Source organism: Bombilactobacillus sp. ESL1187, assembly GCF_058107155.1.
Genome location: NZ_JBYLTZ010000001.1, coordinates 346029 through 576714, shown reverse-complemented (window position 1 = coordinate 576714; position 230686 = coordinate 346029). Strand labels below are relative to the sequence as shown.

General features: G+C 38.9%; 210 protein-coding genes, 7 tRNA genes, 1 other RNA gene, 2 riboswitches and 2 other annotated features (1 of these 222 running past the window's edge). Of the genes, 181 read left to right on the top strand and 37 right to left on the bottom strand.

Annotated elements, in window-relative coordinates; translation table 11 throughout:
* Positions 1–20: 20 nt before the first annotated feature.
* Together AC3B5B_RS02965 and AC3B5B_RS02960 are read right to left on the bottom strand one after the other, a co-directional pair.
* Positions 21–2537, bottom strand: a complete 2517-nt coding sequence (locus AC3B5B_RS02965) for a hypothetical protein (protein WP_489769249.1) — start codon at positions 2535–2537, stop codon at positions 21–23.
* Between the two features lie 138 nt (positions 2538–2675).
* A complete protein-coding gene (locus tag AC3B5B_RS02960; RefSeq protein ID WP_489769248.1) occupies positions 2676–3236 on the bottom strand; it encodes a TetR/AcrR family transcriptional regulator in 561 nt (186 codons plus the stop codon).
* 703 nt (positions 3237–3939) lie between these two features.
* Here AC3B5B_RS02960 and AC3B5B_RS02955 point away from each other — a divergent pair.
* The 12 genes from AC3B5B_RS02955 (at position 3940) to AC3B5B_RS02900 (ending at position 16954) form a co-directional block, all read left to right on the top strand.
* Positions 3940–4992, top strand: a complete 1053-nt coding sequence (locus AC3B5B_RS02955) for a lipoyl protein ligase domain-containing protein (RefSeq protein WP_489769247.1) — start codon at positions 3940–3942, stop codon at positions 4990–4992.
* A 331-nt stretch (positions 4993–5323) separates the two neighbouring features.
* Positions 5324–6259: a histidine decarboxylase, pyruvoyl type gene (gene hdcA, locus AC3B5B_RS02950; protein WP_489757056.1), complete on the top strand. Its 936-nt coding sequence runs from the start codon at positions 5324–5326 to the stop codon at positions 6257–6259.
* 19 nt (positions 6260–6278) lie between these two features.
* The gene (locus AC3B5B_RS02945; RefSeq protein ID WP_489757057.1) at positions 6279–7763 is read left to right on the top strand and encodes an amino acid permease; all 1485 of its coding nucleotides are present in this window, start codon (positions 6279–6281) and stop codon (positions 7761–7763) included.
* Between the two features lie 46 nt (positions 7764–7809).
* On the top strand, positions 7810–8340 hold the full coding sequence (gene hdcB / locus AC3B5B_RS02940; protein WP_489757058.1) for a histidine decarboxylase maturation protein HdcB: 531 nt from the start codon (positions 7810–7812) through the stop codon (positions 8338–8340).
* Positions 8341–8516: 176 nt separating this feature from the next.
* A complete protein-coding gene (locus AC3B5B_RS02935; protein ID WP_489757059.1) occupies positions 8517–8894 on the top strand; it encodes a GntR family transcriptional regulator in 378 nt (125 codons plus the stop codon).
* A complete protein-coding gene (locus AC3B5B_RS02930) occupies positions 8884–9606 on the top strand; it encodes an ATP-binding cassette domain-containing protein (RefSeq protein WP_489757060.1) in 723 nt (240 codons plus the stop codon). Before AC3B5B_RS02935 ends, AC3B5B_RS02930 begins: the two co-directional genes overlap by 11 nt.
* Positions 9599–10381 (top strand): hypothetical protein, encoded by a 783-nt coding sequence (locus AC3B5B_RS02925; RefSeq protein WP_489757061.1) that lies wholly within the window; start codon positions 9599–9601, stop codon positions 10379–10381. Before AC3B5B_RS02930 ends, AC3B5B_RS02925 begins: the two co-directional genes overlap by 8 nt.
* A 19-nt stretch (positions 10382–10400) precedes the next feature.
* Complete coding sequence (locus tag AC3B5B_RS02920) at positions 10401–11186, top strand: hypothetical protein (RefSeq protein WP_489769246.1); 786 nt, start codon at positions 10401–10403, stop codon at positions 11184–11186.
* 34 nt (positions 11187–11220) lie between these two features.
* Complete coding sequence (locus tag AC3B5B_RS02915; protein ID WP_489769245.1) at positions 11221–11997, top strand: hypothetical protein; 777 nt, start codon at positions 11221–11223, stop codon at positions 11995–11997.
* An 829-nt stretch (positions 11998–12826) separates the two neighbouring features.
* On the top strand, positions 12827–15118 hold the full coding sequence (helD, locus tag AC3B5B_RS02910; RefSeq protein ID WP_489769244.1) for an RNA polymerase recycling motor HelD: 2292 nt from the start codon (positions 12827–12829) through the stop codon (positions 15116–15118).
* 80 nt (positions 15119–15198) lie between these two features.
* The gene (locus AC3B5B_RS02905; protein WP_489757065.1) at positions 15199–15597 is read left to right on the top strand and encodes a PTS sugar transporter subunit IIA; all 399 of its coding nucleotides are present in this window, start codon (positions 15199–15201) and stop codon (positions 15595–15597) included.
* Between the two features lie 178 nt (positions 15598–15775).
* A complete protein-coding gene (locus AC3B5B_RS02900) occupies positions 15776–16954 on the top strand; it encodes a CynX/NimT family MFS transporter (RefSeq protein WP_489769243.1) in 1179 nt (392 codons plus the stop codon).
* Positions 16955–17084: 130 nt separating this feature from the next.
* On the opposite strand, the gene AC3B5B_RS02895 is transcribed toward AC3B5B_RS02900, so the two are convergent.
* The 8 genes from AC3B5B_RS02895 to AC3B5B_RS02860 all read right to left on the bottom strand — a co-directional run bounded on the left by AC3B5B_RS02895 (position 17085) and on the right by AC3B5B_RS02860 (position 28341).
* The gene (locus AC3B5B_RS02895) at positions 17085–18275 is read right to left on the bottom strand and encodes an MFS transporter (RefSeq protein ID WP_489757067.1); all 1191 of its coding nucleotides are present in this window, start codon (positions 18273–18275) and stop codon (positions 17085–17087) included.
* A gap of 355 nt (positions 18276–18630) precedes the next feature.
* Positions 18631–20097, bottom strand: coding sequence for a GH39 family glycosyl hydrolase (locus tag AC3B5B_RS02890; RefSeq protein WP_489769242.1), 1467 nt, complete (start codon positions 20095–20097; stop codon positions 18631–18633).
* A 27-nt stretch (positions 20098–20124) separates the two neighbouring features.
* A complete protein-coding gene (locus AC3B5B_RS02885) occupies positions 20125–21333 on the bottom strand; it encodes an MFS transporter (RefSeq protein ID WP_489769241.1) in 1209 nt (402 codons plus the stop codon).
* 208 nt (positions 21334–21541) lie between these two features.
* Positions 21542–22948, bottom strand: coding sequence for a glycoside hydrolase family 1 protein (locus tag AC3B5B_RS02880; RefSeq protein WP_489769240.1), 1407 nt, complete (start codon positions 22946–22948; stop codon positions 21542–21544).
* Positions 22949–22958: 10 nt separating this feature from the next.
* Entirely contained in the window at positions 22959–24257 is a 1299-nt protein-coding gene (locus tag AC3B5B_RS02875; RefSeq protein ID WP_489757071.1) for a PTS sugar transporter subunit IIC, read from the bottom strand.
* A 349-nt stretch (positions 24258–24606) separates the two neighbouring features.
* Complete coding sequence (locus AC3B5B_RS02870; protein WP_489769239.1) at positions 24607–26244, bottom strand: hypothetical protein; 1638 nt, start codon at positions 26242–26244, stop codon at positions 24607–24609.
* Between the two features lie 100 nt (positions 26245–26344).
* A complete protein-coding gene (locus tag AC3B5B_RS02865; RefSeq protein WP_489769238.1) occupies positions 26345–27073 on the bottom strand; it encodes a hypothetical protein in 729 nt (242 codons plus the stop codon).
* 257 nt (positions 27074–27330) lie between these two features.
* Positions 27331–28341 carry an AraC family transcriptional regulator gene (locus tag AC3B5B_RS02860; protein ID WP_489757074.1) on the bottom strand — a complete coding sequence of 337 codons (1011 nt, stop codon included), beginning with the start codon at positions 28339–28341 and terminating at the stop codon, positions 27331–27333.
* 182 nt (positions 28342–28523) lie between these two features.
* Here AC3B5B_RS02860 and AC3B5B_RS02855 point away from each other — a divergent pair, with 182 nt between their 5' ends.
* The 4 genes from AC3B5B_RS02855 (at position 28524) to AC3B5B_RS02840 (ending at position 35825) form a co-directional block, all read left to right on the top strand.
* A complete protein-coding gene (locus tag AC3B5B_RS02855; protein ID WP_489769237.1) occupies positions 28524–30227 on the top strand; it encodes a glycoside hydrolase family 3 protein in 1704 nt (567 codons plus the stop codon).
* 160 nt (positions 30228–30387) lie between these two features.
* Positions 30388–33201, top strand: a complete 2814-nt coding sequence (locus AC3B5B_RS02850; protein WP_489769843.1) for an alpha-L-rhamnosidase — start codon at positions 30388–30390, stop codon at positions 33199–33201.
* Positions 33198–33854 (top strand): beta-phosphoglucomutase, encoded by a 657-nt coding sequence (pgmB, locus tag AC3B5B_RS02845; RefSeq protein ID WP_489769236.1) that lies wholly within the window; start codon positions 33198–33200, stop codon positions 33852–33854. Before AC3B5B_RS02850 ends, pgmB begins: the two co-directional genes overlap by 4 nt.
* Before the next feature lie 564 nt (positions 33855–34418).
* Positions 34419–35825, top strand: a complete 1407-nt coding sequence (locus tag AC3B5B_RS02840) for an amino acid permease (protein WP_489769235.1) — start codon at positions 34419–34421, stop codon at positions 35823–35825.
* 136 nt (positions 35826–35961) lie between these two features.
* Here AC3B5B_RS02840 and AC3B5B_RS02835 read toward each other — a convergent pair whose 3' ends face one another.
* The gene (locus AC3B5B_RS02835; protein ID WP_489769234.1) at positions 35962–36549 is read right to left on the bottom strand and encodes an SGNH/GDSL hydrolase family protein; all 588 of its coding nucleotides are present in this window, start codon (positions 36547–36549) and stop codon (positions 35962–35964) included.
* Between the two features lie 95 nt (positions 36550–36644).
* Between AC3B5B_RS02835 and coaA the strand changes: the two genes are divergently transcribed.
* A complete protein-coding gene (gene coaA / locus AC3B5B_RS02830; RefSeq protein ID WP_489769233.1) occupies positions 36645–37574 on the top strand; it encodes a type I pantothenate kinase in 930 nt (309 codons plus the stop codon).
* A gap of 354 nt (positions 37575–37928) precedes the next feature.
* Here coaA and helD (AC3B5B_RS02825) read toward each other — a convergent pair whose 3' ends face one another.
* Complete coding sequence (gene helD, locus AC3B5B_RS02825; RefSeq protein ID WP_489769232.1) at positions 37929–40217, bottom strand: RNA polymerase recycling motor HelD; 2289 nt, start codon at positions 40215–40217, stop codon at positions 37929–37931.
* 797 nt (positions 40218–41014) lie between these two features.
* Between helD (AC3B5B_RS02825) and trpS the strand changes: the two genes are divergently transcribed.
* The 10 genes from trpS to AC3B5B_RS02775 all read left to right on the top strand — a co-directional run bounded on the left by trpS (position 41015) and on the right by AC3B5B_RS02775 (position 51819).
* Positions 41015–42031: a tryptophan--tRNA ligase gene (gene trpS, locus AC3B5B_RS02820; RefSeq protein WP_489757082.1), complete on the top strand. Its 1017-nt coding sequence runs from the start codon at positions 41015–41017 to the stop codon at positions 42029–42031.
* A 237-nt stretch (positions 42032–42268) separates the two neighbouring features.
* Positions 42269–43579 (top strand): Sapep family Mn(2+)-dependent dipeptidase, encoded by a 1311-nt coding sequence (locus AC3B5B_RS02815; protein ID WP_489769231.1) that lies wholly within the window; start codon positions 42269–42271, stop codon positions 43577–43579.
* A gap of 15 nt (positions 43580–43594) precedes the next feature.
* The gene (locus AC3B5B_RS02810) at positions 43595–44551 is read left to right on the top strand and encodes a glycosylasparaginase (RefSeq protein ID WP_489769230.1); all 957 of its coding nucleotides are present in this window, start codon (positions 43595–43597) and stop codon (positions 44549–44551) included.
* Between the two features lie 16 nt (positions 44552–44567).
* The gene (locus AC3B5B_RS02805; protein WP_489769842.1) at positions 44568–45092 is read left to right on the top strand and encodes a GrdB-related putative oxidoreductase; all 525 of its coding nucleotides are present in this window, start codon (positions 44568–44570) and stop codon (positions 45090–45092) included.
* A 23-nt stretch (positions 45093–45115) separates the two neighbouring features.
* Complete coding sequence (locus AC3B5B_RS02800) at positions 45116–46435, top strand: PTS sugar transporter subunit IIC (RefSeq protein ID WP_489769229.1); 1320 nt, start codon at positions 45116–45118, stop codon at positions 46433–46435.
* A gap of 455 nt (positions 46436–46890) precedes the next feature.
* A complete protein-coding gene (locus tag AC3B5B_RS02795) occupies positions 46891–47319 on the top strand; it encodes a hypothetical protein (RefSeq protein ID WP_489757086.1) in 429 nt (142 codons plus the stop codon).
* A 108-nt stretch (positions 47320–47427) separates the two neighbouring features.
* On the top strand, positions 47428–48789 hold the full coding sequence (locus tag AC3B5B_RS02790) for a CAP domain-containing protein (RefSeq protein ID WP_489769228.1): 1362 nt from the start codon (positions 47428–47430) through the stop codon (positions 48787–48789).
* A 181-nt stretch (positions 48790–48970) separates the two neighbouring features.
* Entirely contained in the window at positions 48971–49135 is a 165-nt protein-coding gene (locus AC3B5B_RS02785; protein ID WP_489769227.1) for a hypothetical protein, read from the top strand.
* Positions 49136–49904: 769 nt separating this feature from the next.
* Positions 49905–50792, top strand: coding sequence for a DNA/RNA non-specific endonuclease (locus tag AC3B5B_RS02780; protein ID WP_489769226.1), 888 nt, complete (start codon positions 49905–49907; stop codon positions 50790–50792).
* 124 nt (positions 50793–50916) lie between these two features.
* A complete protein-coding gene (locus tag AC3B5B_RS02775) occupies positions 50917–51819 on the top strand; it encodes a Ppx/GppA phosphatase family protein (RefSeq protein ID WP_489769225.1) in 903 nt (300 codons plus the stop codon).
* A gap of 111 nt (positions 51820–51930) precedes the next feature.
* Here AC3B5B_RS02775 and AC3B5B_RS02770 read toward each other — a convergent pair whose 3' ends face one another.
* Positions 51931–52443 carry a YbhB/YbcL family Raf kinase inhibitor-like protein gene (locus AC3B5B_RS02770; protein WP_489769224.1) on the bottom strand — a complete coding sequence of 171 codons (513 nt, stop codon included), beginning with the start codon at positions 52441–52443 and terminating at the stop codon, positions 51931–51933.
* Positions 52444–52563: 120 nt separating this feature from the next.
* On the opposite strand from AC3B5B_RS02770, the gene AC3B5B_RS02765 reads away from it, so the two are divergent.
* The 7 genes from AC3B5B_RS02765 to AC3B5B_RS02735 all read left to right on the top strand — a co-directional run bounded on the left by AC3B5B_RS02765 (position 52564) and on the right by AC3B5B_RS02735 (position 59116).
* Positions 52564–53499, top strand: a complete 936-nt coding sequence (locus AC3B5B_RS02765; RefSeq protein ID WP_489769223.1) for a hypothetical protein — start codon at positions 52564–52566, stop codon at positions 53497–53499.
* Positions 53500–53511: 12 nt separating this feature from the next.
* The gene (locus AC3B5B_RS02760; RefSeq protein ID WP_489757093.1) at positions 53512–54207 is read left to right on the top strand and encodes an NAD-dependent protein deacylase; all 696 of its coding nucleotides are present in this window, start codon (positions 53512–53514) and stop codon (positions 54205–54207) included.
* Positions 54208–54566: 359 nt separating this feature from the next.
* Positions 54567–56576: a methionine--tRNA ligase gene (gene metG, locus AC3B5B_RS02755; protein WP_489769222.1), complete on the top strand. Its 2010-nt coding sequence runs from the start codon at positions 54567–54569 to the stop codon at positions 56574–56576.
* 15 nt (positions 56577–56591) lie between these two features.
* Positions 56592–57371 (top strand): TatD family hydrolase, encoded by a 780-nt coding sequence (locus AC3B5B_RS02750; protein WP_489769221.1) that lies wholly within the window; start codon positions 56592–56594, stop codon positions 57369–57371.
* Positions 57358–57930: a ribonuclease M5 gene (gene rnmV, locus AC3B5B_RS02745; RefSeq protein WP_489757096.1), complete on the top strand. Its 573-nt coding sequence runs from the start codon at positions 57358–57360 to the stop codon at positions 57928–57930. The genes AC3B5B_RS02750 and rnmV overlap by 14 nt, the downstream gene beginning before the upstream one ends.
* A complete protein-coding gene (rsmA, locus tag AC3B5B_RS02740) occupies positions 57920–58807 on the top strand; it encodes a 16S rRNA (adenine(1518)-N(6)/adenine(1519)-N(6))-dimethyltransferase RsmA (protein WP_489769220.1) in 888 nt (295 codons plus the stop codon). The genes rnmV and rsmA overlap by 11 nt, the downstream gene beginning before the upstream one ends.
* A gap of 75 nt (positions 58808–58882) precedes the next feature.
* Complete coding sequence (locus tag AC3B5B_RS02735) at positions 58883–59116, top strand: Veg family protein (RefSeq protein WP_489757098.1); 234 nt, start codon at positions 58883–58885, stop codon at positions 59114–59116.
* Between the two features lie 165 nt (positions 59117–59281).
* On the opposite strand, the gene AC3B5B_RS02730 is transcribed toward AC3B5B_RS02735, so the two are convergent.
* Entirely contained in the window at positions 59282–60196 is a 915-nt protein-coding gene (locus AC3B5B_RS02730) for an L-lactate dehydrogenase (RefSeq protein WP_489769219.1), read from the bottom strand.
* Positions 60197–60520: 324 nt separating this feature from the next.
* On the opposite strand from AC3B5B_RS02730, the gene purR reads away from it, so the two are divergent.
* From purR to AC3B5B_RS02715, 3 genes are all read left to right on the top strand, one after another.
* A complete protein-coding gene (gene purR, locus AC3B5B_RS02725; protein WP_489769218.1) occupies positions 60521–61366 on the top strand; it encodes a pur operon repressor in 846 nt (281 codons plus the stop codon).
* Between the two features lie 70 nt (positions 61367–61436).
* On the top strand, positions 61437–62828 hold the full coding sequence (gene glmU / locus AC3B5B_RS02720) for a bifunctional UDP-N-acetylglucosamine diphosphorylase/glucosamine-1-phosphate N-acetyltransferase GlmU (protein ID WP_489769217.1): 1392 nt from the start codon (positions 61437–61439) through the stop codon (positions 62826–62828).
* Between the two features lie 26 nt (positions 62829–62854).
* Positions 62855–63829, top strand: a complete 975-nt coding sequence (locus AC3B5B_RS02715) for a ribose-phosphate diphosphokinase (protein WP_489757102.1) — start codon at positions 62855–62857, stop codon at positions 63827–63829.
* Positions 63830–64037: 208 nt separating this feature from the next.
* Here AC3B5B_RS02715 and mscL read toward each other — a convergent pair whose 3' ends face one another.
* The 3 genes from mscL to AC3B5B_RS02700 all read right to left on the bottom strand — a co-directional run bounded on the left by mscL (position 64038) and on the right by AC3B5B_RS02700 (position 66706).
* The gene (gene mscL, locus AC3B5B_RS02710; RefSeq protein WP_489757103.1) at positions 64038–64412 is read right to left on the bottom strand and encodes a large conductance mechanosensitive channel protein MscL; all 375 of its coding nucleotides are present in this window, start codon (positions 64410–64412) and stop codon (positions 64038–64040) included.
* A gap of 142 nt (positions 64413–64554) precedes the next feature.
* Positions 64555–65895 carry an HD domain-containing protein gene (locus AC3B5B_RS02705; RefSeq protein WP_489757104.1) on the bottom strand — a complete coding sequence of 447 codons (1341 nt, stop codon included), beginning with the start codon at positions 65893–65895 and terminating at the stop codon, positions 64555–64557.
* The gene (locus tag AC3B5B_RS02700) at positions 65888–66706 is read right to left on the bottom strand and encodes a lipoate--protein ligase family protein (RefSeq protein WP_489769216.1); all 819 of its coding nucleotides are present in this window, start codon (positions 66704–66706) and stop codon (positions 65888–65890) included. The genes AC3B5B_RS02705 and AC3B5B_RS02700 overlap by 8 nt, the downstream gene beginning before the upstream one ends.
* 65 nt (positions 66707–66771) lie before the next feature.
* Here AC3B5B_RS02700 and AC3B5B_RS02695 point away from each other — a divergent pair, with 65 nt between their 5' ends.
* From AC3B5B_RS02695 to AC3B5B_RS02675, 5 genes are all read left to right on the top strand, one after another.
* Positions 66772–67206, top strand: a complete 435-nt coding sequence (locus tag AC3B5B_RS02695; RefSeq protein WP_489757106.1) for a YwiB family protein — start codon at positions 66772–66774, stop codon at positions 67204–67206.
* Between the two features lie 287 nt (positions 67207–67493).
* Positions 67494–68036, top strand: coding sequence for a DNA-directed RNA polymerase subunit delta (rpoE, locus tag AC3B5B_RS02690; protein ID WP_489757703.1), 543 nt, complete (start codon positions 67494–67496; stop codon positions 68034–68036).
* Positions 68037–68274: 238 nt separating this feature from the next.
* On the top strand, positions 68275–69888 hold the full coding sequence (gene pyrG / locus AC3B5B_RS02685) for a CTP synthase (protein WP_489757107.1): 1614 nt from the start codon (positions 68275–68277) through the stop codon (positions 69886–69888).
* A gap of 153 nt (positions 69889–70041) precedes the next feature.
* Positions 70042–71310 carry a UDP-N-acetylglucosamine 1-carboxyvinyltransferase gene (gene murA, locus AC3B5B_RS02680; RefSeq protein ID WP_489769215.1) on the top strand — a complete coding sequence of 423 codons (1269 nt, stop codon included), beginning with the start codon at positions 70042–70044 and terminating at the stop codon, positions 71308–71310.
* A gap of 111 nt (positions 71311–71421) precedes the next feature.
* A complete protein-coding gene (locus AC3B5B_RS02675; RefSeq protein WP_489757109.1) occupies positions 71422–71670 on the top strand; it encodes a type B 50S ribosomal protein L31 in 249 nt (82 codons plus the stop codon).
* Positions 71671–71764: 94 nt separating this feature from the next.
* Here AC3B5B_RS02675 and AC3B5B_RS02670 read toward each other — a convergent pair whose 3' ends face one another.
* A complete protein-coding gene (locus AC3B5B_RS02670; RefSeq protein ID WP_489757110.1) occupies positions 71765–72979 on the bottom strand; it encodes a multidrug efflux MFS transporter in 1215 nt (404 codons plus the stop codon).
* A 93-nt stretch (positions 72980–73072) separates the two neighbouring features.
* Between AC3B5B_RS02670 and AC3B5B_RS02665 the strand changes: the two genes are divergently transcribed.
* From AC3B5B_RS02665 to thiW, 8 genes are all read left to right on the top strand, one after another.
* Positions 73073–74440: a UDP-N-acetylmuramoyl-tripeptide--D-alanyl-D-alanine ligase gene (locus AC3B5B_RS02665; RefSeq protein WP_489769214.1), complete on the top strand. Its 1368-nt coding sequence runs from the start codon at positions 73073–73075 to the stop codon at positions 74438–74440.
* A gap of 322 nt (positions 74441–74762) precedes the next feature.
* On the top strand, positions 74763–76265 hold the full coding sequence (gene cshA / locus AC3B5B_RS02660) for a degradosome RNA helicase CshA (protein ID WP_489769213.1): 1503 nt from the start codon (positions 74763–74765) through the stop codon (positions 76263–76265).
* Positions 76266–76276: 11 nt separating this feature from the next.
* On the top strand, positions 76277–76678 hold the full coding sequence (acpS, locus tag AC3B5B_RS02655; protein ID WP_489757113.1) for a holo-ACP synthase: 402 nt from the start codon (positions 76277–76279) through the stop codon (positions 76676–76678).
* A complete protein-coding gene (gene alr / locus AC3B5B_RS02650; protein ID WP_489769212.1) occupies positions 76638–77762 on the top strand; it encodes an alanine racemase in 1125 nt (374 codons plus the stop codon). The genes acpS and alr overlap by 41 nt, the downstream gene beginning before the upstream one ends.
* 230 nt (positions 77763–77992) lie before the next feature.
* Positions 77993–78256, top strand: a complete 264-nt coding sequence (locus AC3B5B_RS02645; RefSeq protein ID WP_489757115.1) for a ribbon-helix-helix domain-containing protein — start codon at positions 77993–77995, stop codon at positions 78254–78256.
* Positions 78240–78584 (top strand): type II toxin-antitoxin system PemK/MazF family toxin, encoded by a 345-nt coding sequence (locus AC3B5B_RS02640; protein WP_489757116.1) that lies wholly within the window; start codon positions 78240–78242, stop codon positions 78582–78584. Before AC3B5B_RS02645 ends, AC3B5B_RS02640 begins: the two co-directional genes overlap by 17 nt.
* Positions 78585–78767: 183 nt before the next feature.
* Positions 78768–79481 carry a C39 family peptidase gene (locus tag AC3B5B_RS02635; RefSeq protein WP_489769211.1) on the top strand — a complete coding sequence of 238 codons (714 nt, stop codon included), beginning with the start codon at positions 78768–78770 and terminating at the stop codon, positions 79479–79481.
* Positions 79482–79525: 44 nt separating this feature from the next.
* Positions 79526–79614: riboswitch (TPP riboswitch) on the top strand.
* 152 nt (positions 79615–79766) lie between these two features.
* A complete protein-coding gene (gene thiW, locus AC3B5B_RS02630; RefSeq protein WP_489757118.1) occupies positions 79767–80276 on the top strand; it encodes an energy coupling factor transporter S component ThiW in 510 nt (169 codons plus the stop codon).
* 73 nt (positions 80277–80349) lie between these two features.
* Here thiW and cbpA read toward each other — a convergent pair whose 3' ends face one another.
* From cbpA to AC3B5B_RS02615, 3 genes are all read right to left on the bottom strand, one after another.
* Positions 80350–81015: a cyclic di-AMP binding protein CbpA gene (gene cbpA, locus AC3B5B_RS02625; RefSeq protein WP_489757119.1), complete on the bottom strand. Its 666-nt coding sequence runs from the start codon at positions 81013–81015 to the stop codon at positions 80350–80352.
* Between the two features lie 14 nt (positions 81016–81029).
* On the bottom strand, positions 81030–81173 hold the full coding sequence (locus AC3B5B_RS02620; protein ID WP_489757120.1) for a hypothetical protein: 144 nt from the start codon (positions 81171–81173) through the stop codon (positions 81030–81032).
* A 154-nt stretch (positions 81174–81327) separates the two neighbouring features.
* Positions 81328–82299: an L-lactate dehydrogenase gene (locus tag AC3B5B_RS02615; protein WP_489757121.1), complete on the bottom strand. Its 972-nt coding sequence runs from the start codon at positions 82297–82299 to the stop codon at positions 81328–81330.
* A 410-nt stretch (positions 82300–82709) separates the two neighbouring features.
* Between AC3B5B_RS02615 and pth the strand changes: the two genes are divergently transcribed.
* The 22 genes from pth (at position 82710) to rpoC (ending at position 108339) form a co-directional block, all read left to right on the top strand.
* Complete coding sequence (pth, locus tag AC3B5B_RS02610; RefSeq protein WP_489757122.1) at positions 82710–83267, top strand: aminoacyl-tRNA hydrolase; 558 nt, start codon at positions 82710–82712, stop codon at positions 83265–83267.
* 10 nt (positions 83268–83277) lie between these two features.
* Positions 83278–86799 (top strand): transcription-repair coupling factor, encoded by a 3522-nt coding sequence (gene mfd, locus AC3B5B_RS02605; RefSeq protein WP_489769210.1) that lies wholly within the window; start codon positions 83278–83280, stop codon positions 86797–86799.
* 4 nt (positions 86800–86803) lie between these two features.
* Complete coding sequence (locus AC3B5B_RS02600; protein ID WP_489769209.1) at positions 86804–88333, top strand: putative polysaccharide biosynthesis protein; 1530 nt, start codon at positions 86804–86806, stop codon at positions 88331–88333.
* A 16-nt stretch (positions 88334–88349) separates the two neighbouring features.
* Positions 88350–88592: an RNA-binding S4 domain-containing protein gene (locus AC3B5B_RS02595; protein ID WP_489757125.1), complete on the top strand. Its 243-nt coding sequence runs from the start codon at positions 88350–88352 to the stop codon at positions 88590–88592.
* A gap of 69 nt (positions 88593–88661) precedes the next feature.
* The gene (locus AC3B5B_RS02590) at positions 88662–89054 is read left to right on the top strand and encodes an FtsB family cell division protein (protein ID WP_489769208.1); all 393 of its coding nucleotides are present in this window, start codon (positions 88662–88664) and stop codon (positions 89052–89054) included.
* A gap of 16 nt (positions 89055–89070) precedes the next feature.
* On the top strand, positions 89071–89478 hold the full coding sequence (locus tag AC3B5B_RS02585; protein WP_489757127.1) for a S1 domain-containing RNA-binding protein: 408 nt from the start codon (positions 89071–89073) through the stop codon (positions 89476–89478).
* A gap of 39 nt (positions 89479–89517) precedes the next feature.
* Positions 89518–90840: a tRNA lysidine(34) synthetase TilS gene (gene tilS / locus AC3B5B_RS02580; RefSeq protein WP_489769207.1), complete on the top strand. Its 1323-nt coding sequence runs from the start codon at positions 89518–89520 to the stop codon at positions 90838–90840.
* Between the two features lie 8 nt (positions 90841–90848).
* The gene (hpt, locus tag AC3B5B_RS02575) at positions 90849–91391 is read left to right on the top strand and encodes a hypoxanthine phosphoribosyltransferase (protein WP_489757704.1); all 543 of its coding nucleotides are present in this window, start codon (positions 90849–90851) and stop codon (positions 91389–91391) included.
* A gap of 189 nt (positions 91392–91580) precedes the next feature.
* The gene (gene ftsH, locus AC3B5B_RS02570) at positions 91581–93653 is read left to right on the top strand and encodes an ATP-dependent zinc metalloprotease FtsH (RefSeq protein ID WP_489757129.1); all 2073 of its coding nucleotides are present in this window, start codon (positions 91581–91583) and stop codon (positions 93651–93653) included.
* A 108-nt stretch (positions 93654–93761) separates the two neighbouring features.
* Positions 93762–94634, top strand: coding sequence for an Hsp33 family molecular chaperone HslO (gene hslO / locus AC3B5B_RS02565; RefSeq protein ID WP_489769206.1), 873 nt, complete (start codon positions 93762–93764; stop codon positions 94632–94634).
* 138 nt (positions 94635–94772) lie between these two features.
* Positions 94773–95765 carry a tRNA dihydrouridine synthase DusB gene (gene dusB, locus AC3B5B_RS02560; protein WP_489769205.1) on the top strand — a complete coding sequence of 331 codons (993 nt, stop codon included), beginning with the start codon at positions 94773–94775 and terminating at the stop codon, positions 95763–95765.
* Positions 95766–95776: 11 nt separating this feature from the next.
* Positions 95777–97267 (top strand): lysine--tRNA ligase, encoded by a 1491-nt coding sequence (lysS, locus tag AC3B5B_RS02555; protein ID WP_489757132.1) that lies wholly within the window; start codon positions 95777–95779, stop codon positions 97265–97267.
* A gap of 79 nt (positions 97268–97346) precedes the next feature.
* Positions 97347–97419: transfer RNA gene (locus tag AC3B5B_RS02550), tRNA-Lys, on the top strand.
* A gap of 26 nt (positions 97420–97445) precedes the next feature.
* A tRNA-Gly gene (locus AC3B5B_RS02545) sits at positions 97446–97517 on the top strand.
* Between the two features lie 14 nt (positions 97518–97531).
* Positions 97532–97617 (top strand) — tRNA-Leu (locus tag AC3B5B_RS02540).
* A 9-nt stretch (positions 97618–97626) separates the two neighbouring features.
* Positions 97627–97700: transfer RNA gene (locus AC3B5B_RS02535), tRNA-Arg, on the top strand.
* Between the two features lie 36 nt (positions 97701–97736).
* Positions 97737–97808, top strand: a tRNA-Gly gene (locus AC3B5B_RS02530).
* Between the two features lie 8 nt (positions 97809–97816).
* Positions 97817–97890 (top strand) — tRNA-Pro (locus AC3B5B_RS02525).
* A gap of 3 nt (positions 97891–97893) precedes the next feature.
* Positions 97894–97967, top strand: a tRNA-Pro gene (locus AC3B5B_RS02520).
* Positions 97968–98324: 357 nt separating this feature from the next.
* Entirely contained in the window at positions 98325–100790 is a 2466-nt protein-coding gene (locus tag AC3B5B_RS02515; RefSeq protein ID WP_489769204.1) for an ATP-dependent Clp protease ATP-binding subunit, read from the top strand.
* A 221-nt stretch (positions 100791–101011) separates the two neighbouring features.
* Complete coding sequence (gene rpoB / locus AC3B5B_RS02510) at positions 101012–104683, top strand: DNA-directed RNA polymerase subunit beta (protein ID WP_489757134.1); 3672 nt, start codon at positions 101012–101014, stop codon at positions 104681–104683.
* Positions 104684–104697: 14 nt separating this feature from the next.
* Positions 104698–108339 carry a DNA-directed RNA polymerase subunit beta' gene (gene rpoC, locus AC3B5B_RS02505; RefSeq protein WP_489757135.1) on the top strand — a complete coding sequence of 1214 codons (3642 nt, stop codon included), beginning with the start codon at positions 104698–104700 and terminating at the stop codon, positions 108337–108339.
* Positions 108340–108411: 72 nt separating this feature from the next.
* On the opposite strand, the gene AC3B5B_RS02500 is transcribed toward rpoC, so the two are convergent.
* On the bottom strand, positions 108412–109194 hold the full coding sequence (locus AC3B5B_RS02500) for a TraX family protein (protein ID WP_489757136.1): 783 nt from the start codon (positions 109192–109194) through the stop codon (positions 108412–108414).
* Positions 109195–109337: 143 nt separating this feature from the next.
* Here AC3B5B_RS02500 and msrA point away from each other — a divergent pair, with 143 nt between their 5' ends.
* A complete protein-coding gene (msrA, locus tag AC3B5B_RS02495; RefSeq protein ID WP_489757137.1) occupies positions 109338–109856 on the top strand; it encodes a peptide-methionine (S)-S-oxide reductase MsrA in 519 nt (172 codons plus the stop codon).
* Here msrA and AC3B5B_RS02490 read toward each other — a convergent pair.
* Positions 109848–110525, bottom strand: coding sequence for a prepilin peptidase (locus AC3B5B_RS02490; RefSeq protein WP_489757138.1), 678 nt, complete (start codon positions 110523–110525; stop codon positions 109848–109850). The genes msrA and AC3B5B_RS02490 overlap by 9 nt on opposite strands.
* Before the next feature lie 299 nt (positions 110526–110824).
* On the opposite strand from AC3B5B_RS02490, the gene rpsL reads away from it, so the two are divergent.
* From rpsL to fusA, 3 genes are read left to right on the top strand one after another with little or no spacing between them, the layout of a single operon-like run.
* Positions 110825–111238 carry a 30S ribosomal protein S12 gene (gene rpsL / locus AC3B5B_RS02485; RefSeq protein ID WP_489755262.1) on the top strand — a complete coding sequence of 138 codons (414 nt, stop codon included), beginning with the start codon at positions 110825–110827 and terminating at the stop codon, positions 111236–111238.
* Positions 111239–111278: 40 nt separating this feature from the next.
* Positions 111279–111749, top strand: a complete 471-nt coding sequence (gene rpsG / locus AC3B5B_RS02480) for a 30S ribosomal protein S7 (protein ID WP_489757139.1) — start codon at positions 111279–111281, stop codon at positions 111747–111749.
* A gap of 35 nt (positions 111750–111784) precedes the next feature.
* A complete protein-coding gene (fusA, locus tag AC3B5B_RS02475) occupies positions 111785–113878 on the top strand; it encodes an elongation factor G (RefSeq protein ID WP_489757140.1) in 2094 nt (697 codons plus the stop codon).
* A 66-nt stretch (positions 113879–113944) separates the two neighbouring features.
* On the opposite strand, the gene AC3B5B_RS02470 is transcribed toward fusA, so the two are convergent.
* Positions 113945–114499 carry a cysteine hydrolase family protein gene (locus AC3B5B_RS02470; RefSeq protein WP_489769203.1) on the bottom strand — a complete coding sequence of 185 codons (555 nt, stop codon included), beginning with the start codon at positions 114497–114499 and terminating at the stop codon, positions 113945–113947.
* A gap of 264 nt (positions 114500–114763) precedes the next feature.
* Between AC3B5B_RS02470 and rpsJ the strand changes: the two genes are divergently transcribed.
* From rpsJ to rpsI, 35 genes are all read left to right on the top strand, one after another.
* Positions 114764–115072: a 30S ribosomal protein S10 gene (gene rpsJ, locus AC3B5B_RS02465; RefSeq protein WP_489757142.1), complete on the top strand. Its 309-nt coding sequence runs from the start codon at positions 114764–114766 to the stop codon at positions 115070–115072.
* 41 nt (positions 115073–115113) lie between these two features.
* A complete protein-coding gene (gene rplC, locus AC3B5B_RS02460; protein ID WP_489757143.1) occupies positions 115114–115803 on the top strand; it encodes a 50S ribosomal protein L3 in 690 nt (229 codons plus the stop codon).
* A 26-nt stretch (positions 115804–115829) separates the two neighbouring features.
* Positions 115830–116453, top strand: coding sequence for a 50S ribosomal protein L4 (gene rplD, locus AC3B5B_RS02455; protein ID WP_489757144.1), 624 nt, complete (start codon positions 115830–115832; stop codon positions 116451–116453).
* Positions 116453–116740 (top strand): 50S ribosomal protein L23, encoded by a 288-nt coding sequence (gene rplW / locus AC3B5B_RS02450; protein ID WP_489757145.1) that lies wholly within the window; start codon positions 116453–116455, stop codon positions 116738–116740. Before rplD ends, rplW begins: the two co-directional genes overlap by 1 nt.
* Before the next feature lie 17 nt (positions 116741–116757).
* Positions 116758–117597, top strand: a complete 840-nt coding sequence (rplB, locus tag AC3B5B_RS02445; protein WP_489757146.1) for a 50S ribosomal protein L2 — start codon at positions 116758–116760, stop codon at positions 117595–117597.
* A 38-nt stretch (positions 117598–117635) separates the two neighbouring features.
* Positions 117636–117914, top strand: a complete 279-nt coding sequence (gene rpsS / locus AC3B5B_RS02440; protein ID WP_489755271.1) for a 30S ribosomal protein S19 — start codon at positions 117636–117638, stop codon at positions 117912–117914.
* Between the two features lie 17 nt (positions 117915–117931).
* Positions 117932–118285 carry a 50S ribosomal protein L22 gene (rplV, locus tag AC3B5B_RS02435; RefSeq protein ID WP_489757147.1) on the top strand — a complete coding sequence of 118 codons (354 nt, stop codon included), beginning with the start codon at positions 117932–117934 and terminating at the stop codon, positions 118283–118285.
* 20 nt (positions 118286–118305) lie between these two features.
* On the top strand, positions 118306–118989 hold the full coding sequence (rpsC, locus tag AC3B5B_RS02430) for a 30S ribosomal protein S3 (RefSeq protein ID WP_489757148.1): 684 nt from the start codon (positions 118306–118308) through the stop codon (positions 118987–118989).
* A 3-nt stretch (positions 118990–118992) separates the two neighbouring features.
* Positions 118993–119427, top strand: coding sequence for a 50S ribosomal protein L16 (gene rplP / locus AC3B5B_RS02425; RefSeq protein ID WP_489757149.1), 435 nt, complete (start codon positions 118993–118995; stop codon positions 119425–119427).
* On the top strand, positions 119417–119614 hold the full coding sequence (rpmC, locus tag AC3B5B_RS02420; RefSeq protein ID WP_249514631.1) for a 50S ribosomal protein L29: 198 nt from the start codon (positions 119417–119419) through the stop codon (positions 119612–119614). Before rplP ends, rpmC begins: the two co-directional genes overlap by 11 nt.
* 16 nt (positions 119615–119630) lie before the next feature.
* Entirely contained in the window at positions 119631–119906 is a 276-nt protein-coding gene (rpsQ, locus tag AC3B5B_RS02415; RefSeq protein ID WP_489757150.1) for a 30S ribosomal protein S17, read from the top strand.
* A gap of 39 nt (positions 119907–119945) precedes the next feature.
* Complete coding sequence (rplN, locus tag AC3B5B_RS02410; RefSeq protein ID WP_489755276.1) at positions 119946–120314, top strand: 50S ribosomal protein L14; 369 nt, start codon at positions 119946–119948, stop codon at positions 120312–120314.
* Positions 120315–120345: 31 nt separating this feature from the next.
* Positions 120346–120609: a 50S ribosomal protein L24 gene (gene rplX, locus AC3B5B_RS02405; protein ID WP_489757151.1), complete on the top strand. Its 264-nt coding sequence runs from the start codon at positions 120346–120348 to the stop codon at positions 120607–120609.
* Positions 120610–120634: 25 nt separating this feature from the next.
* Positions 120635–121177, top strand: coding sequence for a 50S ribosomal protein L5 (rplE, locus tag AC3B5B_RS02400; RefSeq protein WP_489757705.1), 543 nt, complete (start codon positions 120635–120637; stop codon positions 121175–121177).
* Positions 121178–121197: 20 nt separating this feature from the next.
* Positions 121198–121383 carry a type Z 30S ribosomal protein S14 gene (locus AC3B5B_RS02395; RefSeq protein WP_489755279.1) on the top strand — a complete coding sequence of 62 codons (186 nt, stop codon included), beginning with the start codon at positions 121198–121200 and terminating at the stop codon, positions 121381–121383.
* 26 nt (positions 121384–121409) lie between these two features.
* Positions 121410–121808, top strand: coding sequence for a 30S ribosomal protein S8 (gene rpsH, locus AC3B5B_RS02390; protein WP_489755280.1), 399 nt, complete (start codon positions 121410–121412; stop codon positions 121806–121808).
* A 27-nt stretch (positions 121809–121835) separates the two neighbouring features.
* Positions 121836–122372 carry a 50S ribosomal protein L6 gene (rplF, locus tag AC3B5B_RS02385; protein WP_489757152.1) on the top strand — a complete coding sequence of 179 codons (537 nt, stop codon included), beginning with the start codon at positions 121836–121838 and terminating at the stop codon, positions 122370–122372.
* A gap of 30 nt (positions 122373–122402) precedes the next feature.
* Positions 122403–122768 carry a 50S ribosomal protein L18 gene (gene rplR / locus AC3B5B_RS02380; protein WP_489757153.1) on the top strand — a complete coding sequence of 122 codons (366 nt, stop codon included), beginning with the start codon at positions 122403–122405 and terminating at the stop codon, positions 122766–122768.
* A gap of 18 nt (positions 122769–122786) precedes the next feature.
* Positions 122787–123287, top strand: a complete 501-nt coding sequence (rpsE, locus tag AC3B5B_RS02375) for a 30S ribosomal protein S5 (protein WP_489757154.1) — start codon at positions 122787–122789, stop codon at positions 123285–123287.
* Between the two features lie 11 nt (positions 123288–123298).
* Positions 123299–123481 carry a 50S ribosomal protein L30 gene (gene rpmD / locus AC3B5B_RS02370; RefSeq protein ID WP_489757155.1) on the top strand — a complete coding sequence of 61 codons (183 nt, stop codon included), beginning with the start codon at positions 123299–123301 and terminating at the stop codon, positions 123479–123481.
* A gap of 29 nt (positions 123482–123510) precedes the next feature.
* Positions 123511–123951, top strand: a complete 441-nt coding sequence (gene rplO, locus AC3B5B_RS02365; RefSeq protein WP_489757156.1) for a 50S ribosomal protein L15 — start codon at positions 123511–123513, stop codon at positions 123949–123951.
* Complete coding sequence (secY, locus tag AC3B5B_RS02360; protein WP_489757157.1) at positions 123951–125255, top strand: preprotein translocase subunit SecY; 1305 nt, start codon at positions 123951–123953, stop codon at positions 125253–125255. The genes rplO and secY overlap by 1 nt, the downstream gene beginning before the upstream one ends.
* Before the next feature lie 18 nt (positions 125256–125273).
* Positions 125274–125930, top strand: a complete 657-nt coding sequence (locus AC3B5B_RS02355) for an adenylate kinase (protein WP_489757158.1) — start codon at positions 125274–125276, stop codon at positions 125928–125930.
* 107 nt (positions 125931–126037) lie between these two features.
* Entirely contained in the window at positions 126038–126256 is a 219-nt protein-coding gene (gene infA / locus AC3B5B_RS02350) for a translation initiation factor IF-1 (RefSeq protein WP_489757159.1), read from the top strand.
* A gap of 49 nt (positions 126257–126305) precedes the next feature.
* Positions 126306–126422 (top strand): 50S ribosomal protein L36, encoded by a 117-nt coding sequence (rpmJ, locus tag AC3B5B_RS02345; RefSeq protein WP_045922249.1) that lies wholly within the window; start codon positions 126306–126308, stop codon positions 126420–126422.
* Positions 126423–126440: 18 nt separating this feature from the next.
* Positions 126441–126806 (top strand): 30S ribosomal protein S13, encoded by a 366-nt coding sequence (rpsM, locus tag AC3B5B_RS02340; protein WP_489757160.1) that lies wholly within the window; start codon positions 126441–126443, stop codon positions 126804–126806.
* Positions 126807–126827: 21 nt separating this feature from the next.
* On the top strand, positions 126828–127223 hold the full coding sequence (gene rpsK / locus AC3B5B_RS02335; RefSeq protein ID WP_489755290.1) for a 30S ribosomal protein S11: 396 nt from the start codon (positions 126828–126830) through the stop codon (positions 127221–127223).
* Positions 127224–127292: 69 nt separating this feature from the next.
* Positions 127293–128228 (top strand): DNA-directed RNA polymerase subunit alpha, encoded by a 936-nt coding sequence (locus AC3B5B_RS02330; protein ID WP_489757161.1) that lies wholly within the window; start codon positions 127293–127295, stop codon positions 128226–128228.
* 20 nt (positions 128229–128248) lie between these two features.
* Positions 128249–128629 (top strand): 50S ribosomal protein L17, encoded by a 381-nt coding sequence (rplQ, locus tag AC3B5B_RS02325; protein ID WP_489769202.1) that lies wholly within the window; start codon positions 128249–128251, stop codon positions 128627–128629.
* A 199-nt stretch (positions 128630–128828) separates the two neighbouring features.
* Complete coding sequence (locus AC3B5B_RS02320) at positions 128829–129665, top strand: energy-coupling factor ABC transporter ATP-binding protein (RefSeq protein ID WP_489769201.1); 837 nt, start codon at positions 128829–128831, stop codon at positions 129663–129665.
* Positions 129641–130504 (top strand): energy-coupling factor transporter ATPase, encoded by an 864-nt coding sequence (locus AC3B5B_RS02315; RefSeq protein ID WP_489757164.1) that lies wholly within the window; start codon positions 129641–129643, stop codon positions 130502–130504. Before AC3B5B_RS02320 ends, AC3B5B_RS02315 begins: the two co-directional genes overlap by 25 nt.
* The gene (locus AC3B5B_RS02310; RefSeq protein WP_489769200.1) at positions 130497–131294 is read left to right on the top strand and encodes an energy-coupling factor transporter transmembrane component T family protein; all 798 of its coding nucleotides are present in this window, start codon (positions 130497–130499) and stop codon (positions 131292–131294) included. Before AC3B5B_RS02315 ends, AC3B5B_RS02310 begins: the two co-directional genes overlap by 8 nt.
* The gene (gene truA, locus AC3B5B_RS02305) at positions 131295–132038 is read left to right on the top strand and encodes a tRNA pseudouridine(38-40) synthase TruA (RefSeq protein WP_489769199.1); all 744 of its coding nucleotides are present in this window, start codon (positions 131295–131297) and stop codon (positions 132036–132038) included. It begins immediately after the preceding gene.
* Between the two features lie 149 nt (positions 132039–132187).
* Positions 132188–132631: a 50S ribosomal protein L13 gene (gene rplM / locus AC3B5B_RS02300; RefSeq protein ID WP_489757167.1), complete on the top strand. Its 444-nt coding sequence runs from the start codon at positions 132188–132190 to the stop codon at positions 132629–132631.
* Positions 132632–132644: 13 nt separating this feature from the next.
* Entirely contained in the window at positions 132645–133037 is a 393-nt protein-coding gene (rpsI, locus tag AC3B5B_RS02295) for a 30S ribosomal protein S9 (protein WP_489757168.1), read from the top strand.
* 307 nt (positions 133038–133344) lie between these two features.
* Here rpsI and AC3B5B_RS02290 read toward each other — a convergent pair whose 3' ends face one another.
* Positions 133345–134277 (bottom strand): DUF5067 domain-containing protein, encoded by a 933-nt coding sequence (locus AC3B5B_RS02290; RefSeq protein ID WP_489769198.1) that lies wholly within the window; start codon positions 134275–134277, stop codon positions 133345–133347.
* A gap of 226 nt (positions 134278–134503) precedes the next feature.
* Between AC3B5B_RS02290 and AC3B5B_RS02285 the strand changes: the two genes are divergently transcribed.
* On the top strand, positions 134504–134713 hold the full coding sequence (locus AC3B5B_RS02285; RefSeq protein ID WP_489757170.1) for a hypothetical protein: 210 nt from the start codon (positions 134504–134506) through the stop codon (positions 134711–134713).
* A 252-nt stretch (positions 134714–134965) separates the two neighbouring features.
* Complete coding sequence (locus AC3B5B_RS02280; RefSeq protein ID WP_489769197.1) at positions 134966–135862, top strand: cation diffusion facilitator family transporter; 897 nt, start codon at positions 134966–134968, stop codon at positions 135860–135862.
* On the opposite strand, the gene lepB is transcribed toward AC3B5B_RS02280, so the two are convergent.
* Positions 135859–136443, bottom strand: coding sequence for a signal peptidase I (lepB, locus tag AC3B5B_RS02275; protein ID WP_489757172.1), 585 nt, complete (start codon positions 136441–136443; stop codon positions 135859–135861). The two genes, AC3B5B_RS02280 and lepB, sit on opposite strands and share 4 nt — an antisense overlap.
* Positions 136444–136554: 111 nt before the next feature.
* On the opposite strand from lepB, the gene AC3B5B_RS02270 reads away from it, so the two are divergent.
* Both AC3B5B_RS02270 and AC3B5B_RS02265 read left to right on the top strand, forming a co-directional pair.
* On the top strand, positions 136555–137496 hold the full coding sequence (locus AC3B5B_RS02270; RefSeq protein WP_489769196.1) for an AEC family transporter: 942 nt from the start codon (positions 136555–136557) through the stop codon (positions 137494–137496).
* Positions 137497–137509: 13 nt separating this feature from the next.
* Positions 137510–138190, top strand: coding sequence for a 2,3-bisphosphoglycerate-dependent phosphoglycerate mutase (locus AC3B5B_RS02265; protein WP_489769195.1), 681 nt, complete (start codon positions 137510–137512; stop codon positions 138188–138190).
* 111 nt (positions 138191–138301) lie between these two features.
* Here the strand turns inward: AC3B5B_RS02265 and AC3B5B_RS02260 are convergent, their stop codons facing one another.
* Entirely contained in the window at positions 138302–140389 is a 2088-nt protein-coding gene (locus AC3B5B_RS02260) for a KUP/HAK/KT family potassium transporter (protein ID WP_489769194.1), read from the bottom strand.
* A 358-nt stretch (positions 140390–140747) separates the two neighbouring features.
* Between AC3B5B_RS02260 and AC3B5B_RS02255 the strand changes: the two genes are divergently transcribed.
* The 4 genes from AC3B5B_RS02255 to AC3B5B_RS02240 all read left to right on the top strand — a co-directional run bounded on the left by AC3B5B_RS02255 (position 140748) and on the right by AC3B5B_RS02240 (position 144870).
* The gene (locus AC3B5B_RS02255; protein ID WP_489769193.1) at positions 140748–141812 is read left to right on the top strand and encodes a serine hydrolase domain-containing protein; all 1065 of its coding nucleotides are present in this window, start codon (positions 140748–140750) and stop codon (positions 141810–141812) included.
* A gap of 3 nt (positions 141813–141815) precedes the next feature.
* Positions 141816–142982 (top strand): chorismate synthase, encoded by a 1167-nt coding sequence (gene aroC, locus AC3B5B_RS02250; RefSeq protein WP_489769192.1) that lies wholly within the window; start codon positions 141816–141818, stop codon positions 142980–142982.
* A gap of 97 nt (positions 142983–143079) precedes the next feature.
* Positions 143080–144369 (top strand): 3-phosphoshikimate 1-carboxyvinyltransferase, encoded by a 1290-nt coding sequence (gene aroA / locus AC3B5B_RS02245; RefSeq protein ID WP_489769191.1) that lies wholly within the window; start codon positions 143080–143082, stop codon positions 144367–144369.
* Positions 144370–144372: 3 nt separating this feature from the next.
* Positions 144373–144870: a shikimate kinase gene (locus AC3B5B_RS02240; RefSeq protein WP_489769190.1), complete on the top strand. Its 498-nt coding sequence runs from the start codon at positions 144373–144375 to the stop codon at positions 144868–144870.
* A 240-nt stretch (positions 144871–145110) separates the two neighbouring features.
* Here the strand turns inward: AC3B5B_RS02240 and AC3B5B_RS02235 are convergent, their stop codons facing one another.
* From AC3B5B_RS02235 to AC3B5B_RS02225, 3 genes are all read right to left on the bottom strand, one after another.
* A complete protein-coding gene (locus tag AC3B5B_RS02235) occupies positions 145111–146454 on the bottom strand; it encodes a C1 family peptidase (RefSeq protein WP_489769189.1) in 1344 nt (447 codons plus the stop codon).
* Between the two features lie 70 nt (positions 146455–146524).
* On the bottom strand, positions 146525–147211 hold the full coding sequence (rpiA, locus tag AC3B5B_RS02230) for a ribose-5-phosphate isomerase RpiA (RefSeq protein ID WP_489769188.1): 687 nt from the start codon (positions 147209–147211) through the stop codon (positions 146525–146527).
* Entirely contained in the window at positions 147198–147512 is a 315-nt protein-coding gene (locus tag AC3B5B_RS02225; RefSeq protein ID WP_489757182.1) for a GNAT family N-acetyltransferase, read from the bottom strand. Before AC3B5B_RS02225 ends, rpiA begins: the two co-directional genes overlap by 14 nt.
* 93 nt (positions 147513–147605) lie before the next feature.
* Here AC3B5B_RS02225 and AC3B5B_RS02220 point away from each other — a divergent pair, with 93 nt between their 5' ends.
* The 19 genes from AC3B5B_RS02220 to AC3B5B_RS02130 all read left to right on the top strand — a co-directional run bounded on the left by AC3B5B_RS02220 (position 147606) and on the right by AC3B5B_RS02130 (position 170144).
* Positions 147606–148142 carry a dCTP deaminase/dUTPase family protein gene (locus tag AC3B5B_RS02220; protein ID WP_489757183.1) on the top strand — a complete coding sequence of 179 codons (537 nt, stop codon included), beginning with the start codon at positions 147606–147608 and terminating at the stop codon, positions 148140–148142.
* Between the two features lie 26 nt (positions 148143–148168).
* On the top strand, positions 148169–149536 hold the full coding sequence (radA, locus tag AC3B5B_RS02215; protein WP_489757184.1) for a DNA repair protein RadA: 1368 nt from the start codon (positions 148169–148171) through the stop codon (positions 149534–149536).
* A 135-nt stretch (positions 149537–149671) separates the two neighbouring features.
* Entirely contained in the window at positions 149672–151744 is a 2073-nt protein-coding gene (locus tag AC3B5B_RS02210) for a bacterial Ig-like domain-containing protein (protein ID WP_489769187.1), read from the top strand.
* Positions 151745–151802: 58 nt separating this feature from the next.
* The gene (locus tag AC3B5B_RS02205) at positions 151803–157901 is read left to right on the top strand and encodes an immunoglobulin-like domain-containing protein (protein ID WP_489769186.1); all 6099 of its coding nucleotides are present in this window, start codon (positions 151803–151805) and stop codon (positions 157899–157901) included.
* Between the two features lie 221 nt (positions 157902–158122).
* Complete coding sequence (gltX, locus tag AC3B5B_RS02200) at positions 158123–159613, top strand: glutamate--tRNA ligase (RefSeq protein ID WP_489769185.1); 1491 nt, start codon at positions 158123–158125, stop codon at positions 159611–159613.
* 67 nt (positions 159614–159680) lie between these two features.
* Positions 159681–161093 (top strand): cysteine--tRNA ligase, encoded by a 1413-nt coding sequence (cysS, locus tag AC3B5B_RS02195; RefSeq protein ID WP_489769184.1) that lies wholly within the window; start codon positions 159681–159683, stop codon positions 161091–161093.
* On the top strand, positions 161090–161503 hold the full coding sequence (locus AC3B5B_RS02190; protein ID WP_489757188.1) for a Mini-ribonuclease 3: 414 nt from the start codon (positions 161090–161092) through the stop codon (positions 161501–161503). Before cysS ends, AC3B5B_RS02190 begins: the two co-directional genes overlap by 4 nt.
* Positions 161484–162257, top strand: a complete 774-nt coding sequence (gene rlmB, locus AC3B5B_RS02185; protein ID WP_489757189.1) for a 23S rRNA (guanosine(2251)-2'-O)-methyltransferase RlmB — start codon at positions 161484–161486, stop codon at positions 162255–162257. Before AC3B5B_RS02190 ends, rlmB begins: the two co-directional genes overlap by 20 nt.
* 3 nt (positions 162258–162260) lie before the next feature.
* Complete coding sequence (locus AC3B5B_RS02180; protein WP_489757190.1) at positions 162261–162788, top strand: NYN domain-containing protein; 528 nt, start codon at positions 162261–162263, stop codon at positions 162786–162788.
* Positions 162725–164131, top strand: coding sequence for a D-alanyl-D-alanine carboxypeptidase family protein (locus tag AC3B5B_RS02175; protein ID WP_489769183.1), 1407 nt, complete (start codon positions 162725–162727; stop codon positions 164129–164131). The genes AC3B5B_RS02180 and AC3B5B_RS02175 overlap by 64 nt, the downstream gene beginning before the upstream one ends.
* Positions 164132–164234: 103 nt before the next feature.
* A complete protein-coding gene (locus AC3B5B_RS02170) occupies positions 164235–164816 on the top strand; it encodes a hypothetical protein (RefSeq protein ID WP_489769182.1) in 582 nt (193 codons plus the stop codon).
* Between the two features lie 35 nt (positions 164817–164851).
* Positions 164852–165001, top strand: coding sequence for a 50S ribosomal protein L33 (gene rpmG / locus AC3B5B_RS02165; protein ID WP_489757193.1), 150 nt, complete (start codon positions 164852–164854; stop codon positions 164999–165001).
* An 11-nt stretch (positions 165002–165012) separates the two neighbouring features.
* Positions 165013–165186, top strand: a complete 174-nt coding sequence (secE, locus tag AC3B5B_RS02160; RefSeq protein WP_489757194.1) for a preprotein translocase subunit SecE — start codon at positions 165013–165015, stop codon at positions 165184–165186.
* Positions 165187–165334: 148 nt separating this feature from the next.
* Positions 165335–165883, top strand: coding sequence for a transcription termination/antitermination protein NusG (gene nusG, locus AC3B5B_RS02155; protein ID WP_489757195.1), 549 nt, complete (start codon positions 165335–165337; stop codon positions 165881–165883).
* A 379-nt stretch (positions 165884–166262) separates the two neighbouring features.
* Positions 166263–166688 carry a 50S ribosomal protein L11 gene (rplK, locus tag AC3B5B_RS02150; RefSeq protein WP_489757196.1) on the top strand — a complete coding sequence of 142 codons (426 nt, stop codon included), beginning with the start codon at positions 166263–166265 and terminating at the stop codon, positions 166686–166688.
* A gap of 86 nt (positions 166689–166774) precedes the next feature.
* Positions 166775–167458: a 50S ribosomal protein L1 gene (gene rplA, locus AC3B5B_RS02145; protein ID WP_489757197.1), complete on the top strand. Its 684-nt coding sequence runs from the start codon at positions 166775–166777 to the stop codon at positions 167456–167458.
* A gap of 18 nt (positions 167459–167476) precedes the next feature.
* Positions 167477–167593, top strand: a sequence feature (ribosomal protein L10 leader region).
* Between the two features lie 24 nt (positions 167594–167617).
* Entirely contained in the window at positions 167618–168127 is a 510-nt protein-coding gene (gene rplJ, locus AC3B5B_RS02140; RefSeq protein ID WP_489757198.1) for a 50S ribosomal protein L10, read from the top strand.
* 30 nt (positions 168128–168157) lie between these two features.
* Positions 168158–168526 carry a 50S ribosomal protein L7/L12 gene (gene rplL / locus AC3B5B_RS02135; RefSeq protein ID WP_489757199.1) on the top strand — a complete coding sequence of 123 codons (369 nt, stop codon included), beginning with the start codon at positions 168158–168160 and terminating at the stop codon, positions 168524–168526.
* Positions 168527–168605: 79 nt separating this feature from the next.
* Positions 168606–170144: an ABC-F family ATP-binding cassette domain-containing protein gene (locus AC3B5B_RS02130; protein ID WP_489757200.1), complete on the top strand. Its 1539-nt coding sequence runs from the start codon at positions 168606–168608 to the stop codon at positions 170142–170144.
* Between the two features lie 68 nt (positions 170145–170212).
* On the opposite strand, the gene AC3B5B_RS02125 is transcribed toward AC3B5B_RS02130, so the two are convergent.
* Positions 170213–173503 carry an Ig-like domain-containing protein gene (locus AC3B5B_RS02125; RefSeq protein ID WP_489769181.1) on the bottom strand — a complete coding sequence of 1097 codons (3291 nt, stop codon included), beginning with the start codon at positions 173501–173503 and terminating at the stop codon, positions 170213–170215.
* A 911-nt stretch (positions 173504–174414) separates the two neighbouring features.
* Here AC3B5B_RS02125 and AC3B5B_RS02120 point away from each other — a divergent pair.
* From AC3B5B_RS02120 to AC3B5B_RS02065, 12 genes are all read left to right on the top strand, one after another.
* Entirely contained in the window at positions 174415–175023 is a 609-nt protein-coding gene (locus AC3B5B_RS02120; RefSeq protein ID WP_489769180.1) for a class I SAM-dependent methyltransferase, read from the top strand.
* On the top strand, positions 174998–175492 hold the full coding sequence (locus AC3B5B_RS02115; protein ID WP_489757203.1) for a nucleoside deaminase: 495 nt from the start codon (positions 174998–175000) through the stop codon (positions 175490–175492). Before AC3B5B_RS02120 ends, AC3B5B_RS02115 begins: the two co-directional genes overlap by 26 nt.
* 107 nt (positions 175493–175599) lie before the next feature.
* Positions 175600–175687: signal recognition particle sRNA small type (gene ffs / locus AC3B5B_RS02110), an RNA gene on the top strand.
* Between the two features lie 152 nt (positions 175688–175839).
* The gene (gene dnaX, locus AC3B5B_RS02105; RefSeq protein ID WP_489769179.1) at positions 175840–177549 is read left to right on the top strand and encodes a DNA polymerase III subunit gamma/tau; all 1710 of its coding nucleotides are present in this window, start codon (positions 175840–175842) and stop codon (positions 177547–177549) included.
* A gap of 17 nt (positions 177550–177566) precedes the next feature.
* Positions 177567–178166 (top strand): recombination mediator RecR, encoded by a 600-nt coding sequence (recR, locus tag AC3B5B_RS02100; RefSeq protein WP_489757205.1) that lies wholly within the window; start codon positions 177567–177569, stop codon positions 178164–178166.
* Between the two features lie 69 nt (positions 178167–178235).
* On the top strand, positions 178236–178874 hold the full coding sequence (tmk, locus tag AC3B5B_RS02095; protein WP_489757206.1) for a dTMP kinase: 639 nt from the start codon (positions 178236–178238) through the stop codon (positions 178872–178874).
* Between the two features lie 2 nt (positions 178875–178876).
* Positions 178877–179203: a cyclic-di-AMP receptor gene (locus AC3B5B_RS02090; RefSeq protein WP_489757207.1), complete on the top strand. Its 327-nt coding sequence runs from the start codon at positions 178877–178879 to the stop codon at positions 179201–179203.
* Positions 179203–180141, top strand: coding sequence for a hypothetical protein (locus AC3B5B_RS02085; protein WP_489757208.1), 939 nt, complete (start codon positions 179203–179205; stop codon positions 180139–180141). The genes AC3B5B_RS02090 and AC3B5B_RS02085 overlap by 1 nt, the downstream gene beginning before the upstream one ends.
* Positions 180142–180143: 2 nt before the next feature.
* The gene (locus tag AC3B5B_RS02080) at positions 180144–180473 is read left to right on the top strand and encodes a DNA replication initiation control protein YabA (protein WP_489757209.1); all 330 of its coding nucleotides are present in this window, start codon (positions 180144–180146) and stop codon (positions 180471–180473) included.
* A 1-nt stretch (position 180474) separates the two neighbouring features.
* Entirely contained in the window at positions 180475–181356 is an 882-nt protein-coding gene (gene rsmI, locus AC3B5B_RS02075) for a 16S rRNA (cytidine(1402)-2'-O)-methyltransferase (RefSeq protein ID WP_489757210.1), read from the top strand.
* Positions 181353–182105: an acyl-[acyl-carrier-protein] thioesterase gene (locus tag AC3B5B_RS02070; RefSeq protein WP_489769178.1), complete on the top strand. Its 753-nt coding sequence runs from the start codon at positions 181353–181355 to the stop codon at positions 182103–182105. Before rsmI ends, AC3B5B_RS02070 begins: the two co-directional genes overlap by 4 nt.
* Positions 182102–182824, top strand: coding sequence for an alpha/beta hydrolase (locus AC3B5B_RS02065; protein WP_489769177.1), 723 nt, complete (start codon positions 182102–182104; stop codon positions 182822–182824). Before AC3B5B_RS02070 ends, AC3B5B_RS02065 begins: the two co-directional genes overlap by 4 nt.
* A 122-nt stretch (positions 182825–182946) precedes the next feature.
* On the opposite strand, the gene AC3B5B_RS02060 is transcribed toward AC3B5B_RS02065, so the two are convergent.
* Positions 182947–183597, bottom strand: a complete 651-nt coding sequence (locus AC3B5B_RS02060; protein WP_489769176.1) for an HD domain-containing protein — start codon at positions 183595–183597, stop codon at positions 182947–182949.
* A gap of 349 nt (positions 183598–183946) precedes the next feature.
* On the opposite strand from AC3B5B_RS02060, the gene AC3B5B_RS02055 reads away from it, so the two are divergent.
* The 3 genes from AC3B5B_RS02055 to AC3B5B_RS02045 all read left to right on the top strand — a co-directional run bounded on the left by AC3B5B_RS02055 (position 183947) and on the right by AC3B5B_RS02045 (position 187477).
* Positions 183947–185173 carry a NupC/NupG family nucleoside CNT transporter gene (locus AC3B5B_RS02055; RefSeq protein WP_489757214.1) on the top strand — a complete coding sequence of 409 codons (1227 nt, stop codon included), beginning with the start codon at positions 183947–183949 and terminating at the stop codon, positions 185171–185173.
* 346 nt (positions 185174–185519) lie between these two features.
* Positions 185520–186683 (top strand): hypothetical protein, encoded by a 1164-nt coding sequence (locus AC3B5B_RS02050; protein WP_489769841.1) that lies wholly within the window; start codon positions 185520–185522, stop codon positions 186681–186683.
* Between the two features lie 86 nt (positions 186684–186769).
* Positions 186770–187477: a glucosamine-6-phosphate deaminase gene (locus tag AC3B5B_RS02045; protein WP_489769175.1), complete on the top strand. Its 708-nt coding sequence runs from the start codon at positions 186770–186772 to the stop codon at positions 187475–187477.
* Between the two features lie 129 nt (positions 187478–187606).
* On the opposite strand, the gene AC3B5B_RS02040 is transcribed toward AC3B5B_RS02045, so the two are convergent.
* Entirely contained in the window at positions 187607–188959 is a 1353-nt protein-coding gene (locus AC3B5B_RS02040) for an amino acid permease (RefSeq protein WP_489757707.1), read from the bottom strand.
* 119 nt (positions 188960–189078) lie between these two features.
* Here AC3B5B_RS02040 and mmuM point away from each other — a divergent pair, with 119 nt between their 5' ends.
* Positions 189079–189999, top strand: a complete 921-nt coding sequence (gene mmuM, locus AC3B5B_RS02035; protein ID WP_489769174.1) for a homocysteine S-methyltransferase — start codon at positions 189079–189081, stop codon at positions 189997–189999.
* A 79-nt stretch (positions 190000–190078) separates the two neighbouring features.
* Positions 190079–190312, top strand: a binding site (T-box leader).
* A 138-nt stretch (positions 190313–190450) separates the two neighbouring features.
* On the top strand, positions 190451–191536 hold the full coding sequence (locus AC3B5B_RS02030) for a PTS sugar transporter subunit IIC (protein ID WP_489757217.1): 1086 nt from the start codon (positions 190451–190453) through the stop codon (positions 191534–191536).
* Positions 191537–191715: 179 nt separating this feature from the next.
* On the opposite strand, the gene treC is transcribed toward AC3B5B_RS02030, so the two are convergent.
* Both treC and treR read right to left on the bottom strand, forming a co-directional pair.
* Entirely contained in the window at positions 191716–193383 is a 1668-nt protein-coding gene (gene treC, locus AC3B5B_RS02025; RefSeq protein ID WP_489757218.1) for an alpha,alpha-phosphotrehalase, read from the bottom strand.
* Between the two features lie 9 nt (positions 193384–193392).
* Entirely contained in the window at positions 193393–194118 is a 726-nt protein-coding gene (treR, locus tag AC3B5B_RS02020; RefSeq protein WP_489757219.1) for a trehalose operon repressor, read from the bottom strand.
* A 229-nt stretch (positions 194119–194347) separates the two neighbouring features.
* Between treR and AC3B5B_RS02015 the strand changes: the two genes are divergently transcribed.
* Entirely contained in the window at positions 194348–196294 is a 1947-nt protein-coding gene (locus AC3B5B_RS02015) for a PTS sugar transporter subunit IIABC (protein ID WP_489769173.1), read from the top strand.
* Between the two features lie 370 nt (positions 196295–196664).
* Here the strand turns inward: AC3B5B_RS02015 and AC3B5B_RS02010 are convergent, their stop codons facing one another.
* Positions 196665–197633 carry an asparaginase gene (locus tag AC3B5B_RS02010; protein ID WP_489769172.1) on the bottom strand — a complete coding sequence of 323 codons (969 nt, stop codon included), beginning with the start codon at positions 197631–197633 and terminating at the stop codon, positions 196665–196667.
* An 81-nt stretch (positions 197634–197714) separates the two neighbouring features.
* A riboswitch (THF riboswitch) is annotated at positions 197715–197811 on the top strand.
* Between the two features lie 34 nt (positions 197812–197845).
* On the opposite strand from AC3B5B_RS02010, the gene AC3B5B_RS02005 reads away from it, so the two are divergent.
* The 4 genes from AC3B5B_RS02005 to AC3B5B_RS01990 all read left to right on the top strand — a co-directional run bounded on the left by AC3B5B_RS02005 (position 197846) and on the right by AC3B5B_RS01990 (position 202274).
* Complete coding sequence (locus tag AC3B5B_RS02005; protein WP_489757222.1) at positions 197846–198364, top strand: folate family ECF transporter S component; 519 nt, start codon at positions 197846–197848, stop codon at positions 198362–198364.
* 54 nt (positions 198365–198418) lie between these two features.
* Entirely contained in the window at positions 198419–199141 is a 723-nt protein-coding gene (tsaB, locus tag AC3B5B_RS02000; protein WP_489757223.1) for a tRNA (adenosine(37)-N6)-threonylcarbamoyltransferase complex dimerization subunit type 1 TsaB, read from the top strand.
* Between the two features lie 592 nt (positions 199142–199733).
* Positions 199734–200756: a tRNA (adenosine(37)-N6)-threonylcarbamoyltransferase complex transferase subunit TsaD gene (gene tsaD, locus AC3B5B_RS01995; protein WP_489757224.1), complete on the top strand. Its 1023-nt coding sequence runs from the start codon at positions 199734–199736 to the stop codon at positions 200754–200756.
* A gap of 177 nt (positions 200757–200933) precedes the next feature.
* Positions 200934–202274, top strand: a complete 1341-nt coding sequence (locus AC3B5B_RS01990) for an aspartate aminotransferase family protein (RefSeq protein WP_489769171.1) — start codon at positions 200934–200936, stop codon at positions 202272–202274.
* Between the two features lie 159 nt (positions 202275–202433).
* Here AC3B5B_RS01990 and AC3B5B_RS01985 read toward each other — a convergent pair whose 3' ends face one another.
* On the bottom strand, positions 202434–204356 hold the full coding sequence (locus tag AC3B5B_RS01985; protein ID WP_489757226.1) for an ABC-F family ATP-binding cassette domain-containing protein: 1923 nt from the start codon (positions 204354–204356) through the stop codon (positions 202434–202436).
* Between the two features lie 362 nt (positions 204357–204718).
* Here AC3B5B_RS01985 and AC3B5B_RS01980 point away from each other — a divergent pair, with 362 nt between their 5' ends.
* The 21 genes from AC3B5B_RS01980 to AC3B5B_RS01880 all read left to right on the top strand — a co-directional run.
* Complete coding sequence (locus tag AC3B5B_RS01980; RefSeq protein WP_489769170.1) at positions 204719–206644, top strand: BglG family transcription antiterminator; 1926 nt, start codon at positions 204719–204721, stop codon at positions 206642–206644.
* Between the two features lie 2 nt (positions 206645–206646).
* Positions 206647–207093 (top strand): PTS sugar transporter subunit IIA, encoded by a 447-nt coding sequence (locus AC3B5B_RS01975; protein WP_489769169.1) that lies wholly within the window; start codon positions 206647–206649, stop codon positions 207091–207093.
* Positions 207094–207113: 20 nt separating this feature from the next.
* Complete coding sequence (locus AC3B5B_RS01970; protein WP_489757229.1) at positions 207114–207434, top strand: PTS fructose transporter subunit IIB; 321 nt, start codon at positions 207114–207116, stop codon at positions 207432–207434.
* Between the two features lie 22 nt (positions 207435–207456).
* Entirely contained in the window at positions 207457–208554 is a 1098-nt protein-coding gene (locus tag AC3B5B_RS01965) for a PTS fructose transporter subunit IIC (RefSeq protein WP_489769168.1), read from the top strand.
* Positions 208555–208575: 21 nt separating this feature from the next.
* Positions 208576–211200 carry a glycoside hydrolase family 38 N-terminal domain-containing protein gene (locus AC3B5B_RS01960; protein ID WP_489769167.1) on the top strand — a complete coding sequence of 875 codons (2625 nt, stop codon included), beginning with the start codon at positions 208576–208578 and terminating at the stop codon, positions 211198–211200.
* 103 nt (positions 211201–211303) lie between these two features.
* Positions 211304–211933 (top strand): redox-sensing transcriptional repressor Rex, encoded by a 630-nt coding sequence (locus tag AC3B5B_RS01955; RefSeq protein ID WP_489757232.1) that lies wholly within the window; start codon positions 211304–211306, stop codon positions 211931–211933.
* Positions 211934–212041: 108 nt separating this feature from the next.
* Entirely contained in the window at positions 212042–213019 is a 978-nt protein-coding gene (gene manA / locus AC3B5B_RS01950; RefSeq protein ID WP_489769166.1) for a mannose-6-phosphate isomerase, class I, read from the top strand.
* Positions 213020–213342: 323 nt separating this feature from the next.
* Positions 213343–215274 carry an LTA synthase family protein gene (locus AC3B5B_RS01945; protein ID WP_489757234.1) on the top strand — a complete coding sequence of 644 codons (1932 nt, stop codon included), beginning with the start codon at positions 213343–213345 and terminating at the stop codon, positions 215272–215274.
* 349 nt (positions 215275–215623) lie between these two features.
* Positions 215624–215908 carry a co-chaperone GroES gene (gene groES, locus AC3B5B_RS01940; RefSeq protein WP_489757708.1) on the top strand — a complete coding sequence of 95 codons (285 nt, stop codon included), beginning with the start codon at positions 215624–215626 and terminating at the stop codon, positions 215906–215908.
* Positions 215909–215971: 63 nt separating this feature from the next.
* Positions 215972–217603, top strand: a complete 1632-nt coding sequence (gene groL / locus AC3B5B_RS01935) for a chaperonin GroEL (protein WP_489769165.1) — start codon at positions 215972–215974, stop codon at positions 217601–217603.
* Positions 217604–217780: 177 nt separating this feature from the next.
* Positions 217781–218563, top strand: a complete 783-nt coding sequence (locus tag AC3B5B_RS01930; protein ID WP_489769164.1) for a TIGR00282 family metallophosphoesterase — start codon at positions 217781–217783, stop codon at positions 218561–218563.
* A 58-nt stretch (positions 218564–218621) separates the two neighbouring features.
* Positions 218622–221213, top strand: coding sequence for a DNA mismatch repair protein MutS (mutS, locus tag AC3B5B_RS01925; RefSeq protein ID WP_489769163.1), 2592 nt, complete (start codon positions 218622–218624; stop codon positions 221211–221213).
* Positions 221214–221332: 119 nt separating this feature from the next.
* Positions 221333–223243, top strand: a complete 1911-nt coding sequence (gene mutL, locus AC3B5B_RS01920; protein WP_489769162.1) for a DNA mismatch repair endonuclease MutL — start codon at positions 221333–221335, stop codon at positions 223241–223243.
* 9 nt (positions 223244–223252) lie between these two features.
* Positions 223253–223849, top strand: coding sequence for a Holliday junction branch migration protein RuvA (gene ruvA, locus AC3B5B_RS01915; RefSeq protein WP_489769161.1), 597 nt, complete (start codon positions 223253–223255; stop codon positions 223847–223849).
* Positions 223850–223865: 16 nt separating this feature from the next.
* Positions 223866–224882, top strand: coding sequence for a Holliday junction branch migration DNA helicase RuvB (ruvB, locus tag AC3B5B_RS01910; RefSeq protein WP_489769160.1), 1017 nt, complete (start codon positions 223866–223868; stop codon positions 224880–224882).
* Positions 224878–225915, top strand: coding sequence for a tRNA preQ1(34) S-adenosylmethionine ribosyltransferase-isomerase QueA (gene queA, locus AC3B5B_RS01905; RefSeq protein ID WP_489769840.1), 1038 nt, complete (start codon positions 224878–224880; stop codon positions 225913–225915). The genes ruvB and queA overlap by 5 nt, the downstream gene beginning before the upstream one ends.
* Positions 225916–226101: 186 nt before the next feature.
* Positions 226102–227244 (top strand): tRNA guanosine(34) transglycosylase Tgt, encoded by a 1143-nt coding sequence (gene tgt, locus AC3B5B_RS01900; RefSeq protein WP_489757242.1) that lies wholly within the window; start codon positions 226102–226104, stop codon positions 227242–227244.
* A gap of 66 nt (positions 227245–227310) precedes the next feature.
* On the top strand, positions 227311–227742 hold the full coding sequence (gene yajC, locus AC3B5B_RS01895) for a preprotein translocase subunit YajC (RefSeq protein WP_489769159.1): 432 nt from the start codon (positions 227311–227313) through the stop codon (positions 227740–227742).
* 274 nt (positions 227743–228016) lie between these two features.
* Positions 228017–229504, top strand: coding sequence for a glucose-6-phosphate dehydrogenase (gene zwf / locus AC3B5B_RS01890; protein ID WP_489769158.1), 1488 nt, complete (start codon positions 228017–228019; stop codon positions 229502–229504).
* Positions 229461–230606: a DNA polymerase IV gene (gene dinB, locus AC3B5B_RS01885; RefSeq protein ID WP_489769157.1), complete on the top strand. Its 1146-nt coding sequence runs from the start codon at positions 229461–229463 to the stop codon at positions 230604–230606. Before zwf ends, dinB begins: the two co-directional genes overlap by 44 nt.
* Before the next feature lie 9 nt (positions 230607–230615).
* On the top strand, positions 230616–230686 hold the beginning of the coding sequence (locus AC3B5B_RS01880; RefSeq protein ID WP_489769156.1) for a DHH family phosphoesterase. It continues 871 nt past the right edge of the window; the window shows 71 of its 942 coding nt (coding positions 1–71); its start codon is at positions 230616–230618; its stop codon lies off the right edge, out of view.

The following is a 230686-nucleotide window of genomic DNA, read 5'->3' as shown; positions in this document are numbered from 1 at the left end:
TACTTCTCAATTTTACTAACTCATAATGAGTTCGAGATGGTCCAAGTAACAGTTTGATTAGCCTGGCCTGGTTTTTGAGCATTAACCGGTACTACTAATTTCCATTTTTTAGGCTGGATTAAGGCAGAAAAATCATAAATATACTGATAATTAACATCAGTTGTTGGAGCTGGCGATGGTGATGGCACAGGTAGCAATGTTGGCGTTGATAAATCCTGCCATTGATTGGTTTGATCTTTCAAAAATAATCCACCAGCTAATTGCGCATTACCCTGGGCTTGAACCAAAAATCTAGAATTAGAATTTAATTTAACTCCACTTTCCACTGTCAAATTAGCATCTAACTCTGGATTTAAGAATTCGGTTGCTTCTCCTTTGTAATGTGTCCCAAAATCAATACTCTTCGGTACGCTTAAGCGGGTCAGATTTTGACGTAAGATTGTTAAAGTGTTTGGGTTTGAAGCAATTGCTTCACCTGAGTCTAAAGTACCAGTCACATCAACTGTCTGACTTAACTTACCATCAGACTGATCATCGGGTGATTTTTCCGCGGTTCCCGTAATGGTTACCGTTATTTGATCACCTGCCTTAAAAGCAGTTCCATCACTTTTAGTAACGTTAACTTGAGAAGGCCAAGGAGAACCTTCTGTTTGTTGATAAGTTACTTTTAAGTCATTAGTCTCAGAATTATCCATTGTCGCTGCTACATGGCCACTAGCTGTTAATCCTGCACTAACACTAGGAATAAAGTGAAGTTCCGATACACTATCAGTAACATCAGCATTAATCTTGTAGTGTATATGAAAATCAATCGTATCCCCCGGTATATAATGGTTTGCTGGTAATTCTTTGTGAGTTTGGTCTGAGGCATCTTGTGTTAATTCGGCCTGAAATTTATGTGATAATGGGATACTAACCTGTGGTCCAGAAAAGTCCTTAGTAGGATTGCCATCTAACTTTTGTTCAATAGCTATTGCTTTAGGAGTCGTCGTTAAAGCTGGTCCACTAGCAGAATTCGAAATAGTTCCCAAAAATGTTAAAGTTGCAGTTTGATTATCTTTTAAGTCTATGGCATCAGCATTACTTAACTGCAAACCACGATTAGCAGCATTATAAGTGACAGACTTAGTTGTACCATTAGCATCAGTTAACTTAAAACTGCTATTATCTACATCTATTCCTGCGGGTACTAAATCGGATAAGTTAGTTGTCTTATACTCACTATCTTTACCATCATTTCCTAAATTAACAGTAAACTTAATTTTATTCCCTGGATAATTTTTGCCGTCTGATCGGGATTCATTTTGCCAATTTTCTTTTAGCCATGGGTTGGAAGAAGAGCTAGCACCCACCCCAATATCCAATGCATAATGTTGCGTTTGTCCTACTGGTAAAGTAAATTGTGGCCATAATACAGCATAACCTGAATCAGGATATTCGATTTTACCGTTATTGCGGTTTTTAATTTTCGGTAACAATATCTTACCTGCTGAATAATTATAAATCTCTTGTCCAGTAACATTTGTAAAATTCGGTCCCTTAAAAACTGGAGTTTTATCACGATTAACTGCATTACTAAGACCTGTTGGGCTATAGCTAAACCGATCACTATAATCTTCAGCTAACCAATGCGCTGGTCCATTTGTAAGATCAAAATTAATATTTAACCGATGATTAGGTGATTCCAGATACATACCACGATTATCTCCCAAGGCATAAACTGGTACTCGATCTGGAACATAGTTGCCAATCAGCGCACCATTTTCTAATTGTGTATCCTCATGTTCACCAATAAGGTAAAGCTGTGGTGAACTAGAAATGTTTTTTACATATAATTCTTGAGCAACATTCCCATTACGGTAGGGGGAACGCCGCAAAATTTCTTCAAATTCGAATGAATCGTTAGAATCACCATTAGTACAATACCCCATGACTTTAACCGCTTGTACGGCACCACTACTATCTTTAGATACAAAATAAGTCGGTTGATGACCATACGTAAGTAATGCTGTATACATTAATGAGTTCGCCCCGCCCCCCTGAAAAAGAACGTAATCCGAACTAGTTGAAGGTCCCTCAGTTGCACCGTGACTAAAGGCTTGAATGTTATTTGGTGTACCATTAGAATTTAAGCCATCTTGCAGAAAAATATTAGAATTTGAAGTAATTTGTCCGGAAAATTTAGTTGCCGACCAACTACCAAAAGTAAAGCCCATTTTAACTGTTTTGCCGTTAATAGCCATAGGATTAGTATAACCAATCTCCAAGTTATTTTGCGGTGCTGACCAAGTTAAGCCATCATCAATATCAGTAGCTTGTGGAGGATTCAAGGTGAAATTACTAACTGTCATAACGGGCGTTTTTAATAGTTGTTCATTAGGTAAATTCATTCCTTCAACTTGCTTAACAAGAGCAGCTGATGGTTCTTGTTTAGCTGTTGCTAAAATGATTTGACTTTGAAAACCATTGGCGAAGATAATACTAATAACTAAAGAAATTAATGTTAATGCCACATTAAAGAAAGATTTTTTATTCATTTTTTCTTTACCTTTTTTGTTATGGTGATTTAAAAATAATAAATTGGCCGTTGTTGTTCTTACATAAAAAAACAGAAATTCTAGATGGTTTTTAGTAAAAACTGGATACTTTTTGACCTTTTATTCAATTTCAAAAAGTTAGTTCTCTAAAATGTGATTATAAGCACGTGTAAAACACTGCGCCAGATAACTAGGTGGCTCTGGATTTTCTTTAGCCAGCCAAGTAATAATGACAAAGTAAAATCCTCCCGAAGTAAAAGTTTGTAAATATTGGATCTCTGCTTGTGTACCTTGTATATGAGTTGGTAGTTTAAAATTATCGTATATGTCGCTAAACTTATCATTCCAAATCTTTAAAAAATGGTAAGTTAAATTTTGCTGAATCAAAATTTTAATGGTTGCGCGTTTATCCCACCAAAAATTGAACAGATTACCCAGAAATTGTTCAGCAGTCAAATTTTTTAGGTCTTCTGCTAAAATCACTTGACAATATTCATAAAAATCTTGTTGACAATGCCAATCAATTAAATCCCCCTTATTAGCAAAAGCGCGGTAAAATGTCCCTCTATCCAACGAAGCATTAGCGGCAATTTCTTTGACTGTGATGTGCGAATAATCCTTTTGAGTCAACAGTCGGAGAAATGATTGCCATAACCATTGACGTGATTGTTCTTTAGTAGTTTGTTTTTTACCATTCATCGTTCACTCCTCAAGTAATAATTTTCTTTTCATTTTGCTACATGAGTAATTATTAACCTAGGATTCATAAAAAAGAACAGTTCACAAACAAGTGCTACAAAAGCGGCATTTTGTGGTATATTACTTTAATCAATTTATTTCAAAAATATTGCAATATTTTTTATTGCTTTTTTACTAATTTATTTGATGGTTGTAAAACGATTGCTATCAAAGATATTTAGTGAATGAGTACCAAGTTCTGCAGCCATATCGGTAGTTGACTAATTATCACAGTAATGAAGCATCTTTAACAATTTTTGATAATTATTTTTTTGGTCTGGAGATGCAGTTTTTACCATCATTTCAATATTAAGAGCCATCAAATTTAACTATGTAACTGACGACCAGAAAAACCTTCTGAAGTAAATTTAAGATTTGATTATTGCATAAATTTGAAATAAGCCATAGCAAATTGGGATCAATTGTCACTAAGTTGTAGTTAAGTCTATTCCCAGCAGCTCGAAACTTTCGTGCTGCCATAGTTCACGCTTGCGGAATAATGCGCGCTCGGCTGTTGAAAATAAAGGGTAATGTGTTGTTTTCGCAGATGTTTATTAAAATTTTGATAATTTATTAATAAATATCAGCTCAGTCTGATTGAAAAATTAAAAGCTTTGTGCTAATAATAAATGTTAGCGATTACAAAAAAGTGAGGAAAAAAACAGTGTTATATATTGATCTAGCTAACAGAGGAGTTGATTGTCAGAATCCGTATTTAAGTCAAGCAGTGATTGAATACTTAGAAACGCAAACTAAGTTTGGTGATGAAACACTCATCGGCTTTACACACTCTTCACAACCAGCGGTCACTTGTGGAGTTAATCAAAATGTTTGCGCAGAAGTCAACTTGGGTTACTTAAAGAACCAGCAATTTACTTTAGCGCGGCGCAGTTCTGGTGGCGGTGCGATCTATAGCGACGCTGGGAGCTTAACTTATTTTTATGTAGATAGTGATCGGGGGACTAATTATCAGCAGTTTGATTTGTATGCCCAAACGATGCTGAAAGTTTTGCATGAATTAGGCGTACCCGCAATTATGAATGGTAGAACTGATCTTACGGTGGCAGATCAAAAGTGTTCTAGCCTGTCCTCTGCGAGAATTAAGCAACGGTTTTCTTGTGGTGGCACCTTAATGTTGGATGTTGATATGGCTCAAGCCAAAGCAGCTTTACAGCATGTGGCGATCAAGGGTGTTCCCTCAGTTCAACGTCGAATTACTAATATTCGGCCTTATTTGAAATCAAAGTATCAAGATATTACTCGGCAACAAATTCAAGACTTATTTTTACAGATGGAATTTCAAACGACTGATTTAACAGCACTTCCAACTTATCACATGACAGATGAAGACTGGCAAGCGGTAACTAAATTGGCAGCTACTAAATACAGTACGCCGGAATGGATTTATGGTTCACAGCAAACCGGAGCCCATTTTCATGCACGCCACTTCGCTAATTTGGGGACAATTGAATTTGCGTTTACTGTGCAGCACGACGTGCTGACGCAAATCAAAATTTATGGTGATTTTGCGTTGGCTTCGGGAAATTTGCAATTGATTGAACAGAATTTAATTGGGGTTTCCTTTCAGTTAAAGCCGTTAATTGATGCTTTTCAACAAAGCAATTTACCTGAAAATTTAGGCGCCTTTCAACCAGCAGCGTTAGCCAAAATTTTGCTGGAAGAACAATATGCGATCCAAATTCCTACATTCCAATAAATTATTTTTTCTTGACGGAGTTTTTAATTAGTACACAACTTCTTAGTTATTTTGTTCCATTTCATTTTAAAACAGGAATGCTTATCCAAGCTTTTGCTTGGGTGAGCATTTTTTGGTCTAAAATGTAATGGCTTTTCATTGATTTACTTATTAAATAATTTGATAATCAAGTCTAAAAAATGCATACTTATTGCTTATAAAATACCATGTGGCTATTTATTGTCAAATAATAGCACTTATATAGCTTATTTCTTGCTAAAAAAATTAGAGCCTTTTATGATTGCCCTAGAAATTAATTTTCATAATTTGAAACATTGATGGGGGTTATCAAATGGCAGAATTAGATTTAAAACTTAACCAAATGGGGATTGATCGGATTGCAATTAGTCCGTATACCAAGTATTCACGAGGCTACATGGAACCAGGAAATCTGGGGAACGGTTACGTCACCGGAATCAAAGTTGATGCTGGTGTGCGTGACAAAACCGATGATGATGTTTTAGACGGTATTGTTTCCTATGATCGGGCAGAAACCAAAAACGCTTATATCGGACAAATTAATATGACAACAGCCTCAAGTTTTACTGGGCCGCAGGGGCATTTCTTAGGATATGACTTGTTGCGCAATCCGACGGTTGATCAAGCAGAGCCATTATTCAGTGTGGAACAGTGGGATGGCAGTCGATTACCAATTTATGACGCTAAACCATTACAAGATTCTTTAGTTGAATATTTTGGCGTCCGCGATGAACGTCGCCATTATCCAGCACCGGGGAGTTTTATTGTTTGTGCTAACAAAGGAGTGACCGCTTCGCGTCCCAAAGCTGACCAAGCCATGAAACCCGGACAAGGTTATGGTGTTTGGTCCGCTATCGCAATTTCGTTTGCGAAAGATCCAGAACATAATTCTAGCATGTATATCGAAGATGCTGGCGTTTGGAATACACCTAGTGAAGCTGAGCTGAATGAGTTTTTGGCACAACGGCGCCGCGCCATTGCTAAATCAATTGCTGCCTGTGGTCAAGATGCTGACACATCTTTTGCTAGTTCGTGGATTGGTTTTGCACATACGATGATGGAACCGGGGCAAATTGGCAATGCTATCACAGCGGCCCCTTATTTTTCCTTACCAATTGATGCCATTCCTAACGGCTCATTACTAACGCCAGATAAAGATATGGAAATTATGGAACAACTGACTTTGCCGCAATGGCTAGACCAAATGGGCTATGAATCCATTGTAGAAACTAAACAGATTAAGTATTAAGGGGAGGAGGAAACTACTTGTGACTGCCCAGAAAAAACAAGCAACAAAAAATTCAACGACGCAAAAAGTCGGAGTCTTAGGGCTCATTGCGTTTGTTTTATCCGCTATGGTTGGCGGTGGCATTTATGATTTGCCGCAAAATATGGCGATTAAAGCTGGGATGTTGGGACAAGTCTTCGGTTGGATTCTAACCGGGGTGATCATGTGGTTTATTGTGCGTTCTTTTTTGACTTTGTCAGAAATCAGGCCGCAGTTTACGACAGGATTATATAAGTATGCCGATGATGGTTTTGGTCGCTTTACAGGCTTTTTTGTTAGTTGGGGTTATTGGATTTGCGAGTGTTTTGCCAACGTAACATATGCCGTATTATTAATGTCCACGTTAAACACTTTATGGCCGGGAACTTTTGGCAATGGCAATAATATTCCGTCCTTAATCTTAAATAGTTTAATTCTGTGGGGAATGAGTTTATTAATTCTCAATGGAATTAAAGGTGCTAGTTGGGTGGATATCACTGGTACCGTTGTAATGCTCTTATCAACTGCAATCTTCTTAATTACGATGATTGTCGTCTTTAATTGGCAGACTTTCACGACTAATATGTTTGCTAATCATGCTATTGCTAGTTTAGGAGATAAGAATCTTGGTTCTTTAGCTTCACAAGTCAAAAATACGATGATGACGACCTTATGGGTCTTTGGTGGGGTTGAAGGAGCAGTTGTTTTGTCTGATAAGGCTCGTAGTCAAAAAGATGTTCGGACGGCGACCAAATATGGCTTTTTAATTTGTTTAGTGTTATATGCGTTGGCCTCACTATTACCCCTCGGTTTAAAAAGTTATGGTCAAATTGCGGTGATGCATTCGCCATCTTCCGGAGAATTAATGAATCTCGTAGTTGGACCTTGGGGACGTTTGATTATCACGTTTGGGGTCATTTTAGCGGTCTTATCTAGTTGGTTAACTTGGACCTTACTGCTCTCGCAAATGCCGGCGGCGGCTGCTCAAGATCAGACTTTTCCACGGGCTTTTGCCAAAATTAATAAAAATAAAGTGCCTTCTTTTTCAGTGGTTGTTTCCACGATTGTCATGCAGATTATTATTATTGGCACGCATTTTGCGGGCAATGCGTTTAATACGATGCTAACGATTGTCGGCACCATGACTGTACCGCCGTATTTAATTTCGATGCTCTATCTATTTAAAGAAAGTAGCAGCGAAAAAACCTTTAATCCACAACATTTAACCACAACTTCTTCGCGCACGAAAGCCCATTACATCAGTCTCTTAGGAGCTTTAGGAACTATTTTTATGGGATACGCTGCGGGGATTGAATATACAACTTTGTCATTTATTATTTATGCGCTGGGAATTCCGGTCTTTATGTATGCGCGCAAGCAATATGCTCCTCAAGCTGCGATTTTTACGAAATACGAAAAGATCTTTGCCGGGGTAATTATTTTAGTCGCTGTCTTGGGCTTAATCTTTGTGATGTCTAAACATTAAGTGATTTAGTATTTGAAGCATGGTAATAAAAAAGGAGGGTGCGTTAATGAGTATGGATTTAGCCGATAATGAACAATTTGTTCGTAAATATTTACCAGAAATCAAAGTGAAAAAGGTGCTGCCGGCCTTAACTGCGGTTCCAGAAAAAATGACCAGTATTGCCCTGAATCAAGACGGAGAGTTGGAACAGGTGATATTTACCGCGGGCACGAAAGTTTATTACTATGATTTAAAGCAACCTCATTCCTTACAGGAACGGAGTCGAAATGAAGTTAAAAGTGCGCAATGTTTAAAGGGAGTACCGCATGGCAAAATTAAAATTGTGTTTGAAGATTTAGAACAATGGCAATTTAATGATTTAATTGCGGGGCGCGCCTTTGATTTAGTTCAGGCTATTTCACCGCAGGAAAATACGCAAGCGGCCTATGATAACACTATTCGGGGTGGTTTTCCGCAATTATTAGATGCGGATCATGGTCCGGAAGTGGATCGTTTACGCAATTATATGCAAAATGGTTATATTAGCCAATACGAGTATGAAGATAGTAATCCAGCTTTGCCTAAAGCTGGTAAATGAGTCGTTAATTAAAAGACATTAGTCATTCAACGAATAATTTGATAAAAATTGGCATGCAAAGAGACGATTGTTCAAAAGGCAAGTTTTATTTTGAGAAGTCGTCTTTTTTGGCGGGGAACTTGTAATTGGCCGTGCTAGTGTTATACTGTAATGGTACACAGGTGAAGGAGGATATTATGAAATTTAAAGATAATATTCCGATCTATTTACAAATTAAAGATCTAATCAATCGCCAAATTATCGCTGGTAAATACCGACTGGGTGATAAATTACCATCTGTTCGGGAACTATCTGTGAGTTTAGAAGTTAATATTAATACTATTCAAAAAGCATTAGGCGAATTAATTCAAGAACAGATAGTAATTACGAAGCGGGGATTAGGTAATTTTGTAACGGAGAATCCGCAGATTATTGACCATTTACGGGATCAGATTATTGATCAAACACTGAGTGAAATGTATGAAGCATTGTCGCAAATGGGTTTAGATCAGGGAGAAATGTTCTATTATATTAAATTATATTTGGGTGAGAGGATGAATGACAATGACGACTAAACTATTACAAATTGCAGATTTAACTTACCGGAAAAACAATAAATTAATTTTAAATGATGTGAATTTGACTTTAGATACGGGGCACTTCATTGGTTTAGCAGGGGCTAATGGTGCTGGGAAAACCACGTTAATTCGTTTAATTGCTGGTGTAGCCAAACATTATAAAGGAAGAATTTTGTTCGAAGATGATGATAATGTGGTACAAAGAAAAGCGCATGTTAGCTATTCCGATGAACTACAAGGTTTTGCCCCACAAACCCCAATTAATAAAATTATGCAGTTTTACCAAAGTGTTTATCCAGACTTTGTGGTAGATCGTTACCAACAACTAGCTGACTTTTTAAATTTGGAAGGTAAACAAAAATTAGGTAACCTCTCCAAAGGTAATCGCGAACGTTTAACGATTGCGTTGACGCTGGCGCGCAAGGCCCAACTCTATTTATTAGATGAACCATTTAGTGGCATTGATGTGATGAGTCGAAAAAAAATTATTCAAGGCATGCTCAATTGGGTAGATGATTCGGCTTCTGTGTTGATTAGCAGTCATCATTTAGAAGAAATTAGTCAGATTTTAGATGAATTAGTAATCATTAAAGACCAAACAGTACTTACACATCGTTCGACCGAAGAAATTGTGGAACAAGAACACTGTTCGGTGGAAGAATATTTTGAAGGTCTATATGAAGAACAGGAGGACACACTGGATGACTAACTGGTGGTCATTGTTTCAAACCGTATTTCTAGAACAATTTAAAAAGTTGCGTACTATTATTTTATTCAATGCATTATTTTTGGTGATTTCCGTGGTGTTTATGTTGTTTTCTGGCAATCACTATTGGGGTGAAGAATTCTTCTTCAGTGTTCTGATTTGGGCCATGGTTTTTGCCGTAGTGCTACTGGTGCAAACCATCATCTTGACGCAAAATCAAATCAATAGCAATCGCTACCAGCTCATTCCTTTTTCTACGTGGAAAATTTACCTGACTCAAATTCTCGGGGTGGTTGTGAATTGGCTGATATTTTTGGTAATGCAAGTCTGTCTATTGATTATTGCCTTTGGCTTGGTCTTGTTAGAAATTTGGCAGCAAAATCGCACGCTTTATTATTTTATGCAGCATTTTCAAATTTTTGAACATGCTCATTGGTCAGTGTTCTTAGTAGTCGTCTTAATCTCCTTGGGTTGGTTAATCTTGAGTTTGTTGTTTGTCAATACCATTAATTTTACCAGCCGCATTTCTCTGGATTATTTACCATTACGGCAGTCTAAAGTAGTGACGGTGGTAGTTTATTTGGTCATTACATGGCTAGCTATCAAGTTTTTACAATTAATGTTTCGTTGGTTCAGGGCAATTGCGTTTAATTCCATGATGCATATGAGTAGTCTCGCTGGCAATACGCATGCTAATTATGTTTTATTGTTTGGGGCGATTATCTTGTTGTTACTGGTTAATGCTTGGTTAACGAACTATTTGGAGCCAAAAAAATAAACTATTTAAGGGGAAAGTTATGACTAATAGTTGGCAAGTCTTCAAAGTAGTCAGTCGAGAACAATTTAAAAAGGCTACTATGACATTAATTATTAATTTGTTGTTTGTTTTCGTGACTAGTTTAATTGTTTTATTTAATAAAGGCAGTGTGCATAATTTTAGTGATGCAGTAGCAATCAGTTTAATAGCTTGGAGTTTTGTTTTTGGAATTGTCTATATTTGGCAGTTAGCGATGTTAATTCGGCGGCAAATGTATAGCAATCGCTATCAGTTATTACCGATTGCTACCTGGAAAACTTATATCGTGCAAGTGGTTAGTATGGTAGGTAGTTGGTTATATTTCTTTGTTGTTCAAGCTGTCTTAATTGCGGTAAGTTTCATTATTAGTCAGCACCATTACGCAACTAGTAGTTCCCTTAACCAGAATGATTGGCATGTGATCTGGGGTGGATTGGTGCTCATGCTGTTAATAGTGGTGGTGGCAATTTTATTAATCAATTTTGTCGATTTGATTAGTCATGTTTTATTGAATTATTTGCCGGGTGGAACGTCTAAACTAGTTAAATGGATCATTTATTTAATCGTGATGGTTTTAACTATTAAACTAGCTACGTTATTAATTCCATTGTTTACCAGGTTAATTGGTCCCCGTCAGTTCAATCTGAAAATTAGTGGTGGTTACTTTAGCGTTAATGCGGGTGCTAGTACGTCAATTTGGATCATTGCTGGTGGTATTTTACTGTTAAGTTTAGTCTTTTTGATTATTAATAGTTGGTTAGTGGAACATGTTGAAACGACTTATTAACTAACTAATCAAATTGATTAGGGGGATCAAGATTATGACTAAGTGGCGACAAGTTTTCAAAGTTTTAACACGTCAACAAATTATTCAGACGACTAAGCTATTATTGATTAATTTATTAATGATTGTGTTTGCTAGTGCGGTTTCAATTGGTGCAGGTCCACATTCGGATTGGTCATTGGTAATCTTAGCCAATGTGATTATTTGGGAAGTTATCTTCGATATTATTTTAGTTATTTTGATGATTTTTAATTCTAAAAATCAAACTTTTACCAATCAATACCGGCTGTTACCAATTAAAGATTGGCAACTATATGCTGTTCAAATTTTGAATGTGTTGTTGAATTGGTTATACATGTTTTTAGTGGATAGCATCTTATTAGGTATTAGTTGCTTGACCATTTTTCTGAGAGATCGAATAAATTGGCCCAGTAAAAGTGACTTAATGTTAACCACAAAACAAATCGTTCAAGTTGGTGTAATGGTAATTTTAACTATTGCCATTATGCTAGCGTTTGCTGTATTAGTAGTACATTTAGTGAGCTTCATAGGAAAATTTATTACTGATTTTGTGCCCAATCAAAAGTGGATTAAATGGCTAATTTACTTAGCTGTTACGGTGATAACTATTTATTTGGTTTTGCGACTGTTTGACTTTTCAGATTGGTTAAGTTGGTTTGTTGGTTATCGTAGACTAAATGTTTCTACCATTTTAGGAACTTTTATGGTTAATGATGGATTATTTATTGTTATTGATTTCCTTTTATTTGAGGGTAATACAATTTTAATGTATAACTCAGAGACTAATCGGTAAGAATCTGTGTGGCATTACATTATAATCTGCTACTTTAAGTAGCAAAAATTTGCGCTAACGACATTCAATATTAATTACAAAGCTTTCAGTGTCTGAGCCTGGGTAAGTGCTCAGCTTTTGTCGCAGTGCTTAAATAGCGCTCCAAAGGGCAAAAACTTGCGCCTAACTACGCCCAAGAACTAAAGTTAAGAATCAACTTTAGTTTTGGTCTAGGTTATTGCTCAGTTTCTAAGCGCCCTTTGTCGCAGTGTGTTTATTAGCGCTCCAAAGGCAAGAAACTTGTGCCTAACTACGCCTAAGAACTAAAGCCTAAACCAACTTTAGTCTTAGTCTAGGTTATTGCTCAGTTTCTGAACAGCCTTTGTCGCAGTGTGTTTATTAGCGCTCCAAAGGCAAGAAACTTGTGCCTAACTACGCCTAAGAACTAAAGTCTAAACCAACTTTAGTCTTAGTCTAGGTTATTGCTCAGTTTCTGAACAGCCTTTGTCGCAGTGTGTTTATTAGCGCTCCAAACAGCAGAAGTCTGCGTTTAGCTACGAATAAGCCCTCAAGTTTATAAAGCAAAACTTAAGTCCTTATTCTAGGCTATACTCAACTTCTAAACGCTGTTTGTCGCAGTATTTAAATAGCGCTCCAAGTGCCAAAAGCCTGTGTCTAACTACGAATAACCAATCAAGTTAAAAATCGCAACTTAATTGGTTATCCTAGGTTAGTCCGCGGCTTTTAAGCGGCACTTGTCGCAGTATTAACTATGATTTTGTATCACTCTATGCTAGAATATTTCACTAAATGTTTAGCTATTAATAAAAAATTTGGGGATAGTTAAAGAATGACAAAACAAACAGCCAAGCAACAAGAACAAGCACATTTGAATGATGTTGTTCAAAAGATTCAACAGGCCGAACTAAAATTAACGCACAGTATGGCCACCGCCAAAGCCGACATTAAAGAAATTGACCGGACTTTTGGGGATGATGTGCATATTGGCATGGGTGATGACGCTATTTCAATGGCGGGGGCATTATCGATTCATCAACAGCAACAGATGCTGGCCGAAAGAAATAATTCTTGGCAACGTTCGCACCAACAACTGGGGGTCTTACGAAAGCTGGAACAAAATCCTTATTTTGCACGCATTGATTTTCAAGAATTACCAGCTGGTAAACCAGAGACCATCTATATTGGTTTAGGATCATTTACCGACCGCCATGATCACTTTTTAGTTTATGATTGGCGGGCGCCCATTTCTTCAATTTATTATGATGGTGATTTGGGGAAAATCACTTATCAAACACCGGACGGTGAGCAAGCAGTTGACGTGCAATTAAAGCGTCAATTTATTATCCAAGATGGACAGATTAAGACTTTATATGATACCGAAGAAACCATTGGTGATCAGATGTTACTGGAAGTTTTGGATGAAAAAGCCAGTACCAAAATGCGGGGCATTGTGACAACCATTCAACGCGAACAAAATCAAATTATTCGCGATACTACTTCGAACTTGCTGTTTGTGCAAGGTGCGGCTGGTTCGGGTAAAACGTCAGCTATTATGCAACGAATTGCCTTCTTACTTTATCGTTACCGTCGTAAATTGACTTCAGGTCAAGTCTTAATGTTTTCGCCTAATATGTTATTTAATGACTATATTAGCCAAGTCTTGCCCGAGATGGGCGAACAAAATATGGTGCAAATGACTTATTTGCAATATGTTGCGCGGCGCTTGCCACATTTACAATTACAAACTTTGTTTGAACAGTTTGAACAAACAATTCATCAAGCTCAAGATGTGGTCACTGATTTGATGACCGATATCGAATTCTTTAAATTGGAAACCAACTATGCTCAGATTCTAGGCAGTGGCGGTGTTTATTTTCGAGATTTGAAATTTAAGAAACGGGTCTTGATTTCCAAAACCAAAATTGCCGAAATTTATTATGGCTTTGGTTCGCAATATAAGTTAATCAATCGCATTGATGGTACTAGACAACGACTCATGAAGATTTTGAATCAACGTTTGGGTCAAGAAATGCGCAAGAAATGGGTTCAAGAAACGATTGAGTCGTTGAGCCAAGAACAATTACGGGCTTTGTATGATTATCCTGACCAAGAATTTAAAAACAGTGATGCAGAACAAAAGTTTTTAGCCCGTAAGATTGTGACACAAGCCTTTAAACCTTTAGCACGCCAGATTCAGCATAACAATTTTGTCAACTTAACTGCGACTTATCAAAAATTTTTACAAACAGTACCGCAATTATTAGATTTACAACAGTGGCATATTACGCCTCAACAATGGCAACAGCATTTAACAGACTTTCGGCAAAATTTAAAGGCTAAAAGAATTACGATTACGGATATTTCACCGTACTTATATCTCTATGATTTGATTACGGGTTATCACGGGGACACAAGTATGAAGTTTGTCTTTATTGATGAGATTCAAGACTATACTCCATTTCAGTTAGCTTATTTAAAGTACAGCTTTCCTAGAGCTCGTTATACAATGTTGGGTGATTTGAACCAGTCGATTTTAGTCAAGGAACAAAACAATACTTTACTCAAAGAAATTACGCAATTGTTTGATGTATCCAAAACGCGGGTGGTCCAGTTGACACATTCTTATCGTTCTACGAAACAAATTACCGAGTTTACGAAGGCATTGTTAACGCAAGGTGAAAAAATCACACCGTTTAATCGGGATGGTGACTTGCCGAACGTGAAGATTAATGCGGATGAACAACAGATGCTCAAAGCCGTTTTACATCAATTACAATTAAACCAACAAGATCAATATGTGACGGCTATTATCACACGTGATTTGGCCCAAGCGCAACAAGTTTATGATCAGTTAAAATCAATTGAAAAAATTACTTTAATTCGTTCAGAAAATCAGCGCTTAGCCGCTGGTAATATTGTGATTCCGGCCTACTTAGCGAAAGGCTTAGAATTTGATGCTGTTATTATGTGGAATACTAGTGCGGGACAATTCCAAGCTGACGAACGCCAATTAATTTATACAATTGCTTCGCGGGCAATGCACCGCCTCAGCATTTTGGCGGTTAAGCAACTGGAACCACTGGTAGCGCAAGTTCCGCAGCAGCTGTATATACAAGAGTAAATCAATGTTACTTGACAACCATGTTAAACTATTGAAGTTTGGTTGATAAACCAATTGAATAGTAACTTGGGGGAAACAAAATGCGAATGTTATTGATGAGTCATGGACAAATGGCTCAGGCAACTTTAGCTAGTGCAGAAATGATTGTGGGAGAATTGCCGAATGCTTATGCAGTTGGTCTAAGTGCTGATCAAAGTGCGGCCGATTTTCAAAAAGCAGCGGAATATTTTTTGGAACAAAACTTGGAAGAAGAGACAGTGGCAGCCATTGACTTTTTAGGTGGAACGCCGTCAGATGTCGTTTTACGATTGATGGTGAAATATCCGCGCTTGCAGGTGGTTAGTGGGATTAATCTACCCATGGTAATTGAGTTTGCGAACCAATCTTTAACGGCGGGTCATTTAAGTAAAACAAAGTTACTAGCAGCCAGCAAGAATGGGATTGTTGATGTTAATGCTAAGTTAAGACGTTATAACTAAAATTGAAAATAATATAAATTCAGGAAAATGTTCGTTGTATACGAGCATTTTCTTTTTGTCTGAGCTGCTTTTTGGTTGATAAAAGTTGCCAATTAGTTGCCAAATAGCATAATTGCTAGTAAAGTTATTCTTGCTGTGTCTAAAACGTATTAGAATTAGAAGTAAAGGATGTTGTATTTTGAAAAAGAAAACATATTTTGGTTTAGCTATAGGAATTATTTTAATTGCGGCCAACTTACGCTTGCCGATTACGATGTTACCGCCAATCTTGCCGTGGTTACATAGTGCACTGGGTTTTGCAACTAGTTTAAGTGGGTTGTTGACGACAATCCCCTTGCTGATGTTTGCCTTATTATCACCAATGATTGCTAAATGGGGCATTCGTTTCGGCAATGCGCAAGTATTGTGGTGTACGTTACTGACATTAACGATTGGGGGCTATTTACGGGTCATTCCGAGTACCTGGGTTTTATTAATTGGGACAGTTTTAGTCGGACTAGGTATTTCTGGCGGTAATGTTTTATTACCAGCAGTGATTCAAGAATATTTTCCCCAAAAAGCGACCTTATTAACCAGTTTATATACCTTTACGATGGGGTTGGTAGCTTCTGCTGGCACAGGTTTAGCAGCACCTTTAGTTAAAAAGACTAATTTAGCGGCCACAATTGCATTAATGACGACCGTTAGTTTAATTGCTTTTGTGATTTGGTGGGTTGTGGTTCGCCAACTACCAAAAAAACAATCAGTGACCAAACATGAAGCGGTTAAAGTACCATCAATTAAAAAATACCGCTTAACGTGGTTTATGACCTTTTTCTTTGGGACACAATCGTTGTTATATTATTCCATGTTAACTTGGTTGCCTGTTTTTTGGAGTCATAATGGTTTTTCAACCACACAAGCCGGATTATTAGCCACCGTTTATCAACTATGTGGGATGCCAATGTCCTTAATAATTCCCGTTTTAGCTAGCAAAAAGCCGGGAATGTATGCGAGTGTAGCGATTGTTGGTGGTGGCTTTGCGATCGGAACCTTTGGCTTGTTACTAGTGCCACACAGCTTTATGGGCAATATGATTTTAGCAATTGTCGCTGGTTTAGCTTCGGGTTCCGCATTTAGTTTGTGTATGGTCTTTTTCCAGCGGAAAACTAGTTCCGTTTATCAAACAGCAAAATTATCAGGAACAGCGCAATCAGTCGGTTATTTGTTAGCAGCGATTGGACCAACCCTAACGGGAGTAATTGAAGGCCAGCTTCATTCTTTTACGCCAATCTTCATTGCTTATAGCATTTTAGGAATTTTATTGTTGATTAGTGGAATTGTAATTACACATCAAAAACCTTTACCGAATGAATAATTTAATTGAGGGTTAGCTAGTGTTTTGTCACTTTAGCGAGCCCTTTTTTAATAATCTTAATACACAAAAATAGCGAACTAGTCTTTAAGGCTAATTCGCTATTTTTGGATGTTAAGTTAACTACTGAAAATTAAGCTTCAGTTTGAGTTTGTTGCTTTTCAATCACCTTGCCCATTCGGGTAACTAGTAATACTAAAGCAATCACAGCGCACATAATAGTTGCGGCAATGAATGATGCTTTACCAGCAGGGATTTTAATTGCTGCCCAGAGCATTGGTGCAATCACACCGGCAATTGAGGAAACTAGGGTGTTCATCGAAATAACAACTGGAAATTGCTTCTCGTCAGCTAAGATGGATAATTCGAATTGAATTGTCGCATTAACCATTACAATGCCCATACCAGAAAACATATTACCGATAATGTGGCAAGCCGGATTATTAAAGAAGATGACAAATACATAGGATAAAGCAAAAGCTACAAAACCAAAGGCCATGGTATCCGACTTTGTCATCTTGCGAATATACTTCAATAAGAAGCCGGTCAAAATACCTCCGATATTACCAATAGCAGTGACCATGCCGACGTAAGTAGTACCCCGACCTTGAGCGGCTAAGGCAATAGATTGATTAGACATAAAGATCATTAAAGCTAAAGAAGTAAAGAAAGTAATAATAATAATCAAATAAACATGCCAGTTTAAACCCTTAAGCAAACTCCAAAAGCTTTGCTTATTATCGTTATCATTTTGAGTAGCCACAATTTTAGTATCTTGAGGTACCATAAACCAAACCGCTATTAAGACGATTAAAGCTAACCAGTAAACCCAAAATAAATTGCGCCAATTAGAACCACCTAAATAGCCGCCTACGTAAGTAAAGACCATCATACCAATATTGTTAAAACCAACGGACCAACCCATGACGTTTGCCCGGTCTTCACCTTCAAAATGTTCCTGTAATAAAATAGGACTAACGTTACTGATTAGACCAGTTCCACAACCCAGTAGGACCATGCAGGCGAGGATTAAATTCAAACTGCTAGAGTAGAATAATGGAACAATTCCACTAATTAAAACAAACAAAACGGCCATTAAACCAATATTTTTCCGTGTCATTTTATACGTTAACCAAGTAAAAGCTAATGTAGCGATTAATTGGCCTAACTGGGAAATGGAGCTAACCATTTGTACTTTGGAAATAGGTTCATTGGGGAATGATTTAGCAATGGCGGCAATAGCAGAGCCAATAACTGATCCAGTCATCAGCAGTAAGTTCATACTTAAGATACCAATCGCTAAAACTGTTTTCTTTCGATTCATATTAAATTCCTTTCTATTATGAGTTATGTACTACTCGTTAACTATCATAAAGGGTGTTAACCGCTTCCTCCATATGTAAAAGTGAGTAATTATGTGTTGATTTCTTAGATATTTTTAAAATAATTATCAATATATGAAACTATTGATGTCTAGAACCAATTATTTGTTAGTAAATAATTAATGCTATTTTTATTTTAAAAATTGCTAAATAAATGCAGTAGGGGATTTTTAAGTGCTTTTTAGTTTGAAAATAATTAAACTTTGTACATATAAAAAGTCTCCAAAATGAAAATCAATTTTGGAGACAGTTAAGATTTGCAATAGCTTAATTGTTGAAGAAACTTTTTTGATTGTGCTATTGAGCAAAATAATCTGGGACAGTAATGAAAGCACAAGAATGTGGCCTTAACGAAAGCTGCAAGTGTTGATCTTTCAGGGTAATTGTTTCTGTGGTTAATTTTGCAGCAGCTTGTAATGTCTGAACTTGTTGGTCATTGACGTATTCTGGTTTACCCATTTGCTCCCAAACTTGCTTGGCATTAGCGTGGTCAGTATCAATTCTTTGAATGGTGCAATCTTTATCTGGACCAGACAATTGAATGCTAATTGGTTCGGTCGTAATTGGTTGGTCAGGAACATTATGATTGTAAGCCAGTAATTGTAAGTCAGTTTGGTTTTGGACTGCTAATAATTCGACAGTTGCATTCGAGTCAGCTGTGACAGCTAAACGTTTGGTTCCTAATTGATGAAAAATCTCAAAGATGCGATAAGCAGGCTTAGCAATACCGTTGGTAGTTTGCAAGCCAAAACCACCGTGAAAAAGTCCGGGCTTTTGGGATTGTTCTTCAAAAATATCCGAAAAAGTCCAAAAAGAATAACCAGCGACTAAGCCATCATTATCGGCTAAAGTTTTAGCAATCATTGCCGCCGCATAGGGTTCATCATGAATGGCATCACCTAGCATCGCTGAAACGTTCCATTCGGTATAGTACAACGGATAACCTTGAGCGTCTTGGTGGGCGATGCGCGTCATTTTTTGGAGAACACCGCGGCGATATTCGGTGATTTGACCGCCAGTTTGCTTGAAAAATTCGTCAATATCCATACCGCTTTGCCACAACGGATCATCCGTAGGGTAGTGGTGTGATGAAATAAAATCTAGTGGTACCTGATTTTCTTCACAAAAATTAACCATTTCTTTAATCCAAGCATTAAAGGATGTGGCTGGTCCGCCGACCTTTAATTTGGAATCAATGGCTTTCAGTGTTTTGGCAGTAATTTCGTATAGATGAAAATAATCGGCTTGTGTACCGGCAAAAAAGAGCGGCAAGTTGGGTTCATTCCAAACTTCAAAAAACCAAGACTCCACTTCGCTTTTGCCGTAGCGTTCTAGTAAATGATTGGTAAAGCGGCGAATTAATTCTTGCCATTGCGCATCTGAAGCCGGCATCGAATTATTGCCACCATAGGCAAAAATAGTTTTACCACCAGAAGCTAAGCAACTGGGCATAAAGCCTAATTCTAAAAAGGGTTTCATGCCGATACTCAATAAAAAGTCAAAAATCTTGTCAATATTAGTAAAGTTGTAGGTTATGCCAAGTGATTGGCCCTGGAAATCAAAATTCTCAATACAAACACTCATCTCATCATCGAATAAGCCATGAAAACGAACGTATTTAAAGCCCAATTCTTGATGGGCTTTGGTTAATTGCGCCTGATAATCAGCACGTAACGCCGTATAAGCGTGGCAACTACCGACGCACACTTCCCAATAATGGGGGAAATCAGTAACTTGATCTGTTTGAATTTGAAAGTTAATCATGTTTTAAACCTCACTTGAATTAGTTGTTTAATTATTCGCAGCTTGTTTAGCTTGACTGATTTTTTCTACACGAGTACCAAACCGTGTAATGAGTAAGATTACAGCTACAACAATCGAAACGATCATGCCCGCGATGAAGGAGTTATAACCCGGTTTAATTTTTAATGCTGCTAGTAAAATTGGGACAATCATTCCAGCAATGGAGCCTAAGAGTGTGTTAATAGAAATGGCGATAGTAAATTGCTTTTGGTCAGCTAAAATCGACATTTCATAAGGAGCGGTGGCGTTAACTAAAACAATTCCCATGCCTGAGAAAGCATTACCAATAACATGCATTACTACATTAGATGAAAAAATGATACAAATAAATGACAAAGCAAAGGCAACAAATCCCCAAGCAATGGTATCATTGCGAGCCAATTTGCGAATATATTTGAGCGTGGCAGCAGTTAAAATACCACCAGCATTCCCCAAAGCAGTGACCCCAGCTACATAAGCAGTACCTTTACCTTGAGCAGCGAGGACAATTGACTGATTAGAAACAAAGGTCATCATAGCTAAAGATAACATGAAGTTAATAATATAAATGATGTAAACATAACCGTTTAAACTTTTTAATAAAGACCACAAGCCCGTTTTAGTTTTGGTTCCTGTTTTATCCTGCTTAGTATTGGCTAATTTGGTATCTTGTGGAATCAGGATAAATGCCAAAACAAAAACAATTAAGGCTAAGCTATAAACCCAGAATAAATTACGCCAGTTTAGTTTTCCTAAAAATCCACCTAAGAAAGTAAAGATCATCATTCCAGCGTTCGTGACACCTGATGCCCAGCCCATCACAGTAGCTCGAGTCTCACCTTCAAAATTTTCTTGTAGTAAAACGGGTACGAGGTTAGTAATGGTACCGGTACCAAAACCAACCAGGACCATGCAAGCTAAAATAATATTTAAATTACTACTGTAAATGGCCGGTAACATCCCAGCAATGGCTACAATTCCGACGGCTAAGAGGCCTAAATTTTTGCGCGTCATAATAAAAGCTAAGTAAGTAAAGATGGCGGTGGCAATGATTTGACCTAACTGAGGAATAGAACCAATCAATTGCACTTTGGAAACTGGTTCATGGGGAAACGAACGAGCAATCGCTGCAATTGCTGCACTGGCCGTGGTGCTGAGCATTAATAATAAATTCATGCTCAAAATCCCGACAGCCATGGAAATTTGTTTTTTATTCATAGCTATTCTCCTTTTTTTGGTTACGCTTTCATCGACGTCTTGAGTATATTACTGTTTTTAATTTTCAGACCATAGCGAAAAAGCAGGGCTTGTCTGTTCATTTCGTATATAAAAGTGCTTTGATTATTGCAGCAAAAAAAGACCAGAACACATTTAACTTGTTGTTCTAGTCTCTTCAAATTTTTTACTAAACGGCTTCGTTTTGATCTTAATTGTCCATTGCTGTAATGTTTTGAGCATTTGTGGCAATGACTTTTTGATAAAAGTAAAAACTATCTTTCGGGTAACGTTTTTGAGCTTTTTCACTATAATTATCGCGATCAACAAAAACTAAGCCGTAACGTTTATCAATACCATCATGAACGCTAATTAAATCCAGAAATGACCATGGATTAAAGGAAATAACATTGACGCCATCTTTAATGGCCTCGCGTAATTGGAAAATATGATCATGCAAGTAGTGCACACGCTTTTGATCATGAACATGACCATCAGTGGTTAAAGCTTCTTTTTGCGACCAACCACATTCGGTAATAATAATGGGAACATTAGGAAAGCGGTCATTGACTTTTTGTAAAGCATAACGTAAGCCTTGAGGATCACAGGAAAAATCCCACTCGGAATTGAGTAAACGTTCGTCTTGAACTTTTTCCACGCCAGAAATCACTCCGTCTAACATTTTGGGATTGGCTTGGTCGTTGAGCTTAAAAATACTAGTCGAATACCAATTTAATCCTAAAAAGTCAGCACGCCCATTAAGCAAGGTTTGCTCATCCTCGCGCTTGGTTTCTAATTGAAAATTATTATCTTGCAAGTAACGTAGATAATAGCTAGGTAATTGTCCACGGATAGCAATATCCATATCAATGTAGCCAATAAAGTCTTCTAATTGTTTACTTTTTAAAACATCACTTGAAGTATGATCGTAAGGCAGGGTGGTCATGTAAGAAACGGCGGGGCCAATTTTAGCATCGGGTAACATTTGATGGCAAAGTTGGTAAACTTTCGCTTGCGCAATGAACATGTTGTAGTTAGATTGTTCACCTTTAAAGCGTAAATCTTGCGGGTTATCAGCTTTAATACCATTCATTGAAGGAACGTTAGCTAATAGCGATTGCTCATTGATTGTTAACCAGTAGTGTACCCGATCACCATATAATTTAAATAAAGTTTGGGCATAGCGATAAAAGTCCGCGATACATTGGCGATTGGCCCAACCGTTATACTGCTCTACCAGTCCCTGCGGCAGATCAAAGTGGAACATTGTCACGATAGGTTCGATATGATTGTCAACGAGTAAATTAATTAGGCGATTATAAAAGTCTACACCCGCTTGATTATAATGTTCATCATTACCGTTAGGAAAAATTCGGGCCCAACTAATGGAGAAGCGGTAACTTTTTAAGCCTAAGTCTGCCATTAATTGCACATCTTCTTCTAGGTGATGATAGTGATCAACCGAAACAGAGGTATCCAAATATTTACTTTGTTGCGCTCTTAAATCGGCGACCGTTAAGCCTTTGCCATCCAGTTGGCTGGCACCTTCAACTTGAAAAGCGGAGGTACTGGCGCCCCATAAAAAGTTATCTGGGAAATCTGTGGGTAATTGTTTCATCGTATTAAAGTTATTCTCCTTTATTAATTGCGGTTTGTTGTTCTTCTTTTAAAGCTTGTTGATCTAAAATTTTAAAGAATGGCAAGTAAATCAAAGCCATTAAAGCAAAGTTAATGAGCCAAATAACAATTCCTTGCCAGCCCATAATTAAGAAGTCAGCAATGACTTTGGGCATGGTCCAAGGCATACCCAGACTTAAGGTTGGATTATACATCGAAATAAAACCAATTTTGACTGCACCGATGGCCACTAATCCGGACACCAATGATGATAAGACAAAGGGAATGAATAATAAGGCATTAAGAACGATTGGTAAACCAAAGACGATTGGCTCATTAATATTAAATAAATTAGGAATTGAGGAAACTTTAAAGAATTCTTTATAACGTTTCGATTTACCAAAGATTAAGCCAATCAGCACCAAACTTAAGGTCGCACCAGCGGCATCATTATTGGAAAAAGAAAAGGCAACTAAATTTTGCAAATACGGAATGGTTTTACCTTGCTGAAAAGCGGGAGCGCTAGCAACCATCATCGAAATAACAATTGGCATTAAAACAGATTGAATAGCAGCTGGATGCACACCAAAGAAAAAGAGTAAGTTGGACAAGGTGATTACTAAGATAATTGTCCAAGCAGAACCACCCACATGCAATAACGGTGTCGTAATCAATTGGTTGACGAAATGGAAGACATCTTTATATGGAGTATAACTAAAGATAGCACCCACAATAAAGACAATCGTGAAAATAATAATCCCAATAATTAAGGGCTCAATTGAGGTACTAACCATACTAGGCACGGAATCGGGTAATTTGATTTTTAGTTTTTGAACTTTGTTCAAGCGGACATAAAGCATACTAATTAAAATAGCTAAAATAATAGCTACGATAATTCCTTGACTACCCATGTACTGCATTTCAAAAGCGTTAATAGCTTTTTTACCATGACCGACAGTTTGTGGTGCTAACACAAAAAAGCTCGATAAACTAAACAGACCGGCGATTACACCATTCGATTTGCTTTTTTGAGCATAACTGTAAGCAATACAAAAAACGATAAAAACGGCCAAGATGTTCATCGAACCGTTAACGACAGCGTTCATTGGTTGAGTAATTCTTAAAGAATTAAACCAATTACTAACACTTTTAATCGGAAAACTAGCTAAGATGGAAAAGACAGAAGCACCAATGGTAATTGGTAAAGTCATGACCATACCAGCTGAAATACTTTGTAAAATCTTACTTTGACCAATTTTATTAGAAACGGGCACCAAAGTTTTTTGCAGAAGTTCTTGGAACTTATTCATTGACTTACTCCTCACACTTAATTTGAATTCGATTTCATAAATTAAGTATAGTTGGAATAAGTGCTGAATGACTAGATTGAAAAAAGTGAGCTTTTGTGTTGATTTCATAGATTTTTAATTTAGGAATCAAGTGCGTAGTCAGACATCTTATTAAGGCTACAGCAAACGCTCAACTCAATCTTGAAGTCTGAATCATTATGCAAGAACCAAGCTCATTTGGCGGTGTCACTACCAAGCGGCGGAGTATTGGTCTGTCTATGTTAAAGCATTATTAATCGTGTACGTTAATGTTGCGTGGTAAGCGCCGCCTTGAATCTGATTATTCAAACCGCGTGGGGGGACTTGTAACTTAATTTGTGAGTTGCCAGCTGGATCGAAGGTAAATAGTGTTGAGATCATTTAAAACAGTAGCATTGGAATTGTAGAGTAAAGTCTCGGAATCATTGGGACTGAGAGTAGTCGATTGTCCAGAATTTTGCTCTTGAAAAAGCAGTTGTGCTTGTTGTAAACCGACTTGCCCATTTTTGGTAAAGTTTGAGAGACGTGCTGTGACTTGATAAGGTACAAAGTAATGATTGAATTGGGGCTGGCTAGCTCTGGTATCTTTGATTTGTAATTCATTTTGTAAATTAGAGGTGTTGTTATTAATAAAAGTTTTCGCTTGTTGTTCAGGAATTGGCGTTTTGTCATTGCCAAATTGAATTTGTGGTAAATTTTGAAAACTTAAAAAGCGTAACTGATTAACCAGCCCAAGTTTTTGCGTTTGACTAGTTTTGGTCAGGTTAATGGGGTGAGACAATAAATATTGTTGCCCATTAATAGTTACGGGATCGCCTTCAGAAAGATCGCTAGCGCTAGTAGGGGCCAGGCCTTGAAAACCGCTAGCCTGGGTATTAAGACCGATTTGCACAGTGGCGTTAACTTGCAATTCGTTTAAAAAGTCATGTTCCCCACTAAGACTAGTGACTGAAGTGATCGGTACATAAGAGCCATCATTTTTTTTATAGAAAACAGTCACTTGTTGGTTATTATTAACGGTTTCGTCACTATCAAAAATACCGTTATAGTTCTGGTCATTCCAAATTTGGTAACTAAAGTCGGGACATTTAGTGATTAAATCAGCAACTTTTTGGGTGCTTGTCGTGGAGTAATTATTGGCCCGATCAACAGCAATAACGTGTAGATATTGCTTGGAAAAGCGATCTAGATTGGCAATGCTAGCACTAGCGGTAGGATCGCTCACGCCAATGAAGTTGTCATTATCAGAACCATCAATGATTCCCTGAGTATTTTTATGAGGCGTAATCGTCGTGTCAGGATTGTCATCTAATTGGTAAATATAACCCTTAATATCACTTTTGACTGGTTGTTGGATGGTGTTGGAGTATTGCGTGGTATTATCAGCATTGCCTTTGACTCGATAATAGTAGTTGGTGGCATTATCTAAACTGTGAACATTAACGCTAACTTGATCTTGGTCAGTCGTAGCTGTGACATGATCTAAAGTGGGCGCATCAGGGGCGGCAGTATCTTTGACAGTTCGATCTTCACCAGTCGTGCCAGTATTGAGAGTGCTGGTATAGTACATTAAATTGGCATTGATCATTGCTTCTTCGATTGTACAAGCGTTAGTGACGTGACCTGTTTGAATCATGGCATAGTTGTTTTTGGTGATTAAATACCAATTATTGTCAGCCGTAGCATTGGTGGCAGTAAAACTTTTCTGACCAGACTGGTCAATATAATGTTCGTCGGTAGTATTGTATTTGGTTTGTCCCAAAATATGATAATGTGGATCTTTGTCAGTGAGTGGTAAGAAGTCCATCCATTTTTGGGAGCCGCCATTGTAAAGATAAAATTGATTAGAAGTGTGGGAAGATTGAATCGTAAATTTATTAGATGGATTATAATTCAAGAGATTATTTGGGTATTGGGCTAAGGATTCGTTCATAAAAGCTGGGGTCAATTCGACAGTAGTAGAGCCCAAGCGATCATCACCTTGGGAAGTGAGATCACGAGTGCCGAAGATCTTTAAGCCAAGTTTGGGAGCAAAAGTATCGTAAACTGGACGACTGTCTCTTAAGGTATCATGACCGAAGACAACACCGCGTCCTGTAATTAATTAAATCTTTAACCTGATTAGTAATATCGACATTCCAACCGCCATCGGCGGCACCAAAATAAAGTTCGTCGTAATTATAATTACCGGAACTATCTTTAAACAAATACTGCGTAGGATTGGCCGCAAAATCGGCTGCCGAAACGGGTGTGACTTTGATTAAGCCTTGGGAGGCAGTCTGAATTTGCTGCGTTTGCGGATTAGTGTACTTGATCTGTAACCAATTCTGGAGGTGATTGCCATTAGTGGGATAAATATTTAAAACATTAATGGTCTTGCCATAATTACTGGCCACGTTTTGCCATGAGGTGAGATTGGACGGATCGGTACTCCGTTGCACATTATAATCACCTGATAAATTAGCTAGCTGTTCCCAATTTAAGCTAACATAAGCAGCTTGGTCAAAATTTTGTTGACTATGCAAGTTAAAACCTGTTGTCCCATCGGCATAATTAATTCCAAGCAAACTACTGGTGTCTTTTAATAAATTGGTGTTAGTGAGGAGATTATTTGTTGTAATGTTTGATTGTTTGGACCAGTGTGGACTGGTCATAAAAGTGGCATTGCTGTTATTAGTCAATAAATTTGAGAGGCTACTAGCTTTTACGGGGGTGACCAGTCCGGAGAAAGTGAGTAGCGACAAACAGATAGAAATAATGATAATCAAGTTCAACGGTTGTAGATACTTTTTCAACATTGGCTATCTCCAATCTGATAATTCAATCAAATCTTATTTAAAAATATTATGAAATTAGATACTGAAATCACAACAACAATTACCACAATTATAATCCCAATTTAATAGATGTAAATTGACGTGATTATTTGTTATTTAATTATGAAATTCATTAAGAGCAATTTGAATAATTCGATGAACGCCAATTATCCCCACGTTAATTCATGATGGCATTTCAAAATCAAAAGAATGATAATTTTTGTGTATTCGCTATCATTTTACTGATTATTACGCCGGTATTCGGCAGGAGAAACGCCGATAATTTTTTTAAAAACTTTATAAAAGTATGAAGGATTTTCATAGCCAACTTCACTGGCAATTGTTTCAATGGGGGCTTTGGTATAGATTAAGTATTCCCCTGCAGTATTGACGCGTTGGAGATGAACCAATTGAATAAAAGATTGCCCCGTTTGTTTCTTTAAATAAGTAGAAAGATAGTTGGGATTGAAGCCAAAATCTTTGGCCATTTGGGTCAGGGTAATGGTGCGGTAGTTATTCTCAATATAAAGTAATAGTGACAACAGATTGATTTGCGAATCTTTGACTTTATGAGTGTGGGCTTTAGCGTGATAGGCTTGGCGAATGAGGCGAGAAAATAGCGTTAAAATATCAAAGCGAATGATTTGGTGGGATTGAATGTCGTAATTGTAATATTCGTCAATAATGTCATAAATATTATTGACAATTTTCGGTTGATGTTCTACTTGAAACCAAACATAACGGCCTGCACTATAATTTTCGTTGGATAGGAGGGTGAATAACAGGTTTGAGATATTGGAGTTGGTACCATTACGGTGTAAAAAGTTGAGGTCGTTGAGGGAAAAGGCCGAACTTTTGAGTGCTAGATTAACGACAATATCATTTGGACCGATAGGTTCAACTTTGTGAGGCGTGTGATTACCAATGAATAAAACATCTTCACTATTTAACTGAACAGTTTGCTTATCCAAATGTACGGTGCAATTGCCTACTAAGGGAATCATAATTTCAATGTAATTATGTAAATGGTAGGGAATAAAAGAATTGACTGGTTGCACGGAGATCGTAATCGCATTGAGATTTAAAACGAGATCATCAGAGTAAGTTTCAAAAAACTCATAGGTTGGCTCATCAGTGATTTGACCAGCACGTTTCAATGTATTCCCTTGTTGTGCAAAAGTGGCAGAAACATCTTGCCAATCACGGGGCTGATTTTTGGAGCGCAAAATTTTTAATAGTTTTTGTTTCACAATAATTCCCTCCACACTGGTTTTTACTTTAATCATAAACTATTTAAAGTAGAAAATAACTTTTTTCTGAAGCTTATCTAGGAAATAAACAGAAGATTTATACTGTTTAACCATAGTTGGATGAAATTTTCTTCGTTACAATAAAATCGTTATATGATTAGAACCTGATGGAGGTTGATGAAATGGTTGATTTAACAGCAAAGCCTTATAACTTAACACAAGAACAAATTACTTATGTTCAACAAAAATTACAAGCAATGAATACTCAAGAGAAAATTGGACAGTTATTCTTTGTCATTGGTCCCGATGAACAAACAACAGATCTCAAAGAATTTATGCGCAAGTATCAACCTGGTGGGGTGATGTACCGGCCTGATCAAGCAGAAAAAATTAAGCGGGAGTTAGAAACGGCGCAAACTAATAGTAAAATTCCGTTATTGACAGCTGCTAATTTGGAATCTGGTGGTAATGGTATTGTCAATGAAGGCACTTGGTTTGGCACACCACTGCAAGTAGCCGCTAGTGACAATCCCGAAAATGCGTACCAATTAGGTAATGTTGCCGGTAATGAAGCACATCAAGTCGGAAACAATATGTCCTTTGCGCCAATTGTAGATATTGATAATAATTTCCGGAACCCAATTATGAATACGCGGACTTTTGGGAGCGATAAACATCGGGTGATTAAGATGGCTCAAGCTCAAGTTAAGGGCTTAAAAGATGCCCATGTGATTCCGGTGATTAAACATTTCCCTGGTGATGGCGTGGATGAACGCGACCAACATTTAGTTAGTTCAGTGAATTCCTTGTCTAAAGATGATTGGATGAATTCTTACGGGCAAATTTACCATCAATTAATTAATTATGGTACTCCCGCAGTCATGATTGCGCATATTATGCAACCGGCTTGGGAACGGGCCTTAGAACCTGGAATTAGTGACCAAGACTTACGGCCAGCTTCGAGCTCCAAGTTGTTGATCGATGGTTTGTTACGGAATGTTCTTCAATTTAATGGCTTAACCATCACTGATGCAACACCGATGATTGGTTACAATGCTGCCATGGCGCGCAAAGATTTATTACCAGCGACGATTAATGCTGGGATTGATATGATTTTGTTTAATAAGAATATTGATGAAGACTATGCATATATTACACAAGCAGTAGCCGATAATGTGATTACACAAGCACGTTTGGATGAAGCGGTGACCCGAATTTTGGCAACTAAATTAGCGCAAGGCATTATGGACACTAACGGTCAATTTTGTGATGCAGTACCCGCCAAGTTAGATTTGCAACTAGAACAGCATCATCAAGCAACCAAAAAATTAGCTGATCAATCAGTCACTTTGGTCAAAGACCGTGACCAATTATTACCAATGACGCCGCAAAAATATCCTCGGGTCCGCTTAGTGGTTTTAGGTGATAGCGATGATGGCGGCTTTAAAGAAGGCGGTAGTGTTACTGATAGCATTATGAAACAATTACAAGAGCGGGGCTTTGAAGTCACTTTATTTGATCAAGCACACTTAGACTTTCATGAAGTTTTTGAAGAAGGGGTTGCTGATTTACAGCAAAAATTTGATTTGGCTTTATATGTAGCGAATATTGAAACTGCCAGCAATCAGACAACTACACGGATTGATTGGGTTCATTTGATGGCCGCTGATGCTCCGTGGTTCATGAAGGCTATTCCCACAATTTTTGTGTCTACTGCTAATCCGTATCATTTATTTGATATTCCCAATGTCTCAACTTTTGTGAATGCTTATACTGGCAATGCTGAAACCATCCAGGCAGTTTTTGATAAATTAACAGGTCAAAGTGAATTCAAGGGCATTAATCCTGTCGATCCATTTTGTGGCGACTTTACTACAAGATTGTAATAAATTGCTTGTAACAGCTTGATAAATACGTTCTAAAGAGCAAAAGTCTCTGTCTAACTACGCCAAATTAAAAGTCAAATTCAGACTTTTGAATTTGTCTAGGTTAGCTTTAGCCTTTTACCCGCTCTTTTTCGCAGCTTAAGTTAGGAGGATGACCAGAATGGAAATTACGAATATCTTAATTAATCATATGCAACAACCACTCGGCTTTGATTTGAGTGATTTACGAATTGAATTTCAATTACAAAACGTTGCTACTCAACAACCGGTGCAAAAAAAATTAACTATTACCACATCTAAACAACAGCCCGTTTATGAAAGTGACTGGCAAGAATTTAGTGATAATTACTTTACAGTTCAACAAGCTTTAACCCCCCGCACCCGTTATGATGTCACTATTGAGGTGCAAGCAGGCACGCAGACTGCCAGAGCAACTAGTTGGTTTGAAACGGGCAAAATGACGGAAGCCTTTAGTGCTGCTTGGATTGGTAATCAAAATGCTGATTTACAAAATACTTTATTGAAAAAACAAGTTGCCATTGAGAAGCCGTTAAAACAAGCGCGCTTATATATTAGTGGTTTAGGATTATATGAAACATATATTGATGACCAAAAAGTTGGCAATGAATATTTAACACCGGGTGTGACAGCGTATGATCAGTTGGTGCAAGTGCAAACTTACGATGTAACTAAAGAACTGACAACGGGGCAGCATGAGTTACTCATCTCGTTGGCTGATGGTTGGTATAAAGGTAACTTTGGCTTTGATGGTGGTCAAGATTGTATTTACGGTAATCGTCAAATGGCGATTGCGGAATATCATTTAGATTATGCTGATGGCACTCACGCAGTAATTAAGACAGACACGGATTGGCAAACGACTGCCGGTAAGGTAATTAAATCGGCCATTTATTACGGTGAAGATTATGACGCTACTAAAGAAGTGACTGATTGGCAACCGGCAGTGGTCATTGACCATTCGAAGGCTATTTTAGCAGATCGCTTGAGTTTACCAATTACCGTCCACCAACAATTAACGCCACAATTAATTCAAACGCCAGCTGGTGAGCAAGTGCTAGACTTCCAACAAAATCAGGCTGGCTGGTTAGAATTTTATAATCGTGAGCCAAAAGGTACCAAGATCACCTTTGAAATGGGTGAAATTTTACAAAACGGCAACTTTTATCGCGATAATCTGCGCGAAGCCCGAGCTAGTTTTACCTATGTTTCGGATGGAACGACTGGTTGGGTGCGGCCCCACTTTACGTATTTTGGTTACCGTTATGTGCGTGTTAGCGGCAATACCCAACCGTTACAAATGACCGATTATCAAGCTGATGTTTTGTATTCCGATATGCAAGATACCGGCTCCATTACGACGAATAATCAACTAGTTAACCGCTTGTTCCAAAATATTATTTGGAGTCAACGCAGTAACTTCATCGACGTCCCGACGGATTGCCCACAGCGTGATGAACGGTTGGGCTGGAGTGGCGACGGTGAAATTTTCTCCGAAACCGCAGCCTTTAATATGAATGTCTTTGCTTTCTTTAAGAAATATGCGAAAGATATGGCAATTGAACAACAACAGCGCGGTGGTATGTTACCAATGTATGCGCCAGCTATGGGTCAAGGTGACGGCGGCGCGGCTGCTTGGGCTGATGCAGCCACGATTATTCCGTGGAATATGTATCAAGCTTACGGTGATCCAGCTATTTTGCAGCAAAACTATTCGGATATGAAATCTTGGGTTGATTGGATTAGCGCACAGACCACGACGCCCAACTTGTGGACAGGAACGTTCCAATTTGGTGATTGGTTAGCTTTAGATGGAGAAAATCCAGCTAAGCCAACTGGTAAAACTGATGAAGATTTTATTGCTTCTGTTTATTACTACTATTCCGCTACGATTATGGCACAAACTGCTCAATTGTTGGATCAGTCAGCCGATGCCCAAAAATACGGGGATTTGGCTAGCCAAATTAAACAAGCTATTCAACAAGAATATATTACGGCTACTGGCCGCGTGGCGATTAATTCACAAACGGCCTACGCCTTGGCACTATTCTTTGATTTAATTACGCCGCAACAAAAAGCACACGTGGTGGATGATTTAGTGCAACGTTTGAAATTAGATCATAATCATTTAACAACGGGCTTTGTCGGAACACCTTATCTGTGCCAAGCTTTATCGGCTAACGGTCAACATAAATTGGCTACGGAAATTTTCTTGAATGAAGACTTTCCAAGTTGGTTATATGCAGTCAATTTAGGGGCAACAACAGTTTGGGAACGTTGGAATTCGGTTCAAGAAGATGGCTCAATGAATCCGCAAGGAATGAATTCTTTGAATCATTACAGTATTGGTGCCATTATGCAGTGGGCTTATAAATATTTATTAGGCTTGACAGAGCATACACCAGGATTTAAAGAATTTACTTTTGCGCCACAATTTGATTACCGGTTAACTGATGTGCAAGGTCATTTCCAAAGTTCTTACGGTGAAATTAAAGTGCATAATCAAGTGGAAACTGACGCACAGCATACAATTAAGATTCAATTAACGATTCCATTTGGCGTTAGCGCTCAAGTACGCTTGCCCAGAGCTGAACAACAAACTGTTCAAGTTAATGACCAGCAATTTACTGGTGGCAATTTTGAATTGTCAGCGGGCACTTATCAAATCAGTTATCAACCCACGACAGATTATGTAGAACGTTATCAAGCCCAGACGACGATTAAAGCAATCATGGCTGATTCCGAATTAGTAGAGCAAATTTCCCAAATTGATCCGGTGCTTGACTACTTTAAGCAAAATCCCAATGAAGTTAACGGTGGTATGGGCGATATGAACTTAACTGAAGTCAGTGTCACCTTCCCATTTATTAATATTTCAACTGATCATTTACAACAAGTTAACCAATTATTAGCGCAAACGCCAATTTTAAGTGAACGAAAGCAGGGTAAAAAATGATTCAAGGAGCATTATTTGATTTAGACGGCGTGATCGCTGATACATCAGTTTATCATTTTCAATCTTGGCGGCAATTAATTGCCAATCATTTTCAAAAAGAATTGCCGGATCAATTAGAGCAACAAACCAAGGGTGTTAGTCGGGCTGATTCATTAACCGCTATCTTGAATTATTTGCAGATTGAAGTTCCAGAAACGGAGTTTCAAGCAATGATGGCGGAAAAAAATGATTTATATTTAAAATCATTGCAACAATTGCAACCTAGTGATACGTTACCTGGTATCGTGGCTTTTTTAAAGCAGTTGCAAAAACATCACGTTAAGATTGCCTTAGCTTCGGCTAGTCGCAATGCACCAGTGATTTTAGATAAACTGCAATTAACTGATTATTTTGCTGCAATTGCTGATCCCGCAAAAGTGCAAGCTGGTAAACCAGCACCAGACATTTTTTTAGCAGCAGCGGCAGGAATTAATGAAGATCCCCAGAATTGCATCGGGATTGAAGATTCTATTGCAGGAATTCAGGCCATCAATGCGGCGGGGGCTTTTCCAGTCGGTATTGGTGATGCTCAAGAGTTAGGAGCAGCCAAATTGTTATTACCAACAACTGCTCAATTAGATTTAGCAACGATTGAACAGCATATGTCGGCTTAATGATTTCAATGAAGAGGTTGGGACAATTTAGTGAATGTTTGCTAAATGACTGTGTCGCAATCTCTTTTGCTTTTACATAATAGATACTTAAATATTAGAACAATAGGCTATAATATAGCAGAGAAATTATTGGGTAAAAGTAATGATTTTTCTGCAGGTTAGTTAGATTTTTTGAAAAGTAATATTCATTTGCTTTCTATATAAAAGGAGAATATCTTTGGATTATTTGAATAAGTTATCTATGGAAAATGAAGCTCAATCTTTAGCTATGTCGGCAGCATTGCCGGATATGCTACGAAAACATATCAAAGATTAAAAATAATTGATTTTTTTAATTTAATAATCCTTCATTAGTACCGAATTGCAACTCTTGTTCGTGAAAGTTATTAAACTAAAACGTTAATAGATTAAAAAACACTTTGCATTTTGGTACGTAGTTCGTTAAAATGTGGTAATTATTGTCGGATTGATGAATTACTGGTCAAACTTTATGCATATGAAGAATTTAAATTTCAAAGCAAGTTGTAGAAGTGAATTAATTAATTTTTAATTTGGAGGAGTGTTATGGCAAAAAAGCAGCAGGAACCACAGTTAAATAAATCATTATCACCCAATCAAATGCAGATGATTGCTCTAGGTGGAACTATTGGTGTAGGGCTATTTATGGGCTCAGCTTCCACCATCAAGTGGACGGGGCCCTCGGTGATGTTAGCCTATGCGTTGGCTGGTGGTATCTTGTACTTAGTGATGCGTGCTTTAGGTGAAATGTTATATATTAATCCGGTAACGGGTTCCTTTGCGGATTTTGCAACGGAATATGTCCATCCTTTGGCTGGCTATTTAGCAGCGTGGAGTAATATTTTTGAATTTTTATTAGTAGGTATTAGTGAAACGATTGCAGTGGGGCAATATTTGCAATTTTGGTGGCCACATTTTCCTGGTTGGGTTGCCGGAGTGATCGTAGTTGTCACATTGGCGTTGGCTAATCTGGCCTCAGTCAAAGCTTACGGTCAATTAGAGTCGTGGTTTGCCCTGGTCAAAGTATTGACGATTATTCTGATGATTATTTTAGGACTGTTGGTAATTATTTTTGGTTTAGGTAATCATGGGCATCCGGTAGGAATTAGTAATTTGTGGTCTCATGGCGGTTTCTTTACGGGCGGTTGGAAAGGATTTTTCTTCTCCTTGTCCTTAGTCATTGCTTCTTATCAGGGAATTGAAATTGTGGGTATTACGGCCGGCGAAGCCCAAGATGCCCAAAAGAGTATTGTGAAATCTATTAAATCGTTGATTTTCCGAATTTTGATTTTTTACATCGGGGCAATCTTTGTCATTGTGGCGATTTATCCGTGGAATGAATTAGGAAAAATTGGGTCACCCTTTGTTCAAACTTTTGCGAAAGTCGGAATAACTTTTGCCGCAGAAATTATCAACTTTGTGGTTTTAACCGCAGCTTTATCAGGCTGCAACTCGGGCATTTTTAGTGCTAGTCGGATGATTTATACTTTGGCGGAGAACGGTAGCTTGCCAAAGACTTTGACTAAAGTTTCGAAGCATAAGGTTCCTTATTTGCCCGTAATTATCATGTCTGGTGGAATCTTAATTGGCTTATTGTTAAATGATTTTGTGCCCACAATGCTACATTTAAAAACCAATCCGTTTGTTTTAGTTTATGGTGCCAGTGTGTTACCAGGGATGATGCCGTGGTTCATTATCTTGATTAGTCATTTACGCTTTCGCAAGCAGACCGACGCCAAGGTGTTGCAGGAACATCCATTTAAAATGCCAGGAGCACCAGTGACTAACTATATTGCGCTTTTTGGTTTATTAATTACGTTGGTCTTTATGTTTGTGAATCCAGAAACACAAATTTCCATTATCATTGGTGTAGGATTTGAAGTGTTGATGGTGGTTGTTTATTTGATTCAAAATCGTGGTTTACAACCGAAAACGTCTAAGCAATTAAATTAAATTTACAGTGCTGTTGATTAATTTCAGGAGCACTTTTTTTGTCCTGATATTAAACTGAGACAAAATAAAAATGCTCGTATGAACGAACATTTTTTTATGATGCTTGATGAATGATTTTTTGTTTACAAGCTCCATATTAAGCGTCTTGGGTTTTGAGTTTTTCAGTAGTTAAAGCTTGTTTTAAGATCGGTTGTAATAGATCAAATAATAAATCAAAGCCATCCTCATTAAAATGTAAACCATCAGCTTGCAAATATTGCTGCGGATTATTTTGTTGTTGCATGCTTTTTAACAGATTAATAAACGGAACTTGCAATTTGTGAGCAACGTGTTCTGCCGCCAAAGTAAATTGCAGTTGACGAGGCCAATTATGATTAAGATGATGGTGATAGTCAGTATACGGTGGCGATAAAAGAATTACTTTAGAAGTGCCGATGGTTTGAATTAAACTGGTTAGATTATTCGTGAAAAAGCCAGGTTTAATTTCATCATGAATAGAAACATCATTTACACCAAATCCCAAAATGACGATGGTCGGATCTAAAGCAACCAAATCGCGGTTGACATGAGTTAAGGCGTCAGTAGTTTTGTGTCCCGGAATAGAGAGGTTAATAACCTCGTCTTCAGGAAAGGCTAGGGCGATGCGCTTGGTAAAGGTCTCGGTAACTTGATTGTGATATACTCCGCCGAGAATTTCGTCACCAAACAAAACAATTCTTTGCATAGCAAAACCTCTTTAGTTAATTGTGATAGCGTTTAAAATTTTGATATAATAAGTGCTAAATATTAATTTAATCATATCATGAGTGAGGCAGTTAAATGCAAGATTTTATGAATTATAATGAATATTCACGACAACAATGGGCGCAATTTCACGGCGCTAATTTACAGACGGTTGATACAGCAGATCTCCAACGAATCCGTTCAGTTGACGATCATATTTCGTTGACAGATGTCCGGGAAGTTTATGAACCGCTCCGACATTTGTTACATATCTATTTTAAAAATTATCAGCAGTTACTAATTAAAAAAGCTGACTTTCTAGGCAAGAAGCCGCATCCAACACCATTTATTATTGGAATTAGTGGCAGTGTGGCTGTTGGTAAAAGTACCACGGCAAGGCTTTTAAAAATTATGTTAGAACGTGCTTACCCCCAATATAAGATTGCCCAGATGACCACGGACGGTTTCTTGTATCCCAACCAAGAATTAGAACGGCGGCAGATTTTAAGTGAAAAGGGATTTCCGTGGAGTTACGATAATGAAAAATTACTGCAGTTCTTAGAAGCGGTCAAAGCCAATCAAGGGACCGTTACTTATCCATTATATTCGCACGAAATTTATGATATTGTTCCCGGACAGCAAGGAAAATTAGAACAGCCGGATATTTTAATTTTAGAGGGGATTAATGTTTTACAATTACCACAAAATCAAAACCTATATGTGAGTGATTATTTTGATTTTTCTATTTATGTGGACGCAGATCCACAACTCATAGAGCAATGGTATTTGAAACGCTTTTTAGGCTTTTTACAAACGGAAAAACAAAATCCTAACCCGAACGATTATTATTATCGTTATTTAAGTCAACCCCAGGAACAAGTTTTGCAGCAAGCCCATCAAGTTTGGCAAGATGTTAATTACAAGAATTTGGTTGAATATATCGCACCTACGATGAACCGCGCCGATGTTATTTTGCACAAAACGAAACAGCATTTAATTGACCGAATTTTTTTGCGGAAATATTAACTGCAGTGGTTGATCTAGCCGCTTCGGATGCTCAAAGCTTGCGTTTAACTACAGCTAAGAACTCAAGTCAAAAACCGACTTCAGTTTTTAGTTTAGGTTAGTCCTCGGCTTTTAACCGGCCCTTGTCGCAGTGTGTTAATTAGCGCTCCCAGCAGCAGAAGTTTGCGTTTAACTACACCTAAAAACTCAAGTCAAAGACCGACTTAAGCTTTTAGGTTAGGTTAATCCTCAACTTTTAACCGGTTTTTGTCGCAGTATATTAATTAGCGCTCCCAGCAGCAGAAGTTTGCGTCTAGCTACGATAAAGTTCTCAAGTTTAAAAACCAAAACTTAAGTCCTTTATCTAGGCTATACTCAACTTCCAAGCGCTGCTGGTCGCAGTATTTGATATGTTTTGGGTTCTATCTTTTGTAAAATTTGTGGTAATTGATTGCGACAAAGTAAACTTAATTGGTGCATTGCTCTAGTAGCGATAGTATATAAAATGCCTTGATCGCCTAATGTGTGATAATTAGCATCACTAATGTCGTAAGCAATCACCGCATCGAATTCTAAGCCTTTGGCTAAATAAACTGGTAAAATTACTAAGCCTTGTGGGATTTTTAACGTTTCTTGTGAAAGTAGTTGATGCTTGAGTCCAATTTGTTCACTCAGTTGTTGGGCTTGTAGTTGCGTTTTCGTAATTAACGCGACTGTTTGGTACTGCTTGAGTAAAGCTTGTGCCTGTTGTTTAGCAACAGTGATTAACTGGTTGCTGATAATAATTATTGGCAGTTGACCGGATCGATTAAAAGCTTGAATTTGTGATCCGCTCGGAATCAATTGCTTAGCAAAATTAGTAATTGTAGCTGTGGAACGATAGCTTTGATTGAGGGTGATCAAACTGGTCTTCGAACTATTTAACAGTTGCGCAATCGTTTGAAAATGCTCACTCGGTAAGCCATCAGTTTGGTAAACATTTTGTTCAATGTCACCTACCAGTGTTAATTGAGCGTTAGGAAAAGCTTGGTGCAGGTACGCTAATTGCACATAAGAGTAATCTTGAATTTCGTCCACAAATAAATATTGAATTTGATGATTTTGTCCACGACCAGTAATCAGATGTCGTAAATATAAAATGGCAGTGGCGTCGTCTAAGTGGAGCTGATGTCGTTCAAGATGGTCATTAATTTCATTAATCATTTCTTGCCAAGCTGCTGTGGTAATATCAGTCGGTTGAACTTGCTTTAGCAGTTGGATATAGGTCTGGACTTCATCAAAGAAATAGTCATTATAGATGGCATCATAAAGTGGTAAATAATATTGCTTTAATAAATAATGGCTGAGAGCTTGTTGCTGTTGTGCTAAATCGGCGTCTAATAAGTCTTGCTCCTGCAAAATTTGTTGATATTGTTCATCACTTAAATTATCCAAGCTTTCACTGACCCAATCAGCATTTTGCTGACTATACATTAAATGCTTGACTTGTTTAATTAAATGATTTTTAGTTTTTAAATATTTGTCACCAGCTAATAAATTTTTCGGCCAACTGGCAAAGATGTGACTAATGTCTTGAGCAGAAAAAATAATTTGGCCTTTAAAATATAAATTACTAAATACTGGCTGGGAAAGATAATCAGCGTAATGATCTAAAATTTTGACTAAGGCAGTACTTTCTTTAAATTGGCGAATTTTTTGATAGCTAATTGTTTGTTGCGCTTGGTCATTTTCAAAACGTTCAAATAAAGTTTCAACATGAAATCCTTGTAACCGTTGCGTCAAAAAGTCACTAAAAGTTACTTGGCGCATATTTTTTTCGCCCAGACTAGGCAATACTTCAGCAATATAATTGGAAAATAAACGATTGGGCGAAAACAGAATAATCTGATCGGCATCTAAATTTTGACGACTATGATATAACAAGTACGCAATGCGTTGCATGATGGTTGAAGTTTTACCAGAGCCTGCCACGCCTTGAACAATTAAGATGTTGGATTTGGTGTCACGAATAATTTGATTTTGTTTGCGCTGAATAGTTGCGACAATATTTTGCATTTGCGCACTACTAGCTTGCCCAAGCACGTTTTGTAAAATCTCGTCACCGATCGTTTCATTGGTATCAAACATATTTTTGATTTGGCCTGCTTGAATGGAAAACTGCCGTTTGCGTTTTAAATCAACAGTCTGTTGCCCTAAAGGTGTTTGATATTTAACTGGACCCAAAGTGCCGTTGTAATAAATGGCGGCAATCGGCGCCCGCCAATCATAGATTAAAAAGTCAGCACCTTGTTCATCATCTAACGAAGCAATGCCAATGTATAAGGAATCGTCATCCCCCTCTTCAGTAATATCAATGCGTCCAAAATAAGGTGAACCTTGTAAATTATGCAAGTTGGTTTGCTTTTTTTGTAAAATTTCTTCATTACTGGTAGCACTGTTTAATAATTGTTTTTGTTGCTGCGTGGTGGCATAAGTTTCCATGATATCATCAGTTTCAATATAGTTGGCCCGAGTGTTGGCACCATAATTGATTTCGACTCGTCGACGTTCTTTTTTAGCTTGCAATAATTTTTCTGAAGTGCTTTGTAATTGATCAGTAATTTGTTGTTCGACAAAATCTAAGTGTGCTTGTTCATCAGCTTGTGAATTATTAGGAAATGACATGATTGATCCTTTCAGTAAATTATTAATTGGCACTAAAATTAATTATTAAGAAGTTCGTTGTTAATTGTGATAAAATAACACTTAAGATTGATCAACTAATATTCTAAAATGAATGATGGCTGATACAATTCAGTACTTTGATGTAGTTTCATTACAATCACGTTAACAGTTAATGGAACATCTAACAAGTATCTATTAAGCGCAAAGTATTATTTAATTGGGAAATTAGAAACTGACTGGTTGCTGAAAAGTTAGCCCTATTATTTAAGAAGTGGAACTTAATACTAGATTATTTTAAAGTAAGTGGTAGAAATTTATTTCTGCAAAACAGGTGGTACCGCGGTCATTCGTCCTATTGTTCAGTGAACAATAGGACTTTTTATTTGGGGCGCAGTGTTTGATATAGCGCTCCAAGTACCAAAAGCCTGTGCCTAACTACGAATAAACCATCAAGTTAAAAACCACAACTTAATGGTTTATCCTAGGTTATTCCGCGGCTTTTAAGCGGCACTTGTCGCAGTGTGTTAATTAGCGCTTCAAAAACCAAAAGTTTGCGTTTAACTACACCTAAAAACTCAAGTCAAAGACCGACTTAAGCTTTTAGGTTAGGTTAATCCTCAACTTTTAACCGGTTTTTGTCGCAGTATATTAATTAGCGCTCCCAGCAGCAGAAGTTTGCGTCTAGCTACGCTAAAGTTCTCAAGTTTAAAAACCAAAACTTAAGTCCTTTATCTAGGCTATACTCAACTTCCAAGCGCTACTGGTCGCAGTATATTATTTAATAAGGAGAAATTATTATGACAGGACATACAATTCTAACAGCAGATCGGCCAACCGGCAAATTACACATTGGGCATTATTTAGGTTCCTTGAAAAATCGGGTTCGTTTGCAAAACAGTGGTCAGTACCAAAGCTTTATAATGATTGCTGATATGCAGGCTTTAACTGATAATGCGCGTAATCCGGAAAAAATTCGAAACAGTTTGATTGAAGTAGCGTTGGATTATTTGGCAGTGGGAATTGATCCTAGTAAATCTACTATTTTTGTACAATCACAGATTCCCGCATTGAATGAATTAACCATGTATTATTTAGATTTAGTTTCTGTCGCCCGACTAAAACGTAATCCGACTGTCAAAACCGAGATTCAACAAAAAGGATTTGGTGAAAGTGTTCCGGCGGGCTTTTTGGCTTATCCAGTTAGTCAAGCTGCAGACATTACCGCCTTCAAAGCAGATACCGTTCCAGTTGGCGATGATCAAGAACCGATGTTAGAGCAAACTAGAGAAATTGTGCGGACCTTCAACTCAACTTATCAAGCTGCAGTTTTGGTGGAGCCACAAGGCTTGTTTCCGCCTAAGGGTCAGGGACGTTTACCCGGAATAGACGGCAATGCCAAAATGAGTAAATCATTGAATAACGCCATTTATTTGTCGGATTCTGAAGAAGATTTGCATAAAAAAGTAATGCGTATGTACACAGACCCAGATCATATTCATGTAGAAGATCCGGGGAAAATTGCTGGAAATATTGTCTTTCAATATTTAGATTTATTTGGTCAAGATACTGAAAAAATTGCGTCCCTAAAAGAGCAATACCAACATGGTGGTTTGGGTGATGTGAAAGTTAAACGGTATTTGGAAGAAGTTTTAAATGAAGTTTTAACACCAATTCGGAAGCGTCGAGCTGAATATGCGCAAGATTTAGGTGCGGTTTATCAGATTTTACAAACTGGTAGTCAAAAGGCCAATGAAGTTGCCCAACAAACTTTGCAAGAAGTGCGGCAAGCCATTGGGGTCAATTATTTTAATTAAGTTTGAGAAAAAGTGGGGCTTTCAGCACCGCTTTTTTTGTATTCGCAATTACCAATCTCATTTTAGGACACGATATATTTAAAAAAATATCTTGTAAATGCTTTCGGAGAAGATTAATATTAAGCTCAAAGAAAAATAATTAATGGATTAGACCAATCTTATTTTTAGAGCCATAGGCATGAGATTGGCTTTAATTATTAATTACTAATCTGAAAATCCTGGTTGAAGGAGGATGTCATGTTTTCACCAAGTCAAGTGCACCAGAGAATTTACCAGCAACAAACTGATTTTTTAACTGACTTGCAAAAATTGATGCAAATTCCGAGTGTTAAGTCGCAAGCTCAACCGCAGGCGCCATTTGGTCTGGGACCACGGCAAGTGTTACAAGAGATAGTTCAACTAGCTCAGCAATATGGCTTTACAGCTAAGGTGGTTAATAACGCAATGGCTTATGTCCAGTGGGGCTTGGATAATCAAAATTATCAAGCCATTGTGGGCCATTTAGATGTCGTAGCTGCGGGCAATGATTGGTCAAGTGAACCCTTTGCTGTCACGCAAGTGCAGCAAATGCTGTATGGCCGCGGTATTTTGGATAATAAAGGGCCCAGCTTTACATGTTTATATGGTATGAAAATTCTTAAAGATTTGGGTGTGAAACCGCATCACACGATTCGCTTGATTTTTGGTTCTGACGAAGAAAGTGGCAGTCAAGATATTGCACTATATTTACAGCAAGAGGCACCGCCGACTTTTGGTTTTACCCCGGATTGTAAATTTCCAGTAGTCTATGGTGAACGCGGGATTGTTAATTATCAAATCACGACGCCATTTGCGGGCGCTGAATTAGCCAACTTTTCGCAAATTAGTGGTGATCAAGCCAGTGATCATGTTCCGGATCAATTACAAGTACAAATCAATGGGCAAAACTATGCTGTTAAAGGACAAAGGTCACCGACTAATGCGCCGGAAATGGGGCAAAATGCGATTACTTATTTAGCAAAATTGCTTAATGAACAACAATTAGTAACAGGGCATTTAGCCCAATACTTTCACTGGTTAGAACGGAGTTTTCATGAGCAACACTATGGTGAAGGACTCAATTTAGCGTTACACGATGAAGCGAGTGGTAAGTTAATTCAAACGCCATACAGTTTACAAAAAGACCACCATAATTTGGTGTTAAAAGTCGCAATTCGCTACCCAGTTTCATTTACCGAGCAACAAGTAACTGCTGGCATGAAGCAAGCATTATTTTCTGGGAGTCAATTAACAATCATTCGCAGTTTGCCGAGCGTTTATCATGATCCGGACGATGCGAGAATTCAACAATTATCCCAAATTTATCAACAAGTGACGAACTTGGATGCTACGCCGGTAACGACAACGGGGGCAACTTATGCCCGTGTGATGCCCAACATTGTTGCTTTTGGCCCGTCATTTCCAGGCCAAAAAGGAATTGCACATAAACAAGATGAATGGATGAAATTAACGGATCTGTTAACCATTATGGAGATCTATACGCAAGCAATTTATACCATGACACGGTAAGAAAGGAAACAATCAATGACAAAATGGGGAACAATTGCCACGTGGCGCATGTCATATGAAGGCTTAGTTACAGCTAGTAAACTTTTGGCTGAAGATGAATCTGCTGGTGATGCTGTTGAAGCTTTGATCAAGGAGGTAGAAGGCTATCAATATTATAAATCTGTCGGATACGGTGGGTTACCGAACGCTTGTGGCGTTGTACAAATGGATGCCGCCTTTATGGATGGCACTACGTTAGCACAAGGCGCCGTGGCTGGGATTGAGGATGTTAAGCATCCCATTAGCGTGGCCAAAGCTTTAAGTCAGAATCACTACAATAGTTTTTTAGTCGGCACCGGCGCAACGCAATACGCCAAGCTGCACGGTTTTGAAACGACTAACATGTTGACAGCTCGCGCTAAAAAAATTTGGGAAAATAAAAAATTAGAATTGCAACAACAATCCTTAAATCCATACGATGGTCACGATACCGTAGGCGCCATTGCTTTAGATCAAATGCAAGCGCTGGCGGTCGGGACTTCTACGTCAGGTTTATTTATGAAACAACCAGGTCGTGTGGGCGATTCGCCGTTGTCCGGTTCTGGCTTTTATGCTGATAGTCAAATCGGGGCTGCAGCGGCTACCGGTTTAGGTGAAGATATTATGAAAGGTTGTTTGTCTTACGAAATTGTGCGGCGAATGGCCGCCGGTTTGACACCACAACAAGCCTGTGATCAAGCAGTTTATCCGTTTATCAGAGATTTAAAACAGAGATATGGTCAAGCGGGTGAATTTTCCTTGATTGCCATGAATCCTCAAGGCCAATGGGGAGTAGCTACGAATGTCGAGTTTACTTTTAGTGTTGCAACTGAACATAGTCAACCCCAAATTTTGATTGCTTATCCAGCGAAAGCTGATACGACCAAGATTCAACCGGTTAGTCAGCAATGGTTAGACGAATATGAGCAACGCATCAAAAAGCCAATTGATTAGTTGAGGGGTAGAAATGATTAAAGCAATTATTATTTTGGATCAAATTCAAGCCGGTTTAGGCGGCAAAGAAAAAGCTGATACGCCATATGGTGGCAAACGCTTAGCTATGGGGAGCGCGGCAGCGATTGAACAGGAATTAAAGGCCCAGTCGGGGACATTATTAGGAACTTTTTACTGTGGTACAGACTACTATCGCGTTCATGCCAGTGTAGTTCAAAGTAAATTTGCCAAGATGGCAGAAAAAATGGCCGCTAACTTGATTATTTTAGGGCCAACCTATGATTATCCTGAGTTTTCGCAAATGGCCTGTGAATTAGGCGCCTATCTTCAAAAAAATACGCAAATTGCGCCGATTGTGGCATTAGCGCAAGAAAAAAATACCGCATTAATTAATCAGTATCACGAAGAACTCACTTTAGTTAAAATGCCGAAAAAAGGCGGCGGCGGTGTGGATCAAGCCATTAGTGATTTAGTTAAAGGTGGAAATATTCTAGTTGATCAAGGTGATTTAACCAGTTTTAAAGCTGAGTATTGTTATTAACTAATTGATGAGGGGGATCAGTAATGCACAACAACAAGATGGAAAAAGTCTTAATGCCCATTGCGACTAAATTAGGCAACAATGTGGTGCTGAGATCTTTACGTGATGGATTCTTAATTATCATGCCATTGATTATTGTTACTTCAATTTTTCTGTTAATTGGTAACTTTCCAATTCCCGGTTGGAGTGAATTTTGGACGCATATTTTAGGTTCCAAATGGGACGATTGGTTTTCCGCAGTTTCCAACTCGGTCTTTAATTTCACAGGCATTTTATCATGCATGGGGATCGCTTATGCTTATGGTAAAAATCGCGGTTTACAAGCCATTCATTCGAGTGTCATTGCCATTATTTCTTTTCTAATTTTGACGCCTACAACGGTGAAGACGGGTAAGACAATGGTTAGTGCCGTGCAAACGATGTATTTGGGACCAAACGGTGTCTTCCTAGGAATTTTTATTGCGTTAATTAGTGTAGAAGTTTATCGTTTTGCTGTTAAACGTGGTTGGCGAATTAAAATGCCTGACGGTGTGCCACCAGCTGTGGGCCAATCATTCGATGCTTTAGTACCGAGTGCGTTAGTCATTTTGCTGTTCTTTTTGGTGCATATCATTTTTAGTTTGACCAGTTTTAATACAGCTTATAACTTTATTTATACATTGTTGCAGTTACCATTAAAACATGTTGGCAATTCGTTACCGTCGGTTTTGTTATATAACTTTTTGGCGAGCTTACTATGGTGCTTTGGGATTAATGGGCCAACGATCACTAACTCGGTTTGGCAACCCATCTTTTTCGTTTTAACACAGGATAATTTAACAGCATTTAAAAATCATGCCGCATTACCGCACATTTTTACGCAACCATTTATTGATATCTTTACGACTTATGGTGGCGGGGGCAGTACCTTGTCTTTATTAGTTATTATGTTGTTTATCTGTCGGTCTAAACGCATTAAAGAATTAGCTAAATTAGCGATTGTCCCGGGGATTTTTGGAATTAATGAACCGATAATCTTTGGTTTGCCAGTCGTTTTGAATCCAATTATTTCGATTCCCTTTATTGTTGTGCCGACATTAAATACCTTGATTTCTGGACTAGTGTTTATGGCTGGTTGGGTACCACGAACCAATGGCGTGCAGTTACCGTGGACGACGCCACCAATTATTTCTGGCTGGTTAGCAACCGGTAGTTGGAAGGGTTCAGTTTTACAAATTGTTGAAATCATTTTAGGAATTTTAATCTATTATCCGTTTATTAAAATGCTAGATAAGCAGTACTTGGCAGAAGAAAAGTCCGCACAATCAACGGATAGTGTAGATATTGATTTTAGTGAAGTTTAATCTCAGATTATCAATTTTCAGCTGCTAAGTATTCAACCAGTACGCTATGTGGTGCCGATCGCTTGGAAAAAATTTAAAGCTGAGTGGTGGATAAATAATTCGTTGCAATTATTTATCCACCACTTTTTGTCTAATAAAAAAGATTATAGATTTCTTAAGTCGGAGGCTATTTGGCCGTTAGATGTCGCAGCCCCAAATTGACATTTTTTCATTAATATTTAATTTATTTAAATATTTTCTCTTCACGATTAACTATTACACCGTTATAATGAGATTACTTTAAAGGAGAATAATATATTAGTTAGAGTTTGAATAGTCTTGTTGATGTTGAGTTAATTCAGAGATTACTTAAATCAAAGATAGATTATATTGAATGAACTGTTTGTCGTTTGAGTAAATCCGCTAAAACGGTATTTAAAGCAGGGTAGGTTTTTAATTTGAGGGGGCGACCGAAAATGAAGAAGACAAAGGTTTTGAGTGGGGCATTTTTAGCTGGGAGCTTATTGATTGCGTTAGGAACAACGAATCAACAGAATGTCCAAGCTAAAAATTATAGCTATAAAGTTATTACCGTAAAGAAAGCTCCATATGCGCAACTGTATGACAATGATATGGAGGCCATTCCCCAGGCCATTAATGATAAGTCTGATTGGCGCGTTGGTAAAACTAAGCAAGTTGACGGTACTTACTACTATCAAGTAGCCGATGATGAATGGGTTAATAGTAGCGATGTGAAACCAAACTTTGATAAAAATGGTAAAGTTAATAGTTCACGCGGTAACACTTCAGGTAAAAAGCCGACAGGTTACAGTTATAAAGTGCACCGTGTAATTAAAGGCAAGCATATCCATGGCAAAGTAGATTTTAAAGTGGAGGGTTACTAAAATGAAAAAATCAAAAGTTTTGAGTGGGTTATTAATTGCTGGGGATTAATTATTTCGTTAGTAACAACGAATCAACAAAATGTTCAAGCTAAAGATTATAGCTATAAAGTGATTACCGTCAAGAAAGATCCATACGCACAATTGTATGACAATAACATGCAATCAATTCCACGGGTCATCATGAATAAGTCTGATTGGCGTGTTGGTAAAACTAAACAAGTTAATGGTACTTACTACTATCAAGTAGCCGGTGATGAATGGGTAGCCGCTAATGATGTGAAAGCTAACTTCGATCCAGCTACAGGCAAATTGAATCAAAAGTTAATTGGCACAATCAATAGCACAATTACAGCTATTTACGATAATCAAGGCAACAACACTTATGATGATGGTGTTAACTTAGCCTATCAATCTCAATGGACAGTCGGCAAAGTTGTTCGCAATTCTCAAGGACGTTTGTTCTATCAAGTAGCACCTAATATGTATGTTCGTGATGATGATATGACCTTGAACGTTACACCTAACAACATCAAAGATGTGTCAAACTTTGGTTTGAACGGCAAGCCGACAACCACCGTTACTGCTCCAAGTAACAGTTCAAGTTCTAGCAGCAGTTCTTCAAGTAATTTAAGCAACAAACCAACCGGCTATAGCTATAATGTAGCTCGTGTCGTTAGTGGAAACGGCGCTAAGATTTACGACCATAATGGTGTTGCTACTAGTTCTAGTGTGCCGGCCAACTCAGATTGGCGGGTATTAAGAACATTCAATATTAATGGTGGTTTATTCTTTGAAATTGGTGACAACGAATGGTTGAATGTCAACGATTGTTCAACGAACTTCACACCAGTAGCTGCTAACACAGGTAGCTCATCATCCAATACTGGCAACTCAGCAAATAATAGTTCTTCTAGCACTGGCAGCTCTAACTCCAGTTCTTCCAACAGTTCCAGTCATCATTCAACATCACCAGCTGATGATATGACTACTAATATTGCTCCTCATGAATCTAATTCTGCTTATGAACAATCAATTTTAAATTATATGAATAATCGACGTACGGCTAGAGGATTAGCCCCGCTAACTATAAATCCTAAATTAACTCAAGCTGCAGTTATTAGAACTACTGAAGAATATAATGATCCAAATGAAAATGAGAATACAACGGGTAATCGTCCAGACGGTTCAAGTGTCTATTCTGTATTAAATGAAGTTGGTTACAATTGGAGTTATGCGCGTGAGTTAAACTTTTTGGTTTCAGATGGCTATTCTGATTTAACTCAGTATAATACTCCTGATAAATTAACTAATGGATTAATGGATGGTTATACTACTATTGGATTTGATCAAACTTATATGTTACCTCAAGCTAAGGAGATTGGGGTATCTATTAGATATTCTGATAAACCGGGTCTACATGATAAAATTTATACAGTGATTGAAATTGCTGCTCCTAGATCAGATGAATAATATTATTTAAAAAAGTTTAAAAAGCTTAAAGGCTTGACACAACTAGTGTTAAGCCTTTTTTGTGTCTAAAATTTGAAACAAAGAGCGTGTTTGAGAAATGTAATCGTGGTACAGATTAAGGAGGTGATGCCTATGCCGGTTTATTAGTGTTTCAAAATTTTAAAGAAAAGGAGAGGTTTTTATGAAAAGTTATGTACCATTGAAAAAAGTCCTTGATTTCCGAGGACTTTTGGCTCATTTTCTTTTGGTAATATTGTATACTGCTATACAAGCAAGTATGAAGATTCCAAAAGGTAAAGAAATTGATAGAGACAAGGCTATGGTTCACCTCCTAATCATTACTTAAGAGTGATTGGTTCTTATTAATGATCAGCTTTAATTTTATCACACTAGTTAGCTGTGTTATAATAATTACTGGTAGAGATGAGGTTATGAGTTTACTTTTTAAATTAGCTGGAGTGATTACCAGTTTTGAAAGTGATCTTTGAGCCTTAGGCCTTCTGGAATATTTAGAAGGCTTTTTTTGTACCCTGAAGAACAAAATTTATTATATGATTGGTTGGGAAAATTGTTATGGTTTTTAGCTATTAGTGGAACAGACTGTTCTAAAGCAGTTGGTGAAATAAAAGATTGCTTAAATTAGTTGGGGTTAAATGTTTTACGGTTAGACGACTTTTTGAAACGCAACCAGAAAAGTTTTGAAAGGTGGATTCATGGTTAACTTGTTTGAACTAATGAGTTTCTTCATGATTTTGCCTTAGCAATTTTTCAGATGGTTTGTTTTTTAGCTTTGCAAAGATTTTTAATTAATATTTTAAGTAAGAGGCTGGGACAAAAAAGAACCAGCCTCTTCTTGTGTCCGAAATTTTAAACTCGAGAGATTTAATCTTAATAAAGATTAAGAAGATTGCTCCTAGACTGCAAGAAATATTCTCATTGTTTACGCTGTTTTCAAAGTCAGAAATTGTTGTTTAACTATTTTCAGCACTAAAGTAAAAGCTCGAATTTTTATGTGATGCAGTTAGTACTCAAATTTTTTAATTAAAAAATGCGTAGTTTACTTTAGAATCATGGTATGCTTAAGCAATACTGAAAAGATTTTTGAAGGAAAAGTTATGCGAAAAAAAAGTAAAAGCAGAGGTTCTAATTTAAGTTTTTGGCTGATTGTCATCATTATTGTAGCGGTGGTGATTTTTGGCAAAGGTCGGACACCCAATAATGTGGGCCAATCTGCCCAAGATATCAAGATTGTTAATCATGATAATTTAGTTAACTTACAATTTAATATCCATAAATATCCCCAAAATTATGCGATCTTATTAAACAATCAACCTAATTTTTCGGTGAATACTAAAAAACAAATTACGCGGATGCAACAAGAGCGTTTGCAGTATTTACAAGCTGGTAATGATCAACAAGAAACTAATTATCGCGGTTTTGATTCGTTGGGTCGGACACGTGAGGTTAGCAGTTTTGTTCGGTATAAAGATGTGGTCAAACATTCCTCACGAGTAATGCAACGCCCATCGTTTAGTCCAACTGCTAAAATATCGGGTGAATATGCTGACGGTCATTATGATGCACAACAACAGCGTTGGTCGGGGACGCGTTCCAATAATCGAATTGTGCAGCTATCAGGTTATCGTGGCTATATTTATAATAAAAGTCATTTATTAGCGTGGTCATTAGGTGGTTCGATGGATAGTGATAATATTGTCCTGGGAACACGGGCTCAGAATGTAGGAACGAATAATAATAATGATCCCGGAGGCATGGCTTATGCAGAAACCAAAGTCCGCAATTTCTTATATAATCATCAAGACGAAGTTGTCTTTTATAAAGCTATTCCAGAATATGTTGGTAATGAATTAGTGCCACGTGGAGTGCAAGTTCAGGCACAAGCGATCAAAGATCCCAACGCTTTGACGATTAATGTTTGGACGTTTAATACCCAGGCTGGTGCAGCTATTAACTATACAACTGGTCAAGCCAATACGCAGTAAGTTGACAAAATCCTAATTAAAACAATCTTAGACGAAAGTGTGAGATTGTTTTTTTAATAAAATAATTTTAATGGTCGTAATTCCGTAAAAAATTGTGTATTCTAATATTATTGAGGAGGATTTTATGTTAAAACTAGCACTGATTGATATTGGTTCTAATTCGATTCGGATGGCGATTTATCAAATTAAAAATCAACAAGTATCTCAAGAAATTCAACGTTATCGAGAATTTGTGCAACTGGCCAAAGAGATGACGAATGATGGTTGTATTAATGATGCTAATTTTAAAGCGGGGGTGGCAACATTAAAACAATTTCGTCAAATCTTAGATCAAAATCATATTACAAAAATCATTGCGACGGCGACCGAAGCCATTCGGCAAGCCAAGAATCAAGCTGCCTTTTTGCAGGCTGTCAAACAGCAAGCTCAGATCGATATTCAAGTGTTAAGCGGTTATCAAGAAGCGTATTTTGATTCCTTAGCCATTCAAAAAGCCGTTGATGAGCCTAACTTTTTATTCTTAGATATGGGGGGCGGCAGTTTTGAATTAGGAACAGTATTAAAGCATCAGCTAGCTCAAGCGCATAGTTGGCCTTACGGCGCCGTTAAACTATACGATCGTTTAGGACAACCAGATTGTTTGACGGTGCTGCAACAACAACAACTGCAAACTTTGCTGGATCCGTGTTTACAAAAATGTCATAGTGCACAGCTACAACAATTAGTGGTTATTGGTGGCGTTCACCGCGCCTTGTTTGAAGTCATGCAACTACCGGCCAATCAGTGGCAGCCAGCGAGTGTGATTCTACGCTGGATTAAGCGGATTCAACATAATAATTTAGCAGCTAATTCAGCATTAACTAATATGGAATTTGCGCGGGCGCCGTTTATGCCGGTGGGGTTAATGCCCTTAAAAGCGATTATTCAAAAATTTAATATTCAACAAATCAATTTTTGTTCGTATGCTTTGCGTGATGGGATTCTGGTGGACTTTTTACAACAAAAAAAGAAGTCGCCGAAAAGTTAAAATAGCTTTTGGCAGACTTCTAGGGTAGAAAATATTATCAAAAAACGTTTGAAAAATTATTTTGGTCTTGTCCTCTGGTCAGTTACATAATGCTAGTGCTTGCGCCAGAAATTAACCGCGGTATGGCAGAATCAGTTTTTGGTGTGCTAAGACGTGACCAGCCATAGCGTGTAATAACTCGTTGAGCCAAAAGCCATTGTCGAGTGTTAACACTTGATCTAGCGCATAAACGCGTAATTCGTATTGGTGAATTCCACTAGGCGGAGTCGGACCATGATAAGTTTGATTGAGCTGGGGGTTAGTCTCTCCTAAAAGCGAACCTGCGGAGGAATTTTTGCCTTGAATCATTTGTGGTAGCGGATGCTGACTCGCATCTTCTGGAATTTGGGTGACACGGGGGTCAATGTTCGCAGCACTCCAATGAATCCATTCAAAACCACAGACCGGAATAGAATCGGGATCTAGGAACGTTAATGCTAAAGATTTGGTAAGCGTAGGTACATCTTGAATGGTAATTGGAAAAGATTTAATCGGATTCGAACCATTCATTAATTCATCCAGTGGGGCAAATTTGCCATACTTTTTAGGTAATAGTCCCTGGACTAAGGGCACACTGATTTTCATGCGTAAGACTTCCTTTGCAACAATGTTATAATAAGTACAATTATTCTTGCTTAAATTGTAGCAATTTTAAGGCAGAAAGCAACTAAATCACTAAGTCTAAGATGATTGAAGAGAACAATGATGCAAATTACAGAATTTGAACCGGCAGTACAAACTTTATATCAGCAAGTCCAAGCTCAAACTAAAAGTAATATCAAGTTGCGTTTGAGTCAACGCCATGAAGCTTGGTTAGCTTTTGATCAATCAGGTCACCGCATGGATCAGCAGGGGAATTTAGAAATTATTCTAGCGCATTCTCAAAATCTAAACTTTACTTTAGCGCATGAATTGCGGCACGTTTTGTTAGAAATGACCATTGCGCCCCAGGTTGATTTTTTAGTCACAACTACCGAGCCGGAGTTTGATCGCCAATTACAATTAACGGCGCGAACTTTAATTGGTGTCGTAGAGCATGTGGCTTTAACTAAACAACAACTAGCGGCTGGCGAGATTACACCGGCAGTAAAAGCTGCTTTTGTTAAAGGACTCCAGCAACATTTGCAGTATATTAGTGATCCCATCTATCAAACTTTACAGTTACTGGATGGTTTGGTTTTTGGTTTAGCTGAGGAACTAGCTTCCTATGCGGATCAGTTACCGCAAGCTTATCAAAAGGCGCAACAACTTTGGCAAGTAGCTAGTCAACATTTTAAAACTACGATGCTGGGCTTGCGGCGCAATGAGATCGCCATCTTGCAAGAGTTTAATACTATTTTACAAGCGCAAGGCTATCAAGCTTTGCCCTTTAGCGATTTTGTTACTTTTGAGCCGTTACTAAGTGCGCGGCAATTACGGCTCAATGTGGGGCAAATTTTTCAATTTAAGCGGGTCGATTTTTTGGATTTACAAACGAAAAAGCCCGCAGTGTTATTAGTTGATCAACGTGATTTACAAAATTGTGGTACTGTCAAAGACTTTAGTGGTCAAGCCTTGCTGCCTGAAACTTATCTCCAAGTTTATCAACAACCTTTACAAACTTTTCTTCAGCTAAAGCATTTGGCCTATCATTTGCGTTAAGGAGGTTATATAATGCAGGATTTACAAACAATTATTGATCAAGCTCATTATGTTACGTTTTTAACGGGAGCCGGCGTTTCGACAGCGTCGGGAATTCCAGATTATCGGTCGAAAAATGGCTTGTATTCTGGTTCCGGTCACAAGCGTCCGGAAGAATTACTGAGTCACGATTATCTGATGAATCATCCCGCTGATTTTTGGCAATTTGTCAAACAAAGTTTGTACTTTCCACAAGCTAAGCCCAATGTCATTCATCAAAAAATGGCAGTAATTGCGAATCAAAAGGGCAAGGTTGTCACACAAAATATTGATGATTTAGATTTAAAGGCGGATAATCACGAATTAGTGCAGTTTCACGGAACCTTATACCAAACAACTTGTTTAAAATGTGGTCAAAAAGTTGACTGGCATGATTATTTAACAGACTACCATCATCAAAATTGTGGCGGAGTGATTCGCCCAGATATTGTCTTATATGGCGAACCAATTGCCCAAATGGCTGTTCAACAAGCAGTTTTGGCTGTTCAACAAGCTGATGTTTTAATTGTGGTGGGTACGAGTTTTCAAGTTTATCCGTTTGCAGGATTAATTCAATATCGCAAGCCTCAAGCGCAATTGGTTGCTGTTAATAAGACACCACTTGACGTGGGGGCTGATGGAATTATGATTACCGCAGATGCTCAGCAAATCTTTGCACAATTAAATTAAGAAGCGCGCAAGTTTTCCGCATTTTGATAAGGTATAATAAAGAAGTTGGGACAAGCTTCTGATTGTTGAAGCAATAACGACGTCCACATGAAGATTAAAATCAAACTGTTGAGCAGGAGAGTATTAACCAGAGTACATTTTAAAGGTCAAATGGGTTTTGCAGAGTAAATGCTGGAAAGTACAATGGTGAACTTTTGAAATGTACTACGGATTTAATGCTCGTTTTGTTCTCAATAAAGGATAGTTATCTGTCAATCTCAATGTTTGAGCGTTACGTTCACAGTCGTTTTTTAAATCCAGATAATCATGTTAATTATTTAAGCAATTTAGTAATCATTTAGAAGAAATGGGGCAGATCAATGGCACAACGACCAACATTTTATATTACAACACCAATTTATTATCCATCAGGGAAGTTAACGATTGGCAATTCTTACACGACTGTTGCCGCGGATACCTTAGCACGTTATAAACGTTCCCAGGGCTTTGACGTGTTCTTTCTAACTGGCACCGACGAACATGGGCTCAAGATTGAGCAAAAAGCTGAAGCTAAGCACATGCAGCCGCAAGCTTACGTGGACGAAATGGCGGTAGGTATTAAAAAATTATGGCAATTACTCGAGATTTCCAACGACAAATTTATTCGGACTACTGATCAGCAACACGTGGCTGCAGTCCAACAAATTGTTCAAAAATTAATTGACAGTGGCGATGTCTACTTAGGTGAATACATTGGCTGGTATTCCGTCGATGATGAAGAGTATTTTACTGAATCACAGTTAGCCGAGGTCTATCGTGATGAAAAGGGTCAAGTTATTGGTGGTAAAGCACCGAGTGGTCATGAAGTCCAGTTAGTCAAAGAACCGTCATATTTCTTTAAGATGAGTAAGTATGCTGATCGTTTACTACAATATTATGAGGATCATCCGGACTTTATCCAACCGGATAGCCGTAAAAATGAAATGATTAATAACTTCATTAAGCCTGGGCTAGAAGATTTGGCTATTTCCCGGACGAGTTTTCATTGGGGTATACCGATCCCGAGCGACCCTAAGCATGTGGTTTATGTCTGGATTGACGCGCTCTTAAACTATATTACAGCTTTAGGCTACGGTACGGCTGATCAAACTTTATTTGATCGCTACTGGCCAGCTGATGTGCATTTTGTCGGTAAAGAAATCGTTCGTTTTCATACCATTTATTGGCCAATTATTTTGATGGCTTTGGACTTACCATTACCTAAACAAGTTTTTGGTCATGGTTGGTTATTAATGAAAGATGGCAAGATGTCTAAGTCTCGTGGCAACGTCGTCTATCCCGAAATGTTAGTGGAACGCTATGGTTTAGATGCTTTGCGGTATTATTTAATGCGCGCCATTCCGTTTGGTAGTGATGGAGTGTTCACACCCGAAGACTTTGTACACCGCATTAATTATGATTTGGCTAACGATTTAGGTAATTTATTAAATCGTACCGTGTCAATGATTAATAAATATTGTGCGGGACAAATTCCTGATTTAGTGCTGGGTCAAACCGCCGTTGATCAAGATTTAGAGCAAGTAGTGGCTAAAACTATTGCCGATTATAATCAAGCCATGGATCAATTTGAATTTTCGACGGCCTTAGATATTACCTGGACTTTGATTTCGCGGACTAATAAGTACATTGATCAAACCCAGCCTTGGGTTTTAGCCAAAGATCCTGCGCAAAAAGCGACTTTAGACAATGTGATGGCGCATTTAGCTGAAGCTTTACGGATTATTGCCATTTTAATCAGTCCCGTAATGACCCATGCGCCCCAAAAAATCTTTGCACAACTGGGCTTTAATTGGAAACAGGATAATGAGATTGAATTTGGCCATTTGCCGAAGAGTCAAGTAGTGGCTAAACCAACCCCAATTTTTCCACGGTTAGATTATGATGAAGAAGTTGCTTATATCAAAGATACAATGCGTCAAGAACAGCAAAAAGCGCAAGCTAGTGGGACGTTGAAAGTGACTAAATCTGCTGCCGCTAAGAAGAAACAAGCCCAAACTAAATCTGAGATTCAAATTGATGACTTTAACAAAGTTCAAGTCCAAGTAGTGGAAATTTTGGCTGTCCAAAAAGTTAAGGACGCTGATCGCTTACTCCAATTTCAATTAGATGATGGCAGTGGTCAAACACGGCAAATTATTTCAGGAATTGCCGAATTTTATCCAGAACCACAACAATTAGTCCATCAAAAGGTTTTAGCAATTACTAACTTGAAACCACGGAAAATGCGTGGAGAACTGAGCCAAGGCATGCTACTTTCTGCTGAACATGCTGGACAGGTACAGTTAGTAACAGTTCCAGCTAACTTAGTTAATGGTTCCAGTGTTGAATAATAATGAGGTTATAATTTGAAAATATTTGATTCCCATACGCATCTAAATGATGATCCTTTTTGGGGGCAAACGCCTGCTTTTTTACAGCAAGCTCAAGACTTGGATGTGGTAGAAATGGCGATTGTGGGCTCGAACACGCAGCTAAATGCACGAGCTTTGCAATTGGCCCAAAGTTACCCCCAACTTTTTGCAGTGATTGGCTGGCATCCTGAAGATAGTGCTCATTTTGATGCTGCCGCGCAAAAAAAATTACTACAGCAGCTGCAAGACCCACGTGCCATTGCGATTGGTGAAATTGGCTTAGATTATCATTGGGAGCAAAATCCGGCTCCGACAATTCAACAAGCGGTTTTTATTCAACAATTGCAATTGGCTCAGCAATTACACTTGCCAGTCAGCATTCATACGCGGGATGCGCTGGAGGATACCTATGCGATTTTAAAACAGCATTGGCCCGCACATGGTGTGATTATGCATAGCTTCAATGGCAGTTTAGCTTGGTTGGATAAATTTTTGGCTTTGGGGTGTTATATTTCTTATAGTGGTGTGGTTTCTTTTAAGAATGCGCCTGAAGTACGAGCCGCAGCGATACAAACGCCACTGGAGCGTCTCTTGGTTGAAACCGATGCGCCATATTTGACGCCGGAACCGCACCGCGGAGAAATGAATCAACCAGCTTTTAGTCGTTTTGTGGTTGAAGCCGTGGCCAAGTGCCGGCAAGAAAGTGTGGCAACCATTGCGGCGCAAACATATCAAAATGCACATGAGGTTTATGATTTAAATGGAAAAAATTAAAGAAGTCATTGTTGTGGAAGGGCGTGACGATACGGCCCGCCTTCAACAAGTTTTTGGTAACGCGATTGATACGATTGAAACCAATGGCTCGGCAATTAATGATGAGACGATTAAGTTGATTCAGCAAGCGCAGGCCAAGCGGGGCGTGATCGTGATTACCGATCCCGATTTTAATGGTGAACGTATTCGCCGAAAAATCGTGGAACAAGTTCCCGGTGTCAAGCAAGCTTTTTTACGCCGGCAAGATAGTGTCCCTGCTAATCGTCACGGGAGTTTAGGCTTGGAACATGCGAATGCCCAGGTTATTAAACAGGCGTTGCAATCCGTCTTTACCACCGATCAAGCTGCAACTAATTTAATTACGCAACAGGACTTATTAGATTGGCATTTGATTGGCGCTAAAGAGTCCAGACATTTACGTGAGTTGGTTGGTGATGAGTTGCATATTGGTTACGCCAATGCTAAACAATTTTTACGGCGGTTAACAATGTTACAAATTACACCCCAGCAGTTAGCGCAAGCGGTGCAAAAGGTTCAAGGGAGTATTCATGGTAGTTGAAAAGTATGATATTGCTGATCCATTACGGACACAAGCAATTTTAAATCAGTATCAAATTCATGCTAAAAAAAGTTTAGGACAAAATTTTTTACAAGAGCCTACGGTAATTGATCAAATTGTGGCCAGTGCTCAGATTACGCCGGGGGATGTGGTTTTAGAAATTGGTCCGGGAATTGGGGCGCTCACGCAACAATTGGCGAAAGTGGCGCAGCATGTTTATGCGTTTGAGTTAGATGCGGATTTGATTACGCTGTTGCAGGAAAATTTGGCGGATTATCATAATTTAACAATTATCCAAGCTGATTTTTTGCAAGTTGATTTAGCTAAATTTGTGCAAACCGAACATTTAACGCAAGCTAACTTGAAGGTAGTTGCTAATTTACCGTACTATATTACGACGCCTATTTTATGGAAATTATTGCAAGCGCCAGTGACTTTGCAGCGTTTAGTTTTGATGATGCAAAAAGAAGTTGCTCAAAGAATTACTGCGACTCCAGGACACCGTGAGTTTGGTGAATTAAGTGTTAATGTCCAGACTAAAGCGACCGTGAAAATTGAACAACTGGTTGATAAAAAAGCTTTTGTGCCCCAACCAAAGGTGGATTCCGCTGTGGTTAGTTTAGATTTAGCACAACGTCCTGATTACCAAATTGATGATGAAGTTTGGTTTGAACGAGTTGTGAAAGCAGCTTTTCAGCAAAAACGTAAGAATTTGTGGAATAATTTGTTAGTATTAGTGGGTAAATCGCCGGTTAATAAGCAAAAACTAGAAACGGTGTTTACCAACTTGAATTGGCAACATCAAGTGCGAGCCGAACAGTTAACGATTGAACAATTGGAGCAATTAACACAACAGCTAAAACAACAATTTGCCTAAAAGTGCTGTTTTTTAGCTAAAAAATTGAAATTTTCATTGTTTAATGGTAGAATTTGTGCTAAAGGGGTTGAGTTAATGCCAATAACATTTGATTCTATTAAACGTACATTGGATAATCACTTGGGCGAAGGAATTACAGTTGTTGCCCAAGTTGGACGTAAAAAAGTTACTCGCCGCCACGGCAAGTTAGCTGAAACATTTCATTCTGTTTTTGTAGTTGATTTGGATCCAACAGAAAATTCATTTGAACGTGTTTCTTATAGTTATGCTGATTTGTTGACTAAATCAATTGAATTGTCATTTGATTAGATTGTCTTGAGGACAATCTTTTTTTATGCTTTTTTTACAGTAATACATGCCAGTTTTTGCCGATAACACTGGTCTTATGTTATAAAAAATAAAAAATGCCCGTCAACTTTTTCCAGTTGTACGAACATTATTTGAGTAAATTTTGTGATCTGATCGAATTATTGGTCAGTTGGCACCCTGTGATTTCTCGCGAATAGTTGCCGCGGAACTTTCTAATTGTGCTTGCTCTTGGGGAGTAAGTTGCAGCTCAATGGTTTTGATTACGCCATCGCGCCCCACAATCGCCGGATATGACATGTAAGTGTGATATTTGTCTTGATAACTAGAAATAGGTAATTCACTTTTGGCATCACTTAAAATGGTTTTAATAAGACGAATCGCTGCCGCTGTGACGCCATAATTAGTATAATGCTTACCCTGGAAAACAGTCGCACCACCGAATTTAATGGTCTCATTAAGGTCAGCCAATTTCCAAGGGGCATTTTGAGCTAAGTCAACAATCGGTTGTTCTAAAACTTTGACAGTTGACCAAGCTGTAAATTGAGAATTGCCATGCTCACCTAAGGTGAACCCTTGAACAGAACGGGGATCAACATCGAACTTTTGGGCCACGACTTTTTTCATGCGCGCAGTGTCTAATAGTGTGCCGGTGCCCAGCACGTGCTTTTTAGGCAAACCAGTTAATTCTTGGTATAAACTGGTTACTGCATCAACAGGATTAGAAATGACAATTAAAATCCCGTCAAAGCCACTGTTTTTAATAGCATCGGTGATTGGTTGCAATTGTTCTTTATTGTACTTTAATTCTGCAAAGCGATCACCTTTGGCGGTCAATGAAATCTTTCCTAAGGTGCTGACAATGATTTGAGCATCTTTTAAAGCGGCATAGTCATTAACCGTGATATTCACATGATGGTCAAGGTTAGCCATGGAATCTTCAAAATCTATTTTATCCGCGTTAACTTTAGCTTCATTTGTATCAATTAAGACTAAATCATTAACTAAGCCAGTAATCACTAAATGATGCGCTAGAGTGTCACCAACATGACCATCACCGATAATTCCAATTTTCACTGACATAATAAATTACTCCTTTTGAATTAGATAGATGATTGAGTACTAGGCAAAATTTTAATAAGTTGCGCCAAAGAGCAGGTACCTAAGCACTATCAGATTGAAGTGGGGGATGACAAGCTGGTGCTTTAGCAATACTTGTGATCGGTTACACCCACCTTTTCCATTATAGATGTTTGGCAATAATTATTGGTAATTAATTTGGTAAAGTTGTGCCAAATTTTTATCAAGAGATGAATCATTGGTGTCTGCTAAAATGTACTTTGTTTCAAAATGTTCGGTTTCTCGGTATAATATTAATAAAAATAGAATTTAAGTAGGTAATATTTCATGAAAATTCGTCGTAGTGAACGTTTAATTGATATTACGCATTATTTAGAGCAACGACCATATCAGTTAGTTCCGCTGACTTTTTTTGCGCAAAGGTATCATTCGGCCAAATCTTCCTTGAGCGAAGATATGACGATTATTAAGCAAGCCTTTTTGCACGCACATATCGGCTTAGTAGAAACAGTGCCGGGAGCCGGTGGTGGAGTTATTTTTACACCCGGAATTGATCAAGCGACAGCTCAAAAATATTTAACAGAATTAAAAGAGCAGTTAGCTGATGCCCAGCGGATTTTACCTGGCGGCTATTTATATTTGTCAGATCTCTTGGGGAATCCGACAATTTTGGATAAAATAGGTCAATTAATTGCGACGCAGTATGCGAAGCAAGACATTGATGCCATTATGACGATGGCCACCAAGGGCATTCCGATTGCCCAAAGTGTTGCTGAATACTTAAATGTGCCGTTTGTGATTGTTCGCCGCGAGTCCAAGATTACAGAAGGCCCGACTTTAAGCGTTAACTACACAGCTGGTTCCTCCGATTATGTGGAGAAAATGGAATTATCAAAACGTAGCTTAGCGGCAGGATCGAAAGTCTTGGCGGTTGATGATTTTATGAAGGGTGGCGGAACGGTGTTAGGCATGGAAAATTTGATTCAAGAATTTTCCGGTCAGTTGATCGGAGTAACTGTTTTAGTTGAAGTTCGAGAACCAACTACGGTTAAGACACAGGCAACTTCCTTATTCCAAATTCAACCGTTAGCACATCAAGATCAACAAGTGCAAATTTCGTTAGGCAACTATTTAGAACGAACGGACTTCAGTCGCTTTGAAACAAAAGATTGAGTGCTCTAAAACAATAATGTATGATTGTATAGGTAAAGATTTATAAATTTAGTGAAGTGAAGGAATTTTCATGTCTGAACGTTTTACGGTAATTTTGGCTGCTGGTAAGGGCACAAGAATGAAGTCCCAACTTTATAAAGTGTTGCATCCAGTTTGTGGACGGGCCATGGTCGACCATGTGCTAACACAAGTCGAGCAAATTCATCCCAGCCAGATTGTCACGGTCGTGGGTTTTGGTTCTCAACAAGTTCAAGAACTATTACAAGAACGTACATCTTATGCTTTGCAAAAAGAACAGTTAGGCACTGCTCATGCAGTTTTGCAAGCTGAGGAATTATTGGGAACTAAAAAAGGAACAACCTTAATTATTAGTGGTGATACACCTTTATTTACTGCTGCTACTTTAGAAAAGTTGTTTGCTTTTCATGAACAAAATCAAGCTGGGGCCACAGTGTTAACGGCCCAAGCCCCGGATCCTTTTGGTTATGGTCGGGTAATTCGGGATCAAAATGATCAAGTTTTACGGATTGTAGAACAAAAAGATGCAACGGTTACGGAACAAAAAGTACAAGAGATTAATACTGGTGTTTATTGTTTTGATAACCAACAATTATTTACTTATTTGCATCAAGTGAATAATGATAATGCTCAAGGTGAATATTATTTGCCAGACGTTATTGGGATGATGCAAGCTGATCACAAGCGGGTGTTAGCGTACCAGATGGCTGATTTTTCAGAGTCTTTAGGCGTTAATGATCGCGTGGCATTGGCCCAAGCTACTAAGTTAATGCAGCTGCGGATTAACCAAAAATTAATGCGTTCGGGAGTGACGCTGACAGCTCCTGAACAAACTGCGATTGATGTTGATGTCCAAATTGGTCCGGATACGACCATTGAAGGCGGTGTAGTCATCAAAGGCCAGACGAAGATTGGTCAAAACTGCTATATTACGAGCGGCTCCAGAATTGTTGATTCAACGATTGGTGATGGCGTAACAATTACTAGTTCTACTTTGCAAGAAGCAACGATGGCAGATCAGAGTGATATTGGACCACATTCGCATCTCAGACCCCAAGCACATATTGGTCAACAAGCGCATGTTGGTAATTTTTGTGAAGTCAAAAAGGCAACTTTGGGGGCCCGCTCTAAGATGGGGCATCTGAGTTATTTAGGCGATGCCACTGTTGGCAGTGATGTTAACATTGGTTGTGGCGTGGTTTTCGTAAACTATGATGGTGTCCAGAAATGGTCCACTGAGGTAGGCGATCATGCCTTCATTGGTAGTAATTCGAATTTAGTGGCACCATTAAAGGTGGCCGATCATGCGTTTATCGCTGCTGGTTCCACGATTACCAAGGACGTGGCCTATCACGATTTAGCTTTAGGGCGTGCTCGGCAAGTTAATAAGGCTAATTACTGGTCGCATTTGCCAGTAGCTGATGATCAAAGTTGGAATGATTAATTGATTAAAAGAAAGTTGAGAAAATAATGTCTACACTGAGAGCTAATAGTCCCATGAAAATCTTTGCGTTGAATTCTAATAAACCTTTAGCAGAAAAGATTGCTAAAGAAGTCGGAGTACCATTAGGTAAGTCTTCGGTCAAACGTTTCAGTGATGGAGAAATTCAAATTAATATTGAAGAAAGTATCCGAGGTTCTGAAATTTTTATTATTCAATCAACCTCCGCACCAGTCAATGATAATTTGATGGAATTATTAATCATGATTGATGCTTTACGCCGCGCTTCAGCAGCGATGATTAATGTGGTCATTCCTTATTATGGCTATGCCCGTCAAGATCGCAAAGCGCGGGCGCGAGAACCAATTACCTCTAAATTGGTGGCTAATATGTTACAAACTGCGGGGGCTGATCGGATCTTAGCTTTAGATTTACATGCCGTCCAAATTCAAGGCTTTTTTGATATTCCTGTTGATCATTTAATGGGGGCACCATTATTAGCTGACTATTTCTTAGAAAAGGGTCTTGATCAAGATGCTGTCGTGGTTTCACCCGATCATGGTGGTGTAGTGCGGGCTCGGAAATTAGCCGAATTTTTAAAAGCACCGATTGCGATTATTGATAAGCGCCGTCCGCGACCAAATGTATCCGAAGTGATGAATATCATCGGTGATGTGAAAGACAAACGGTGTATCATTATTGATGATATGATCGATACGGCCGGAACAATTTCGTTAGCGGCCCAAGCGTTAATGAATGCGGGTGCGAAGGAAGTCTACGCTTCTTGTACACATGCAGTGTTGTCAGGTCCGGCAATTAGTCGTTTAGAAGAGTCACCAATTAAGCAAGTGATTGTAACGGACTCTATTCAATTGCCTGAAGAAAAGAAAATTGATAAAATGGTCCAAATTTCGGTGGCACCATTGATGGGTGAAGCCATTAAGCGGATTTATGACAATGCGCCAGTTAGTCCATTATTTAAAACTAGATTTAAACGACACTAGTCATTAACCTAAGGCTGGGGAACAAGGTATTAATTAAGGTAGCTACGTGCTTTACTTTTCTAGAATAGTAGTTTAACTGGAATAAATATCTGAATTCCAGTTCTTTTGACATAATGTTGGTAACAAAAAAGCTATGACCACGGTTTGTTCTTGATTACTCAAGAAACAACTGTTGCCATAGCTTTTTAAATGTTATCACTTATTTAGTTTAAGAATGATTTTGCTTTTGTAAAAGATCACGAATTTCTTGTAAGTACTGGACTGATAATGCATCATTACTCGGCTGTTCTGGTTCTGCTTGAGCGTGTGGTTTTTCTAACGCGTTTAATCCTTTGACAATTAAAAAAACGACAAAGGAAATAATCAAGAATTCAATGACTGCATTTAAAAAATCACCCACGCGAAACATTCCCAATTTGATAGACGATAAATCAATTTTTCCTAAAAACAATCCAATAAAAGGATTCAGGATGTATTTAGTTAAGGCGCTGACAATTTTATTGAAAGCTCCGCCCACAATTACCCCTACGGCTAAGTCCACGACACTACCGCGTGCAATAAATTCTTTAAATTCTTTTAACATGAACACCAAACTCCTCTTTGCCAAAAGTAGGGTCACAACTAATAATTCAAAGTTGAGATGAGCGTATTGAAGTGGTTTTTGAATAGCAAACCGTCTTTATGATCCCAACTTTTTGTTAAGTAAACCCTCTTCTTAATCATAGCTAATCTTGCAAAGAATTGTTACGAATATGACTTTGAAATTCGCTTAATGCGGCTTTAAAGGTGGAACTTTGCGGATCAGCGAGCATTTCTTTAGGAAAATAAAACCGATGATCGCCACTGACACGACCGCTGAGCGCCTTGACAATGGGACTGACTGTTGAGAGTTCTTGTAAAGTGCCATCAGGCTGCATTAATTCAATCTGAGTTTTGGGTTCTTTAGAAGACGGGTCATATAAATCATAGGGCAAATCAAAACTGTTGTTAACCGCAGTATAAAAGTTAGGATCAAAACCAGCCGCTTCAACGAGAGCTTGCATTTTGGCAATTAATGGTGTTTGTTGTTCGGTAAAGGTAATTGATTTAAAAGGAATCCGATCGAGAAAGTGGTGCGCTAAATTCCGTAAAATAGCATCCGGGTGCTCCCGCCATAAATTAAAGTAGGTGTTGAGAGCATCGTCATCTAAGCGGACATAATCTTGAACGCTTATCTGATTTTCAAAGAATGGAATGAGTAAACTGGGCGTTTCTAAACCAACGAGTTGGTTATTCTCATAGAGAAATTTAGCTCGGTGTAACAATTTAGTCAGCACGACTTCCATCCCCCGAGAAACCGGGTGAAAATAAACTTGTTGATACATCTGAAAACGCGAGACAATGTAATCTTCAATGGCGTGCATGCCCCCAATGTCAAAGGCAATTCCGTTTTGGTAAGGACGAATGACCCGCATAATGCGCGTTAAATCAAACATGCCATATTGGGTACCAGTAAAGTAAGCATCCCGCAATAAGTAATCCATGCGGTCAGCATCAATTTGACTAGAAATCATTTGGACCACCTGAGCGTTGGGGTAGGTTTTGGCAATTACGCTGGCAACTTGTGCGGGAAATTCCGGACTAACTTGACGCAAGACTTGATTAACCTGAGTTTGTGGCGAAGTAATAATCTGTTGGGTCCATTGTTCGTGATCAGTATGAAAGATATGTTCAAATGTGTGAGAATAAGGTCCGTGTCCGATATCATGCAATAAAGCAGCACATAAAGCCACTAGGCGTTCATGATCATCCCATAAACCATCCCCAGGATGTTGGGTGGGATAATTTTGTTGAAAAGAATCACAAATTAAACGCGTAACTTCGTAAACGCCAACGCAATGTGTGAAGCGTGAATGTTCGGCACCATGAAAAGTAAATGAGGTGGTTCCTAATTGTTTGACACGGCGCAAGCGTTGAAATTCTGGGGTATTGATTAAATCTAAAATAATGCGATAGGGGACGTGAATATAGTTATGAACTGGATCGCGTAAAACTTTTTCGCGGGGTAAAAAATCAATTTTATTCATGTAGACTCTCCTTGATGATACGATTTAAACGTTGTTGTTGTTCTAATTTGGCATTCATAGTAGCAGTATAATTTGGCAATTGTTGCAGCTGGGCGGGAGTAATATCTGAAATTGTAAATTGTTGTTGACAAACTTGCAACAATTGGTGTTTAAACTGCATGACACTCAGCTCGTTAGCTGTCAAAGCTGCTAATGTGTTCATTGTCTGTGGATCAACATCTGGATAAGCATCGTTGTGTTCTTGATTAGCTAATTGATAAAATTGCTGAATAATTTGCCCACGCTTGAACTGGTCACCGTTGATTGAAATATAGGCCATAATGGCTAAACTTTGGTGTTGGCGCCGTTGAGCAATGCCGGCAAATTTTTGATGATTAATGACTAAATCAAAATTACCTGGACAGTAAGAATTTTTAACCTCGTAATGTGTTAGGTTGATGTTTGGCAAGCAACCTTGAATTAAGTCCAACATTAATTCATAGCCTTGATCAATTGAGAATTTCTCTGCCTTGGGCAATAGTAAACTAATATTTAAGACACCAGGATCGCTCACAACTGCTAAACCACCAGAGTTGCGAATGATTAAGTGATAATTTTGTTGATTTAAGTAACGCAAACCATTCGCAAAATGATCCAAATGTTTATCGCGTAAACCACAAATCACTGTCGGACTAGTTTGCCAAAATTGGAGCAAGGGCTGCTGAATTGTTTGGCAGTAATCTAAGAGATAATCAGTCTCTGGAAAAATAGTTTGAATTTGCGTCGGTGTTTGATAATTGACATCATAAATTAATAATTTTTTTTCTAGCATAATTTTCCTCACAATTTAATAAATAGCTTATAATAAGTACAGTCAAATAAAACGAGGTGAATAATGTGGAACGAACTGCTCAAGATATTCAAGTGCAATTAAAAACGCAGGTTATACAAGAAGGGCAAGTTCATAATTATCGGGTTGATCAAACCGGACAAGCGGTGATTATGGGTGATAAACTATATATTCGTTACCAGGAATCACCAAAAGAACAAGAAAATATTAAGGTGATTGTTAAAATTGCCACCAATAATCAAATCACGATTAAGCGCCAAACGGGTGAACACTTAACCACGAATATGATGTTCGACCAACAAAATGATCAAGCTTTTAATTATATGACAGAGTATGGTCAAATTCCGTTAGTATCACATACTAACCAGTTGCAAGTGGCAGTGTCGAAAATGCCGTTATCGGGTAGTGTGCACTTAGATTATTCACTGCATTCAGGAACTAATTTGGTGGGAGATTACAAGTTACAATTGATTTTTAGTTAAGTAATCTGTAATATTAGAACTAGACTGTTGAAAGAGGTTGGAACCAAAGTTGCTCACGAGTTGAGCATTCTATAACAGATAGTCGTTTGAAGTTTTGGACCTTCCTGGTGCAATTGGCAGGAATGAAGAGGTAGTTCAGGACTTTTTGAAACGTTATTGACAAGCGGTGTTTTTAATTGTCTCAATTATAAACATCCTCTTTTGGTTCCATCCACGTTGAAAGGACGTGTACGTAGTTGGCTTTAGAACTCAAACAATTCGATGGCGAAGACAAAAAAGATTTGTCCATGATCGAAGTAGCGCACGCAATCTTGGAACAAAAAGGCTCAGTGCTCCCCTTTGCGGATATTGTGAATGAAATCCAGCAATTCATGGGTAAAAGTGATAGCGAGATTCGTGAACGGTTACCGCAATTTTATACAGATTTAAATGATGACGGCGGCTTTATTTCTTTAGGTGAAAATGTCTGGGGACTACGTACGTGGTATCCTTATGATTCTGTTGATGAAGAAGTCAACCATCCTGAAGATGCAGATAATGTTAAAGCACCGACGTTAAAACGCGTTAACGCTTTCTTGGATGATGAAGACGATGACGATGATGTCATTGACTATGATGACGATACCGTCGACACAGGTGATGATGACGAGGAAGACTCTAATGATCACACGCCAGATTTATCGAAGTTTTCACATCAAGATCTAACTTTTGGCAATACGGATGATAGTGACATCGATGACGATCCGACTGATGATTTGCAGGATGGTATTGAAGGCGATCTGAGTGAGTTTTCTGATGAAGACGATGACGATGATTCTGATGCTGAATAAGCACAGTCATTATAACATAGCCTAAATCTAATTTGACAAGATATTTAATTCATTGTAAAATACCGCTTGGGCACTTTACAATGTGCAATAAAGGCTCTCTGTTCTTATAGAATAGGGAGCTTTTTTAGTTTTGAATGGAAGCTGATTGACAAAGAGACTTCTGCTTTTGTTTCTGGCTTTCGTTTAAGGTTTAAATCATTAATCTTTCCCTCAATTAATTTTCAAAGGAGTAAATTGAATGACCAAATATATTTTTGTCACTGGTGGTGTTGTTTCGTCTTTAGGCAAAGGGATCGTCGCTTCATCTTTGGGACGTTTGCTAAAAAATCGTGGCTTGAAGGTGACTTTACAAAAGTTTGACCCGTATCTCAACGTTGATCCAGGAACGATGAGTCCATATCAACACGGAGAAGTTTTTGTCACAGATGATGGTGCGGAAACTGATTTGGATTTAGGTCACTATGAACGCTTCATTGATAATGATTTGAACAAATATTCCAACGTCACAACTGGAAAATTGTACGCCGAAATTCTACGCAAAGAACGTAAAGGTGAGTACAATGGGGCTACTGTCCAAGTGATTCCACACGTAACGAATATGATTAAAGAAAAGATTATGCGGGCTGCTACAACCACGGATTCAGATGTGATCATTACAGAGGTTGGGGGCACAGTCGGCGATATTGAATCTTTACCTTATTTAGAAGCTTTACGCCAAATGAAATCCGAAGTAGGTTCGGAAAATGTAGTTTATATTCATACAACGTTGGTTCCTTATTTACGCGCCGCTGATGAAATGAAAACTAAGCCGACACAGCATAGTGTCAAGGAATTACGGGGCTTGGGTATTCAGCCTAATATTTTGGTTGTGCGGACAGAAAAGCCAATTTCACAAGGAATGCGCAATAAAATTGCTTCATTTTGCGATGTTGATCCTGAAGCCGTGGTGGAATCAATGGATGTACCAACACTTTATTCAGTACCTTTGAATTTACAAAAACAAAATCTGGACCAAATTGTCTGTGATTACTTGCATTTAGATGTCCCACAAGCTGATATGAGTGAATGGAAGAAGCTAGAACAGCGGGTATTGAACTTGAAGCATCAGACTAAAATTGCTTTGGTGGGTAAATACGTTGGTTTAAAGGATGCTTACATTTCCATTAATGAAGCTTTGAAACATGCTGGCTTTTGTTTTGACACCGATATTGACGTCGTGCGGATTAGCGCGGAAGAAGTAACCAAAGATAATGTTGCTGAAAAATTAGCAGGTGTCGATGGGTTAATTGTTCCTGGTGGGTTTGGTACCCGTGGTTTGGAAGGAATGATTCAAGCAATCCAGTATGCCCGTGAAAATGACTTGCCATTTTTGGGAATTTGCTTGGGTATGCAAATGGCTAGCATTGAATATGCTCGTAATGTGGCTGGGGTTAAAGATGCTACTAGCGGTGAAGTTGACGAAAATGCGCCGCATAAAGTCATTGATTTAATGGCAGATCAAAAAGACGTGGAAGATATCGGTGGAACTTTACGATTAGGTTTATATCCTTGCAAGTTAAAACCGAATACCTTAACAGCCCAGGCTTATGCCGGCCAAAGTGTGATTCAAGAGCGTCATCGTCATCGTTATGAATTTAATAATGATTATCGAGAATTATTACAAGATAAAGGTTTAGTTATGTCTGGGGTTTCGCCAGATAATCATTTAGTAGAAATTATTGAATTGCCGAAGAATAAATTCTTTGTGGGGACACAATATCATCCAGAATTTCTGTCGCGTCCGAACCGTCCAGAACCAATTTTTAAAGAATTTATGAAAGCTGCTAGCAACTTGTCCGAAATAGACTTTTAAAGACCAATAATAGGTGTACTTTGCGTACAGTTTATATTATTATTTTATAGTGGGATTTATTATTATTGATAACTGACCATCACTATCTCGTGTATTATAAAATAATGATAATAATCTATTGAGGCAACGACTAACAAAGAAGGATTGAAAATTATGGCAGAAATGGTTATTCATGGGGGAAAAAGACTTTCCGGATCAGTCACTATTGGTGGCTCTAAAAATAGTACAGTAGCAATTATTCCCGCGACCATTTTGTCAGATACGCCGGTCGTTTTAGATTCTGTACCGCAAATTAGGGATGTTTATAACTTAATGGATCTATTACAGGAAATGGGCGTTAAATCACAGTTTAAAGATGAAGTTTTAAAAGTTGATCCAACTGCGATTTTTCCGATTTCTTTATCACATAGTAAAGTTAATAGTTTACGTGCATCTTATTATTTTATTGGTTCTTTATTAGGACGATTTGGCAAGGCAGTGGTTGGTTTTCCTGGTGGGGATGATATTGGTCCGCGACCGATTGATCAACATATTAAAGGCTTTAAGGCTTTAGGCGCGCAAGTATCTGAAAAAGATCATTGTATTGTCGTTGAAGCGCCTGAAGGTTTACATGGAGCCCGGATTTTCTTGGATATGGCTTCAGTGGGAGCCACTATTAATATTATTTTGGCTGCTGTCAGAGCACAGGGAACGACCGTCATTGAAAATGCTGCTAAAGAGCCTGAAATCATTGATTTGGCAACATTTTTGAATAATATGGGTGCCAAAATTCGGGGTGTGGGTACACAAACTATTCGTATTACGGGTGTGCAAAGTTTACGCGCCACTAATGCGCACACGATTATTCCCGATCGGATTGAAGCCGGAACTTATTTATCCATTGCAGCGTCAATGGGTGACGGTATTTTAATCAAAAATATTATTGCGGAACATTTAGATGCTTTTTTGGCTAAAGTTCAAGAGTTAGGTGTCCATATTGATGTTCGCGAGGATAGTATTTTTGTCTATCCAAACAGTCAATTGAGTGGGGTGGAAATCAAGACCAGTCCTTATCCGGGTTTTGCCACTGATTTACAACAACCCTTGACTCCTTTATTGTTCCGTGCCGATAGTAAAAGCACGATTATTGATACCCTTTATCCGAAGCGGACACGCCACGTCCCCGAATTAATCAAAATGGGTGCGAATATTAAAGTTGTCGAAGGCAAAATTGAAGTAACGCATACTGATGATTTAATTGGCGCTGAAGTAACTGCAGAAGAAATTCGTGGTGGTGCTAGTTTGATGGTGGCGGGACTGATGGCTTCAGGCACGACAGTCATTCATCAAGCTGAAAATATCATGCGGGGTTATGACCGAATCATTACGAAATTACGCAATTTGCGCGCTGATGTTTCCTATAATGGAAAACAAGAATTTTAATATCGGACAGTCAGCTGGTTGCGTCCTTATTTGTTTAGTGCTATCATAACAAGTTGTTAGTCAAATTAATCTCTAGATCAGCAAATGGTCTAGGGCCAAGGAGTGTCAATTATGAAAAAAGGAATCCATCCTGATTACCATGAAGTTGTTTTTATGGACTCAGCAACGGGTAAGAAGTTTTTAGCTGGTTCAACAGTTCAATCAAATGAAACTACCGATTATGAGGGTAAAGAATATCCTTTGATTCGGGTTGAAATTACTTCTGATTCTCATCCATTCTACACTGGTAAGCAAAAGTTTACACAAGCTGATGGTCGAATCGATCGTTTCAACAAGAAGTATGGCTTGACAGAAAAATAATTGTTTTACTAAAAAAACGTCCTCAATTACGAGGACGTTTTTTATTGGCCAATATTTTCGGCTCAGAATTAGTAGTTAAGTTATTCTTAGTAGACTATTGGTTAACATTGTCTTTTAATTTAGGTTTCTTGGTCACTTGTTGAACAAAACCTAAATTGATTAGCTCTAAGAAAGCGGTAGATAAGAAGACCATGGCGTAACCTAAGGTTCCTGAAACTAACGATCCTAATAAAGGACCGGCAAAATTGCCAATGTACATAAAACTTTGATTATAGCCGAAGATCCGGCCAGAAATTTCATGCGGACTTTCTTTGGCTAAAATAGTTTGAACTTGAGGGAGTAGGGCAGCGTTTGAAATACCCACTAAGAAGCGTAAAGCCATTAGTTGCCAAACATTAGTGACAAAAGCTTGTGGAATATAAACGATAGTTGCAAAAATGAGTCCCACAATTAAGACTCGTTTAGTCCCAATGCGGTCACCTAAAGCGCCTAGGCGCGAAGCTAACAGTGCGGATGGAATTCCCGGCATGGCAGTAACTAAACCACTAATAAAGGCCACTTTACCTTGACCATGCATTAATTGATGTACGTACAAACTAATAATAGGGTTAATCGAATTATTAGCTGTTTGAATAATGAAGGTCGTGATACACATGCCAATAATAATTTTGGGATTAGGAATTTGGTGGTACACTTCTTTAAAGGTTGCCTGTTGATCTTTAGGTACCGGAGTAAAGTCTTCTTTGACGAAAAATAGACAAAGAACGAAGGCACTCAATAACAAAATACCGGTAATCAAGAACGGTAGGCGGTAACCGAAGGATTGTGCGATCACGCCCCCAATTAACGGCCCCAATAGATTACCTGTCACGGTTCCGGTTGTTAAGGTTCCCAAAGCTTTACCTACATTTTTGGAGGGCGCAGTTGTAGCAATTAAAGTGTTAGAATTGCTAATATATCCTGAAAAGATGCCTTGAAGAGCCCGTAAAATTAACAATTCATACACATTAGTGACGATAGACATACAACCAATCACGATAGCCATGCCCAGTGAGGCCCTTAAGATAATGGTCTTACGTCCTTTTCGGTCTGCTAATTTGCCCCACATCGGAGAAATAGCCGCGGAAACTAAAAAGGTAATGGAATATGTAATTCCCGACCAAAATGATAATTGAGCATTACTAAAATGTTGTAACGTGTTAATATATAATGATAAAAATGGCACAACCATGCTAAAACCAATGCCGGCAATAAAATTGCCAAACGTTAAGATATACATGTTTCTTTGCCAATATCGATCTTCCTGCATTAATTTCACTTCCATTTACATGAAAATATTATAGCACTCAAAAAGTTAATTTCTGGCAATTATTCTCAATAAAAATAATTAAGGAGTACATTTATGAAAATGCATTTAAGTCAGATTGCGCAATTGCTGCAATTGAAGCAAACCTTTAGTGAGGATCCCATCGTGCGTGATGTGGTTTTTGATAGTCGTAAAGTGACGCCTGGTTCCTTGTTCGTTCCCTTGATTGATCAACGTGATGGTCATGAATTTGTTGCACAAGCACTGAACCAAGGAGCTGTGGCCACCTTGTGGCAAGCGGATCATCCGTTACCAGCTACGAATGTTGAGAATTATTTAGTGGTGGCTGACCCACTAAAAGCAGTGCAACAGTTGAGCCAAGCCTATTTAGCTCAGGTTCATCCCCAAGTAGTGGGCATTACTGGCAGTAATGGCAAAACAACGACGAAAGATATGGTAGCGGCGATTTTAGCGCAAAAATATCGCGTAGCGAAAACACCGGCTAATTTTAATAATGAAATTGGAGTACCGCTAACCATTTTACAAATGGCTCCCGATACGGAAATTTTAGTGGTAGAAATGGGAATGGATCGTCCCGGTCAGTTGACCGCTTTATCAAAATTAGTTTGTCCCGATGTGGCAGTCATTACGATGATTGGTGAAGCTCACATTGAATTCTTCGGCACACGAGCTAAAATTGCGGATGCTAAGATGGAAATCGTTTCGGCTTTAAAAACAACGGGTTTGTTTATTTACAATGGCTCAGAGCCGCTATTGCAAACTAGAGCCCAAACTGTTTCGCAGGCTAAACAAACTTTCGGTCAGCAATCACAATTAGATGTGTATCCGACGATGATTCAGACTTATCAGACACATACTAATTTTAAAATTAACTGGGATGAAAACTTAGAGTTTAGTTTACCGTTAATGGGTGATTATAATGTGGATAACGCTCTAGCAGCCCTGTTAGTAGGTCGACATTATCAAGTGCCATTAACACGAATGCAGTCAGCATTGCGTGATTTTCAACCTACTAAAAACCGGACCCAGTGGTTGCGGACAGCTGCCGGCACACAAATTTTAAGTGATGTCTATAATGCTAATCCGACGGCGATGATTGATGTGATTAAAAATTTTCAGGAATTTCCGATTACACAACCAGGCCGGCGCCTATTAGTGTTGGGTGATATGTTAGAGCTGGGAGAAAAGTCAGCTCAGTTGCATGCCAGTGTGGCACAAGCCATTGATTTTTCTAAAATTAATAAAATTTACTTATATGGTCAACAGATAGCAGCTTTACAAAAAGCTTTACCACCTGATTTTCCAGTGGCTTTTTATGAACTAAACCAAAAGCAGCAATTAATTAATGATTTAAAAGCAACGATTCAGGCCAATGATTTAGTTTTATTAAAAGCTAGCAATGGTTTGCACTTAGATGAAGTTGTGCAGGCACTATTGAAATAAATTGCTCCGGTATTTAATTTAAAACTCAATTTCACAGCTGATTGTAATGGTGTGACGTTCCCGGAAGCAGCAGTTTGCGACTAGCTACGGCCAAGTTCTTAAGTTTAAAAACCAAAACTTAAGTAAGCCATACTTAACTTCTCAACGCTCCATGTCACAGTTGATTTGAGTTAAAGTTCTTTATCTTCAATTCAAAACGTGGTAAAGTAGTTAGCTAGTGAAAGTTTCTGAAAAATAATGATAATGATTACAAGACAGTTGATTTGATACAAAACTAGCCCCTGTTTTGTGATTGACTTTCACAATTCTAGGAGGATATTTTTTGAAATTTAGTGAACTTAATTTAAATGAAGACTTATTAAAAGCAACACAGGAAGCGGGTTTTGAAGAGACAACGCCCATTCAAGAAAAAACCATTCCGCTAGTTTTATCAGGGGTGGACGTCATTGGTCAAGCACAAACCGGTACTGGTAAAACCGCTTCTTTTGGTTTGCCATTATTGCAAACAGTGGATACACATGCACCTTATGTTCAAGCCTTGGTTATTTCACCAACTCGAGAACTAGCTGTGCAGACGCAAGAAGAGTTGCATCGTTTAGGTCGCTATCATCATGTAGCAGTGCAAGCAGTTTATGGTGGTTCCGATATTCGGCGGCAAATTCAAGCTTTGCGTAATCATCCCCAAATTGTCGTGGGCACTCCCGGACGGGTTTTGGATCATATTAAGCGCCATACTTTAAAATTAGACCATGTCCAAACGGTTGTGTTAGATGAAGCAGACGAAATGTTGGATATGGGCTTTGTTGAAGATATTGAAAATATCTTGAAGAATGTGCAAGCGGATCATCAAACCTTACTTTATTCAGCAACCATGCCGCGGCCAATTATGAATATTGCCGAGAAGTTTATGAAGGATCCCAAAATAGTTCAAATTAAGTCTAAAGAATTAACCGCAGATAAAATTGAACAATATATGATTCGTTCTAAGGAATATGAAAAGTTTAATACCATGACTCGGTTATTTGACGTTCAAAAGCCAGAATTGGCCGTTATTTTTGGGCGGACCAAACGGCGGGTTGATGAAATTACTCGGGGTTTAAAAGCGCGGGGCTATAATGCTGAAGGTATTCATGGTGATTTGTCCCAACAAAAACGGATGAGTGTTCTGAAGCAATTTAAAGCGGGAAAATTAGAATATTTAGTGGCAACGGATGTTGCTGCGCGGGGCTTAGATATTTCTGGTGTTAGTCACGTATTTAACTATGATATTCCCCAAGATCCAGACAGTTATGTGCATCGAATTGGCCGGACGGGTCGTGCCGGTCGCTCTGGAATTTCCATCACGTTTGTATCACCAAATGAAATGAGTTATTTACGTGCAATTGAGCAATTAACTAAGGTGCGGATGTTGCCCTTAAAGCCGCCAACTGATCAACAAGCATTAGCTGGACAGCTAGAAGATGCAACTAAAAAGATTGCTGAACAAATTAGCCATGGTAAATTGGATAAGTTTCAAACAGTGGCACAACAGTTATTGGAACAATATGATGATGTTCAATTAGTTGAATTATTATTGAAGAATTTGACGAAAGATCCTGAAGCCATTCCGGTAAAGATTACACCAGAACGGCCATTGCCGAGTCGCCATAACCGTAATTACCGTGGTGGTAATGATCACCGGTCACATTCTCGTTATCGGGGTAACGACCGTCGGCGGTACAATAATAATGATCGCCGGCATTATTCTCATGATGACCGGCAAAAACGCAACAATAATAACAACCATCATCGTAACTTTACAATTAGGACTAATAATAGTCGGTAAAGGAGTTTCAGTTGATTCAAGGCTTAGGAATTGACATAGCAGGAATTGAGCGCATTTGGCAGGCTTATCAAAAACAGCCCCGTTTTTTAACCAAAGTTTTAACGGTAGCAGAACAAAATGTATTTCATCAATATCGCGGTCAGCGTCAAAAAGAGTTTTTGGCGGGCCGCTTTTCTGCTAAAGAGGCTTTTAGTAAGGCTTTGGGCACCGGTATTGGGCCGGTTAGTTTTCAAGATTTAACAATTTTAAATAGTGATAATGGACAACCTTATGTTAAACAAAAGGTATATACTGGAACTGTTTGGATTTCGATTTCACATACTCAAACTTATGTAATGACCGAAGTTATCTTGGAAAAGGGAAGTGGTTCAGATGCAACCTTCAATCCACCGTCCGACAATGATCACGATTGATCGGCAGGCACTAAGACAGAATTATTTGACTTTTCGGCAATTGGCCGGCCCTCAGCGGCAAGTTTTTGCGGTTGTGAAGGCTGATGCTTATCATCATGGTGCGGTAGAAGTGGCCAAAGCTTTACAGGAAGTCCAAGTGGATGGTTTTTGTGTTGCTACTATTGACGAAGCCTTACAATTGCGGCATGCTCATATTACAGAACCAATCTTGGTCTTAAATGTTGTTCCGGTTGAACAAGCACCGTTGGCGACACAACATGACATTTCGCTAACCGTCGATAGCTATGAATGGTTAGTGCAAGCTAGTAAACAGGTTAAAACCCCGGTGAAGGTGCATTTAGCTCTGGATACTGGGATGGGGCGGATTGGTTTTCGAATGCCAGCAGATAAGGCAAGTTTATTAGCGGCTTGTCAAATCTTGGAGCAATCACCGTTATTAATTCCGGAAGGAATTTTTACGCATTTTGCGACTGCCGATGAACAGAATTCGGCTTATTTTCAACAACAATGGGCCTCTTTTGAACAGACGGTAACTGCATTGCCACTTAAGTTTACCTATGTGCATATGGCTAATACGGCCACTGCTATTTGGGCGCCAACTTTGGACAACAGTAATTTGGTGCGGCTCGGGATTGGTTTGTACGGACTAAGTCCGGCCGGGAAGTTGCGTAGTGATGTGTCGTTACCTTTAAAACCTGCTTTAAGCTTAACTAGTCAAATTGTTGCTTTGCGCCAGTTACATGCCGGTGACAAAGTCGGCTATGGAGCAACGTATACCGTGCAAGCTGAGTCGGAATGGATTGCCACGGTGCCACTGGGTTATGCTGACGGCTGGCATCGAAATTTGAGTGGTAGTTCGGTCTTAGTAGCAGGGCATAAGTGTCCGATTGTGGGGCGCATTTGTATGGATCAGTTAATGATTAAAGTTCCTCAGCGTTACGCGTTAGGAACTACCGTGACGCTGATCGGTACTCAAGACCAGCAAACTATTAGTGTTGATGATGTAGCTAGTTATGGTCAAACCATTAACTATGAAATTTTATGTTCTCTATCCGAGCGAATTCCCCGCACGTATATTAATTAAGTACTCAACTGAATTAACGTCAGAAGCAGTCCTGTTTTTTAAATTAATTGTGTTAAAATAACATTAAGTTTAAAAAAACAGACTTCTGGAACACTGAACTCTAGCTATGAATAACTTTTAAACAAGATATAATAGTTATTAGCTGATTTTTGGATAATTAGTTGCTAGCGACTGAGTCCGGTAGTTGACAATGATATTTAATTGGTAAAAGATTAGGGGGGAGAATAACCATGGCCGCATTTCAGAAAAATTTTTCCGTTCAATTAGATTCTGATGTCGTCGATCGATTGCAGAAGTATAGCGCTGAAAATGCTTGTGATACTAATTATGTTATTGATGAAGCATTGTTTAACTTCTTTCAGCAAGAGGATCGGATGGTAGGTCAATTAGTTGATGGTTATTTAAATATGGCAGATATTAACGAAGAAATAAGTAATGCTTTTTCAATTTGTGAACAGGAAGTAGATAGGCAAGTCAGTGGCTATTCCAATTAAACGTGGCGACGTATTTTTCGCCGATTTATCACCCGTGGTTGGTTCCGAACAAGGTGGAATGCGACCAGTATTAGTAGTACAAAATAATGTCGGTAATCGTTACAGCCCGACAACCGTTATTGTTGCCATTACTGGGCGAATCGAAAAGCCGAAGATGCCGACGCATGTTGGTATTACTAAGGAAGATGGTTTTAGTAAAGATTCAGTGATTTTAACTGAACAAATTCGCACAATTGATAAGCAACGTTTAAAAGAAAAAGTAACGACTCTGTCAGCAGAAAAAATGAGTGCAGTTGATAAAGCTTTAAGAATTAGTATTCATGTATAAAATTAAGATTGCGATAAAAGATGTTGTAAGTGGAAGTACTAAATAGCATTTGAGAAAGCAGTCTTCACAAAAATGTTTGCAAATTTTTAAAAATTTGTGGGCATTTTTTGTTTTAACTTTTTTTGACTAGCAAAATTAATAATTATCGTACAAAAAAGCTAGTATCTGAGTATAATTATTTATATGAAAAAAACTACAAAGTTCGTCATATTCTTTTTAGCAATCTTCTTACTCGGTGGTCTAGGTTATTATTTGTTTATCGCCGCCGATGGTCTGCATAATCCGTTCACTTACCATCAAGAGGTTTTATTAGATGTACCTTACGAAAATCAACTAGAGGATAATCCTTTAAAAAATGGCTGTGAAGTGACTTCATTGTCAATGTTATTGCGATACTATGGTTTTCACGAAACTAAAAATGACTTGGCAGCTCAGATTGACCGTCAGCCTTTTTTGGTAGATGCGACGCACCATGGTGATCCGCGTAAGGGTTTTGTTGGTAATATCAAAGATGGTTATGCAGCTATGGGCGTTTACGTGGAACCAATTAGTAAGTTGTGTCGGCAAATTGTCGGTAACAAATATCAGGTTCACAGTGGCGAAAATTTACAGCCAGCCGATTTAAAACGTTTGATACACCATGAGAAACCAGTTTGGATTTTGGCTACGTTAGATTTTCAACCAGTGACCAAAAATGATTTGCTCAAATGGAAGACGCCTTCAGGAACAATGACCGTCAGTCCTTTGATTCATTCGGTAGTTGTGACTGGTATTGATCAACATTATTTTTATGTAAATGACCCACTCAAGAAAAAAGATCGGAAAGTTCCAATTAAAAAATTATTGCGTTCCTTTACGGGAATGCGAGCTCAATATTTATATTTAAGTCAAAAATAAATTTGGGTGTTCCTAAATCAACAAAAGCTACTATAATGAATTTTAGAAAGTCTACGGGGTGCTAAATAGCTGAGAACATACTCGTGAACCTGATCTAGATAATACTAGCGCAGGAATAGACACAAAATAAGCTGGCAGCTAATTGTTGATAACTGATCTTGAGATAAGGGAATTGTTTTGAGATCTGGCTGAAGCTGATTAGTTCTTGAACTTATTTTGGTTTCAAGATGTTTTTAAGGCTGTGAACCCCCTTCGACTTTAATTCAATAGTTGGAGGAAACAGTGATGACGAAACAAAGTTTGCAGGTCAAAAGATTAACAGTGATAGCATTAATGATTGCGTTGGATTTTATCCTATCACCAATTTTGAGAGTCGAGGGCATGGCTCCCATGTCGAGTGTTGTCAATATCATTGCGGCGGTATTAATGAATCCGTTCGCTGCGACGTTGATGGCCTTGATTTGTGGGTTAATGCGGATGCTATTTTTAGGTATTCCGCCATTAGCTTTAACAGGAGCGGTTTTTGGCGCTTTTTTAGCGGCATTCTTTTACAAAGTTTGGCCGCATTCGTGGGCAGCTGCTCTGGGAGAAATAATTGGTACGGGCATTATTGGTTCATTATTATCTTATCCAGTAATGGCCTGGTTCACAGGATCAGCTAGTGGCTTATATTTATTCGTTTATACGCCCCGTTTTTTAGGCGCAGCCATTATGGGTTCTATTGTATCTTGTTTATTATTAATTAAATTGGGTAAATTATCTACCTTTCAAAAGATCCAAAAGTTATTTCGTTAAAAAATAAAAAATGAGGCTCGGACCAAAATTGTCCGAGCCTCATTTTAGTATTAAAAAAATTCTTCAATTGACTTTAAGCTTGGGGGAGCTCGTTTAAAATAGTGCCCTTTTGCAAATCATCAATTTCGGCTACGCGAAAGTTGTTTTCTTCTAGTTCATGAACAATTTTTGCTAGCGTAGCTGGTGTCAGTCCCGATTGTAACGTAAATAAATTCCGCCGTACGAGAGCTGTTTTGCGGGCATCCAAGGTTAAGCAACCAGCAATATTAGCATAGCGACTAATAATTGAAGACATAGCTGCTAATTCGCCGCTTTGTCCCGAGGAAATTACCGTTAAGACGTAACTACCAGTATTAATATTCCAGGCTTCAGATAACATATTTAATAATTTAGTATGTGTTAAAATTCCGTAAAAATGGTTGTTCTCGTCTAAAACAGCAATGTAAGGTAAATCTTTAATATTAAAAAAGACTTTAAAAAAGGGAGCGTTCACGGGAATGGTTTTGGTTGCATTCTTGATTAGATAGGTAACTGGTAAGTTCATATCACCCCCACGTGATTTGTGACGGTAAATGTGCATTTTATAAATATTGCCCCGAAAGATTGTTCCCGTTTCATCTAAAATCGGGACACACCGAAAACCAGTATCTTCTAAAATTTGTAAAGCTTCAGCTAAAGTAACTGATTCTTGAACCGTAGTTAAAAATTGTTTTTTTAAAACAAGTGATTTAATCAGCATGATTGTCTCCTTTACTACTCATCGCTGGAAGCAAAATAAGCTGCTGGCCAAAAGGCAACAAACAAAGGTACAATACCTAACCACCAATTTTCTAAAGCAATGCCGCCTAAAACGCATAATACACATAAGACTAATAAAATAATCATGAACTTCTTCATTGATGAACCTCCAATCATTATCTATTATCTTTTATTGTAAAGCCAAGTTCCGGGTTTGACAAATTAATGACGATTAATTTGGCCATAAAAAAAGACTGAAGTGATTGTTACTCTGATTGCTCCAATCTCTAATTCAGTCTTTTGTTTAATTAAATTATTTAATGCCAACTTCTTTAAAGCTATCTTCAGCAACTTTCCGTAATTGCGCTGCAGAATTGTCCATTTTAGCTTTTTCGGCATCAGTTAAAGGAATTTCCAAAATCTTTTGGACACCATTGCGGTTAATCACAGTTGGTGAACTGATGTATAGATCTTGGACACCGTATTGACCGTTCATCCCAACGGATAATGGTAAAACAGTATTTTCATCACGTAACAAAGCTTGGCAGATTCGTGCTAAAGCAGTACCAATACCATAGAAGGTAGCACCTTTAGTATTAATAATGTCGTAAGCAGCATTAACGATGGTATCATTGAGTTCAGCTAATTTTTCTTCAGTTAATTCTGGATGAGTAGCACGCAATTCAGCCATTGTTAAGCCCCCAACTGTTACATGAGACCAGGCAGCAAATTCACTATCACCGTGTTCACCCAAGATATAGCCGTGAACTGAACGAGGGTCAACATTTAATTCTTGACCAACAAATTTCCGTAAACGAGCAGTATCTAGTGAAGTACCAGTACCGATAACCCGTTCTCTTGGGAAACCAGAAATCTTCCAAGTACCATAAGTTAAAATATCTACTGGGTTAGCAGCAACTAAAAAGATTCCATTAAATCCAGAATCAACGATTGGTTTAATGATCGTTTGTAGAATCTTTAAATTCTTATTAACTAAATCTAATCTCGTCTCACCGGGCTTTTGTGGAGCACCAGCAGTAATGACAACGATATCAGCATCTTTGGCGTCACTATATTCAGCAGAATAAAGTTTAGTTGGATAACTTAAAGGTGTGGCATCAGCAAGGTCCAATGCGTCACCTTTGGTCTTATCTTTAGCAATATCAGTAATGCCAATTTCGTTAGCAATACCTTGTAAAGTCATTGCGTAAGCAAATGTTGAACCAACAGCACCATCACCAACTAATAAAATTTTAGTATGGTTTTTATCTGTAATACTTGTCATGAATTCTACCCCTTTTTTTACTTTGTTAATAACTGCACGACTTGATTTTACCACGCAAGTTTCTGAAAAAAAAGTGGTTTGTGTAATTTGACACTATTAAATTAGACTAAAATAGCCTGAGAAAGCTATTTGAGTTCCATTACTATGACGGATATTTTTTCAAGATAAATGTTATAATCAAGCAGCAATGCTTGTTAAAATTATGTTGAAATCAAAAATTACGAGCTATTAATATTAATTGCTGGGCTTTGTTTTCAACCACAACGAACATTAATTATTAGTGATAACCTAAACACTAGCATTTTAAGCCGCAGGGACTTAAATTTTTTAGAGAAAGATTGAATTGGAAAAATTAAGCAATATTAGTTAATAAATTATGTAATTAAAACTTGAAAACTAGGTGAAAAATTATGAAGGCAATTTTTGGATTAGGCAATCCGGGCGTACAATATGATCAGACAAAACATAATATGGGGTTTATGACAATTGATCAATTGGCCCAGTATTATCAAGTGGAATTAAACAAAAAAGAATGTTCCGCACTAGATGTGCGTTTTAAATTACAGGGCGAAGCAATTTATTTAGTTAAGCCCTTAACATTTATGAATACTTCAGGTAATGCGGTACGAATGCTCATGGATTATTATCAAATTCGTCCGGAAGAAATTTTAGTGATTCAAGATGATTTAGATATGCCAATTGGGAAGGTCCGTTTACGTCAACAAGGCTCAGCTGGTGGACATAATGGTATAAAAAGTATTATCTCTGCGGTCGGAACCAAAGAATTCAAGCGGGTTAAGATTGGAATTGGGCATCCTAAACGTTCACAAGTGATTAATTGGGTGTTAGATCCATTTTCTGAGGCTGATGCGCCCCAGGCGCAAGCTGGCATCCAGCGGGCAGCTGAAGCGATTGAACAATGGATTACTACGGATAATTTTCAACAAACAATGAATGATTTTAATTAGGAGAAAGATAGTGCAACTAGTTGATTTTTTAAAACAAAATCATGATTTGAAAAAATTTATTGCGCAATTACAACCGCAATCAAAACAATTATTGACGGGTCTTAGTGGATCGGCTAAAGCATTATTTTTAGCCACTTTAGTTGAGCAAACACAACAACCAGTGTTGCTCGTTACTGATAATAATTACCATGCAGATTTGTTATGTGATGATTTACACCAATTGCTACCAGCACAGCAACTGTATAACTTTTCAGTGGAAGCCTTAATTGCGACGCAAGTAGCAACTAGCTCACCGCAGGCTTTACGGCAACGGATTTTAGCTTTGAATTTTTTACAGACGAAACGTCCGGGAATTGTGGTGACTTCGGTTAGTGGTCTGGAATATTTGTTACCAACACCAGAACAATTTGCTGAAGCGCAAGTAAGTTTAAAAGTCGGCCAAGAAATTACGGTGGAACACCTGCTACAACAACTAGTGACTTTGGGATATCGGCGGGATAGTTTAGTTGCCCATCCCGGTGAGTTTGCTTTGCGCGGCGATATCTTAGACTTTTATCCGTTAACCAGTAACCAACCAGTTAGATTAGAATTGTTTGGCGATGAGCTTGATACGATTCATGAATTTGACCCACAAAGTCAACGCAGCCAAGCGCAGTTATCACAAATAACTATTACGCCAGCGCAAGATCAATTAGTCACGCCAGAAGTCTTGAAACAAAGTGGTCAACGCTTACAAAAGCGTTTGCAAGCTGATTTAAAGAAAATTAAAGATGACGCTACTAAAAAGGCGTTGCGAACCAATTTTCAAGCTGATATTGACCAAATGTTACGTGCACAACTGCCAGCTAATTTAAATCAATATGTGGATTTATTATATTCTACGACTACGACGCTAACTGATTATTTAGCGCCCACTGGGGTTTTGGTTTACGATGACTATAACCGTTTGCAAGAACAAGAGCGCGCCAATGTTGAAGAAAATACGGCGTGGATGAGCGGACAATTGGAAACAGGCAAGTTATTGCCACAACAACAATTGCGGCAAACATTTAATCAAGTGACGACTAAAATCCAGCAGCCGCAAATTTATCTATCATTATTTCAAAGAAGTAGCTATACTTTTCGCTTACAGCAATTGCTGCATGTAAATAGCCGCAGTGTTCAACAATTTTTTAGTAATTTACCGTTATTAAAAACGGAGATTAACCGGTGGCAAAAGCAAGGATACACGATTGTTTTATTAATCAGTAATCAAAGTAATTTACAAAAATTACAACGAACTTTAGCCGATTTTGAGATCACAGCCAAGACCGCAACGCTTACCACTTTACAAAAAGGTCAGACTCAATTAGTAGCTGGCGGTTTTCATGCTGGCGTTGATCTGCCCCAAGAAAAAGTGGTTATTATTACTGATAAGGAGTTATTCAATCGCCAGCCGCAACGCAAACGTGTCCGTTCAACGATTAGTAATGCGCAACGATTAAAAAGTTATACGGATTTGAAACCGGGAGATTACGTAGTCCATGTTAATCATGGTATTGGTAAATTCTTGGGTACGCAAACATTAGAAGTGGACGGTAAGCACCAGGACTATATGACCATTGAGTATCGTGATGATGGCAAGTTGTTTATTCCCGTTACGCAATTGAACATGGTCCAAAAATATGTGTCTGCTGAAGGTAAATCACCTAAGTTAAATAAATTAGGTGGTAGTGAATGGCATAAGACTAAGCAAAAAGTTCAAAAAAACATCGAAGATATTGCTGATGATTTGGTGAAATTATATGCTCAGCGAGAATCAGAACCGGGTTTTGCTTTTTCCCCAGACGATGATTTGCAAACAAAGTTTGATGAACAATTTGCTTATATTGAAACACCAGATCAATTGCGTAGTATTGCGGAAGTGAAAGCAGATATGGAAAAACCGCATCCCATGGAACGGCTATTAGTTGGAGATGTGGGTTTTGGTAAGACAGAAGTCGCTTTACGCGCAGCTTTTAAAGCGGTCAACGATAATAAGCAAGTGGCTTTTTTGGTACCAACAACTATCTTGGCACAACAGCATTACCAGACGATGTTGGAGCGCTTTGCGGATTTTCCGGTACAGATTGCGATTATGTCACGGTTTCAAACCACAGCACAGCAGCGGCAAACTAAGCAAGGTTTAATTGATGGCAGCGTGGATATTGTTGTCGGCACCCATCGCTTGTTGTCGAAGGATATCCAGTTTAAAGATTTAGGTCTATTGATTATTGACGAAGAGCAACGTTTTGGTGTGAAGCATAAAGAACGCTTAAAACAACTCAAATCACAAATTGATGTTTTATCCATGACTGCCACCCCAATTCCACGAACTTTGAACATGTCGATGATGGGGGTTCGGGATTTGTCGGTGATTGAGACGGCTCCTCCTAACCGCTATCCGATTCAAACATTTGTTATGGAACAAAATTATGAAGTCATTCGAAACGCGATTGAACGCGAAATCCAGCGTGGTGGACAAGTATTTTATCTACACAATCGGGTTGAAGATATGGAGCAAACCGTTAGTATCTTGGAGGATTTGATTCCGGATGTTCGAGTCGGGATTGCTAATGGTCAAATGTCCGAAAACCAGTTAGAGAGTGTGATTACTAGTTTTTTAAATGGTGAATATGATGTGTTGGTGACCACCACAATTATTGAAACCGGTGTCGATATTGCCAATGCCAATACGCTAATTGTTGAGAACGCAGATCATTATGGCTTATCTCAGTTGTACCAATTACGTGGGCGGGTTGGGCGTTCCAGTCGCGTGGCGTATGCTTATTTTATGTATCAACCTAATAAAACTTTGACAGAAGTTGGCGAAAAGCGCTTGGAAGCTGTTAAGAATTTTACAGAGTTAGGTTCTGGTTTCAAAATTGCAATGCGCGATTTAGCTATTCGAGGTGCTGGTAATTTATTAGGCCAGCAACAGCATGGTTTTATTGACTCTGTGGGCTATGACTTGTATACGCAAATGCTCAATGAAGCAGTTGCCAAAAAGCGCAATCAACAAGCACAAACGCCGTTAACCGATGCTCAATTACGGTTAAATGTCGAAGCTTATTTACCACATGAGTATATCAGTGATGAAAGTCAAAAAATTGAAATTTATAAGCGGCTACGTGAAGCCAAGTCCCTAGAGCAGATTACCCAATTAGGGCAGGAACTTCAGGAACGTTTTGGCCGTTTTCCACAAGAAGTAACTAATTTATTGCAGATTAGTGCCATAAAGATTTTAGCCGATCAAGCATTGGTTAAGAAGATTGTGCAACTAGAGACACAAGTCGAAATAACGTTTGATCCAGCGGCTAATCGTTATTTAACAGGGAAACAACTTTTCGCTAATTTGGCAACTGTTGATTTTAAGGCCCGCGTGGCTAATGAGCACCATTATTTTGTGATAAAATTACAGTTAAAACCAACCGATGATTTATTAGCTGGTTTAAAGCAACTTTTAACGCCATTTGCTAAACAGGCGCAGGCCAAATTAGAAAAGACAAGTTAAAACAATGAAAAAAAAGCAATTACATTTTTGGTGGCAAAGTACGTGGATTTTGTCATTATCAGCACTAATTACTAAAATTTTGAGTGCTTTATACCGCATCCCATTACAAAATATTGTTGGTGATCGCGGCTTTTTTGTCTACCAGCAGGTTTATCCAATTTACGGACTTTGGACAGCGATTACGTTAACCGGTTTGCCAATGTTTATTTCGCAAATAATGGTGGAGGATCCTGATCACCAACAAAGTAATTATCAGCATTTGCGTAATTGGTTAGTGTTACTAGCGATGATTTCAGCAGTAACTTTGTGGTTAGTTGCGCCAGATTTAGCACGGTTGATGGGCGATCGAAAGTTAAGTTATTTGATTCAAACGGTAGCAGGCTTTTATCTGTTGGCGCCACTGGCGGCCTTATTTCGTGGGATTTTTCAAGGTAAGCTCTTGATGTTGCCTACGGCTTTAGCGCAGGTGAGTGAACAAATTGCACGCGTGCTAGTGATTGTGTTCGTTGCGCTGGGGTTTAAACAATTTCATTGGTCGTTATATTTAATGGGAAGTTTAGCACACGCAGGGGCCATTGTAGGAGCCATAGTGAGCTTATTAGTATTAGGGTATTTTTGGACACAAATTCACCTCCAGCAAGTAACAGACAATTCGCAACCAGTCGTCTGGCAGCAACTAAGACACCGCTTCTTGACCGAAGGCTTAGCCCTTAGTTTATTTGGTAGCATTTTAATTTTGTTACAATTAGTTGATTCCGTCACGGTCTTGAAGTTATTACGCGAGATTCACATAGCACATCCGCAAGTAGTAAAGGGCATTTATGATCGCGGGCAACCACTAGCCCAATTAGGCATTGTGATTGCTGTTTCTTTTGCGACAACTTTACTACCACAAATTAGCGCACAACGTGGACCTAAGGCTCAACAGTTGGTGGCGGCTACTTTACATGTTTCCTTGGTGTTAGCGAGTGCTTGTGCGGTAGGGTTGGCCGTTTTAATGCCACAAATCAATACCTTACTTTTTACCAATGCTCAGCAAAGTCTGAGTTTAGCAATTTATGTTTTATCGCTCATCTTTATTTCTTATGTCACCATTATCAATACGATTATGCATGCTTTTCATCAACAACAAAAAAATTGGCGGGTGTTAGTCGTTGGTATTGTGGTCAAGTTATTAGCTAATTTGGGCTTGATGCCCATTTTGGGAATTCAAGGGGCTAGTTGGGCTACTTTATTAGCTAGTTTAGTCATGGCCGCACTGATTTATCATTATTCAGGTGCTTTCTTACAAAAAATTATCTGGAAAGAAAATTTCTGCTTAAAAGTTATTGTTATTGTTGGTACAATGGGATTAATTGTTGGAGCTACTAGTTGGTGCTGGCAATTTATTTGGCCACTAGATCGTTTCCATGCTGCCATTGAAACACTGTTCGAAGCTGGTTTGGGAGTGATCTTAGTCTTAGGAGGTAGTTATTATAGCCATCTGTGGTCAAAAGCAGAATGGCAGTTATTACCGGGAGCAAAATTTCTGTGAAAAAAAGGAGTCAAACATGCGCTTAGATAAATATTTGAAGTTGTCGCGATTAGTGAAACGACGGCCATTAGCTAAAGAGTTGGCTGACAAAGGACGAGTAGAAGTCAATGAGCGAGTTGCTAAATCCGCTAGTGATGTAGAAATTGGTGATCAAATTACAATTCACTATGGTAATCGTCAAGTGCAAGTACGCGTAGTGGCAACACCGCAAATTGTTAAAAAAGAAGATGCAGCGAAGATGTATCAAAGATTAGACTGATTAAATAATAGACAATATAATATTAATGTTGTTATACTCAAAATAGGATAGCTAAACGGAGGGATTATTTTGTCTAATCAGCCGAGGACTAATAACGTGAGTCCAATTAACATTGATAATGAAGATCGGTCAGCTGAACGTCAATTTAAACGGCATGTTCAAGCAGTTCATCGGCGCCGGGTAACGGTATTACTGGGAGTACTAGCCTTGATTAGTCTGTTATTTGGTGGACGCATTTATCAAGCTAATAAAACGCAAGCCGTAACTAAGCAAAGTGTCTTTCAACAGCAACAGAAGTTGACAGCGGCAAAAAATAAAAATGCCGATTTACAAAACGAAATTCAGCAATTACATCGACCAGAATATCTCGACAATTTAATTCGTTATCGATTCAACTATTCTAAAAATGGGGAAATCATTTATAATATTCCTAATGAATCAAATAAAAATTTAAATTTTTAAGGAGTAAGGAAAGAAAATGACCGTATCGGTAGGAACAAAAGTAACGGGTAAAGTGGTTGGCATTAAAAATTTTGGAGCTTTTGTTGATATTGGTAATGGCCAGAGTGGTCTGGTACATATTAGCCAGATTTCTAATGATTATGTCAAAGATATTCATGATAAGTTGAGTATTGGTGATGAAGTTACCGCTATTGTGGTGAGCGTTGATAATGGTAAAATTGCTTTATCAATGAAAAAAGCTGAACCCAAGCCTAGTTATAAACGTCATGGTGGACATAATAATCATGGTCATGTTGCTACACATAAATCGGAGGATTTTGATGACTTATTAGCTGGTTTTATGAAAGAAAGTCAGGATCGTTTGGCAACGATTAAAAAGAACACTGAAGGGAAAAGAGGCGGCCGTGGTGGTCGTCGTGGTTAAGTGCGAGCAAGTTTAGCCCGGACTTTTTTAGTATAAATTATGGATGTGACAGAAGCTAAATTTGTTCAAGAAGTGCGTACTTATCAAGATTGGACTGCTAAAACGCGTGTGTTAATTGCTGTTTCTGGCGGTAGTGATTCCCTAGCATTGTTAAACTTAGTGTTACAATTACCTCAAGCTTGGCGCCCTGTGATTCATGTGGCAACTGTTGATTTTCAGTTGCGAGCGCAAAGTGTGTCAGAAGTGGCTTTAGTGCAGCAGTTTTGTCAACAGCACCAGATTGCTTTTCATACGATTACCTGGCAGCATGAGTCGGTAATGACGGATTTAGAAAATCAAGCCCGCCAATTTCGTTATCAGTACTTTGCACAATTAATGAAGCAATTTGATCTAGAACAATTATTAGTTGCGCATCAGCAAGATGATCAAGTGGAAACAATCTTAATGAAATTGATCCGAAGTGGTAGTTTGTGGGAAGTGCCGGCAATGCAGCGGTGTCGGGCTTTTGCTTCTGGACAATTAATACGACCGTTGCTCAATTTTTCTAAGCAAGAATTAGTGGCTTACTTACAACGCCAGCACATTAGCTTTGCAGTTGATGCAACTAACTTTGAAGATATTACGTGGCGCAATCAATTGCGCAATCAAATCATTCCCCAACTGCAAGCATTAAATCCGCAATTTTCCCAGCACGTAACTAATTTTGCTACCCAGTTACAACAGTCAGTGCAATTAACGACAGCAATGTTTGAACAATTACAAACGCTTAGTATTAGTGTTGGCGCGCGAGCATTAGATATGGATTTAACGGCGATTAATTCTTTAAATGCAGAGCAAACAGTTTTATTTATTCAGTATGTATGCCATCACCAGTTAAACTTAGATTTAACTAACCGCCAATTGCAACAAGTTAAACGCTTATTACCACAGGCTAACGCCCAGATGGATATTGGACAAAATTGGTTACTGGTGAAAGCTTATCAAAAATTAAGTTTGCTTCAGAAGTCACAATCGAAAAAGACGTTCGCGCTTGCGCTCAAGTTGAATCAGCCCTGTCTTGCAAATGATGGACAAAAGTTTACAATTAAACAGTCTTCAAAAATCAATCGCAATACTTTTTATTTTAATCGTTTGCCACAAAGAATTCGGATTCGGACACGCCAGCCAGGAGATCGTGTGCGTTTAATGAACGGGCAGCATCAAAAGCTAAAAGATCGTTTGATTAACTTGAAGTTGCCCCGCTTATTGCGAGATCAATTGTGGGTAGTCACTTTTGATGAAGAAATTGTTTGGATTAAAGATATTTATCGTTATCAAATTTCCCCTACACAATATTTATTTGAAATTAAGATTGGAGATTAATTATGGAAATGGATCAGGACATGCAGAAAGTGCTTTTTTCTGCGGAAGAAATCGCACAAGCTAACAAAAAGTTAGGACAACAGTTAGCAGCTGATTATAAAGATAAGGACCCACTGTTTGTTTGTATTTTAAAAGGAGCAATTGTCTTTTTAACCGATTTAATGCGGCAACTACCTCAAAGTGCCGAAATTGAATTTATGGATGTTTCAAGTTATAACGGTCAAACCGCAACGTCTGGTCAGGTTCGAATTCTCAAAGACTTAGACGTATCAGTGACGGGTCGCGATGTCGTTTTTATCGAAGATATTATTGATACAGGCATTACCTTAAAAGAATTAACGAATTTGTTTAAGTCTCGTCATGCTAAGTCCATTAAAATTGTGACCCTGCTTGATAAGCCAGCTAACCGGCAACAAAATGTGCATGTGGACTACGTGGGGTTACAGTGTCCAGATGAATTTGTTGTAGGCTATGGTATGGATTATCAAGAACGTTATCGTAATTTGCCATATATCGGTGTTTTAAAGCCAGAAGTTTACACGCAAAATTAAGTTAATTCTAATTCAAGTGGAATCAAAACAATATGATATACTGGTTTTAATTGCTGAGTAGCTGAAAGCTGTTAAGGGCTTAAGTGGTAAGCATTTGTTTCACATAGTTATATCTTAATCAAGGCTAGCGGCTCATGCGAGATTGTGTTAGCATGAAAAGCAAGTTTATTCTTGTGGAGGAAAAATAGATTGAAAAATAATCGAAATGGACTACGAAATAATAGTCTATTTTATATCATTATTTTCGTGTTGTTAATTTTGGCTACTAGTTGGTTTGTTGGAGGACAAGGATCATCACAAGTTGAAAACCTTTCTTCGAGTGAATTTGTGTCCAAATTAAAAGCTAATAAAATTAAACATTTTTCGCTTCAACCGTCTAATGGTGTTTATAAAGTTTCAGGAACTTTAAAAAAGTCTGAAACTAGTAAAGGCAGTCAGTCAAATGTTAATTTATTTTCACACTCAGCAGCGACTGTAACTAAGGCAAAGAATTTTACGGCTACCGTTTTGCCGAATAATTCAACGTTGCAAGAAATTAATCGCGCGGCACAGAAGTCGCAAACAAAAATGAGTACGCGTGAGGAATCACAGAATGGAATGTGGCTTAATATTGCCTTAACGGTAATTCCGTTTTTATTCTTCGCATTCTTATTGTATTCTATGATGGGTCAAGCTGGTCAAGGTGGCGGTGCTGGCAAGATCATGAGTTTTGGCAAGTCGCAAACCAAGCCAGTTGATCCTAAGAAAAATAAGGTTCGTTTTTCTGACGTTGCTGGTGCTGAAGAAGAAAAACAAGAATTAGTTGAAGTAGTTGATTTCTTAAAGGATCCGCGGAAATATCTAGCTTTAGGTGCGCGGATACCATCAGGTGTTTTATTAGAGGGACCTCCCGGAACTGGTAAAACATTATTAGCTCGTGCCGTTGCTGGTGAAGCAGCCGTGCCATTCTATTCTATTTCTGGTTCAGATTTTGTGGAAATGTTTGTTGGTGTTGGTGCTTCCAGAGTGCGTGATTTGTTTAGTAGTGCTAAAAAGAATGCCCCCGCCATTATCTTTATTGATGAAATTGATGCCATTGGTCGCCAACGTGGTAACGGTAAAACTGGTGGTGGCAATGATGAACGCGAACAAACTTTAAATCAATTATTGGTAGAAATGGACGGCTTTACCGGTAAAGAAGGTTTAATCGTGATGGCGGCTACTAACCGTTCGGATGTGTTAGATCCTGCCTTATTGCGGCCAGGTCGGTTTGATCGAAAGATTTTAGTTGGTCAACCGGATGTCAAAGGGCGCGAAGCCATCTTGAAAGTCCATGCCAAGAATAAACCCTTGGCTGATGATGTTGACTTGAAAGTTATTGCCCAACAAACCCCTGGGTTTGTCGGAGCCGACTTGGAAAATGTCTTAAACGAAGCAGCTTTAGTAGCGGCTGAACGTAATAAAACTAAAATTGATGCGGCCGATATTGATGAGGCTGAAGATCGTGTAATTGCGGGTCCCGCTAAAAAGGATCGGGTTATTTCTGCTAAAGAACGTGAAACCGTGGCTTACCATGAAGCAGGACATGCGATCATTGGTGTGGTTTTGAGTGATTCCCGCGTTGTCCGCAAAGTTACGATTATTCCGCGTGGTCGTGCGGGTGGTTATGCGATTATGTTGCCTAAAGAAGATCAGAACTTGCTGACTAAGAAAGATTTAATGGAGCAAGTTGCTGGCTTAATGGGTGGTCGCACTGCTGAAGAAATTATCTTTGGGGTACAATCATCTGGTGCTTCCAATGACTTTGAACAAGCAACGCAAATTGCGCGGTCCATGGTCACTGAATACGGAATGTCGGAGCGCTTAGGGATGGTCCAACTTGAAAAAGGTGGTGCTCCAGTTGGGGCCTACGGTCAACCTAACTATTCTCAAGAAACAGCAACTGCCATTGATGAAGAAATTCGCAAGATTTTAGATGAAGGTCATCAAACGGCGGTGGAAGTTATCCAAAGCCATCGTGAACAACATAAGGCGATTGCACAAGCACTATTAAAGTATGAAACTTTAGATGAAAAACAAATTTTGAGTTTATATAATACTGGTCATATGCCAGAAACTAATCAAGATGAATTTCCATCAGAAAAGGCTTCGACTTTTGAAGAAGCTAAACAAGCTGCGCAACGCCGTGATGAAGCCAAACAAGCGCATGAGGTTGCACAACATCATGAAGAAACTATCACTGCAGATCCTGCTGATAGTGATGATGATCAAACTGAAGAATAACAAAATCAAGTTGGTAAGCACAGACTGTAGTGGTCTGTGCTTACTTGCTTTTGGAGATTTAATAACGAGTTTCAAATGATACAACTGAATTTTGAAGGAGAATTTGCGATGCAAGATTATTTAATTAAAGCTTTAAATCAAAATAGTCATTTTCGAATTTATGTCGTACGGGCCACTAACTTAGTGGCGACGGCGCAAGTCAATCATGATACATGGAGTGCTTCCACGGCTAGTTTAGGGCGTAGTTTAATCGGAACATTATTATTAAGTACTTCCATGTTAAAAAATGATGAATTATTAACTACGCGGATTGCTGGTGGCGGACCAGTCGGGTTAATTGTTGCGGACGGTAATGCGCAGGGCCAAGTGAAAGGCTATGTTCAAAATCCACATATTAGTTTGCCGCTGAATCAAAAAGGTAAAATTGACGTGGCTAAAGCCGTGGGACAAAATGGTTATTTGGCGGTTACCAAAGATCAGCATTTAGCCCAACCTTTTACAGGCAAGGTTCCATTAATTTCCGGTGAATTAGCCGAAGATTATGCGTATTATTTAGTACAGTCAGAACAAATTCCCGCGGCAGTGGGACTGTCTGTTTACGTAGAAAGTGATAATCATGTGAGTTGTGCTGGTGGATTTATGGTGCAAGCCATGCCGCAGGCTACGGAACAAGAGTTAACGGCGTTAACCACCAAGATTCAGCAATTACCACCATTGCATGAATTACTGCAAGAAAAAAGTCCCGAAGAAATCTTAACGTTATTATTTGCCACGGGAAATAAAATTTTAGAGAAAATACCAGTGAGTTTTACTTGTGATTGTTCCAAACAACGCTTTGCAAAAACGATTCAAGCTTTGCCATTAACTGAATTGCAGGCTATGGAACAAGAAAATCCACCAGTAGAAGTGGTTTGCAAATTTTGTGGACAAAAGTATCATTTTACACCGACTGAAATTCAACAAATGATTTCACAGAAATAATTGCCAGTAGGGTATTGACTTTGCTATCATGTAAATGATAGTTATCTGAAAAAATTAAAACTAACCAATTCATTGATTAACGCTAGACGCTAATTTTAACAGGCTGAGGTTTGATTTTAAAAGAAAGAAGAAGAGAGTATGGAGTGGAAAATAGGGGATGTTACGATCCCCAATCAAGTTGTGGTCGCCCCAATGGCGGGAATTTCTAATTATTCATTTCGCATGACGGCCAAAGAATTTGGGGCAGGATTGGTAGTTTGCGAAATGGTTAGTGATCGCGGTATTTTATACAATAATCAAAAGACCCATGAAATGTTGTATGTGAATCCTAACGAACATCCGATTAGCATTCAAGTTTTTGGTGGTTCGAAGGAAACGTTAGTTCCGGCGATTAAATATGTGGCCGAAAATACAGCGGCGGACATTATCGATATTAATATGGGCTGTCCCGTGAAAAAGGTTACTAAAACCGGGGCTGGTTCACATTGGTTATTGGATCCGGATAGTATTTATGATTTAGTGAAAGCGGTCAAACAAGAAATCTCAAAGCCTTTGACTGTGAAAATGCGCACAGGGTTTGATAGCGATCATATTTTGGCTGTAGAGAATGCCTTAGCGGCCCAAGAAGGTGGCGCTGATGCCATTGCCATGCACGGTCGGACTAAAGCGCAAATGTATACGGGGCATGCGGATTGGGAATTATTACATGAAGTGGCACAACATTTAACCATTCCGTTTATGGGTAACGGTGATGTGAAAACGCCCCAAGATGCTAAAGTAATGATTGATGAAGTCGGAGCCGATGCAGTGATGGTAGCGCGGGGCGCGATTGGTAATCCTTGGGCATTAAAAGCCATGGTCACTTATTTAGACACCGGTGAATTATTGCCAGAACCAACACCGGCTGAAAAAATTCAAATTGCGAAAGAACAATTAGCGCGGTTAGTGGAATTAAAAGGTGAGCGAATTGGTGTTCCAGAATTTCGGCAGCAGGCCGCTTACTATTTAAAAGGAATTCCTCGTTCAGCCCGCACGAAAGCGGCCATTAATGAAGTGAATACGCAACAAGAAGTTGATGACTTGCTGGATCAATTTGCCCAGCAAGCAATGCAACGACAATTACAAAGATAGGGGTTAGTAATATGGCAGAAAATGAAATGAATGATCAATTACGTGTTCGGCGACAAAAGATGCAAGACTTACGTGATGCTGGGATTGACCCGTTTGGTCATCGTTATCAACCAACAGCAACTGCCCAAGAATTGCATGAGCAATATGATGCTTTAGATAAAGATGCAATTGAGCCAGTTAAAGTGCAAGTTGCTGGTCGGATGATGACCAAACGTGGCAAAGGTAAAGTTGGTTTTGCTGATTTAAAAGATCGGACGGGTAAGATTCAACTTTATGTGCGTAAAGATGTTGTCGGTGAAGAAAATTATCAGATTTTTAAAAAAGCGGACTTAGGGGATTTGTTTGGCATTGAAGGAACGGTGATGAAGACCGACATGGGTGAATTAACTGTGCGGGCTGATCATGTTACTTTATTAACGAAGGCCTTAAGACCATTGCCGGATAAGTATCACGGTTTAACCAATGTGGAACAAATTTATCGGCAACGGTACTTGGATTTGATTACCAACCAAGAAAGTTTCGATCGTTTTGTGAAGCGGACCAAAATTATTTCAGCAATTAGAGAATATTTGGACCAAAATGGCTTCTTAGAAGTGGAAACGCCCGTTTTGCATAGTCAAGCCGGTGGCGCGTCGGCACGACCATTTTTAACACACCATAATGCCTTGGATATTGATTTGTATATGCGTATTGCCTTGGAACTACCACTAAAACGTTTGATTGTTGGTGGCATGGAACGGGTTTACGAAATTGGTCGAGTCTTTCGAAACGAAGGGATTGATACCAAGCATAATCCTGAGTTTACTGAATTAGAAAGTTATGCTGCTTACTTTAACTTTGAAGATGTGATGGACGAAACTGAAGGTATTTTTCGCTATGCCGCCAAAAAAGCTTTAGGTACCCAGCAAGTGACTTATCAAGGTCATGCTGTTGACTTAAGTAAGCCGTTCAAACGCCAACATATGGTTGATGCCATTAAGGAACGGACCGGAGTTGATTTTTGGCCCGAAATGTCCATTGAACAAGCTCGCAAGCTTGCAGATGAACATCAGGTTCATTACGAAGATTATTGGCAAGTTGGTCATATTATTAATGCTTTCTTTGAAGAATTTGTTGAAGAAACCATTACTGAACCAACTTTTATCTATGGTCATCCAATTGAAATTTCACCGTTAGCTAAAAAGAGTGAACGCGATCCCCGTTTTGTTGATCGCTTTGAATTGTTTATCTTAGGTAATGAATATGCCAATGCCTTTACTGAATTAAATGATCCAATTGATCAACGGGAACGCTTTGAAGCTCAGGCGAAAGAACGTGAAGCTGGTAATGATGAAGCTGAACCAATTGATGAAGATTTCGTGGAAGCTTTGGAATATGGGATGCCACCAACTGGTGGTTTAGGCATTGGAATTGACCGTTTGGTCATGTTGTTAACCGATGCGCCATCCATTCGTGATGTCATTTTATTCCCAACATTACGGCCAGGTGAACAAAATAAGTAAATTTTTGTTTGAGAGAGTTGCATTTTGAAATTAAAATTGTTATACTAATACAGTCATTGGGTTAGCTGATGATTGTATTGAGTCGCTAGCTCAGTTGGTAGAGCAACGGCCTTTTAAGCCGTGGGTCGTGGGTCCGAGCCCCACGCGACTCATACTATCGTTGAAGATAGTTTTAATTGCGGAAGTAGTTCAGTGGTAGAACATCACCTTGCCATGGTGGGGGTCGCGGGTTCGAATCCCGTCTTCCGCTTTCATTATAATCACGCCGGGGTGGCGGAACTGGCAGACGCACAGGACTTAAAATCCTGCGGTAAGTGATTACCGTACCGGTTCGATTCCGGTCCTCGGCATTATAATGAGCACCCATAGCGCAATTGGATAGAGTGTCTGACTACGAATCAGAAGGTTGTAGGTTCGACTCCTACTGGGTGCATTGTACGATTGTACATTTATATTTGTGAATTTGATTGCGGAAGTAGTTCAGTGGTAGAACATCACCTTGCCATGGTGGGGGTCGCGGGTTCGAATCCCGTCTTCCGCTTTTTTCATCGGGAAATAGCTCAGCTTGGTAGAGCGCTACGTTCGGGACGTAGAGGTCGCAAGTTCGAATCTTGTTTTCCCGATTTCGGGAAATAGCTCAGCTTGGTAGAGCACTACGTTAGGGACGTAGGGGTCGCAAGTTCGAATCTTGTTTTCCCGATAAGTCCAGTTACATATGATGGTTGAAGATACGATATTATTTATCGTATCTTTTTGTATATTGAAAAGTTCAGTAAGGGAGGTCACGTAATTAATGCTGTTTAAACCTATATGCTTTTAAGATGTTATGTTACTGAACAAGAGTTGCTATGGGCAAAAGCCACACTTTCAATAGTTTGGAGCTTTTGGTTCTAATTCTTAATCATTGTTCAAATGAGTGTTTGACGATAAACTAAAATTAATAATTTAATTCATTACGATGACTTTTCATTGGTACTCTTGTTAATCTGCGGTAAAATAGTCAAACAACGTAATGTTTTAAGAATATTCAATTGAAGTAAAAGAAAGAGAGATTGTTATGAGCGAATTATTTACTGATAGTGCCAAAACTGCTCTAAGTTTGGCACAAAAGATCGCAATGGCTTTTCGTCATCAAGCTGTAGGTACAGAACATTTACTCTATGGTTTAGTAGAACAGGGTTCTGGAGTTGCAGCTCAAACAATTACTGAAATGACAGTCACTTCTGAGGATATTAAAGACGAAATTGAAGCCCTCACAGGCTATGGCGATAATACGGATGAGCGCCAAGATCAGCTCTATCTACCGTATTCACCTAGAACGGGGCAAGTTCTAGAACAAGCTAGTCAACAAGCCAAATTGTTAGGTGCTAATCAAGTTGGAACCGGCCATCTCTTATTGGCTTTATTACATGATCAGACAATTTTATCTTCACGGATTTTAACTAGTTTGGGCTTAAGTATTGTTAAGACCAAGCGCTTATTATTAAAAAATATGGGTATTTCTGAACGAGTTGATCGGGCTAATCAAAAAAAGAGTATGAATGGTTCACAAAGTGCGACACCAACACTGGATTCTTTAGCCCGTGACTTAACTATTTCAGCCAAACAAAAACACTTAGATCCGGTCATTGGTCGAGACAAAGAAATTGAACGAATGATCCAGATTTTAAGCCGTCGCACCAAGAATAATCCAGTTTTAATTGGTGAACCAGGAGTCGGTAAAACGGCAATTGTTGAAGGTCTTGCTCAAAAAATTATTAAGCAAGAGGTTCCGTTAGAATTACTCAATAAACGGGTAATGATGCTGGATATGGGTTCACTAGTGGCTGGCACCAAGTATCGTGGTGAATTTGAAGATCGTCTAAAAAAGATAATTAATGAAATCAACCAAGATCAAAATGTTATTTTATTTGTTGATGAGTTGCATACTTTAATCGGTGCAGGTGGAGCTGAAGGGGCCATTGATGCCTCGAACATCTTAAAGCCACCACTATCACGCGGTGAGCTCCAAATGATTGGTGCCACTACTTTAGATGAATACCAAAAATATATTGAAAAAGATGCGGCTTTTGCTCGTCGATTTGCGAAGATTGTGGTGGAAGAACCAACTACCGAACAAACCTATGAGATTTTGAAAGGCTTGCGCCCAGAATATGAACAACATCATCATTTAAAGATTACCGATGCGGCTTTACAGGCTGCAGTTGATTTATCCAAACGTTATTTGACAGATCGTTTCTTGCCCGATAAAGCGATTGATTTAGTTGATGAGGCCGCTGCGCGGGTGCACATTAATCAGTCTGCACAGCAACAACCGCAAAAATGGCAGGCCCTGGAGCAAGAGTTGAGTAATGTGGGGATGCAAAAAGATCAGGCTATTGCCCAACAAGATTTTGAAAAAGCGGCAGTTTTACGGAAGCAGGAATTAAAACTGCAACAAGAACTTGCCGAAAGTGAACAAAGCAGCGCACAGCCAACAGATGATCAATCTCAAGTAACTAGTGATGATATTGCAACAATCATTTCGCAATGGACGAATGTTCCGGTAACGAAGATTACTCAACAAGAATCCAAACAATTACTACATTTAGAAGATGAATTACATCAACGGATTGTTGGTCAGGATGAAGCTGTGACAGCCATTGCCAAAGCTATTCGTCGTGCGCGTAGTGGCTTAAAAGATCCGAAACGCCCCATTGGTTCTTTCATGTTTTTAGGACCTACTGGCGTTGGGAAAACTGAGCTAGCCAAAGCTTTAGCACAAAGTGTTTTTGGCAGCGAAGACGAAATTATTCGTATTGATATGTCTGAGTATATGGAAAAATTTAGTACTTCACGCTTAGTAGGAGCAGCTCCTGGTTATGTGGGCTACGATGAAGGCGGACAACTAACTGAACAAGTCCGCAATCATCCCTATTCTGTGATTTTATTAGATGAGATTGAAAAGGCTCATCGCGATGTGTTTAATTTATTACTCCAAGTTTTGGATGATGGTTTTTTGACAGACTCTAAGGGTCGCAAAGTTGATTTTCGCAATACAATCATTATTATGACTTCTAATTTAGGCGTTGATAGCCTCAATGAAGAACATAATGTGGGCTTTAACCAAACGACAGCTCACGATTATCAGACCATGAAGAATCATATTTTAGCGGCAACTAAAGAGTTTTTCCGGCCCGAATTTTTAAATCGAATTGATGAAATCTTGATTTTCCATGAGTTGACTAAAACTGATTTACAAGCAGTGGTCAAGATTTTGACGAAAGATTTAGTTCAGCGTTTGACACAACGGCAAATCAAATTGACGATTACAACGCGAGCTTTAAATTGGTTAGTGGAGAAAGGCTTCAATCCCCAAATGGGCGCGCGGCCGTTACGCCGGACGATTCAAAGCCAAGTCGAAGATCAAATTAGTGATTTATTATTGTCGCGGCAATTAGTTGCAGGTGATCGTTTGTCGGTAGGGGTAGCTAAAGGCCAGTTATCATTTAACATTCGTCATGCTCAAAAAGTTCAAGTCTAGAACTTGACACTTAGGTGAATTTGTTTTATCCTAATCATAATTAATTAGCGTGGTGCAGTGGGCGTATTCCCTCGAAATCTTGTCCGAGCCGGAATTATAAAAAAGCAAAAATAGTTTGAACTATTTTTGGTTTTTTTTTGCTTTCGAATTGTTAAATGCTAATTTGTAATGAAATTGTAATATTTGACTGGTAATTTATTTGATTTGAAAGGGTGAATAGTTTGACGCAAGACACAGTACGTTACCACAATGTCAATTATGGAAAACACCGGACGCGGCGGAGTTATGCGCGGATTAAGGAAGTTTTACCATTACCAAATTTAATTGACATTCAAACTAATTCTTATAATTGGTTCTTGGATGAAGGTTTAAAAGAAATGTTCCAAGATATTATGCCAATTAATGATTTTGCAGGAACATTATCTTTGGATTATGTTGGTTATAAACTATTAAAGCCTAAATATACGGTTGAAGAAGCACGTGATCATGATGCCAACTATTCTGCACCACTACACGTTACTTTGCGTTTGACTAATCATGACACAGGCGAAATCAAGACCCAAGATGTTTTCTTTGGTGATTTTCCCTTAATGACTGAGCAAGGAACTTTTATCATTAATGGTGCCGAACGGGTAATTGTTTCCCAATTAGTACGTTCACCGGGCGTTTATTACACTGCCGAAGCTGACAAAAACGGTCGCATGATTTATGGCACAACGGTGATTCCCAATCGGGGAGCTTGGTTAGAATTCGATAACGATGCGAAGAATATTAGTTATGTTCGAATTGATCGAACACGAAAATTGCCGATTACTGAATTGATTCGGGCCATTGGTTTTGGTTCTGATCAAGAAATTACGGAAATTTTTGGCAGTAACAGTGATTCCTTGAACTTATCTTTAGAAAAAGATGTCCACAAGGATACCAGTGATTCGCGGGTTGCCGAAGCTCTAAAAGATATTTATGAACGCTTACGCCCTGGTGAACCTAAGACTGCTGAAAGTTCACGGTCCTTATTGTACGCGCGCTTCTTTGATCCAAAGCGTTACGATACAGCGCCAGTGGGACGTTATAAGGTAAACAAAAAATTAAATTTAAAAACACGTTTGTTAGGTTTAACACTCGCCGAAACTTTAGCCGATCCAGAAACTGGTGAAGTTATCTTAGCTAAAGATACCAAAATTGACCGGGAAGCGATGAGCAAATTAGCTCCATATCTCAAAAATCCTGACTTTAAGGCGGTTACTTTCCAACCAGCTGATGAAGGAATTTTGGGCGATCCAGTTAAATTACAGATTATTAAAGTCTATTCACAAACTGATGAAGATCGGATTGTCAATATCATTGGCAATGGTAATATTGATGAAAAAATCAAGCATATTACCCCAGCTGATATTTTAGCTGAAATTAATTACTTCTTGAATTTACAAGAGGGCATTGGCACCACTGATGATATTGACCACTTGGGTAACCGGCGGATTCGGTCTGTTGGTGAATTGTTGCAAAACCAATTTCGTTTAGGTTTATCCCGGATGGAACGGGTTGTTCGGGAACGGATGTCCATTCAAGACACAGCAACTGTAACGCCGCAGCAATTGATTAATATTCGTCCTGTGGTAGCAGCTATTAAGGAATTCTTTGGTTCTTCACAATTGTCCCAGTTCATGGATCAAAACAATCCTTTGGGTGAATTGACGCATAAGAGACGTTTATCAGCTTTAGGACCGGGTGGTTTAACTCGTGATCGAGCTGGATATGCCGTTCGGGACGTGCACTATACGCATTATGGACGGATGTGTCCGATTGAAACACCCGAAGGACCGAACATTGGCTTGATCAATAACTTGGCCACTTATGGGGTTGTTAATAAGTATGGCTTTATTGAAACTCCTTACCGTCGCGTTTCTTGGGATACGCATAAAGTTACTGATAAGATTGACTATTTGACTGCCGATGAAGAAGATAACTATGTGGTGGCCCAGGCTAACACGCCTTTGAATGATGATGGTTCATTTGCTGAAGAACGGATTTTGGCCCGGCATAAAGATGATAATATTGAAACGACCGCCGATAAAGTCGATTATATGGATGTTTCACCGCGTCAAGTTGTGTCGGTAGCGACTTCTTGTATTCCATTCTTGGAAAACGATGACTCCAACCGGGCGTTGATGGGTGCTAACATGCAACGGCAGGCGGTTCCATTATTAAAGCCACATTCTCCATTGGTGGGAACCAGTATGGAATATGTCGCTGCCCATGACTCGGGAACAGCTTTATTAGCTCATCATGCCGGAGTAGTGCAATATGTTGATGCTAAAATTGTCAAGGTTAAACGTGACGATGAAGATGTGATTGACACCTATCATTTGATGAAATATCGGCGTTCTAATGCGGGTAAATGTTACAATCAACGGCCAATTGTGGAAAAGGGCAACCATGTTGATAAGAGTGAAATTATTGCCGATGGTCCAGCAATGCAAGAAGGGGAATTGGCTTTAGGTCAAAATCCACTGATTGCTTTTATGACTTGGAACATGTACAACTACGAAGATGCGGTTGTTTTATCTGAACGTTTGGTCAAAGATGACGTTTATACCTCAATTCATATTGAAGAATATGAATCAGAATCTCGGGATACCAAATTAGGACCAGAGGAAATTACACGCGAAATTCCAAATGTTGGTGAAGATGCGTTAAAAGATTTGGATGAAACCGGAATTGTCCGGATTGGGGCCGAAGTTCGTGATGGTGATATCTTAGTTGGTAAGGTGACACCAAAAGGTATGACTGAATTATCAGCTGAAGAACGTTTACTGCACGCCATTTTTGGTGAAAAAGCTCGTGAAGTACGTGATACTTCCTTACGGGTGCCTCATGGTGGCGGTGGAATTGTGCAAGACGTGAAAGTCTTTACTCGCGAAGCCGGCGATGAATTAAGCCCTGGTGTTAATACGATGGTTCGGGTTTATATTGCTCAAAAGCGGAAGATTCAAGTGGGTGATAAGATGGCCGGACGTCATGGTAACAAAGGAACAGTTTCCATTGTGGTTCCTGAAGAAGATATGCCATATATGCCAGATGGTACCCCAATTGATATTTTGTTAAATCCTATGGGTGTTCCTTCCCGTATGAATATTGGGCAGGTTTTGGAATTACACTTAGGTATGGCTGCTCGGAATTTAGGTATTCACGTGGCTACTCCTGTGTTTGATGGGGCCAGTGATGATGATTTGTGGGAAGCTGTTAAAGAAGCTAATATGGCTTCTGATGCTAAGACTATTTTGTACGATGGCCGGACAGGTGAACCCTTCCATAACCGGGTAGCTGTCGGGGTTATGTATTATATGAAATTAGCGCATATGGTTGATGATAAAATCCATGCGCGTTCCATTGGACCTTACTCATTAGTTACGCAACAGCCATTAGGTGGTAAAGCACAATTTGGTGGTCAGCGTTTTGGTGAAATGGAAGTTTGGGCCTTAGAAGCTTATGGTGCAGCTTATACCTTACAAGAAATTTTGACTTATAAGTCCGACGATGTAACTGGTCGGGTCAACACCTACGAAGCTATTGTTAAAGGTGAGACAATTCCTAAACCTGGGGTTCCAGAATCCTTCAGAGTTTTAATTAAAGAATTGGAATCATTGGGCTTAGATATGAAGATTCTAGATCATGAACATCAAGAAATTGGTTTACGTGATATGGATGAAGATACTACGTCTAAGAGTGTTGATGCTTTATCCAAATTAGCACAAGAGCAGGAACAAAAGAAACTGCAAGAAATGGCTGATAAGAATAAAGAACAAGAAGCACAATTACAACCTAATTTAGATAATTTAATGGATAAAATTAATAGTTTAAACGCGGATGATGGCGATACAACTGATAAATAATAGGAGGTTGCCAATTGATAGACGTCAATAAGTTTGAAAGTATGCAAATTGGTCTGGCTTCACCAGATAAGATTAGAAGTTGGTCTTACGGCGAAGTTAAGAAGCCAGAAACTATCAATTATCGGACTTTAAAACCAGAACGTGATGGTTTGTTCGATGAACGAATTTTTGGACCCACCAAAGATTGGGAATGTGCTTGTGGTAAATATAAGCGCATCCGTTATAAAGGAATTGTTTGCGATCGCTGTGGTGTGGAAGTAACGCGCTCAAAAGTTCGTCGTGAACGGATGGGGCATATTGAATTAGCAGCTCCTGTAACGCATATTTGGTATTTTAAAGGAATTCCGAGTCGGATGGGCTTAGTGTTAGATATGAGTCCTAGAGCATTGGAAGAAATTATTTATTTTGCCGCATATGTAGTTATCAAGTCCGGTGATACTGATCTGGAAGATAAGCAATTATTAACCGAAACTGAGTATCGTAAAAAACGGGAGCAGTATGGTAAAGCTTTCGATGCCAAAATGGGTGCCGAGGGTATTAAAGAGTTATTACAGGCCGTAGATTTAGATAAAGAAGTTGCCGGTTTGAAAGAACTCTTAAAAACTGCTACTGGTCAAAAGCGGACGCGGGCAATTCGGCGCTTAGATATTTTAAATGCTTTTCGGGATTCCGGTAATCGTCCCGAATGGATGGTTATGGACTGTATCCCAGTTATTCCACCAGATTTACGGCCAATGGTGCAATTAGAAGGTGGGCGTTTTGCCACATCTGATTTGAATGATTTATATCGGCGGGTCATTAATCGTAATAATCGTTTGAAGCGGTTATTAGATTTAAATGCGCCAAATATCATTGTGCAAAATGAAAAACGGATGTTACAAGAAGCAGTCGATGCTTTGATTGATAATGGCCGACGGGGTCGTCCAGTAACTGGCCCAGGAAATCGACCATTAAAATCCTTATCGCATATGCTTAAAGGTAAGCAGGGACGTTTCCGTCAAAACTTATTAGGTAAGCGTGTTGATTATTCTGGGCGTTCGGTTATTGATGTTGGACCAACGTTGAAGTTTTATCAATGTGGTTTGCCACGTGAAATGGCCTTGGAATTATTTAAGCCATTTGTCATGCACGAATTGGTTGAACGGGAATTAGCTTCCAATATTAAAAATGCTAAACGCAAAATTGAACGGCAAGATGATGTGGTGTGGGACGTTCTCGAAGATGTGATTAAAGAACGTCCAGTGTTGTTAAACCGGGCACCAACCTTACACCGGTTAGGTATTCAAGCTTTTGAGCCTGTCTTAGTTGATGGTAAGTCCATTCGATTACATCCATTGGCTTGTGAAGCTTATAATGCCGATTTTGATGGCGATCAGATGGCTGTTCACGTTCCTTTATCTGATGAAGCACAAGCAGAAGCGCGGATGTTAATGTTAGCTGCTCACCATATTTTAGCTCCGAAAGATGGTAAACCAATCGTTACTCCTTCACAGGACGTTGTGTTGGGTAACTATTATCTAACGCTAGAAGAACGTGGTCGTGAAGGCGAAGGCATGATCTTTAAAGACATGGACGAAGTTGAGATGGCCTTTCAAAATGGGGTCGTTCATTGGCATACAAGAATTGGTTTGGCAACTAAGTCTTTGACTAATTTTGCCTTCAAAGAAGATCAAAAAGATCGGATTATGATAACTAGTGTTGGTAAAGTGATTTTTAACCGGATTTTACCAGAAGGAATGCCATATATTAATGAACCAACTGCGGCTAACTTAACTGATGGCGTTGCTGATCAATACTTCTTAAATGAAGGTGAAGATATTCACCAACGCTTAACGGATATGCCGTTAATTGATCCATTTAAAAAGGGCTATTTAAGTGATATCATTGCGCAAGTCTTTAAGATTTATAAAGTTCAACGCACTTCCGAATTGTTAGATGATATGAAAGAATTGGGTTATACGATCTGTACTTTATCTGGTTTAACCGTTGGGGTTTCTGACGTACCACAATTGTCTGATAAGCAAGATATTGTTAATGAGGCACATAAACAAGTAGCTACTGTAGCTAAGCAATTCCGGCGTGGTTTAATTACTGATGAAGAACGGCATAATCGGGTTATTAGCATTTGGAATGATGCTAAAGACGAGATTCAACAACAATTGGTTGATAGTTTTGATCCGAAGAACCCAATTTCCATGATGTCTGATTCTGGAGCCCGGGGTAATATTTCTAACTTTACGCAGTTAGCAGGAATGCGGGGCTTAATGGCCGCTCCTAACGGCGGAATGATGGAAGTTCCTGTTACTTCGAACTTCCGTGAAGGCTTATCTGTTTTGGAAATGTTTATGTCCACTCACGGTGCCCGGAAGGGTATGACTGATACGGCTTTGAAGACGGCTAACTCTGGTTACTTGACTAGACGTTTGGTTGATGTTGCCCAAGACGTGATTGTCAGAGAAGAAGATTGTGGTACTGATCGGGGCTTAGAGGTCTCGGCCATTACTGAAGGTAATGAAATTATTGAACCTTTGGCCGATCGTTTATTAGGCCGTTACACGCAAAAGGAAATTTTAGATCCCGCAACTGGTGAAGAATTAGTTGGACGTAACGTTTTATTGGATGAAGAATTGACCAAGTTAGTTTTGGATGCTGGTGTAACCAAAGTAACGATTCGTTCTGCTTTCACCTGCAACACATTGCATGGTGTTTGCCAAAAATGTTACGGCCGCAACTTGGCAACTGGTGAAGAAGTTGAAGTTGGTGAAGCTGTCGGGGTTGTTGCTGCACAATCCATCGGTGAACCCGGTACCCAGTTAACCATGAGAAACTTCCATACCGGTGGTGTTGCTGGTGGCGAAGATATTACGCAAGGATTGCCGCGGGTTGAAGAAATTTTTGAAGCTCGGAATCCTAAAGGTCTAGCTTATATTTCTGAAGTTGATGGGACAGTTACTGCTATTGATGAAAATCCTGCAGAACATACTCGTGAAATCACTGTTGAAGGTAAAATTGATAACCGCACCTACAGTGTTCCTTACACAGCGAGTGTTGCTGTAAGTGAAGGCGATGTTATTCAGCGGGGTGATAAATTAACTTCTGGTTCAATTGATCCTAAGCAATTAATTAAAGTTACTGATGTCCAAACTACCGAAAACTATTTGCTATCTGAAGTGCAAAAAGTTTATCGGATGCAAGGTGTTGACATCAGTGATAAGCATATTGAAGTTATGGTCCGTAAGATGCTACGGAAGATCCGGGTTTTAGATCCTGGGGATACTGAAGTCTTACCGGGTTCCTTATTAGATATTGGTGACTTTACTGATACGAATACCGATGCTTTAATTAAAGGTAAATTACCAGCAACTGGTTCGCCAGTCTTATTAGGAATTACCAAAGCTTCATTAGAAACCAATAGTTTCTTGTCAGCCGCTTCCTTCCAGGAAACTACGAGAGTTCTAACTGATGCTTCGATTCGTGGCAAGAGCGATCCATTGGTCGGCTTAAAAGAAAATGTCATGATTGGTAAGATTATTCCAGCTGGTACCGGTATGGCTAAGTATCGGCACATGCAACCACAGAAAGTGGGCGCAGTGTTAGGCGATACCACTGATCATACTAACTTATCCGATATTGAAGCTGAAATGAATCGTGATTAATGTAAAGAAAAAGCCTTACGAAATTTTTCGTAAGGCTTTTTTTGTTGGCTTTAATTTGCTAAGTTCATGGAACTAGTGCATATAAATGAAAGCTGAGATTAAATATAAAATAATAATATGCGCTGGATAGAAAATATAAAAGAAGTACTTCATCCCTGGCCCTTTTTGATTGTTATAAAATAGAATAGGAATAATCGCCAGAACCATCAACCATTGATCCATTCGTAATAAAGCGTAAATCAGGGCGACTAAAGCAATAATGAGACATTGAATTTTGCGATTGTCTTTAAAAAGATAAAGTAAAGGAATCAGCAAAACCATAAAATTATTTTCGGCTAATAACAAAGCTGGTAAGAGACTAGTACCAATGACCATTAATGGTACAGGAGCTTTAGTTAACGGTAAAATTAATAATGAAGCAACAAAAGGTAAGCTAAATAATAAGAGACCAATAATAATATTTTTGCCACGTTGTTGTTGGCGCGCCTTTTGAAAATAATCAATAGCTAACATAAAAATAGTACCGATGAATAAGTCTCGAAAAATGTTATTTGATAAAACGACTTTGTCATATTTAACCCAGTGTTCTACACCAAAGGTTAATAAGGACATACAGACCATACTGAAATATAAGCGCCACATATAATTCTTTTTGCTATGTGTGTAACTAAAACCAATAACACAAGTAAAAAAGAAAATCGTCGCTACGGGGCGACCAAACCAGTCTAACCAATTGGGAGCGCCAAATGGCAAAAACATTTGATGAATGTGGTCAACGACCATGAAAATAATGCCTAAAATTTTTAAATCAAAAGTGGTTAACCCTTTTTTAAAATTAGTTAGTTTGAGATTCATGGGAATCCTCCTGCTATATTTAACATCGAATAAGAATTATAACTTTTGGGTTATACAATTGCAACTGTCCATTAATTCAATTATGCCAATCTTAGTTAAAATCGTGCTATTCTTAGTTAATAATAAAAAGGAGGTTTTCAATTATGGAAGAAACTGCAATTTTTGCGGGCGGTTGTTTTTGGTGCATGGTTAAACCATTTGATACAATGCCGGGCATTAAACAAGTCATTTCTGGTTATACTGGTGGTCACGTCCCCAATCCGACGTATGAACAAGTGGCCAGTCACCAAACTGGTCATACTGAAGCAGTCAAAATTGTATTTGATCCAGCAATTATTTCTTATCAAGATTTAGTTAATATTTATTGGCAGCAAACGGATCCTACAGATGCAATGGGTCAATTTCAAGACCGCGGAGACAACTATCGACCGGTTATTTTTGTGAAAGATGAACAACAACGAAAGATTGCTGAAGCCTCAAAACAAAGTTTGATTCAAAGTGGCCATTTTGATCGACCAATTGTGACCAAAATTGAACCGGCACAAACTTTTTATCCGGCGGAAGACTATCATCAAGCTTTTTATAAAAAAAATCCTGCACGTTATCAATTAGAAGAAGCTGGTGGGCGAGAACAGTTTTTAAAGGAGCATTGGTCAAAATAAAAAGCGTAAAATGAAAGCTATGAGAATAAACGGAATAAAGGGCATTAAAACTCGACGATGTTGTTTATGATATAAAATCAAAAATCCAATTAATGCTAATCCGCATGCAATGAGGACGATTTGTAATGTTATCTGATTAGGAGTTAAAAGGCTCATTAAAATCAGTATTTCGCAATCGCCTAAACCGAAGCGTGGACGACAACAGAAATAAAAACCAATTATAAATAAACTAAAAAGTCCAATGAAAATCAATTGGTGCCAGTTGGGGAAGTTGAAGATAATGCAAGCGAGATAAGCAGGAACTAAAGTTACTGGCCAAATACTCAAAAAGATGTAATCGGTCATGGAACTTAGAGCGATAGTTAAGCCAACTAAGATTAATAAATAAGAATTGACAGTATGTTGCAAGCTAGCCTCTAGCCCAATAACTAGTCCAATTACTTCAATCCAAAAAATGCCCGGATAGATTCTGCGGTGGCAATAGGCACAACGACCACGTAATAATAAGTAGCTGATAATAGGAATTTCATGATACCACTTCAGTGGTTTGGCACAGACGTCACAGCGGGAACGTCCGCGGATAATGGAATAACCTAATGGTAAACGTAAGGCAACTAAGCCACAGAAAGATGCCAGACAGATACTCAAGAATAATTTAAAAATAATCATATTTTCACCTCAATTCACACTACGTAAATTGCGGTGATTTTTTTGAATAAAGTGTAAAAAAATTGGATACCAGAATGTAAATGTTAAGATCGTAGAGAGATTAATTTTTTGACAGTCGTTAGCAATTGGCGTGGAATTTAATTTGACATTAAGTTGATTCAATGCTACCATGATAGCTGTGCTTTTTAGAGGTTTAGTGTGCCATAATTAGCTTAGTAAACCACACGTGTGGTCTTTTTATTTAATCAAAAAAGAACCACCTGGATGTGTGTACTTAAAATTTTAAGGAGGAACTTTTAATGCCAACAATTAACCAATTGGTACGTAAAGGTCGTAAATCAAGAACTTCAAAGTCTGATTCTCCAGCTTTGAACTTCGGCTATAACAGTATGAAGAAAATTGCTACTGATAATCCTGCTCCACAAAAACGGGGAGTTGCAACTCGTGTCGGTACTATGACACCAAAGAAACCAAACTCTGCTTTACGTAAATATGCTCGTGTTCGTTTATCAAACTTAATCGAAGTTACTGCTTATATTCCAGGAATTGGTCATAATTTGCAGGAACATAGTGTTGTTTTGATTCGTGGCGGCCGTGTGAAAGATTTACCTGGTGTTCGTTACCATATTGTTCGTGGTGCGTTAGATACTGCTGGTGTTGATGGTCGGATGCAAGGCCGTTCCAAGTATGGCGCAAAGAAGCCTAAAAAATAAGCAATCAAAATTCTAAGAGATCTATTTAGGAGGATTTCCAATGCCAAGAAAAGGTACAGTTGCAAAGCGCGATGTTTTGCCAGATCCAATTTATAATTCAAAGCTTGTTACTCGTTTAATTAATCACTTAATGATCGATGGTAAACGTGGTAAAGCTTCAACTATTTTGTATGATGCATTTGATATTATTAAAGATAAAACTGGTAATGATCCAGTTGAAGTTTTTAACGAAGCAATGAAAAATGTTATGCCAGTTTTGGAAGTTAAAGCTCGCCGGATTGGTGGCTCTAACTATCAAGTTCCGATCGAAGTACGTCCAGAACGGCGGACAACTTTAGGCTTACGTTGGATTGTTAGCTACGCACGTTTACGTGGTGAACACACAATGGATGAACGTTTAGCTCAAGAAATTATGGATGCTGCTAACAATACTGGTGCAGCTGTCAAAAGACGTGAAGATACTCATAAGATGGCTGATGCCAACCGGGCTTTTGCACATTATCGTTGGTAATTTAAAACCGATTTATTGAGAGGAGTACTAGTCTTATGGCTAATAAACGTGAATTTCCTTTAGAGAAAACACGTAATATCGGGATCATGGCACATATTGATGCCGGTAAAACAACAACAACAGAACGGATCCTTTATTACACTGGTAAAATTCATAAAATTGGTGAAACTCATGATGGAGCTTCCCAAATGGACTGGATGGAACAAGAACAGGAACGTGGTATTACTATTACTTCAGCTGCGACAACTGCTCAATGGAAGGATCATCGGATTAACATTATCGATACCCCAGGACACGTGGACTTCACGATTGAAGTTGAACGTTCTTTACGTGTGTTAGATGGTGCAATTACAGTTTTGGATGGTCAATCTGGTGTTGAACCACAAACAGAAAATGTTTGGCGTCAAGCTACCACTTACCATGTTCCTAGAATCGTTTTTGTTAACAAAATGGATAAATTAGGAGCCGATTTCGATTATTCTGTTCAAACGATCAAAGATCGTTTGGATGCTAAACCATTAGCAATTCAAATGCCAATCGGGGCCGAGGATGCTTTTGAAGGTGTTATTGACTTAATCGAAATGAAAGCCGATCTTTATGACGAAGATGAATTAGGTTCTAAATGGGATACCATTGATGTTCCTGATGAATATAAAGAAGAAGCTGAAAAACGTCGGGCACAAATGATTGAAGAGTTAGCTGATGTTGATGATGAAATCATGGAGAAATACCTTGACGGTGCTGAAATCAGTAATGATGAAATTCGGACAGCTATTCGTAAAGCTACTATTGACTTGGAATTGTTCCCTGTTTTAGCTGGTTCTGCCTTTAAGAATAAAGGTGTGCAAATGTTGATGGATGCCGTGGTTGATTATTTGCCATCACCATTGGATGTTCGTCCATATAATGCCAAAGATCCAGAAACTGGTGATGATGTTGAATTAGTAGCTGATGATACTAAACCATTTGCTGGTTTAGCTTTCAAGATTGCTACGGACCCATTTGTTGGTCGTTTAACTTACTTGCGGGTTTATACTGGTACTTTGGAAGCTGGTTCTTATGTCTTGAATGCTACCAAAGATAAGCGGGAACGTGTTGGCCGTTTATTACAGATGCATTCTAATCACCGAATGGAAATTCCAGAAGTGTTCTCTGGCGATATTGCTGCCGCAATTGGCTTGAAGAATACGACAACTGGTGATTCTTTGACTGATCCTGACCATCCTTTGATTTTGGAATCAATGGAAATTCCTGATCCTGTGATCCAAGTTTCTATTGAACCGAAGTCTAAAGAAGACCGTGATAAATTAGATGTTGCTATTCAAAAATTAGCTGAAGAAGATCCAACTTTCCGTGCTGAAACGAATCCGGAAACTGGTGAAACTTTAATCGCTGGTATGGGTGAATTGCATTTGGATATCATGGTTGATCGGATGCGGCGTGAATTCAAGGTTGATGCTCAAGTTGGTGAACCACAAGTTGCCTATCGTGAAACCTTCACGAAACAAGCTTCTGCTGAAGGTAAGTTTGTTCGTCAGTCTGGTGGTAAAGGTCAATACGGTGATGTCTGGATTGAATTTACACCAAATGAAGAAGGCAAAGGCTTTGAATTTGAAGATGCTATTGTTGGTGGGGTTGTTCCACGTGAATACATTCCATCAGTTGAAGACGGTTTGAAAGATTCAATGGCTAATGGTGTCTTAGCTGGTTATCCTTTGATTGATATTAAAGCTAAGTTATACGATGGTTCTTACCATGAAGTCGATTCTTCTGAAGCTGCCTTTAAAGTTGCTGCTTCAATGGCCTTGCATAATGCGGTGAAGAATGCTGGTGCCGTAATCTTGGAACCAATCATGAAAGTTGAAATTGTAACTCCAGAAGATTACTTAGGTGATGTTATGGGACAAGTTACAGCTCGTCGTGGTCGGATCGAAGGTATGGAGGAACGTGGTAATGCGCAATTGATTAATGCATTTGTGCCATTATCTGAAATGTTTGGTTATGCTACTACTTTGCGTTCTGCAACTCAAGGACGTGGTACTTTCACGATGACTTTTGATCATTATGAAAAGACTCCAAAGAGTATTCAAGAAGATATTATTAAGAAAAATGGCGGTAACGCTGGTTAATTACTGAATCAAAAAAAGCTGGGAATTGTCCCAGCTTTTTTTGTGTTCAGTAAAGAAATGATTAACTTATGAAACAATAGTGGCGCCTAAACTGTTTTTAAAATGGTCTAGGGCCCAAACCTGTCCTTGTGGATTAAAAGTGGCTACGCCATTTTCATGGATCACGAGTTGATAATCCCGGTTATAAGCATCCATAGCTGTGTGTAAAACACAGATATCGGTGCAGACACCAGTTAAATGAAGCGTATCAATTTTCCGCTCCCGTAAAAAATTATCTAAATTAGTATTAGCAAAAGCTGAATAACGATTCTTAGCAAAATTATAAACTAAGGAGTTAGTTTGGTTTTGTTTGTACCAAGTTTGTAATTGTCCATAAAATTCGCGCCCCCAAGTATTCGCTAAATTATGTGGGGGAAATAGTTTCGTTTCAGGATGATATGGATCATTTTTTTGATGGAGATCGGTTGGTAAAATAACCCACTTCTTCTCATCTAGAAATTGATTAGCTAAATCAACAATAGCTGATTCCAATTGCTGAGCTGGTTTGCCCGCAGTTAGCGCGCCTTGATCAGCCACAAAGTCATTTGTATAGTCAATAATTAATAGTGCTTCGTTAGACATTTTGCTTACTTCCTTTCCTCTTGATTTTAGCATAATCAATTTCAAATATAGCTAATAAAATGCAACTAAATCCTTGAAATTAGGCATTCATCAGTGTAATATAGTAAGAGTGCTGATTCAAGGGATAATTATGCTTAAAACTTGGATTGGTGGCTACGGCATTGATGTGAGAGGTTGCGACACGCCCGGACGCTTTGCCACGGCAGGGCTATCGGTAATTTTCACAGAGCCGGTGTCTGAAAGATACAAAAAGGAGGGAAATCCATGGCAAGTCAAAAGATTCGTATTCGTCTTAAAGCTTATGAACATCGGATTATCGATCAATCAGCTGATAAGATTGTTGAAACCGCAAAGAGAACTGGTGCACAAATTTCTGGCCCAATTCCTTTACCAACAGAACGTACAGTATATACGGTTATTCGTTCACCACATAAGTTTAAAGACTCACGTGAACAATTCGAAATGCGCACACACAAGCGCTTAATCGATATTGTTAACCCATCACCGAAGACAGTTGATTCTTTAATGAAGCTTGATCTTCCAAGTGGTGTCTATATCGAAATTAAATTATAATTTTATCTTTAAAAAACAAATCAATTAATGGAGGTGTAATCATGACCAGAAAAGGAATTCTTGGTAAAAAAGTCGGAATGACTCAGCTTTTTACTGATAAAGGCGAATTAATTCCAGTAACAGTTATTCAAGCAACACCGAATGTTGTTATGCAACTTAAGACCAATGAAAATGATGGTTATGAAGCTGTTCAATTAGGCTTAGAAGACCGGCGTGAAATTTTAAGTAACAAACCGCAACAAGGCCATGCTAAAAAAGCCAACACAACTCCCAAGCATTATATCCGTGAATTTCGCGATGTAAATTTGGATGATTACAAAGTTGGCGATGAAGTTAAAGTTGACACATTTGTTAGTGGCGATGTGATTGATGTTACTGGTATTACTAAGGGACATGGTTTCCAAGGAAATATCAAACGTTTTGGTCAATCACGTGGACCAGAAACCCACGGTTCTCGGTATCACCGAATCCCTGGTTCAATGGGTTCAATCATTAATCGCGTCTTTAAGGGTAAGATGTTACCTGGACGGATGGGCGGTAACCAAGTTACAACACAAAATTTGGTAATTGCCAAAGTAGATGTTGAGAATAACTTATTAATGATCAAAGGTAACGTTCCTGGTGCTAATAAATCATTAGTTAAGATTCAATCAACTATTAAGGGAATTAAAGGCCAAAAGAATATTGGTGCTTTGATTTCTGATGAAGAAGCTACTTCTAACGAAGAATAATTGGAAAGGAAAGGAGGAAACTATTAATGGCACAAATTGATGTCTTTAAACAAACAGGCTCTAAAAATGGTTCTACAGATATTAAAGATGAAGTCTTTGGTATTGAACCTAATAATCATGTTTTAGCTGATGCTGTTATTATGCAACAAGCATCATTACGTCAAGGAAATCATGCCGTCAAGAACCGTTCTGCAGTTCGTGGTGGTGGTCGTAAACCTTGGCGTCAAAAAGGAACAGGCCGTGCTCGTCAAGGCTCTATCCGTTCCCCACAATGGCGTGGTGGTGGTGTTGTCTTTGGACCAACACCAAGATCATATGCTTATAAGTTGCCACGTAAAGTTGCACGTTTGGCAATTAAGTCGGCACTTTCACAAAAGGTTGCTGACCAAGAAATGATCGTTGTGGATTCTTTGAACTTTACTAAACCAAGTACCAAAGAATTTAAGAAAACTTTAGATCAATTAAATGCTCAAGGTCGGACATTAGTGATTGTTGAATCTGACAATGAAAATGCGATCTTATCTGCACGTAACATTGATAAAGTTAAAGTAATCAAGGCTGATGGAATTAACGTTTTGGATGTTTTAAATAACAACCAAATTGTTGTGACGCAATCAGCTTTATCAACAATTGAGGAGGCACTTGGATAATGGCAGCACAAGATATCATTTTACGTCCTGTAATTACAGAATCTTCCATGGCTGATATGGACGACAAAAAGTACGTTTTTGATGTTGCAGTTACTGCTAACAAAATTCAAGTACGTCAAGCCATTGAAGAAATCTTTGATGTAAAAGTTGCTCAAGTTAACATTATGAATGTAAAACCCAAGAAGAAACGCGTTGGTCGTTATCTTGGTAAAACTAATCGTCGGCGGAAAGCCATTGTTAAGTTGACTGCTGATTCTAAAGAAATTAAAATTTTTGAAAACAAGTAAAATAGGAGGTAATGAGCATGGGTATTATTAAATACAAACCGACAACTAATGGTCGCCGGAACATGACTGGCTCTGATTTTGCTGAAATCACGAAGACGAAGCCAGAAAAGACTTTATTAGAATCTCAAAGTCATACTGCTGGTCGTAACTCATACGGTCAAATTACCGTTCGTCATCGTGGCGGTGGTCATAAGCAAAAGTACCGTATTATTGACTTTAAACGGACCAAAGATGATGTAACAGCAACTGTTAAGGCTATTGAATACGATCCAAATCGTTCTGCCAACATTGCTTTATTACATTATGATGATGGTGTTAAATCCTATATTTTGGCACCTAAAGGTTTGGAAGTTGGTCAAAAGTTACAATCTGGTGCACAAGCTGATATCAAAGTTGGTAATGCACTACCATTAGCTAACATCCCAGTTGGTACAGTTATTCATAACATTGAATTAAAGCCTGGTAAGGGTGGACAATTAGTTCGTTCTGCAGGAACTTCAGCTCAAGTTTTGGGTCGTGATGGTAAATATACCTTAATTCGTTTAGCTTCTGGTGAAGTGCGGATGATCCTTTCTGCATGTCGGGCAACAATCGGGGCTGTTGGTAATGAACAACACGAATTGATTAATATCGGTAAAGCCGGTCGTAAACGTTGGATGGGTATTCGCCCAACAGTTCGTGGTTCTGTTATGAACCCTAACGATCACCCTCATGGTGGTGGTGAAGGTAAGGCTCCCGTTGGACATCCATCTCCTCTTTCTCCTTGGGGTAAGAAAACTCTTGGTAAGAAGACACGTTCTAAACGTGCACAATCTGAGAAGTTTATTGTACGTCACCGTAAGAATAAGAGAAAATAATTTAGTTTGATCACGATAACGTTAAGGGAGGTTGTCTAATGAGCCGTAGTTTAAAAAAAGGACCATTTGCGGATGCTCACTTGTTAAAAAAAGTTGAAGCTCAAGCAGATCAAGAAAAGAAGTCTGTTATTAAGACTTGGTCACGTCGTTCTACTATTTTTCCTAGTTTTGTAGGATATACAATCGCTGTTTACAATGGAAGAAAGCACGTCCCAGTTTATATTTCTGAAGACATGGTTGGTCATAAGCTTGGTGAATTCGTACCAACACGGACATTCCATGGTCATAGCAAAGATGACAAGAAAACTGGCGCATAGAAAGGAGAGGTTATACGATGGCAGAAGAACAAATTACTACTGCAACGGCAACCGCTAAAACAGTTCGCATCGCTCCAAGAAAAGCGCGCTTGGTTGTAGAGTTGATTAAAGGTAAAAGTGCTGCTGAAGCTTTGGCAATTTTACAATTCACTCCACGTGCAGGTTCACCAATTGTGGCTAAAGTATTAAAATCCGCAATTGCTAATGCTGAACATAACTATGATTTGGATGCTCAAAACTTAGTTGTTAGTGAAGCTTATGTAAATGAAGGACCAACTTTGAAACGATTCCGTCCACGGGCTAAAGGTTCCGCATCTCCAATTAACAAGCGGACTAGCCATATCACGGTTGTTGTTTCTGAAGTCGAATAATCCAATAAGGAGGAAAAAACGTGGGTCAAAAGATTAATCCAATTGGATTCCGTGTTGGTGTTATCCGTGACTGGGATTCAAGATGGTATGCTGATAAAAAAGACTTTTCTAAATACTTGCTTGAAGATTTAAAAATTCGTAAGTTTATTGAAAAGAAGTTAGCTAGTGCTTCAGTTTCACGTATTGAAATTGAACGTGCAGCAAAGAAAATCAATGTTTCCATTCATACTGCAAAACCAGGTATGGTTATTGGTAAAGGTGGATCCGAAGTTGAAAAACTTCGTAAAGAATTAAATGCTTTAACAGGCAAAAATATTCACATTAACATTGTGGAAATCAAAAAGCCTGATTTGGATGCCAAATTAGTTGGTGAAAGTATTGCTCGCCAATTGGAAGCACGTATTGCTTTTCGTCGGGCACAACGCCAAGCTACACAACGGACTCGTCGTGCTGGTGCTAAAGGTATCAAAACTCAAATTTCTGGTCGGTTAAATGGTGCTGATATGTCACGGACAGAATGGCATACAGAAGGAACTGTTCCTTTGCATACTTTACGAGCTGATATTGATTATGCTTGGGTTGAAGCATCAACCACCTATGGTAATTTGGGTGTTAAAACTTGGATTTATCGTGGCGAAATTTTACCAGATAAGCCAAGAACAAATAATCGTACTGATCATAATGGAGCGAAAGGAGGAAACTAATCGATGTTAGTACCTAAGCGTGTAAAACACCGTCGTGAATTTCGTGGTAAAATGCGTGGCGCTGCTAAAGGCGGTCGTGAGGTAACTTTTGGTGAATATGGCTTACAAGCCTTAGAATCACATTGGATTACTAACCGTCAAATTGAAGCAGCCCGTATTGCGATGACTCGTTACATGAAACGTGGCGGTAAAGTTTGGATTAAGATCTTCCCTCATAAATCATACACTGCAAAAGGTGTTGGTGTCCGGATGGGATCTGGTAAAGGTGCACCGGCTGGCTGGGTAGCAGTAGTAAAACGTGAAAAGATCATGTTTGAAATCGGTGGTGTTTCCGAAGAAGTTGCTCGTGAAGCTTTGCGGCTTGCATCTAACAAACTCCCAATTAAAACTAAGTTTGTTAAGCGTGAGGAAGTAGGTGGCGAATCTGATGAAAACTAGTGAAATTAGACAATTAACCACTGCGCAAATGCATGATAAAGAAAAGCAATATAAAGAAGAACTATTTAATTTGCATTTTCAACAAGCAACTGGTCAATTAGAAAACACAGCACGTCTTAAGCAAGTGCGTAAAAATATTGCGCGGATTAAGACAGTGTTACGTCAACAAGAATTAGAAGACAAGTAGGAAGGAGTGGAATTAATTGAGCGAAACAGAAAATTCTCGTAACCATCGTAAAGTTTATCAAGGACGTGTAGTTTCTGATAAAATGGATAAAACAATTACTGTCGTTGTGGAAACTTACAAAACCCACCCAGTCTATGGCAAACGGTTTAGATATTCTAAGAAATTCTATGCCCAAGACGACAATAATGAAGCAAAAGTTGGCGACGTTGTTCGTATCATGGAAACTCGTCCCTTGTCACGGTTGAAACGTTTCCGTTTATTAAACGTTGTAGAAAAAGCTGTTAAAATTTAATTTGATATTGAGATAAGTCCATGAGAGGAGGATCCTAATTTGATTCAACAAGAAACGCGGTTACGTGTTGCTGATAACTCTGGTGCACGTGAATTGCTAACTATTAAAGTGTTAGGCGGCTCTGGTCGCAAAGTTGCCGGTGTTGGTGACGTCATTGTTGCAACTGTTAAACAAGCAACACCAGGTGGCGTTGTCAAAAAAGGTGACGTAGTGAAGGCTGTTATTGTTCGAACAGTATCTAGTTCTCATCGTCCAGACGGTTCTTACATCAGTTTTGATGAAAATGCTGCTGTTATTATTAACGCTGATAAGACCCCTAAGGGAACTCGTATTTTTGGACCAGTTGCACGTGAGTTACGTGATAACAACTTTATGAAGATCGTTTCATTAGCTCCCGAAGTTTTGTAAAATCTGGAATTCATAAGGAGGTGCTTGACCAGTGTTTGTAAAAACCGGCGATAATGTCAAAGTCATTGCGGGAAAAGATAAAGGTAAGACTGGTACAGTCATTAAGGCTTTTCCTAAGACCAATAAGGTAACTGTTAAGGGAATCAATATGGTAAAGAAACATCAAAAACCATCTCAAACAGAACCTAACGGTGGAATCAAAGACGTTGAAGCTCCGCTTGATGCATCAAATGTTAAAGTTGTGACAGCAGCTCAAGAACCTGCTAAAAAGTCCGACAAAAAGAAAGATAAATAATTAAGGAAGGAGGATTTTGTCTAAGATGGAAAATGCTTTGCATAAAAAATATGTTGAAGAAATTACTCCTAGTTTAGTAAAGAAATTTAATTACAGTTCTGTTATGCAAGTCCCAAAGATTGATAAGATTGTCTTAAACATGGGTGTTGGTGACGCTGTTTCTAATTCTAAAAACTTGGATAATGCAGTTGAAGAATTAAGCTTAATTTCTGGACAAAAACCTTTAATTACTAAAGCTAAAAAATCCATTGCTGGTTTTCGTTTACGTGAAGGCATGGCAATTGGAGCTAAAGTTACTTTACGTGGTGAAAGAATGTACGACTTTTTAGATAAGTTGATTAATATTTCATTACCACGTGTGCGTGATTTCCATGGTATCAACGGTCGTTCATTTGACGGTCGTGGAAATTATACCTTAGGAATTAAGGAACAATTAATTTTCCCAGAAATTGACTATGATAAAGTTAGCAAAGTCCGCGGATTAGACGTTGTAATTGTTACAACAGCTCAATCTGATGAAGAAGCTAAAGAGTTATTAACGCAAATTGGAATGCCATTTGCAAAGTAGTAAATTAGGAGGTCAAACTATTGGCTAAGAAGTCACAAATTGTTCGGAATCATCGTCCAGCAAAGTTTTCATCACAAGCTTATACACGTTGCGAACGCTGTGGTCGTCCACATTCTGTATATCGTAAATTTAAGCTCTGCCGTATTTGCCTTCGTGAATTAGCTCATGATGGACAAATTCCAGGTATGCGTAAAGCTAGTTGGTAAAAAAATAAAACTTAGGAGGTCAGCACATGTCTATGACAGATCCAATTGCGGATTACTTAACACGGATTCGTAATGCGAACATGGTTCGTCATGCTTCAGTAGAAGTACCAGCTTCTAATATGAAGAAAAGTATTTCTGAAATTCTTAAACGTGAAGGTTTTATTCGCGATTATGAAGTAATTGATGATCATAAACAAGGTATTATCAAGGTTTACTTGAAATATAGTAAAGATAATGAACGCGTCATTACTGGCTTGAAGAAGATTTCAAAGCCAGGTTTACGTAGCTACGTTAAAGCTGATGCAGTTCCCAAGGTTCTTAATGGTTTAGGTATAGCTATTCTTTCAACATCTGAAGGAGTTATCACAGACAAAGAAGCTCGGGCTAAAGACATCGGCGGCGAAGTTATTGCCTACGTTTGGTAAAATCAATAACAAGGAGGTGCGCTTAGCGTGAGTCGTATTGGAAATAAAGTAATTGATCTTCCAGAAGGCGTAACAGTAGCAATTGATAATGATCAAAATGCTATTACTGTTAAGGGACCTAAGGGTGAATTAACTCGTGATATTAGCCCGAAGATTACAGTTACACAAACAGACAATCAATTAAAGTTTGAACGTCACAATGAAAGTGACAAAGCTATTCACGGAACAACTAGAGCTAATGTGAATAACATGGTACTCGGTGTTACAGACGGATTCCAAAAGAATTTGGAATTGGTTGGTGTTGGTTATCGTGCTCAAAAGAAGGGTAATGACTTAGTTTTAAATGTTGGTTATTCCAACCCCGTTGAAATGACAACACCTGAAGGTTTAACAATCGATGTTCCGTCAAATACTCAAATCAATGTTAGTGGTATAAGTAAACAAAAAGTTGGTCAATTTGCGGCTGAAATTCGTGATGTTCGTCCACCTGAACCATATAAAGGTAAAGGTATTAAATATGCTGATGAACATATTCGTCGTAAAGAAGGTAAGACTGGTAAATAGTTAACCAGTTTATTCTGAATAATTTATGAGGTGAAAATTGTGATTACTAAACCAGATAAAAACAAGACTCGCGCTAAGCGTCATCGTCGAGTTCGTGCTAAAATCTCTGGTACTGCTGAGCGCCCACGCTTAAACGTTTTTCGTTCCAATAAAAACATCTACGCTCAATTAATTGATGACGTAGCGGGTGTAACGCTAGCAAGTGCCTCAACTTTAGACTCTGAAGTAGCAGCAGCTAACAAAACCGAACAAGCAAGTGCTGTTGGTAAATTAATTGCTGAACGTGCTGTCAAAGCTGGTAAGTCAGATGTTGTCTTTGATCGTGGCGGTTACTTATACCAAGGTCGGGTTCAAGCATTGGCTGAAGCCGCACGTGAAAATGGTTTAAAATTTTAGAAAGGAGGAATAAGATTTATGGCTTTTGTTGATCCATCTCAATTAGAATTAGAAGATCGCTTAGTTTCTATCAATCGGATTACTAAAGTTGTTAAGGGTGGTCGTCGTTTACGGTTTGCTGCAATTGTTGTGGTTGGCGATAAGAATGGTCACGTTGGCTTAGGAACAGGTAAAGCTCAAGAAGTTCCAGAAGCTATTCGTAAGGCTGTTGACGATGCACGTAAAAACTTGGTAGAAGTACCAAAAGTTGGAACAACCATTCCTCATGAAATCATCGGTGAATTTGGCGCTGGTCGAGTTCTCTTGAAGCCAGCTGTTGCTGGTTCTGGAATTGCTGCTGGTGGTTCTGTTCGTGCCGTTATGGAATTGGCTGGTATCGATGATATTACTAGTAAGTCACTGGGTCGTAACACACCAATTAATATGATTCGTGCTACGATGGATGCCCTAAAGAAGTTGAAGACTGCGCAAGAAGTTGCTAATTTACGTGGTATTTCAACTGAAGAATTACAAGGTTAGGAGAGCACACAATGGCTAATAAAATTAAAATTACTTTGAAGCGTAGTGTGGCACATCGGATTCCAGAACAACGTAAAGTTGTTAAAGAATTGGGCCTTGGACGCATTAACAGTTCAGTAATCAAGCCTGATAATGCTGCAATGCGCGGAGCAGTTTTAAAGATTGCTCATTTAGTTGAAGTTGAAGAAGCTTAATCATTAAATTTTAAGGAGGTGCCTTAATCGTGAAGTTACATGAAATACAAACGAGTGCAGGTTCACGTCATACACGCAAGCGTGTAGGTCGCGGAACTTCTTCGGGTTTTGGAAAAACTTCCGGACGCGGACAAAAAGGTCAATTAGCACGTAGTGGTGGTAAGACTCGTCTAGGTTTTGAAGGTGGTCAAATGCCTTTATTCCGGCGGATGCCTAAGCGTGGTTTTAATAATATTAATCGTAAAGAATATGCGGTTGTTAATTTAGATCAATTGAACCAATTTCGTGCTGGTAGTGTTGTAGATGCACAAGCTTTGAAAAAAGCTGGAATCATCAAGAAAGAATTAGCTGGCGTTAAATTATTAGCTAATGGTGAATTAACTAAGAAATTAACCATTAAAGTCAATAAAGTATCTAAAGCTGCTAAAGAAGCGGTTGAAGCAGCAGGTGGTTCAATCGAGGTGATTTAATGCTAGGAACACTTAAGAATGCTCTTAAAGTTAAAGAAATTCGTAAAAAGATTTTTTTCACATTGTTTATTTTGGCAGTGTATCGTTTGGGAGCACAAATTACAGTTCCAGGTATTAACGCTGCAGCAATGGAAAAGGTTGGTTCTACCGGATTAATTCCTTTGCTGGATACAGTTAGTGGCGGTGGTTTATCTAACTATTCGATTTTCTCGTTAGGTGTTTCGCCTTATATTACTGCCCAAATTGTAATTCAGCTGTTGCAAATGGATATTGTTCCTAAGTTTGTTGAATGGAGTAAGCAAGGTGAAGTTGGTCGACGTAAATTAAATCAAGTAACTCGTTATTTGACGATTTTCTTAGCCTTTGTACAATCAGTCGGAATAACCGCTGGTTTTAATGCTTTGAGTTCAATGAAGGGTTTGAAGTTAGTTCCTAAACCTGATTGGCAAACCTTTGTAGTTTTAGGGGTTGTCATGACAGGTGGTTCAATGCTTTTAACTTGGATGGGTGAGCAAATTACTGATAAGGGTATTGGTAATGGTGTTTCCATGATTATCTTTGCTGGTATTGTTGCTCGCTTGCCACACGGAACTTATCAATTAGTAAAGGATAAAATTATTAGTTCGACTGGTTCGGATCTTTGGTTGAACATTTTATTCTTAGTTTTGATTTTAGTTGCTGTTTTGTTAGTAACACAGTTTACAACTTATGTTCAACAAGCTAATCGTAAAGTGCCGATTCAATATACTCGGCGAGCAATTAGTGGTGGTTCTGAAAGTTATTTACCATTGAAAGTTAATGTAGCGGGAGTTATCCCAGTTATTTTTGCTAGTTCACTAATTGTTACTCCGTCGACGATTTTGATGGCCTTTCAAAATTCTCATGGCGGTGATACTTGGTATCAAGTCTTACAAAATATTTTTAGCTTACAAACAACAACCGGTTCTATTGTGTATACTGTATTAATTGTTCTATTTACTTTCTTCTACGCCTTTGTTCAGGTTAACCCTGAAAAATTAGCGGAGAACTTGCAAAAGCAAGGAGCTTATATTCCGGGTATTTGGCCAGGAAATGCGACAATTAAATATATTTCTGGTTTATTAATGCGTCTATCAACTGTTGGTTCTGTCTTTTTAGGTTTAATTGCTTTACTACCTCAGTTAGCAACTAATTTGTTTGGCCTACCACAATCGATTGGTTTAGGTGGAACAAGTTTGTTAATTGTTGTTGGGGTAGCGATTGAAGCTAATCGGCAATTAGAAGGATTGTTGATGAAGCGTGAATATGTTGGTTTTATTCGTTAAAAGCTTGGAGGAAGTTTGATGAATTTAATGTTAATGGGTTTACCAGGGGCTGGTAAAGGAACACAAGCTGAAAAAATTGTTGATCAATATCATGTCATTCATATTTCAACTGGTGATATGTTTCGCGAGGCTATGGCTCAAGAAACACCAGTGGGTTTGAAAGCTAAGTCTTATATTGATCAGGGAAATTTAGTTCCTGATAGTGTTACTAATGAAATTGTTAAGGAACGTTTAGCTCAAAGTGATGTCTTTCAAGCTGGTTATATGCTAGACGGTTTTCCAAGAAATTTGGATCAAGCGAAAGCTTTAGATCAGATTGATGATGAATTAAGTTTAAAACTGGATGCCGTGATTGATATTGATGTGCCAACTGATTTGTTGGTTGATCGTTTATCAGGACGCTTTATCTGCCGGGATTGTGGTTCCACTTATCATAAGTTATATAATCCACCGAAAGTTGATGGAACTTGTGACCGTTGTGGTGGTCATGATTTTTATCAGCGTGATGATGATAAGCCTGAAACGGTTAAAAATCGTTTGGATGTTAATATTAAAATGAATACACCGTTAATTGATTATTATCAAAATGCAGGTATCTTGCATAAAGTTAATGGTGCGCAAGAAATTGATCAAGTTTTTGCAGAAATTGATCAAGTTTTAAAACAGATTAATTAATTGGTGGCAATCACTTCATTTATATGGTACACTAAGCGCGTGTATCGTCTAGTGAGTGCCAAGCTCTCACTATTTTTGTGTTTAAAAGAAACGAGGAGGATACTTTTTTGGCTAAAGATGACGTAATCGAAGTTGAAGGAACTATTTCCGATACTTTGCCAAATGCAATGTTCAAAGTTAAGTTGGAAAATGGTGCTACTGTGTTGGCTCATGTTTCTGGTAAAATTCGGATGCATTATATTCGGATTTTACCTGGTGATAAAGTTACGGTTGAACTTTCACCTTATGATTTAACTAAGGGACGTATTACCTATCGTTTCCGGTAAATAGTGTGAGTCAAAGTTGTCCGTCAGTTCAGATGGGAGGATTTAGTTTATGAAAGTTAGACCATCAGTGAAACCAATGTGTGAGCATTGTAAAGTGATTAAGCGGAAGGGTCGCGTCATGATTATTTGTTCTGCTGACCCAAAGCATAAACAAAGACAAGGTTAAAAAGGAGGTTAACAACATATGGCACGTATTGCAGGTATTGACTTACCACGTGATAAACGTATTGTTGTCGCATTAACCTACATCTATGGGATCGGTAATACAACCGCTCAAAAGGTGTTGGCTGCTGCCGGTGTTTCTGAAGATATCAGAACACGTGATTTGACTCCTGAACAAGAGGAAAAAATCCGTGCGCAAGTAGATGGCATTAAAGTTGAAGGTGACTTACGTCGTGAAGTCAGCATGAACATTAAACGTCTACAAGAAATTGGTTCTTATCGTGGTATGCGTCATCGTCGTGGTTTGCCCGTTCGTGGTCAAAACACGAAAAATAATGCTCGGACTCGTAAGGGCAAAAAGATGGCTATTGCTGGCAAGAAAAAATAATAATAAAGGAGGTAATGATTAATGGCAAACAAGAAAGCAAAGACTTCACGTAAGCGTCGTGTAAAGAAAAATATTGAATCTGGTGTAGCACATATCCATTCAACATTTAATAATACGATCGTGATGATTACCGATACTCATGGTAATGCTGTTTCTTGGTCTTCTGCAGGTGCATTAGGATTTAAGGGTAGTCGTAAATCAACACCATTTGCTGCGCAAATGGCTGGTGAAGCTGCTGCTAAAGAATCCATGGAACATGGTATGAAATCAGTTGAAGTAGCTGTTAAAGGTCCTGGTTCTGGTCGTGAAGCTGCGATTCGCTCATTACAGACTACCGGTCTAGAAGTGACTGCAATTCGTGATGTCACACCAGTTCCTCACAACGGTTCACGTCCACCAAAACGCCGTCGTGTTTAGTTTTGACCCAAGCATTAGTGTTAAACTTTTGTTGTTAAACAGTGTTGTGAAAGGGGCAAAACATAAATAATGATTGAATTTGAAAAACCTGTTATCACAAAAATTGATGAAACAGATAATTACGGTAAATATGTAATTGAGCCATTGGAACGCGGTTATGGGACTACATTAGGTAATTCTTTACGGCGAGTTTTATTGGCTTCTTTACCAGGAACAGCAGTTTCTGACATTCAAATTGATGGAGTTTTACATGAATTTTCAACAATTGATGGTGTCTTAGAAGATGTAACTGAGATTGTTTTAAATATCAAAAAATTGTCTTTAAAATTACATTCCGACGAGAAAAAAGTTGAAATTAATGTTGAAGGCCCCAAACAAGTTACGGCTGCTGACATTGAAACGGATGCTGATTTAGAAATTTTGGATCCTGATCAATATATCTGTACCGTAGCTGAAGGTGGACAGTTGCACATGCAATTGTCTGTTAAAACTGGTCGCGGTTATATTCCGGCAGATCAAAATAAAACTGATGAAACACCAATTGGCGTTTTACCTGTGGATTCGATTTTTACCCCTGTTTCTCGGGTTAATTATCAAGTAGAGCATACTCGTGTGGGTAAGCGGAATGATTTTGATAAGTTAACTTTGGATATTTGGACTAATGGTTCAATTGGTCCGCGGGAATCAATTAGCTTAGCTGCTAAAGTTTTGACAGAGCACTTGAGCGTTTTTGTTGAATTAACCGATGAAGCTAAAGACGCTGAGATGATGGTTGAAAAGGAAGAAACTCGTAAAGAGAAGAAACTTGAAATGACCATCGAAGAACTTGATCTTTCAGTTCGTTCATACAATTGTTTGAAGCGGGCGGGGATTAATACTGTCCAAGAATTAACCGATAAATCTGAATCAGATATGATGAAAGTGCGCAATTTAGGGCGTAAGTCTCTAGAAGAAGTTAAAGAGAAGTTGGCCAATTTAGGATTGTCACTGCGTCTAGATGATTAAGATGAAAAGGAGGTAAACAGATGAGTTATCGTAAATTAGGTCGAGCATCAGATAAACGTAAGGCAATGTTACGTGATTTAACAACAGATTTGTTTATTAACGAACATATTGTTACTACTGAAGCACGCGCTAAGGAAGTTAGAAAAACAGCTGAAAAGATGATTACGTTAGCTAAACGTGGCGATTTACATTCTCGGCGTTTGGCAGCTAGTTATTTGCGTAACGAAGTAGCAAGTATTACTGAAGAAGAAGATGCAGTAGTTATTCAATCAACTTTGCAAAAATTATTTAGTGATATTGCTCCACGTTATCAAGATCGTCAAGGCGGCTATACTCGTATTTTAAAGACTGCCCCTCGTCGTGGTGATGCAGCACCCATGGCAATTATTGAATTAGTTTAATTTATAGATTTTTTTAAATAGCTATTTAAATGATCATTCTTTCGATTAGTAGTGAGCGTAATGATGTTGGTGAAAGCTAAGTCTAGCTCTAATGCTTTAGCGCTACTTTTCGGGAATGATTTTTTTGTGGTTTTGATTATATTTAAGAAAGTCTATGGTATGATATTGATTAAAAGCACTATTGAGATGAGGTGACAGCATGGAAAATATTATTCAATTAGACCATGTCACGTACACTTATGAAGAAGCAGTAACACCAGCATTGGATCAGGTTAGTTTACAAGTTAAACCCAAGCAATGGGTCGCTATTATTGGTCGTAATGGTAGTGGTAAAAGTACCTTGGCCCGAATTTTAAATGGATTATTACAACCACAATCAGGACAAGTTAAGGTTGCTGGGCAAGTATTATCCGATGAAACACTTTGGACGATTCGGGAACAGTTGAGGATTATTTTTCAAAATCCAGATCATCAGTTTGTGGGTGCTACCGTTGAAGATGATGTCGCTTTTGGCCTAGAGAATCAGGGTATGCCCCGAGAACAGATGGTCCAACGAGTGGCTTGGGCTTTAGAGCGTGTACAAATGATAGATTATGCGCAAAAGTCGCCACAGTTACTGTCTGGTGGTCAAAAGCAACGAGTTGCAATTGCTGGTATTATTGCATTAAAACCTAAAATTATTGTGATGGATGAGGCCACGAGTATGTTGGATCCGCAAGGTCGTCGCGATATTATTCAATTAATTAAAGCTTTACAACAGGAATTAGGCATGACAGTTTTATCAATTACCCATGATCTAACAGAAATCGTTCAAGCAGATCAGGTAGTGGTTTTAAAAGCGGGGCATGTTTTAAAAACAGGTGCTGTGAAAGATATTTTTCAAAATCCGCGACAACTAACCGATTTTGGTTTGCAACCACCGTTTACGCAAAGCTTGCAATTATTATTACAGGAACAAAAAATTGCAATTGATAATCAATATTTAACAAAGCAGGAATTGGTTGAAAAATTATGGCAATTACATTTGAACAGGTAACACATACTTATCAAGCTGATGGACCATTGGCGTATACTGGCTTAAAGGACGTCAGCTTTGAAATTGCTGATGGCAGTTTTACCTCGATTATTGGTCAGACTGGCAGTGGAAAGTCAACTTTAGTGCAGCATATGAATGCGCTCTTAAAGCCGACCAGTGGCACGGTAACAATTGGTCAGCACAAAATTACTGCAGAGACAAAAAATAAGCATTTAAAGCCGTTGCGTCAGCAAGTAGGGATGGTTTTTCAATTTCCAGAACAGCAGTTATTTGCAGAAACGATCCAAGAAGATATTAGTTTTGGTCCGAAAAACTTTGGTGTAGATGCGAGTGAAGCTAATAACTTAGCTTTAAAAATGTTAGATTTGGTTGGCTTACCACAAAGTTTAGCTGATAAGTCACCCTTTGATTTATCTGGTGGGCAAATGCGGCGGGTGGCCATTGCGGGTGTTTTAGCATCGCAGCCACAAGTATTGATTTTGGATGAACCAACAGCAGGTTTAGATCCCCAAGGACATCAGGAATTAATGCAGTTATTTGCCCAATTGAATCAAACTGGCACTACGATTGTGTTGATTTCTCATCAAATGGAAGATGTGGCATTATACAGTGACCAAGTTTTAGTGATGGACCATGCACAATTGGTTCGTGCTGCTAGTCCACAAGTGATTTTTAATGATCAAGAATTTTTAACTCAGCATCATTTATTACAACCAGAAAGTACGCAATTTGCACAAAAGTTGCTACAAAGGGGCTTTAAATTTGCATCATTGCCGATTACGATGCCAGAGCTAGTCGCACAGTTAGTTCCACAATTGAGAGGAGAGAACGATGGGTAAAATTATTATTGGGCGTTATTTACCTGGCAATTCATTCATTCATCAGTTGGATCCGCGAGCTAAATTTACGGCCACTTTTTTATTTGTTATTATTGTCTTTTTAGCTAATAATTGGTTAACCTACGCCACTTTGTTGGCATTTGTTATTGGGGCGGTTTATTTGTCGCAAATCTCGCTGAGTTTCTTTTTGCGTGGTATTCGCCCGATGTTAATTCTTATTTTATTTACGGTTGCTTTGCAAGTCTTTTTGACACCTGGGGGGCATCCTTTTTGGCACTGGGGCTTTTTATCATTATCAATTTTGAGTTTGACTAATGGAGCATACATTTTTTTTCGCTTTATTTTAATTATTTTCATTTCAACTTTATTAACAATTACCACTACTCCGTTACAAATGTCTGACGCGATTGAATCATTATTAAAACCGTTGCGATATGTTCATTTTCCGGTTGACGAAGTAGCTTTGATGTTGTCAATTGCTTTACAATTTATTCCTTTGTTATCTGATGAAACTACTAAGATTATGAATGCTCAGCGGGCGCGGGGCGTGGACTTTGGCGAAGGAAATATTATTAAACAAATCAAAGCGATTGTTCCGATTTTAATTCCGTTATTTGTTAGTAGTTTTAATATTGCTTATGACTTGTCAGTGGCGATGGAATCACGGGGCTATCAAGGTAGTGCTGGTAGAAGTAAATATCGTCAGTTGCACTGGCAAAAAAAAGATACCATCATGTTAATGACATTTGGATTACTGACAATTTTACTTTTAATTTTACGGAGTTATTAAATGACGACTTATAAAATGACTGTGGCGTATGATGGCACTAAATATCATGGCTTTCAAAAACAGCCACAATTAGCAACAATTCAAGGTACTATTGAACAGGCTTTAGCTAAGATGACGAAGGGTCAATTAGTTGAAATAATTGGTTCGGGACGCACGGATGCAGGAGTGCACGCTTTAGGACAAGTTATTTCGTTTAATTACCCGGGAAATATTCCAGCGGAGCAAATGTTAAAGGCGTTAAATAGTCTCATGCCGCTAGATATCCTCTTTACAAATTCCCAAATTGTCCCGGAAAATTTTAATGCCCGTTTTGATACGGTTAGTAAGATATATGAATATCGGGTGGCTTTGGGGCGTTATACGGATCCTTTTTTACGATTATATACGGGTCATTACCCTTATCCACTGGAAGTTTCACGCTTACAGATAGCGCTACAAGATATTGTTGGTGTTCATGATTTTACTAGCTTTGCTGCCAGTGGTGGCGTTATTAAAAATAAAGTACGCGAAATTTATCAAGCCCAGCTCGATTTAAGTGACTATCCACGACAATTGAAATTTATTTTTCACGGTAATGGTTTTTTGTATAATATGGTGCGCATTATGGTCGCAACACTTTTGGAAATTGGTAACGGTCGGCGTGATGTGCACGATTTTTTGCGATTATATGAAGTCAAAGATCGACAACAGGCCCGGGTAACAGCGCCTGCTAGTGGTTTATTTTTAAAGCAAGTGTTCTATTAAGTTAAAACGTGAGTGTTGAAAACAACAGTGACTTATCATTGACTTCAATAAAATTAACGATTATACTGATAAATGGTATTGTTTACCCCACGATGAGCCCCGGAAACTTATTGAGTGTGTGAACAAACACAGATATTGGAGGAAAACAAATGCGTACAACACCATTAGCTAAACCAAGCGAAGTTGAACGTAAATGGTATCTGATTGATGCAACTGATGTCGTCTTAGGTCGTTTATCATCAGCTGTCGCTACAATTTTACGTGGCAAGAATAAACCAACATTTACCCCGAACGTTGATACTGGTGATAATGTAATTATTATTAACGCCGACAAAGTGAAGTTGACCGGCAAGAAAGCTACTAAGAAGATGTACTATCATCATAGTAATCATCCTGGTGGGTTGAAGACTACTTCTGCAGGTAAAATGTTGGCTGAAAAGCCTGAACGGTTGATTGAAACTTCAGTTCGCGGCATGTTGCCAAAGAATTCCCTTGGTCGTCAACAATTTAAGAAGCTTTATGTCTATGCAGGTTCAGAACATAAACATGCAGCTCAACAACCTGAAGTTTTAGATGTTAATAAGTTGATTTAAGGAGGAGAATAATTTGGCACAAGTATCTTATGCTGGAACTGGACGTCGTAAAGACTCAGTTGCTCGTGTACGCTTGGTCCCTGGTAAGGGTCAAGTAACAATTAATAAACGTGCTGCAGAAGATTACATTCCTTCTGCAAGTTTGATCAAAGATTTAAAACAACCATTGGATATCACTGAAACTGCTGATAGTTATGATGTCTTGGTTAATGTTCATGGAGGCGGTTTTTCTGGTCAAGCTGGTGCAATCCGTCATGGAATTGCGCGGGCTTTATTGGAAGTAGATCCTGATTTTCGGGCACCTTTGAAACGTGCAGGCATGTTAACTCGTGATCCACGAATGAAAGAACGTAAGAAGCCAGGTTTGAAGAAGGCTCGTAAGGCTTCACAATTTTCCAAACGTTAAGATATTTCTACTAACACTTTCGATTACGAAAGTGTTTTTTATTTGTTCAATTAAATATTAGGTAGCTAGTTGCTAGTTTTAATAGCTATTGATTAGTTGAGTTTCAGTGAGCATTAAAAGAACACCTAAAGTAGAATTATGCCAATAAAAAAGAAGTATATTATCATCTTTCCATAAAGAGAAAAGATCAATCTTATTTTACTTAGATAATTAGACACAAAAAGGCCCCCGAAGTTGTGCTAACTTCGGAGGCCACATTATAAATTCAATCATTTATCAGCATGATCAATTTGAAATTGCTGTTGTGTTATAACTTAAACGGTTGCGTTGTAGCAATAGGCTGTTTAGTTTTTAAGTTCATAAAGAACATGGAAATTTGATCCTTAGTGTTATTCACGGAATAAAGCATTGCTGCTTGGGCTTTTTGACCGGCAGCCACTGCTTGTTGAGCGGTATTCAAACGATCTTTCATATCTTGGTTATCACCAATATCGTTATTAGCATTTAAAATTTGATTATCCTGTTTTAATTGCAAATCTTGACTAACAATATCTGCTGGTTTCAAATCTTGTTTAGAATTATTAGTAATTGTGTATTCAATATATAAAGCTGGTTTATTATTAGCGTCAGAAATCAATTTAACGCCGTCAGCCGAATTATTCAGCTCTAATGTAAAATCATCAGTCTCATATTTCATATTGTCATAGGAACCCGGATTTTTCCATTGGCGTTCATTAGCTTCACTATGTTGGACATCTTTGGCTGCAGTATCTTTCTTTAAAGCGGGCGTGACTTTCGTAGTCTTCGGGTGCTTCTTTAACGGTAGTTGCTTAGAAGTTGTCTGTTCACTTTTAGGATGATCAGTGGTTTTCGGTGCTTGTTTAGTCGGATGTAAAAGTAAGAAAACTAGTAAGATTGCAGCTACTACAATAATGAGCACTGCAATAATCCAAAAAATTGGTTGTTTATACCAAGCCTTATTATGTTTGCCATGATTATTGCTATCATTACTTGGTTGGGGATTAGTCGGTGGCATTTGATAATTTGGTGTTTGATTATGCGGATAATCCGGTTTGGGGGGGAGATTAGTGTTTAAAGGAGCTTTTGGTTGTTCAGAAAAATTAGGCGCCACAGGCTCAGGTGCTCTGGGAGCGCTGGGTTGTTGTGGCACGGGATTGTTATTAGTTAAATTGTTGTTTTGATTGGTTTTAAATTGATGTTTCGATCTTTGTTTCGGCATATACATCAGCCTCCTCTACAACATCTTATACAATCTGGCCCTCAAATTAAACTATTCTGATGAAAACTCAACTAAATCTTAAAAAATAAACGTTTGGTAAGGAAAAATTTTTTTCAATTAGGCGCCAATAATCAGAAAAATACAGCAAGCCCCTTGAATTTTTGAACCAAAAATGATATAACATTCTGGTTGCTAAAAGAGTGAGGGTTCTGATGGAGGAATGATTATGTTTGTTTTCAATCGTCAGGTATGTGATTACGAAGTAGTTTGTGTGTTTAATACAGTTAATGGTGAGCGCGTGGTTGCTAAAAGAGTTTGTCATAATGTATCACGGCGGGAAGCTATTCAACGAATGAAAAATTGGGTACAAACGAATTATTCTGACAATCTGGACGTCCACCAACCCATTAAGGTTAATGTGAAAGTTAATCATTAATTACAGTTTTGACAACTGAATTTAGTCATTGGGTACCAACTAGTCTAACTTCTTCAGACCAAATTTCTGATTTTTGAAGTAAAAAGTTTAAAGCAATTTACCGAGAGCGGTATTGAGCAATTAAAATTATGTAGTCAAGATTGAAGCAATAGTTAGCGTCAATCTTTTTTTGTACATTGGAATAAGTTATAGAATTCGGATTGAACATTTTGGTCATTTAACTTAAAATAAAGTTCAAAGGAGTAATATTAAATGACTGAAAAGCATAAGGAAATGTCGACTGTGAAATTTTCGCTAGTAACGCTTTTAAATGCCACAATTACGGGAGCTGAGTTAGTTGGCGGTTTAGTTGCGGGCAGTTTAGGGTTGGTATCTGATGGTTTTCATAATATGGAAGATACTTTGTCAGTCGTTTTGTCATTTATTGCTCATTTAATTGGTAAAAAGGCTAATGATGAACGGCAGACTTTTGGTTATCAGCGCGCTGAAATCTTAGCCGCTTTTGTCAATTCAGCTATTTTAATTGCAATTACAATTTTTTTAGCAGTGGAAGGTCTAAAGCGGCTCTTTCATCCACAAAAAGTTAATGGTCATCTGATGTTAATTGTAGCGGTGATTGGTTTTGTAGCTAATCTGATTTCCGCTCTGATCATGATGCAGGGTTCACAACATAATTTAAATATTAAAGCAACTTTTTTACATATGGCGGCGGATGCCTTGTCATCTTTTGGCGTCATCTTAGCCGCAATCCTGGTGCAACTGTTTAATTGGTATTGGGCGGATCCCGTAATTACGTTAATCACTGCCGTTTGGATTTTAAAAGAATCACTGGAAGTGGTTAAACAAACGGTCGCAATTTTGATGGAAGCTAGTCCGCAAATCGATTTACAAGCAGTTTGTCAACAGATTCAAGCCTTGCCTGAGGTGGTGCGGGTACATCATGTGCATGTTTGGCGCATTGATGAACAATTGATTGCTTTTGATGCACATATTAATGTTCAGGAGGATGAACCGACTTCCCAGTTAGAACAACTCTACCAAAAAATTGCTCAAATTCTCAAAGAGTACGGCATAGAACACGTCACACTACAACCAGAATTTAAGCATGGTTTACAGGAGCAAATAGTCCATCAAAAACAGCATGATTAATAGAATTTGATGCGATTTAAGGGCCAATAACGAACTTTGACAACCCCTAAAATTTGGTCTTTTTTGACGGGGCCAAAACTACGACTATCAGCCGACTTGCGGCGGTTATCGCCCATTACAAAATAATTATCTGCGGGAACATGAGAAATACCAAACAGATTTTTTAATTTAAAATTCTTGGTGAGTAACTTTCCCGGAGCTAATTTGGCTTTGTAAGGATCGAGGTAAGGTTCGTTAATAGCTTGGTGATTGATGTAAGTGGTATCGTTTTTAGAAGTGATTTGATCATGCGGAATGCCAATCACCCGCTTGACAAAAAGTTTGTTCTCAGTGGATCCGGGGGGATCTAATAAGACGATATCACCGCGGTGAATCTGAGCATTGGGTTTAACTAAAACGCGGTCGTTAGCGTAAAAGTTGGGCTGCATGGATTGACCATGTACGGTGCCATTAATCCAAACAACATTAAATAAAAGATAAGAAAATAAAGCGACAGTAATGATAAAGCCGCCTAAAATGATGATAAATAAGTGATTTTTGTGCCAAAATTGTTTCCAATCCCAGTGAAGCTGTATCTTCATACGGAAGCCGCCTTTATTTTTTAATTCCCACCGTGTCAATCTCTTCTGAAAATCTGAAGGGATCATGCTAACATAGAATAGATAGGCTAAGTAAGATAGTGAGATGAAGTTATGTTATTGCATAGTATTAGTGGTGTGTTAATCATTTTAGGAATGATTGTAGTTGGCTATTGGTTGACAGTCAGACAATGGTTTGATGAAAATTTTAGTCAGATTGTTTCTAAATTAGTAACGCAGATAGCCTTACCGTGTTACATGATTAATACTATCACGTCTAAGTTTTCTAGAGGAGAACTTTTTCGGATTTTTCCTGATTTAAAATTTCCAATTTTATCAATGATGTTATTATTCATAATTTCCTGGGTGATGCAGTCTGTTTTACGGATTGATTCCAAACATCGAGGTTTGTTTAAATCTATGTTTTCCAATTCGAATACGGTCTTTGTGGGTTTACCAGTGAACATGGCGCTGTTTGGTAAAGCCAGTTTGCCATATGTTTTAATTTATTACATGGCTAATACGACGTTTTTTTGGACGTTAGGCGTGTATCTGATTCGCTTGGATGGTTCGAATAATGAAAAACTAAAATGGTCAGAGATGCTCAAAAAGATTTTTTCGCCACCATTACTTGGTTTTTTAATTGGCGTGATTTTGGTTTTATGTCATATTTCAGTGCCTACTTTTTTGAATTCAGATTTTAAATATATTGGTAATTTAACTATTCCGCTCTCTATGTTTTTTATTGGGATGAAATTAGCCCAAGTGGGCTTAAAGAATATTCGCTTAAGTAAAGATATGTTGGGTATTTTTTTAGGACGGTTTATCTTAGCACCAGCCTTAATGTTTATCTTAGTTAAGTCGGCATCCGTCCCAGTTTTAATGAAACAAGTTTTTGTTTTACAAGCAGCGATGCCAGTGATGACGAATGCCCCGGTAGTAGCGAAGTTGTACGGTGCGGATTCCGATTATGCAGCTGTGATGGTTACTGCGACTACGATTTTTAGTTTGGTGATGGTGCCCATTTTAATGAATGTAGTGACAATTAGTTTTTGATAGAGGAAGATTAATGGTTAAGTTGATTTTAGTGCGGCACGGACAAAGCGTGGCTAATGAACATAATGAGTATACAGGTTGGTCAGATGTGAATTTGACCGCAAAGGGAAGGCAGCAAGCACAACATGCTGGTCAATTATTAAAGCAACATCAATTGACTTTTGCCCAAGTACACACTTCAGTCTTAAAACGAGCGATTTTGACAGCTTATCTAATTCAGGAGCAGTGTGCAGCATTAGCGACCCCGATTAATAAATCTTGGCGCTTAAATGAACGTCATTATGGCGCGCTACGCGGGTTGAATAAAGATTTTACCCGGCAAAAGTTTGGTGCGCAACAGGTAGCCTTATGGCGGCGGAGCTTTGATAGTGTGCCGCCGTTGTTACCAGCGGTAGATACTAGTCAGCGTGTGTATCAAGGGTGGCCGCAAGACATTTTGCCGCGCGCGGAAAGCTTAAAAATGGCCCTAGAACGGACGGTACCATATTTTCAAGAGGTGATTGGTCCTAAATTAAAAGCGGGGCATAATCAATTGATTGTTGCGCATGGCAGTACATTACGAGCATTAATCAAATATTTGGAACAGATTTCTGACCAGGCAATTGATGGCGTCGAAGTGGGAAATTGTGAACCTATTGTTTACCAATTAGACGCTCAATTACAGATTATAAGTAAAGTAGTTTTAACAAAGTAACACTCTTAATTAGGTTATTGCATAAAAAATAGAGGTTAATGATCATTCCACCCCACCCAGCAGGTTCGTTGTGTTAATGATCTTAACCTCTATTTTTATGATTCCAATTAATTAGTATTCATCTTCATCGTCGTCTTCATCATCCAGCTCTTCCGAATTATATTTAATCTTGGGATCACGTTGAATGAGCTGTAACCGGTCAGATCGCACCTGACCCAAGGTTAAAGGAACATATTCTGTGACCACATCGGAGTAGGATAAGCCGTACCAAATTGCCGGCGTCACGGTATACTTTTGAAGCCAGAGACGACTTTGGATTAAATTCTTTTTCCAATTGTTTAGTTGCGTATCTGGTGATAAAACCTCGCGAATCAAAACGAAGGAAAAATCCCCCACACTACGATCCGGAATCGTAGTATAACGTTGTGGTTGACGCGGAAGTTCTTTTTTAATCATCATTTCGTTCACGATTTGGCGCAAGAAGAAATTAACTTTTTGTTCCATACGAAAACCTAAATATAACTGTACATTGACCATATAATCAGTGCCGTAAGTGTCCACACTATAAGCAGTCGTGTACGGTTTATCAGTAACATTCACGGTCACAAACCAATAAACTTGAGCCCGTTTAGGACGTTTATCTAAAATAGAATACAGAATGTCTTTTTTGATTTTATAACCATCTTTAACTTTGGCTAGATAAACCAAATTAGTGGTATACATGGGTAAGCTTTGGTCCTGACTTAATTCGCGTAATTGATTTTTATAAGCTAGTAAAGACACATATTCACGGTGGAAGGTATTATCATTTTTCAATAATTCACCATACCGCCAGATCACCATGATGATGATTAATAAAAGCGCAATTCCTAAAGTAATATAGCCACCATGTAAGAACTTGACGCTATTGGTAATTAAAAAGACCGTTTCAATCATTAAGAAAAAGGCAATGACAAGACGCGTTAACCAGCGATTAACTTTGGTAGTTGATAACCAGGCGTTTAATAATAAAGTAGTCATCAACATAGTAATGGTAATTTCTAAGCCGTAAGCGGCGGACATTTTAGCTGAAGTTTGGAAGAAAATAACAATAAAAGAACAAATAACCCAGATAATGTTATTCACAGCCGGAATATACAATTGACCTTTGAAATTGGTCGGATAATTCATGCGTAAACGAGGTAAAATTTTTAACTTCGTGGCTTCCGAAACCAGCGTAAAGGAACCCGAAATTAACGCTTGCGAAGCGATAATCGCTGCTAAAGTAGCTAACAAAGTCATCGCTAAGCGGTAGCGTTGCGGAACCATTAAGAAAAAGGGATTAAGATCGGTCAGTTTTTGATAAGCTGCTTGGCCCTTAACTTGGTTAATCCAAACCGCTTGACCCAAGTAATTAATTAAGAGGCACAATTTAACGTAAGGCCAGCTACCATAAATGTTATTGCGGCCGACGTGCCCCATATCCGAATACAAAGCTTCAGCACCAGTAGTTGCCAGAAAAATACTCCCAAGAATAAAGAGCCCGTTTTTATTTTGTGGACTCACGAGCACTTTAAAAGCGTAATAGGGATTTAAAGCGCGCAGAAAACTCCAATCACCGGCTAAGCGATACAGGCCGATTACTCCTAAACACGTAAACCAAAGCATCATAATCGGACCAAAAGCTTTACCAATGGCTTCCGTACCGAAGCGCTGAATAAAAAATAAGCACGATAAGATAATGATTGTGGTTAAAATGACTGTTCCTTGCGTTGTAATGGGAATATGATGCAAAATTTGGACACCTTTTAAGCCTTCAATAGCCGTTGTGACGGTGACCGCGGGCGTCATCATGCCATCAGCCAGAAAAGTGGCGCCACCAATCATTGCTGGAATAATCAACCACTTAGCTTTTTTGCGAACCAAAGTGTATAAAGCAAAGATACCACCTTCGCCATTATTGTCAGCTCGTAAAGCAATTAAAACATATTTAGTGGTCGTGATAATAGTTAAAGTCCAAAAAATTAACGAAACGGTTCCCAAAATAAAATCTGTTGAAATATGACTCAAACCACCATTGCCATGAATTAAAGACGACATGGTATACATTGGTGAAGTACCAATATCACCATAAACCACACCTAAAGCAACTAAAATACCACCCATGGATAGTTTATTTTGCAAATTTTTCTTTTGCTGAATTGTATTCTGAAATTTCATAGTTAATCGCTTGTCCTTATTTAATCTAAAGATAATCAAGGAAAACTCAAAAAAAGCTAGAGTATTAACACAAAACAGATTCAGCCAAAAGCATTTTTAATGCCGCTTGTTAGCAGCAATGTTTAGTTTTTGGTAAGGTGTCAATATTACATTATTGTGCTCTTTCTGGTTACCTCGTAAAACTTAGATTTAATTTTTCATGTAACTTTTAAGCTGACTGCTAAATTGCTGCTTTTAAAACTTGAAGTGCTCTTTAATCATAGTTGATTATAACAGAAAAAATTGCGAACAACTGAAGAGCTTTTCTAACAGAAAGGTAAATGATATGATTAGACAGATTAAATTTTGAAGGTGTCTTATGAAAAAGTTCGTTGTTTTCCCAGTGTTACTGAGTTGGTTATTTATTTTTAGTTTGGTATTTGCTGTGCAACCAATTCAAGCGCAGGCTACTAAAGCGCGGTACCAAGCTTATCAACAATTACTGCAACAAAATGAATTTAGCGGCAGTGTCTTGTTAATTAAGCATGGTAAAACTTATTACCGCACAACACAAGGATATAGTAATTATCAACAAAAACAGCCGTTGACACAGCACTCAACGTATCAATTAGCTTCATTGGAAAAGGCGATTACAGCAACACTATTAATGAAGGCCCAAGAGCAGGGCAAATTGCATTTATCAGATCCGTTAAGTAAATATTTTCCCCAAATTCCGTATAGTGCCAACTTGACTTTGTGGCATTTATTAACAATGCAGTCGGGATTAGTGATGGATCCAGAAAATCCTAATGTCACAACGCAACACCTGCAGCATTATTTAAAGATGCATGTCAAAGTGGATAAAAAATATATTAATCGGTGGCATTACAGTGATGTTAATTATATTTTGTTGGCACAAATTTTACAGCGAGTTTACCATCAATCTTTTAGCCATTTATTTAATCGTTTTTTTAAAAAACCATTGCGGCTGCACAATACTAATGTGACAGCGGATTATTTAGCTAACCCGTACCATGTAACTGCCTATGCAGTTAAGGATCAAACGGTGAATTATCAAATACCGTTAACTTGGCAATGGTCACAAATTCACTTTGAACGAGGTGCCGGCCAACTATACTCGAATCCCGCTGAGTTTTATCGGCTGCAAAAAGCGATTATTCAAGGTAAAATTATTACGAAAAGCGATTTACGTAAATTACGAACGCCAACAGCTAATGGTCTATATAATGGCGGTGTTTATCATGATGTGCGGCAACATTATTTTTATGCGCACGGGGTGCAACAAGGCTTTGATAGTGTGGTTTTGATGAGTGATGATGCAAAAACTGCCGTAATTTTATTTAGTAATCGGCATAACGCGAACGCTACTAATTTTATTTTATTGGCTAAGCAATTTTACGAATTAATGAACAAACGAGGTTAAAAGATGTTTACTTATTTAACAGCTGGCGAATCACATGGCCCGCAATTAACTGGTATTGTTGAAGGTTTTCCCGCCGGAATGGCAGTAGATTTGGAGCAAATTAATAATGCCTTAGCAAAACGACAAGGTGGTTATGGTCGTGGCAATCGGCAAAAAATTGAGCATGATCAAGTGCAAGTTACTGGTGGTCTTCGCCAACAAGTCACTTTAGGTTCTCCCATTGCCCTAACAATTACCAATCGTGATTTTAGTCATTGGCAAGATGTTATGAATCCGTTAGCTACCACGTCCAAGCGGGCTAACTTGCGGCAAGTTAAACGGCCGCGTCCAGGACATGCAGATTTAGTTGGAGGAATGAAGTATCGTCATCGGGATTTACGGAATGTGTTGGAACGCTCGTCAGCGCGCGAAACCGCAATGCGGGTGGCTATTGGCAATTTATGTGAGCAATTATTGAACCAGTTAGATATTCAATTAGTCGGTTATGTTTATCAAGTTGGACCGCAGGTCGTTGGCAATCCTCAGAATTTGGGGGTGAAGGCCATTCAACAGCAAATTCAAACTAATGATTTACGAATTTTGAGTAATCAACAAGAACCGATCATTAAGGAACTCATTGATCAAACTAAACGGGCAGGTGATACTTTAGGCGGCGTTGTGCAAGTTATTGTGGAAAACGTGCCTGCTGGTTTAGGCAGCTATACTAGTTGGGATAGCAAATTTGATGCCCAAATTGCTGCTAGCGTAATGGGCGTCAACGCAATTAAAGGAGTTAGTTTTGGCGCTGGCTTTTTGAATAGTGAGCATTTGGGCAGCCAAGCAATGGATGCCATCACTTATCAAGATCAGCACTGGCAGCGTTCTAGTAATCATTTAGGTGGATTTGAAGGTGGTATGACTAATGGCATGCCTTTGATTATTAATGCAGCGATGAAGCCATTACCGACGCTGTATCATGCCTTGCCGTCAGTGAATATTGATACGAAAGTTGAGCAAAAGGCCAATGTTGAGCGCTCAGATACTACGGCCATTGTCCCCGCCTCGTTAGTGATTCAAAGTGTTGTGGCCATTGAATTAGTCAAACAAATTACTACGACTTTTGATGGTTCCAACTTGGGACGTTTACAAGAGCAAGTTTCGGCTTACCGTCAAGAACTGGATGAATATTAACCAGCTGAGCTTGAAACTAAAGGGACTGCACAGTTGTAGAAGTTTCCAGTGCGAACTTGACTGTGGAATTAATTTTTAAGAATTAAGGATCAAGAGAATGAAAGATTTACGATATGCGCCGCAAGGTTTACACGGAACGTTAACCTTACCGGGTGATAAGAGTATTACGCATCGGGGGTTAATTTTGGGAGCGTTAGCTTCGACCCCGACGCTTTTACACCAAGCAAGTTTGGGACAAGATTGTTTGACGACATTAGCAGTGTTACAAAGCTTCCAAATTCCGATCCAACGCTGGCACACGACGATTAAAATTAGTGGTCGGCCCTTGAAATTTTGGCGTCCCACTCAAACAACGCTTAACTTTAATAATTCGGGAACGTCCGTGCGTTTATTAATGGGACTGTTGGCAGGCGGTTGGTGGCGCTTAACCTTAGTAGGGGATGCTTCGTTAACTAAACGACCGATGGCTCGGGTAAGTGTTCCCTTGCAGCAGTTAGGAGCCAATATTAGGACTACTGACGAACATTTGCCAGTTATCGTCACGGGACAAAAGTTAAGCGGTACGCAAATTGAATTAGCCGTGGCGAGTGCACAAGTTAAAAGTGCGGTTATTTTGGCTGCCTTACAAGCCACGCAACCCACAACGATTGTGGAAAAATTGCCAACACGCAATCATACAGAAGTAATGTTACGCCAGTTTGGGGTACCAGTTGTCACAGCAACGGATCAAAGGACGATTACAGTTTTACCAACTACCCAATTCAATGGTCAGGAATTAACCATTCCCGGGGACCTGTCGGCGGCAGCCTTTTGGTTAACGGCGGCGACCTTAGTCCCTAATTCCCATTTAAAAATTAAGCATGTGGGGTTAAATCCTACGCGGAGTGGCTTTTTGCAAGTCCTACAGCAAATGGGTGCCCAAATCCAAATTAGTCCCCAAACGACGACCGGGGAATTATGGGGTGATTTAGAAATCAGGACCAGTCGTTTAAGAGCGATTCACTTAACTGCTCCACAAATTCCTAGCATCATTGATGAGTTGCCGTTGGTAGCTTTACTAGCGGCCAATGCACATGGAACTAGCGTGATTGAAGGCGCGCAGGAATTACATTACAAAGAAACTGATCGCATTCAAACAGTGACCCAAGAATTACGAAAATTAGGTGTGAAGATTCAAGCGCGAACTGATGGTTGGCAGATTGAAGGTCCAACGCAGTGGCAGCAGCACAACGTTAAATTGGATAGTCACGGTGATCACCGTTTGGCTATGATGTTAGCGATTGCGGCATTAACTGTTCCGGCGGCACTCACATTAAATAACGAACAATGTGTGGCAATTTCTTATCCTGAGTTTTGGCGGGATTTAGATAAAGTCATTGGAGTTTAAGTCATGGATATTATTTTGACGGGATTTATGGGAACAGGTAAAACCACAGTGGGGCAACTGTTAGCACAGCAATTGGCATTACCGCTCTGGGATTTAGATCAGTGGATTGAACAAGCCAGTGGTCAAAGCGTGAACACGATTTTTGCTGTTGAGGGTGAAGCGTATTTTCGCAAATTGGAACAGCAGGCGTTGGCACAAGTATTAACGCAACCGGGAGTGTTAGCGTTAGGTGGAGGTACGCTGGAAAATACTGACAATGTACAAGTTTTAAAGCACTCCCCCGCGCCGATTATCTGGTTAGATGCACACCTTCCTGTTATTTGGCACCGAATTAAAAATGATACTTCCAGGCCGCTAGCCCAAAATATGCAACAGTTACGGCAATTAAAAGCAAGACGACAAGCAAGTTATCAACAGGTAGCAGACATTGTTGTGCAAACGGACACATTGTTGCCAACACAAGTTATGGATCAAATCTTAACGCAAGTTCAAAGTTTATAAAAAAGGTCAAATCACAACGTAAGCAACAGTAAGTAGCTGTGGATAACTTTTTGTGCCGAACCCAGTGGTTGGTAATTTCAAAGTTAGTGTCAATAAAATAAGGATAAAAAAAGAAAATGCTCGTCTTGAGGCGAACATTTTCTTTTTCGGTTACTGCCCAAAGCAGTAGTTGGTGTTGAATGACATTCAATTTGAAAGTAAAGTTTGAACTTTGTTATTGAATACAGTTAGTACTTAACTTTAAGCTAAAGCACCCATTGGATCCCAAGGCGCCAAAACTTTTGGATCGTCACATTCAGCATCATAAGCTGCTTGCGCTTTTTGTGGCAGGTATTTTTTGTTGATAACTAATTGGTAAACAAATTGATCGAACCAAGCATCACTCATCACAAAGTATCCTTTAGTTCCCACTTTTTCACCCCAAGAGTTTTCAACTTTCCACTTGGTTGGTTGGCCTTGATCGTCTAAGTCAACTCCAGTTAAGACCATGGCGTGGTTCATTAAGCTTTCGCCATAATCTAACCGTTGCGCTTTAGTCATCGAAAAATCGATATTAAATAAGTCAGCTAAGTTATAGATTTTAGTATCTAAAATTCCCTTTTTGCGGTCGGACATGGCGGAGACATCACTACCAAACCACACGGCTTCGCCGGCTTGAAGTTGTTTGACGGCACTGACTTTAAAATCTGCTAATTCTAAGTTTAAATGCCGAACATTGCGGCCAGCGACAACATTTCCTAATAATTCGACAGTGTAAACATGATTATAAGGCTTGTCGTCAGTTGGAGCATTAATGGTGGAAATATAATCTGGTAAATCTAAATCAATATATTTTTTATAAAATTCTTGTGGCGTAATGGCTTTTTCACAATGAAATTGATTGTCATCATCACGATAAGACCAATCAAATTGTATGGGTGGTTCACCTAGAGCATAAGCTAATAACCGGTAAACTTCGGATAACATCTTTTCTTTACGTTCTTCAACCGTGGCGTCGGGAACACCGTCTTTGAGCCATTGGCGTAAAGCAACAGCATCTTTGCGTAATTTAGTGTTTAAAACGCTGTTTAACTCTGAAGAATTAGTTCGACTAGCAGTATCGGGCATCACGCTTTTCGGCACAACACCATATTTTTCAAAGAGGGCACAAACCATGTCCCATTGTCCACCATCTTGTTGCGGAGTGGTCATTAAAAAGTCGACTTTGCGATCACCAATGGGCAAATCAGCAGTTTTAATGACATTTTCGTAGAAATAATTGGCTTTTTCGAGTTTGTCCCAGAAAAAGACATAGCCTTGAGATAACTCAAAGTCTTTAATTTTAAATTTGCTTTGCATGGGGTGGCGCAAGGTATTTAACGCTGCAAAAACCCAGCAAAGACCGGATTGTTTTTGATCGGCAACTTTTCCAGTAGTTAAATCAATGGAAAAAGTCGGATCCATCGCGATTTGTGATTGTAAAGTTTCGCTAGATTGATAAATACCATTATTGGCAACACTATTTTTGATGACTTGTGCCGCGGGCATTTGGTCAAAATCTGCTTGAAATTGTTGTAAATCAGCTTGACTGATTGCTTTTGTCATAAAAAATCCTCCATTAAATTAAAAAAGCTTAAGCTAAATATAGCGGAAAGTTGGACGTTTGACTAGTACTTTAACGAATATTGTCGATAACTTGGGGACCTTCAGGGCGACCGATGACCACGGTATTGACTAAGTCTAAGAAAAGACCATGCTCAATAATTCCGGTTTGGTGGTCTAACCAGTCAGCTAATAAGTGCGGATGTTCAATCTGGTTTAAATGTAAGTCCACAATATAGTTATTCATATCGGTTTTGACTAACTGTTGTGGTTTTTCATACCGTAATTGGGGGTGGAGTTGTTCCTGAGTTAAACGTGCAATTAATTGTTGGGCACCAAAGGGATTAACTTCTAAAGGCAGTGGAAATTGACCTAATTGTTGCACCATTTTAGATTGATCAACGATCCATAAATTGCGTTTGGAATTAATTGCTACGGTTTTTTCATAAGTTAAAGCGGCACCGCCACCTTTGATACCTTGAAATTGGGCATCGACTTCGTCGGCGCCATCAATAGTTAAATCGGCCTGCTCGATGTCTGCTAAAGGGTGCATCTTAATCCCCAGATTTTGGGCTTGTCGATAGGTCCTTTGAGAAGTGGAGACACAATCAACTTGTAAATGCTCTTCTTTGACGCGGCGAGCTAGTTCTTCAACCATATAAAAAGCAGTGGAGCCAGTACCTAAACCTAAAATCATATCTGATTGAACAAAATCTACGGCTTTAATAGCCGCCATCTTTTTTAATTCATCTTGATTCATCAGTATTATCTCCCTTGTCTGAATTGATTGCTAATAACGATTGAAACTTGGGTTCACGCTGAAAAAATTGGCGCGCAAACGGACAGACTGGTACAACTGTTAAGTTTTGTTGTTGTACCCAATCAAGCGTCGCTAATAAAATTTTTCCGGCTAAACCTTGGTTGCGATATTCTGGTTGGACAAAAATTTGATCAATGCTAATCGCCTGTTTGTGCGGTAATAACGTATAGTGTAATTGTACCATGGTCTCACCTTGGGGATTGGTTTGGAAAAATTCTTGGTCCTTGTGCTCAAAAGCCAAAGTTGTTCAACTCCTTAATGTATCGTCTGGTTAAATTAAGTATAATCTAAATTATTCATAATAAGAAAAAATTGAAAGAAGAAAATTAAAGTTATGGTAGAGCGTAAATTTGAATTTGTCACTCGGTACCAAAATCAAGGCTTGATTTTGCCCAAAAGGCAAACGCCAGCCGCCGCAGGATATGACTTAGCGGCCGCCGAAGATTTTGTTGTACCTTCTATTTGGAAACATCCCTTGGCCCAACTGATTTGGCGGCAAAGTCGCTATCAAGAAACTACTCGCTGGGCTCAGTGGGCCCAGAAAGTTTTACAACCAGTTTTAGTACCAACTGGTTTAAAAGTCAGTTTACCTGCAGATGAAGTGTTGTTGTTAGTTAATCGCTCTAGTGGTCCGTTGAAGCGGGGCTTGATGTTGCCTAATTCCATCGGGGTGATTGATGCAGATTACTATAATAATGCCAAAAATGAAGGCGAAATTTTTGTGCAAATGTTAAATTATTATCCAACTGATTATCTAATTAAAAAGGGTGAACGCATTTGCCAAGGCATTTTTATAAAGTATTTACGGACAGCTGATGACCAAATTAGTACAACACCGCGGCAAGGCGGCTTTGGTTCTTCAGGTAAGTAGAAATTAATAATAGGAGATGAAGTACATTGGCCAAAGCCAAAACGCGTTATGTATGTCAAAACTGTGGTTATATTGCGCCCCAAATGTTAGGAAGGTGTCCAAATTGTGGGGCCTGGAATCAATTAGTGGAAGAAGTTCAGCGGCCGGTTAATACAAAAGCTACTCCTAGTCGCGTTAGTTCGACAACGAGTCAACCAGTTAAATTAAATCAGGTCAGTTTTGATGAACAAAAACGGGTGCAAACAGGCTTGACGGAATTAGATCGAGTTTTAGGTGGCGGAGTAGTGCCGGGGTCATTGGTGTTAATTGGCGGTGATCCAGGAATTGGGAAATCGACCTTATTATTGCAGGTTTCCGGACAACTGGAGCAAACGGGGGGCCGAGTTTTATACGTTTCCGGCGAAGAAAGTGCAGCCCAAATTAAATTACGCGCTAATCGCTTGCAAATTCAAGGTGACAACTTATATCTCTATCCAGAAACGGACATGGGAGCTATTCGCAATGCAATTAATGAACAAAAGCCAGATTATTTAGTGATTGATTCCGTACAAACAATGAATGAACCCGAATTAGCTTCAGCTATTGGCAGTGTCGCCCAGATCAGAGAAGTAACAGCCGAATTAATGAATATTGCTAAACAACAAGGCGTTACTGTGTTTGTCGTCGGGCATGTGACTAAAGGCGGTGCCATTGCGGGACCCAAAATTTTAGAACATATGGTAGATACGGTCTTATACTTTGAAGGCGATTTACACCATAATTATCGGATTTTGCGTTCGGTCAAAAACCGCTTTGGCTCGACCAATGAAATTGGCATGTTTGAAATGGTCAATACGGGATTACGTGAAGTCCAAAATCCATCGGAAATTTTTTTGGCCGAACGCTTGAATAATGCAACGGGTTCTGCGGTGGTAGTTTCTATGGAAGGGACACGGCCTATTTTGGTAGAAATTCAGGCGTTAACATCGCCAACTTTGTATGGTAATGCCAAACGTACGACTACAGGCTTGGATCATAATCGCGTGGCGGTGATTTTGGCAGTTTTAGAAAAGCGAGCCAATATTTTGCTCCAAAATCAGGACGCCTATCTCAAAGCCACAGGGGGCGTGCGTTTAGATGAACCAGCCATTGATTTGGCGATGGCGATGGCGATTGTTTCTTGTTGCAAAAATCGGAGTTTAGCGAGTGACGTTTGTTTCGTCGGGGAAATTGGCCTCACGGGCGAAATCCGCCGTGTTAATCTGATTGACCAACGGGTCAAGGAAGCCGAAAAGTTAGGCTTTCAAACGATTTATGTCCCTGCTAACAATGAGTTAGTACGAGGGGATTATCCAGACATTCAAATTGTTGCGGTGCACACCTTAAATGAGACTATCAAAAAAGTATTTTTATAATTGTATAATTTTTCACTAAAAAGTGATTGCTATCAGAAAATCGGTGTGTTACGATTACAAAAGATTAGACAGTTTTAATTTTGCAATTTTATTATTGGGGAATAATTAAGGTTGCGTTCTTTGGGGGAGAACTACATGAAGCACGATATTAGGGGACTTAACAAAAAGCCTAAAAAAATTGGGGTTATGGCGACGATGACGGTAACTAGTTTGGCTTTGATGGGGGTTAATAAATCCAGCCAAACAGTTCATGCGGATGTTCAAGATAGCAAACTAGACACTGATCTCAATTCAGCGGATAGTAATCCGAATCTGGCGGCAGCTACTGATCAAACAACTGCCACTAGTCCAGAGCAGATATCAACTTCACAGCCAACAGGACCAACGGCAACGCCATCGACAAAAAATAGTGCAGCTAGCAGTCAGGCTAATACTGACGCAGCTGTGGTTAATGATAGTACTCCGGTTAGTCCTGAGTCTACAAATGATGTTCCACAAGTTAATAATCATGTAACAACTAACTTACCAACAACTACTCAACCTGTGTCCTCATCAAGGAACTCAGCTAATAATATTGAGGCTACTGGAGATCAGAAGAGGGTGGTCAACGTGCAACCTGCTCAGTCCAAAAGCCAAGCAAGTGTCGGAGCAGAAATTCCATATGTTGCTCATGATTTAGTAGTTTATCCGGATCAAACGAACATTGACATTGATGCTGGATTGGCGGCAGGTGTTAATGGGGATTTGACCCATCAAATTCAAGTGGTTGATAATGCGGGGTTTGATCCCCAGCATTTAACCGTTAATAAAAGTTATAAAGTGTCGTACAGTGTTAGCGACAGCAGTAAGACGACTAATTTTTCAAGAAATATTGTCGTTAATCGAGATCAGGCAGCAGTAAAAACCGATGGTAAGAAGCGCTCTGTTTATGCTGGCAATGAAACCAATCACGAATGTCCTAGTAAATGGGATTTTGCGGATGTGATCGATAGTGATGGTCAAGCAGTAGCCGATGCTGACAACCAAGTAGCAGTTTTAGGTTGGGACGAATTAATGGCGGCGGTTAATGATCCGGAGATGAATTATGATACCTGCACTGATAAGACCCATTTTACTGATTTTAGTGTGCCAACCAAAACAGTGACTTTAACTTATCAATTTACCGCTCTTTCGGGTCAGGTGATTAGTGTACCAGTAACGGTTCAAGTGATGCCGAACTATGCTCACGTACAGGCTCAAGCTGATCAAACTATTCCTCAAAGTCAATTAGCAACCGACCAGTGGCAGGCTGCAGACGGCTACGATTTGGGCTCAGATGAAAATGGCATTACAATTACGCCAGCAGATAAGGTTGAGACGATCGGCAATGTTGATGTCACGACGGCTGGCTTGTATGAAACAACTTATACCTATACGGATGGTAATAATCATCAGCATCAGGCAACAACGCAGGTCACGGTTAGTGCACCCACTGCTAAAGTTGTAACGCATGGTTCTACGATTGTTATGGGACCGAATACGCCAGTTTGGCAGCCAGCCGATAATTTAGATGCAATTTTTGATAGTAATGGTCAGAAAGTTGACAACCCACAATTTAGTACCGATCAGCCAGTAGATGTTACGCAAGCTGGTGAGCAAAAGGTTAATTATCACTATACAGATGAATATGGTAATGATATTACGTCGCCAGAAACAATTCATTTAGTTAGAAGTCAAGTCGCCTTAGTTGGTCAAAATTTGACTTTAGTTGCTGGACCTAACACCACTTGGAATCCGATTGAGGGGTTAGCTTATTTAACTGATGAAACTGGTAATAAAGTTCAACCAAGTGATCTCAACGCAGCTAATTTAACAGTTAGTGGGGACAATGTGGATCCACACAATCCAGGTGTTTATAACGTTCATTATGTTTATATTGATTCCGTTGGCAATCAAGCGGAGACTGATTGTCAGGTAACAGTTGTCCCTGATATTTCGGCTATTGAAGCCCAAGGCACAACCGTCACCCAAAGTAACCAACCAGCCAAGGCTTGGACTAAGAATCAATCATTAGCTTTAATTAATCGTTTTTTGGATGAACACGGAAGTACGTTGATTGGTCGCAACGGCACGATTGATCCGGATTTAGTCACGATTAGTTATCAAAAAAAAGAGGGTCAAAATTACACGCCTGTTAATAATGTTGACGTGACCACCGGGCTATTATGAAATTGATTATAGTTATACCGATCATGCAGGCAAGACTTCGACCAGCAAGGCGATAGTGATGGTGGCCCCGGATATTGCCGACATGACAGTGCAAGATATTACGGTGACCCAAAGTAACAAAGCTACTAATGCATGGAATGATTCGAAGTCGTTGGCCTTGATTAATCGCTTGGTTAACGAACGCGGCAACACGTTAATTGGTCGTGACGGCACGATTAAGCCCAATTTAGTAACAATTAGTTATCAGAAAAAAGACGGTGACCAGTACACCGATGCCGATAATGTTGATGTGACCACACCCGGTTATTATGAAATTAATTATAGCTATACCGACGGTGTGGGTAAGACGGTGACCAGCAAGGCGACCGTGATGGTTGCGCCCGACATTGCTAACATTACGGCACAAGACACAACGGTGACCCAAAGTAACAAAGCGTCCAATGCGTGGAATGATTCGAAATCGTTAGCTTTGATTAATCATTTTGTGAGCGAGAATGGGAATACGTTAATTGGTCGCGATGGCACGATTAATCCGAACTTAGTGACGATTAGTTATCCGCAAGGCGATGTTGATGTAACCACGCCGGGACAATACCCGATTAATTATAGCTACACTGACAATGCGGGTAAGACCGTGACAGCTACAGCCAAAGTTACTGTTAATCCAGATGTTGCAAACCTTGCAACGCAAGGCACTACTGTCTCACAAAGCTCTAAGGCTAATGCTAGCTGGACTGAGGATCAATCCTTGGCCCTCATCACCCAATTAGTTGATGAAAAGGGTAATAGCTTACTAGATAGCAAGGGTCAAGTAATTGATCCTACTAAAGTGAAAATTACCTATCCTAATGGAAAAGTTGACGTTACGACTCCCGGTCATTATGAAATTAATTATAGTTATACGGACAATGCTGGTAAGACGGTAACTAGTCAAGCCACTGTGGTGGTTGCTTCCGATATTGCTGACATTACAGCGCAAGATACGACGATCACCCAAAGTAATCAAGCTGCTAATGCGTGGAATGATTCAAAATCGTTAGCCTTGATCAATCGTTTGGTGAATGAAAGTGGTAATACGTTAATCGGTCGTGATGGGACAATTGCTCCTGGTTTAGTGACAATTAGTTATCAGAAAAAAGACGGTGATCAGTATATCAATGTTGATAATGTTGATGTGACGACGCCGGGTTATTATGAAATTAATTATAGTTATACTGATGGTGTGGGCAAGACGGTAACCAGTAAGGCAATGGTCATGGTAGCCCCTGATATCGCCAACATCACAGCTCAAAATACAACGGTGACCCAAAGTAATCAAGCTGCCAATGCGTGGAATAAGTCGAAGTCGTTAGCCTTGATCAATCGCTTGGTGAACGAAAGTGGTAATACGTTAATCGGTCGTGATGGGACGATTGCTCCTGGTTTAGTGACAATTAGCTATCAGAAAAAAGACGGTGATCAGTACATTGATGTCGATAATGTTGATGTGACGACGCCGGGATATTATGAAATTAATTATAGTTATACCGATGGTGCAGGTAAGACGGTAACCAGTCAAGCCACTGTGATGGTCGCGCCCGATATTGCCGATATTACAGCGCAAGATACAACGGTGACGCAGAGTAATCAAGCAACTAATGCGTGGAATAAGTCCAAGTCATTAGCTTTGATCAATCGCTTGGTGAACGAAAGTGGTAATACGTTGATTGGTCGTGATGGGACGATTAATCCTAATTTAGTGACAATTAGTTATCAGAAAAAAGACGGTGACCAGTATATTGATGTCGATAATGTTGATGTGACGACACCGGGTTATTATGAAATTAATTATAGTTATACCGATCATGCTGGTAAAACCGTAACCGCCAAAGCCACTGTGATGGTCGCGCCCGATATCGCCGATATTACAGCGCAAGATACAACGGTGACGCAAAGTAACAAAGCAACTAATGCGTGGAATGATAATAAATCTTTGGCTTTAATCAGTCGTTTTGTCAGTGAGAGTGGTAATACATTAATTGGCCGTGATGGCAAAATTAATCCTAATTTGGTGACAATTAGTTATCAGAAAAAAGACGGTGATCAGTACATTGATGTCGATAATGTTGATGTGACGACACCAGGCTATTATGAAATTAATTATAGTTATACCGATCATGCTGGTAAAACCGTGACCGCCCAAGCAACCGTGATGGTGGCCCCCGATATTGCTAGCATTACGGCCCAAAATACGACGGTAACGCAAAGTTCCCAACCAGCTAATAGCTGGAATGATAATAAATCTTTGGCTTTAATTAGTCGTTTTGTCAGTGAGAGTGGTAATACGTTAATTGGGCGCGACGGCAAAATTGATCCTAATTTAGTGACGATTAGTTATCCCCAGGGGAATGTGGATGTAACCATGCCCGGACAATATCAAATTGACTACAGTTATACCGATCATGCAGGCAAGACAGTGACCACAACAGCTACCGTCACTGTGAAGGCCGATCAAGCTCAAATGCAAACGCAAGATCAGACCATCACCCAAAGCACTGACGAACACGCTGCTTGGACTGATAATCAATCCTTAGCCTTAATCACCCAATTAGTTGATGAAAATGGCAGTAGTTTACTGGATAGTAACGGCAAGGTAATTGATCCCTCTCAAGTAACAATTAGCTATCCTAATGGTCCGGTCGACGTGACGAAACCGGGTAATTATGAAATTGTTTATAGCTACACTGATCACGCTGGTAAAACAGTAACAGCTATCGGAACAGTGACAGTTGTTCCCGCTTCAAAGATTATGGTTCACAATACGTTAGTAATTATTGGTCCGAATACACCAGCTTGGCAGCCAGCCGATAACTTTGATCAAGTAACAGATAGTCAAGGTCAAGTAGTCACTAATCCTAATTATCATGTTGATGGGTCAATTGATGTGACGCAAGCAGGTGATCAAAGCGTTATTTATCACTATACTGATGATTTGGGGAATGATATTACAGCTTCGGCAACAGTTCAGGTCGCTAACACTCAAGTTGCCTTAACCGGTAAAAATCAGACAATCGTTGCTGCTGCTGACGCTAAATGGCAACCAATATCTGGATTAGATCATCTGGTTGATGAATATGGTAATATCATTCAGCCTGATAATATTGACACAAGTCGGTTGAGTATTAATGGGGATGAAGTGGATCCTACAAAACCAGGCAATTATCAAGTTCATTATATTTATACCGATTTAGCGGGCAATCAAGCCCAAGCTGATGCTGATATCCAAGTTTTGAGCCCAATAGAGATCAAGGCGCATGATTCAACTATTATTGCCGGCCCACAAGCTTCTTGGAAGGCTCAAGATAATCTGACTAGTGCGACTGATGAGAATGGTAATTCTTTAAATATTGAGCAACTGCAAGTTACGGGAGCAGATCAAGTTAATCCACAAGTACCAGGCGATTATGTTGTCACCTATGAATATACCGATCAAGATGGTAATCATCAAGCAACAGCAGTTACAGTCCATGTCGTCTTAAGTCAAGTGGCATTAGTTGGTAAAGATCAAACGGTAGTTGCTGGCACTAGTGTCCATTGGGATCCAGTAACTGGATTAGATCACTTGGTGGATGAGCAAGGCAATCTGGTGCAACCGAGCGCTATTGACCCAAGTCGCTTAACTATTTCTGGTGATCAAGTAGATCTAACAACACCTGGAAAGTATGTAGTGCATTATGTTTACACTGATTTGGCTGGCAATCAAGTCCCGGCAGATTCGACGATTACTGTAGTCGCCGATGTATCAGAGATTAAAGCACAAGCCACTACTTTGATTGCTAAACCTAATGCGCAATGGAGTGATGAACAGTCCTTGGCTTTGATCACTAGTTTAGTCGATGAGCATGGTAATAGTTTATTAGATTCAGACGGTAAAGTGCTTGATCCTAGTCAAGTGGTTATAAGTTATCCTCACGGCAAAGTCGATCCTAGTACTCCAGGAGAATATCAGATTAATTATAGTTATACTGATGGTGCAGCGAAAACTGTGACGGATAGTATTTTGATTACCGTTCAAGCAAGTAAAGCGCAAATTATTACGCATTCAAGTACAATTACAGCTGGTGCGGATGCTTATTGGGATCCAATGCTCAACTTGGATCTTCAACATTGTACTGATGAGAAGGGTAATCCGTTAAATAAGGATCAAATTAAGGTTACTGGTAGTGTCGATGTGACAACTCCGGGAACTTATACGATTCATTATGCTTATGTGGACAGTGAAGGAAATACTTGGGCTCAACAAGATGCCGTGGTGACTGTGAAGGCTAAAGCTACAGACACAGGCGAAGTTCCAACGGATCCTAGCGATGGTCAAAATCCGGATATTAATCCAGGCACCAATCCAACAGATCCGAATAAACCAGGAGAATTGCCAGGCACGAATCCTGGAGATAATCATCAGCCAGATACTAATCCAGGCACCAATCCAACAGATCCGAATAAACCAGGAGAATTGCCGGGCACGAATCCTGGAGATAATCATCAGCCAGATACTAATCCAGGCACTAATCCAACAAATCCAAATAAACCAGGAGAAGCTTCAAGTTATACGGTTCATGTCACTGATTTTCATGTACAACTAGGTGATGGGCGAGTTTGGACAACACAAACGACTTTTGCGGGTATTACTGATGCAGCTGGGCAACCAGTTTCTGTTGATACACAAAAAATTCCACAAGTGGCTGATGAAAAACAAGTGCCTGCTGAGACAGGATTATACTATTCCGGTAATGTGAACATTGATAAAGTAGGCGATTACTATGTCACTTATTATTATCGCGCTGCCAATGGTCAGCTGTATCAAAGCATTGCCCACATTCAAGTAGCAGGTCAGGATGTTAAACCCAATTATGCAGTGCATGTGACGAACTTTAGTTCACTAGTGGGTGACGGTCGAGTTTGGACGCCCAAGACGACTTTTGCGGGTATTACTGACAGGGAGGGACATTCCATTGCGGTGGATACCGATAATATCCAGCAAGTCGCTGATGCTGATCATGTCCCAACCACTGCTGGACTCTATTATTCTGGTAATGTCAATGTTAACGAAGCGGGAGATTACTTTGTCACTTATTATTACCGTTCGGTGGAAGGACAGTTATATCAAAGTGTTGCGCATGTCAAAATAGCGGGTAAAAATAACTATACCGTTCATGTCACTAATTTTAGTTTGCAGTTGGGAACGGGGCAGATTTGGACACCGCAAACGACCTTCGCCGGCATTACTGATGAAGTTGGTCAACCCGTCACAGTGGATTCGACCAAGATTTCGCAAGTTAGTGATCAAGATCATGTGCCGCTAACTGTAGGATTATATTATTCGGGAACAGTGGATTCGACCAAAGCTGGCGATTATACGGTGATTTACTACTATCGGGCTTCTAATGGTCAGTTATATCAAAGTACTTCTAATGTCAAAGTAACAGCTAAAGATAGTAATCCTAACAATTCGGGAACGAATAATAATCCTGCACCACCAAGTGGTTCTGAGACTAACAATAATAATGTTCCAGCAACGCCTGCTCCGACTCCTAGTACGCCCAATTATGTTGTTCATGTGACGGATATTAATTTACCAGTTGGTAGTAACTGGACACCACAAGCTAGTTTTTCAGGATTAACAGATAAAAATGGTTACCAAATTAGTGTGAATACGAATAATATTGAGCATGTTAGTGATCAAGATCATGTGCCTGCTTCGGTTGGTTTATACTATTCCGGCCAGGTTAATACTCAAAAAACGGGTAATTATTCTGTGACGTATTATTATCGAGCAACTGACGGAAAGTTGTATCAAAATACGGCGATCGTTAAAGTGACGGATGCTCTTAATCAACCAAGTGCTACAACACCGCCAAATCAAACAATAACCACGACTAAGCCATTGGCGACGCAACCTAAGCCGATTTTCCAGAATGCTGGGGCGACGACGCCATTGACTACACAACGGCCACCAATGACCAGCTTGACAGCTGACCCACAGCAAAAATCGCAGAGTAATCAAGAAAGTTACCCGCAAACGGGGAATGATTCTGCAACTTCTTGGCAAGTTGCGGGCGGATTACTCGCCGCAGCTGATGTTTTGTTAGCGAAGTTTGGTTATAAGCGCAAGCAATAAATTTAATTAATTAAATGATATTGATACCAAGATGTTTAAAATTGAGTACGATAAAAAAGAAAATGTTCGCTTCAATTAGGACGAGCATTTTCTTTTTTGCACCTCATATTTGTGGATGAAATTCGAATTAAATCGAAGAATCCTGCTTGGAAGTTTTGACTTTTAAGTAAAAGTAAGTAAGCTATATAATAGAAAGTCTTGTCAAGAAAGAGGAGTTAGTTTTGACTGATAATAAAATTCGGGTTCGTTATGCACCCAGTCCTACAGGACATTTACACATTGGTAATGCGCGGACAGCGTTATTTAATTATTTATTTGCTCGTCACAATAAAGGAACATTTGTGATTCGGATTGAAGACACAGATACTAAGCGTAATGTTGAAGGTGGCGAGCAAAGTCAATTAGAAAATCTGAAATGGCTCGGAATGGATTGGGATGAAGGTCCTGACGTAGGCGGTGATTACGGTCCATATCGGCAATCAGAACGTCAAGCGATTTACCACAAGTACATTCAACAACTGATTGATGCCGGTGTAGCTTACGAGTCATATAAAACGGAAGCAGAATTGGAACACGATCGGGAAATTCAAAAGGCTGCCAAAATTATGCCTCATTATGAATATGAATTTGCTGGTATGACTGAGGAACAAAAACAAGCCAAGATTGCGGAAGCGAAAGCACAAGGCATTAAGCCTGTTATTCGGATTAAAGTTCCTAAAGATAAAGTCTATGAATGGGACGATATGGTTAAGGGCAAAGTTAAGTTTGACGCTAATACCATTGGTGGCGATTGGGTGATTCAAAAACGTGATGGCATGCCAACTTACAACTTTGCTGTCGTGATTGATGATCACTTAATGGAAATTTCGCATGTCTTACGCGGTGATGATCACGTAGCTAATACGCCCAAGCAATTAATGATTTATGATTATTTGGGTTGGCAACCACCGAAGTTTGGTCATATGACTTTAATTATCAATAGTGCTACGGGTAAAAAACTCAGCAAGCGTGATGAAAGTGTCTTGCAATTTATTGAACAATATAAAGAACGTGGTTATTTACCAGAAGCAATGTTTAACTTCATTACCTTATTAGGCTGGTCGCCAGTTGGTGAAGATGAAATTTTTACGCGCAAACAGTTTATTAAACAATTTGATCCCAAGCGTTTAAGTAAGTCACCCGCCGCTTTTGATCAAAAAAAGCTGGAATGGGTTAATAACCAATACGTTAAGGCAGCCGATTTAAGTAAAATTACTGATTTGTCAATTGTTAATTTACAAGAAGCCGGCTTGTTGCCGCAACAATTGGATACCAAGACCATTGAGTGGGCGCGGGCGTTAGTCGCCTTATTTAAGGATCAGATGAGTTACACGAGTCAAATTGTGGAATTATCTCAAATTTTCTTTAAAGATCCTGATCAATTAGACGAGCAAGCGATGGCAGAATTGCAAAAAGATGATGCCTTGAAAACTTTAGAAGTCTTTCAAGCGAAAATTGCTCAATTACCGCGGTTTACAGCAACTCAGATTATGCAAGCTATTTTTGCTGTTCGTGATGAAGTAGGCGTTAAGGGACGTAAATTGTATATGCCAATTCGTATTGCAACTACTCGCTCCATGCATGGCCCGGGAATTGGTGAATCAATTGAATTGTTAGGCTTAGAACGCTCACAAAAGCATTTAGCTGAGACGTTAAAGCAACTAGCAGACTAGTTATTAAAAAACAGCGTATGATAAGTGTGAATAATCATCGGCTGTTTTTTTCGTAAGAGGTGAACTGATGATTAAAATTTATAATACGTTAACGAGAACCAAAGAAGAATTAGTACCGTTAGAAGCTAATAAAATTCGGATGTATGTTTGTGGCCCGACGGTGTATAACTATATCCACATCGGTAACGCGCGCTCATTAGTCGCGTTTGATACGATTCGTCGGTATTTGGAGTATCGTGGTTTTCAAGTTAATTATGTCTCTAATTTTACGGACGTTGACGATAAGATTATTAAGGCGGCTCGGCAACAGCAAATTACACCACAGCAATTAACTAGTAAGTATATCGCCGCTTTTAATGAAGATCGGGATGCTTTGAATGTTTTGCCGGCCACACGTAATCCCCAAGCGACGCAGAATATTCCCGAGATTATTGCCTTTATTCAAGACTTAATTACAAAAGGTTATGCTTATGAGAGCGCTGGTGATGTGTATTATCGAACTCGTAAGTTTTCAGCGTATGGGCAATTATCACATCAAGCAGTTGACGATTTAGAACAGGGCGCCAGTCAACGAATTACAGCACAAGAAACAGCCAAAAAAGCTGATCCTCTAGATTTTGCTTTATGGAAAAAAGCACCTGCTGGAGAATTATCTTGGTCTTCACCGTGGAGCAAAGGGCGTCCAGGTTGGCATATTGAATGCTCAGTTATGGCCACCAAATATTTAGGAGCAACCATTGACATTCATGCAGGTGGGGAAGATTTAATTTTTCCACATCATGAAAATGAAATTGCCCAGAGTCAGGTGCATACTGGACAAAAATTCGCCAATTATTGGTTGCATAATGGTTTTGTGACGGTGGGTGAAGATAATGAAAAGATGAGTAAATCCTTGGGCAACTTTGTGACGGTTCATGAATTACTCAAAACGGTTGATCCCCAGGTATTACGGTTGTTTATTGCTAGTACACAATATCGCCGCCCAATCCAATATTCAGCTACTAATTTACGAACTGCAGCGAACAATTTGCAACATTTACAAACAACTTGGCAAAATTTAATTTTCCGTCAGGATAACTTAGTCCAAACCACGGCTTTTGATGCCGAACTAGCTCATCAGCTCAGTCAATTAGAACAACAATTTCAGGCACATATGGACGATGATTTTAATGTGCAAAATGGGTTAAGTGACCTGTTTGAAGTGATGCGCTTAATTAATTCATATGTTGATCAAACAGCAGTCAATGCGCAAAACTTGGCCCAATTAAAAGCGACTTATTCTCAGTTGGCTGGAATCTTTGGTTTAGTGTTTGAGCAGACTTCTAGTGTTGATGCGCAAATTCAACAATTAATTACGCAAAGAGACCAAGCGCGAGCAGCCAAAGATTTTGCAACCAGTGATGCAATTCGGGATCAACTACAAGCACAAGGAATTATTTTAGAAGACACTCCTCAAGGAACACGGTGGCATAAACAATGATTGATTATCAACAATTAAATGGTGTAACTTTGGCTTACCTAGGTGATGCAGTCTGGGAAACTATTGTCCGCCAACACTTATTAGAGCAAGGTCTAACCAAAGTTAACCGGCTCCAAAAGCGGGCGACGCATTTTGTGTCAGCTAAATCACAGGCGGCGTTAATTGCTTTAATGCAACAACAAGAGATTTTAACCCCTACAGAAGTGGCAGTTTTTAAACGCGGCCGTAACGCTAAGAGTTATACGCACGCCAAAAATACTTCTGTCCAAACCTATAATATTTCGACTGGTTTTGAAGCAATTTTTGGGTATTTACAAATTAGTGGACAATTGGAGCGGGTCCAACAATTAGCACAATGGTGCATTGAACAAGTAGAGGCAGGTCATAGTGATGAATTCAACTTCCAATAGTCAAGCTAATCAAGCAGAAATAATTTTCGGACATCATGCTGCCTTGGCGGTATTACAAGCTGAGGATGCTCCACAAAAAGTTAACAAGATTTTTTTACAACGTGGCTTACACAATGACGGTATTAAAGCCGCTGTTAAAATTGCCCGGGAAAAACATCTGGTAACGCAAGATGCGCCCAAACAAAAATTAGATGAATTGTCCCAAAATGGAAATCATCAGGGCATTGTTTTAACCGTGACACCTTTTTTGTATACGCCATTAGCGGATTTGTTAGCGCAGTTGAAGCAACGTCAAGAAGAACCGTTCTTTTTAATCTTGGATAATTTAAACGATCCGCACAACTTTGGTTCAATTTTACGAACAGCGGATGCGGTGGGCGTCAATGGTATTATTATTCCTAAACGCCGCTCCGTCGGGGTAACTTCGGTGGTAGCTAAAACATCCACAGGGGCGATTGAACATTTACCCATTGTTCGGGTGACTAATTTAGTCCGCACAATTCAAGATTTAAAAGAACAAGGGATTTGGATCTTTGGAACAGATATGCATGGCAGTGATTATCGGACTTGGAATGCTAAGGGGGCGATTGCACTAGTTATTGGTAATGAAGGTAAAGGTTTATCGCCATTAGTTAAAAAGCAAGTTGACCAGATGTTGACGATTCCAATGATTGGTCACGTACAAAGTTTGAATGCTAGTGTAGCAACCGGCGTCTTGTTGTATCAAGCTTTTAGCAACCGGGAAAGTCAGTAGTATATGAAAAAGAATATCTTAATTGTAGATGGCTATAATGTTATTGGCAGTTGGCCACAATTGAAAAAATTAAAGCAGCAGGATTTACTGGCAGATGCGCGTGATCAATTATTGGCAACATTGGCGGATTATCGCAAGTTTTTTGAAGGGCAAATTATTGTGGTGTTTGATGCGATGTATGTTCCTGGTTTAAAAGAACAATTTACCAAATGGGATCTTGATGTAATTTTTACACCGGAAGATGTGACCGCCGATACCTATATTCAAAACTTGAGTAACGAACTCAATATATTAACCAATCAAGTCACGGTCGTTACTTCGGATCAAGCAGTCCAATGGACGATTTTTTCGCGGGGGGCGATTCGGATTCCATCGTATGAATTATATAAACGAATTAAAGAAATGCGCCAACAATTACACCAAGAAAGTCGCGAACGTTTTGACCGGGACATTCAGCGCAATAGTCCATGGAGGGAAGATCAATTAAAAGAACTCGAACATTTACGCGACCAATTATCTTCCAATTCTTAACTTTTTGTCTGATTTTATTATTAGTGGGCTGTTCCACACAACGGCAGCAGATGAATTTGCTAGCCGCTAAGCAATTAGTACAAAATGGCCACTATCAAGTTGCACAAACTGTCTTACGGCAAAGTGATTCCACACTTGCCAAAGATTATTTGCACCAAATTCGGTTATTAACTACCGCCCAAAAACAATTTAATCAGCAAAAGTGGGATCAATTGACGGCGACCACTAAGCAATTAACCACGGCTAAAACTTTGCCGAAGATCAAAAAGACAGCCCAGCGTTTGCAACAGCTAAGTCAGCAAATTACGGCTACGGCGGTACCATTGCCCAAAGATAACTATCATGTTGTCAGTCCTGCGTTTCAGAATGTGATGGCAGGAATTTTGGTGGATCAAACGACGGGACAAATTTTGTGGCAAAAAAATGCGCACGTGAGCCAGCCTGTTGCTTCAATATCTAAATTATTAGCCGTTTTAACTGTTGAGTACACGCTAAAGAAGCGCCATTTATCTTTGCAAACGCCTATGGTAGCTTCCTCGGTGATTGCTGGTTTGGAAAAAAAGCCTAATTTAAGTAGTGCTCATTTGCAGGTGGGAGCACGTTATACTGTGCAGCAATTATTACAGGCAGCGATGCTAGCTAGCGCTAATGATGCAATTATGGTGATTGGTCAAAATCTGTACGGTAGTCAAGCACGATTTGTGCAAAAAATGTTACAACAAGCGCAGAAGTTACATTTAACCAAATATCAAATTGTTAATGCTAACGGTCTGCCTAGATCCATGGATCCAGCGGTCAATAATAATCCACAAACAACTGCCACTGAAAATGAATTATCAGCAGTGGCAGTAGCTAAAATCACACAAAAATTGTTACAAGTTGATCCACAAATTTTAAACTTAACGAAGCCAAAGCAAATGCAATTAGGTCAACACGAATTAGCCAATACTAACCAGTTAGTACCTGGCGGTAAATTTGCTACTAAAGGTTATGTAGTTGATGGCTTAAAAACCGGTACTGGTAATTTAGCTGGTGCTGGTTTAGTGGCCACCGCTAAGTTACACCAGCGACGAGTAATTTTGGTGATTTTACATGCAAATAGTGATGCCGCGCGCTTTAGTCAAGCCACGGCGATCTTGAATTTTGTTCAAGCGCATTTGCAACTACAAAAAGTCGCAATTAGGCATTGGTCTGGCTCTCAGAAGCAATTTTTATGGACAACTAGTCAGCCTAAACCAGTGCTACAAGATGCTTATCATGCAAATGTTATGCAAAAAAATCCTAAAATTACTGCAAAAAAAGTTATTAACTCACAAAAAGTTATTTATTTATCAAATTTTTAAACGTTCGTTCGCTTATCAAATGAAATTAAATTTGCTATATTATCCATGAATTCTTTAAAAATTAAATAATATTATGATAGCTAAGCAGGCGCTTCAACAAGAATTGGCATGGATTAAATTGGTACGTGAACACAATAATTCGCAGGCATTAGAATGTTTAGTGCAAAAATATTTACCTTTGATTGAAAGTACCAGTCAAAAATATCGTTTACGTCTATTTGATCGAGATGATTGGCGGCAAGAGGCGCGTATTGTATGTTTAGAAACCTGTCAAATCTTTGATGAGCGTCAAGGATCACGTTTTGGGAGTTTTTATAAGTTGCGTTTACAAAATCATTGGACTAATTTAGTGCGTCAGCAATTGGCATTAAAGCGGCAAACAAACGTTAATGCTGTGTCAATGGAAGCTTTAGCACAGGCTAATCCAGAATTGGAAAATGATTTGTGTTGGCAATTGACGACGTTCAAAAATGAAGTAGAGTTTTTGTCAACAGAGTTTCCCCACATGCTGCAACAATTGTCGTTAGTGGAGTTACAAGGCTTGCGCTTTTTATTAGGGACTGACTTAGAGCAAGTCACACGACACTCCGCTTATTCGAAAACGCAGATTCTCCAAGCTAGTCAGCGAAGTCGCTTAAAGTTTTTGGCGTTTTACCAGCGCTTAGGTATTGACACTCCATCTTAGAGTCAGTATAGTTAAAAATTGACGTAGGTGATATAATGAAACGAGTTAAAGTTGTTTTGGAATGTAGCGTGTGTGGTGCACACAATTATCACACTTTAGTAGCGACTGACCGTAAGCAGCGCTTTACCATTAAAAAATTTTGTAACCATTGTAATCAGCACACGATTCATCAGGAAACTAGATAGAGGGATTGTTAATGAAATTTTTAAAAAGTGTTATGCAAGAAATGAAATTAGTTCAATGGCCCACAGCTAAAGAAAATCGTCATGATACGATGACGGTGATCTTAACTTCTATTTTCTTTGCACTCTTCTTGGGCGCTTGTGATTGGTTGTTCCAAACGCTTGTTACTTTGTTTGTTTCTCACTAATTACCAAGACCGGTTAGATTACAGTTGAAACTTTTTGAATAATTTGTAGTTTATTCCATAATTTGCTATGCTATAAACAGTGCTTAATAAAAACTTCGTTGAAACGAGGTTTTTTTTGTTTGATTGAATACTAAGGAAGGTTAGATTAATGGCAGAACAAGATCAAAAAATGTGGTATGTTTTACATACCTATTCCGGATATGAAAATCGTGTTAAAGAAAATTTGCAATCACGGGCGCAATCAATGGGCATGGAAGACTATATTTTTCAAGCAGTTGTTCCTGAAGAACAAGAAACAGAAACCAAAAATGGTAAGACAAAAACGGAAATGAAAAAAACTTTCCCTGGCTACGTATTAGTCGAGATGGTAATGTCTGATCAGTCTTGGTTTGTGGTACGAAATACTCCCGGTGTTACAGGATTTGTTGGAAGCCACGGTGCTGGAAGCAAGCCAGCGCCACTCTTGCCTGAAGAAGTTGATGCAATCTTAAATACGATGCAGCAAGATCAAACGCCATATGATATTGATTTTGAAGTAGGAGAAGTGGTTAAGATTCAAGACGGTGGTGCGTTCTCAGGAATGGAAGGGACGATTACCGAAATTGATAATGAACATGGTAAGGTCAAAGTTGAAATTAATATGTTTGAACGAATGACCGAAGCGGAAATTGATTATCAAAGTATCACCAAGGCTTGAGGACAAGGTGATATTGCTTAATGTTCCAAGGAGCAAAAGTTTATATTTAACTATGGAGAATAACTCAAGCATAAAGGTTGCTTAAGCCATTATCATAGGCTAATTTCCGGCTTTTAAGCGCTCTTTGTCGCAGTAATTGACATAAGCCACTTCAAAGAACAAAAATTTGCGCCTAACTACAACTAAGTTCTCAAGTTAAAATACCACTTAAGGACTTAGTTTAGGTTAGTGCTCAGTTAAAAACCGTTCTTTGTCGCAGTAATTTGTATATCATTGAAATTTATGTTATTCTGTCTAAGAATGTCTTAGACATTTCTGTGGGAGGGAAAATTTCAATTCCCATTTTTGACCACATCACGGACTTAAGGAGGTATGTACCGTGGCTAAAAAAGTTGCAAATGTTGTTAAATTGCAAATTCCAGGTGGAGCAGCAACACCAGCTCCTCCAGTTGGTCCAGCTTTAGGACAAGCCGGAATTAATATCGTTGAATTTACGAAAGATTTTAATGCACGGACCGCTGATCAAAAAGGGATGATTATTCCTGTAGTGATCACAGTTTATGAAGATCGTTCGTTTGATTTTGTTACCAAGACGCCACCAGCAGCTGTATTATTGATGCAAGCAGCTGGTGTCAAGAAGGGTTCCGGTAATCCTCGTGACGAAAAGGTAGCGAAAGTTACTAAAGATCAAGTACGTGAAATTGCTGAAACAAAGCTGAAAGACTTGAATGCTAATGATGTCGAAGCCGCTATGCGGATGATCGAAGGAACAGCACGGAGTATGGGCTTTACAGTTGAAGGTTAATCTTCACTAACTTTAATCAATCAAGAGCTTGTCACAGTGGGAGGGGTAAAACCCACTTGACCACAATCACAAGGAGGAACTCGAACGTGGCTAAACATGGAAAGAAATATTTAGAAGCTGCTAAGCAAGTTGATAAAAACAAAGCTTACGATGCACAAGCAGCAATGGACTTATTAAAGAAAGTTAACTATGCAAACTTTGATGCAACAATTGAAGTTTCTTATAATTTGAACTTGGATACTAAACAAGCTGACCAACAAATTCGGGGCGCAATGGTTTTGCCAAATGGTACTGGTAAGACTCAACGGGTCGTTGTATTTGCTGATGGTCAACAAGCTAAAGATGCGCAAGCAGCTGGTGCTGACTATGTTGGTGATGATGATTTAGTTGACAAAATTACTGATGGCTGGTTAGACTTCGATGTTGTTGTTGCAACACCAAAGATGATGGCTAAAGTTGGTCGTTTGGGTCGGATTTTAGGACCGAAAGGTTTAATGCCAAACCCAAAGACTGGTACAGTTACCATGGACGTTACTAAAGCTGTTAATGATATCAAAGCTGGTCAAGTAACTTACCGGGCTGATTCTCAAGGTTTGATTCATGCTCCGTTAGGTAAGATTTCATTTGATACTGATAAATTAGTTGCTAACTTTAATGCTTTAAACGATGTGATTGTTAAAGCTCGTCCAGCAACAGTTAAAGGTCAATATGTAAACTCTGTTTACTTAACTTCGACCTTTGGCCCTGGTATCAAAGTTAACGTTGACTAATTAATTAATTAATGTTAAATTACTAAACAGAAACTACCTAAGACTCAGGTGGCAGTATGCCTTAATATCCTGCCGAGGCTAGATGCATTCGTTAGGACATCTTGCTTTGCTGAGGTGTCCTTTAATTTTAGGTAGAAATAATTATGGAGGTGAAATCACGTGAAAGATGCTGTTTTAAAGGCTAAACAAGAATTAGTTGATGAAGTCGCTGATAAGATCAAGCGTTCTGAATCAGTTATTGTTGTTGACTATTTAGGCTTAGATGTTGCGCAAGTAACAGAATTACGGCGCCAATTAAGTGCTGAAGACGTAGAGATGCGAGTTATTAAGAACTCTGTGTTACGGCGGGCTGCTGATAAAGCTGGCTTTGAAGGTTTAGATGAAGCCTTCACAGGTCCTACAGCGGTAGCATTTTCTTATGAAGATCCAATTATTGCTGCTAAGACTATTTCTAAATTTGCGGAAACTGCTGATGTCTTGGAAATCAAGGGTGGTATCATCGAAGGTGAAGTTCAAAGCTTAGCCAAAATTGATGAATATGCTCATATGCCAAGTCACGACGAATTGTTGGCTACTCTTGCTTCAATGTTGCAAGATCCAATTCGCAAAGTTGCTTATGCTGTTAAAGCAATCGCTGATAAAGAAAATGAAGACGGCGACGCTGCTTAATTAAATTTATAATCCATTGGAGGAATAAAAATGGCTTTCGATAAAGACTCAATTATCGCTTCCTTAAAAGAAGCAAGTATTTCCGATTTAAACGACTTAGTAAAGGCAATCGAAGAAGAATTTGATGTTTCAGCTGCTGCTCCAGTTGCAGTTGCTGGTGCTGCTGGTGGCGATGCTGCTGCCGCTAAAGATGAATTCGATGTTGAATTAACTGAAGCTGGTCAAGAAAAAGTTAAGGTTATCAAGGCTGTTCGTGAAATCACAGGCTTAGGCTTGAAGGATTCCAAGGACTTAGTTGACAAAGCTCCTTCAGTTATCAAAGAAGGCGTAGCTCAAGCTGATGCTGATGATATGAAAGCTAAACTTGAAGAAGTTGGCGCTACTGTAACTTTGAAATAGTCATTGTTATATCGAAAAAGCTACCGAATTTTTATTCGGTAGCTTTTTTGCTTAAAATAACTTTTTAAAGGAGCAGAATTTGAGTATTGTACGTGTTGAACATTTGAGTCAACAATTTTTAGATAAAACTTTATATACCGATGCGAGTTTTCAAGTCAATGAACAAGATCATTTGGGGATTATTGGACAAAATGGCGTTGGTAAAAGTACCCTAATTAATATTTTAACGGGGGCTTTAACGCCAGACAATGGCACAATTACTTGGAAGAAAAAAATTCAGGTTGGTTATTTGGATCAGTATGCTAATCTAAAACCGAGCCAAACCTTGCGGGAATTTTTAACGACGGCTTTTCAACCATTGTTAGATCAAGCTCAAAAATTAGAATTAATCTATCAACAATCAACGCCGAGTGCCGATGATTTGGAATTAGCTGGTCAATTACAAACCGCTTTAGAAGCCAATGGCTATTACGATATTGATTTGAAAGTTGAGCAAGTAGCGCAGGGGCTGGGTTTAGATGCCTTAGGTTATGACCATGACGTTGCTGAATTAAGTGGGGGGCAACGTTCGAAGTTAATTTTAGCAAAATTGTTGCTAGAACAACCCGACATTTTATTATTAGATGAACCGACTAATTATTTGGATCAACAACATATTGCTTGGCTGGCTGAATATTTGCAAAATTTTGCCGGCGCTTTTGTGGTCGTTTCACATGATTATCAATTCTTGGATCAGATTGTCAATAAAGTCTGCGACGTTGAATTAGGGCAAATTAAAACTTATACGGGAACGTTAAAGCAAGCTTTACGTCAAAAAGCCGCTGATCAACGGACTTATTTAAAAGCTTACGCCAGCCAACAAAAGAAAATTGCGAAGACGCAAGCTTATATTCAAAAAAATAAAGCCGGTTCGCGCTCGAAAAGTGCCCGCAGTCGTGAAAAGCAATTAGCGCGAATGGATAAGTTAACACCACCAGCTAATCGGCAAATTGCCCAATTTAATTTTCCATATGTCACTAGTAAAGCCAACGTCATTCTGGAAGCCAATAATCTAGTAATTGGTTATCAACAACCATTATTAGCACAACCATTGAATTTTTCGGTGGCTATGGGTGAAAAAGTTGTTATTAAAGGCTTTAACGGTATTGGTAAAACCACACTATTAAAAACCATTCAAGGTTTAATTCCGGCGTTAGGTGGAGAAGTAGAGTTAGCAGCAACGATTACTAGTGCTTATTATGAGCAAAGTTTATATTGGTCCACGCCGCTAGCGAGTCCGTTAGCAATTTTAGAACAGCGCTTTAGTGAACAGCCACCGCGGATTATTCGACGAACTTTGGCGCAGACGGGCTTGACGAGTCAACAAGCTAGTTCGGCAGTCAAAACACTATCGGGTGGTGAACAGGTCAAAGTTAAGTTGGCCGCATTGATGCTCCAACCTGCCAACGTATTGTTTTTAGATGAACCGACTAATCATTTGGATGATGATAGTAAGTTAGCCTTGCGCCAAGCTTTAGTTAATTATCCGGGGACAGTCATTTTGATAACGCACGAAACGGATTTTTATGATAGTTCGTGGATTAGTAAAGTTTTAGATATTGAACAATTATTACAATAATTAGCATGCAAAAAAGCTTGAAGTGCCGCGTTTAAAGTTGTTAAACACGGTGTTCAAGCTTTTTGTATTTAAGTTAAGCTATTGGTCAAGGTCCAAGTTAAATGACCATGATGATTGGTATTTGGCAGCGTAGGTGTTGCATTGGTATTTTTTAAGAATGGTCCTTGAGGAGTTGCAGCACTTGAGTTAGCGCTGGTCGTCCAAGTTTGTGAGATATCTAAGATGTTATCATTTGGATCAGGAGCGATTTTTTGAAAGACCATTGTTGGCGTCGCTGTTATTTGAGTACTCAGACCATTATTACCATAATATAGTGGTAAATTCCCCGTCCCCAAATCATCATCTAATTGGTTAGCTAGTTGGACAGCGACCGTCCAGTTAGCTTCTTGATGGTCTGTGTCAGTGACTGCTAAATTACCAGTAATAGTTTTCATAGGCAAATTTTTGCGATCAGCCGACATATGGGTGCCAAAATCTAAGCTACTCGGAACTTGCATAGTCAGATCCCCTTTGATAGTTAAAGTGGTCGCTGCTGGGAAAGTCGTATCATGATAAACCGTGGTAACTTGCGGATTGGAGTTCTGGTCAGCGTCAGTGAGAACAACTTGTAATTTTTGTCCGGAACTGAGCCCGTGAATTTTGGTTAAAGACCATTGTCCAGCACTATCAACTGTAGTGTTTTCAGCAGGAGTTGACTCATAATGAATGCTACCATCCGCATTTAAAACGCGCCAGGAAACTTGCATGTTAGCAGCACCAGTTCCGGATAAGCTGGTAGTTGACGGAACAATGGTGCTCAGAGCAGTAGTGGAATGATGATCGGTTAAAGTCGACTGCGCATGAAAGACTTTAGCGGGGGCAGGGGGAGTTTTATTAATGACGATTTTTTCACTGTCATCAAAATCTTTTTGGGGTTCAGAGACAATCGCACTGGAGCTATATTTGCCATTTTCGTAGGTTCCATTTCGCCAGACGCGCAAAATTTTAATTTTGGTACCCGTAGGCAGTAAATTTAAGCCAGGAGCAGCCACTTTAATAGCACCTTTGAGATTGGTATTGTCATAATAAGTTTCTTGAGTGCTGGACAGGCCATGTAATTCTTGGACAGTGCCATCAGGTAAAGTGACTTGTAAGTCCGCATGAATTTCATTATCCAATGCAGGGCGGAAGGCACTGTTTTCCGCAGGAACTTGAGCTTGTAACCAAATATATTTATCCGTATTAGCTGGATGGATAAACTGATTATTTTGATCTTGCAACCAGCTAACTTTGCCGGGGGTGACATTAGCAGTCATGCGGATAATCTTAGTTAAGCCCTTTGCAGATCCTAGGGGCGTGTCTAAATACTGTTTAAAATTACTAGCGTCACTTGGGTCACTGTCACTACTGGGAACTACGGTGTCAAAGGTCGAAGAAGCCGAAGATGATTGGTAAGTAGCGCCCACGTGGGCCCAATTACCGGAAGGATTACCGTTAACGTCACTATTACTATCCCAAACTTGTAGCGGCAGAGCTTTATGGTTGAACAGACTCGTCTTCGCACCGTTAAATAAATAGCTATTACTACCACTCGGAGCGCGGTTTTGAAAATCAAAATAACGTGGATACGGCATATTGAAGTTGAGGTCATTACTATTCGCAGAGAAAATAGCATTTTTAGGATAATTGCCGCGCGCTACAAACGAAATTGAATCATTACTGGAAACGCCAGCATCAATCTTTAATGGTAGTGAAGGCGAGGCAATGGCAGGGCCATTATTAGCGTCGACAAGCACTTGAGAATCTGGATCGCGCAAAGTAAAGGAATTAGACGTGGCGCCCCCAGTGCTACCAGTGTATAAAATACCTTCACCACCAACATCACCAGTTCCGGGAGAACCAGCAGTGGAATTATTGTGTAAATTAAATTCAGCACCTTGCGAAACGGAAACTTGGTTGCCGGTACCATACATGCGAATACCTGGCGCATTCGAACTTTGAGTATTTTGATAAACGTTAACTTTAACGTTGCCCTGCATATCAAAGAGCATTCCCCCAGTCAAGATGAAGCGAATGGCGGGATTGAGGCTGACGCCCCCAGTACCTGTACCTCGTGTGATATTAAGACTGGTTGTTTTGTCGTCTGGCGTTCCCGTTACCTCGAATTTACTATCGGTGCCAGAAATGCTGACGGCCGGACCATTAATATTTTTAATATCGAGGCTAGAACCACTAGCCATTTTAAGCAGGGAACCAGTGCCGTATAAGCGAATGACTCCGGACGAATTCAGATCATTATTATTACTATAATTAACTTTAATTTGGGAGTGATCTATAATGTTCAAATTAAGTCCAGTATACGTATTTTTATTGTCACCATTAATAAAAAAGTTGTCGTAATTGGTATAACTGGCGGATGCTTGTACTGCATTAATCGTGGAGTTGTTAATGCTAATACTTTTATCAACAGTTAAATTCTTGCTCATTCCGGGAAACATCAGATAATTATTAGCTTTAACTTGCATCTTACTACTATTAATATTTAACTGACTACCGACACTACTGTTTAAGACGATTGCGTACACAGAAGTATTAGTGGCGCTAGAGGTAGTTAAATTGGCGGGCATTTGTTGAGAAACATTGGCATGATCAAAAGTGATGGATACAGGAGCAGTTGCGGCTTCGGAACTATAAAAGCCACCATTGCTAATTGTGCTATTGGTAGTAGCATTATTGATGTCCGCAGGCGTTGTAGCATTATTGATTGGCGTGTCTTGAACGATTAAATTACCGCCAGTAGCCGTAAAACTATAGTACATTTTGGCAGCGGTAGTTGTGGCTGTGACATAAGCGTCTTTCACTGTTGTGGTACCTTGGTCTAATGAAATTGTACAATCAGTGGTATTAATTTGGTAATTATTAAAATCAATGGTCTTATCTGAAGTAACATGCGCAGATTGGGTGCTAGCCACGAGGTTATTGGTCAGAATAATTGTTTGAACTTTGGGATTTTTCACTTGGGTACAAAAATCATTCCAAGTACTGACACTGACAGTACCAGCCGCTGTAGTTGCGGGGTGGTGAGTGGTTTTATACATGAGTTTGTTTTGGAGGTCAGTGTCCGAGTTAGCTTGCAGATCTAGCATCTCTTGAAAGTCAGGATCGTTAATATCGCCAGCAAAGGTACTCGCGGTCGGGGGACTGTTAATCAAATCATTCACAAAACTATTAGGCAACCCTTGATTGTGAATAATTTCGGCCATGGCAGATTCTTCACTGGAATGATCATTGTCTTCAGCGTGGAGCGTGGTGGTACAGAACAAACTAATAATAATGGTGTATACATAAATAAACAATTGAAATTTTTGGTGATTTTTCATTTTAGACACTCCTCAAATAAATTTTATTTTGTTGATGTTTTTCATAATTTTTAAAAAGTTATCGTCCATTTTGCTTAATTGTTTTGGAATTGAGCAAAGAAAAAGCTAAGCGTAATTATTAAATTAGCGCTTAGTTGCATGTTCGAATACCGGCAAGTGAGCATTGCAGATAAGATTATAGGAGATTAGGTGGGTTGCTGAACTAATAGGAAAACCTTTTATAGGAATGATTTGGTTTAACGGTGGCCTAGCACAGGAGGCTATGTGTAAGGCGCCAGAGTAACAGAAATTAAAATAAAGAAGGCTGATTATGAAATTCCCACGAGTGTGGTTGATTTTGATTGACATATAGATAGCTTGGCTCCTGAGGATCATTAATCTAAATATTATTTATAAATTAATTATAATAACCATAACTATTAGTTAATGACCCGTCAACGGCGCATTTTATAGTAAAAAATATTATGAATTTGACAAATAGTATTTTGTAGAAGCAAAACTTAACCCAAAAACTTTTTGGGATAAATAATAGGTAAAATTTTGTTAATGCTATTAAAAGCACATGTAGAATTGATTGATCGTAATTAATTTAGGCTCAGAATGCTGATTCTGATAGTTAGTTGCGTTAAGCTGTTCAAGAGTGAGCAAGGTCATTCAACGACGATGATTAAGAGGTAGTTGCTTGTTTTTTAGTTCTTAATTTTAGTTCTGGCTGATAAATTTTTTTAAAATTTAGTAGATTGGAATAATTAAGAACAATTTTGCGGTTATTTTCCAGCAGTAACAAAATTAAAAAGTCATAGTTGGAGTTGAAAAAGTTGCCTCAATTTTGGGCAAAATTAATTTCAAATTTCCCTAGTAGCGAATTTTAGTTATACTAAATATGTAATGATTAACAGGAGGTCAATGATTTGGCGGAACAATATTTTACCAATCAGCCCACATCAGCGCATGATTATCAAGAATTTAAGTTTCAATTACGCCAGCAAACACTGCAATTTCAAACGGATAGCGGAGTTTTTTCCAAGCAAACGATTGATTATGGCACACGCGCATTACTCGCGGCCATTAATTTGCAAGATTTGCCAACGGGGGATTTATTAGATTTGGGATGTGGCTATGGTCCGATTGGGCTCACATTAGCTCAAGAAACAGGTCGATTGGTGGACTTAGTCGACTTAAATGAACGAGCACTGGATTTGGCGCGCAAGAATGCGCAGCTCAATGCCATTAATAATGTGCGAATTTTCGCTTCGGATAGTTATCGCCAAGTGAGCAAAACTGATTATGCAGCCATTTATACGAATCCGCCGTTTCGCGCCGGCAAACAGGTGGTTAGTACAATGATTACTCAAGCCAGTGAACATTTGCAAAATCAGGGCCAGTTCTGGTTTGTTGGCCAAAAAAAGCAAGGAGCCAAGACTTACCAAAAATTAATGCAACAAACATTTGGTACTGCCACGATTATTCAACGAGATAAAGGATATTATATTATTGAAAGTCTTAAGACCCACGATTGAGGAATTATATACACCAACGCAATTAACAGCTTATATGCAACAGGCCATTGCCGCAGCCAATCAAGCGCGCCAATTAGCGGAAGTGCCCATTGGTGCTGTGATTGTCGATGAAGTTCAACACCAAGTGCTGGCGACGGGCTTTAATCAACGCGAAGTTAAGCAAGATGCTTTGGCTCATGCCGAATTACTGGCAATTGATGCCGCTTGTCAAAAAAGGCAAAGCTGGCGCTTAGAACAGTGCTCTTTATTTGTGACATTAGAGCCGTGTGCGATGTGCGCTGGCGCAATTATTAATAGTCGTATTAATAATGTGATTTTTGGTGCTTGGGATCCTAAGGCGGGTTCGGTTGGCTCGTTAGTGAACTTATTTGAGCAACCGTATAATCACCGTCCTCATTATCAAGGTGGGGTTTTGCAGCCGGAATGTGCGCAGTTATTAACGAATTTTTTTCGCGAAATCCGTAAGTGATCCATAGGAAACCAAGTTAAAGCCGGTATAAAAATGTCTGTAAAAATTTAGATACTAATTTTCCTTGTCAATTATTGCAAAGTAAGCTATAATTATTTTTGCCGTAAGGCCAGAGGCAATGATTGGCTTATGAATCGTGTCAGGTTCGAGAGAAAGCAGCACTAAGTAAGTGCGGTCATGTGCCTTTTGATATGATTATTAACGCTCTTAGCTGTTTAGCTAAGGGTTTTTTTATTATAATGAAATATGACCAGTATTGAATCAATGTGAGAATTAATAGAAGTTTGACGTAATATTAAATTAGCAATTCTAAAAGTAAGCAACATAATTAATTGGGGAGGTATTCAATGGTTTATCAGGCGTTATATCGGCAGTGGCGTCCACAAAAGTTTAGCGATGTTGTCGGTCAAGAAGTGATTACTACAACACTAAAGAATGCCGTTAGTGAACAACAAGTTAGTCATGCGTATTTGTTTACAGGACCGCGGGGTACTGGCAAAACTTCGTGTGCCAAAATCTTGGCGAAAGCGGTCAATTGTCCGCATCAAGATAATGGTGAGCCCTGCAATCAGTGTGAAATTTGTCAAGCCATTACTAATGGCAGCTTGAATGATGTTTTAGAAATTGATGCGGCTTCTAACAACGGTGTGGAGCAAATCCGTGATATTCGCGATAAAGTTAAGTATGCCCCAACGCAGGCGGAATATAAGGTTTATATTATTGATGAAGTACACATGTTATCGACAGGCGCTTTTAATGCTTTGTTAAAAACTTTAGAAGAACCGCCAGCCAAAGTGATTTTTATTCTGGCAACTACCGAACCACAAAAAGTGCCTGCAACCATTATTTCGCGGACACAGCGGTTTGATTTTCGCCGGATTGGTGCCAGGGATTTGTTGGCGCGCATGAAATTAATTTTGCAAGAGAAGCAAGTGCCATATGACGAGCAAGGATTAGACTTAATTGCTCAAGCAGCTGAAGGTGGGATGCGGGATGCTTTAAGTATTTTGGATCAAGCCTTATCGCTGGGGCAAGGACAATTGCAGTTAGAGAATGCGCTAGAAGTCACGGGGGCTTTAGATAATCAACAATTAGAAACCTATTTTAAGGCTTTGGCTGCCACCGACGTCGCCCAAGCTTTGACTAGCTTGCACGAAATTATGGCTAGTGGACGTTCCGCCAAACGCTTGACGGACGCTTTAATGTCAACAGCCCGGGATTTATTATTGGCTAAAACGGATGTTGATTTATTATCGGACTTAGATCGCTCACTGGTGTCGGAACAGTTGTTAACCTTAAAGGATCAATTTACCACTGATCAATTGTATCAGTTGATTGAGCTAGTTTCTCAAACACAACAAGAGTTACGCGCAGCTGATCGACCGTCGATTTATTTAGAAGTATTGACTATTAAATTAATTGAACAATTACAACAACCGAAAACTCCGGCCCCAGGCGCTGAACTTCCCCAATTACAGCAGTTACAAGCACAAGTGCAAAGTTTACAAACACAAGTGCAACAATTACAACAAGTAAAGCCAACAACTGAGCCGTCAGCGACTACCGCGCAAAACAGTAAAGTTCAAACTAGGCCCCAAACAGCCAAGCCCAAAGCAGCAGTTCATGTTGATCAAGCTAAAATTAATCAAATTTTGCAGTCAGCCACACGCCAAGCTTTAACTCAAGTCCAAGATATTTGGCCAGATTTAATGAGTATGTTAAATGTGACCCAAAAAGCCGTGATGAAAGTTTCCAAACCCGTGGCCGCCAGTGCCGAAGGAGTGGTTGTTTCGTTTGATTATGCGCTTTGGTTTGAGCGCGTGATGAGTAATCAAGAAATGTTAGCGTTGTTGAAAGATAATTTGGATAAGTTGTTGAAAAATGATGCCGATGTGGTCTTAGTAGCGGCAGAAGATTGGCCCCAAATTCGGCAAGATTTTTTAAAGGGGCATGATGTCCATGCCGCTCATGCGGAAAAGAAATCGGAAACCGTCGGTTTAGTCAAAAAAGCCCAAGATTTATTTGGCGCTGATTTAGTGGAAGTTGATCATGATTAAGAAAGGAAGTTGTGAACGTGCAATATCCTCGTCCAGTGACGAAATTAATTGATTCATATATGAAATTACCAGGAATTGGTGAGAAAACGGCGACGCGGTTGGCCTTTTTTACAATTGGAATGGATCAAGAAGATGTCAGTGAATTTGCGCAAAGTTTGACGGCTGTCAAAACCGAGCTACACTATTGTCAAATCTGTGGCAACATTACTGATGTAGAACCTTGTGAAATTTGTAGTAGTACTAGTCGGGATCACAGCCAGTTATTAGTCGTTGAACAACCCAAAGATATTATGGCGATGGAGAATATGCAAAGTTATAATGGACTATATCAAGTCTTGGGTGGCGTCTTGTCGCCAGTTAATGGTGTAGGTCCTGAAGATTTACAAATCAAACATTTATTAGAGCGTTTAAAGCAAAATCAGCAATTTCAAGAAGTGATTGTCGCAACTAATGCCACACCAGAAGGTGAAGCCACTGCGATGTATTTAGCTAAATTGATTAAACCAGCGGGCATTAAGGTAACCCGCTTGGCGCACGGCTTAGCTGTCGGCGCTGATATTGAATATGCTGATCAAATGACGTTGCGGCGGGCAGTCGAAGGTCGTCAACAACTTTAAGAAAAAACTTCTCGTTCACGGACTTCTTTTGTACAATAAAACTATAAACTAAGAAAGTAGGTAATTGCTGTGCCGAAAATTTTTATTTCCTTAGAAGGACCAGATGGTTCTGGTAAATCAACTGCGGCTCAGCAACTCGCAAAGCAATTGCCCCAGTTGTTGCACCAGCCAGTGCTTTTGACACGTGAGCCAGGCGGTAGTAGTATTTCTGAAAAGATTCGCCAATTGATTTTAGATGTTGATAACACACAAATGGATGCGCGTACGGAAGCTTTATTATATGCTGCGCAAAGGCGCCAGCACTTAGTGGATGTTATTGAACCTGCTTTAGCTCAAGGTCAGATAGTTTTGAGTGATCGTTATGTAGATAGTTCGATTGCTTATCAGGGTGCTGGACGACAGTTAGGTACGGATGAAATTTGGCAAATTAATCAGTTTGCCACGCAAAACGTGATGCCTCAGCTGACTTTATACTTTGATGTGGCGCCCGAAGTGGGTTTAGCACGGATTAAACGCCAGCGAGCGACGGCGACTGATCGTTTGGAGCAAGAGACGTTGGCTTTTCATCAACGGGTGCACCAAGCGTATTTAAAATTATGGCAACAAAATCCGCAACGGATTAAAAAAATTGATGCGACTCAAACACCAGCCGCAGTAGTAGCAGCTTGTCTCCAAGAAATCACCACGGTTTTCACAAAAGAGGGCTAATTATGAAACTAGTAATTGTAATCGTTCAAGATAAAGACCATGCTAAATTAAGTAAGGCACTGAATCAGGCTCAAATTCAGTCAACGCGTTTATCAACGACCGGAAATTTTTTGCGCAATGGTAATTCAACGTTTTTAATTGGAATTGCGGATGAACGGGTGGACGAATTGTTAACTTTAATTCATGATAATTCTAAGACACGCCAAGAATACGTTTCTACAGCCATTGCGACGAATATGCTCGGTGAAATTCCGGAACAACCAGTAGAAGTGACTGTTGGGGGCGCTACGGTCTTTATTTTACCGATAGAAAAGCTGGTTCATTTTTAATGACTGCACCGATTATTCAAGAACAACCAGCCTTAACGAAACAATTAGCCCAACAGGTTGATCAGCAACATATTTCTCATGCTTATTTAATAGCGGGCAATAATTTTTTGCAGGCGCAAGCTTTAAGTGTTTGGTTTGTGCAAGCCATTTATTGCTTAGATACTGCAGCCGGTTTTCCCTGCTTACAGTGTGATCATTGTCGCCGGATTGCACACTGGGATTTTCCAGATGTTTTGCGTTTATCGACCACTAAAGCAAGTTTAGGCGTCGATGAAATCCGCGGAGCTAAGCAGCAATTAGAGCAAAGTGCGGTTGAAAGTACGCGCCGCTTGTTACTGATTGAACAGGCACAAAAACTAACGGCGGCAGCGGCTAACAGCTTATTGAAATTTTTAGAAGATCCCAGTGGTCGAGTGACAACGATCTTGGTAACTGATAGTGCAACGACCATGTTGCCGACAATTTTGTCACGGGTTCAAGTTTTTAATCTGCAGGAACATGAAGATTTGACTTTGGCACAGACTTTACAAGCACGTTCTTTTAGTCAACCAGATCAAAAAATGATTACGGCTTTTCATTTAGAAAGCTTAATCACGGATGATTTGACTGGCGAACAATTTGCGAAATTAAAGCAAACTAGTCAAACTTGGGTCCAATTGTTAGAAACCAAGCCGTGGCAAGCTTTTGTGAATGTGGCGGCAAAAGTGGTGCCGTTAATTGAAAATCATTCCCAACAAGCGCTATTTTGGGGCTTGATTGAAGCTATGTTAACCAAACAGTTACAAGCTAGTGTGGCCGATGCGCCCCGCTTGCAAAGGATTACGCATTTGACTGTGCAGCTGTTACATTCGCAAAAGTTATGGCATGCTAATGTTAGTTTTGAAAATTGTTTGGAACTTTTAGCTTTACAAGCAACAACGCCCATTAAAGGAAGTTGATTATGAAACAAACAGATTATTATGCAAAGTTTGCAGAACTACAACAAGTGGCTCAGGATTTAACTACTGCCTTGGCAACCATGAAAGATGATGTTTCACGCGTTTTAGAGGAAAATGCAGAGCTGAAAATTGAAAATGAACATTTACGTAATCGTCTGGCAGAGATGGATCCCAAAAAAGAACCTGAATTACCACATGCGCGGCGGACTTTAGAAAAACTTTATGAAGAAGGTTTTCATGTTTGTACCGTTATGTATGGTGCCCACCGTGAGAACAATGAAGAATGCGCTTTTTGTTTAGACGTAATTTATGGTGATCGGGGGCCAAAATAAAATGATTCAAGAAGTAGCTAGTTTTCAAGCGGCAGCTACGGGTTGCTTATATTTGGTACCCACACCGATTGGTAATTTACAAGATATGAGTGAACGAGCGATTCAAACACTCAAGGACGTAGATTTGATTGCCGCAGAAGATACCAGAAATACACAAAAATTGCTCAATCATTTTCAAATTACGACACCTCAAATTAGTTTTCACGAACATAATACCCAGCAACGTTTGCCCGAGCTCATAGCTAAATTACAAGCAGGCTTCAAGATTGCGCAGGTTAGTGATGCCGGAATGCCGTCAATTAGTGATCCTGGTAAAGAACTGGTCGCAGCTTGTATTAAAGCTCAAATTCCAGTGGTTCCCTTGCCTGGTCCCAACGCCGCTTTAACAGCACTCATTGCTTCGGGATTATTACCGCAACCATTTTATTTTTATGGCTTTTTACCGCGGAAAGCGTCCCAAATGCAAGCGGAGTTAGCTAAATTAGCGCAACTGTCCGCGACTTTTATTTTGTATGAATCACCGTATCGGGTAGTCAAGACCGTGGCGGCCTTGATTGCGACGTTAGGCAAACAACGCCAAGTCGTGTTAGCGCGGGAATTAACGAAGATTCACGAAGCCTTTTTACGTGGCAGTTTAGCACAAGTACAGGACTATTTCACAACCCATCAGCCGCGTGGTGAGTATGTTATCATTGTTGCTGGGAGAACTGTAGAGCCAGTTAGTCATGAAGCATTATCTAGTGAGCAAGTGCGCACCTTAGTGCAACAACAAATTGATACAGGCTTAAAGCCCAATGCCGCTATTAAGCAAGTAGCTCACCAACAGCAGTTATCACGTCAACAAGTTTATAACAGTTATCACAGATTGGAGCCGAAAGTATGAATTCACAAATCTTTGCGGAACAAATCAAGGTTCCGTTCTACGATATTAATTCCACTGGTGAAATGAATTTATCCAGTTTATTTAATGAAATTTTACTAGTATCTGAGCATCAATTACATCAAGTTCAGATTGATTCCCAACAAATGGTGCAGCAAGGTTTAGGCTGGGTGGTCACTAAGTATCACCTAGAAATTGCCCATTTACCGCAACTGAATGAACAAATCAAAATTACCACGCAAGCCAACAGTTATAATAAGTTCTTTTGTTATCGGACTTTTACTGTGCAAAATATGGCTGGTGAACAGTTAGTTAAATTAACCAGTAATTGGGTGATGTTAGATATTCAAACACGTAAGATGTTAGCGATTGACCCCCAAATTATGGAGCGCTTGGCTTGTCCTTACTCCAATGAAATTTGGCGGTTTCCGCGGATAGATTTAATTGAATATGTTAATGAACCCGTTATTTATCGGACACGTTTTGCGGATATTGATGTTAATGGTCATGTGAATAATTCGATTTATTTAGACTGGATGATGGATGCATTAGGGCGTGAGTTTTTATTAAAATATCGTTTGCGACAATTTGATATTAAATATGAACGTGAAGTTCCTTATGGGGAAATGGTACAGAGCTTTGTCCAACAAGAGCAATTAACAACCCACCATTTGATTAAAACAGCAATTGGTGTCAATGCACAAGCACAAGCTGTCTGGCAAAAACGCTCAAGAGATGAGGTTGATCAATGAAGCAAGAGCATGCGCAGTTGCGGGGGCGCAATTTAGGATTAGGTTTGGCGCTAGTAGTTATTTTTATTTTGCTGGCAGTCTTATCATGGCGTTCGACTCAACCGCACAGTGTCAATCAAGCCCAAAGTATTCCTACACTTTATGTGCAAGAAGCTAAGCAGTCTAAAAGATCGTTAATGAAATACGCTAACAAGCATAACCAGGCGCAGACTGTATTAAGGGCGGTGGTTTCACCGCAAGGTAAAGTTACCTGGCATGGTAATTGGCAAACGAAGGTGCACCATCCTTTGATTAAAGTTACGATGCAAAAGGCCCAAACACTCAGTTACCGCCAAATGAGTCGTAATTTCAAACAAGTCTTACTGCAATTACAACAACAATACCGCATTAAAGAATATAATGTAGTTGCTCAAGACGCAGGCAACACAGTAACGTTAGTTTACCAGGTACAAGCAGCTAAACAAACAACTTTGCCACAATTACAACGGCAAGTTAATATCACTACTGCCAAAATTCCAGCTCAAGATTTAGATTATTTTTGGCACCAGCGGCATCACCTGAAAGGTAACGTGCGGGTCTTAAATATTCAACAGCAAACTACTGATTTAACGGCACATTCGCTCGAAACAATTTTGAAACCACGAGTACAACAGTATCAAGAATTAACGGCTTCAAAGCCAGCAGTGATCGGATCAGAGATTGGTCAGTTCTTGTGGTAAATAGTTTTCAAAAATTTTAGAGCAGTTTGTTTCCAGACAATATCTATAAGAGTTTGCTGCAAACTCAATAAAGAAGCTGAGACAAGAAGAAAGGTATTTTCTTTTTATCTCAGCTTTTTTGGCTATTTTTGCCCAGACCATTCAGCAAAAAATTCAGTTAAAAAATTTTGTAAGATTTGTGTTCGTTGTTGGGCAATGGCTTGTCCGGCAGCGGTTTGCATTAAATCTTTTAAGTGCAATAATTTTTCATAAAAATGATTAATGGTCGTCGTCGGATGTTGGCGATAAGTTTGTTGGCTGGTGAGCTGAATAGGTTGAATATTCGGCTCGTAAATGGCCTGTTCGTGACTACCACCATAGGCAAAAGCCCGGGCAATTCCAATTGCCCCTAAAGAATCCAAGCGATCTGCGTCTTGTACATAATATCCCCAAGCGGGCAATTTTTGGTGGTGTGCGAGATTATGAGCGAAAGATAAATTATTAATTGTTTGCAGAATTTCTTGTTGTTGCAAATGATCAAAACCGGCTGTGATTAGTAATGTTTGCACTGTTTGTTGTTGTTGCTGCAGATTTTTGACCAGTTTTTCGTCAGTCGTTTCGTGTAAGAAACTGGCCGTCGTGAGCAAATCTTTGGTCGTAGAGTCTAACTGGTGATCAGTCTGATAAAGTGTAATGGCTAAATTAGCAACACGTTGTAAATGCCAGTAGTCGTGACCACTAACATCGTTTTTTAAATTATTTTTAGCAAATCGCTTAATCTGGGTTAATTGCATGCAGACCTCCATATATTATTCCAATTGATACGGCAAAAATTCACAGCCATTATAGCATGACAATTTATTAGTTATAGGAAATGGCTTTAATTTTTTATATCAAAAGTTATTGTTGAAAAATTTTTTTATGGCGAATTTTTGAGCTAATCCAAGATTTTTCTCATTTAAGTGAAGTCAGATCAGAATGAGAAAACAGTAGCGGCATGATTAAAAAATAAATAGTTTAAATTTGATATTTTGGTTAAATTAGTAAAATCTAATGTATAAATTGTAGTAAAGTTCCGTTGCCACCGTCGAAAAAAAATGTAATGATATATTTAGACTGATAATATAGGAGAGTGAAGGAGCGATGTACTTAATTGTTAATGCAATTGGTTTACTGGTCTTTATTGGAGTAGCTTTTTTGTTTTCGAAAAACAAAAAGGCAATTAATTGGCGGTCAGTAATTATCATGGTAATCATCAATTTAGTGATTGCCTGGTTCTTAACTAGTTTTGCCATTGGGCGGGACATTGTTTCCGGAGCTGCGGAAGGTTTTAATCAACTTGTTCAAGTAGCTTATACCGGAATTGCGTTCGCGTTGCCAAGCATGGTGCATGTCAAAAACATGGACTTTGTGATTAGTGTTTTGATGCCAATTTTGTTGATTGTTCCACTGTTTGATATTTTGACTTATATTGGTTTTCTACCGTGGGTCATTAAATGGATTGGCAAAGGTTTAGCTAAAGTTACTGGTCAACCCCGCTTTGAATCATTCTTTTCTGTAGAAATGATGTTTTTAGGTAATACTGAAGCCTTAGCAGTCTCAGGTCTTCAGTTACGGCAAATGAGTAAGGAACGTAATTTAACCATTGCGATGATGTCGATGAGTTGTGTGACGGCTTCGATTATTGGTGCTTATACCAAAATGGTGCCCGGACAATACGTGTTGACCGCGATTCCTGTGAATATCATTAATGCCATTATTGTTACTAGTGTTTTAAACCCGGTAACAGTTACTCCGAGTGAGGATACAATTGCCACTGTTGGTGGTCAAGCTAATGACGCTGACCAAGAAGCTGGTAGCAATGAAAAAGAACCGTTTTTCTCATTTTTAGGTGATTCGATTTTAGCTGCTGGTAAATTAGTGTTAATTATTACGGCTAATGTTGTGGCCTTTGTGGCCTTAGCAGCTTTGATTGATAAATTGTTAGGAATTATCAATCCGTGGTTAAGTTTGGAACACTTGTTGGGAATTGTCATGTTCCCGTTTGCTTGGTTGATGGGGCTCAATGTCCACGATGCCTTTCAATTTGCTCAATACATGGGAACTAAGTTAGTGACGAACGAATTTGTGGTCATGGGTAAAGTTACAAAAACAATTCATGATTTGGCGCCACATTATCAAGCCATCTTAACCGTCTTTTTAACTTCCTTTGCTAACTTTTCAACGATTGGCATGATTATTGGGGCATTTAAAGATTTGATTGATCGTGAGAAAAACAATTATATCGCTAAAAATATTAGTTATTTGTTACTGTCTGGAATTTTAGTTTCACTTTTGTCGGCAGCAACAGTTGGATTATTCGTTTGGTAAAATAATAAGTTTGGTTCTAAGAATACTTTTAAAAAAATACTCCGCAATTAGACGGGTATTTTTTTATTTTGGTTCAAATTTAAGAAATGAGGAGAATATTTTGATGGAAACTTTTTAGTCTTCAGAGAATTAAATGGCTTAAGAAAAAGAATAACCGTTAAAATTTTTTAGAGGAAAGATGATTTTTTGAAGATTTTAATTTGAATAATTATTAAAAAATGATTTGGAAAAGTTTGCGATTTATCCTACTTAGTTGTCAGAAAATAAAAAAGCGTTGACAAATATTATTAAATAATATTAAATTAAACTAATTTTTTATTGAAAGAAGAGGGTGAGTCAAGTGCTAATGATTATTGGATCATTTTTGGCAGTAATGTGTTGTATGTTTGTGGGGGAGTGGGTTTCAACTAAGACTCATGCTTACTTGCCCTCAATTTTTGTTACGGCTATTTTATTTTTAATTGGCTATTGGACGTTTTTTCCAAAAAATTTAGCAGCTAATGCGTCATATACGAATACGGCGGTTAATATGTTTATGTCCTTCATCTTAGTCCATTTGGGAACGATGATGAGTTTAAAGAAGTTGTTACAACAATGGAAAGCGGTTTTGATTGCAATTAGTGGGGTATTAGGAACTTTATTATTAACGTTAACGATTGGAACGTTATTATTTAACTGGCATACTGTGATAGCGGCGATCCCTCCATTAACTGGTGGAATTGTGGCCGCGTTATTGATGACCGAAGGTCTCAAGCAAAAAGGAATTATTGCCTTATCAGCGTTACCGATTGCGATGATGGTAATGCATTCTTTGGTCGGTTATCCTTTGACTTCATTGGTTTTAAAACAAGAAGGTCACCGACTGTTAAAAACTTTCTCGTCGAAACCTGAAATTGATAATGCAACTAACGATCAGCGTGCCGAGAAGGTACAACGTTTGCGACTACCAAAATCTTATCAAACATCGGCTTTTTTATTAGCTAAAGTGGCACTGGTGGCTTTGTTAGGTAATGGGTTGTCACAATTGATGCACGGAAGTATTAATTCTAGTATCTGGTGCTTGGTTTTAGGTGTTATCTTTCATCAAATTGGCTTTTTAGAAGATGAAATTTTAAATCAAGCGGGCGTTTATAATTGGTTAATGTACGGAATTTTGGCTTACGGATTTTCACAATTGAGTTTAATTAAACCACAGGAAGTGTTGGGCTTAATTGTGCAGATTTTTACGTTAATTGTTTTAGGTTTATTGGGAATGTTTATTATCTCGTTTATTTTGTCCAAACCTTTAAAAATGTCGTGGCAAATGGCCTTTGCTTGTTCACTAACTGCTTTATTCGGCTTTCCAATGGATTACATTTTGACCAACGAAGTAGTGGATAGTTTAACGCAGGATCCGCAACAGCATGAATACTTGTTAGATCAAATGTTACCCAAGATGTTGGTGGGGGGCTTTGCGACAGTTTCTTTGGCCTCAGTGGTGATTGCGACGATCTTTTTGAAGTTATTATAAACAGTAGTGCAAGCTTGCAACTTGACTAATGGTTTAGATTAATTATAATTGGACTAGACCATTATTTAGAGGAACGAGGATCAACTATGCAAGTTATTATTTCTAAGGATCAAGTGGTTGCTAGTCAACAGGCAGCACAAATGTTTGCGGCTAGTTTAACGCAGGGAGCTCAGACTTTTGGTTTGGCCACTGGGTCAACTCCTATTATGACCTATCAAAATCTTGTCCAAAGTAATTTGGATTTTTCACAATGTGTGTCCATTAATTTAGATGAATATCTGGGGATTAGTCCTGCTAATGATCAAAGTTATCATTATTTTATGCAAGAACATTTGTTTAAGCAAAAACCGTTTGCTCAATCTTATTTACCTGACGGTTTAGCAACAGATCCAAACCAAGAAGTTCAACGGTATGACCAAATAATTGCGCAAAATCCAATTGATTTACAACTTTTAGGAATTGGGCGTAACGGGCATATTGGTTTTAATGAACCGGGGACCTCGTTTGCTTTAACGACACATGTAGCTGACTTGACGCAATCTACGATTGATGCCAATGCGCGTTTCTTTAAGAACATTGAAGAGGTGCCAAAGAAAGCCTACTCGATGGGGATTGCATCGATTATGCAATCCAAGCAGATCATTTTAGAAGCTTTTGGCGCGGACAAAGCCCAAGCGGTGCAACAAATGATTGAAGGACCGGTGACTGAGGACGTGCCTGCCAGTGTGTTGCAACGGCATTCAGATGTCGTAATCTTACTAGATCAAGCGGCGGCTTCATTATTAAGTAAGTAAATTTAGTTTAATCAGAAAATAAAGATAAAGTTTTAATATTATAAATATAAAAAAAGTAATGCAAGTGGGCATTACTTTTTTTGTTAAGCAATTTAATTGGTTATTTTGATATTTGAAAAGTATTACTAGTTAATGTTTAGTTTGGCGTTTGACCAGCCATTCTTTAAGATAATAAACAGCATAACACAAAATGAGAAAGGGAATCATATAAAATAATGCGGGCCGTTGGGTTGGGTCAAAAACAATCAAGACACATGATAATAAACTTGCAATAAATGCAGCCCATGGTACCACAGGATACCAAGGAGTTTTGTATTGTAATTCATCGACAGTGTGGCCAGCTTGCAGCCATTGCTTGCGAAAATTAATTTCGGATAAAGCAATGGCCATCCAGACAATGACCACGGCTAAGCCGGAAATAGACACGAGTACTAAATACACGGTTGAAGCTGCATAAACACTAGAGATCAACGCCAAAACGCCGCCCACCATGCTCAAGCACAAAGCGATCATAGGAACACCACGGGAATTGGTTTGTGCGCACTTTAAAGGAATCATTTTTTCGTGAGCCAGTGACCACAACATGCGCGTTGAAGCATATAATCCCGAATTAGCGGCTGATAAAATGGCAGTTAAGACGACAAAGTTCATGATATCGCCAGCAAACGGTAAGCCCATTTTGTTGAAAACAAGGACAAACGGACTTTGATTAACGCCGGCTTTTTGCCACGGAATTAAGGCGGACATGACAATGATACTTCCAATAAAAAAGAGGACTAGCCGAAATAAGGTAGTGTGAATAGCCTTGGGTAAAGCCACAGCCGGGTCTTTAGTTTCACCGGCAGTGACGCCAATTAATTCGGTACCGGAAAAGGCAAAATTAACAGTTAACATGGTTGTAAAGACTGCTTTAAAACCGTTGGGAAAGAGTCCATCTTTAAATAAATTATGAAAGAGTGGTGCGTGAGTATAACCTTTCATCGGAATAATCCCGAAGATAGCCGCAGCTCCTAAAAGAATGAACACCACAATTGCAATGACTTTAATGCTCGAAAATAAAAATTCGGTATTCGCGAAGAACTTAGTGGAATAAGCATTGGAAACAAAAATTAAAGTCATAAACAACAGACTCCAGATCCAAGTGGGGGAATGGGGGAACCATTGCTTCATAATGATGCCTGCAGCGGTAAACTCGGAACCTAAGGCGACTGTCCAGGTTAACCAATATAAAATGGCGACGGTAAATCCAGTTGCTGGTCCAATGAATTTAGTTGCATAAACATGAAATGATCCAGTTTCTGGCATAGCCACAGATAATTCACCTAGACACAACATAACTAAATAAACAATCACCGCTCCTAAAGCATAAGCCAAAATAGTGCCAATGGGGCCAGCTTGATGAATGGTATAACCAGAACTTAAAAAAAGTCCGGTACCAATGACCCCGCCTAACGAAATCATGAATAGTTGATACTGGTTCATAGTTCTTTTGAGATCAGTTTGAGTTTTTTTCACATTTTACACCTTATTCTGTGTATTAAATTTGCACAGATTATAATATCATTAAAGTATAATTGATAGCAATGAGGAGTGAAATGGCAATGAAATTAAAGGAAGTCCACCAATTTTTCCAAGAAAAAGTCCGTTTAATTGATGGTTCAATGGCGGGTGAACTAGAGAAAATTGGCGTTGATACTGATAATAATTTATGGTCTGCGGAAGCGTTAATTACTAATCCCACGGCGATTAAGCAGGTTCATCAAAGTTATTTAGAAGCTGGTTGTGAAGTCTTGACGACGAATAGTTACCAAGCAAATATTCCAGCTTTTGTGCAGGCTGGTTACAGTGAACAAACGGCGCAGGATTTGATTGCACGCTCTGGCCAATTGGCTAAAGAAGTTCGCCAACAATCCGCACAACGTCCCGTTTTAATTGCGGGTGACATTGGGCCTTACGGTGCTTATTTAGCGGATGGCAGTGAATATCGTGGTGATTATCAGCTAACCAAAGCACAGTACCAAGCCTTTCATCGACCACGGCTGCAAATTTTGGCTGAAGCGGGCGTTGATTTGTTTGCCTTTGAGACGATGCCGAATTTTGCAGAAACCCAAGCCTTGGTAGAGTTATTAGAAACGGAATTTCCCCAATTGGGTGCTTGGTTATCATTTAGTGTGGATGGTCAAGATAGTTTGTGTGACGGAACCAAATTGGCTACGGCGGTGCAGTATTTTGCTGTTCATCCTCAAATAGTAGCTTTAGGCTTTAATTGCACCGCCTTAGACAATGTGGCGCAATTATTACCAGCAGTTACACAAAACACCACTAAACCAGTTATTGTTTATCCGAATAATGGAGATACGTATGATCCGCTGACTAAAACTTGGCAAAAAACGGCTGATGCTTTGCAATTTAAAGATTTAGTGCCGCAGTGGCTAGAATTAGGGGCGGGAGTGTTAGGCGGTTGTTGTCGTACCACGCCAGCAGATATGAAGCAAATCAGGACTTGCTTAGATAATTATTAAATAAAGTTACAAAAAATTAATTTTAGGGTTGACAAGCACCACATCTCTGGTTATCATTAAAAACAATTAAATTAAAAATTAAAAAACGTTAAGGAAGACAAACAGCATAAACATCTTTATTAGCGAGCCTGGTTAGGTGCAAGCAGGTGAAAGGTCTTATGTGAATCTCACTTCTTAGTTGTTAACTGAAAATTAATTAAGTTTTACCGGAAAGCAGCCGTTATCACTGCCGCGAATTAGTTGACTCTGATCAAGTCGGTTAGTTCGGATAAGTTTAGTAAAAGGTGGTACCGCGTGAACTGACGCCCTTTTAAAGAGCATTTACTCTTTAAAAGGGCTTTTTTTGACTCTTGGTAAAAACTGCGCAGGAAGATTTGAATGTTATCATTAATAATTTTTAATTTAGTCAATGGATGCAAGTTGATATTGAAGAGATGGGGAGTGTTTAGTTATGGAAGAAACAGTGCAACAAGAACATAAGATGACTGTTAAAGATTATGTCTATACAGTATCTGCGGGGGTATCGAATGCGGTCTTAGTAATGTTAGGTGTGGGCTTGTTGATTCAATCCATTGCTAATTTTGTACACTGGCACGCCCTCTACCAAGTTGGAGCCGTTGCGCAGTGGATGTTAGCTCCTGCTTTTGGGGCGGTTATTGCAACTCAATTAAGAACGAACTCGTTAGTAATGTTTAGTTCGATGATTTCATCGACAATTGGTGCGAATGCGGTTTATTTCACAAGTAGTGCTATGAAAGGGGTGACGCCCACTGGCAATATGTTGGTGGAAGCGGCCCATTCGGGAATTTTTACTTCAGGACAACCAATTAGCGCGGTTGCTGCCGGATTGATTGCCGCTTTGGTTGGTAAATACTTAACCGGTAAAACACCATTAGATATGATCTTGGTTCCATTAAGTGCAACGTTAGTGGGGACGATTTCCGGTTTAGGTTTGGCAAGTGTTACGACACCGGCCTTAAATTGGTTGAGTCAATTCATTGCTCAATCAATGCAGGTTAATCCACTCTTAGGTTCTATTTGTGTCTCATTTGCTTGGTCGCTATTTTTAATGACGCCAGCTTCTTCAGCAGCCTTAGCAGTGGCAGTCATGTTAGATCCACTCTCGTCAGGGGCGGCCTTAATTGGTACAACTGCACAATTTGTCGGCTTTTTAGCGATTTCTTGGCGGCAAAATAATTTAGGTGCCAATATTGCGCAAGGTTTTATTACACCAAAAATTCAATTTCCTAATTTGTTAATCAATCCGATGTTAGCTGTACCGTCATTTATTTCGGCAGTGGTTGCCGCACCGATTGCGACGATCGTGTTTCATTTTAAAGTTAGTTATACTTTGGCAGGTTTAGGTCTGAATTCATTGATTGTGCCAATTAATCTCGCCTCAAGTAATCCGAAAGCTTTGGTAGTTTACTTGATTATGGGTGTGGTAGTGCCGGCAGTGCTTTCATTAGTGATTTACAAACTCATGTTGAAAGTTAAATTAGTGAAAGATGGTCAGTTACACGTTGAAGTAGTTTGATAATGTAGCAATTTAGTTAAAAAACTTTTGCCGATTGATTTGTGGTAAAAATAAACTTCTAACTTGCGAAGCAAAATCTTTGTCTCCAATACAAGTTATCTTTTGACCCCCAAGTTCGGCAATTATTAAAATACCAGTCAGTTTTGTTAATTACAAAAACCGGCTGGTATTTTTAATGTTTATAAATTAATTTTAACGGCTAGTGCTTCATAGGGTTGTAATTTCAGTGTCGGGGGCAGTTGTTCTAATTGGACTTGATAGTTACTGATTGTTACCTGACACGTTTTATTTTGCAAATTTTTAGGTAAAACAACAGTGGTGTCTTGACCATAAAAATTAGCCCAAACTAATAATTGCTGTGATTGGTTATCAAGGTAACGGCGGTAGGCAAAAACTTGCGGATCATTTTTTAAGAACATTTGAATGTGTCCATCTGAGATTAGTGGTTCTGTTTTGCGTAAATGAATTAGTTGTTGATAATAATCAAAGATTGCTCCGTGTGCTAATTCGGCTTGGACATTGATAGTTTGTTGATCAGTGGGCAACAACCACGGTTGGACTTGACTAAAGCCAGCATACTGGCTGTCATCCCAATGCATAGGCGTGCGGGAATTGTCACGCGATTTAGTTTGTATAATAGTTAAGGCTTTTTTGGGAGTCAAACCCTGATTAATTAGTTTTGCGTAAGCATTTTTACTTTCAATATCGACATAATCGTCCATCGATGAATACGAAGGGTTAATCATGCCAATTTCTTCGCCCATGTAGATATAAGGTGTTCCCCGCAGTAAATGCATCGAAGTAGCTAACATTTGCGCTGACTTAATCCGATATTTGCCCGGATCGCCAAAGCGATTGAGTGCCATTGGTTGATCATGATTGTTCCAAAATAAAGCATTCCAACCATGGCCTTGATCCATTTGTTCTTGCCATTGAGTCAACAAAGATTTTAATTGCATAAAATCAAACGGCATTTTGGACCATTTTTCACCATTTAAATAATCAACTTTTAGGTGATGAAAATTAAAAACCATTGATAATTCATGACTATCAGGGTTCGAATAAGCAATCGAATTTGGAATAGTTGTGGACGACATTTCACCAACCGTAATGGCTTCGGGATCTTGTCCAAAACTATTTTGGTTCATTTCTTTGAGGTATTGATGCACGATCGGTGTATCCGTATATAAGCTTTTTTCTTGCAGTGGATTACTGGAATCTACTAAGACAGCAGCTTTGCCGGTGACATTAATGACATCAAAGCGAAACCCCTTGACCCCCTTATTGCGCCAGAAATTAATCACTTGATAAACGGCTTGGCGAACTTGCGGATTATGCCAATCTAAGTCCGCCTGAGTAGGATCATAGAGATGTAAGTAGTAATAGTCCGTTTGTCCGAAGCGGGACCAAGCGGGACCGCCAAATTTACTTTGCCAATTAGTGGGTAGTTGACCATTGGGCTTAGCTTTACGTAAGTAAAAGAATTTTTGGTATTCTTGATCGCCGGCAAGGGCTTTTTGAAACCATTCGTTTTCAATGGAACAATGATTAAAGACCATGTCTAGCATGACATCAACATTAATTTGCTTGAGTTTAGCAACTAACTCTTCAAAATCGGCCATAGTACCAAACAGCGGGTCAATTTGGTAATAATTGGCAATATCATAGCCGTTATCTTTTTGGGGTGAGACAAAGAATGGATTAAACCAAATCATATCGACGTTTAATTTTTTAATATAATCAATTTTTTGAATAATTCCCCGCAGGTCGCCGATACCGTCATTATTGGAATCGTAAAACGATTTGGGATAAATTTGGTAAATCACTTTTTTACCTAAATTAGTCATAATTGTCTCCTAAAGTTTAATTTTTTTTCTTCGAGCAAAATCCACAAATTTAAATTTACTAGGATTATGAAAGGATAATGTTAACTGAAAAGAAGTAGTGTCGCTTAAAAAGCTGTGACTGGCCACTAACACGACTAAGTTGTTATTAAGGTGCAATTTTGCTTGAAGTTGTGGCGTGACCTGTTCGACTGTAATGGTTTTGGTGGCGTAAGAGACTTCCAGACCCAATTCTTGTTCTAAATAGTGGTAAATGGAAGTTTGAGCGGCGGACATCGGTAAGTCATTAATTGGAGGAGTAAATAAAAAGTCACAATCTAGTACTGCCGGTTCATCGTTGATCAAGCGTAAACGTTCTAAGTAGATACCCTTTTGGGCAGACTCATTCGCAAATTTTGCTTGAAACATTTTAGGTGCTGTGGCCATCTTTTTTAGAGTTAAGACCTGAGTCTGAGCGTGCATTTTTAAAGAGTTATTTAATTCAGCAAAACTGGTAATTCCAGAGATCGGGAAAGAATATTTTTCGAGATTTAAAACGACGGAACCTTTCCCTCGAATCTTTTGAATCAATCCCAAGTCGTTGAGTTGCGCTAAAGCTTTGCGAATTGTTTCGCGGGCAGTTCCGTATAGAGTAGCTAATTGGTTTTCAGTCGGTAAAAAAGTTCCGGCGGGAAATTGCTGATGTTGTATTTTAGAAGCCAAATCTTTGGCAATGAGCACGGCTTTTGATTCTGTCATTTTGAAGTCCTTTCAATAATTAATTATATTATAGCTATTTTTGTCTAGACAAGTAAAGAAACCAAGAATAAAAAGAAAAAAATTAATTTGATCTGGAATTACTTACTTAAATTTATTGCTAAAAAAGCTTTTGACTGCTGCCAAAGTAGTTGGCTGTAATTAAGTAATTGACAACTTGTCTATACAAGTTTAAAATATGCCCTGTAAGCGTTTCATGGGAGGGAAAATTATGGCTATTAATCAAGAGGAGCAGCTTTTAGCTCCGGCCAATGGTCAAACCATTGCTTTAAGTAAAGTAAACGATCCTGTTTTTAGTCAGGGAATCATGGGCCAAGGTTTTGGCTTAGAGCCAACTGATGGTCAACTGGTAGCACCAGTTGGTGGTCAAATTACGATGGTTGCGGAAACTAAGCACGCAATTGGTATTACGACAGCTAGTGGCTTAGAAGTTTTAATTCATATGGGAATTGATACGGTCAATCTTAAAGGTTCAGCTTTTGAAGTGGCAGTTCAAACCGGTCAAAAAATTAAAGCTGGTGCGCCACTGGCCAAAATGGATTTAGCCGCAATTAAGCAACATGATTTACAATCTACAATTATTGTGGTCATTACTAATTCCAATGACTATTTAGACGGTTTAGATTTAACTGAAGCTACAGTTCAATCAGGTCAACCGGTAGCTAAGGCTTACTTCAAAGCAAAAGCTACCACGGCTACTGCTGATAAAAAATTATCTTATGATGAATTAGCAACTTTTATTATTAAAAACGTTGGTGGCGTGGACAATATTAAAAGTGTCATTCACTGTATCACCCGCTTACGATTTTATTTAAAAGATGAATCTCAGGCTAATGATGATATCTTGAAAAATCAACGTGGCATTTTAAACGTCATGCATGCTTCTGGCCAGTATCAAGTAGTCATTGGCGACGGGGTAGCGAACGCTTTTGATGCCATCTTAAAGCGCTTTCCGGAGTTAGCGAAGACTGATGATGACGATGCCACCGCAGCAACAACGCCACAAACGGGTGGTAATCCATTTTCTCGGGCAATTGGTAACTTAATTGGGTTTATTACGGGATCTATGAGTCCCGTCATTGGTGTTATTGCAGCCTCGGGTATTATTAAAGGTTTATTGGCATTGTTAACTTTACCGCAATTGGGCTCTTTATTAAGTACGAAGAGTGCCATTTATGTTACGGTCAGTGCAATGGCAGATTCAGCTTTCTTCTTCCTACCAGTTTTAGTTGGTTTTAGTGCAGCTAAACGTTTGGGGAGTGATCCCATTATTGCCGCAGTGATTGGTGGAGTCTTAGCATATCCACAATTAGTGACATGGGGTAAAGCTGGTAAAGTAATGTTTAGTTTGGGTGGGTTGAAATTTCAATTTCTAAATTATACTTACTCAATTTTTCCAATGATTCTAGCAGCTTGGCTGGCAATGAAATGTGAAAAATGGTTAAAACGAGTTTTGCCAACCTATCTACAAATGATTTTTGTCCCGTTAATTACGATTTTAATAGTCGCTACGATTACTTTAGTAATTACTGGACCAATTATTCAAACGATTGCGAATGGTTTAGCAGTCTTAATCAACTGGTTAGTTTCTGTTTCTGGCTGGCTCGGCGGCTTTATTATTGGTGGCTTGTATCAAGTTTTGGTTATCTTTGGCTTTCACTGGGGCGTGGTCCCACTGGTGGCACAACAGATTGCTAGTACCGGACAAAGTGCCATCAATGCGATTGTTTGTTCAACAATGATTGCTCAAGGAGCGGCAGTTTTAGCAGTAGCGATTAAATCTAAGAAGTCAGATATTAAAGAATTAGGTTTTGCAGCCATGATTAGTGCCTTTTGTGGGGTCACTGAACCGGCAATTTATGGTGTTAACTTACGCTATAAGAAAGTCTTTATTTCTGGATCTATTGGTGCCGCTTTTGGTGGCTTAGTTACTGGTTTAATGCACGGAACAATGTTTGGCTTTACAGGTGGATTAATTGGTTTTTCTAGTTTCTTCAACCCGAAAAATCCTGGTGACTTGCATAGTTTTTACGCATTCTTATTAGCTAGCGCTGTCACGATTGTAGTTGCCTTTCTTGTCACTTGGTTCTGGGGCTACAATGACGAAATGGTCATGGGTCAAAAAGTTGAAAAAGCTAAGCGTCCTGGCAAAGCTTAGTGAAAATAAAAGTGGTTGCAGCAAAAGTTAACCACTAAATAAAAGGGCAAGATAATCTGGAATTTTTTCCATGATTGTCTTGCCTTTTAACTTGAAGTTTTTAACCAGCTTTTGTTACAGTATTTGATATAGCGCACCAAAAGCCAAAAGCTTGCGTTTAACTACAACTAAGCCCTCAAGTCAAAATCCGACTTAAGATCTTAGTTTAGGTTAATCCTCAGCTTTTAAGCGGCTTTTGTTGCAGTATTTGATATAGCGCACCAAAAGCCAAAAGCTTGCGTTTAACTACAACTAAGCCCTCAAGCCAAAGACCAACTTAAGACCTTAGTTTAGGTTAATCCTCAGCTTTTAACAAGCTTTTGTTGCAGTGTTAATTATTAATATAATGATGTAATTCTTGATTATTTAATCCCGCACTAACTCCCACTAATAATTTGATGCGAGCTTTTTGACCATTGAGGCCACGACAAAAAGTAATGCCCATTTTTTCCAAATTGACACCACCACCTTCATAATCATAAACCGGTTCAGCGATACCATTAAAGCAACGTGATACTAGAATTACTGGAATATGATGGTCCAACAAGTTATGAACTGCGGTTAAAGTAGCTGGAGGTAAATTGCCAGCACCTAGGGCTTCAATGACGACGCCTTGTGTTTGTTCTTGATCTAAGGCTTCAAAAAGTTCGCCAGTCATGCCAGCGTAAGCTTTGATTAAATAAACATGATCGACAATGTTGGTAATTGGCAAGTGTTGATGTGGAACAATTTCTTGAAAATAATTGACATGACCCTCAGAGATAATCCCAATGGGACCAAAAGTTGGAGTCCGAAAAGTGGCGACGTTAGTAGTGTGAGTTTTAGTGACGTAACGGGCTGAATGTATTTCATCGTTCATGACGACTAAAACGCCTTGACCAATTGATGCTTTTGAACTGGCTACTTGAATCGCCGAACGAAAGTTATACAGTCCGTCACTACCAACTTCATTGGATGAACGCATTGCACCAGTAACCACGACCGGCATGTCATTATCTAAAGTTAAATCTAAGAAAAAGGCCGTTTCTTCTAAAGTATCGGTACCGTGAGTGACGACGGCACCAAAAAAGCCTTCTTGTGCTGCTTGGCGTAAACGCTTGGTTAACATTAGCATTTGTTTGGGTGTCATATGTGGCGACGGTAAATTAAAAATTTCCTCGGAAATAATTTGTAGTTGATCAGAATTAGGCAGTTCTAAATTAGCTAACGGATTTTGGGCGTTGGGTTTAATATTACCTTGCTCGTCTTCTGACATGGAAATAGTCCCACCAGTGTGTAAAACTAAAATTTTTTTATTCACGGTTTAAGCCTCTTTTTACAATTATTATAGTAATTTTAACATGTTTGTTTGAATCTATGATATGGTTAAGAAGTTAAAAATCTTGGAGTAGGGAATAAAGCGTTAAGTGCTGGCGGAACGGAATGTGAACGCTGGACGAAAAGCGATAGCTTGCGGTTTTATTCTCGCATTCGCCACGATCACAGTGGCAGCTCCTTTAGGAGATGCTTAAAATGAATAAATTACAGTTAAACAATCGGACCTTTAATATCACTTGGTTAGCGATGTTAACGGCTTTGCAAGTCATTGTCGGTCGCATTCACTTAGGGCCAAGTTTTTTAAAAGTCGGTTTTGGTTTTGTGATTACTGCCTTAATTGGTTATTATTTTGGTCCCGCTAAGTCAACGTTAGCTGCCCTGATTGCCGATATTATCGCTAATACTATCTTTCCACCACAAGGTGGATTTTTTTGGGGCTTTACGTTGTCAGCTGTAGTCACTGGCTTTTTATATGGAATCAATTTGTATCATAATCAGCCCACTAGTCAACGCTTATTAATGACCACAATTGAAGTGACGCTCATTGTTAATTGGCTGTTAAATACTCTTTGGGTTTGCGTTTTGGGAAATTTAAATTTTGGTCAAATGTTATGGATTCGAGGAATAAAAGAAATTGTTTTTATTCCAATTCAAACAATTATTTTAGTTTTATTATTCAAATGGTTACAAAACCGTAATTTTACCGTTCATTAAGACTAAATTTGAAGTATAGTGAATTTAGAATAATTATAAGGATGTAATTTTGTAATGAAGATTTTAGCCATTGATACTTCTAATCAACCTTTAAGTGTGGCCAGTGCCTTAGATCATCAAGTCTTAGCACAGGTCAGTGAAACGAATTTAAAGTCACATAGTATTAAATTATTACCAGCTATTGATCAAGTAGTGAAAACAGCCGGTTGGCAACCTCAAGATTTAGACCGAATTGTTGTAGCACAAGGACCTGGCTCATTTACAGGGCTTCGTATTGCTGTAACAACTGCTAAGATGTTAGCTTGGACCTTAAAGAAGGATTTAGTCGGCATTTCTGGTCTGCAGGTTTTAGCACAAAATGTGTCTGATTTTCAAGGAGTTATTGTTGCTTTAATGGATGCACGTAATTTAAACGTTTTTGCGGGTATTTATCAGCAGCAATCTGGAAAACTTCAAGCGTTAGTGCAGGAAAGTCATATGCGCTTAATAGATTTGTTAAGTAACTTAAAGACATTAAAACAACCGATTATGATTGTGGGCCAGTTGACTAATGAAATGGTCGGGTTAATTAATGAGCAACTACCACAGGCACAAATTAAAAATGATGGCTTTCCACAAGCACAATCATTAGTTGATTTGGGATTGGCTCAATCACCAGTTTCAGATTTAGATAATTTTGTTCCGAATTATCTGCGTCAAACGCAAGCCGAATTAGTCTGGCGGAAAGATCATCCTGATTTGGCTCAGCATCAGCAAGATTATGTACAAGATGTTTAAAAATATAATAAAAAATCAAAAATATCTGTAAGCAAGTGACCGGAGTGTTGGCAATTCTAAACCGGCTTTTGCTGCAGTGTTTGATATAGCGCACCAAAAGCCAAAAGCTTGCGTTTAACTACAACTAAGCCCTCAAGTCAAAGACCGACTTAAGACCTTAGTTTAGGTTAATCTTCAGCTTTTAAGCGGCTTTTGTTGCAGTGTTTGATATAGCGCACCAAAAGCCAAAAGCTTGCGTTTAACTACAACTAAGCCCTCAAGTCAAAGACCGACTTAAGATCTTAGTTTAGGTTAATCCTCAGCTTTTAACCGGCTTTTGTTGCAGTGTTTGATATAGCGCACCAAAAGCCAAAAGCTTGCGTTTAACTACAACTAAGCCCTCAAGTCAAAGACCGACTTAAGATCTTAGTTTAGGTTAATCCTCAGCTTTTAACCGGCTTTTGTTGCAGTGTTTGATATAGCGCACCCAGCAGCAGAAGCCTGCGTCTAGCTACGAATAAGTCCTCAAGTTTAAAAACCAAAACTTATGGCCTTATTCTAGGCTATACTCAACTTCTTATCGCTACTGGTTGCAGTATTTGAGAAGAGGTTAATGATGGATCAAGACGTATTGATTTTGGCATTTGAAAGTAGTTGCGACGAAACGAGTGTTGCAGTTATTAAAAATGGCCAGGAAATTTTATCAAATGTGATTGCGACACAGATTAAAAGTCATCAGCGTTTTGGTGGCGTGGTTCCCGAGGTTGCTAGTCGCCATCATGTTGAACAAATTATTCATTGCACAAAGTTGGCTTTAGCACAAGCTAAAGTAAATTATAAGGATTTGTCGGCGGTAGCTGTAACCTATGGTCCAGGATTAGTGGGCTCTTTATTAGTGGGCTTGATGGCGGCTAAAACGATTAGCTGGGCACATAATTTACCATTAATTGGTGTTAATCATTTGGCAGGACATATTTATGCAGCCAATTTAGTGAGTGAAATTAAGTATCCAGCGTTAGCTTTAGTGGTTTCTGGCGGGCACACAGAATTAGTTTATTTAACTGCACCAGGCGATTTTCAGATTTTGGGCGACACTCGTGATGATGCCGTTGGTGAGGCTTATGATAAAGTTGGTCGAATGTTGGGGGTTAATTATCCAGCTGGTAAAACCATTGACCAATGGGCTCACGAAGGCAAGCTTACTTATCAATTTCCGCGGGCAATGCTGAGCGAAGATAATCTAGACTTTAGTTTTAGTGGTATTAAAAGTGCCGTGATTAATACGATTCATCATGCTGATCAAATCGGTGAACAGATTAATAAAAAAGATATTGCTGCTAGTTTTCAAGCAGATGTCTTGGATATTTTGGTTACTAAAACTCAGCGCGCGTTACAAAAATATCCGACGCAGCAATTAATTGTTGCTGGCGGGGTAGCAGCTAATTCCGGTTTGCGCGAACGTTTGCAGACTGAAATTGATTCCAAAATTGAGTTAATTTTTCCACCATTACGCTTATGTGGCGATAATGCGGCAATGATTGGCGCTTTTGCGGATGTTAAATATCGAAAGCAAGATTTTAGTCCTTTAACACTGAATGCTGATCCAGGATTAGATTTTAGTTACGTTGGCGAATAATTAATTGCTTAAATTTCATTTAAAATGATTGTTTTTTAACAGTTGACAGCTATGATGACATAACTGTTAGCTGTTATTTTAGTTGGAGCAAACTTTGTGGGAAAATCAGTGATTGCTAAAATTTATTTTTAATGATAAACTAATTTAAATTTAATTATTAAGAAGAGATGATTAGAAATGACTGATCGTAATCAACAAATTTTGCAAGCAGAAAGTCAGGCCTTAGCCACAGCTTCACGAATTCAATATTTTAATTTAGTAATTAAAAAAGGAGAAGGGGCTATTTTAACAGATGAAAATGGCCACCAGTATATTGATCTATTAGCTAGTGCTTCGGCTACAAATACGGGGCATGCGCACCCGCACGTTGTGCAAGCTATTTGTGAACAAGCTCAAAATCTTATTGAATATACGCCAGCTTATTTTGCCAATCCCACTACCGCTCGACTAGCCCAACGCTTGGTTAAATTAGCGCCGATGAGTGGACCAGTAGAAGTTGCTTGGGGTAACTCTGGTTCAGATGCTAACGATGCAATTATTAAGTTTGCGCGCGCGTATACTAAAAGGCCATATATTGTCTGCTTTACGGGTGCTTATCATGGCTCTACTTACGGTTCAATGAGTGTTTCAAGTGTTAGTTTAAACATGGCCCGGAAAATGGGACCATTATTGCCAGATATCATTCGAGTACCTTATCCTGACAGCCACGAAAAGTTAGCTGGCGAAAGTGAAGCAGATTTTGTGCAACGGATGTTTCACGAATTTCAATTACCGTTCAATACTTATTTACCGGCTGAAGAGGTAGCCGCTATTTTGATTGAACCAATTCAAGGTGATGGTGGGATTGTAAAAGCCCCCCAGCAATATTTAGAATTAGTGGCCCAATTTGCGCATGATAATGGAATTTTATTAGCAATTGATGAAGTTAACCAAGGCATGGGAAGAACGGGTAAGTGGTGGTCAATTCAACATTTTGGGATTGAACCCGATTTAATGTCCATGGGCAAGTCGTTGGCTTCAGGCATGCCGTTAAGTGCTGTTTTAGGTCGAAAAGAAATCATGGAATCCTTAGCGGCTCCGGCTAATGTTTATACAACAGCTGGTAATCCAGTGGTGACTGCCGCGGCCAATGCAACAATTGATGTGATTGAACAGGAACATTTGGTGGAACGTTCGCACAATTTAGGTAAAATTGCGGAGCAATTCTTCCAAGAGGAGCAAGCCAAATATGACTTTATTGGAGAAGTACGGATGTATGGTTTAAATGGAGGGATTGATATTATTAATCCCCAAACCAAGCAGCCTGATGTTGAATTGACAACGAAGCTAATTACGCGAATTTTTGATTTAGGAGCGGTTATGATTAGTTTACGGGGAAATATTTTGCGTTTTCAGCCACCGCTAGTAATTACTGAAGAACAATTACAACAGGCTTTTCAGATCATTGACCAAGCTTGTCAAGATGTGGCTGCTGGTAAAGTGGAATTACCTAGTGGTGATCAACATATTGGCTGGTAATCAGCTCCAAATTACGAACAGTTGGTAATTAAGTCTCATTTTTTAGTGCATCCAAAAGTTATTTTTAACAAAAAATCCTAGCGATGATTGTTCTTAAACGAACATCAGCTAGGATTTTTTTAGTCAAGACTGAATATTTTGGCATTAACCTCTTTGCCGTTAATCTAGTAGTGCTTCCCATTGATTTTCGGCTGTTTCTTTTTGGTCAGTCAATGTAGTTAATTGTTCTTGTAAATCTTGTAATTTAGTGTAACTACTCAAATTTTCAGGGAGTAACATTTCCTGGTTAATTTGGTCAATTTGTTGATCCAATTGATCAATTTGAGTTTCCAAGGCTGCTAATTCTCGGTCTTTTTTACGTTGGGCGCGTTGCTGGGCCTTGGATTGTTGATAATCCTGTTGACCTTGACTGGTTGTTGAATGTTCCGCATTCTGGGCGCCAGTTTGCTGTTCTTGAAGGGCTAAATTCTCTTCTTTTTTAGCTAAATAATAATCGTAATTACCTAGATAGATGGTACTTTCTGCTGGTTGCAATTCGAGTAATTTGGTCGAAATTTCATTTAATAGGTAGCGATCGTGAGAAACAAATAAGACTGTGCCAGCGAAATTTTTTAAGGCTTTTTCAAGGATCTCTTTACTTTGGATGTCTAAATGGTTAGTTGGTTCATCCATAATTAATAAATTATTGTGCTCCAAGGCCAATTTACATAAAGTTAACCGTGCTTTTTCACCACCAGATAGATCTTGAACGGTACTAAAGACACTGTCTGCCTGAAATAAAAATGATCCTAAAACTGTTCGAATATCTTTTTCATCCATAGTCGGATTAGCATCCCAAATCTCATGCAAGACATCTTTCGTAGAATCTAATTGGTTTAAAGTCTGATCATAATAGCCAACTTGGACGTTAGTGCCCCATTCGATACTACCTGCAAGCGGTGATAATTGCTTAATTAACGTTTTAATTAAGGTTGATTTGCCGACACCGTTAGGACCAATAATTCCCAAGCGCTCGCCTTTTTTGAGCTTAAAGGTAATTGCCTGATTTAATTGTTTATCCGGATATCCGGTTTGTAAATCTTTGACCTGTAAGACGTCATTGCCGCTATCTTTATGCACGGTAAATTGAAAATGGACATTGTTTGGTGTTCCTTGTGGGCGAGGTAGCCGCTCTAATTTTTCTAATTGCTTGCGGCGACTTTGGGCACGTTTGGTGGTGGAAGCCCGAACGATGTTCTTTTGAATAAAGTCTTCCGTTTTTTTAATTTCTTCTTGTTGTTTGTTATACGCTTTCCATGCTAAGTCCAAATCGTCAGCTCGTAATTTTAAATAACGTGAATAATTACCCGTGTAATGTTTCAAAGTACCATTTTCTAGCGCATAAATTTCCTTGACCGTATGGTCTAAAAAATATTGATCATGAGACACGATTAACAGTGCTCCGCGATAACTTTGTAAATATTTTTCGAGCCAATTTAAAGTATCAATGTCCAAATGATTAGTGGGTTCATCTAAAATTAATAAATCATGTTGTTCCAATAACATTTTGGCAAAAGCTAGGCGGGACTGTTCACCACCAGATAAGTGTAAAGCTGGTTCATCAAAGCGCTCAGCACTAAAACCAAAACCGGTTAGGACCGAACGAATTTCAGACCGGAAGCCGTAACCATTTTCGTCTTTAAATTTAACTTGTAACTGGTCGTATTGTTGTAATAATTTTTGATAAGCAGGAGTAGCTCCTTGGCTACTCTGTTGTGCAATTTGCTGTTCCAAAGAACGTAATTGACGTTCATCTTGCTGCACTTTTTCAAATATCCGTTCCATTTCTTCATAAATAGTATTCCCGGATTGAAAGGTGGGATTCTGTGCTAAGTAACCGATACTTAAATTATTTTGATAAATCATATGTCCGGCGTCAGCGTCTTGTTCTTGATTGATGATTTTTAATAAAGTTGATTTACCAGCTCCGTTAGGTCCGACTAAACCAATTCGGGCTTGCTCGGCAATTTGAAAATTTAAATGGTTGAATAAAACATCGCTGCCGAAACGACGTTCAATATTTTGTCCTTGTACAATTAACAATTTTAAGCTCCTAAAGTTTAAATTACATTCGAATCTTGGGGCGGATGATGTTATCCGTTGTTAAAATTATGCACCAATTATTGCTTGATATTATAGATTAGTATCACTGTGTGAAAAGTTTGTGGAAACATAATTTTGGCTAATCGAATTCTAGTTAATCTTATTTTAACACGGCGTTAGTCAATAATGTTCGTTGAAACGGTAGCTAATGTTGAAACCAGCTTAAATTGTCATCTTAATTAATATTTGAAGTTATTTTCTTCTGAATCAATCAGCGACAAAGTACACCTAAGGTAAGTGTACTTTTTTGAAGTTAAGTTTTGAAGCCGGTTACATTATGATGAAAATGTAAAAGTTAAGGAGTGATCCGTTTGGCGCCAAAGCATTCACCAAAAACTATTACAAAAAGTATTATTCAATTTATTTTGTCAAAACCAGTTGTCCATTATCAAGATTTAATGGAATACACAGGCCTATCGCGCAAAACGGTAGCTAAATATTTGAAGCAAGTTGAGCAATTTGTCCAACCATACGGCGTTAAATTAGTTCGCAAAAAAGGCTATGGCATTTACTTTACAGGTTCTACCAAAGACTTGTTAAATTTATTTCCACCAATGAATCCTAACAATGATGCCGTGGAACGGCAAATTAATTTAGTCTCGTTCTTGGTTAAAGCCCAGCAACCAGTTTTGTTAGATGACTTGGCCGCCCATTTTTTTGTCAGTCGCAGTACCTTAGAGCGTGATTTGAGTTCTCTGAAACAAAATTATCATTTACAGTTTAGTACTTCTCAACAAGGCATTAGGCTCAATAATTCTGAAGCTGAATTACGCCATTTTCAGACACAAATTATTCAAATGTATTGGGGCGAAGAGATTAAGCAAAATCAAAGTACTGGTCGGCTCACCCGCAATTTTCAAGTCCCTCCAGCTTTGAGCCAGCTAGTTGATAAGAAAATTTTGGATCGAACGCAAAAGGTTTTAAATCAATTTTTACAAAAATTACCCGGTAATATTAGTGAATACCAGTATGAATCTTTATTGATTCATTTAGCGTTAGCGATTCAAAAAATTCAATCTCAAAAAGCACCACCAGCTACCAAAACAGTAGCTTCATTTGCAATATCTACTAATACCCAACGTTTGGTTGCGTTAGTGGAACAAGAATTTCACTGCCAGTTATCAACAGTAGAAATTAATAATTTAAATGTGCATATTGTAGCGATTGAAGAAGGCTATCTGCCTAGTCCGGCGAGTGAAAATTCTAATCAAGAGTTAGTGACTTGGTTACAGCAAGTTTTGGTTAACTATGATGACTTATTAATTCAAAACTTGACTTTGCATTTGCAACCGGCTTTGGTACGCATCAAAAATGGCATCAAAATTGACAATCCGTATCGTCATCAAGTGAAAGTTAATTTTCCCCAAGCCTTTGATCAAGCTCTGACTTTAGCAGATGCTATTTTTCAAAAATATCAAGTTCGCTTTCCCGAGGATGAAGTGGCCTATTTGTGTTTACATTTGGAATCATTTCGCGAGCGGCAGCAAAAAGAATTCCGTGAAGTTAGTGTCGTGATCGTTTGCAGTACCGGTTATGGAACTGCTGAATTAATTCGGCAAAAAATTCAGGATAAGTTACCGAAACTCAATGTAATTGGGACTTTATCGGTGACTGAGCTATTACGAAAACCTGTGAGTGCTGACATTATCTTAACAACGATTCCGCTTAAATTACAGACACAACAAGTAGTCATTCAAGTTAGTCCACTGTTAAATCAGCAAGAACTGCAGTTGTTACGCCAATTAAGCCAAAAGATTTGGCACGATAAATATTTGAAAGCAACTTTTTTGGATTTGGTGGCTAAACCAGCAATCATTGTTGATTCAACAGCACCAAGCCCCCAAATTGCTATTCAAGAAATTACGCAAGCTTTAGTGGCTAATCATTACGTGAAAGATACGATGCAAGAGTCAGCTTGGAAGCGAGAACAATTAGCTTCCACGGCTTTAGGAACTTACGCTATTCCCCATGGGGCTGCCGAACATGTTTTAAAACCGGTCATTGGTATTTTAACTTCTCAAAAAGGAATTTTGTGGGGTAAGGAAACGGTTTATGTAGTTTTCTTTATGGCGTTTAACGATACAGTCAAGGACAGTTTAGATGACATTTATGATTATTTCTACGATTTAACACAAAATGCTAAGCAAATGAAGCAGTTGAGAAATGCGCAAGATGTCGAAACGGTCGTTGAATGTTTGCAATATTCAACAGAAATAAAGGATGGATAAGGATGGATAAGATTTTGACGAAGAACCAAATTTTTTTAAATCAACCGCTACGTTCGCAAACTGAGGTGTTTCATTTTATTGCCCAAAAAGCAGTTAGTTTAGGCGTAGGTGACGACGAACAAGCAATTTATGAATCGCTACAGGAGCGTGAACAACAGGCTTCAACAGGATTGCAGGATGGGATTGCGATCCCCCACACGCTTTCTCAGGCGATTAAGCAATCAGCAATTTTGTTTATTCGGACCCAAAGTCCGTTATCGGAGTGGCAAACGATTGATGATCAACCAGTTCAACAAATCATTGTGATGTTAGCTCCCCCAGATGGTGCGCAGGAGCATTTACAATTATTAGCCAATCTGGCCACTTCATTAATTGATGCCCCAAAGCGCCAAGCACTGGTTGCTAGTCAAAGTGTACAAGATGTTTATCAAATTTTAACTAATAATTAAAGCGAAAAGGAAGTAAAATTATGGATTTTGTAGCAATTACCTCTTGCCCCGCAGGTTTAGCCCATACCCCTATGGCTGCTAAAGCATTAGAGAAAGCCGCCCAAGAACTGCAGCTTTCAGCCAAGGTTGAACAACAAGGAGCTATGGGTCTCAAAAATGAAATCACGGAACAAGAAGCTCAAAGTGCGAAGTTCTTGTTAATTGGTTCTGACCAAAAAATTGAAAAAATGGATCGTTTTAAGGGGATTCCCACCGTGCGCGTGGATATCAATATGTGCATTAAAAAACCGAAGGCAGTAATTAACAAAGTGATGAAAGCAGTGGCTCAGAAAAAAGCTTAGTGACGCTTCAGAGGTGAAAATTATGAAAAAGTTATTATCACAGTGGAAAGGCTACTTAATGTCGGGGATTTCTTACATGTTACCCGTAGTTATTGGTGGTTCGCTAGTCGTAGCTGTGCCTAAATTAATTGGTTTATTATTTGGCATTACAAGTTTTGATCATTATAAAACGGGTTTTTGGTTTTACATGGGTCAAATTGAGGCTGTTGGTTGGATTGGTGTCGGCTTAGTTAATCTTGTCTTGGCGGGTTATATTGCTTATGCCATTGGTGATAAGCCAGCTTTAGCCGCCGGTTTTATTGGTGGTTCCTTAGCTTCTAGCTCCAACATGGGGTTTTTAGGAGCATTGGTTGCTGGTTTTGCAGCAGGTTATACTGCTAAATGGTGCCATGACAAGATCCATGTCAGTGCTAAATATGAATCCATTATGCCATTAGTAGTAGTACCACTTTTATCGACCATGGTCGTGGCGTTATTAATGGGTGTCTTATTGAAGCAACCATTGGCTTGGATTAATAGTTCTTTAGTCGCTTGGATTAAAGCAATGAGTAACAGCGGGGTCAGCGCGATGACTCTAGCAATCATTATGGGAGCGATGATTGGATCTGATTTAGGTGGTCCAATTAATAAAGCGGCTTGGATGGCTGGTAATGTGCTATTGGCAGAAAAAGTTTATACTCCGGCAATGATTGTAAATATTGCGATTGCTGGTATTCCTTTAGGCTATGCGTTTGCTACTTTGTTTTATAAAAAACGTTTTTCTAATGAATTATTGGATGCTGGACGTAGTGATTGGTTCATGGGGTTTATTGGTATTACTGAAGGGGCCATTCCGTTTACGTTAGTTAGTCCGTTAAAATTGATTCCCATTAATATGCTTGCTGGAGCAGTGGGCCCCGCACTTGCGATTTTATTAGGTGCTCAAGCTAAGATTCCACCAGTTGGTGGTATTTATGGTGCAGTAACAGTAACTAACTGGTGGGCATATCTAATTGGACTCTTTGCTTGTGCTTTGATTATTGGAATATTGGCGCCGTTAGCCGTTGATTTTAACCAAAATGATACGCCAGATGTTGATGGTGAAGCAGACGAAGAAGATATTAAGATTGAATTTGAATAAAAATATGGGAGTAAATAATATATGGTAACGGCACATTTTGTTAATCATACTCATTGGGATCGCGAATGGTATTTTACAACTCAAGATGCTCAAGTTCTCAGTGATCAATTATTCGGTGAGGTTTTAACAGAGTTAGAGCAACATCCAGAGGCTAACTTTACTTTCGATGGGCAATTATCGATTGTGGGGGAATATTTAACGATTCATCCAGAAGATCGACAGAGAATTAAGCAATTGGTTTCGCGCAAGCAATTATTTATTGGTCCTTGGTATACCCAAACAGATGCATTAATACCAGATAGTGAATCCATTATTCGTAATTTAGTGATTGGCATTATCGGCAGTCGCCAACTCTTTGGGCAGGCCATGATGATTGGCTATTTACCGGATACCTTTGGTTTTAATGCACAATTACCGATGCTATTAAATCAAGTCGGCATTCAAGATTTTATTTGCTGGCGGGGTACTAATTTTGCTCGACAAGTCGATTCAGTTTACTTTAAGTGGCAGGGCTTGGGAAATAACCAAGTTTATGCAGCTAACTTTCCCTTAGGTTATTATACGGGGCAAATTGATTTAAATTCGAAGCAGCATTTACAAGAGTTTGTCGAGCAAAGATTAGACCCAGGGATTGACCTAGAAGCTAAACATGGTCATAATGATCCCGTTTTAATTCCTTCGGGGATTGATCAGATGAATATTATTCATAATATTTCCCAGGTAATTCAACAATTAAATCAATATAGTAAACACCAAATAGTGTTGAGCAGTTATCCCCAATTTATGCAACAATTGCGCCACCAGGATTTACCTCAGTATCAAGGTGAATTACGTTATCCCACTTATTCACGGGTGCATCGGACGATTGGTTCAGTGCGCTCGCAGCTTAAACGTCAAAATTTCAAGTTAGAACAACAAATTTTACGTCGAGTTGAACCGATGCTGGTTATTGCCCAAGCTTGTGGAATCAAAGTGTCCAACGGATTAGTTTTAAAACTTTGGAAAAAGTTATTAAAGTGTCAACCACATGATACATTAGGCGGTAGTATTACGGATAACGTTGCTGTTGATGTTCAGCAACGTTTCAAAGAAGGTTTCGAACTTGCTGCCGGAATTGAAAATTATATTAAGAAGCGCTTAGCGCAACGTTTAAATCTGGATAGTAATCAATTGTTATTATTTAATACTTCACCACGGGTATTTGATGGTTATCAAGAAGTAGAATTTTTAACGACTAGTAAAAAAGTGAAATTTGCTGAACAATATCAAGCTGTTCTAGTTCGTGCAACTTATGTCCCTAAACGTGAGCACATTATGCAACAAACCGCCAAAGGTTTTGAATTTAAAGATGAACCGGGCTATTATCGATTGACGGTTCGGTTAAAGATGCACTACGAGGGATTAGGCTATCAGGTGGTTTCTTATCAAGTAGCTTCAACGGAGCTAGCAACTTTAGAAGATAGTTCATCTGTGTCCATTAACAATCAAAAGTGGCAAGTTCAATACACAGGAACAAGCTTTACTGCTCAAACGCAAGGTCACGTTTATCCACAGCTGTTAGAAATTTTAGATTCGGGTAATGATGGTGATACGTATGATTATTCGCCTTTACCGCAGGAACAAGAAGTCAGCTTGCCGTTAACTGGACAATGTCAAGTGCAGACTGCTCCTAATTTACAAACTATGACGGTTCAAGGTACTTGGCAGTTACCTAAATCTTTAGCTGAAAGGCAAAAGGACCATCCGCAATTAATTGACGTGAACTTCAAAATTATTTTAAGTTTAGCAACAAGTTCTTCGGTGTTAGATGGTCAATTAATTATTGACAACCAAGCTTTAGATCATCGCTTGAGATTAAAGATTAACACGGGTATCAAAAGTTCACAGGCGTGGGCGCAAATTCAAGGCGGTTTTCGAACCACTACTAATTTGCCTATTGCGGATAATTGGCAAGACGAGTTTGTTGAAAAACCGGTCAATCTTTACAACTTTGATAAAGTTGTGGGCATGTATGAGCCCAAGCAAGGTTTGTTTTTGTTAAGTGGCGGCATGAAAGAATATGAATTATTGAATCAAAGCTTTGCCGTCACTTTACTAGCCACTACGGGTCAATTAGGAAAACCCAATTTATTGTGGCGTCCCGGGCGAGCTTCGGGCGACACTACTAGTGTCGGTCATCAGATGACGCCAACACCACTAGCTGAAGAAATCGGCTTAAATCATTTTGCGTTTGGATTAGTGGCAGTTGCGGACTTAGACGAGAATCAGTTAGCACGGACTGCTGAAAATTGGTTGGCCCCCAATGTTAATTACCAGTTACAAAAACTGAATTTATTTGTCAATCGGTTAGACAATAAAATTTGGGATGTTGAATTTGATAAATCATTACCTCAGTTACCACGCCAAGCGACTTTCTTACGGTTGGATCCGGATGTAACGATTACGGCTCTCTACTGTGCTTATACAATTCAGAATGCGATTGTGGTTAGATTGAGTAATCAAGCGAATAAAACGGTTGCTTTAACGGAATTCTTAGCGGCTGGTTTTCAACGAACCAATGCGTTAGAAGAAGTTCAGTCTTTACAAGCAGACGCGCAACAACTAGCACCGTATGAGATGGCAACTTTTATCAAAATTAATGGTTAATTTTCAAGGTAATAACTTTGTGATTTTATTTACTTGACATTGTGATATTAAAAGGTAGATACTGAAAGTATCAATTATACTTGTTCACAAGGGGATATTAACCATGACAAAATACAAAATACCAAATGCTACTATTAAGCGCTTACCGTTGTATCATCGTTACTTTCAATTTTTAAATGATTCCAATACTAAAAAGATTTCCTCAACAGAATTAGCTAAAGCTGTTCAAGTGGATAGTGCGACGATTCGGCGTGATTTTTCTTACTTTGGTTCTTTAGGTAAGCGGGGTTACGGCTACGAAGTTGAACCAATGCTGGAATTTTTTAAAAAGTTACTTAACCAAAGTCAAACGACGAAAGTAGCGTTGGTCGGAGTAGGTAACTTAGGTAGTGCATTATTAAACTATAACTTTTCACAGACGAACAATATTAAGATTACGGCCGCTTTTGATCAGAATCCGGAATTAATCGGCCAAACTGTCAATGGTGTGCAAGTTTATGATGTCGATTCTTTAGAACAACGTTTAGCAGATGAACAGATTGATGTTGTGATTTTGTCAGTACCAGTCATCAGTGCACAAAAGGTCGCTGATGAACTGGTAGCAGCCAACGTCAAGGGTATTTTGAACTTTACGCCGTTAAGATTGGCAACTCCTAATTCTGTGCGCGTGCACAATGTTGATTTAGCGAATGAATTACAAACATTAATTTATTTCTTAGATAACTATAGTTAAATTAAATGTTTAACTTTTGATTCACCTTTTAGCTTGTAAGGCGAGAATTTTGCGGTAAGTTAGTAGTAATTTTGGTTGATTACGGCTGCTTTTATTAGGAGGTATTAGATGGAACCATTGTTTTTACAACCCGCTTTCCAAAAAAAAATTTGGGGTGGGCGTAAGCTACAAGAACGTTTTGGTTATCGCATACCTGATGGTCAAGTGGGAGAATGTTGGGCCATCTCTGCTCATCCGCATGGTTTATCAACTGTTAAAAATGGACCTTTTGCTGGGCAAGATTTAGCCCAACTATGGCAAAAACAACCAGAGCTGTTTGGTTACCCGCAAGGAAAAGTTTTCCCTTTATTGACTAAGATTTTAGATGCGGAAGCTAGTTTATCAGTTCAGGTGCATCCAGATAATGCTTATGCCCAAGCACATGAAGGTGAGCTAGGCAAAACGGAGTGTTGGTATATTATTGATGCCCAGCCTGGTGCCTATTTGATTTATGGACATAATGCGCAAACTAAGGCAGAATTACAAGCACTGATTGACTCGGGGGACTGGGAACATTTGCTCAAAAAAATGCCAGTCAAAACAGGAGATTTTGTTTTTGTGCCTAGTGGGTGTGTTCATGCGTTAAATCAAGGAATTATTGCCTTAGAAACACAACAAAGTAGTGATACTACTTATCGTTTGTATGATTATGATCGTATTGAACAAGCTACCGGTCAAAAACGCCAACTGCATTTAAAACAGGCTCTAGATACGATTACTGTTCCTTTCCAAACACCAAAACTTAATCAAGCGGTCCAGCAATTTGGTGCTAGTTCCATCACCACTTATGTGAAACCACCTGTTTCGCCATACTTTGCAGTGTGGGGCTTACAAGTGCAAAATGATGCTTTAAGTTTGCAACATCAGTTGGGTGCTTACACCTTATGTTCCGTGATTTCCGGAACGGGACAGCTAGTGATTGCTGGGAAAACCTACGAGTTACAGTTAGGTGATCACTTTATTATTCCGGCGCCAATTACTGCTTGGCAATTTCAAGGGGAAAATCTCCAAATAATTGCTTCCGAAGCAATTGACAAGGTCGATTAATATTCAAAAAAGAGTCGGGACAAAAAGTTTTGAGAAGTTAAACACAGATTTTTGACTTTTGAAGTCACTATCAGCGGAGAAGGTTTGTTTGATTTACGAAATTTTTTTGTTCCGACTTTTTAATACTTAATATGAGGTTGTGACAAAAGCAATTTAGCTGCTAGTTACAACCTCATTTTTAAATATTTAATTTAATATTTTTTGTAATACCGCATTTTAACTGCTTTTGACTTATCGGCAAATTATGCTAGTAATATACCTATCTAAATTAGATTGTGCTAAAATTTAAAACTGTATTAATTTAAGTCGAAAGAGGATTTATTGTGCATAATCTAACTGTCAAACGCTTTATGTATTTTTTACTGCAAGTACTTTTAGTGTGTTTAATTGCTTACGGATTTTATTTTGAATTTCAACTAGCTTTAACCGGTAGTTTGACACACGGCTATCATGAGATGTTCTGGGAAATTAAGAATAATCCTGTCGTCACGCGAATCAACTGGTTTTGCCTAGTAGTTATTATAACGATGCTAATTGCGCTGTTAGGTGATTATTGGTGGGGAATATCCCTGAGCGTCATTATTTTCAGTATTATTTTATATGTGGACTTTAATAAAATTATTTCACGTTCTGAACCATTGTTACCTAATGATTTAAACATGGCTGGTCAAGCTGGTGGTTTAATTAAAATGGTCAGTTGGCAATCATTATTACTTTTAGCCATTGGCATTGTATTACTACTTGTAGCGGCCTACCTGTTACACAAAGTTACCAAAGGCTTGTGGTTAAAAAATCATCGGGTGCTGTGGCCGTTGAGAATTGGCTTTTTGGTGTTAGCAATAATAGCTTTAAGCTTGTTCTCACAAGCAGGAAATACGCGCTCTTTTGCTTCTAAACAATTGGCGAAGCATAATATTACTAATGTTGATCGTTCACAATTGGCCAATTATCGTAATCGGGGTACTTTAATTGGTTTTGTCTTTAATGCCCATTCTACGCCAATGATTAAGCCTGCTAATTATAGCGCGGCGACTATGAAGCAAATTACTAAACGTTATCAAAAAGGTTTGGTTAAAGCCAATCAAGGGAAAAAAGTTGGGAAAGTTAACATTATTTATATTTTAAATGAATCTTTAACCAATCCTTTACGGACACAGAAATGGTATCCCCTTGTTGGCAATAAAAATCCGATGCCTTATATTTCTAAGATGATTACGAATCCAACGGTCCAACAAGCTGGGGGCTATATGGTGTCTCCTGGTTTTGGTGGGGGTACGGCTAATATTGAATTTGAAGCCAATACAGGTTTCTCCAATTACTTTTTAAACAATACGCCCTATCAGGATATTTTACCTAATAAAAAATATTTTCCGAGTGTCATGCATTATTTAAATGATGCTGGCTATAATTCACAGGCCTACCATCCTTATGCCGGCACTATGTATCGTAGAAATCAAGCTTATCCAGCGATCGGTATCCATAAATTCCAAGATCAATCGAAATTACAGCATTTAAAGAAGTCACCACATGGTTTGTATGATACAGATGCCTCCGCCTATCCGAACTTTTATGCACAACAAAAAAAGTCTAGTCGCCAATTTAGTTTGATGTTGACGATGCAAAACCATATGCCTTATCAAGCAGAAATAGGTCCCAAAAGTTCTTATCAACTCCAGAATAAAGTAGCCGGAGATGCTGATAAGACTAAAAAATTAGAAGCTTATCTTCAAGAAGTTCACGATTCGGATCAAGCATTTAAGCAATTAGTGCAACATTATCAACATGCTAAGCAAAAAACGTTAATTGTCATGTATGGCGATCATTATCCTGGTGATGGTATTTATGATGATCTCTTCAATCAGAATACCTTGTATTCTCATGCAACGCCGTTTGTGATGGCGGCTAATTTTCCTTTACAGACGCATCATTATAATTACTTCTCGCCCAACTATATGTCCTTACAGTTATTGCAACAACTTAACTATCCGCAAACCCCGTTTTATCAATTATTGGAACAATTACAACAGCAAGTTCCAGTTTTGACCAAACCACTACAAATTTCTGGTACGGGCCAACAGAATCGAACCAAAGTAAGCAACGATACGTATGCGTTAACTGCTAAAAATGTTCACGGCCCTAAAAATGCTAAGTGGGATCAATCACGAGTTTATAAAGATTATCGGTTATTAGAATATGATATGACTTATGGTAAAGCTTACGCTAAAAAGGATGGTATGTTTCAAATTCCTCGCTAGTCATAGCTGAATCGGGTCAACAATTTGAAAACTATTTTGCAAAATTAATTATCTAATAATTGCATACGTGTCTTGAAAGCTCTTTATGCTCCAAATTTGATAAATCAAGTGAGTCGTCCATTACGGGCGACTTTTTGATTAAAAAAAGCAAAGGAAGATTACTAGATTTTGAGCCAATTAATGTGTTTTCAAAGCAATCTGTGCTACTGTAAAAAAGTAAGTTTTCCGAATATTTTTAAACGGAAATACTTGCATCTGGAAAGGAACATGTTATTATAGAACTTGTATTAGCACTATATAAAGATGAGTGCTAAGAGTGCTAAAAATGTTTTTATTTGGAGGGATTACTTTGTTAAAGCCATTAGGTGATCGTATTCTGGTACAAGTTGATGAAGAAAAGGAACAAACAGTTGGTGGAATTGTTCTAGCCAATAATGCTAAAGAAAAGCCACAAGTTGGTGAAGTTATTGCTGTTGGCGCCGGTGAACGGACACCAGAAGGTAAAACAATTGAATTAAGCATTCAAAAAGGCGATAAAGTCTTATTTGATAAATATGCTGGTTCAGAAGTTAAGTATGACGGCCAAAAATATCTCGTAATGCATGAAAAAGATGTCATGGCAATTGTTGACTAATTTTTGTAATTAATTAGAAATTAAGAACATAAAGTATTAAATAATAATTGAGGTGGCTGAAAAATGACAAAAGAAATTAAATTTTCAGAAGACGCACGGGCTAAGATGCTTGAAGGCGTTAATAAATTAGCAGATACAGTAAAAACAACAATTGGACCTAAAGGTCGTAACGTTGTTTTGGAACAATCCTATGGTTCTCCAAATATTACCAACGATGGTGTAACTATCGCCAAAGATATTGAATTAGAAGATCATTTTGAAAATATGGGTGCTAAATTAGTTTCTGAAGTTGCTTCAAAGACTAATGATATTGCCGGTGACGGTACAACCACTGCGACAGTTTTAGCTCAAGCCATTATTCAAGAAGGCATGAAGAACGTAACTGCTGGTGCGAACCCTGTTGGTATTCGGACGGGAATTGAGAAGGCTACTGCTACTGCTGTCGATGAATTGCGAAAGATTTCTCACGAAGTTAGTGGTCGTGATCAAATTGCTCAAGTTGCCGCAGTTTCTTCTTCCAATCAACAAGTTGGTGAATTAATTGCCGATGCGATGGAAAAAGTTGGTCATGATGGTGTAATTACCATTGAAGAATCAAAGGGTATTGAAACAACTTCTGATGTTGTTGAAGGTATGCAATTTGATCGTGGTTACTTATCACAATACATGGTAACTGATAACGATAAAATGGAAGCCGATTTAGATAATCCATACATTTTAATTACTGATAAGAAGATTTCTAACATCCAAGATATTTTGCCATTATTACAATCAATCGTGCAACAAGGCAAAGCTTTATTGATTATTGCTGATGATGTTGATGGTGAAGCTTTACCAACATTGGTTTTGAACAAGGTTCGGGGCACGTTCAATGTTGTAGCTGTTAAAGCACCTGGTTTTGGCGATCGTCGTAAGGAACAATTAGAAGATATTGCGATCTTGACTGGTGGTACTGTCATTACAGCTGATTTAGGCTTAGAATTAAAAGACACAACCATTGATCAATTAGGTCAAGCAGGTCGTGTAACTGTTACTAAAGACAACACAACAATTGTCCAAGGTTCTGGTTCCAAAGATGCGATTGATGAACGGGTTGATTTAATTAAGAAGCAAGTTAGCGAAACAACTTCTGACTTTGACCGTGAAAAGTTACAAGAACGTTTAGCTAAATTAGCTGGTGGCGTTGGTGTGATTAAAGTTGGTGCCGCTACTGAAACTGAATTAAAAGAACGCAAATATCGGATTGAAGATGCTTTGAATGCTACGCGGGCCGCTGTTGAAGAAGGCTACGTTGCTGGTGGTGGTACAGCTTTGATGAATGTCATTCCAGCTGTTGCCAAATTAGCTGAAGGCGAAACTGGTGATGTGCAAACCGGTGTTAACATTGTTAAGCGGGCTTTAGAAGCACCAGTTCGGCAAATTGCCGAAAATGCCGGCAAAGAAGGCTCTGTTATTGTTGAACATTTGAAGGCACAAGATAATGAAGTTGGTTATAATGCTGCAACTGACAAGTGGGAAAATATGGTTGAGGCCGGAATTATTGACCCAACTAAAGTAACTCGCTCTGCTTTACAAAATGCAGCCAGCGTTTCGGCTTTGATTTTAACAACAGAGGCTGTTGTTGCTGATAAGCCTGAACCTGCTGCTCCTGCAGCACCAGCTGACCCTAATGCTGGTATGGGCGGTATGATGTAATTAATATTGATTGTTAATCAAAAAGACATTTCTTCGGAAATGTCTTTTTTTAATCGCACGGATTTTTGCGTCAATTACTAATTCTCAAACACTTCGGCATTAATGAGATTAATTAGCAGAAGTTTTAGTGGTATCATTAAGTCTTAAGTAGCTAAATAATAGATAAGGAAAGTATTTATGCGAATTATTTTTGTGGGTGATGTCATGGGAGATTTGGGACTGCAAGCTTTGCAAACATATCTTCCACAAATCAAGGCACATTTTCGCCCCCAAGTGACGATTGTTAACGGTGAAAATGCTGCTAAAGGACGAGGCATTAAGGAACAACAATTTAAAAAGATTTTAAAAGCGGGAGCAGATGTGATTACGCTGGGAAATCATGCTTTTGATCAGTCAGAAGTGAATGATTTACTGGAACAGAATGATAATTTGGTGCGACCTGCTAATTACCCCGGGGTAGTTCCGGGAGCAGGAATGACAATTAAACAAGTCAATCAGGAGCAATTAGCAGTAATTAATTTACAGGGGCGCGCTTTAATGAATGCAATTGACGACCCTTTTCAAATAGCTGATCAATTATTGGCGCAAATTCCGGATCAAGCGCAAATTTTTATTGACTTTCATGCGGAAACAACTAGTGAAAAAGCGGCATTGGCTTACTATTTAGATGGTCGAGTGGCGGCAGTTGTCGGGACACATACACATGTGCAAACCAATGATGCCCGAGTTCTGCCGAAAGGGACAGCATTTTTGACAGATGTGGGCATGACGGGGGATTATGACGGAATTATTGGCGTTCAAGCCCAGAGTAGTATTCGCCGCTTTTTAACACAGAGACCAACTCGTTATGAATTAACGGAACATGGTCGTCCCCAAATTAATTATTGCGTAATTGATCTAGAAACGAAAAATAAAATTCATGCGTATCAAATTAATCCGGATCGTCCGTTTGTTGAATAAAAGTTGTTGTTTTTTGAATTAATCTGATCAATAAGATCCTAGCCTAGAGGAGTTTTGTATGCCACAAACTACTAAAGATACACCAATGATGCAACAATATTTAAAAATTAAAAAGGATTATCCAGATGCTTTTTTGTTTTATCGGATTGGTGATTTCTATGAAATGTTTTACGATGATGCAATCAAAGGGGCACAAATACTAGAATTAACCTTGACAGCCCGTAATAAAAATGCCGCTGATCCGATTCCCATGTGTGGGGTGCCCCACCATGCCGTGCAAAGTTATATTGATGTTTTGGTAGATAAAGGGTATAAAGTTGCTATTTGTGAGCAATTAGAAGATCCCAAAGAAGCTAAGGGGATGGTCAAGCGCGGGATTATCAAATTAGTCACGCCAGGAACTAGTTTGGAAGATAAGCCGAATCAAAGCCGAGAGAATAATTATTTGGCGGCCGTAATTTTTCAAGATCAAGAATATGGTTTTGCCTATACGGACTTGTCCACCGGTGAAGTGCGGGTAACTGCGTTTCATAATTGGCAGCAAGTTCAAAATGAATTATTAAATTTACGCTCTAAGGAAGTTGTGATTGCGGCCACTCTAGATCAAGACCAACAGGACCAACTAAAAAAGATGGGAATTTTGGTATCCAGTGAGCAACCCCAGCAAGCTTACGCCGAAGTAGCTTTTGTGACGCAAAAAGTCCAGTCTGAGCTCCAACGTCAGGCGATTACTTATTTAATTTCTTATTTAATTGAAACTCAAAAACGTTCTTTGGCGCACTTGCAGATCGCCCAAGTTTACCAAACTAGTAAATATTTACAAATGGATCACAATGTTCAAAGTAACTTAGAATTATTTCGTTCCCTAAGGACCGGAGAAAAGTCAGGGACATTAGCTTGGCTATTAGACAAAACTAAGACTGCGATGGGTAGCCGTTTGTTAAAGCAATGGCTGCAACGCCCATTACTAGATGCAGCTCTTCTTCAAAAGCGTCAAGATTTAGTTCAAATTTTATTGGATAATTTTTTTCAACGGGGCAATTTACAAGATTATTTAACGAAGGTTTATGATCTGGAACGTTTAGCCGGGCGAATTGCGTTTGGCAATGTTAATGGGCGCGATTTGATTCAATTGGCAACTTCTTTACAGCAAGTTCCTTTAATTAAGGAAACTTTGTTAGATTTACATGATCCGTTACTAGATGATTTGTTAACCAAAATGCCAGAATGTCAGGAAGTTGTGCAATTGATTCAACAAGCGATTGTTGACGATCCGCCAATTTCTGTGACGGAAGGTAACTTAATTCGGGATCATTACGATCAACAACTCGATCAATACCGTAGTGCGATGACGAATGGGAAGGCTTGGATTGCTCAACTACAAGCAGATGAACAACAAGCTACAGGCATTAAGAACTTAAAAATTGGTTTTAACCGAGTGTTTGGTTACTATATTGAAGTAACTAATGCGAATAAAGCCCAAGTGCCCACGGATCGTTATGAACGTAAGCAAACATTAACTAATTCAGAACGCTATATTACGCCGGAATTAAAAGACAAAGAACGTTTGATTTTGGAAGCAGAAGAAAAATCAACGTTACTAGAACACCAATTATTCAAACAAGTTCGGCAACAAATTAAAGACCAAATTGAGCAAATTCAAGCGTTAGCTCAAATTTTGGCCCGGTTGGATGTTTTACAAAGTTTTGCGGTAATTAGTGAAGATCAGCATTATGTCCGCCCACAATTTACGCACAATCATGAAATTAAAATTGTTAATGGTCGTCATCCGGTGGTTGAAAAAGTATTAGGTAGTGATAGTTATATTCCTAACGATGTGAAGATGAACGATCAAACTGATATTCTATTAATTACAGGTCCTAATATGTCTGGTAAAAGCACATATATGCGGCAAACGGCGTTAATTGTCATTATGGCGCAGATTGGATGTTTTGTTCCCGCCGATGCTGCTACGCTGCCGATTTTTGATCAGATTTTTACGCGGATTGGTGCCGCTGATGATTTAATTGCGGGCAATTCCACCTTTATGGTCGAAATGATGGAAGCCAATGATGCTTTACAGCACGCGACGAGTAATTCTTTGATTATTTTTGATGAAATTGGGCGGGGAACGGCGACTTATGATGGCATGGCTTTGGCACAAGCAATTATTGAGTATTTAGATCAAACAGTTCATGCCAAAACGCTGTTTTCCACACACTATCATGAATTAACCCAATTAGCTCAAGATTTAACCACAGTAACGAATGTACACGTGGATGCAACTCAAGAAAATGGGCAATTAGTCTTTTTGCATAAGGTTTTAGCAGGTCCCGCTGATAAGTCGTACGGAATTCATGTTGCAAAATTGGCAGGTTTGCCGACTGATCTATTACAGCGGGCACAAGAGATTTTAGATAATCTGGAACACAAACCGACTAATTTACAAAAACCACCAGTTTCCCAAGCAGTCCAACCCGTCGTTAATCAGGTACAAGAAGCCCCAGTGGAGCAACAATTATCTTTATTTTCAGAAAGTGATGCTACTCATCAAGAATTATTACAAGAATTGCAACAAGCTAATGTGTTGAATATGACGCCATTAGAGGCGTTAAATTTCTTGTATCAATTACAAGCCAAATTACATTAATTTTCTGCATCAAAGTTGTTCAAAAATCAAGTAGTAGCAATACTAACTGCTGAGAAGTTTTGCAAGCCAATTGTGTTAGTAAACATTAGCTGTAAATTAGATTAGAGTAGGGATATTCAATGGCAGAAATTCATGAATTACCAAGTACTTTAAGTAATCAAATTGCCGCAGGCGAAGTGGTAGAACGGCCAGCATCCGTGGTCAAAGAATTAGTAGAAAATGCAATTGACGCACACGCAACACAAATTGAAATTCAAGTGCAAGATGCTGGTATTTCGCAAATTAAGGTTGTTGATAACGGTGATGGTATTGCTAGAGATCAAGTTCAGCTAGCGTTTCAACCGCATGCCACTAGTAAAATCAGTTCAACCCAGGACTTATTTAATGTACAGACTTTAGGGTTTCGGGGTGAGGCTTTGGCTAGTATTGCTGCAGTTGCCAAGGTCGTGCTTACTACTAGTACTGATGGAGCCAGTGGCACGCTGTTGCAAGTAGCAGGTGGACAATTCCAAACGCCACAGGTGACCGCGGCTAAAAAGGGTACCACAGTGGTGGTGACCGATTTATTTTACAATACACCCGTGCGGTTAAAATATATCAAAACTTTAAATACTGAGTTAAAAAAAGTAGTTGAGGTTGTAAATCATCTAGCCTTAGGTCACCCCCAGATTGCGTTGAGATTAAACAATGAAAAGAAAACCTTAGTGCGAACTTCTGGTAACGGCGATCTCAAACAAACTATTGCGGGGATCTATGGCCGCAAAGTAGCAGCTGACTTAATTGCTTGTCAAGGTGTTGATGCTGATTTTCAGGTTCAAGGCTATTTATCTTTGCCAGAACAAACGAGAGCTAACCGCAATTATATCGCACTGTTAATTAATCAACGCTATATTCATAATTATCAATTAAGTAAAGCTTTTTTGGCGGGGTATGGTTCAAAGCTAATGGTTGGGCGCTATCCTATAGGTGTTCTAGAAATTACGACTGATCCGTTATTAGTTGATGTTAATGTTCATCCAACCAAGCGTGAAGTTCGCTTGAGTAAAGAACAACAATTAGCTAATTTAATTGAACAAAGCGTTGCACAAGCATTGGGGCAATTAAATTTAATTCCGGATGCTTTAAAAACAACTTCCTCCAAACCAAGACCGCCTTTTGTGCAAACTGATGAGTCATTTAATGCGGCAACATCTTTTTTACGTGAACCATCTGTTACCAAGACCACGCCAACGACTAATTGGATTCAACCAGGAGCAGTGCATTTACAAGAAATCTTTCAAGATCCTCAGCATCTACAACAATGGGATCAAAAAATGCAGCAAATTGCTCAACAAGATGCCACTCTGACGCAATTACCACCAAAAGCGTCGGATGCTACACCCAAAGTCAAGTCAGTGGCACAACAGTCGTTATCCCAACCAGCTTTTCCCCAATTACAATTCCTGACACAAATTCATGAAACTTATTTAGTAGCTCAAAGTGGCGATGGTTTTTATCTGGTTGACCAACATGCTGCTCAAGAACGGGTGAAGTATGAGCAATTTAGTCAAGCAATTGGTCAAGTTAGTAGCGATCAACAAAAATTATTGGTACCGTTAATTTTGGATTACGCGAATTCAGAGGCGATTACTTTAAGTGCACACTTAGATTTATTACGTCAGATGGGGGTGGAGATTGCTCCGTTTGGACAAAATAGTTTTGTGGTAACTAGCCATCCTACTTGGATTGGCGTTGAGCAAGAAGAAAAGACGATTCGAGAAATGATTGATTATATTTTGCAAGACGGTAAAATTAATATAGCCCGTTTTCGAGAACAAACAGCGATTACTATGAGCTGTAAATTATCTATTAAGGCTAATCATCATTTGGACCGGCCTCAGGCCCAGGCAATTTTGGATCAATTAGCACAAGCCCAAAATCCGTATAATTGTCCGCATGGGCGGCCGACATTAATTCATTTTAGTTATGCGGAAATCCAAAAGATGTTTAAGAGAATTCAAGATCCCCATCAATCTAGACGGTTTAAGTGAGGTTTTATTGTGTTTGAATATTTTCAGGGAATTATTACGGCGATTTATCCCACTTATGTGGTATTAGAGGTCCAACACATTGGTTATCATATCTTGGTGGCGAACCCTTATCGTTACCAGACAGACGAACCGCTCAAGCTTTATATTGAACAAATTATTCGTGATAATGATCAATCCCTCTATGGTTTTTATGACTTAGCAGAAAAACAATTATTTTTACAATTAACTTCGGTTTCTGGAATTGGTCCCAAAAGTGCGTTAGCTATTTTGGCTGACGATGATCATTCGGGATTGATTGAAGCAATTGGGAGCGACGATGTGCAATTTCTGACGAAGTTTCCTGGTGTTGGTAGAAAAACGGCGCAACAAATTGTTTTGGATTTAAAAGATAAATTACCCAAAACAACTCTGGCAACCAATCCCTCTAACTTATTTAGTCATGTACCAACAGCAACTGCTAATAAAGATTTTGCTGATGGCTTAGCAGCGTTAGCCGCTTTAGGTTATTCTCAAAAAGAATTACAAAAGATTGAAACGGCTTTAAGTAAAGTAACGGCCCAGAATGCAGGTGATTACGTCCGGGCAGGTTTAAAATTATTACATTAAGAACTGAGGTGATTAGATGTCTGACAAGGATCATTTAACTGATGATCAAATTCTCGATGATCAAGAAGCGGCGGTTGAACAATCTTTACGGCCTCAAACTTTGGACCAGTACTTGGGACAAGAAAAAGTTAAACATGAATTGCATGTCTATATTCAAGCAGCTTTAAAGCGCCAGGAAGCACTGGATCATGTCTTGTTGTACGGACCGCCTGGATTAGGTAAGACAACGCTAGCTTTGGTGATTGCCCATGAGTTACAAGTCAATCTGCGAACAACGACGGGGCCATCAATTGAAAAACCGGGTGATTTGGTTGCTATTTTGAGTGAATTACAATCTGGTGACGTGTTATTTATTGATGAAATTCATCGTCTACCAAAAAATATTGAAGAAATTTTGTATTCGGCGATGGAGGACTTTTATATTGATATCGTCGTTGGTCAAGGCTCCGATGCCCACGCAATTCATTACCCATTACCGCCGTTTACCTTGATTGGTGCGACGACTCGGGCAGGCCAATTATCTTCACCTTTGCGGAGTCGCTTTGGGATTGTCGAACACATGGCTTTTTATGATGAAGCCGAATTGACGCAAATTGTCCAACGCTCCGCTCAGGTTTTAAATGTGTCTGTAACCAGCGCCGGTGCGCATGAACTAGCACGGCGTTCACGCGGAACACCGCGCGTAGCTAATCGTTTATTAAAGCGTGTCCGCGATTTTATGCAGGTTTCTGGTCAAGCAGAAATTGATCAAACTTTGGCAGCTTCGGCCTTAGACCAATTACAAGTTGATGATCAAGGGCTTGATCAGACAGATCGCAAATTATTGATAATGATGATTAATCTGTATCAGGGTGGGCCGTTAGGAATTAAAACGATGGCTGTCAATTTAGGTGAAGAACAAGAAACAATTGAAACCGTGAACGAACCATATTTGTTACAGCAAGGTTTCTTAAAGCGGACCCCCCGTGGTCGGGTGGTGACCCCCAAAGCCTATGAACATTTAGGGATTCCATTAACTAAAGGAGAGAATTAAATTGTTAACGTTAGAAGATTTTGATTATCATTTACCTCAGGAATTAATTGCACAAACTCCGATTAAAAACCGCGATCAATCACGCATGTTAGTGTTAGATCATCAAACTGGTGAATATCAAGATCGACACTTCTTTGATATTCTAGATTATTTAAATCCTGGTGATGCTTTAGTAATGAATAATACTAAGGTTTTACCAGCTCGCTTGTATGGCATTAAGGAAAAGACGCAGGCACACTTAGAAGTTTTATTATTAAATAATACCGAGGGTGATGACTGGGAAGTTTTGATGAAACCAGCACGCAGAGCACCAGTGGGGACCGTCGTCGAATTTGGTGATGGAAAGTTAAAATGTGCGGTTACGAAGGAATTGGAACACGGTGGCCGGATGGTGCACTTTGATTATGATGGGATTTTTATGGAAATCTTAGAACAATTAGGTGAAATGCCCTTACCGCCCTATATCAAAGAAAAATTAGCTGATCCTGATCGTTACCAAACGGTCTATGCCAAAGAAGAAGGTTCAGCAGCGGCCCCTACAGCTGGCTTACATTGGACGAAAGACTTATTAGAGAAAGTCCAAGCTAAGGGTGTTAAGTTAGTTTATTTAACCTTACATGTGGGGTTGGGAACTTTTCGGCCAGTTTCTGAAGAAAATATTGATGATCATCAGATGCATAGTGAGTTTTACCGTTTGAGTGAAGCAGCGGCGCAAACTTTAAATGAAGTTAAGGCTAATGGTGGCAAAATTGTTGCAACGGGTACCACTTCTATTCGAACTTTAGAAACAATTGGAACGAAGTTTGACGGAAAAATTAAGGCAGACAGTGGCTGGACTGATATCTTTATTAAGCCTGGTTATCGTTGGCGGGTGGTGGATGAGTTTATTACTAATTTTCATTTACCTAAGTCCACCTTAGTGATGTTAGTAGCTTCTTTTACCGGACGCGAAAATATCTTAAATGCTTATGAACACGCAGTTAAAGAGCAATATCGGTTCTTCAGTTTTGGTGATGCAATGTTTATTAAATAAAATTGCAGTAAAAATTAGTTGAGGCAAACGGAATTTATCGTGAATAGAGACGAACATTTTTATGCACTCAATTGCTAAGTAATTTTTTCAACTTCATTACCCAAGTTAGGACCACATTGTTGAAGCAATGAGTTGTTATTTGGTGCAGTACGATGTCCAATAATATACAGAAATTTGGAGTTTTATATGGAACAACCAATTAAATATCATTTAATCAAAAAAGAAAAACATACTGGCGCCCGGTTAGGCGAATTAATTACCCCGCATGGAACTTTTGAGACCCCGATTTTTATGCCTGTTGGGACACAAGCCAGTGTCAAAACTATGTCACCAGAGGAATTAAAGGAAATCGGAGCAACGGTCATTTTATCTAATACCTATCACTTATGGTTACGGCCTGGTTCTAAGTTGGTGCGTGAAGCAGGTGGTTTGCACCAGTTTATGAATTGGGATCGTGGCATACTAACCGATTCTGGTGGCTTTCAAGTTTTTTCTTTAGCCAAAAGGCGCGGTATTAGTGAAGAAGGTATTACTTTTAAGAGCCATTTAGATGGGCGTAAGATGTTTTTATCACCAGAAAAGGCCATTCATATTGAAAATGATTTGGGCCCAGATATTATGATGAGCTTGGATGAATGTCCGCCTTTCTTTGAATCACATGATTACTTGCAAAAATCAATTGCACGTACAACGCGGTGGGCAGAACGTGGTTTAAGAGCGCATCGTAATCCTAACCGGCAGGGGATTTTTGGAATTGTTCAAGGCGCAGGTTTTAAAGATTTGCGGCAGCAAAGTGCCAAAGATTTAGTTTCATTAGATTTTGCTGGTTACTCTATTGGCGGTTTATCTGTTGGTGAATCGAAAACGCAAATGAATCAAGTTTTAGATTATACGACGCCACTTTTGCCGGAAAATAAGCCACGATACTTGATGGGCGTGGGCACAGCTGATTCGTTGATTGATGGTGTCATTCGCGGAATTGATATGTTTGATTGTGTTTTGCCCACACGGATTGCGCGTAATGGAACTTGCATGACTTCTAATGGGCGTTTGGTCGTCAAAAATGCACAATATGCCCACGATTTTGGCCCATTAGATCCGAATTGTGATTGTTATGCTTGTCGAAATTATTCTCGGGCTTATATCAGACATTTATTGCAGGTTGATGAAACTTTTGGCATTCACTTAACAAGTTATCATAACTTATATTATTTAGTGCATTTGATGGCGCAAATTCGCCAAGCAATTCGGGATGATAATTTATTAGACTTGAAGCAACAGGTCTTCGAACAGTACGGCTTTAATGAAAAAAACGCAAAGAATTTTTAATGAGTTACTGTGTTTTCAAGGATTGTTTGTTAGAATAGTAGTAAAATCAAACTAGAGGTGGAGCAATTGAACTTATTGGCAGCTAAAGCAAGTGGTAGTGGTAACATGATGTTATTACTCTTTTTCGTCATTTTAATTGTATTTATGTATTTTACGATGTGGCGCCCACAAAAAAAGCAACAAGAACAACGTCAAAAAATGTTGGGTCAACTAAAAGTTGGTGATCCGGTCGTCACCATCGGTGGCCTTTACGGAACGATTGATACGATTAATGATGCGGAAAAAACCATCGTGATCGACTGCGATGGAATTTATTTAACGTTTAATCGTTCAGCGATTAGAAGTGTCAATAAACCAGCCGCAACTAAATCAGCGACAACAGCTAAGGCTGAGACAGAAACTAAAGCACCAGCAAAGTCAGATGAAGCGGCTAGTGACGATGCTGCTCCTGCTAGTCAAGCGGATGACGACACTACTACTGAAACAGCAGATAAATAATTTGAGTTTTGAAGAGGTTGGGACAAAAGTCGCTGAAATTTGAAAACTAACGATAATTGAGTAAGTTTGCCACAAATTTTAGACTTTTGGAGTACAATAATTAATCAATGTTTAGTTAGTTTAGAACATGATAATTATTGCCCCAACCTCTTTTTGTTAGCTGCAATTAGTTAAGTTTGAAGACGGTTTTTAATTGGTTGTAATTATTATGCTGGGATAATTTTTATATAATTACAATCCAAAAACAAAAATTACGATGTGTGAGGTATGAATAATGCAGGAACAAAAAGTTATTTTTATTATTTTTGGTGGCTCAGGTGATTTAGCACACCGTAAATTATATCCTGCGCTTTTTAAATTATATTTAAAAGGTTATTTAAAACAGCATTTTGCAGTAATTGGTACAGCGCGAAGGGCTTGGAGCCACGAATATTTTCGGCAAACGATTTTACAATCAATTGTTGATGAAACTGCCGATCAAGACCAGATTGATCAATTTTTACAACATTTTTATTATCAATCACATGATGTTAATGATGCCGAACACTATGTTGCCTTAAAAAAATTGGCATCTAGTTTAGATCAAAAATATCAAACTGGCGCTAATCAAATTTTTTATATGGCGATTGCGCCCAAGTTTTTTGGAGTGGTGGCACAACATATTAATTCAGAACATTTATTAACAGCGACGGGTTTTAACCGTTTGGTCATCGAGAAGCCATTTGGGCGTGATTTAAAAAGCGCACAGGAATTAAACGATAGTATTGCAGCCACTTTCCAAGAAAAACAGATCTATCGTATTGATCATTATTTGGGAAAAGAAATGGTTCAGGCTTTGCCGATTCTTCGCTTTACGAATCCGATGTTAGAAGCTGTTTGGAATAAGCAGTATATTAATAATGTGCAAATTACCTTGGCTGAGACCTTGGGTGTGGGTGAACGTGCGGGTTATTATGAAACAGCTGGTGCTTTGCGTGATATGATTCAAAATCACGCCTTACAAATTTTGGGGTTATTGGCGATGGATCAGCCGTCGGTCTTTACGTCTGATGCAGTGCACCAACAAAAAGTCAAATTATTCTCGCAATTACAGTTATATTCAGCTCAAGAAGTTGAGCGCTATTTTGTGCGCGGTCAATATGGTACTGATAAGAAAGGTTATCATCGCTCTTATCGAGCAGCGGATGATGTAGCCGATAATTCAGTCGTAGAAACTTTTATTGCTGGAAAAATTTTGATTGATAATGAACGTTGGCAAAATGTACCATTTTATGTTCGCTCTGGTAAGAGATTACGTCAGAAAGCTACGCGGATTGATATTGTTTTTAATGAACAAACTGATAATATTTTTGCTCAAGTTTTACCGCAACAAATCAGACCTTGTCGACCAGTACTGACAATTGTAGTAGAACCAACGCAGGGAATTAAATTGAGTTTGAACTTGACGACACCAGGAGAGGGGGTGCGCAATTCTTTGAAAACTTTAGATTTTCATGAATTGTCAGATAGCATGGTTAACTCACAGGAAGCCTATGAAAAATTATTAATTGATATTTTGTTGGGCAATCAAACTAATTTTACCAATTGGCAAGAACAGTATTACACTTGGCGCTTTATTGATCGGATTCGCCAATATTTTGATCAAATTCAGCCTGAGTTCCCTAATTACTATAGTAATAGTTTTGGCCCTCAAGCTAGTGACGATTTATTAGCGAAAGATGGCAACGAGTGGATTTGGAATTCGGATAATCTTGAACTCTGATTTTTGGGAATTACCCATTGTTATTAATGATCAACGTCAAATTCTGCATGTTGATATGGATGCTTTTTACGCTTCAGTGGAAGAACGTGAGCATCCAGCTTATCGCCATAAAGCGCTAGTCATTGCTCGCGATCCGCGCTTGCACAATGGTCATGGCGTTATTACTACTGCTAATTACCAGGCGCGGAAGTTTGGGGTACATTCGGCAATGCCAGCGATTAAGGCATTGGAGTTAATCCCTGCTGAGCAATTGCAATTTACGGATCCGAATTTTAAGTTATATCGGCAAGTTTCACAACAAATTCACCAGATTTTTGCGAAGATTACGGCTGTTTGGGAGCCTGTAGCGTTTGATGAAGCTTATTTAGATATAACGCATAATCATTTGCAGATAGAAGATCCAATTGAGGTCGCCGCGTTAATTCAGCATACTATCAAGAATTCATTACAGTTAACTTGTTCGGTAGGAATTTCTTATAATAAATTTTTAGCTAAAATGGCATCTGATTATGCTAAACCATTCGGGCGCACGGTAATTAGTAGCAACCAAGCGTTGAATTTTTTGGCGCAGATGCCGATTGCTAAATTACATGGTATTGGTAAAGCCACACAAGCTAAACTAGCACAAGCTGGCTTAACTACCGGTCAACAGTTGCAGCAATGTCCAGTGACTTTTTTAACGCGATTGTTGGGGAAAACGGGTTTTCTATTGTATCAGCGAATTCACGGAATTGATGATCGCCAAGTGAGCGCACAGCGCCAGCATAAATCGATTGGTAATGAACGTTCCTTTGATCGACCAATTTTTAATGACCAAGAGATTAATGATGTTTTAAAGGAACAGGCAAAGTCGGTGGCACAAACTTTGCAACAAAAGCAGCTGCACGGGCAAACGATTGTTTTAAAAGTTCGGACGATGGCATTTGTGACTTATACACGGCGCAAGACTTTGACTAATTGGACTAATAATGCACAATTAATCTACCAAACTAGCCAAGAATTGTTAGCCACTTTAATGTTAGAGAATCAACCACTGCGCTTATTAGGAATTACGGTAACCAACTTAGTGCCACAAAATTTTGAGGAAATTGAGCTTTTTTAGGAGAAGATTATGAATACTTTTGGAGAAATTATTACCCAAATTAAACAATATGAGCGAATCATTATCCATCGACATGAAAA

Excerpts from the sequence above, each read along its gene's own strand:
- AC3B5B_RS02965 (WP_489769249.1), bottom strand. The coding sequence starts at position 2,537 with ATGAATAAAAAATCTTTCTTTAATGTGGCATTAACATTAATTTCTTTA.
- AC3B5B_RS02960 (WP_489769248.1), bottom strand. The coding sequence starts at position 3,236 with ATGAATGGTAAAAAACAAACTACTAAAGAACAATCACGTCAATGGTTA.
- hdcA (WP_489757056.1), top strand. The coding sequence starts at position 5,324 with ATGGCAGAATTAGATTTAAAACTTAACCAAATGGGGATTGATCGGATT.
- hdcB (WP_489757058.1), top strand. The coding sequence starts at position 7,810 with ATGAGTATGGATTTAGCCGATAATGAACAATTTGTTCGTAAATATTTA.
- AC3B5B_RS02935 (WP_489757059.1), top strand. The coding sequence starts at position 8,517 with ATGAAATTTAAAGATAATATTCCGATCTATTTACAAATTAAAGATCTA.
- AC3B5B_RS02930 (WP_489757060.1), top strand. The coding sequence starts at position 8,884 with ATGACGACTAAACTATTACAAATTGCAGATTTAACTTACCGGAAAAAC.
- AC3B5B_RS02925 (WP_489757061.1), top strand. The coding sequence starts at position 9,599 with ATGACTAACTGGTGGTCATTGTTTCAAACCGTATTTCTAGAACAATTT.
- AC3B5B_RS02920 (WP_489769246.1), top strand. The coding sequence starts at position 10,401 with ATGACTAATAGTTGGCAAGTCTTCAAAGTAGTCAGTCGAGAACAATTT.
- AC3B5B_RS02915 (WP_489769245.1), top strand. The coding sequence starts at position 11,221 with ATGACTAAGTGGCGACAAGTTTTCAAAGTTTTAACACGTCAACAAATT.
- helD (WP_489769244.1), top strand. The coding sequence starts at position 12,827 with ATGACAAAACAAACAGCCAAGCAACAAGAACAAGCACATTTGAATGAT.
- AC3B5B_RS02905 (WP_489757065.1), top strand. The coding sequence starts at position 15,199 with ATGCGAATGTTATTGATGAGTCATGGACAAATGGCTCAGGCAACTTTA.
- AC3B5B_RS02895 (WP_489757067.1), bottom strand. The coding sequence starts at position 18,275 with ATGAATCGAAAGAAAACAGTTTTAGCGATTGGTATCTTAAGTATGAAC.
- AC3B5B_RS02890 (WP_489769242.1), bottom strand. The coding sequence starts at position 20,097 with ATGATTAACTTTCAAATTCAAACAGATCAAGTTACTGATTTCCCCCAT.
- AC3B5B_RS02885 (WP_489769241.1), bottom strand. The coding sequence starts at position 21,333 with ATGAATAAAAAACAAATTTCCATGGCTGTCGGGATTTTGAGCATGAAT.
- AC3B5B_RS02880 (WP_489769240.1), bottom strand. The coding sequence starts at position 22,948 with ATGAAACAATTACCCACAGATTTCCCAGATAACTTTTTATGGGGCGCC.
- AC3B5B_RS02875 (WP_489757071.1), bottom strand. The coding sequence starts at position 24,257 with ATGAATAAGTTCCAAGAACTTCTGCAAAAAACTTTGGTGCCCGTTTCT.
- AC3B5B_RS02865 (WP_489769238.1), bottom strand. The coding sequence starts at position 27,073 with ATGTTGAAAAAGTATCTACAACCGTTGAACTTGATTATCATTATTTCT.
- AC3B5B_RS02855 (WP_489769237.1), top strand. The coding sequence starts at position 28,524 with ATGGTTGATTTAACAGCAAAGCCTTATAACTTAACACAAGAACAAATT.
- AC3B5B_RS02850 (WP_489769843.1), top strand. The coding sequence starts at position 30,388 with ATGGAAATTACGAATATCTTAATTAATCATATGCAACAACCACTCGGC.
- pgmB (WP_489769236.1), top strand. The coding sequence starts at position 33,198 with ATGATTCAAGGAGCATTATTTGATTTAGACGGCGTGATCGCTGATACA.
- AC3B5B_RS02840 (WP_489769235.1), top strand. The coding sequence starts at position 34,419 with ATGGCAAAAAAGCAGCAGGAACCACAGTTAAATAAATCATTATCACCC.
- AC3B5B_RS02835 (WP_489769234.1), bottom strand. The coding sequence starts at position 36,549 with ATGCAAAGAATTGTTTTGTTTGGTGACGAAATTCTCGGCGGAGTATAT.
- coaA (WP_489769233.1), top strand. The coding sequence starts at position 36,645 with ATGCAAGATTTTATGAATTATAATGAATATTCACGACAACAATGGGCG.
- helD (WP_489769232.1), bottom strand. The coding sequence starts at position 40,217 with ATGTCATTTCCTAATAATTCACAAGCTGATGAACAAGCACACTTAGAT.
- trpS (WP_489757082.1), top strand. The coding sequence starts at position 41,015 with ATGACAGGACATACAATTCTAACAGCAGATCGGCCAACCGGCAAATTA.
- AC3B5B_RS02815 (WP_489769231.1), top strand. The coding sequence starts at position 42,269 with ATGTTTTCACCAAGTCAAGTGCACCAGAGAATTTACCAGCAACAAACT.
- AC3B5B_RS02810 (WP_489769230.1), top strand. The coding sequence starts at position 43,595 with ATGACAAAATGGGGAACAATTGCCACGTGGCGCATGTCATATGAAGGC.
- AC3B5B_RS02800 (WP_489769229.1), top strand. The coding sequence starts at position 45,116 with ATGCACAACAACAAGATGGAAAAAGTCTTAATGCCCATTGCGACTAAA.
- AC3B5B_RS02795 (WP_489757086.1), top strand. The coding sequence starts at position 46,891 with ATGAAGAAGACAAAGGTTTTGAGTGGGGCATTTTTAGCTGGGAGCTTA.
- AC3B5B_RS02785 (WP_489769227.1), top strand. The coding sequence starts at position 48,971 with ATGAAAAGTTATGTACCATTGAAAAAAGTCCTTGATTTCCGAGGACTT.
- AC3B5B_RS02780 (WP_489769226.1), top strand. The coding sequence starts at position 49,905 with ATGCGAAAAAAAAGTAAAAGCAGAGGTTCTAATTTAAGTTTTTGGCTG.
- AC3B5B_RS02775 (WP_489769225.1), top strand. The coding sequence starts at position 50,917 with ATGTTAAAACTAGCACTGATTGATATTGGTTCTAATTCGATTCGGATG.
- AC3B5B_RS02770 (WP_489769224.1), bottom strand. The coding sequence starts at position 52,443 with ATGAAAATCAGTGTGCCCTTAGTCCAGGGACTATTACCTAAAAAGTAT.
- AC3B5B_RS02765 (WP_489769223.1), top strand. The coding sequence starts at position 52,564 with ATGCAAATTACAGAATTTGAACCGGCAGTACAAACTTTATATCAGCAA.
- AC3B5B_RS02760 (WP_489757093.1), top strand. The coding sequence starts at position 53,512 with ATGCAGGATTTACAAACAATTATTGATCAAGCTCATTATGTTACGTTT.
- metG (WP_489769222.1), top strand. The coding sequence starts at position 54,567 with ATGGCACAACGACCAACATTTTATATTACAACACCAATTTATTATCCA.
- rnmV (WP_489757096.1), top strand. The coding sequence starts at position 57,358 with ATGGAAAAAATTAAAGAAGTCATTGTTGTGGAAGGGCGTGACGATACG.
- rsmA (WP_489769220.1), top strand. The coding sequence starts at position 57,920 with ATGGTAGTTGAAAAGTATGATATTGCTGATCCATTACGGACACAAGCA.
- AC3B5B_RS02735 (WP_489757098.1), top strand. The coding sequence starts at position 58,883 with ATGCCAATAACATTTGATTCTATTAAACGTACATTGGATAATCACTTG.
- AC3B5B_RS02730 (WP_489769219.1), bottom strand. The coding sequence starts at position 60,196 with ATGTCAGTGAAAATTGGAATTATCGGTGATGGTCATGTTGGTGACACT.
- purR (WP_489769218.1), top strand. The coding sequence starts at position 60,521 with ATGAAAATTCGTCGTAGTGAACGTTTAATTGATATTACGCATTATTTA.
- glmU (WP_489769217.1), top strand. The coding sequence starts at position 61,437 with ATGTCTGAACGTTTTACGGTAATTTTGGCTGCTGGTAAGGGCACAAGA.
- AC3B5B_RS02715 (WP_489757102.1), top strand. The coding sequence starts at position 62,855 with ATGTCTACACTGAGAGCTAATAGTCCCATGAAAATCTTTGCGTTGAAT.
- mscL (WP_489757103.1), bottom strand. The coding sequence starts at position 64,412 with ATGTTAAAAGAATTTAAAGAATTTATTGCACGCGGTAGTGTCGTGGAC.
- AC3B5B_RS02705 (WP_489757104.1), bottom strand. The coding sequence starts at position 65,895 with ATGAATAAAATTGATTTTTTACCCCGCGAAAAAGTTTTACGCGATCCA.
- AC3B5B_RS02700 (WP_489769216.1), bottom strand. The coding sequence starts at position 66,706 with ATGCTAGAAAAAAAATTATTAATTTATGATGTCAATTATCAAACACCG.
- rpoE (WP_489757703.1), top strand. The coding sequence starts at position 67,494 with ATGATCGAAGTAGCGCACGCAATCTTGGAACAAAAAGGCTCAGTGCTC.
- pyrG (WP_489757107.1), top strand. The coding sequence starts at position 68,275 with ATGACCAAATATATTTTTGTCACTGGTGGTGTTGTTTCGTCTTTAGGC.
- murA (WP_489769215.1), top strand. The coding sequence starts at position 70,042 with ATGGCAGAAATGGTTATTCATGGGGGAAAAAGACTTTCCGGATCAGTC.
- AC3B5B_RS02675 (WP_489757109.1), top strand. The coding sequence starts at position 71,422 with ATGAAAAAAGGAATCCATCCTGATTACCATGAAGTTGTTTTTATGGAC.
- AC3B5B_RS02670 (WP_489757110.1), bottom strand. The coding sequence starts at position 72,979 with ATGCAGGAAGATCGATATTGGCAAAGAAACATGTATATCTTAACGTTT.
- AC3B5B_RS02665 (WP_489769214.1), top strand. The coding sequence starts at position 73,073 with ATGAAAATGCATTTAAGTCAGATTGCGCAATTGCTGCAATTGAAGCAA.
- alr (WP_489769212.1), top strand. The coding sequence starts at position 76,638 with ATGCAACCTTCAATCCACCGTCCGACAATGATCACGATTGATCGGCAG.
- AC3B5B_RS02645 (WP_489757115.1), top strand. The coding sequence starts at position 77,993 with ATGGCCGCATTTCAGAAAAATTTTTCCGTTCAATTAGATTCTGATGTC.
- AC3B5B_RS02635 (WP_489769211.1), top strand. The coding sequence starts at position 78,768 with ATGAAAAAAACTACAAAGTTCGTCATATTCTTTTTAGCAATCTTCTTA.
- thiW (WP_489757118.1), top strand. The coding sequence starts at position 79,767 with ATGACGAAACAAAGTTTGCAGGTCAAAAGATTAACAGTGATAGCATTA.
- cbpA (WP_489757119.1), bottom strand. The coding sequence starts at position 81,015 with ATGCTGATTAAATCACTTGTTTTAAAAAAACAATTTTTAACTACGGTT.
- AC3B5B_RS02620 (WP_489757120.1), bottom strand. The coding sequence starts at position 81,173 with ATGAAGAAGTTCATGATTATTTTATTAGTCTTATGTGTATTATGCGTT.
- AC3B5B_RS02615 (WP_489757121.1), bottom strand. The coding sequence starts at position 82,299 with ATGACAAGTATTACAGATAAAAACCATACTAAAATTTTATTAGTTGGT.
- pth (WP_489757122.1), top strand. The coding sequence starts at position 82,710 with ATGAAGGCAATTTTTGGATTAGGCAATCCGGGCGTACAATATGATCAG.
- AC3B5B_RS02600 (WP_489769209.1), top strand. The coding sequence starts at position 86,804 with ATGAAAAAAAAGCAATTACATTTTTGGTGGCAAAGTACGTGGATTTTG.
- AC3B5B_RS02595 (WP_489757125.1), top strand. The coding sequence starts at position 88,350 with ATGCGCTTAGATAAATATTTGAAGTTGTCGCGATTAGTGAAACGACGG.
- AC3B5B_RS02585 (WP_489757127.1), top strand. The coding sequence starts at position 89,071 with ATGACCGTATCGGTAGGAACAAAAGTAACGGGTAAAGTGGTTGGCATT.
- tilS (WP_489769207.1), top strand. The coding sequence starts at position 89,518 with ATGGATGTGACAGAAGCTAAATTTGTTCAAGAAGTGCGTACTTATCAA.
- hpt (WP_489757704.1), top strand. The coding sequence starts at position 90,849 with ATGGATCAGGACATGCAGAAAGTGCTTTTTTCTGCGGAAGAAATCGCA.
- hslO (WP_489769206.1), top strand. The coding sequence starts at position 93,762 with ATGCAAGATTATTTAATTAAAGCTTTAAATCAAAATAGTCATTTTCGA.
- dusB (WP_489769205.1), top strand. The coding sequence starts at position 94,773 with ATGGAGTGGAAAATAGGGGATGTTACGATCCCCAATCAAGTTGTGGTC.
- lysS (WP_489757132.1), top strand. The coding sequence starts at position 95,777 with ATGGCAGAAAATGAAATGAATGATCAATTACGTGTTCGGCGACAAAAG.
- AC3B5B_RS02515 (WP_489769204.1), top strand. The coding sequence starts at position 98,325 with ATGAGCGAATTATTTACTGATAGTGCCAAAACTGCTCTAAGTTTGGCA.
- AC3B5B_RS02500 (WP_489757136.1), bottom strand. The coding sequence starts at position 109,194 with ATGAATCTCAAACTAACTAATTTTAAAAAAGGGTTAACCACTTTTGAT.
- msrA (WP_489757137.1), top strand. The coding sequence starts at position 109,338 with ATGGAAGAAACTGCAATTTTTGCGGGCGGTTGTTTTTGGTGCATGGTT.
- AC3B5B_RS02490 (WP_489757138.1), bottom strand. The coding sequence starts at position 110,525 with ATGATTATTTTTAAATTATTCTTGAGTATCTGTCTGGCATCTTTCTGT.
- rpsL (WP_489755262.1), top strand. The coding sequence starts at position 110,825 with ATGCCAACAATTAACCAATTGGTACGTAAAGGTCGTAAATCAAGAACT.
- rpsG (WP_489757139.1), top strand. The coding sequence starts at position 111,279 with ATGCCAAGAAAAGGTACAGTTGCAAAGCGCGATGTTTTGCCAGATCCA.
- fusA (WP_489757140.1), top strand. The coding sequence starts at position 111,785 with ATGGCTAATAAACGTGAATTTCCTTTAGAGAAAACACGTAATATCGGG.
- AC3B5B_RS02470 (WP_489769203.1), bottom strand. The coding sequence starts at position 114,499 with ATGTCTAACGAAGCACTATTAATTATTGACTATACAAATGACTTTGTG.
- rpsJ (WP_489757142.1), top strand. The coding sequence starts at position 114,764 with ATGGCAAGTCAAAAGATTCGTATTCGTCTTAAAGCTTATGAACATCGG.
- rplC (WP_489757143.1), top strand. The coding sequence starts at position 115,114 with ATGACCAGAAAAGGAATTCTTGGTAAAAAAGTCGGAATGACTCAGCTT.
- rplD (WP_489757144.1), top strand. The coding sequence starts at position 115,830 with ATGGCACAAATTGATGTCTTTAAACAAACAGGCTCTAAAAATGGTTCT.
- rplW (WP_489757145.1), top strand. The coding sequence starts at position 116,453 with ATGGCAGCACAAGATATCATTTTACGTCCTGTAATTACAGAATCTTCC.
- rplB (WP_489757146.1), top strand. The coding sequence starts at position 116,758 with ATGGGTATTATTAAATACAAACCGACAACTAATGGTCGCCGGAACATG.
- rpsS (WP_489755271.1), top strand. The coding sequence starts at position 117,636 with ATGAGCCGTAGTTTAAAAAAAGGACCATTTGCGGATGCTCACTTGTTA.
- rplV (WP_489757147.1), top strand. The coding sequence starts at position 117,932 with ATGGCAGAAGAACAAATTACTACTGCAACGGCAACCGCTAAAACAGTT.
- rplP (WP_489757149.1), top strand. The coding sequence starts at position 118,993 with ATGTTAGTACCTAAGCGTGTAAAACACCGTCGTGAATTTCGTGGTAAA.
- rpmC (WP_249514631.1), top strand. The coding sequence starts at position 119,417 with ATGAAAACTAGTGAAATTAGACAATTAACCACTGCGCAAATGCATGAT.
- rplE (WP_489757705.1), top strand. The coding sequence starts at position 120,635 with ATGGAAAATGCTTTGCATAAAAAATATGTTGAAGAAATTACTCCTAGT.
- rpsH (WP_489755280.1), top strand. The coding sequence starts at position 121,410 with ATGTCTATGACAGATCCAATTGCGGATTACTTAACACGGATTCGTAAT.
- rpsE (WP_489757154.1), top strand. The coding sequence starts at position 122,787 with ATGGCTTTTGTTGATCCATCTCAATTAGAATTAGAAGATCGCTTAGTT.
- rpmD (WP_489757155.1), top strand. The coding sequence starts at position 123,299 with ATGGCTAATAAAATTAAAATTACTTTGAAGCGTAGTGTGGCACATCGG.
- secY (WP_489757157.1), top strand. The coding sequence starts at position 123,951 with ATGCTAGGAACACTTAAGAATGCTCTTAAAGTTAAAGAAATTCGTAAA.
- AC3B5B_RS02355 (WP_489757158.1), top strand. The coding sequence starts at position 125,274 with ATGAATTTAATGTTAATGGGTTTACCAGGGGCTGGTAAAGGAACACAA.
- rpmJ (WP_045922249.1), top strand. The coding sequence starts at position 126,306 with ATGAAAGTTAGACCATCAGTGAAACCAATGTGTGAGCATTGTAAAGTG.
- rpsM (WP_489757160.1), top strand. The coding sequence starts at position 126,441 with ATGGCACGTATTGCAGGTATTGACTTACCACGTGATAAACGTATTGTT.
- rpsK (WP_489755290.1), top strand. The coding sequence starts at position 126,828 with ATGGCAAACAAGAAAGCAAAGACTTCACGTAAGCGTCGTGTAAAGAAA.
- AC3B5B_RS02330 (WP_489757161.1), top strand. The coding sequence starts at position 127,293 with ATGATTGAATTTGAAAAACCTGTTATCACAAAAATTGATGAAACAGAT.
- rplQ (WP_489769202.1), top strand. The coding sequence starts at position 128,249 with ATGAGTTATCGTAAATTAGGTCGAGCATCAGATAAACGTAAGGCAATG.
- AC3B5B_RS02320 (WP_489769201.1), top strand. The coding sequence starts at position 128,829 with ATGGAAAATATTATTCAATTAGACCATGTCACGTACACTTATGAAGAA.
- AC3B5B_RS02315 (WP_489757164.1), top strand. The coding sequence starts at position 129,641 with ATGGCAATTACATTTGAACAGGTAACACATACTTATCAAGCTGATGGA.
- AC3B5B_RS02310 (WP_489769200.1), top strand. The coding sequence starts at position 130,497 with ATGGGTAAAATTATTATTGGGCGTTATTTACCTGGCAATTCATTCATT.
- truA (WP_489769199.1), top strand. The coding sequence starts at position 131,295 with ATGACGACTTATAAAATGACTGTGGCGTATGATGGCACTAAATATCAT.
- rplM (WP_489757167.1), top strand. The coding sequence starts at position 132,188 with ATGCGTACAACACCATTAGCTAAACCAAGCGAAGTTGAACGTAAATGG.
- AC3B5B_RS02290 (WP_489769198.1), bottom strand. The coding sequence starts at position 134,277 with ATGCCGAAACAAAGATCGAAACATCAATTTAAAACCAATCAAAACAAC.
- AC3B5B_RS02285 (WP_489757170.1), top strand. The coding sequence starts at position 134,504 with ATGTTTGTTTTCAATCGTCAGGTATGTGATTACGAAGTAGTTTGTGTG.
- AC3B5B_RS02280 (WP_489769197.1), top strand. The coding sequence starts at position 134,966 with ATGACTGAAAAGCATAAGGAAATGTCGACTGTGAAATTTTCGCTAGTA.
- lepB (WP_489757172.1), bottom strand. The coding sequence starts at position 136,443 with ATGAAGATACAGCTTCACTGGGATTGGAAACAATTTTGGCACAAAAAT.
- AC3B5B_RS02270 (WP_489769196.1), top strand. The coding sequence starts at position 136,555 with ATGTTATTGCATAGTATTAGTGGTGTGTTAATCATTTTAGGAATGATT.
- AC3B5B_RS02265 (WP_489769195.1), top strand. The coding sequence starts at position 137,510 with ATGGTTAAGTTGATTTTAGTGCGGCACGGACAAAGCGTGGCTAATGAA.
- AC3B5B_RS02260 (WP_489769194.1), bottom strand. The coding sequence starts at position 140,389 with ATGAAATTTCAGAATACAATTCAGCAAAAGAAAAATTTGCAAAATAAA.
- AC3B5B_RS02255 (WP_489769193.1), top strand. The coding sequence starts at position 140,748 with ATGAAAAAGTTCGTTGTTTTCCCAGTGTTACTGAGTTGGTTATTTATT.
- aroC (WP_489769192.1), top strand. The coding sequence starts at position 141,816 with ATGTTTACTTATTTAACAGCTGGCGAATCACATGGCCCGCAATTAACT.
- aroA (WP_489769191.1), top strand. The coding sequence starts at position 143,080 with ATGAAAGATTTACGATATGCGCCGCAAGGTTTACACGGAACGTTAACC.
- AC3B5B_RS02240 (WP_489769190.1), top strand. The coding sequence starts at position 144,373 with ATGGATATTATTTTGACGGGATTTATGGGAACAGGTAAAACCACAGTG.
- AC3B5B_RS02235 (WP_489769189.1), bottom strand. The coding sequence starts at position 146,454 with ATGACAAAAGCAATCAGTCAAGCTGATTTACAACAATTTCAAGCAGAT.
- rpiA (WP_489769188.1), bottom strand. The coding sequence starts at position 147,211 with ATGAATCAAGATGAATTAAAAAAGATGGCGGCTATTAAAGCCGTAGAT.
- AC3B5B_RS02220 (WP_489757183.1), top strand. The coding sequence starts at position 147,606 with ATGGTAGAGCGTAAATTTGAATTTGTCACTCGGTACCAAAATCAAGGC.
- AC3B5B_RS02210 (WP_489769187.1), top strand. The coding sequence starts at position 149,672 with ATGAAGCACGATATTAGGGGACTTAACAAAAAGCCTAAAAAAATTGGG.
- AC3B5B_RS02205 (WP_489769186.1), top strand. The coding sequence starts at position 151,803 with ATGGTGGCCCCGGATATTGCCGACATGACAGTGCAAGATATTACGGTG.
- cysS (WP_489769184.1), top strand. The coding sequence starts at position 159,681 with ATGATTAAAATTTATAATACGTTAACGAGAACCAAAGAAGAATTAGTA.
- AC3B5B_RS02190 (WP_489757188.1), top strand. The coding sequence starts at position 161,090 with ATGATTGATTATCAACAATTAAATGGTGTAACTTTGGCTTACCTAGGT.
- rlmB (WP_489757189.1), top strand. The coding sequence starts at position 161,484 with ATGAATTCAACTTCCAATAGTCAAGCTAATCAAGCAGAAATAATTTTC.
- AC3B5B_RS02180 (WP_489757190.1), top strand. The coding sequence starts at position 162,261 with ATGAAAAAGAATATCTTAATTGTAGATGGCTATAATGTTATTGGCAGT.
- AC3B5B_RS02175 (WP_489769183.1), top strand. The coding sequence starts at position 162,725 with ATGGAGGGAAGATCAATTAAAAGAACTCGAACATTTACGCGACCAATT.
- rpmG (WP_489757193.1), top strand. The coding sequence starts at position 164,852 with ATGAAACGAGTTAAAGTTGTTTTGGAATGTAGCGTGTGTGGTGCACAC.
- secE (WP_489757194.1), top strand. The coding sequence starts at position 165,013 with ATGAAATTTTTAAAAAGTGTTATGCAAGAAATGAAATTAGTTCAATGG.
- nusG (WP_489757195.1), top strand. The coding sequence starts at position 165,335 with ATGGCAGAACAAGATCAAAAAATGTGGTATGTTTTACATACCTATTCC.
- rplL (WP_489757199.1), top strand. The coding sequence starts at position 168,158 with ATGGCTTTCGATAAAGACTCAATTATCGCTTCCTTAAAAGAAGCAAGT.
- AC3B5B_RS02125 (WP_489769181.1), bottom strand. The coding sequence starts at position 173,503 with ATGAAAAATCACCAAAAATTTCAATTGTTTATTTATGTATACACCATT.
- dnaX (WP_489769179.1), top strand. The coding sequence starts at position 175,840 with ATGGTTTATCAGGCGTTATATCGGCAGTGGCGTCCACAAAAGTTTAGC.
- AC3B5B_RS02090 (WP_489757207.1), top strand. The coding sequence starts at position 178,877 with ATGAAACTAGTAATTGTAATCGTTCAAGATAAAGACCATGCTAAATTA.
- AC3B5B_RS02085 (WP_489757208.1), top strand. The coding sequence starts at position 179,203 with ATGACTGCACCGATTATTCAAGAACAACCAGCCTTAACGAAACAATTA.
- AC3B5B_RS02080 (WP_489757209.1), top strand. The coding sequence starts at position 180,144 with ATGAAACAAACAGATTATTATGCAAAGTTTGCAGAACTACAACAAGTG.
- rsmI (WP_489757210.1), top strand. The coding sequence starts at position 180,475 with ATGATTCAAGAAGTAGCTAGTTTTCAAGCGGCAGCTACGGGTTGCTTA.
- AC3B5B_RS02070 (WP_489769178.1), top strand. The coding sequence starts at position 181,353 with ATGAATTCACAAATCTTTGCGGAACAAATCAAGGTTCCGTTCTACGAT.
- AC3B5B_RS02065 (WP_489769177.1), top strand. The coding sequence starts at position 182,102 with ATGAAGCAAGAGCATGCGCAGTTGCGGGGGCGCAATTTAGGATTAGGT.
- AC3B5B_RS02060 (WP_489769176.1), bottom strand. The coding sequence starts at position 183,597 with ATGCAATTAACCCAGATTAAGCGATTTGCTAAAAATAATTTAAAAAAC.
- AC3B5B_RS02055 (WP_489757214.1), top strand. The coding sequence starts at position 183,947 with ATGTACTTAATTGTTAATGCAATTGGTTTACTGGTCTTTATTGGAGTA.
- AC3B5B_RS02050 (WP_489769841.1), top strand. The coding sequence starts at position 185,520 with ATGATTATTGGATCATTTTTGGCAGTAATGTGTTGTATGTTTGTGGGG.
- AC3B5B_RS02045 (WP_489769175.1), top strand. The coding sequence starts at position 186,770 with ATGCAAGTTATTATTTCTAAGGATCAAGTGGTTGCTAGTCAACAGGCA.
- AC3B5B_RS02040 (WP_489757707.1), bottom strand. The coding sequence starts at position 188,959 with ATGAACCAGTATCAACTATTCATGATTTCGTTAGGCGGGGTCATTGGT.
- mmuM (WP_489769174.1), top strand. The coding sequence starts at position 189,079 with ATGAAATTAAAGGAAGTCCACCAATTTTTCCAAGAAAAAGTCCGTTTA.
- AC3B5B_RS02030 (WP_489757217.1), top strand. The coding sequence starts at position 190,451 with ATGGAAGAAACAGTGCAACAAGAACATAAGATGACTGTTAAAGATTAT.
- treC (WP_489757218.1), bottom strand. The coding sequence starts at position 193,383 with ATGACTAATTTAGGTAAAAAAGTGATTTACCAAATTTATCCCAAATCG.
- treR (WP_489757219.1), bottom strand. The coding sequence starts at position 194,118 with ATGACAGAATCAAAAGCCGTGCTCATTGCCAAAGATTTGGCTTCTAAA.
- AC3B5B_RS02015 (WP_489769173.1), top strand. The coding sequence starts at position 194,348 with ATGGCTATTAATCAAGAGGAGCAGCTTTTAGCTCCGGCCAATGGTCAA.
- AC3B5B_RS02005 (WP_489757222.1), top strand. The coding sequence starts at position 197,846 with ATGAATAAATTACAGTTAAACAATCGGACCTTTAATATCACTTGGTTA.
- tsaB (WP_489757223.1), top strand. The coding sequence starts at position 198,419 with ATGAAGATTTTAGCCATTGATACTTCTAATCAACCTTTAAGTGTGGCC.
- tsaD (WP_489757224.1), top strand. The coding sequence starts at position 199,734 with ATGATGGATCAAGACGTATTGATTTTGGCATTTGAAAGTAGTTGCGAC.
- AC3B5B_RS01990 (WP_489769171.1), top strand. The coding sequence starts at position 200,934 with ATGACTGATCGTAATCAACAAATTTTGCAAGCAGAAAGTCAGGCCTTA.
- AC3B5B_RS01975 (WP_489769169.1), top strand. The coding sequence starts at position 206,647 with ATGGATAAGATTTTGACGAAGAACCAAATTTTTTTAAATCAACCGCTA.
- AC3B5B_RS01970 (WP_489757229.1), top strand. The coding sequence starts at position 207,114 with ATGGATTTTGTAGCAATTACCTCTTGCCCCGCAGGTTTAGCCCATACC.
- AC3B5B_RS01965 (WP_489769168.1), top strand. The coding sequence starts at position 207,457 with ATGAAAAAGTTATTATCACAGTGGAAAGGCTACTTAATGTCGGGGATT.
- AC3B5B_RS01960 (WP_489769167.1), top strand. The coding sequence starts at position 208,576 with ATGGTAACGGCACATTTTGTTAATCATACTCATTGGGATCGCGAATGG.
- AC3B5B_RS01955 (WP_489757232.1), top strand. The coding sequence starts at position 211,304 with ATGACAAAATACAAAATACCAAATGCTACTATTAAGCGCTTACCGTTG.
- manA (WP_489769166.1), top strand. The coding sequence starts at position 212,042 with ATGGAACCATTGTTTTTACAACCCGCTTTCCAAAAAAAAATTTGGGGT.
- groL (WP_489769165.1), top strand. The coding sequence starts at position 215,972 with ATGACAAAAGAAATTAAATTTTCAGAAGACGCACGGGCTAAGATGCTT.
- AC3B5B_RS01930 (WP_489769164.1), top strand. The coding sequence starts at position 217,781 with ATGCGAATTATTTTTGTGGGTGATGTCATGGGAGATTTGGGACTGCAA.
- mutS (WP_489769163.1), top strand. The coding sequence starts at position 218,622 with ATGCCACAAACTACTAAAGATACACCAATGATGCAACAATATTTAAAA.
- mutL (WP_489769162.1), top strand. The coding sequence starts at position 221,333 with ATGGCAGAAATTCATGAATTACCAAGTACTTTAAGTAATCAAATTGCC.
- ruvB (WP_489769160.1), top strand. The coding sequence starts at position 223,866 with ATGTCTGACAAGGATCATTTAACTGATGATCAAATTCTCGATGATCAA.
- tgt (WP_489757242.1), top strand. The coding sequence starts at position 226,102 with ATGGAACAACCAATTAAATATCATTTAATCAAAAAAGAAAAACATACT.
- zwf (WP_489769158.1), top strand. The coding sequence starts at position 228,017 with ATGCAGGAACAAAAAGTTATTTTTATTATTTTTGGTGGCTCAGGTGAT.
- dinB (WP_489769157.1), top strand. The coding sequence starts at position 229,461 with ATGGCAACGAGTGGATTTGGAATTCGGATAATCTTGAACTCTGATTTT.